Origin of the sequence: Ideonella azotifigens (assembly GCF_021043325.1) — a bacterium.
Classification (GTDB): domain Bacteria; phylum Pseudomonadota; class Gammaproteobacteria; order Burkholderiales; family Burkholderiaceae_C; genus Ideonella; species Ideonella azotifigens.
Genome location: NZ_JAJNKD010000003.1, coordinates 388,464 through 574,813 on the forward strand (window position 1 = coordinate 388,464; position 186,350 = coordinate 574,813).

General features: G+C 68.0%; 166 protein-coding genes, 1 CRISPR repeat array and 1 riboswitch (1 of these 168 only partly in view). Of the genes, 60 read left to right on the plus strand and 106 right to left on the minus strand.

The window, feature by feature from the left end; genetic code table 11:
- From LRH25_RS33055 to LRH25_RS09910, 13 genes are all read right to left on the minus strand, one after another.
- Positions 1-635, minus strand: the 5' end (the start) of a protein-coding gene (locus LRH25_RS33055) for a PA domain-containing protein (RefSeq protein ID WP_310733323.1). Its footprint begins 817 nt before the window's first position; only the first 635 of its 1,452 coding nucleotides appear in the window; its start codon is at positions 633-635; the stop codon falls past the left edge of the window.
- Entirely contained in the window at positions 632-1,060 is a 429-nt protein-coding gene (locus tag LRH25_RS09855) for a post-PEP-CTERM-1 domain-containing protein (RefSeq protein WP_141287677.1), read from the minus strand. Before LRH25_RS09855 ends, LRH25_RS33055 begins: the two co-directional genes overlap by 4 nt.
- A 347-nt stretch (positions 1,061-1,407) precedes the next feature.
- Entirely contained in the window at positions 1,408-2,847 is a 1,440-nt protein-coding gene (locus tag LRH25_RS09860; RefSeq protein WP_141287678.1) for an aldehyde dehydrogenase family protein, read from the minus strand.
- Between the two features lie 56 nt (positions 2,848-2,903).
- Positions 2,904-3,860 (minus strand): 2-hydroxyacid dehydrogenase, encoded by a 957-nt coding sequence (locus LRH25_RS09865; protein WP_231011069.1) that lies wholly within the window; start codon positions 3,858-3,860, stop codon positions 2,904-2,906.
- Positions 3,861-3,880: 20 nt separating this feature from the next.
- Positions 3,881-4,894 (minus strand): Bug family tripartite tricarboxylate transporter substrate binding protein, encoded by a 1,014-nt coding sequence (locus tag LRH25_RS09870; RefSeq protein ID WP_141291246.1) that lies wholly within the window; start codon positions 4,892-4,894, stop codon positions 3,881-3,883.
- A gap of 47 nt (positions 4,895-4,941) precedes the next feature.
- Positions 4,942-5,910 carry a Bug family tripartite tricarboxylate transporter substrate binding protein gene (locus LRH25_RS09875; RefSeq protein WP_231011070.1) on the minus strand — a complete coding sequence of 323 codons (969 nt, stop codon included), beginning with the start codon at positions 5,908-5,910 and terminating at the stop codon, positions 4,942-4,944.
- A complete protein-coding gene (locus LRH25_RS09880; RefSeq protein ID WP_231011071.1) occupies positions 5,907-7,181 on the minus strand; it encodes an alpha-hydroxy acid oxidase in 1,275 nt (424 codons plus the stop codon). Before LRH25_RS09880 ends, LRH25_RS09875 begins: the two co-directional genes overlap by 4 nt.
- A gap of 5 nt (positions 7,182-7,186) precedes the next feature.
- Entirely contained in the window at positions 7,187-8,173 is a 987-nt protein-coding gene (locus tag LRH25_RS09885; protein WP_141288744.1) for a Bug family tripartite tricarboxylate transporter substrate binding protein, read from the minus strand.
- Positions 8,174-8,225: 52 nt separating this feature from the next.
- The gene (gene gudD, locus LRH25_RS09890) at positions 8,226-9,560 is read right to left on the minus strand and encodes a glucarate dehydratase (protein ID WP_141288745.1); all 1,335 of its coding nucleotides are present in this window, start codon (positions 9,558-9,560) and stop codon (positions 8,226-8,228) included.
- Positions 9,561-9,592: 32 nt separating this feature from the next.
- Entirely contained in the window at positions 9,593-10,069 is a 477-nt protein-coding gene (locus tag LRH25_RS09895; RefSeq protein ID WP_141288746.1) for a nuclear transport factor 2 family protein, read from the minus strand.
- Positions 10,070-10,173: 104 nt separating this feature from the next.
- On the minus strand, positions 10,174-11,085 hold the full coding sequence (kdgD, locus tag LRH25_RS09900) for a 5-dehydro-4-deoxyglucarate dehydratase (protein ID WP_141288747.1): 912 nt from the start codon (positions 11,083-11,085) through the stop codon (positions 10,174-10,176).
- 224 nt (positions 11,086-11,309) lie between these two features.
- On the minus strand, positions 11,310-11,999 hold the full coding sequence (locus tag LRH25_RS09905; protein WP_141288749.1) for an alpha-ketoglutarate-dependent dioxygenase AlkB: 690 nt from the start codon (positions 11,997-11,999) through the stop codon (positions 11,310-11,312).
- A 26-nt stretch (positions 12,000-12,025) separates the two neighbouring features.
- Positions 12,026-12,562: a hypothetical protein gene (locus LRH25_RS09910; RefSeq protein WP_211361445.1), complete on the minus strand. Its 537-nt coding sequence runs from the start codon at positions 12,560-12,562 to the stop codon at positions 12,026-12,028.
- Between the two features lie 184 nt (positions 12,563-12,746).
- Here LRH25_RS09910 and LRH25_RS09915 point away from each other — a divergent pair, with 184 nt between their 5' ends.
- The gene (locus tag LRH25_RS09915; protein WP_231011072.1) at positions 12,747-13,421 is read left to right on the plus strand and encodes a TetR/AcrR family transcriptional regulator; all 675 of its coding nucleotides are present in this window, start codon (positions 12,747-12,749) and stop codon (positions 13,419-13,421) included.
- Positions 13,422-13,427: 6 nt separating this feature from the next.
- Here the strand turns inward: LRH25_RS09915 and LRH25_RS09920 are convergent, their stop codons facing one another.
- Entirely contained in the window at positions 13,428-14,177 is a 750-nt protein-coding gene (locus LRH25_RS09920) for a FadR/GntR family transcriptional regulator (protein ID WP_141291901.1), read from the minus strand.
- Positions 14,178-14,465: 288 nt separating this feature from the next.
- On the opposite strand from LRH25_RS09920, the gene garD reads away from it, so the two are divergent.
- Positions 14,466-16,019, plus strand: coding sequence for a galactarate dehydratase (gene garD, locus LRH25_RS09925; RefSeq protein ID WP_231011132.1), 1,554 nt, complete (start codon positions 14,466-14,468; stop codon positions 16,017-16,019).
- Positions 16,020-16,022: 3 nt separating this feature from the next.
- Here garD and LRH25_RS09930 read toward each other — a convergent pair whose 3' ends face one another.
- Positions 16,023-18,194 carry a winged helix-turn-helix domain-containing protein gene (locus LRH25_RS09930; RefSeq protein WP_231011073.1) on the minus strand — a complete coding sequence of 724 codons (2,172 nt, stop codon included), beginning with the start codon at positions 18,192-18,194 and terminating at the stop codon, positions 16,023-16,025.
- Between the two features lie 193 nt (positions 18,195-18,387).
- Between LRH25_RS09930 and yghU the strand changes: the two genes are divergently transcribed.
- The 7 genes from yghU (at position 18,388) to LRH25_RS09965 (ending at position 23,379) form a co-directional block, all read left to right on the plus strand.
- Positions 18,388-19,260, plus strand: a complete 873-nt coding sequence (yghU, locus tag LRH25_RS09935) for a glutathione-dependent disulfide-bond oxidoreductase (RefSeq protein ID WP_141290386.1) — start codon at positions 18,388-18,390, stop codon at positions 19,258-19,260.
- Complete coding sequence (locus tag LRH25_RS09940) at positions 19,257-19,892, plus strand: glutathione S-transferase N-terminal domain-containing protein (protein WP_141290384.1); 636 nt, start codon at positions 19,257-19,259, stop codon at positions 19,890-19,892. Before yghU ends, LRH25_RS09940 begins: the two co-directional genes overlap by 4 nt.
- A gap of 83 nt (positions 19,893-19,975) precedes the next feature.
- Positions 19,976-20,854: a ParB N-terminal domain-containing protein gene (locus tag LRH25_RS09945; protein ID WP_231011074.1), complete on the plus strand. Its 879-nt coding sequence runs from the start codon at positions 19,976-19,978 to the stop codon at positions 20,852-20,854.
- A complete protein-coding gene (locus LRH25_RS09950; RefSeq protein ID WP_141290676.1) occupies positions 20,854-21,162 on the plus strand; it encodes a hypothetical protein in 309 nt (102 codons plus the stop codon). Before LRH25_RS09945 ends, LRH25_RS09950 begins: the two co-directional genes overlap by 1 nt.
- A 54-nt stretch (positions 21,163-21,216) precedes the next feature.
- Positions 21,217-22,317: a S1C family serine protease gene (locus LRH25_RS09955; RefSeq protein ID WP_141290674.1), complete on the plus strand. Its 1,101-nt coding sequence runs from the start codon at positions 21,217-21,219 to the stop codon at positions 22,315-22,317.
- A 130-nt stretch (positions 22,318-22,447) separates the two neighbouring features.
- The gene (locus LRH25_RS09960) at positions 22,448-22,888 is read left to right on the plus strand and encodes an Hsp20/alpha crystallin family protein (protein WP_141290672.1); all 441 of its coding nucleotides are present in this window, start codon (positions 22,448-22,450) and stop codon (positions 22,886-22,888) included.
- A 41-nt stretch (positions 22,889-22,929) separates the two neighbouring features.
- Positions 22,930-23,379 carry an Hsp20/alpha crystallin family protein gene (locus LRH25_RS09965; RefSeq protein WP_141290670.1) on the plus strand — a complete coding sequence of 150 codons (450 nt, stop codon included), beginning with the start codon at positions 22,930-22,932 and terminating at the stop codon, positions 23,377-23,379.
- Positions 23,380-23,412: 33 nt separating this feature from the next.
- On the opposite strand, the gene gshA is transcribed toward LRH25_RS09965, so the two are convergent.
- Positions 23,413-24,939: a glutamate--cysteine ligase gene (gene gshA / locus LRH25_RS09970; protein WP_310742420.1), complete on the minus strand. Its 1,527-nt coding sequence runs from the start codon at positions 24,937-24,939 to the stop codon at positions 23,413-23,415.
- A gap of 376 nt (positions 24,940-25,315) precedes the next feature.
- Here gshA and LRH25_RS09975 point away from each other — a divergent pair, with 376 nt between their 5' ends.
- The gene (locus LRH25_RS09975; protein WP_141286847.1) at positions 25,316-25,990 is read left to right on the plus strand and encodes a class II glutamine amidotransferase domain-containing protein; all 675 of its coding nucleotides are present in this window, start codon (positions 25,316-25,318) and stop codon (positions 25,988-25,990) included.
- Positions 25,991-26,015: 25 nt separating this feature from the next.
- Here LRH25_RS09975 and LRH25_RS09980 read toward each other — a convergent pair whose 3' ends face one another.
- Positions 26,016-26,633 (minus strand): flavin reductase family protein, encoded by a 618-nt coding sequence (locus tag LRH25_RS09980; RefSeq protein ID WP_141286848.1) that lies wholly within the window; start codon positions 26,631-26,633, stop codon positions 26,016-26,018.
- Positions 26,634-26,840: 207 nt separating this feature from the next.
- Here LRH25_RS09980 and LRH25_RS09985 point away from each other — a divergent pair, with 207 nt between their 5' ends.
- Entirely contained in the window at positions 26,841-27,524 is a 684-nt protein-coding gene (locus LRH25_RS09985) for an expansin EXLX1 family cellulose-binding protein (RefSeq protein ID WP_170200807.1), read from the plus strand.
- Positions 27,525-27,641: 117 nt separating this feature from the next.
- Here the strand turns inward: LRH25_RS09985 and LRH25_RS09990 are convergent, their stop codons facing one another.
- Together LRH25_RS09990 and LRH25_RS09995 are read right to left on the minus strand one after the other, a co-directional pair.
- Entirely contained in the window at positions 27,642-29,567 is a 1,926-nt protein-coding gene (locus tag LRH25_RS09990) for a B12-binding domain-containing radical SAM protein (protein WP_141286850.1), read from the minus strand.
- A 77-nt stretch (positions 29,568-29,644) separates the two neighbouring features.
- Positions 29,645-30,289: a TetR/AcrR family transcriptional regulator gene (locus LRH25_RS09995; protein ID WP_141286851.1), complete on the minus strand. Its 645-nt coding sequence runs from the start codon at positions 30,287-30,289 to the stop codon at positions 29,645-29,647.
- A gap of 203 nt (positions 30,290-30,492) precedes the next feature.
- Between LRH25_RS09995 and LRH25_RS10000 the strand changes: the two genes are divergently transcribed.
- From LRH25_RS10000 to LRH25_RS10020, 5 genes are all read left to right on the plus strand, one after another.
- On the plus strand, positions 30,493-31,161 hold the full coding sequence (locus LRH25_RS10000; RefSeq protein ID WP_141286852.1) for a DUF3313 domain-containing protein: 669 nt from the start codon (positions 30,493-30,495) through the stop codon (positions 31,159-31,161).
- 49 nt (positions 31,162-31,210) lie between these two features.
- Entirely contained in the window at positions 31,211-31,963 is a 753-nt protein-coding gene (locus LRH25_RS10005; RefSeq protein ID WP_141286853.1) for a DUF4397 domain-containing protein, read from the plus strand.
- A gap of 36 nt (positions 31,964-31,999) precedes the next feature.
- Positions 32,000-33,922: an AI-2E family transporter gene (locus tag LRH25_RS10010; protein WP_141286854.1), complete on the plus strand. Its 1,923-nt coding sequence runs from the start codon at positions 32,000-32,002 to the stop codon at positions 33,920-33,922.
- A 22-nt stretch (positions 33,923-33,944) separates the two neighbouring features.
- The gene (locus tag LRH25_RS10015) at positions 33,945-34,655 is read left to right on the plus strand and encodes a beta/alpha barrel domain-containing protein (RefSeq protein WP_141286855.1); all 711 of its coding nucleotides are present in this window, start codon (positions 33,945-33,947) and stop codon (positions 34,653-34,655) included.
- 234 nt (positions 34,656-34,889) lie between these two features.
- On the plus strand, positions 34,890-35,648 hold the full coding sequence (locus LRH25_RS10020; RefSeq protein WP_141286856.1) for a DUF4397 domain-containing protein: 759 nt from the start codon (positions 34,890-34,892) through the stop codon (positions 35,646-35,648).
- Positions 35,649-35,678: 30 nt separating this feature from the next.
- Here LRH25_RS10020 and LRH25_RS10025 read toward each other — a convergent pair whose 3' ends face one another.
- Complete coding sequence (locus LRH25_RS10025) at positions 35,679-36,671, minus strand: LLM class flavin-dependent oxidoreductase (RefSeq protein WP_141286857.1); 993 nt, start codon at positions 36,669-36,671, stop codon at positions 35,679-35,681.
- Between the two features lie 98 nt (positions 36,672-36,769).
- Here LRH25_RS10025 and LRH25_RS10030 point away from each other — a divergent pair, with 98 nt between their 5' ends.
- Together LRH25_RS10030 and LRH25_RS10035 are read left to right on the plus strand one after the other, a co-directional pair.
- Positions 36,770-37,093, plus strand: a complete 324-nt coding sequence (locus LRH25_RS10030) for a hypothetical protein (protein WP_231011075.1) — start codon at positions 36,770-36,772, stop codon at positions 37,091-37,093.
- A gap of 8 nt (positions 37,094-37,101) precedes the next feature.
- Positions 37,102-37,461 carry a hypothetical protein gene (locus LRH25_RS10035; RefSeq protein ID WP_141288303.1) on the plus strand — a complete coding sequence of 120 codons (360 nt, stop codon included), beginning with the start codon at positions 37,102-37,104 and terminating at the stop codon, positions 37,459-37,461.
- A 25-nt stretch (positions 37,462-37,486) separates the two neighbouring features.
- Here LRH25_RS10035 and LRH25_RS10040 read toward each other — a convergent pair whose 3' ends face one another.
- From LRH25_RS10040 to LRH25_RS10080, 9 genes are all read right to left on the minus strand, one after another.
- Positions 37,487-38,062 carry a methylated-DNA--[protein]-cysteine S-methyltransferase gene (locus tag LRH25_RS10040; protein ID WP_141288302.1) on the minus strand — a complete coding sequence of 192 codons (576 nt, stop codon included), beginning with the start codon at positions 38,060-38,062 and terminating at the stop codon, positions 37,487-37,489.
- Between the two features lie 109 nt (positions 38,063-38,171).
- Positions 38,172-42,527: a CRISPR direct-repeat array (repeat unit 28 nt; unit sequence TTTCTGAGCTGCCTACGCGGCAGTGAAC).
- Positions 42,528-42,656: 129 nt separating this feature from the next.
- On the minus strand, positions 42,657-43,220 hold the full coding sequence (cas6f, locus tag LRH25_RS10045; RefSeq protein ID WP_141288301.1) for a type I-F CRISPR-associated endoribonuclease Cas6/Csy4: 564 nt from the start codon (positions 43,218-43,220) through the stop codon (positions 42,657-42,659).
- An 11-nt stretch (positions 43,221-43,231) separates the two neighbouring features.
- A complete protein-coding gene (csy3, locus tag LRH25_RS10050; RefSeq protein WP_141288300.1) occupies positions 43,232-44,272 on the minus strand; it encodes a type I-F CRISPR-associated protein Csy3 in 1,041 nt (346 codons plus the stop codon).
- Between the two features lie 20 nt (positions 44,273-44,292).
- Positions 44,293-45,312: a type I-F CRISPR-associated protein Csy2 gene (csy2, locus tag LRH25_RS10055; protein WP_231011076.1), complete on the minus strand. Its 1,020-nt coding sequence runs from the start codon at positions 45,310-45,312 to the stop codon at positions 44,293-44,295.
- A complete protein-coding gene (gene csy1, locus LRH25_RS10060) occupies positions 45,309-46,514 on the minus strand; it encodes a type I-F CRISPR-associated protein Csy1 (protein ID WP_211361575.1) in 1,206 nt (401 codons plus the stop codon). The genes csy2 and csy1 overlap by 4 nt, the downstream gene beginning before the upstream one ends.
- Before the next feature lie 493 nt (positions 46,515-47,007).
- Positions 47,008-50,400: a type I-F CRISPR-associated helicase Cas3f gene (gene cas3f, locus LRH25_RS10065; protein ID WP_231011077.1), complete on the minus strand. Its 3,393-nt coding sequence runs from the start codon at positions 50,398-50,400 to the stop codon at positions 47,008-47,010.
- Positions 50,397-51,410 carry a type I-F CRISPR-associated endonuclease Cas1f gene (cas1f, locus tag LRH25_RS10070; protein WP_141289087.1) on the minus strand — a complete coding sequence of 338 codons (1,014 nt, stop codon included), beginning with the start codon at positions 51,408-51,410 and terminating at the stop codon, positions 50,397-50,399. The genes cas3f and cas1f overlap by 4 nt, the downstream gene beginning before the upstream one ends.
- A gap of 190 nt (positions 51,411-51,600) precedes the next feature.
- Entirely contained in the window at positions 51,601-52,707 is a 1,107-nt protein-coding gene (locus LRH25_RS10075) for a molecular chaperone DnaJ (protein ID WP_141289089.1), read from the minus strand.
- 98 nt (positions 52,708-52,805) lie between these two features.
- On the minus strand, positions 52,806-53,798 hold the full coding sequence (locus LRH25_RS10080) for a Bug family tripartite tricarboxylate transporter substrate binding protein (RefSeq protein ID WP_141289091.1): 993 nt from the start codon (positions 53,796-53,798) through the stop codon (positions 52,806-52,808).
- 169 nt (positions 53,799-53,967) lie between these two features.
- Between LRH25_RS10080 and LRH25_RS10085 the strand changes: the two genes are divergently transcribed.
- Complete coding sequence (locus tag LRH25_RS10085; protein ID WP_231011078.1) at positions 53,968-56,232, plus strand: helicase-related protein; 2,265 nt, start codon at positions 53,968-53,970, stop codon at positions 56,230-56,232.
- Positions 56,233-56,257: 25 nt separating this feature from the next.
- Positions 56,258-56,827, plus strand: a complete 570-nt coding sequence (locus tag LRH25_RS10090) for a DUF2939 domain-containing protein (RefSeq protein ID WP_231011079.1) — start codon at positions 56,258-56,260, stop codon at positions 56,825-56,827.
- 7 nt (positions 56,828-56,834) lie between these two features.
- Here LRH25_RS10090 and LRH25_RS33060 read toward each other — a convergent pair whose 3' ends face one another.
- The 3 genes from LRH25_RS33060 to LRH25_RS10105 form a co-directional block, all read right to left on the minus strand.
- Positions 56,835-58,913 carry a diguanylate cyclase domain-containing protein gene (locus LRH25_RS33060; protein WP_231011080.1) on the minus strand — a complete coding sequence of 693 codons (2,079 nt, stop codon included), beginning with the start codon at positions 58,911-58,913 and terminating at the stop codon, positions 56,835-56,837.
- A 10-nt stretch (positions 58,914-58,923) separates the two neighbouring features.
- A complete protein-coding gene (locus LRH25_RS10100) occupies positions 58,924-59,391 on the minus strand; it encodes a hypothetical protein (RefSeq protein ID WP_231011081.1) in 468 nt (155 codons plus the stop codon).
- 256 nt (positions 59,392-59,647) lie between these two features.
- The gene (locus LRH25_RS10105) at positions 59,648-60,379 is read right to left on the minus strand and encodes a DUF2242 domain-containing protein (RefSeq protein WP_231011082.1); all 732 of its coding nucleotides are present in this window, start codon (positions 60,377-60,379) and stop codon (positions 59,648-59,650) included.
- Between the two features lie 114 nt (positions 60,380-60,493).
- Here LRH25_RS10105 and LRH25_RS10110 point away from each other — a divergent pair, with 114 nt between their 5' ends.
- On the plus strand, positions 60,494-61,243 hold the full coding sequence (locus tag LRH25_RS10110; protein WP_231011083.1) for a phytanoyl-CoA dioxygenase family protein: 750 nt from the start codon (positions 60,494-60,496) through the stop codon (positions 61,241-61,243).
- Between the two features lie 41 nt (positions 61,244-61,284).
- Complete coding sequence (locus tag LRH25_RS10115) at positions 61,285-61,590, plus strand: DUF1330 domain-containing protein (RefSeq protein WP_141290290.1); 306 nt, start codon at positions 61,285-61,287, stop codon at positions 61,588-61,590.
- Between the two features lie 3 nt (positions 61,591-61,593).
- Here LRH25_RS10115 and LRH25_RS10120 read toward each other — a convergent pair whose 3' ends face one another.
- Genes LRH25_RS10120 through LRH25_RS10130 form a run of 3 tightly spaced genes read right to left on the minus strand, consistent with a single transcriptional unit; the run spans position 61,594 to position 65,383 of the window.
- Positions 61,594-62,121: an Lrp/AsnC family transcriptional regulator gene (locus tag LRH25_RS10120; protein ID WP_141290291.1), complete on the minus strand. Its 528-nt coding sequence runs from the start codon at positions 62,119-62,121 to the stop codon at positions 61,594-61,596.
- A gap of 50 nt (positions 62,122-62,171) precedes the next feature.
- On the minus strand, positions 62,172-64,778 hold the full coding sequence (locus tag LRH25_RS10125) for an NHL repeat-containing protein (RefSeq protein ID WP_231011084.1): 2,607 nt from the start codon (positions 64,776-64,778) through the stop codon (positions 62,172-62,174).
- A gap of 14 nt (positions 64,779-64,792) precedes the next feature.
- On the minus strand, positions 64,793-65,383 hold the full coding sequence (locus LRH25_RS10130; RefSeq protein WP_231011085.1) for an outer membrane beta-barrel protein: 591 nt from the start codon (positions 65,381-65,383) through the stop codon (positions 64,793-64,795).
- A gap of 89 nt (positions 65,384-65,472) precedes the next feature.
- On the opposite strand from LRH25_RS10130, the gene LRH25_RS10135 reads away from it, so the two are divergent.
- Positions 65,473-65,610: a PIN domain-containing protein gene (locus tag LRH25_RS10135; protein ID WP_211361566.1), complete on the plus strand. Its 138-nt coding sequence runs from the start codon at positions 65,473-65,475 to the stop codon at positions 65,608-65,610.
- Between the two features lie 28 nt (positions 65,611-65,638).
- On the plus strand, positions 65,639-65,788 hold the full coding sequence (locus LRH25_RS10140) for a hypothetical protein (protein WP_170201071.1): 150 nt from the start codon (positions 65,639-65,641) through the stop codon (positions 65,786-65,788).
- A 65-nt stretch (positions 65,789-65,853) separates the two neighbouring features.
- Here LRH25_RS10140 and LRH25_RS10145 read toward each other — a convergent pair whose 3' ends face one another.
- The 5 genes from LRH25_RS10145 to LRH25_RS10165 all read right to left on the minus strand — a co-directional run bounded on the left by LRH25_RS10145 (position 65,854) and on the right by LRH25_RS10165 (position 72,512).
- Positions 65,854-68,808 carry a serine/threonine-protein kinase gene (locus LRH25_RS10145; protein ID WP_231011086.1) on the minus strand — a complete coding sequence of 985 codons (2,955 nt, stop codon included), beginning with the start codon at positions 68,806-68,808 and terminating at the stop codon, positions 65,854-65,856.
- Positions 68,809-68,836: 28 nt separating this feature from the next.
- The gene (locus LRH25_RS10150) at positions 68,837-69,391 is read right to left on the minus strand and encodes an ECF-type sigma factor (RefSeq protein WP_231011087.1); all 555 of its coding nucleotides are present in this window, start codon (positions 69,389-69,391) and stop codon (positions 68,837-68,839) included.
- A gap of 93 nt (positions 69,392-69,484) precedes the next feature.
- Positions 69,485-70,249, minus strand: coding sequence for a hypothetical protein (locus LRH25_RS10155; protein ID WP_231011088.1), 765 nt, complete (start codon positions 70,247-70,249; stop codon positions 69,485-69,487).
- Positions 70,250-70,345: 96 nt separating this feature from the next.
- Positions 70,346-71,380, minus strand: a complete 1,035-nt coding sequence (locus LRH25_RS10160) for a DUF3466 family protein (RefSeq protein WP_170200845.1) — start codon at positions 71,378-71,380, stop codon at positions 70,346-70,348.
- A gap of 64 nt (positions 71,381-71,444) precedes the next feature.
- A complete protein-coding gene (locus LRH25_RS10165; RefSeq protein ID WP_170200846.1) occupies positions 71,445-72,512 on the minus strand; it encodes a DUF3466 family protein in 1,068 nt (355 codons plus the stop codon).
- A gap of 197 nt (positions 72,513-72,709) precedes the next feature.
- Between LRH25_RS10165 and LRH25_RS10170 the strand changes: the two genes are divergently transcribed.
- Positions 72,710-73,495 (plus strand): CsgG/HfaB family protein, encoded by a 786-nt coding sequence (locus LRH25_RS10170; RefSeq protein ID WP_141287518.1) that lies wholly within the window; start codon positions 72,710-72,712, stop codon positions 73,493-73,495.
- A gap of 48 nt (positions 73,496-73,543) precedes the next feature.
- Here LRH25_RS10170 and LRH25_RS10175 read toward each other — a convergent pair whose 3' ends face one another.
- From LRH25_RS10175 to LRH25_RS10185, 3 genes are all read right to left on the minus strand, one after another.
- Complete coding sequence (locus tag LRH25_RS10175) at positions 73,544-74,623, minus strand: hypothetical protein (protein ID WP_141287519.1); 1,080 nt, start codon at positions 74,621-74,623, stop codon at positions 73,544-73,546.
- A gap of 169 nt (positions 74,624-74,792) precedes the next feature.
- The gene (locus tag LRH25_RS10180; protein WP_141287520.1) at positions 74,793-76,340 is read right to left on the minus strand and encodes a UdgX family uracil-DNA binding protein; all 1,548 of its coding nucleotides are present in this window, start codon (positions 76,338-76,340) and stop codon (positions 74,793-74,795) included.
- A gap of 5 nt (positions 76,341-76,345) precedes the next feature.
- The gene (locus LRH25_RS10185) at positions 76,346-77,626 is read right to left on the minus strand and encodes a putative DNA modification/repair radical SAM protein (protein WP_141287521.1); all 1,281 of its coding nucleotides are present in this window, start codon (positions 77,624-77,626) and stop codon (positions 76,346-76,348) included.
- 212 nt (positions 77,627-77,838) lie between these two features.
- Here LRH25_RS10185 and LRH25_RS10190 point away from each other — a divergent pair, with 212 nt between their 5' ends.
- The 3 genes from LRH25_RS10190 to LRH25_RS10200 all read left to right on the plus strand — a co-directional run bounded on the left by LRH25_RS10190 (position 77,839) and on the right by LRH25_RS10200 (position 80,654).
- On the plus strand, positions 77,839-78,960 hold the full coding sequence (locus LRH25_RS10190) for a hypothetical protein (protein WP_141287522.1): 1,122 nt from the start codon (positions 77,839-77,841) through the stop codon (positions 78,958-78,960).
- A gap of 127 nt (positions 78,961-79,087) precedes the next feature.
- Positions 79,088-79,507, plus strand: a complete 420-nt coding sequence (locus LRH25_RS10195; protein ID WP_141287523.1) for a VOC family protein — start codon at positions 79,088-79,090, stop codon at positions 79,505-79,507.
- A 166-nt stretch (positions 79,508-79,673) separates the two neighbouring features.
- The gene (locus tag LRH25_RS10200; protein WP_231011089.1) at positions 79,674-80,654 is read left to right on the plus strand and encodes a hypothetical protein; all 981 of its coding nucleotides are present in this window, start codon (positions 79,674-79,676) and stop codon (positions 80,652-80,654) included.
- A 22-nt stretch (positions 80,655-80,676) separates the two neighbouring features.
- Here the strand turns inward: LRH25_RS10200 and LRH25_RS10205 are convergent, their stop codons facing one another.
- From LRH25_RS10205 to LRH25_RS10335, 27 genes are all read right to left on the minus strand, one after another.
- Positions 80,677-81,804, minus strand: a complete 1,128-nt coding sequence (locus tag LRH25_RS10205) for an AgmX/PglI C-terminal domain-containing protein (protein ID WP_231011090.1) — start codon at positions 81,802-81,804, stop codon at positions 80,677-80,679.
- On the minus strand, positions 81,801-82,313 hold the full coding sequence (locus LRH25_RS10210) for an ExbD/TolR family protein (protein WP_141290260.1): 513 nt from the start codon (positions 82,311-82,313) through the stop codon (positions 81,801-81,803). Before LRH25_RS10210 ends, LRH25_RS10205 begins: the two co-directional genes overlap by 4 nt.
- 7 nt (positions 82,314-82,320) lie before the next feature.
- On the minus strand, positions 82,321-82,866 hold the full coding sequence (locus LRH25_RS10215) for an ExbD/TolR family protein (RefSeq protein ID WP_141290261.1): 546 nt from the start codon (positions 82,864-82,866) through the stop codon (positions 82,321-82,323).
- Positions 82,863-83,549, minus strand: coding sequence for a MotA/TolQ/ExbB proton channel family protein (locus LRH25_RS10220; protein ID WP_141290262.1), 687 nt, complete (start codon positions 83,547-83,549; stop codon positions 82,863-82,865). Before LRH25_RS10220 ends, LRH25_RS10215 begins: the two co-directional genes overlap by 4 nt.
- 70 nt (positions 83,550-83,619) lie before the next feature.
- Positions 83,620-83,997, minus strand: a complete 378-nt coding sequence (locus LRH25_RS10225; RefSeq protein ID WP_231011091.1) for a hypothetical protein — start codon at positions 83,995-83,997, stop codon at positions 83,620-83,622.
- Positions 83,997-87,281 (minus strand): tetratricopeptide repeat protein, encoded by a 3,285-nt coding sequence (locus tag LRH25_RS10230; RefSeq protein ID WP_231011092.1) that lies wholly within the window; start codon positions 87,279-87,281, stop codon positions 83,997-83,999. The genes LRH25_RS10225 and LRH25_RS10230 overlap by 1 nt, the downstream gene beginning before the upstream one ends.
- A gap of 4 nt (positions 87,282-87,285) precedes the next feature.
- Positions 87,286-89,298: a tetratricopeptide repeat protein gene (locus tag LRH25_RS10235; RefSeq protein WP_231011093.1), complete on the minus strand. Its 2,013-nt coding sequence runs from the start codon at positions 89,296-89,298 to the stop codon at positions 87,286-87,288.
- A gap of 8 nt (positions 89,299-89,306) precedes the next feature.
- The gene (locus tag LRH25_RS10240; RefSeq protein WP_231011094.1) at positions 89,307-89,930 is read right to left on the minus strand and encodes an AraC family transcriptional regulator; all 624 of its coding nucleotides are present in this window, start codon (positions 89,928-89,930) and stop codon (positions 89,307-89,309) included.
- Between the two features lie 8 nt (positions 89,931-89,938).
- Positions 89,939-91,048 (minus strand): DUF3570 domain-containing protein, encoded by a 1,110-nt coding sequence (locus LRH25_RS10245; RefSeq protein WP_231011095.1) that lies wholly within the window; start codon positions 91,046-91,048, stop codon positions 89,939-89,941.
- 1 nt (position 91,049) lies between these two features.
- Entirely contained in the window at positions 91,050-91,286 is a 237-nt protein-coding gene (locus LRH25_RS10250; RefSeq protein ID WP_231011096.1) for a DUF4266 domain-containing protein, read from the minus strand.
- A 4-nt stretch (positions 91,287-91,290) separates the two neighbouring features.
- A complete protein-coding gene (locus LRH25_RS10255; RefSeq protein WP_141290859.1) occupies positions 91,291-91,794 on the minus strand; it encodes a TlpA family protein disulfide reductase in 504 nt (167 codons plus the stop codon).
- A 29-nt stretch (positions 91,795-91,823) separates the two neighbouring features.
- On the minus strand, positions 91,824-92,468 hold the full coding sequence (locus tag LRH25_RS10260; RefSeq protein WP_141290860.1) for an outer membrane beta-barrel domain-containing protein: 645 nt from the start codon (positions 92,466-92,468) through the stop codon (positions 91,824-91,826).
- 9 nt (positions 92,469-92,477) lie between these two features.
- The gene (locus LRH25_RS10265; protein ID WP_141290862.1) at positions 92,478-93,236 is read right to left on the minus strand and encodes an SH3 domain-containing protein; all 759 of its coding nucleotides are present in this window, start codon (positions 93,234-93,236) and stop codon (positions 92,478-92,480) included.
- 101 nt (positions 93,237-93,337) lie between these two features.
- On the minus strand, positions 93,338-93,964 hold the full coding sequence (locus LRH25_RS10270; protein ID WP_231011097.1) for a hypothetical protein: 627 nt from the start codon (positions 93,962-93,964) through the stop codon (positions 93,338-93,340).
- Positions 93,961-97,056: an HzsA-related protein gene (locus LRH25_RS10275; RefSeq protein WP_231011098.1), complete on the minus strand. Its 3,096-nt coding sequence runs from the start codon at positions 97,054-97,056 to the stop codon at positions 93,961-93,963. The genes LRH25_RS10270 and LRH25_RS10275 overlap by 4 nt, the downstream gene beginning before the upstream one ends.
- Before the next feature lie 81 nt (positions 97,057-97,137).
- Positions 97,138-98,163, minus strand: a complete 1,026-nt coding sequence (locus tag LRH25_RS10280) for an FAD:protein FMN transferase (protein WP_231011099.1) — start codon at positions 98,161-98,163, stop codon at positions 97,138-97,140.
- 341 nt (positions 98,164-98,504) lie between these two features.
- Positions 98,505-99,197 (minus strand): 3'-5' exonuclease, encoded by a 693-nt coding sequence (locus tag LRH25_RS10285; RefSeq protein WP_259373959.1) that lies wholly within the window; start codon positions 99,195-99,197, stop codon positions 98,505-98,507.
- A 37-nt stretch (positions 99,198-99,234) separates the two neighbouring features.
- The gene (locus LRH25_RS10290; protein WP_231011100.1) at positions 99,235-100,125 is read right to left on the minus strand and encodes an FAD:protein FMN transferase; all 891 of its coding nucleotides are present in this window, start codon (positions 100,123-100,125) and stop codon (positions 99,235-99,237) included.
- A gap of 50 nt (positions 100,126-100,175) precedes the next feature.
- Positions 100,176-101,222: a hypothetical protein gene (locus LRH25_RS33065; RefSeq protein ID WP_310742421.1), complete on the minus strand. Its 1,047-nt coding sequence runs from the start codon at positions 101,220-101,222 to the stop codon at positions 100,176-100,178.
- Between the two features lie 44 nt (positions 101,223-101,266).
- Complete coding sequence (locus LRH25_RS10300; RefSeq protein WP_141290185.1) at positions 101,267-102,445, minus strand: DUF3570 domain-containing protein; 1,179 nt, start codon at positions 102,443-102,445, stop codon at positions 101,267-101,269.
- Positions 102,432-102,698 (minus strand): DUF4266 domain-containing protein, encoded by a 267-nt coding sequence (locus LRH25_RS10305; RefSeq protein WP_141290184.1) that lies wholly within the window; start codon positions 102,696-102,698, stop codon positions 102,432-102,434. The genes LRH25_RS10300 and LRH25_RS10305 overlap by 14 nt, the downstream gene beginning before the upstream one ends.
- Entirely contained in the window at positions 102,695-103,213 is a 519-nt protein-coding gene (locus tag LRH25_RS10310; protein ID WP_141290186.1) for a TlpA family protein disulfide reductase, read from the minus strand. The genes LRH25_RS10305 and LRH25_RS10310 overlap by 4 nt, the downstream gene beginning before the upstream one ends.
- 33 nt (positions 103,214-103,246) lie before the next feature.
- Positions 103,247-105,775, minus strand: coding sequence for a choice-of-anchor D domain-containing protein (locus LRH25_RS10315; RefSeq protein WP_231011101.1), 2,529 nt, complete (start codon positions 105,773-105,775; stop codon positions 103,247-103,249).
- Between the two features lie 4 nt (positions 105,776-105,779).
- Positions 105,780-107,255 (minus strand): DUF1552 domain-containing protein, encoded by a 1,476-nt coding sequence (locus LRH25_RS10320; RefSeq protein WP_141289818.1) that lies wholly within the window; start codon positions 107,253-107,255, stop codon positions 105,780-105,782.
- The gene (locus tag LRH25_RS10325) at positions 107,252-108,931 is read right to left on the minus strand and encodes a DUF1592 domain-containing protein (protein WP_170201008.1); all 1,680 of its coding nucleotides are present in this window, start codon (positions 108,929-108,931) and stop codon (positions 107,252-107,254) included. Before LRH25_RS10325 ends, LRH25_RS10320 begins: the two co-directional genes overlap by 4 nt.
- A 588-nt stretch (positions 108,932-109,519) precedes the next feature.
- Complete coding sequence (locus tag LRH25_RS10330; RefSeq protein WP_231011102.1) at positions 109,520-110,494, minus strand: c-type cytochrome; 975 nt, start codon at positions 110,492-110,494, stop codon at positions 109,520-109,522.
- 114 nt (positions 110,495-110,608) lie between these two features.
- Positions 110,609-111,193: a PaaI family thioesterase gene (locus tag LRH25_RS10335; protein WP_141291286.1), complete on the minus strand. Its 585-nt coding sequence runs from the start codon at positions 111,191-111,193 to the stop codon at positions 110,609-110,611.
- Between the two features lie 89 nt (positions 111,194-111,282).
- Between LRH25_RS10335 and LRH25_RS10340 the strand changes: the two genes are divergently transcribed.
- The 4 genes from LRH25_RS10340 to LRH25_RS10355 all read left to right on the plus strand — a co-directional run bounded on the left by LRH25_RS10340 (position 111,283) and on the right by LRH25_RS10355 (position 114,661).
- Positions 111,283-111,768 carry a MarR family winged helix-turn-helix transcriptional regulator gene (locus tag LRH25_RS10340; RefSeq protein ID WP_141291284.1) on the plus strand — a complete coding sequence of 162 codons (486 nt, stop codon included), beginning with the start codon at positions 111,283-111,285 and terminating at the stop codon, positions 111,766-111,768.
- On the plus strand, positions 111,765-113,009 hold the full coding sequence (locus LRH25_RS10345; RefSeq protein ID WP_231011103.1) for an MFS transporter: 1,245 nt from the start codon (positions 111,765-111,767) through the stop codon (positions 113,007-113,009). Before LRH25_RS10340 ends, LRH25_RS10345 begins: the two co-directional genes overlap by 4 nt.
- 76 nt (positions 113,010-113,085) lie before the next feature.
- The gene (locus LRH25_RS10350; protein WP_141291206.1) at positions 113,086-113,919 is read left to right on the plus strand and encodes an acyl-CoA thioesterase; all 834 of its coding nucleotides are present in this window, start codon (positions 113,086-113,088) and stop codon (positions 113,917-113,919) included.
- 79 nt (positions 113,920-113,998) lie between these two features.
- Complete coding sequence (locus tag LRH25_RS10355) at positions 113,999-114,661, plus strand: DUF6198 family protein (RefSeq protein WP_141291208.1); 663 nt, start codon at positions 113,999-114,001, stop codon at positions 114,659-114,661.
- Positions 114,662-114,671: 10 nt separating this feature from the next.
- Here the strand turns inward: LRH25_RS10355 and LRH25_RS10360 are convergent, their stop codons facing one another.
- The 7 genes from LRH25_RS10360 to LRH25_RS10390 form a co-directional block, all read right to left on the minus strand.
- Positions 114,672-115,172, minus strand: coding sequence for a hypothetical protein (locus LRH25_RS10360; RefSeq protein WP_231011104.1), 501 nt, complete (start codon positions 115,170-115,172; stop codon positions 114,672-114,674).
- A gap of 37 nt (positions 115,173-115,209) precedes the next feature.
- Positions 115,210-115,884 (minus strand): signal peptidase I, encoded by a 675-nt coding sequence (gene lepB / locus LRH25_RS10365; protein WP_170200752.1) that lies wholly within the window; start codon positions 115,882-115,884, stop codon positions 115,210-115,212.
- Positions 115,881-116,315 carry a hypothetical protein gene (locus LRH25_RS10370; RefSeq protein ID WP_170200751.1) on the minus strand — a complete coding sequence of 145 codons (435 nt, stop codon included), beginning with the start codon at positions 116,313-116,315 and terminating at the stop codon, positions 115,881-115,883. The genes lepB and LRH25_RS10370 overlap by 4 nt, the downstream gene beginning before the upstream one ends.
- A 106-nt stretch (positions 116,316-116,421) precedes the next feature.
- Positions 116,422-116,853, minus strand: coding sequence for a GNAT family N-acetyltransferase (locus LRH25_RS10375; protein WP_141285686.1), 432 nt, complete (start codon positions 116,851-116,853; stop codon positions 116,422-116,424).
- 233 nt (positions 116,854-117,086) lie between these two features.
- On the minus strand, positions 117,087-117,446 hold the full coding sequence (locus LRH25_RS10380) for a hypothetical protein (protein ID WP_211361306.1): 360 nt from the start codon (positions 117,444-117,446) through the stop codon (positions 117,087-117,089).
- 74 nt (positions 117,447-117,520) lie between these two features.
- Positions 117,521-118,579 (minus strand): aldose epimerase family protein, encoded by a 1,059-nt coding sequence (locus tag LRH25_RS10385; protein ID WP_141285682.1) that lies wholly within the window; start codon positions 118,577-118,579, stop codon positions 117,521-117,523.
- Positions 118,580-118,584: 5 nt separating this feature from the next.
- Positions 118,585-119,355: an SDR family NAD(P)-dependent oxidoreductase gene (locus LRH25_RS10390; protein ID WP_141285680.1), complete on the minus strand. Its 771-nt coding sequence runs from the start codon at positions 119,353-119,355 to the stop codon at positions 118,585-118,587.
- 150 nt (positions 119,356-119,505) lie between these two features.
- On the opposite strand from LRH25_RS10390, the gene LRH25_RS10395 reads away from it, so the two are divergent.
- From LRH25_RS10395 to LRH25_RS10410, 4 genes are all read left to right on the plus strand, one after another.
- Positions 119,506-121,248, plus strand: coding sequence for an IlvD/Edd family dehydratase (locus LRH25_RS10395; RefSeq protein ID WP_141285678.1), 1,743 nt, complete (start codon positions 119,506-119,508; stop codon positions 121,246-121,248).
- Between the two features lie 34 nt (positions 121,249-121,282).
- Positions 121,283-122,212 (plus strand): dihydrodipicolinate synthase family protein, encoded by a 930-nt coding sequence (locus LRH25_RS10400; RefSeq protein ID WP_141285676.1) that lies wholly within the window; start codon positions 121,283-121,285, stop codon positions 122,210-122,212.
- Between the two features lie 20 nt (positions 122,213-122,232).
- A complete protein-coding gene (locus LRH25_RS10405; RefSeq protein ID WP_141285674.1) occupies positions 122,233-123,675 on the plus strand; it encodes an aldehyde dehydrogenase family protein in 1,443 nt (480 codons plus the stop codon).
- A gap of 118 nt (positions 123,676-123,793) precedes the next feature.
- On the plus strand, positions 123,794-124,537 hold the full coding sequence (locus tag LRH25_RS10410; RefSeq protein ID WP_141285672.1) for a FadR/GntR family transcriptional regulator: 744 nt from the start codon (positions 123,794-123,796) through the stop codon (positions 124,535-124,537).
- 16 nt (positions 124,538-124,553) lie between these two features.
- Here LRH25_RS10410 and LRH25_RS10415 read toward each other — a convergent pair whose 3' ends face one another.
- Both LRH25_RS10415 and LRH25_RS10420 read right to left on the minus strand, forming a co-directional pair.
- Entirely contained in the window at positions 124,554-125,828 is a 1,275-nt protein-coding gene (locus LRH25_RS10415) for an SGNH/GDSL hydrolase family protein (protein WP_170200750.1), read from the minus strand.
- Between the two features lie 115 nt (positions 125,829-125,943).
- Entirely contained in the window at positions 125,944-127,248 is a 1,305-nt protein-coding gene (locus tag LRH25_RS10420; protein ID WP_170200749.1) for a sulfotransferase, read from the minus strand.
- Positions 127,249-127,658: 410 nt separating this feature from the next.
- Between LRH25_RS10420 and LRH25_RS10425 the strand changes: the two genes are divergently transcribed.
- On the plus strand, positions 127,659-128,903 hold the full coding sequence (locus tag LRH25_RS10425) for an aminotransferase class V-fold PLP-dependent enzyme (protein ID WP_141285668.1): 1,245 nt from the start codon (positions 127,659-127,661) through the stop codon (positions 128,901-128,903).
- A gap of 14 nt (positions 128,904-128,917) precedes the next feature.
- Here the strand turns inward: LRH25_RS10425 and LRH25_RS10430 are convergent, their stop codons facing one another.
- Positions 128,918-129,304, minus strand: a complete 387-nt coding sequence (locus LRH25_RS10430; RefSeq protein ID WP_141285690.1) for a VOC family protein — start codon at positions 129,302-129,304, stop codon at positions 128,918-128,920.
- A 132-nt stretch (positions 129,305-129,436) separates the two neighbouring features.
- On the opposite strand from LRH25_RS10430, the gene LRH25_RS10435 reads away from it, so the two are divergent.
- From LRH25_RS10435 to LRH25_RS10525, 19 genes are all read left to right on the plus strand, one after another.
- Positions 129,437-130,438 (plus strand): 2-dehydropantoate 2-reductase, encoded by a 1,002-nt coding sequence (locus LRH25_RS10435; protein WP_141285666.1) that lies wholly within the window; start codon positions 129,437-129,439, stop codon positions 130,436-130,438.
- 7 nt (positions 130,439-130,445) lie between these two features.
- Positions 130,446-130,695, plus strand: a riboswitch (cobalamin riboswitch).
- Positions 130,696-130,808: 113 nt separating this feature from the next.
- On the plus strand, positions 130,809-132,695 hold the full coding sequence (locus LRH25_RS10440) for a TonB-dependent receptor domain-containing protein (RefSeq protein WP_170200748.1): 1,887 nt from the start codon (positions 130,809-130,811) through the stop codon (positions 132,693-132,695).
- 37 nt (positions 132,696-132,732) lie between these two features.
- Positions 132,733-133,446 carry an energy transducer TonB gene (locus tag LRH25_RS10445; protein WP_231011105.1) on the plus strand — a complete coding sequence of 238 codons (714 nt, stop codon included), beginning with the start codon at positions 132,733-132,735 and terminating at the stop codon, positions 133,444-133,446.
- 27 nt (positions 133,447-133,473) lie between these two features.
- Positions 133,474-134,544: a FecCD family ABC transporter permease gene (locus LRH25_RS10450; RefSeq protein ID WP_231011106.1), complete on the plus strand. Its 1,071-nt coding sequence runs from the start codon at positions 133,474-133,476 to the stop codon at positions 134,542-134,544.
- A complete protein-coding gene (locus LRH25_RS10455) occupies positions 134,541-135,344 on the plus strand; it encodes an ABC transporter ATP-binding protein (RefSeq protein ID WP_231011107.1) in 804 nt (267 codons plus the stop codon). The genes LRH25_RS10450 and LRH25_RS10455 overlap by 4 nt, the downstream gene beginning before the upstream one ends.
- Before the next feature lie 15 nt (positions 135,345-135,359).
- A complete protein-coding gene (cobO, locus tag LRH25_RS10460) occupies positions 135,360-135,980 on the plus strand; it encodes a cob(I)yrinic acid a,c-diamide adenosyltransferase (RefSeq protein WP_141291848.1) in 621 nt (206 codons plus the stop codon).
- A 22-nt stretch (positions 135,981-136,002) separates the two neighbouring features.
- Entirely contained in the window at positions 136,003-137,046 is a 1,044-nt protein-coding gene (gene cobT, locus LRH25_RS10465) for a nicotinate-nucleotide--dimethylbenzimidazole phosphoribosyltransferase (protein ID WP_231011108.1), read from the plus strand.
- A complete protein-coding gene (locus LRH25_RS10470) occupies positions 137,043-138,356 on the plus strand; it encodes a cobyrinic acid a,c-diamide synthase CobB (protein ID WP_231011109.1) in 1,314 nt (437 codons plus the stop codon). Before cobT ends, LRH25_RS10470 begins: the two co-directional genes overlap by 4 nt.
- A 6-nt stretch (positions 138,357-138,362) precedes the next feature.
- Positions 138,363-139,415: a CobD/CbiB family cobalamin biosynthesis protein gene (locus LRH25_RS10475; RefSeq protein ID WP_231011110.1), complete on the plus strand. Its 1,053-nt coding sequence runs from the start codon at positions 138,363-138,365 to the stop codon at positions 139,413-139,415.
- A complete protein-coding gene (locus LRH25_RS10480) occupies positions 139,405-140,529 on the plus strand; it encodes an aminotransferase class I/II-fold pyridoxal phosphate-dependent enzyme (RefSeq protein WP_231011111.1) in 1,125 nt (374 codons plus the stop codon). Before LRH25_RS10475 ends, LRH25_RS10480 begins: the two co-directional genes overlap by 11 nt.
- Before the next feature lie 14 nt (positions 140,530-140,543).
- Entirely contained in the window at positions 140,544-141,326 is a 783-nt protein-coding gene (locus LRH25_RS10485; protein ID WP_141289858.1) for an adenosylcobinamide-GDP ribazoletransferase, read from the plus strand.
- 3 nt (positions 141,327-141,329) lie between these two features.
- Complete coding sequence (locus tag LRH25_RS10490; RefSeq protein WP_141289857.1) at positions 141,330-141,929, plus strand: histidine phosphatase family protein; 600 nt, start codon at positions 141,330-141,332, stop codon at positions 141,927-141,929.
- Between the two features lie 17 nt (positions 141,930-141,946).
- Positions 141,947-142,555, plus strand: coding sequence for a bifunctional adenosylcobinamide kinase/adenosylcobinamide-phosphate guanylyltransferase (gene cobU / locus LRH25_RS10495; protein WP_141289859.1), 609 nt, complete (start codon positions 141,947-141,949; stop codon positions 142,553-142,555).
- A gap of 10 nt (positions 142,556-142,565) precedes the next feature.
- Positions 142,566-143,468 carry a cobalamin-binding protein gene (locus LRH25_RS10500; protein ID WP_141289856.1) on the plus strand — a complete coding sequence of 301 codons (903 nt, stop codon included), beginning with the start codon at positions 142,566-142,568 and terminating at the stop codon, positions 143,466-143,468.
- Between the two features lie 11 nt (positions 143,469-143,479).
- Positions 143,480-144,922 carry a cobyric acid synthase gene (locus tag LRH25_RS10505; RefSeq protein ID WP_231011112.1) on the plus strand — a complete coding sequence of 481 codons (1,443 nt, stop codon included), beginning with the start codon at positions 143,480-143,482 and terminating at the stop codon, positions 144,920-144,922.
- Positions 144,923-145,168: 246 nt separating this feature from the next.
- Positions 145,169-146,779 (plus strand): DUF1800 domain-containing protein, encoded by a 1,611-nt coding sequence (locus LRH25_RS10510; protein WP_231011113.1) that lies wholly within the window; start codon positions 145,169-145,171, stop codon positions 146,777-146,779.
- 28 nt (positions 146,780-146,807) lie between these two features.
- A complete protein-coding gene (locus LRH25_RS10515; RefSeq protein WP_141288891.1) occupies positions 146,808-148,028 on the plus strand; it encodes a DUF1501 domain-containing protein in 1,221 nt (406 codons plus the stop codon).
- A gap of 121 nt (positions 148,029-148,149) precedes the next feature.
- Entirely contained in the window at positions 148,150-148,383 is a 234-nt protein-coding gene (locus tag LRH25_RS10520) for a DUF2630 family protein (protein WP_141288889.1), read from the plus strand.
- Positions 148,384-148,493: 110 nt separating this feature from the next.
- Entirely contained in the window at positions 148,494-149,147 is a 654-nt protein-coding gene (locus LRH25_RS10525; protein ID WP_141288887.1) for a flavin reductase family protein, read from the plus strand.
- An 83-nt stretch (positions 149,148-149,230) separates the two neighbouring features.
- Here LRH25_RS10525 and LRH25_RS10530 read toward each other — a convergent pair whose 3' ends face one another.
- Complete coding sequence (locus LRH25_RS10530; protein WP_141288885.1) at positions 149,231-151,402, minus strand: phosphocholine-specific phospholipase C; 2,172 nt, start codon at positions 151,400-151,402, stop codon at positions 149,231-149,233.
- A gap of 227 nt (positions 151,403-151,629) precedes the next feature.
- On the opposite strand from LRH25_RS10530, the gene LRH25_RS10535 reads away from it, so the two are divergent.
- Positions 151,630-151,863 carry a DUF2630 family protein gene (locus LRH25_RS10535; protein WP_231011114.1) on the plus strand — a complete coding sequence of 78 codons (234 nt, stop codon included), beginning with the start codon at positions 151,630-151,632 and terminating at the stop codon, positions 151,861-151,863.
- A gap of 132 nt (positions 151,864-151,995) precedes the next feature.
- On the opposite strand, the gene LRH25_RS10540 is transcribed toward LRH25_RS10535, so the two are convergent.
- Positions 151,996-152,157 carry a hypothetical protein gene (locus LRH25_RS10540; protein ID WP_170200879.1) on the minus strand — a complete coding sequence of 54 codons (162 nt, stop codon included), beginning with the start codon at positions 152,155-152,157 and terminating at the stop codon, positions 151,996-151,998.
- Positions 152,158-152,337: 180 nt separating this feature from the next.
- Between LRH25_RS10540 and LRH25_RS32765 the strand changes: the two genes are divergently transcribed.
- Positions 152,338-152,466 carry a hypothetical protein gene (locus LRH25_RS32765; protein ID WP_259372446.1) on the plus strand — a complete coding sequence of 43 codons (129 nt, stop codon included), beginning with the start codon at positions 152,338-152,340 and terminating at the stop codon, positions 152,464-152,466.
- Between the two features lie 21 nt (positions 152,467-152,487).
- Here the strand turns inward: LRH25_RS32765 and LRH25_RS10545 are convergent, their stop codons facing one another.
- The 21 genes from LRH25_RS10545 to LRH25_RS10645 all read right to left on the minus strand — a co-directional run bounded on the left by LRH25_RS10545 (position 152,488) and on the right by LRH25_RS10645 (position 179,268).
- Positions 152,488-153,990, minus strand: a complete 1,503-nt coding sequence (locus tag LRH25_RS10545; RefSeq protein WP_141287910.1) for a DUF6519 domain-containing protein — start codon at positions 153,988-153,990, stop codon at positions 152,488-152,490.
- Positions 153,991-154,014: 24 nt separating this feature from the next.
- The gene (locus LRH25_RS10550; RefSeq protein ID WP_141287911.1) at positions 154,015-156,207 is read right to left on the minus strand and encodes a hypothetical protein; all 2,193 of its coding nucleotides are present in this window, start codon (positions 156,205-156,207) and stop codon (positions 154,015-154,017) included.
- Between the two features lie 138 nt (positions 156,208-156,345).
- Positions 156,346-159,549, minus strand: coding sequence for a putative baseplate assembly protein (locus tag LRH25_RS10555; protein ID WP_141287912.1), 3,204 nt, complete (start codon positions 159,547-159,549; stop codon positions 156,346-156,348).
- Positions 159,549-162,056, minus strand: coding sequence for a putative baseplate assembly protein (locus LRH25_RS10560; protein WP_231011115.1), 2,508 nt, complete (start codon positions 162,054-162,056; stop codon positions 159,549-159,551). Before LRH25_RS10560 ends, LRH25_RS10555 begins: the two co-directional genes overlap by 1 nt.
- Before the next feature lie 20 nt (positions 162,057-162,076).
- Positions 162,077-162,433, minus strand: coding sequence for a GPW/gp25 family protein (locus LRH25_RS10565; protein WP_141289241.1), 357 nt, complete (start codon positions 162,431-162,433; stop codon positions 162,077-162,079).
- Positions 162,434-162,442: 9 nt separating this feature from the next.
- On the minus strand, positions 162,443-162,790 hold the full coding sequence (locus LRH25_RS10570) for a hypothetical protein (protein WP_141289243.1): 348 nt from the start codon (positions 162,788-162,790) through the stop codon (positions 162,443-162,445).
- Positions 162,791-162,802: 12 nt separating this feature from the next.
- On the minus strand, positions 162,803-163,333 hold the full coding sequence (locus LRH25_RS10575) for a phage baseplate assembly protein V (RefSeq protein ID WP_141289245.1): 531 nt from the start codon (positions 163,331-163,333) through the stop codon (positions 162,803-162,805).
- A complete protein-coding gene (locus LRH25_RS10580) occupies positions 163,330-164,457 on the minus strand; it encodes a hypothetical protein (protein ID WP_141289247.1) in 1,128 nt (375 codons plus the stop codon). Before LRH25_RS10580 ends, LRH25_RS10575 begins: the two co-directional genes overlap by 4 nt.
- Positions 164,458-164,466: 9 nt before the next feature.
- Positions 164,467-164,790 (minus strand): LysM peptidoglycan-binding domain-containing protein, encoded by a 324-nt coding sequence (locus LRH25_RS10585; protein ID WP_141289249.1) that lies wholly within the window; start codon positions 164,788-164,790, stop codon positions 164,467-164,469.
- Positions 164,791-164,804: 14 nt separating this feature from the next.
- A complete protein-coding gene (locus LRH25_RS10590) occupies positions 164,805-165,458 on the minus strand; it encodes a hypothetical protein (protein WP_141289251.1) in 654 nt (217 codons plus the stop codon).
- On the minus strand, positions 165,455-165,751 hold the full coding sequence (locus LRH25_RS10595) for a hypothetical protein (RefSeq protein WP_141289253.1): 297 nt from the start codon (positions 165,749-165,751) through the stop codon (positions 165,455-165,457). The genes LRH25_RS10590 and LRH25_RS10595 overlap by 4 nt, the downstream gene beginning before the upstream one ends.
- A complete protein-coding gene (locus tag LRH25_RS10600) occupies positions 165,744-167,768 on the minus strand; it encodes an eCIS core domain-containing protein (protein WP_231011116.1) in 2,025 nt (674 codons plus the stop codon). Before LRH25_RS10600 ends, LRH25_RS10595 begins: the two co-directional genes overlap by 8 nt.
- A 76-nt stretch (positions 167,769-167,844) precedes the next feature.
- Positions 167,845-169,254: an eCIS core domain-containing protein gene (locus LRH25_RS10605; protein WP_141287904.1), complete on the minus strand. Its 1,410-nt coding sequence runs from the start codon at positions 169,252-169,254 to the stop codon at positions 167,845-167,847.
- Positions 169,255-171,696: an eCIS core domain-containing protein gene (locus LRH25_RS10610; protein WP_310733328.1), complete on the minus strand. Its 2,442-nt coding sequence runs from the start codon at positions 171,694-171,696 to the stop codon at positions 169,255-169,257.
- On the minus strand, positions 171,693-172,016 hold the full coding sequence (locus tag LRH25_RS10615) for a hypothetical protein (protein WP_141287906.1): 324 nt from the start codon (positions 172,014-172,016) through the stop codon (positions 171,693-171,695). Before LRH25_RS10615 ends, LRH25_RS10610 begins: the two co-directional genes overlap by 4 nt.
- Positions 172,013-174,124 (minus strand): ATP-binding protein, encoded by a 2,112-nt coding sequence (locus LRH25_RS10620; protein WP_141287907.1) that lies wholly within the window; start codon positions 174,122-174,124, stop codon positions 172,013-172,015. The genes LRH25_RS10615 and LRH25_RS10620 overlap by 4 nt, the downstream gene beginning before the upstream one ends.
- Entirely contained in the window at positions 174,121-175,437 is a 1,317-nt protein-coding gene (locus LRH25_RS10625) for a Pvc16 family protein (protein WP_141287908.1), read from the minus strand. The genes LRH25_RS10620 and LRH25_RS10625 overlap by 4 nt, the downstream gene beginning before the upstream one ends.
- Positions 175,434-175,649 (minus strand): hypothetical protein, encoded by a 216-nt coding sequence (locus tag LRH25_RS10630; RefSeq protein WP_231011117.1) that lies wholly within the window; start codon positions 175,647-175,649, stop codon positions 175,434-175,436. Before LRH25_RS10630 ends, LRH25_RS10625 begins: the two co-directional genes overlap by 4 nt.
- Before the next feature lie 665 nt (positions 175,650-176,314).
- Positions 176,315-177,079 carry a T4 family baseplate hub assembly chaperone gene (locus LRH25_RS10635; RefSeq protein ID WP_141288252.1) on the minus strand — a complete coding sequence of 255 codons (765 nt, stop codon included), beginning with the start codon at positions 177,077-177,079 and terminating at the stop codon, positions 176,315-176,317.
- 29 nt (positions 177,080-177,108) lie between these two features.
- Positions 177,109-177,633: a phage tail protein gene (locus LRH25_RS10640; protein ID WP_141288251.1), complete on the minus strand. Its 525-nt coding sequence runs from the start codon at positions 177,631-177,633 to the stop codon at positions 177,109-177,111.
- 36 nt (positions 177,634-177,669) lie between these two features.
- Positions 177,670-179,268 (minus strand): phage tail sheath family protein, encoded by a 1,599-nt coding sequence (locus LRH25_RS10645; protein WP_141288250.1) that lies wholly within the window; start codon positions 179,266-179,268, stop codon positions 177,670-177,672.
- A gap of 501 nt (positions 179,269-179,769) precedes the next feature.
- On the opposite strand from LRH25_RS10645, the gene LRH25_RS10650 reads away from it, so the two are divergent.
- On the plus strand, positions 179,770-180,699 hold the full coding sequence (locus LRH25_RS10650; protein ID WP_231011118.1) for a transporter substrate-binding domain-containing protein: 930 nt from the start codon (positions 179,770-179,772) through the stop codon (positions 180,697-180,699).
- 9 nt (positions 180,700-180,708) lie between these two features.
- Here LRH25_RS10650 and LRH25_RS10655 read toward each other — a convergent pair whose 3' ends face one another.
- Genes LRH25_RS10655 through LRH25_RS10665 form a run of 3 tightly spaced genes read right to left on the minus strand, consistent with a single transcriptional unit; the run spans position 180,709 to position 184,886 of the window.
- Positions 180,709-181,635 (minus strand): glutaminase, encoded by a 927-nt coding sequence (locus LRH25_RS10655; RefSeq protein ID WP_141288249.1) that lies wholly within the window; start codon positions 181,633-181,635, stop codon positions 180,709-180,711.
- A 7-nt stretch (positions 181,636-181,642) separates the two neighbouring features.
- Positions 181,643-182,983: a sigma-54-dependent transcriptional regulator gene (locus LRH25_RS10660; RefSeq protein ID WP_141288248.1), complete on the minus strand. Its 1,341-nt coding sequence runs from the start codon at positions 182,981-182,983 to the stop codon at positions 181,643-181,645.
- Complete coding sequence (locus tag LRH25_RS10665; protein ID WP_231011119.1) at positions 182,976-184,886, minus strand: sensor histidine kinase; 1,911 nt, start codon at positions 184,884-184,886, stop codon at positions 182,976-182,978. The genes LRH25_RS10660 and LRH25_RS10665 overlap by 8 nt, the downstream gene beginning before the upstream one ends.
- A gap of 371 nt (positions 184,887-185,257) precedes the next feature.
- Between LRH25_RS10665 and LRH25_RS10670 the strand changes: the two genes are divergently transcribed.
- Positions 185,258-186,187, plus strand: a complete 930-nt coding sequence (locus tag LRH25_RS10670) for a branched-chain amino acid ABC transporter permease (RefSeq protein ID WP_231011120.1) — start codon at positions 185,258-185,260, stop codon at positions 186,185-186,187.
- Positions 186,188-186,350: the final 163 nt, after the last annotated feature.

Sequence of the window (186,350 nt, forward strand, 5' to 3'; positions counted from 1 at the left end):
GGGTAGCGCGTGCCGTCGGTGTCGCGGGGTTGCAGGCCGGTGCTGCCATTGGTCGGCGTGGCGAAGCCCAGGCCGTGGCCCACCTCGTGGGTCAGCACGACGGCGAAGTCGATGCTGCCGGCCGGCGCATTGCCGTCCAGGCCCAGGTACCAGGGCGTGCCTTCCAGGCAGTTGGCCTTGCCCAGGTTGACGTTGAAGCTGGAACTGATCTCGGGCTTGGCGCCGTCGTCCAGGTCGACCTGGGCCAGGGTGTTGGCCAGGGCCGCTGGGTACCAGGTGCCGGTCTTGGGCGCGTTCGGGAAGTCGTGCCAGGAGGTCACGGCGCCCGCCTGGCCGAGCACGGCCTGCGACGCGTTGCAGTCCAGCGCCGGCCAGTTGGCCGAGATCTGGATCACCGGGCCCGCCGGCAGCTGCTTGCCCCAGACGGAGGCGACCTTCTTGTACACGTTCATGCGCTGTTCGCCGAGCGTGCTGCCTTCGTTGCCACCCACAGGTGCGACGGCGGTCTTGTCATTGAAGCCGACACCGGGCGAGTCGGTGTTCAGGATCTCGATCGTGGCGCCCCAGGCCGTGAAGGCGGCCAGGGAGGCAGCCAGGGCCACCAGGCTGCGGCCGGGCATGCGAATGCCGCTCATTTCAGGCTCCCTTCGGTGTGGACCGGGTGTTCGTGCACATCGGCGGCGTCGTCGCCGTCGACGCAGTCGGTCGCCAGCTTGCCATTGGCGCCGATGGCCGCGCGCGAATACGACATGTGCTCCGGGCCCATGACGATGCCGCGCGCACCGGTGGTGCGGGACACGATGCCTTGCAGCACGGTTTCGGCGCGCGGTGCCTTGGCGGCGGTGGCGGCAGCGGCGCCCAGCGCGTCGGCCTCGGAGGGCGTCAGCGGGCGGATGCGCTTGGTGACGGGGTCGATGCTGACGCGCAGGCCGTCGGTGGACGACGCGGACGCGGGCGCCGCGGGAATGTCGCTGTCGGCATGGGCGGATGTGCCCAGGCCAACGCTGATCACGGACGCGCTGATCAGCGTCCAGATCGACATGGTGAATAAGGAGGACATGAAAGGGACTCCAGGGAAGAAACGAAAGTTGAGTCTATTTTCGGATTCCCCTGTAATCAATCGTTAACCCTCAGAAACCTGCCTTCAAGTTTGGGGGGATAGCGTTGTCCCCAAGGAAATGAACCTCATAGGTGCACAAATGGCGAAAGATGGGCGAAATCGGGGAGGGGAATGCCCAACTCCGTGCAATATGGAACCGATCCCATATGCGAGCTAGGGGGTTTGGCGAGGCTGCTGCGGCTTGGATATGGAACCGATTCCATATTCAAGCCAAAAAAAGGGTGGCCAGGGCCACCCTTTGAAAACATGGCGTGTACAGCCATGCATCCCAAACTCGATGCTGGTGCTCAGGCCTGCGTGTAGGCCGTCTTGACCACGGTATAGAACTCCGCCGCGTAGCGGCCTTGCTCGCGCGGGCCGTAGCTGCTGCTCTTGCGGCCGCCGAAGGGCACGTGGTAGTCCACGCCGGCGGTTGGCAGGTTGACCATCACCATGCCGGCTTGCGCGTGGCGCTTGAAGTGCGTGGCGTGCTTCAGGCTGGTGGTGGCGATGCCGCTTGCCAGGCCGAAGGGCGTGTCGTTGGCCAGGTGCAGGGCTTCGTCGTAGCCCTTGGCGCGGATCACGCTGACGACCGGGCCGAAGACTTCCTCGGTGTTGATGCGCATGGCCGCGGCGGTTTCGGTGAACAGGGCCGGCTGCATGTAGTAGCCCGGCGCGCCTTCGGCATTCGTCGGCATGGCCGCGCCGCCCCAGGCCAGCTTGGCACCTTCGGACTGGGCAATGCCCACGTATTCCAGGTCTTGCGCGAGCTGGCGGTCGTCCACCACCGGGCCGATGTCGGTGCCGGCGGTGCGGGCGTCGCCCACCTTCAGCGTCTTCAGCTTGGCGACCATGGCTTCGACGAAGCGGTCATGGATGCCTTCGGTGACGATCAGGCGCGACGAGGCGGTGCAGCGCTGGCCGGTGGAGAAGAAGCCGGAGTTGATCGCGGCGCCCACGGCCACGTTCAGGTCCGCATCGTCCAACACCACGAACGGGTTCTTGCCGCCCATTTCCAACTGGAACTTGGCGCCGCGGCTCACGCAGGCCTGGGCCACCTTCTGGCCGGTGGGCACCGAGCCGGTGAAGCTGATGCCGGCAATGCGCGGGTCTTCCAGCAGCACGGCACCGACTTCGCTGCCGCGGCCCATCACCAGGTTGAACACGCCGGCCGGAATGCCCGAGCGGCTGATGATGTCCGACAAGGCCCAGGCCGAGCCCGGCACGACTTCGGCCGGCTTGAAGACCACGCAGTTGCCGTAGGCCAGCGCCGGGGCGATCTTCCAGGCGGGAATCGCGATGGGGAAGTTCCAAGGCGTGATCAGGCCGATCACGCCCAGCGGTTCGCGGGTGATTTCCACGCCGACGCCAGGGCGCACCGAAGGCATCATTTCGCCGCCCGGGCGCAGGGCCTCGCCGGCGAAGAACTTGAAGATGGCGCCAGCGCGGGCGACTTCGCCGACGGCTTCGGGCAGGGTCTTGCCTTCTTCGCGCGCCAACAGGTCGCCCAGTTCGGCCTTGCGGGCAATGATCTCGCTGCCGATGAAGTCCAGCGCGTCAAAGCGCTGCTGCGGCGTGCTGAGGCTCCAGGCCGGGTACGCGGCCGCAGCGGCGGCCACGGCTTCTTCGGCCTGCGCGCGGCTGGCCACCGTGTAGTCGCCAATCGTGTCGCGGGTGTCCGACGGGTTGATGTTCTGGTAGGCGCGCACGCCTTCGGTCCAGGCGCCGGCAATCAGGTTGAGTTTCATGGTGTGAGACCTCGTGGAGTGTTTGGGATGGGTGGAATCGGACGCAGCGAAAACCGTCAGGCCCGCGGCGCTTCGCTGACCAGCGGCTTGCCGGCCTGGAAGGCCGCGATGTTGTCGAGCACACGCTGCGCCATGGCCTGCCGGGTTTCTTCGGTCGCGCTGGCGATGTGCGGCAACAGCACCACGTTGTCCAGCTTCAGCAGCGCCTCGGGCACCTGCGGCTCGTTGGCGAACACGTCCAGCCCGGCGCCGGCAATGCGCTTGTCCCGCAGCGCGGCGACGAGTGCGTCTTCGTCGATCACCGAGCCGCGGGCAACGTTGATGACAAAGCCGCGCGGGCCCAGCGCGTTCAGCACCTCGGCGTTGACCAGGTGCTGGGTGGACGGGCCGCCTGCGGTGATGACGACCAGGTAGTCGCACCAGCGCGCAAGCTCCAGCAGCGAGGACTCGTGGGCCCACGGCAGGCCTTCGACCGGCCGGCGCGTGTGGTAGCGCACCTGCATGTCGAAACCCGCGCCGCGGCGGGCGATGGCCTGGCCGATGCGGCCCATGCCCAGCACGCCGAGCTTGGCGCCGCTGACCTTGCGCGACAGGCCGAAGCTGTTGAGCCCGCCCTTGGCCCAGCCGCCGGCGCGCACGAAGCGGTCGGCTTCGGAGACGCGGCGGGCCACGTCCAGCAGCAGGGCCAGCGCGGTGTCGGCCACGCAGTCGTTCAGCACGTCGGGCGTGTAGCCCACGCTGATGCCGCGTGCCTGCGCCGCGGCCACCGGCACCTTGTCCAGGCCCACGCCGAAGCTGGAGATCAGCTTCAGGTTGGGCAACGCAGCGAGCTGGGCCTCGTTCATGCCGACCGCGGCCGAGGTGACGGCGATCTCGAACTCGCCGCCGTGCGCGGCCAGGAAGGCCGCCGGGTCGGCCTCCTCGACCAGGCGATGGATGGCGAAGCTTTCGGCCAGCGCGCGGTTCAGCACGGGCACCAGGTTGCCGACCAGCAGCAGGCGGGGTGTGGTCATCAGGTTCCTCAATCGATCAATCAGTCGAGCTTGACGTTGCCCTTGACGACCACCTCGGCCCAGCGCTTGCGCTCGGTCTCGAAGAAGCTGCTGAACTCGGTTGGCGACATCGTGCGCACCTCGGCGCCTTGCGAGACCAGGCGCTCGCGCACCTCGGGCGAACGAATGATTCCGGTCAGCACTGCGTTGACCTTGGCGATGACGGCCGGCGGCGTGCCCACCGGCATCAGCACGCCTTGCCAGGTGCCGGACTCGAAGCCCTTCATGCCTTGTTCGGCCAGCGTGGGCACGTTGGCCAGCAGCGGCATGCGCGTGCCCTTGGAGAGGGCCAGCACCTTCAGCTTGCCGGACTGCACGTGCGGCAGCGTGGCCAGCATGCCGTTCATGGTCAGGTCGGTCTGGCCGGCGATGGTGTCGGCGACGGATTGCGAGCCGCCCTTGTACGGGATGTAGGTCCACTTGGCGCCGGTGGCCTGCTGCACCGCCACGGCGGCCAGGTGCGGCGCGCTGCCCAGCGCCGTCACGGCGAAGTTCAGCTCCTTGGTCTTGGACAGCGCGACCAGCTCCTGCAGGTTGTTGGCCGGCACCGAGGGGTGCACCACCAGCATGTGCGGCGAGTAGGCCAGCATGGTCACGCCGCGCAGGTCCTTGCTCGGGTCGAAACCCAGCTTGGTGTAGACCGAGGGCGCAATGGCCAGCGCGCCCACGTCGCACAGCAGCAGCGTGTGGCCGTCGTTGGCTTTGGCGACGAAGTCGGCGCCCATGTTGCCGCTGGCGCCGGGCCGGTTGTCGACGATGACGGTCTGCTTGAGCGCCGTGCCAAGCTGCACGCTGATGGCGCGGGCAATGATGTCCGACGAGCCGCCGGGCGGGTACGGCACGATCAGGCGGATCGGCTTGCTGGGCCAGGCGGCGTCGGCCGCGGCGGCATGCTGCGGGGCCAGCAGCGTGCCCAGCGCGAGGGCGCCCAGGCCGGTGGCGGCCAGCAGTTGGCGGCGGGACAGGCGGTTGTCGATGCGAACGGAACGGGTCATGTGAATCCTTGCGGTCGTCTGGTGCGGTCGTCTTGTGCGGACGGAAATCAATCGACGGTGATCTTGCGATCACGGATCACCACGGCGTAGCGCTTGCGGTCGTCGTCGATCAGCTTGGTGAACTGGGCGGGCGTGTTGCCGGCGGGTAGGCCGCCCAGCTCGGTGATGCGGGTCTTGACGTCATCGGACGCCAGCACCTCGCGCAGGTCGCTGGCGATCTTGTCGACGATGTCCTTGGGCGTGCCGGCCGGCGCCAGCATGCCGACCCAGCTGCTGACGTTGACGCCGGGCACGCCGGCTTCGGCCAGCGTGGGCACGTCGGGCAGGTTGCTCAGCCGCTTGGGGCTGCTCACGCCCAGCGCGCGCAGCTTGCCGGTCTTGATGAAGCTGCTGGCTTCCAGTGCGGTGACAAACGAGAGCTGGACATGGCCGGCGATCAGGTCGCTGGTGGCAGGGCCGCCGCCGCGGTAGGGCACGTGCACGATGAAGGTTTCGGTGGTCGCCTTGAAGATTTCGCCGGCCAGGTGCGGCGCGCCGCCGGCGCCCGAGCTGCTGAAGGTCAGCTGGCCGGGCTTGCTGCGCGCCAGCGCGACGAATTCCTTCGCCGTCTTCGCCGGCACGCCGGGGTTGACCAGCATCACCAGCGGCAGGTCGGCCACCAGCGCGATGGGGGCGAACGCGGTGTCGGCGTTGTAGGGCAGCTTGGCGTAGAGCGAAGGGTTGATGGCCTGGGTGCCGAGGTTGCCCATCAGCAGCGTGTAGCCGTCGGGCTTGGCCTTGGCGACCGAGTCCGCGCCGATCTGCCCGGCTGCGCCGCCCTTGTTTTCGACCACCATCTGCTGGCCCCATTTCACGCTGAGCTTCTGCGCGATCAGGCGGGCGGTGGTGTCGGTGCCGCCGCCGGGCGGGAAGGGCACGACCAGCGTGACCGGCCGGGCCGGGAAGGCCTGGGCGCTGGCCGCGGCCGAGGCGGTGAGCGCGGCCACACAGGCCAGCGCGGTAAGAAGTCGTTTCATCCAAGAGTCTCCGGTATTGTCGACAAGCACCGGTCTTGACGCCGGCTCAAGAGTTCGGGGCCGATCTCGGCCAGATGGTTGACGCCCAGCAGGCCCATGTCGGCGCGGATCTCGCTTTTCAGCAGCGCAATGGCATGGGCCACGCCGGCCTCGCCGCCAATCGCGGCGGCATGGTTCATCGGCCGGCCGATGAAGACGCTTTTGGCGCCCAGCGCCAGCGCCTTCAGCACGTCGGTGCCGCGCCGAAAACCACTGTCGGCCATCACCGTCATGCTGCCGGCCGCTTCGGCCACCGCGGGCAACACGCGCAGCGGCGAGACGGTGCCGTCCAGCTGGCGGCCGCCGTGGTTGGAGACGATCACGCCGTCGACACCCAGCTCGCGGGCGCGGCGGGCGTCTTGCGGGTGGCAGATGCCCTTGAGCACCAGCGCGCCGCGCCAGCGCTGGCGCATCAGCTTCAGCGCGTCCCAGTCCAGGTGCTCGCGGCCGGAAAAGTCGCGCGTCACGTCCTTGGCCACCAGCGGTGCGCCGCGGCCAGCCTCGACGTTCTCGAAATGCGGCATGCCATGCCGGACCAGCGTGCGCAGGAAGGTGCCCAGCGCCCAGCGCGGATGGGTGAGGCCGTCCCACAAGAGGCGCAGGTCCGGCCGCAGCGGGGTCTTGAAGCCGTTGCGCGCGTTGTTCTCGCGGTTGGGCACCACGGCCGAGTCCACGGTGATGACCAGCACGTCCACCCCCGCCTTGGCCACGCGGTCCACCAGCGCCAGGCCGGCGTCGAGGTCGCGCGCCAGGTAGGCCTGGAACCAGGTGCCGGGCGCTTCGGCCAGCACGTCTTCCATGCGGATCAGCGCCGAACTGCTGAGCACCATCGGCACGCCGGCTTGCGCGGCAGCGCGGGCCTGCACGATGTCGCCGCGGTAGGCCGTCAGCGCGCTGATGCCCATGGGCGCGATGCCGAACGGCGCTTCGTAGCGCCGGCCGAACAGCTCGACCGACTGTTCGCGCGCGGACACGTTGACCAGCACCCGCGGCACGAACTGCCACTGCGCAAAGGCCTCGCGGTTGCCCTGCAGCGAAGCGTTGGTTTCGGTGGCACCGGCCACGTAGCCGAACAGTGGGCGCGGCAGCCGGCGCTGTGCGGCGGGCTCGAAGTCATCCAGCGACAGGAAGCGCCGGGCCAGCCGCTGCTGCTGCCGTGCCGCGCGCTGCGAACGCGGTGTGTCCGCGTGGGCAGGCGCAGCGTTGGCAGGCACGGTGGCGGCAGCCGTCATGGTGCTCAGTCGACCTTGATGTTGGCGGCCTTGATGACCTCGGCCCACTTGGTGACTTCGGCCTTCTGGAACGCCTGGATCTGGTCGGACGTCATGGGCTGCGACAGCATGCCCAGCTTGGTCAGGCGCTCCTGCATGTCGGCGGTCGCCAGGATCTTGCCGATCTCGCTGTTGAGTCGGTCCACCAGCGGCTTGGGCGTGCCGGCCGGCGCGAAGATGGCCTGCCACGAGACGACCTCGAAGCCAGGCAGCACCGTCTCGGCAATCGTCGGCACGTCGGGCAGGCTGCTGACGCGCTTGGCCGAGGTGACGGCCAGCGCGCGCAGCTTGCCGGACTCGATGAACTGCGCCGCGGCCACCGTGGTGTCGAACATCATGTCGACCTGGCCGGCCAGCGTGTCCTGCAGCGCAGGGCCGCTGCCCTTGTACGGCACGTGCACAACGTCCTTCAGGCCCAGCTTGTACTTGAACAGCTCCAGCGCCAGGTGCTGCGAGGTGCCGTTGCCGGCGGAAGCGGCCGTCAGCGGCTTGCTCTTCGCGGCAGCGGCCAGGTCCTTGGCGGTCTTGTACGGGCTGTCGGCCTTGACCAGCAGCACCAGCGGGTTGGTGCCGATCAGCGTCACCGGCACAAAGGACTTGACCGGGTCATAGCCGAGCTTGGGGTAGAGGCTGACGTTGATCGCGTGCGAGCTGATGGTGCCGCCCAGCAGCGTGTAGCCGTCCGGCGCCGCATGCGAGACGATTTCCGAGCCCACGCTGCCACCGGCGCCGGCCTTGTTCTCGACGATGACCGTGCCCTTCAGGGCCGGGCCCAGCTTGTCGGCGATCAGCCGGGCCAGGATGTCCGAGGTGCCGCCGGGCGGGAAGGCCACGGTGTAGGTGATGGGCTTGGACGGGTAGGCGTCCGCGGCGAGTGCGCGCAGCGGGAAAGCGCTGCCGAATGCAGCCAATGATGCGGCCGAGGCCAGCACGGAACGGCGAGTCGTGTTCATGGGGTGATGTCTCCGTTTGGGATGGTTTGGAACCAGGCTCAAGGCGCGCGCTTCAGCGCACCAGGCAGGGTCGCTTGTTGTCGAACTTCCAGCCAGGGATCAGGTACTGCATCGCGGTCGCGTCGTCGCGGCTGCCCAGTCCGTGCTGCAGGTAGAGCTGGTGCGCCGCTTCGACGGCGGCCATGTCCAGCGTCACGCCCAGGCCGGGCGCGGTCGGCACGGCGACTTCGCCGCCGACGATCTGCAACGGGTTCTTCGTCAGCTCCTGGCCTTCCTGCCAGATCCAGTGCGTGTCGATCGCGGTGACGCGGCCGGGCACCGCGGCCGCGGCATGGGTGAACATGGCCAGCGAAACGTCGAAGTGGTTGTTCGAATGCGAGCCCCAGGTCAGGCCGAAATCGCGGCAGGTCTGGCCTACGCGCACTGCCCCCTGCAGCGTCCAGAAATGCGGGTCGGCAAGCGGGATGTCGACCGACTGGAGTGAGAGCGAATGCACCATCTGGCGCCAGTCGGTGGCGACCATGTTGGTGGCCGTGGGCAGGCCGGTGGCGCGGCGGAATTCGGCCATCACCTCGCGGCCGGAAAAGCCGGCTTCGGCCCCGCACGGATCTTCGGCATAAGCCAGCACGCCGTGCATGTCGCGCATCAGGCGGATCGCGTCCTTCAGCAGCCAGCCGCCGTTCGGGTCCAGCGTGATGCGGGCCTTGGGGAAGCGGGCCTTCAGTGCCTTGATGGCTTCGACTTCCTGCTCGCCGCTGAGTACGCCACCCTTGAGCTTGAAGTCCTGGAAGCCGTAGCGGGCCTGCGAGGCTTCGGCCAGCTTGACGATGGCTTCGGGCGTCATCGCCTCTTCATGGCGCAGGCGCAGCCAGTCGTCGGCCTGGTCCGGCTGGGTGTCGTAGGGCAGGTCGGTCTTCCTGCGGTCACCCACGTAGAAGAGGTAGCCCAGCATCGGCACGCTGGCGCGCTGCTGGCCTTCACCGAGCAGCGCGCAAACGGGCACTTCCAGGTGCTGGCCCAGCAGGTCCAGCAGCGCGGTTTCCACCGCGGTGACCGCGTGGATGGTGGTGCGCAGGTCGAAGGTCTGCAGGCCGCGGCCACCGGCGTCGCGGTCGGCGAACTGGGTGCGCACCGCATTCAGCACGCGCTGCCAGTCGCCCACCTTGGCGCCGACCAGCAGGCCGCGGGCGTCTTCCAGCGTCTGGCGGATCGGCTCGCCGCCAGGCACCTCGGCCACGCCGGTGCGGCCGGCGCTGTCGGTCAGGATCAGCAGGTTGCGGGTGAAGAACGGCGCGTGGGCGCCGGACAGGTTCAGCAGCATGCTGTCGCGGCCCGCAACGGGCACGACACGCACTTGCTGGACGGTGGGCGTGGCAGAGGAGGTCATGGGAAGAAGCTCGGTTGAGGCCGCTGTGCGGCTCAGGTCGGGAGGCGAACGGCCTGGCGGGCCAGCAGCGTCCACGCGCCGGCCTGGCGGGTCCACACGCTCAGCACATGCAGCTTCACGGTGCCCGGGCCTTTGCCGGCGTCGTTGGTGGCGGCCTGCAGCACATGGCGCACGGTGGCCACGTCGCCGGTCACGGTGACCTGCTGCTCGGTCAGGCTGATGCTGACGAAGTCTGAATTGCCTTCCAGCAAGTCCTTGATGAAGCTGGCCTTGGTGTCGACCTTGCCGCCGGAATGGCCGTAGGTCAGGTTGTCGGCGACGATGGCTTCGAGCGCGGCGCGGTCGGGGTCGACCATCAGCGTGCGCAGCTTTTCGACGGCTGCGCCGACGGCACGGGCTTCATCGCTTTGCGCCATGGCGGCCTCCGGCAAGGTGACAAGGGGCAGCGTGGCGGCAAGCGTCAGCAGTGCGGAAAGCGCAGCGCGGCGCGAGCGTTGGATCAGTTTCATCAGGTGTCTCCTGTAGGGATCATGGAACATGCCGCGCCCCGGCTCTGCGGCCGTTGGGGCGGTGGCATGGGGAGGCGGCGCGAGGCCGCCGGGGACTTGGCGCCTTACTGCGGGCCGAGCTTGGCCATCAGCGCGGCCAGTTCGTCGTACTCGGCCTGCTTCAGGTCGGAGATGGGCGGGCGCACCGGGCCGGCGCTGTGGCCGATGATGGTGGCGCCAGCCTTCACGATCGAGACCGCATAGCCTTCGCCCTTGTTGCGGATCGCGATGTAGGGGATGAAGAAGTCGCGGATCAGGCGGTCGCAGGTCTCGGTGTCGTTCGCGGCATGGGCGTTGTAGAAGTCCATCGCCGTCTTCGGAATGAAGTTGAAGACTGCAGACGAATACACCGGGCAGCCCATGGCCTTGTAGGCACCGGCGAACAGCTCGGCGGTGGGCAGGCCGCCCAGGTAGGCGAAGCGCTCGCCCAGGGTCTGGCGCACCGAGACGAACTTCTCGATGTCGCCCACGCCGTCCTTGAAGCCGATCAGGTTCGGGCAGGTGTCGGCCAGCACTTGCAGGCTGGCGGGCGTCAGGCGGCAGTTGGCGCGGTTGTAGACGATGACGCCGAACTTCACGCTCTTGCAGACCGCCTGCACGTGGGCGATCAGGCCTTCCTGGCTGGTTTCGGTCAGGTAAGGCGGCATCAGCAGGATGCCTTGCGCGCCCAGGCGCTCTGCTTCCTGCGCGTACTGGATGGCCAGGCGGGTGCCGCCACCGGCACCGGCGATGATGGGCGTGCGGCCCTTGCAGGTCTCCAGCGCCACCTTCATCACCGCGCTGAACTCGACCGGTTCCAGCGAGAAGATCTCACCGGTGCCGCCGGCCGCGAACAGCGCCGAGGCGCCGTAGGGCTGGAGCCATTCCAGCCGGTCGGCGTAGGCCTTGGGCGCGAAGTTCAGCTCGCTGTCGAAATCGGTCAGCGGGAACGAGAGCAGGCCGGATTGCAAGACGGCTTTGAGTTCTTGGGGGGACATGAGGGCTCCTGGCAGCGAAGGACTGGGGAAGTGAACAGAACAGCCAGGCAGAACAGCGAACAAGGGCCTGGCTTCGAGATGTTGTCAGTCATCGTACAACACCAAAGCCGATTGGGACTTGGTGATTCCACTGACGCGGCAGTGGCTTGTTTGAGTTCCGCGCCGAGGCCACCAGCAACGACCAGTCCCCACCGGTCGTTCAAACAAATGGGGTCAGAGTCAATTTATCTGGAAATGGTGGTGACCATGGTTGACTCATCCGTTGGATAAATTGACTCTGACCCCATTTGTTTGCTGACCCCATTTGTTTGCTCGCGACCTTGGTGGTAGTCCCGCCGCGTGCGAAACGTGACCGACCAGCGCAGCGCCGCCACCGGCGGCACGCTGTGCTGCCAGTCCCAGCGCGACGGGCCACGCATGGCATAGATCGAGCGGGGTGCCACCGGCACGCGCAGCACATCTTCGCGCCTGGCTGTCTCCGGTGGATACGGCCGGAAGCGCAGCATGGCCTCGCTGCCCAGCGAGACGCCGAAGACGTGCTCGAAGTTCGGCACGTCGCGGTGCCAGCCTAGCGGGGTGCCCGGTGCGTATTCGGCAACCAGCGCATGCACCAGGTCTTCCGGCGCCACGCCGGCCCAGGCGGCGACGCGCTCGCGCAGCGGCTTGAGTTCGTCGACAAGCGGGGCGGCGGGCAGCAGGCGGTTGGCGTCGTAGTCGTAGCTGCCGCCGTAGCTGACGACGCGGCGGCGGGCGGTGTATTGCTTGTACTTCGCGGCGGCCAGCGGCAGGCTGCGGATCAATTCGATCAACCCGGCCTCTTCGGCTTCGGTGAGGAACTCAGGCTGGTAGCTCAAACCCGGCGGGAGCCGCGAAGGCAGCATCTCGGCGGGTTCGAACAGCGATGGCTGGTGCATCGCCGAAGTCTAGGCCCGTGGCTGGCTCATGACGTGAGCCTGGTCTTGCGCTGGGGCCAGAGCCGGAAGGCGAGCGCCAGCAGCAGGATGACGACTGGCACGGCGTAGCTGGCAGACGTCGGGATGCGCTTGCCGAAGGTCACCATGAAGCTGATCCACAGGTAGTAGATGCCGGCCGTGTGCAGCCGGCCCCAGGTCTTGCGGCCGAGCCAGGCGGCAACCGTGTCGGACGAGCTCAGCGCCATCAGCGCGATGAAGCCGTAGGCAATGCCACCGGTGATCTGGTTGCCCAGGCTGCTGGCCTGGTGGAAGCCGGCGGGATCGAGGTTGGCGAAGCCGAGGATGGCGGCCAGGTGGACGGTGTGCGAAACCGCGAAGGCCAGGCCCAGGTGGCGGCGGTTGCGCAGCTGCCAGCGGGTCAGGGCGCCGGGCCAGTGGCGGGCGGCGGCCGAGGCGGTGAAGACCAGGAGAAACAACAGCCACGAGCTGCGCGCGGTCAGGCGAATGGCCAGGCGCAGCGCAGGCACCAGGTCCGGCAGCACCAGCAAGGGAGTCGCCGCCATCAGCAGCAGCGCCAGCGACAGGCAGGCCAGCAGGCGCCGCCCTTCGAGCAGCCTGGCGCGGGCAGGGGTGGGGCAGGGGGCGAGTGTGCATGGTGGTGGCCGGTGACTTCAATGTGATCGGAGATTACATTTCGGCCCAGGCGCCGGCCCAGGCGCCGGTCCAGGCGCCACACAAGGTGCTTACATGGTCAAGCCAGCCAAGGCTTCTGCTTCTCACGCTGCGCCCGCAGCGCGTGCCTACCACCACGGCAACCTGCGCCAGGCCTTGCTGGAGGCTGCGCTGGTGCTGGCGCAGCAGCGCGGGCCGGAAGGCGTGAGCGTGCGCGAGGCGGCGCGGCAGCTGGGCGTGTCGCCCGGCGCGCCGTTCCGGCATTTCCCGAACCGGCGGGCGCTGATGACGGCGATGGCCGAGGAGGCCAGCGCGCGGTTGCAGATCGAGGTGCGCAAGGCCATTCGCCCGCGGGACAAGACACCGCTGGCGCGGCTGCGCGCGCTGGGCCGCGGCTACCTGCAGTGGGCCAGGGCGCACGAGGCGCATTTCCGCATTGTCTCGGCACGGGACCAGATCGACCTGGCGGGTTCACCGGCGCTGCAGGCCAGCATGCAGGCGGTGCGTGCGCTGACCGAGCAGACGCTGCACGAAGCGCAGGCTGTGGGTGAAGTGAACTCGGCGCACGACGCGGCGGCGTTGGCGCTGCTGTCGCGCGCGACCGTCTATGGCCTGGCGCGCATGCAGCTGGACGGTCACCTGCCGCAATGGGGTGTGAAGCCCGGCGGCGAAGCGGCGGCCACCGAGGCGACGCTGGCGCTGTTGGTCAGGCTGATGGCGGCAGGTGCAAGCGGCGCGCCAGCTGCTTGAGGCAGCTCAGCCCTGCTGCGCGCGGCGGCGGCGTTCGCGGCTGTTGGCCAGGTGGGTGCGCATCGCGGCGCGGGCGGCGTCAGGGTCCTGGCTGGCGATGGCGTCGAAGATGCTTTCGTGTTCGCCGTTGACGCGGCGCAGGTAGAGGCTGCGCTCTTCGGTCAGCGCGTCGCTGAGCGCGGTGGTCGGCTGCAGGCGGGCGCGCGGGATGATCATGCTGCCCAGCGTCTGCATCAGGTCGGCGAAGTGGTGGTTCTGCGTGGCGCGGGCGATTTCCAGGTGGAACTGGAAGTCCGGTGCAATCGCATCGCCACCGTTGGCCACCGCCTGGGTCACCGCGTCGAGTGCCTGGCGCATGGCCTGCAGGTTGGTGGGGCTGCGTCGCACGGCGGCCAGCGCGGCGGCTTCGGTCTCGAGGCCGATGCGCAGCTCCAGCACCGCGATCACGTCGTTCAGCGTACTGAACTGCTCTGGCGAGATGCGAAAGCCGGTGCCCTCGGAAAAACCGATCACGAAGGTGCCGATGCCGTGCCGCGTCTCGACCATGCCGGCCGCCTGCAGCTTGGAGATGGCCTCGCGCACGACGGTGCGGCTGACCTCGAATTCGGCCATGATGGCCGCTTCGGTCGGCAGCTTGTCACCGGGTGCCAACCGGCCATCCCGGATGCGGTCGCCCAGGGAGTCAACCAGCTCCAGGGCAAGGGTGCGGGGCCGCCGGCGGGCGGGAAGCGTGGAATTCGGTGCAACAGGCTGCATGCGGGGTATTGTCCCTCGTCGGATCGGTGGAATCCCAGGTCGGGCGCTGGCTTCAACGCGCTAAAGTGCCGTTCCTGGTTATGTTGTACGACGACATACAACTATCATCTCCGGGCTGTGATGCCTGCGCAAGTCAGCAAAGACCCGCAGCGCAACAGCGCCAGAGCCAGCTTTTCAGTTCCTGACCTGAGCGAGTTTGCCTTGACCAACGCCGCCGCCCCGACCGCAGCCCCCGTGGCTGCCCCTTCCATCGCCTCGCTGACCGCCAGGCCGCCGCTGACGCTCAGCATGCACCCGGCCGACAACGTCGCCATCGTCGCCAACGACGGCGGCCTGCCTGCCGGCACCGAGCTGCCGCCCGGCCTGCCCGGCGCCGGCCTGGCGCTGCGCGAGAAGGTGCCACAGGGTCACAAGGTGGCGCTGGAGGACATTGCCGAAGGCGCGGTGGTGCGGCGCTACAACGTGCCCATCGGCTACGCGGTGAAGGACATTCCGGCCGGCAGCTGGGTGCACGAGCGGCTGCTGAAGATGCCGGCCGCGCGCGAGCTGGACGACACGCTGCCGATTGCCACCGTCAAGCCGCCGCACCAGGACCCGCTGGTCGGCCACAGCTTCCAGGGCTATCGCAATGCCGACGGCTCGGTCGGCACGCGCAACCTGCTGGCCATCACGACGACCGTGCAGTGCGTGGCCGGTGTGGTGGCGCTGGCGGTGGCGCGCATCCGCAGCGAACTGCTGCCGCTGTACCCGAACGTGGACGGCGTGGTCGGCTTGGAGCACACCTATGGCTGCGGCGTGGCCATTGACGCGCCGGACGCGATCATCCCGATCCGCACCCTGAAACACATCTCGCTGAACCCGAATTTCGGTGGCGAGGTGATGGTCGTCAGCCTGGGCTGCGAGAAGCTGCAGCCAGAGCGCCTGCTGCCGCCTGGCAGCTTCGCGATCCAGCCGGCCGACGACGGCAGCGAAGCCGGGCTGGACGTGGTCTGCCTGCAGGCCGAGGCGCATGTGGGCCTGATGTCCATGCTGGACGACATCGTGCAGAGCGCCAAGCCGCACCTGGCGCGACTCAACGCCCGCCAGCGCGAGACCGTGCCGGCCAGCGAGCTGGTGGTGGGCGTGCAGTGCGGCGGCAGCGATGCGTTTTCCGGTGTGACGGCCAACCCGACCGTGGGCTTCGCGGCCGACCTGCTGGTGCGCGCCGGCGCCACCATCATGTTCAGCGAGAACACCGAGGTGCGTGACGCGGTGGACCAGCTGACCAGCCGCGCCGCCACGCCCGAAGTGGCCGAGGCGATCAAGCGTGAACTGGGCTGGTACGACCGCTACCTGGACCGCGGCCGTGTGGATCGCTCGGCCAACACCACGCCGGGCAACAAGGCGGGTGGCCTGTCCAACATCACCGAAAAGGCGATGGGCTCCATCATCAAGAGCGGCAGCTCAGCCATCTCGCATGTGCTGCCGCCCGGCGAGAAGCTGCGCCGTGACCAGCGCGGCCTGGTCTTCGCCGCGACGCCGGCCAGCGACTTCATCTGCGGCACGCTGCAGCTGGCCGCCGGCATGAACCTGCACATCTTCACCACCGGCCGCGGCACGCCTTACGGCCTGGCCGAATGCCCGGTCATCAAGGTCGCCACCCGTAGCGATCTGGCGCGCCGCTGGCACGACATCATGGACGTCAACGCTGGCCGCATCGCCGACGGCGAGCAGACCATCGAGGAAGCCGGCTGGGCGCTGTTCCAGCTGATGCTGGACGTGGCCAGCGGCAAGAAGACCTGGGCTGAACACTGGAAGCTGCACAACTCGCTGGTGCTGTTCAATCCGGCGCCGGTGACCTGAGTTTCACTGTCCGTCCGCCGGCACGCGCACCAAGTCGCCTTGCGTCGGCCCGTGGCGGGTTACCAAGGCCAGGCCTGTCTTGTCGATGGACAGCGAGCGGAACGGGCCGATGGAGGCGCTGGGCAGGGTGAGCAGGGCATGGTCGCGGCCGGTGGCGTCGCGGCGGATGAGCTGGTCGCCAGCGGCGCCGCGCGAGATGCGCCAGAGTTCGCCGTCGTGCCAGGCCCAGTTGCCCCAATCCTGTTGCGCCAGGTCGTTCAGCACCAGCTCGCCTGGGGAGGCGGGACGGCCCTTGTCGTCCAGCCGGCGGCGCCACAGGCCGCGTTGATTTTCCCTGGCGTAGTACAGCCAGCGTTGCGTGCCGAGCATCACTTCGCGGCCGAAGTGGGCGTGGTCGTCGGTCAGCAGGCTGAAGGTTTGCGTGGCGGGGTCGAAGCGCCAGAGTTCGGGGTGGTTCTCGCGGGTGCTGTAGACGATCAGCGTGCGGCCGTCCACGCCCCAGCTGGGGCTGGCGACCTCGGCTTGCACGGGGATCACGGTCGGTGCTGCACCGCCGTTCAAGTCGCCGATCACCAGCTGGTTTGGTCCGTCGCTCGGGCTCAGCACGGTGGCGTAGCGGCGGCCATCCGGGCTGCAGGCGGGCGGCTCGGGCGTGCCGGCGGGCAAGGGCAGTTCGCGGGCCTCGGCGTTGGCGCCGTCGCGGTACCAGACGCCGATGCGGCGTGCCCGGAAGGACACGAAGATCGGGTGCTCGGCGTCCTGGCAGGCGTCGGCATACAGGTCGCGGCCGCTGGAGCGGATGCTGCTGCGCAGCGCACCATCGGCCAGCGTGTAGAGCTCGATGTGGTCGTCGTAGCGCAGCACGCTGGCGGCCACGTCGCCGGAACCGTCGGGGATCGCGGCCAGGCTGCCGACGTTGTCGATGCGCGCGAAGCGGCTGGGCGTGCCGCCGTCGGCGTCCACGCGCCATAGCGCGAAGTCGCCGGCCAGCCCGGCCGAGAAGACCAGGTCGCGGTCGCCCTGCCGCCAGGCCAGGGCCCAGATCGGAGCGGTCTCGCGCGTCAGCCGCAGCACCTCACCGCTGCGCACGTCCAGCCGCACCAGGTCGCCCACGGTGTCCTTCAGCTGCAGCACCGCGAGGTGGCGGCCGTCGTGGGACCAGGCCATCTCGCCATAACCCAGGCCTTCGCCGGCCTGCGCCAGCACGCGTTCCTGGCCGTCCGCCATGTGGTGCAGCATCAGCGCCAGGCCGCCAGGTGCACTGGAGGAGCGGCGCGAGAAGGCCAGCCACTGGCCGTCCGGCGAAGCGGCCAGCGTGGCGGCGCCGGTGAGGTAGTGGCACTCGGCCAGGTCGCGCCGGCTGTCGTTGCGCAGGTCCACCAGCATCACGCGGCAGCTTTCACCGTGCTGGCCTTGCAGGTAGGCCAGGTGATGGGTGTCCACCCAGACCGGCCGGTAGAGGCGGTCCTGCGGATCGGTCAGCTCACGCGCAGGCGCCTCGGGCCGCTGCAGGTCGACCACGCGCAGCCGCGGCGGTACGCCGGTGCGCCGCCACACATAGGCCAGCGAGTGCCCATCCGGTGAATAAGCGGGCGACTCCTCGATGCCTTCCAGCGTGGTGATGGCGCTCAGCGAGCGCTGCGCGACGGTGTTCGCACCGTGGCGAGCCTGCCAAGCCAGCGCCAGGGCCATGACCAGCAGCACAGAGACTCCACCGGCCAGCCAGGGCAGCTTCGACTTGCGGGCGGGCGCCGGCGCTTCCGCTTCTGCCCCGGTGACCTGAACCGCCGGCCACAGCAGCCGGTAGCCGGACTTGGAAATCGTCTCGATCGGGCCGGTGTCTTCGTCGGCCTCGCTGTCTGGCCGCACCGGCTCGGCGGACGACGCCTTGCGCAGGCTGCGCCGCAGTTGCGAGACGGTGTGCGTCAGGCCGCTGGAGCCGGTGTAGCTGTTGCCGGCCCAGACTTCGGCGATCAACTGCTCGCGGCTGACCACCTTGCCGGCATGCTCCGCCAGCCTCAGCAGCACCGCAGCGGCCTTGCCTGAAATGCGCTCGCTGCTGCCTTCGGCCTCCAGCGTGCGCGCGGCTGGATCGAACACGAAATGCCCGATGCGCCAGACGGCGTTGGGCGGCGATGCGGGCGCGGCTTCGGTCAACCCATCCAAGTCCTGCAACCCGCCCTCCGCCTTCTTCACAAAACATTCAAAAGTCGGACTTTAAGCGAGCGTGCGCTGCCCATTGGCGTCTGATTCGACGTGCTGCGGTAAAGGCTGGCCCTGCGGTGGGGGCGAAGACCGGGCAACAGCAGGCGGCAGGCCGGCTGCATACACTGCGCCGGATTCAAAGCCTTCTCCCGGAGCTTGCTGCATGGTCGATTCGTCCAACTACACCCCACCCGCCATCTGGACTTGGCAGCGCGAGAACGGCGGCAGGTTTGCCAGCATCAACCGCCCCATTGCGGGGGCGACACATGACAAACCGCTGCCGGTGGGGCGGCATCCGCTGCAGCTGTATTCGCTGGCCACGCCGAATGGCGTGAAGGTCACGGTGATGCTGGAGGAACTGCTGGCGCTGGGGCATGCAGGCGCGGAGTACGACGCCTGGCTGATCCCGATCAACGAAGGCGCGCAGTTCGGCAGCGGCTTTGTCGAAGTCAACCCGAATTCCAAGATCCCGGCGCTGATGGACCGCAGCGGGCCTGAGCCTGTGCGTGTGTTCGAGTCCGGCGCCATCCTGCAGTACCTGGCGGAGAAGTTTGGCGCCTTCCTGCCGGCCGGCGGCAGCGCGCGGGCCGAGTGCCTGTCCTGGCTGTTCTGGCAGATGGGCAGCGCGCCGTTCCTGGGTGGCGGGTTCGGGCACTTCTATGCCTACGCGCCGACCAAGCTCGAATACCCGATCGACCGCTACGCGATGGAAGTCAAGCGCCAGCTCGACGTGCTGGACCGGCATCTGGCCGAGCACCGCTACCTGGCGGGAGACGACTACACGATTGCGGACATGGCCGTGTGGCCCTGGTATGGCACGCTGGTCAAGGGCCAGCTCTACGAGGCCGGCGAGTTCCTTCAGGTGCACGAATACAGGCATGTGCTGCGCTGGACCGACGAGATTGCGCTGCGTCCGGCCGTGCAGCGTGGCCGCATGGTCAACCGCACCTGGGGCCAGCCGTCCAGCCAGTTGCACGAGCGGCACGAGGCCAGCGATTTCGACACGAAGACGCAAGACAAGCTGGGCGCCGCATGATCACGCTTTACGACTGCGCCACCGCGCCCAGCCCGCGCCGCGCCCGCATCCTGCTCGCCGAAAAAGGCGTGGCGCACGAGACGGTGCAGGTCGACCTGCGGGCCAACGAGCAGATGGGCGAGGCCTACCGGCGCATCAACCCGCAGTGCACCGTGCCGGCGCTGCGCACCGAGGAAGGCGGCCCGCTGCTGACCGACAACGCGGCCATTGCCGCGTGGGTCGAAGCCGCGTTTCCGCAGCCGCCGCTGCTGGGCAGGACGCCGCAGGAGAAGGCCGAGATTGCCAGCTGGCAGTGGCGCATCGAGTTCGAGGGGCTGATGGCGATTGCCGAGGCTTTTCGCAACAGCTCGCCGGCCATGGTCAACCGAGCGCTGCCAGGCCCGGTGGACCATGCGCAGATTCCAGAACTGGCGGCGCGCGGCCTGGCCCGGGTGCAGCAGTTTTTCGTGGACCTGGACCAGCGCCTGGCCGGACGCGAGTTCATCGCGACCGAGCGCTTCAGCCTGGCCGACATCACCGCGGTGGTGGCCGTGGACTTCGCGCGGGTCGTGAAACAGAAGCCCGGCGAGCAGCACCCGAACCTGCTGCGCTGGCGGGCGGCGATGGCGCTGCGGCCGTCAATGTCCTTGTAAGCTGCTCTCCATCCCTTGCGGGCATTGCGGCCGGCCTCCCTACAATCGCGCCCCTTTTCCCTGTTTTCCCTCACATCGCGCACATGGACATCGTCGTCAACGAAGAACTCAAGGCTTACATCGACCCGTTGACCGCGGAAGAACATGAAGCGCTGGAACGCAGCATCCTGGCCGAAGGCTGCCGGGACGCGCTGGTGCTGTGGGGCAATGTGCTGGTGGACGGGCACAACCGCTACGGCATCTGCCAGCAGCACGGCGTGCCGTTCCAGACGGTGCAGAACACCCGCTTCCAGAGCCTGGAAGACGTGCACCTGTGGATGATCGACCAGCACCTGGGCCGGCGCAGCGTGTCGGACTTCCAGCGTGGCGTGCTGGCGCTGCGCAAGCGCGAGATCGTCGCCACCCGGCGGCTGCGCAAGCAGGCCGAGCCGGCCGCGGAATTCAAGGCGCCGGTGGGCGACGAGCGCTTCGTGCCGCCCGAAAGCCAGCCCACGCCCAAGCCCGCCGACACGCTGGAGACCCGCGAGGCGCTGGCCAAGGCTGCCCGCCTGAGCAACAGCCAGGTGGTGATGATCGAGAAGATCCAGAAGCAGGCGGCGCCCGAGCTGGTGGCCGCGGTGCGCGCCGGCACGCTGTCGCTCAGCGCCGCGGCGGCAGTGGCCAGCCTGCCGGCCGAGGAACAGGTCGCAGCGGCCAATGCAGGCAAGGACGAGTTGAAGCAGGCCGCCAAGCGCGTGCGCGATGCCAAGCGCAAGACGCCGGTCGAAGTGGCGGTGATGCCCGCAGCGCAGGCTGCGCCCACGCTGCCCGCGGACGACACCGACGACAACGTCGACTCGCTGCGCCAGCGCGTGGCCGCGCTGACCGCGGAAAACGCCACGCTGCGCCAGCAGGTCGCGGAACTGCATTCGCAGCTGCAATACGCTGCCCAGAACGGCGGCGACACCTCGCCTCCGTTCTGATGCTGGCGCTGCGCTACCTGAGCTTCGACCTCAGCGACAACGATGAAGGCGTGACCACGCTGGAGGCGCTGGCCTCCACCTCGGCCGCGCAGCACGCCGCCGTGCTGGCCGAGGTGCAGCAGGTGCTGGACTGGGCCCGGCAGCATTTCCCGCACGGCCATGGCCCGCTGGACGACGGCATGGACTGGGACGAGGATCTGCAGGTCAGCGTCGAAGGGCCGTGGCACTCGGTGACCTTGACCCTGGCGGCTTCGGCCCGCTTTGTTGAGGCCTTCCTGCCGGTGTTCGGCGGGCCGCCGGAAGATTGAAGGCGGCGCTGGCTTGCCTATCATCTCGGGCCAGTGTCACTCCTGCTGTCTGCCATGCGCCCGATTCGCCTCGCGTGCCTTGCTTGCCTCGCGCTCGCGCTGCCGCTTGCCGCCACCCTCGCTGAAGCCAAACCTGAAGCCAGACCCGACGCACCGCCCCGGCCGGTGACGCCGCGCGGCGTGCTCGGTGCCGACGAACTGAACAACATCGCGGTCTTCAAGGCCGTGTCGCCCTCGGTGGTCAACATCACCGCGCTGGGGCTGGAGCGCGATTTCTTCTCGCTCAACGTCCAGCAGGTGCCACAGGGCACCGGCACCGGCTTCGTGTGGGACACGCAGGGCCACGTTGTCACCAACTTCCACGTGATCCAGGGCGCCAGCGGCGCGCGGGTCACGCTGGCGGACCAGTCCAGCTACAAGGCCGAGCTGGTCGGCGCCTTCCCGGACCGGGACATCGCGGTGCTGAAGATCCCGGCGCCGGTGGCCAAGTTCAAGCCGGTGACCGTGGGCACCAGCCGCGACCTGCAGGTTGGCCAGAAGGTCTACGCCATCGGCAATCCATTCGGCCTGGACCAGACGCTGACCACCGGCATCGTCAGCGCGCTGAACCGCGAGATCGAGTCGGTCACGCATCGCACGATCAAGGGTGCGATCCAGACCGACGCGGCCATCAACCCCGGCAACTCCGGCGGCCCGCTGCTGGACTCCGCCGGCCGGCTGATCGGCGTCAACACGGCGATCTACAGCCCGTCCGGCGCCAGCGCCGGCATCGGTTTCGCGATCCCGGTGGACGAGGTCAACCGCATCGTGCCGCGGCTGATCCGCGACGGCCGCATGGTGCGGCCTTCGCTGGGCGTGACCGGTGGCGGGCCGGAGATCAACCGTGCGCTGGGCCTGCCCAAGGGCGTGGCGCTGGTGCGGGTGCAGCGCAACGGCCCGGCGGCCAAGGCCGGGCTCAAGGCCTTCAGCCGGGGCGACGGCGGCATCCTGGCCGGCGACGTGATCACCGCGGTCGATGGCGAGCCGGTCGAGACGCAGGACGACATGCTGACCGCGCTGGAGCGCCTGCAGCCCGGCGACAGCTGCACGCTGAGCGTCTGGCGCAGCGGCGCGACCCGCAAGTTGACGGTCACGCTGGCCGAATCCGACGACTGAAAAAATCTCGAAAAAAGTCTCTTGAAAACCTGGCGCGGCGCTCCTAGTTTTGGAGCCAGAAGCGCTGGGGGCCAGTCTTCGGCGCTTCGTTCCACCCTTGTTTGACGCAAGAACGAATGGAGGTTTCGCCATGTATCGATCCCTGTTTCCCCGCGACATGTTCGCCGAGCTGGATCGCCTGCAACGCGACATGCAGCAGGCCTTCGACCTGTCTCCCAGCATCCGCGGCTTCGGCCGCCAGAGTTTCCCGGCCTTGAACGTCGGCGGCACGCCGCAGTCCGTCGAGATCTATGCATTCGCCCCGGGCCTGGACCCGGCCACACTGGAGGTGCAACTCGAGCGCGGGCTGCTGACGATTGCCGGCGAGCGCAAGAACTCACTGGCCGAGGCCGGTGACAGCAAGTCCGCGGTCCACATCAACGAGCGCTTTGCCGGCAGCTTCCGGCGCGTGTTGACCCTGCCGGAAGATGCCGATCCGGAAGCCGTTGAGGCGCGTTGCAAGGACGGTGTGCTGCACATCACGGTGCAGCGCCGTGCGGCCTCGCAGCCGCGGCGCATCACTGTGCAGTGAGCCGTCTTTCCTGAACTTCAGCATCCAGGAGATTGACCATCATGAACAGCTTCAATCTTTCGTCCAAAACGCCCAACAGCTCGTCGCTTGCAACCCGCCCCGGCAACCAGGCGGCGGACAGGCCGCAGGACCAGTCTCAAGGCAAGGCGAACTACAGCGACGCCGCGCTGACCCCGCCGGTGGATGTCATCGAGGACTCGCAGGGCATCACGCTGTATGCGGACTTGCCCGGCGTGTCGCGTGACAAGCTGAACCTGCAGGTCACGGCCGACACGCTGACCATCGAGGCCGAATCCGGCCTGACGGTGCCCGAAGGCCTGCGGTCCAGTCACAGCGAGGTCAGTCTGGGCCGCTATCACCGGGTGTTCACGCTCAGCAAGGAGCTGGACACCGGCAAGATCGCCGCCGACCTGTCCAACGGCGTGCTGCGCCTGCGCATTCCCAAGGCCGAGCATGCGCAGCCCCGGCGCATCCAGGTGCAAGCCGGCTGACCGGCAAAAGCCCGCAGGGTCGCCCAGCCCCGCTCAGCCGAGCTGGCTGGGCGACAGGTAGTCCTTCAGGAAGTCGTCGAAATTCTGGGTTTCGGCGGCTTCGATGCGGGCCTGCTCGGCCAGCGACTCGCGGGCCATCGCGGCCCAGCGTTCGGCCGCAGTGGCGGGCAGCGGCTGGGCCAGGAAATGGGTGCGAACGGCGTCCGAGCGCTCGCGCACCCAGCCGACGAACGATGCGTCCGGCCGGGCCTGGATGGCCGCCAGCACGCGGGCTGAAGGCGTCAGCGCCGGGTTGGCCAGCATCTGCCGGGCGGCGCCCAGCGCGGCCTGGTGCGGCCTGCCGTCGCCGGCCAGTCGCTGGTCCAGCAGATCGGCGATGGGGCCCATCTGCGTGAGCAGCTCGGCGGCCCAGTCGGTCAGCGTCAGCGTCTGTTCGCCGCGCTCGAGCAGCAGGCCGGGCTCGCGGCCACGTGCGGCCGTGCGGTGCTGGTTGCGGGCCAGCGCAGCGACTTCTTCGGGCGTGTCCTGCGGGCTGTCGCTGAGCAGGCAGTGCAGCAGGAAAGCGTCGAGGAAATGCGAGGTCTGCGCGCCAATGCCGGCCGGCTCGAAGGGGTCCAGGTCCATGCAGCGCACTTCGACGTATTCCACGCCGCGCTGGCGCAGCGCATGCAGCGGGCGTTCGCCGCTCTGGATCGTGCGCTTGGGGCGGATCGTGCCGTAGAACTCGTTTTCGATCTGCAGCAGCGAGGTCGAGAGCTGCTGGTAGCGGCCGTCGGCGCTCTTGACGCCCAGCGCTTCGTAAGCCGGGTAGGGCTGGGTCAGCGCGTCCTGCAGCGAGGCGCCGTAGCCGGCCAGGTGGTTGTAGCTGACGCGCAGGCTGGCCTGGGCATCGCTCTGGTAGCCCAGGCGGCCCATGCGCAGCGAGGTGGCGTAGGGCAGGTACAGCGTGTCGGTGCCCATCGCATCCAGGCCATGCTGCAGGCCGGCGCCGAAGTCGGTGCTGGTGGCGGGCGAGGCGCCGAACAGCCACAGCAGCAGGAAGGAATGGCGGCGGAAATTGCGGATCAGGCCGAAGTATTCGTCGTTCGACAGCCCTGGCAGCGACCAGTTGTAGTGGATGCCGGAGATCGTCTGCATGCGGCGGCCGTAGCGGTGGCTCAGGCCGTGGCGGTAGACGGTCTTGGCCTGGCCGACGTTCGAGCGGCCGTACTGGCCGATGGGAATCTGCGCATCCGGCGGCAGCCGGCCGGGCATGCTGGCCACCCACAGGCGCTCGTCGCCAATGGCGCGGTAGCTCAGCTGGTGCAGCGTGGCGAGCTCGTCCAGCGTCTGGCCCACGGTGGTGTTGGCACCGGTCACCAGTTCGACCTGCGACTCGCTGAAGTCGGTCGTGATGTGCGGGTGCGTGAGCGCCGCGCCCAAAGCGGCAGGGTGCGGCGTGGCGGCGAGCTGGCCATCGGCCTGGGTGCGCAGGCTCTCTTTTTCAATGCCGCGGCGCATGCCGGCCAGGCGGGCCGCGCTCAGCGCTTGCAGTTTCAGTTGCAGGGATTCAAAGCTCACCGATGCCTCCTCGGCAGATTTTCTAGTTCAAAGCCGACTTGGCGGTCATCCAGTCGGCTGCTGTCGCGTTGCACTGGGATGGCAGCTTGCCCGGAAAGTGCGTCATTGGACGCCAATTTCAAGGCCACCGCATGGCAGCCCGATTAGGCCTCGCCAGGCTGGGGTTGCCGCGAGCAGCCGTGCCAAGGCTGCTCGAAATGTGGAAAGCGATTTGCCTCGGTGCCCCGAGGAGGTTTTTCGCGGCACGGAGGGTCGGCCAGCAGACTGTTGCCCAAAAGCAATTGTCGGCCCCGAACTTGCTAGCTTTTTCGGTGTGTGCACGCTCGCTTGCCCTGCTTCAATGTCAGCATTGGACCGAGCTTCCGCCTGAACCGCCATGTGCCTGATCATCAAAAAGCCCCGGGGCCGGCAGATTACCGCCGACTTCCTTGAAAACGCCTGGCGTGGCAACCACGACGGCTGGGGCTTCTTCTACCTCGACGGCAGCGGCCACCTCGCCACCACCAAGGGCATGCAGCTCAACGAGTTGCTGGCGCTGAACCAGGGCCTGCCGCTGGACTGCGAGGTCTACCTGCACCTGCGCAAGGCCACCTACGGCCACGTCAACCATGAGATGGCCCACCCCTACCAGGTGCGCGAAGGCCTCATGTTGATGCACAACGGCAGCATCGAACACCTGGCCCCCACCGACACTCGCCGCAGCGACACCTCCGAGCTGGCCCGCATGCTGGCCTGCATGTTCGACGGCCTGACCGACGCGCAAGTGGCCAGCATGATGCGCAGCGAAGGATTCAACCGCCTGATCACCCCGGCCATCAAGGGCTCGATGGTGGTGCTGCTGGACCGCGAAGGCGCGGTGCGCCTGGGCCGCGACTGGCACGTGGTCCAGCCGCGCGAATGGAACGGCGTGATGCCCGGCATCGAAGTCTCCAACACTCACGCCTGGGCCCCGCTCTGGGACCTGCAGACGCCGGCCTGGCGTCGCGTGGCCCGCAAGGCCTGGCAATGGCTGACCGGCCGCAAGGTCAAGCTGGTGATGCAGCGCGGCTGAGCGCCCGCTGCCGTCAATCGGTCAGTCAGCCCGGCCGTCGCAGCTTGAACTTCTGCTCCGGCGCTATGCGGAAATAGTCTGCCGGGCCGCCGCCACGCAGGATGGGCTGGCCGGCCGCTGTGTCGTACACGCCGTTCACCAGCAGGCGCTGCGCGATGTGCACGCCCACCACCTCGCCCAGGATCAGCCAGGTCGGCACGAGTTCGCCCGCGGCGCTCTGCAGCTGGACGATTTGCGTCAGCTTGCACTCGAAGCTGACCGGGCTTTCGGCCACGCGCGGCGGCTTGACCAGGCGCGAGGCCAGCGGCGTCAAGCCCGCCAGGCCGAACTCGTCGACCTCGGGCGCGACCATGGCTGACGAGGCATTCATCGCCTCGGCCAGCGGCTCGGTCGCCAGGTTCCAGCAGAACTCGCCGGTTGCGCGGATGTTGCGCAGGCTGTCCTTCTCGCCCACGCTGGCAAAGCCGACGATGGGCGGCGTGTAGTTGAAGCCGTTGAAGAAACTGTAGGGCGCCAGGTTCAACGCACCGGCCGCGGAAATCGAGGAGATCCAGCCGATCGGCCGCGGGCCGACGATGGCGTTGAACGGGTCGTGCGGCAGGCCGTGGCCTTTGGCGGTCTCGTAGAAATGGAGGTCGTGCATGAGGTGCGCATCCAGGTGGGCAGTGTGTGCTCTGCGACACGGAGGGTGTAAGGAAATGAATGAATGTAAGCGCTCGGCTTCGGCGCACGGGGCAGCGCCTGAAATGCCGGGCTGCAGGCTGGGGTGGCGATGATTGACGCCGCGGAGTCTGCGCCCGGATCATCGCGCCGGGCCGCGCATGTGCCGGCCATGGCCCGGAGGGATCACATGAACACCAAGACGCTGTTTCGCGCCAGTCTGCTGACTGGCTTTGCCCTGCTGGGCCTGGCGACCGCACCCGCCTGCGCGGCGAAGACCGGGCAGGCCACCTTTTACGGCTACAGCGGCGGGGGCAACTGCATGCTGCCGGTGCCAGGCGACGTGTACACCGCTGCCATCAACGGGACCGATTACCAGGGCTCCAAGGCCTGTGGCGGCTACGTGCTGGTGAAGAACAGCGACACCGGGCAGACGGTGAAGGTGCGGATCGACGACCAGTGCCCCGGATGTCCCGCGGGCAATCTGGACCTCTCTGCCGAAGCCTTCAAGCAGATCGCCGATCCGGCGCAGGGCATCATCAACATCAGCTGGAAATACGTGCCGTACGACCAGCCCAGCATGCAGCTTTTCATTGCCGACGGTTCCAGCCAGTACTACACGGCGGTGCAGGTGCGGCACCATCGCTACCGCATCAACAAGCTGCAGTACCGCCTCAGCGCGCAAGGGGGCGCGTGGACCACGGTGGCGCGAACCGATTACAACTATTTCGTCAAGCAGGACGGCATGGGCCCCGGCCCGTACGACTTCCGGCTGACGGACGTGAACAAGCAGGTGGTGGTGGTGCCGAACGTGCCGCTGCAGACCGGCGTGGAGATCGAGACCGGCAAGCAGTTCCCGGTCTACGCGCCCTGATGATCATCCAGGGCATTTCGCTTCCCGTGTCGGCCTCATGAGAAAACGAAGGGTCGCCCCAGGTTTTCTCATCCTCCTCGGGGGGCCTGACGCGAAGCGGCAGGTCTGGGGGCGCTCTCAGCCCCGCTCGGCGAGTGCCTTGGCAATGCGCTGCCGGCCCACGGTGGGCCGCGGCACCTTGCCCTTGACCTCGTCGAACCAGGCGCGCACGTCTTCTTCCAGCATGTTGCCGTGCATGTAGTTGTAGATGGCCTTCTTCAGGCCGCGGCCGAGGGCGTCGTGGTCGGTGCCGGTGGGGTCCAGGAAGCCCACGTCGTTTCTCGCGAACTTGCCGTCCGGCAGCGGCAGCAGCGTGATGCCGTAGTCCGCCGGCTGCTGGCCCACGGGTGAATGCACGGTGCAGGCGAAGCGGTGGAAAAAGCCGCTGTGGATGCAGCCGTTCTCGAACAGCTGGCGCACGTATTCCAGCGCGTCCACCGTGTCCTGCAGCGTCTGCGTCGGAAAGCCATACATCAGGTAGGCGTGCACCAGGATGCCGGCATCGGCAAAGCCCTTGGTCACGCGCGCGACCTGCTCGACCGACACGCCTTTTTTCATCAGCTGCAACAGCCGGTCCGAGGCCACTTCCAGGCCGCCCGAGATCGCCACGCAGCCGCTGTCGGCCAACAGCTGGCAGAGGTCTGGCGTGAAGGTCTTCTCGAAGCGGATGTTGCCCCACCAGGAGATGCCCAGCTCGCGCTGGATCAACTCCTGCGCCAGCGTCTTCAAGGCCTTGGGCGGCGCGGCTTCGTCGACGAAGTGGAAGCCGGTCTGGCCCGTCTCGGCGACGATCTGCTGGATGCGGTCCGTCAGCACCGCGGCCGAGGCGCCCTCGTAGCGCGAGATGTAGTCCAGGCTCACATCGCAGAAGCTGCACTTCTTCCAGTAGCAGCCGTGGGCCACGGTGAGCTTGTTCCAGCGGCCGTCGCTCCACAGCCGGTTCATCGGGTTGAGCATGTCCAGCAGCGACAGGTACTGGCCCAGCGGCAGCCCGTCCCAGGTCGGCGTGCCGACCTCGGCGAAGGCCACGTCGGCCTCCATCATGTTGACGTAGCGGACCTCGCCAGACTCGGCATCGCGCACGAAGGTGCGCACCAGGCGCTGGCGCGAGCGCTGGCCTTTGACATGCTCGATCAAGGCCAACAGCGGGCGCTCGCCGGCGTCCAGCGTCACGAAGTCGACGAAGTCGAACAGCCGCGGCTCGCCCAGCTCGCGCAGCTCGGTGTTGACGAAGCCGCCGCCCAGCGCAATGGCCACGCCGGGGAACTCGCGCTTGATGGTCTGCGCAATGCGCAGCGCGGCATATACCGCGCCGGGGAAGGGCACCGAGAGCAGCACCAGCTGCGGCTGGTGGCGCGTCAGCGCTTCGCGCGTGAGCGCGGCAAGCGTGTCGTCCAGCAGGTTGGGCGGCTGGGCCAACGCTTCGGCCAGCGGGTCGAAATGCGGCTGGCTGGTGGCGAGCTGCTCGGCGTAGCGAACGAACTCGAAGCGTGGGTCCACCGCGTCGCGCAGCACGTCGGCCAGGTCGTTCAGGCACAGCGTGGCCAGGTGGCGGGCGCGGTCCTGCAGGCCCAGCGCGCCGAAGGCCCAGTGCAATGGGTCGCCGCTGCCGTCGTCGATGTAGTGTTCCAGGCTCGCGAAGCGTGCACCTTCGGGCAGCCAGAAGCGGGTGACGATGCGGTGCGCCAGCGTTGCGTCCGTCCCTTGCAGGAAGCGGATCAGCGATGCGATGCAGGCACGGTAGCGCCGGAACTCGTTGATGAAGTGCCGCACCTGCGCCGAGCGGCGCGCTTCGGGCAGCGCCTGGCAGGCGGCCAGCACCTGCTCCAGCCCGCTGGGCGAAAACAGCCGCAGCACCAGCGCCAGCGCGAAGTCTTCCTGCACGGCCTCAATCTGGCGCGAGCGCAGGAAGCCGGTTAGATAGGCGGTGGACGGGTAGGGCGTGTTGAGCTGCGTCATCGGCGGGATGAGGCTCAACACCTTGAACTCGGAAGCGGCGGACATGGGCGGGCACAGGGCAACGAGGGGGTGGCCCAGGCCACCAGGCCGCAGTTGCGGTTCGCCCGAATTGTGCCAGCCGGCTACCGGCCCGCTTGCTCGGCCTTGCCCTGGCGGGGAACTGCGCCCATCAGGAACATCTCCACCGCCCGGTGGACCTTGGCGCGCACCTCGGTCTCGGACACCGGTGGCGGCGGGTTCTGGAACACCCGATTGTTGATTTCGGCCGTCAGCAGCGCAAAGAACTGCTGGGCCATGACCTTGGGGTCGGTCCGGCGCAGTTCCTCGCGTGCCATGGCCGCGGAGACGAGCTTGGCAATGGCCTCGATGCTCTGCGCAGGGCCGGATTCGTGGAACAGCTGGCCCACCACCGAATGGCCGGATTCCGCGACGACCATGCGGTAGACGGCGATGGCCTTCTCGTCGTTGACCAGCACGTGCAGCATGCGTTCACCAAAGCGCGTGAGCTGCTCTTTCAGCGGGATGGACTTTTCATCGACCTGCGCCAGGTCATCCACCGCGTCTGCCAGGTTGGCGGTGGCCAGGGTCTCTACCACGGCCACGAACAGCGCTTCCTTGGACGGGAAGTACCCATACAAGGTGGCCTTGGAGCCGCCAAAACGGCGAGCCAGCTCATTCATCGAGGCCCGCTCGTAGCCCACCTCCTGGAACAGCTCCGCCGCCGCCAGAACGATGGCGCTGCGGCGCGCCTCCGTGCGTACCTTCATCCTTGCTCCTCAAAAGTGAACCGGATGGTACTTTTTTCTTGACGCGCCGGAAAAGCAAATCAATAATGAACCGTACGGAGCGGTTTTGATTTCGTCGGTGAATGGCTGGCAGCGCTGGCGAGCAGCCAACAGGTCGACTCCGCAGCTTCGTGGTCTTGTCTCCGTTGACCGCTCCCTCAATGCGACCTCACCCAGGAACCGCCATGTCACTTTCCAACCCTTGGTTTTCAGGCGCCGCGCTCGCGCTGTGCGTTGGGCTGACGGCCTGTGCCGGCACCCAACCGGTGCCATACGCCGGCATCGCCTCATCCGAACAGCTGCGCCGCAACACCCTCGATGAGACGGGGCGCATCCCGCTGGCCTATCAGTCCGGGGTGGCGCTCAAGCGCTACGGCAGCGTCAGCCTGGATCCGGTGGTCATCTATCGCGGCGCCGACAACCAGTTCGAAGACATCGCCGAATCCGACAGGCGCGAACTGGCGGCCTACATGCAACGCCAGTTTTCCGATCGGCTCGATGACTACGCCCGCCATGCATCCGGTGCGCCTGGCAAGGCCCTGCGCATCCAGCTGACGCTCACGGGCGCCAAGAGCAGTACCGCGGTGCTGAGCACGCTGTCGCGCTTCGATCTGGTAGGCGGCCCCTACAACGCGGTGCAGGCCGCGCGTGGCAAGGAGGGGGCGTTCACCGGCTCGGTGACCTATGCCGTCGAGGTCTTCGATGCCAACACCCAGGTGCTGCTCGCGGCCTATGTCTCCAAGCAATACCCCGGAGCCTGGGACCTCAAGGCGGGCATGGGGGCTTTGAACGCCGCCAAGACCGGCATCCGCAGCGGGGCAGACGAACTGGTGAGTTACCTCCAGGACAACTGATTCCTGCACCTCTTTCCTGGCATTGCCTCCTCATTTCAAGGACACCAGCATGAACTTCCTCTCCAAAGTCGCCCTGTTCGGCGGCACCGTACTCGCCCTTGCCGCTTGCGGCGGTGGCGATACCGCCGAATCCCTGAACATCGGCCCCGGCCAGGTGCGTTTCGTGAACGCCGTGCCGGGCAGCCCCAGCCTTGCGCTCTATCGCAAGGACGACATGGAAAACGAGGCCGGTGTGCAGGCCTATGAAGGTGCATCGAAGTACTACGACACCGTCAACGTGACCTCTGACTGGAGCGCGCGCGACGCCATCACGGGCACGCAGCTCGGCGTCACGTCCATGCGCGTCGAGAACGGCACGCTCTACACGCTGGTGGCCCTCCCGGGTTCCGGCAGCGCCTACAAGCTGCTGCAGATCTCCGACCCCTACAACAAGCCGCTGGATTCCGACCGGGCCCGCGTGCGCATCGTCAACGGCACCCCGGAAGTCGGCAGCTTCGACGTCTACATCACTGCAGCGGGCGCCGACATTGGCAGCGCCACGCCCGCCATGGCCGGCGTCGCCGGCCAGATGCCCAGCCCTGCCTCGGGCTCAGACTCCTTCATGATCGGCGACGGCACGTACCAGATCCGCCTCACCGGCGCAGGTTCGAAGTCCGTCTTCTTCTCCGGCACCTTCAAGCTGGGCAACGACGACGACGTGCTGTTGATCACCTTGCCAGGCGCCGCCAGCGGCGAGGTCAAGATCCTGGACATCCCGGCCGGCAAAACCCAGTCGAACACCGAGATTCCCAACGAGGCCTGACGCACCGCAACCGCATGAACCGCGAGGCCGCGCACCATGTCCCACCCTGCCGCCGCCACCCCGCGCGTGGTGCCGCCCGTGCTGCAAACTGCAGTCGTCATCCTGGCGCTCGCCGCGGCGCTGGCGCTGCTGCACTTCGGCCGGGCAATCCTGGTGCCGGTGACGCTGGCCGTCGTGCTCAGCTTCGCCGTGACACCCTGGGTGCGCACCCTGCGGCGTTGGCGCCTGGGGCCGCGATCGGCGGTATTCGCGGCCGTGGCTTCCGTGGTGCTGGTGGTGTCGTGGCTGCTGCTGCTGATGGGCACGCATGCCCTGCACATGGCCGAGCGCCTGCCTGCCTACCAGGCGACCCTGAGCGCCAACCTGGATGCCTTGCGTTCGGGCGCGCTGCTGCCGCAGCAGAAGACCTGGGACGCGGCTGACGCGCTGCTGGACGCGCAGCAGGCGGACAGCGGCACGGGCCAGCCTTTCCAGGCTTCTGCCGGGGGCCCTGCGGCACCTCCGACAAGCACGCCGCTTCGACGCCTGCAGCAGTTGCTGTCTTGGCTGTGGGGCCCGCTGGTCAGCGCGGCGGTGGTGGGCATCGTGATGGTCTTCGTGCTGCTTGAGCGGGAGTCGCTGCGGGACCGGTTCATCCGCCTGATCGGTCAGGCCGATCTGCGCGTCACCACGGCGGCCATCGACGATGCGACGGAGCGGCTGTCGCGCTACCTGGCCCGGCTGTTCGTCGTCAACCTGGGGGTCGGTGGGGCGGTGTGGGTGGCCTTGTCGCTCATCGGCCTGCCCGACGCCTTCCTCGCCGCCGCCTCTACCGTGGTGCTGCGCTTCGTGCCGTTCGCCGGCGTGCCTTTGGCGGCGCTGCTGGCCATGGGACTGGCGCTGGGCGCCTCCGCGGGTTGGCACCTGGTGCTGATGACCGGGGCAGCCTTTGCGGCCGTCCAGCTCATCACCTCGCAATTCATCGAGCCCCGGCTGTATGGCCGGGCCACTGGTCTTTCACCGCTGTCGATTGTCCTGGCCACGCTGTTCTGGGGCCTGCTCTGGGGACCTGTCGGCGTGCTCATCTCCACACCGCTGACGCTGTGCCTGGCCGTGGCCGGGCGCCATGCCAGCTCGCTGGGCTTCCTGGACATCCTGCTGGGCAACGGCCCTGCGCTGACGATGGCGCAGAAGTTCTACCAGCGGGCCCTGTCCGGCGACTCCGACGAGATCATCGGCGACGCAAAAGGCTTCATGAAGCGGCGCACGCTGGCCGTCTATTGCGACGCGGTGCTGATGCCCGCGATGCAGCTGGGCGGGCGTGACTTCGAAGCCGGTGCCATCAGCCTGCGCCAGCAGGCCAAGATTCGTTCGGCCGTGGTCGACGTGGTGGAGGCGCTGGACGGTGCGCGGCGCGAGCCTGGCCTGGCCGGCAGCCGACCCAGGCCGGAGGCAGAGGTGGAGGGCCTGAGTTCGGGCCTGCTGCTGCGTCACAAACGGCTGGCGCGCCAGCGCGCACGGACCCTGGGGGCCCCTGGACCCGCGTCGGCTGCGGCGCGCGTCGTCGTTTGCGTCGGCATGGGTCTGCCAGGTGACGAGCTGGCCACCGAGCTGTTGGTGCGCATCCTGCGCCACCTCGGCCTGGACGCCTACCACCTGACCGCGTCGGACCTGCACTCGCTGCAGACGGCGCAGCCGCCGGCTTCGGCCATCGGCACCGTCTGCATCGTCAGCATGGCAGCCCGTGGTGAGCATGCACCTGGTGATGCCTTGTGCGAACGCCTGGGCGCGGTCGCCCCGGAGGCCGCTCGATTTGCCTTGCTGCTGCCCGGGCCGGAGGCCGAGTCGCTGGGCAACGCGCTGCGCGAATCGGTCGACAGCATGGGCCACGCCTTCGAGCGCATTGCTGGCGAGGTTCTCGCCCACTCGGTGGGCGGCGTGGCGCCCCTCGCCGCGCCGCAGACCCACCTTCACATGTGAATCCGTGACGCAGGAGCAGACCTTGGACCGACTGTTGAACGAGATGACGCCGTGGGCGCCGCAGTCCTGGCCCTCGGGCCTGCCGCTGCTGGTCACGCTGCCCGGGCTGCGCGCCCAGGACGCCGCTCGAACCGGGGCGGCGCTGTACGCCGCCGGGTTTCGCGTGATGGCAGTGCCATGGGCGGGTCTGGCCACGCTGGCCACGCTGCAGCAATTGGTCCGTGCCTTGCCAGCCGATTGCGTGGTCGGCGCCACCGGTGTCAATGATGCGTCGCAGGTGCGGGACATCGCTCGCGTGGGCGGGCGCGTGGTGGGGGTGCAGGCCTTCGAGCCCGAGTTGCTGCTGCTCGGGCTGCGCTTGCGCCTTTTCGTGGTGCCGCAGGTCTATTCATTGCGAGAAGCTTTGCAGGCGATCCAGTCGGGTGCGCAGGCTGTTCGGCTGCACCTCGCGGATGACATCACCCGCCGAGCGCTGATGGACTTCGAACCCTTCTTGCCCGAGGGCGTCGAGATCTGGCCCGCGGGCAACTGCCCCTTGGATGTGCTCCCGCTGCGGTTTGCGCTCGACCACCATGTCTACCGGCCCGATCAGCCCGACGCTGCGAGCCAGAGGCTGGCGGCGTTTGGCTTGGCCAACTGGACGCGCGCTCGGTCCGTGATGGAGGCGGCGATGCCGAGAAATTCCTCGAAGGCCCGGCCTGGCGAAGCTTCGGGTGCTGGCCTGGAAGATTGAACGACGACGTAGCCCGCACGCACCATCACCAGCCGAAGCCGGGCACTGCCAGGCAGTGGACCGGCTGGCCGGCGGCGCAGCAGGACACAAGCGGAAACACGGATTGCCGGCCTGCGCCTACAAGGCTGCGCGGCAGCAGCTCACACGCCAGCGGGTGGCGTCAACGGTCTACTTCCAGCACTGCGAACACCGCGCCTGCGCTGTTCAACCGTGATCACAACGAGAGGCTGTCCCATGACCATTCGCTCCAAACTCGCCCTGCTGGGCTGCACCCTGTTTGCCGTGTCTGCCCTGTCCGCCTGCGGCGGCGGTGACACCGCCGATTCGCTGAACCTGGGCTCGGCCCAGGCCCGTTTCATCAACGCTGCGCCTGGCAGCCCGAGCCTCACCCTCTATCGCAAGGGCAACTACGAGACCAGTGCTGGCGTTCAGGCCTATGAAGGTACCTCCAAGTATTACGACACCCCCAGCGTGACCTCCGACTGGGCGATCCACGACTCGACTGTCGGCACCGTGCTGGCGACGACCTCGCTGAACACCGAAAACGCCACCAACTACACACTGGTCGCGCTGCCCGACGGCACCGGCTACAAGCTGATGACGATCTCGGACCCGTATGACAAGCCGGTGGACTCCAACCGTGCCCGCGTGCGCATCCTGAACGGCTCGCCGCTGACGGGTACCTACGACGTCTACATCACGCCGCCCGGCACCGACCTCGCCACCGTTTCGCCGAACATGGCTTCGGTGGCCAGCCAGGCCGCGGTGCCAGCCTCAGGCGCCAACTCGGTGTTCATCGGCAGCGGCACTTACCAGGTCCGCCTGACGCCCGCCGGCTCGAAGACGGCGTTCTACAGCGCCAGCATGACCGTGGGCGATGACGACGACGAACTGCTGATCAGCCTGCCCAGCGACGACGGCCTGAACGTGCAGCTGCTCGACGTGCGCCATGGCAGCACGCAGGACAACCTGCTCATCGCTAACACGCTGTAAGCCAGCACCGGCTGGTGCAGGCCTGTGCCTTCAGCGCCAGGCCTGCGCCAGCAGTTCGTAGGAACGCAGCCGCGCACCGTGCGCATGCAAGGCCCCGGCGACGATGAACTCGTCGGCCCGGGTCTCCTTCTGCAAGGCCAGCAGCTTCTCGCGCACCGTCTCTGCGCTGCCCACCGCACTGGCCGCCAGCATGCGCTGCACGCTGTGCTTCTCGTGCGGCTGCCACATGGCTTCCATCTCGGCTGGATCGATGGGCGGCGGCAGCGGGCCGCGTTGGCCGCGCTGCATGCCCAGGAAGCGCTGCTGGATCGAGGTGAACAACCGCGCCGCTTCGGCATCCGTGTCGGCCGCGATCACGTTGACGCCCACCATCGCATGTGGCTTTGGCCATTCGGCCGAGGGCTTGTAGCTGTCGCGGTAGATGTCCAGCGCCTGCAGCAGCATGTCTGGCGCGAAATGCGAGGCAAACGCGAACGGCCGGCCCAGCCAGGCGGCGAGCTGCGCGCTGAACAGGCTGGAGCCCAGCAGCCACACCGGCACCTGCGTGCCCATGCCGGGAATGGCGCGCACCGCCTGGCCCGGCTTGGCGTCGTCCAGGTAGGCCATCAGCTCCTGCACCTCGCGCGGGAAATCGTCTTCGCTGGTGGCCATCGGCCCGCGCCGCAGTGCGCGGGCCGTCGGGCCATCGGTCCCCGGCGCACGGCCCAGCCCGAGGTCAATGCGACCCGGATACAGCGTGGCCAGCGTGCCGAACTGCTCGGCAATCACCAGCGGCGCATGGTTGGGCAGCATCACGCCGCCGGAGCCCACGCGGATGCGCGTGGTGCCACCGGCCACGTGGCCGATCAGCACCGCAGTGGCCGAGCAGGCCACGCCGTCCATGTTGTGGTGTTCGGCCAGCCAGTAGCGCTTGTAGCCCCAGGCTTCGGCATGCTGGGCCAAGTCCAGGCTGTGCTGCAGCGCTTCGCGGGCGCTGCTGCCTTCGGCAATGGGGGCGAGGTCGAGTACGGACAGAGGAATCATGGCGCCCATCTTGGCCCTGTCGGCCTGCCCTTGGCTGGCGGACGGTTTTTGCGGCCATTGCACGGCGCAAGGCCGCGCAGGCTTCAAAATCCCGTCCCATGTCCTCCTTGTCTCTCTTCCTGGCCCGCGTGGCGCTGGCCATCCGGCGTGTGGTGCTGGCGCTGGCCGGCCTGGTGTTTGTGGCGGTGCTGCTGCTCGTGGGCCTCACGCTGGGCCTGGTCCTGCTGCTGTGGGCATTGCTGCGCGGCCGGCGCCCATCGCCGATGAACCTGCGCTGGGGCCGCGGTGCCCGTGGCATGCCCGGCTGGGCCACCGGCCGCCAGCCGTCCGCAAACAGCGCCGAGGTGGTCGACATCCAGGCCCGCGAGGTGCCGGCGGCTGTCGACGCGAACGCCCCCGTGTTGCCCCGTCAGCCACGCTGAGCCCCTGCATGCCTGCCAACCGACCCGAGCGCTGGGCGCTCGATGCCGGCGACGGCGATGTCGCCGTGCTCACCATCCCGGCCGTGCTGCTGCAGCACCGCGTGTTCGAGATCGACGTGCGCTTCGTCGTGCGCAACCCGGCCCAAGATGCCCAAGCCTGGCACGCCCTCAGCGTGGAGCTGGACGGCAAACGCGAATGGTCCCGCCGCCTGCCCACCCACCCAGGCACCAGCACCGATTCGCTGGACTACCACTGCCGCCGCGAACTGCCCGCCGGCCAGGCCCTGCGCATCCGCGCCGTCACGCAGATCGGCCCCGGCACCCGCCGGCAGAAGCTGGTGATCGAGGCCGAAGAATCGGTGGATTGAAGCGGGTCTGCCGGCCCGGCAGCGCTCAGAAAAGCCCCGGCTGGTCCGGTGAAGCCGCTGCCCCGAGACCAGCACCTTCCAACTGCAGCAACTGCAGCTTCAGCGGCACGCCGCCGCTGGCCGAGAAACCGCCAGCCAGCCCGCCTGCGGCCAGGATGCGATGGCACGGCACGATGGGCGCAAACGGATTGCGGCCCAGCGCCTGACCCACCGCACGCGCCATGGCCGGCGGCTGATCCAGCAACCTGGCCATCTCGCCGTAGCTGCGCGTCTGCCCCGGCGGAATCTGCCTGGCGAGCTGCCACACCTGGACATGGAACGGCGCATGCCCGTCGAAGTTCAAGGCCACATCCGCCAGCGTGTCCCGGCTGCCTTCGGTCAGCACTGCCAGCCAGCGCCGGGCGACCACCGCCATGGCCGGCGGCAGCGTGTCGTGCCACGGCAGCTCCGGAAACTGGTGGCGCAGGCGGCGTGCCGTGTGCGCCGGGTCGGCTTCGGGCAGGCAGCAGCCCCGCAGCCGCCCGTCATCGCCCCAGCCCAGGCCACAGGCGCCGACGGGTGTGTCGAACAGGGCGGTGCCACCGGTCATGGAGGTGCTCATGGTGTGTTGCGCTGCGTGTCCACGGGCGAACATCATCGCTTGCATTGCGCTTGGAGCGTGCGCTATGAGATGTATGCCGGCGGACCATTCCGCGACGAAATTTCAAAAATGTCTGAGCTGCCTGCGCGGCAGTGAACGCGGATGCTTGTTCCCTCGCTGGGGAGGTCGAATTTCTGGGCTGCCTGCGCGGCAGTGAACACTCGGCCCACCTCGCCTGGGTCCAGTACTTCTTTCTGAGCTGCCTGCGCGGCAGTGAACGTTGACGAAGCGGAAGTTGCGCCCCCACATGATTTCTGAGCTGCCTACGCGGCAGTGAACGGGCCACCAGATCGGCACGCCGGCCAGCTCCATTTCTGAGCTGCCTACGCGGCAGTGAACGTCCACTGGGCCACGTCGAGAATGAACTCGATTTTCTGAGCTGCCTACGCGGCAGTGAACTTACGGCCGGTTCACGTCGCCGCGGGCCAGCAGTTTTCTGAGCAGCCTACGCGGCAGTGAACATGCCGCACGCGACGAGCTGGGCAACCGTGATTTTCTGAGCTGCCTGCGCGGCAGTGAACTCACTGCTTGCATGTGGCCTCCTACGCCATCTTTTCTGAGCTGCCTACGCGGCAGTGAACTCGCACCACGCGGCCTGGCCTGCCCTCTGTAGTTTCTGAGCTGCCTACGCGGCAGTGAACGGGGCAGGCGCCGCTGATCTGTGGGATCACCATTTCTGAGCTGCCTACGCGGCAGTGAACCTGGCCACGTCCTGGCGGTTGTCTTCCAGGAATTTCTGAGCTGCCTACGCGGCAGTGAACGCCGTGATCTGTTCGCGCAGCGTCGTCATGGCTTTCTGAGCTGCCTACGCGGCAGTGAACCGCGACATCAAGCTGCTTTATGGCCAGCAGCATTTCTGAGCTGCCTACGCGGCAGTGAACGCCCTCGCTGCCGCACCCGTAGCAGCGCCAGGTTTCTGAGCTGCCTACGCGGCAGTGAACCTACGCCAAGATCACCTACGCGGACAGTGAATTTTCTGAGCTGCCTACGCGGCAGTGAACGAGCGCCACGAGGCGCCGCCGCCGGCATTGGTTTTCTGAGCTGCCTACGCGGCAGTGAACGGTCTCCAACGCCTGCCGCAGCAGCGCGGTGTTTTCTGAGCTGCCTACGCGGCAGTGAACGCGGTTGCGCGGGATCAGCCACCAGCGGCGCATTTCTGAGCTGCCTACGCGGCAGTGAACTCATCTTGGCCTTCAGCTTGCCGGTCAGGATATTTCTGAGCTGCCTACGCGGCAGTGAACGGACGCCATAGCGCGGGAAATGGGCGTGCAGTTTTCTGAGCTGCCTACGCGGCAGTGAACGAACAATCCGGTTCATCATGGTGCTCCTGCATTTTCTGAGCTGCCTACGCGGCAGTGAACGCGGACAAGAGAAAGTCCTTCGCGCCGCCAATTTTCTGAGCTGCCTACGCGGCAGTGAACAGCGAATTCCTTGGGCGCCCAGCGGCTGGTCTTTTCTGAGCTGCCTACGCGGCAGTGAACCCAGCGCACATACTTGCCTTCCATCTCTGCATTTTCTGAGCTGCCTACGCGGCAGTGAACACTGAAGGCTGTCACCTCGGCGGTTTCGACCGTTTCTGAGCTGCCTACGCGGCAGTGAACCTGGGCGGCGTCGTCACTGGGCAGCGTGCCGATTTCTGAGCTGCCTACGCGGCAGTGAACCGCGATCAGCCGCGCCTTTAGGCGCTCGGTCTTTTCTGAGCTGCCTACGCGGCAGTGAACATCAGGTGCGCATTCGCGATCTCTTCTTCGATTTTCTGAGCTGCCTACGCGGCAGTGAACGCGAGCGCCGCTACGCCGCCAGCCGCTTTGATTTTCTGAGCTGCCTACGCGGCAGTGAACGTTGGGCAAGGTGGTCATGGCTTCTTCCCCCATTTCTGAGCTGCCTACGCGGCAGTGAACGAAATCACAGTCCGATACCAACCGAACGAAGATATTTCTGAGCTGCCTACGCGGCAGTGAACCGCGGCGCAAGGTGTCCCCGTCGAAACGCTCATTTCTGAGCTGCCTACGCGGCAGTGAACCCGTATGAAGCGCGTCGGGCTGATGAGGTGTTTTTCTGAGCTGCCTACGCGGCAGTGAACCAGCAGATCGGCCACATCCTGTCCAGCGTGCATTTCTGAGCTGCCTACGCGGCAGTGAACTGTTCCTCTGGGCGCTGCTGAGTTTGGTGCGCTTTCTGAGCTGCCTACGCGGCAGTGAACTCAGCTACTTCTGCGTCTGTCATCCACATAACTTTCTGAGCTGCCTACGCGGCAGTGAACCCGCGTGCCAGAGTTCGTGCACGTTGTCTTCTTTTCTGAGCTGCCTACGCGGCAGTGAACATGTCTTCGCCCGCGTACCCGCCTGGCTCGTTTTTCTGAGCTGCCTACGCGGCAGTGAACAACGACACGGTGTCCGATCCCGCCGTCATCGTTTTCTGAGCTGCCTACGCGGCAGTGAACCACATGACCATCCAATCAATCACGGCGCACATTTTCTGAGCTGCCTACGCGGCAGTGAACTGATCGAATCCGTGCCGGTGGTGGGCCGGTCTTTTCTGAGCTGCCTACGCGGCAGTGAACGCTGTAGACCGCTTCGGCCTGGGATTGAGTGATTTCTGAGCTGCCTACGCGGCAGTGAACGAGGTGGGTCGTGGGATGTGCCGTTGCCATCTTTTCTGAGCTGCCTACGCGGCAGTGAACCAATCGTGCGTGCTCATTGCGCTTGTCCGTTTTTTCTGAGCTGCCTACGCGGCAGTGAACGCTATAGACGGCTTCGGCTTGGGCGGGGGTGATTTCTGAGCTGCCTACGCGGCAGTGAACATGGTCTGTTGCTCTTGTTGGTCGCTGGTCATTTTCTGAGCTGCCTACGCGGCAGTGAACGGCAACGGTTGACTAGGCATGGACCAGCACGATTTCTGAGCTGCCTACGCGGCAGTGAACCTGGACTCTTCAAGTGACGCAAGGGGTAGATTTTTCTGAGCTGCCTACGCGGCAGTGAACGCGAAGGCGGACACGCTGAAGCCAAGGAAGGCTTTCTGAGCTGCCTACGCGGCAGTGAACGGTCGGCCCGCAGGAAATTGCCTTCCTGGCCATTTCTGAGCTGCCTACGCGGCAGTGAACTGCGTCGTTGGCGCCGCCGCTGAAGTTCGGCATTTCTGAGCTGCCTACGCGGCAGTGAACTAATCACACAGGACATCCTGGGCTTGCGTTATTTTCTGAGCTGCCTACGCGGCAGTGAACGAGTTTCACGGAGAGTTCCTTTGTTGACGTGATTTCTGAGCTGCCTACGCGGCAGTGAACACTCGGTGGTGCGAAGATCTTGTAATCTGTCATTTCTGAGCTGCCTACGCGGCAGTGAACCACGGCCTCACGCATCACTGCGCGTCGAAACTTTTCTGAGCTGCCTACGCGGCAGTGAACGCCTGTGCAGGCAGTTCGCCGGCGGGGTCGGTTTTCTGAGCTGCCTACGCGGCAGTGAACGGCAATAATTTGCTCGCGGTGGCGCTCGTAGTTTTCTGAGCTGCCTACGCGGCAGTGAACGCGCATCGGCGCAATCTCGGCGTTCACCACCTTTTCTGAGCTGCCTACGCGGCAGTGAACGAAGATGGTCGAGCGCCGCAAGGTCGAGCTGAATTTCTGAGCTGCCTACGCGGCAGTGAACTTGGTCAGCGGCGCGCAGCGCGTGCTCTTCATTTTCTGAGCTGCCTACGCGGCAGTGAACGTTGTACGCGGATTCGCTCGCGCGGCTTATTTTTTCTGAGCTGCCTACGCGGCAGTGAACGCCGCCCAGTGGCGCGTGTATGTGCCCGCACATTTCTGAGCTGCCTACGCGGCAGTGAACACCGCCGTGATGACGTTGCTTCCAACCGTCGTTTTCTGAGCTGCCTACGCGGCAGTGAACAGGAATAGCGTGCGGATCGGAGATGCGCTGCAGTTTCTGAGCTGCCTACGCGGCAGTGAACCCGACCAAGTGGTATTCGACGGCCGGCGTTTTTTTCTGAGCTGCCTACGCGGCAGTGAACCGGCCAGGGTGACAAAGTAGTGGCGCCGGGGTTTTCTGAGCTGCCTACGCGGCAGTGAACAGTAATCGATTCGACAACGTTTGACTGAGCAATTTCTGAGCTGCCTACGCGGCAGTGAACCGCTGCCTCAATGGCACGCATCGCATCCACTCTTTCTGAGCTGCCTACGCGGCAGTGAACCTCTGATGAGGACGTGTCGCCCGCCTTCTTTATTTCTGAGCTGCCTACGCGGCAGTGAACTCATCTTCGCCTGCTGCTCCCCCCTGGGGTGTTTTCTGAGCTGCCTACGCGGCAGTGAACAATGAGACGCATCAGTTGCGCATGCCTGACGTTTTCTGAGCTGCCTACGCGGCAGTGAACATGATTGAGTCCGTGCCGGTGGTGGGCCGGTCTTTTCTGAGCTGCCTACGCGGCAGTGAACTACGCGCGGTCGGGCGTAAGTGCTTGTCGCAACGTGCATTTTGGCCGAAACGGGCTAGCGACCCATTCTGCCGAGTTGCGACGCAAGCGCTTGAAGATCAAGCACTTGCGTTGGTCGCCAGAAAAAGGGTCAGAACCAGGGGACGGTGGCGGTGCTGCTCAGGCCGTAGCTGTTGAAGTCCCCGGCCTGCTCAGCGCCGGTGGATGGGCCCAGCCGCAGAAAGAGCTTGAACCGTTGCCCGGTGCTGGTGCTGGTCAGCGTCAGAAAGGGCAGCTTCAATGTTTCCGCGGCGCTGTCAGGCACCCGTTCAAGTGCCTGCTCTGCCGTGAGCTGGTGACGGCGCATCTGGCGCCGCCGCAGGCGCTCGGGGCTGCTCTTGGCCTGCACGCGGCGCAGGGTGCGCTGGGTTGCCTCAGGGGGCACGGCGACCAGGGTCCGCACGTCTGCATGGTCGTGCATGCCCTGCAGCCAGTCGTGTTCCATCAGCCGCGTTAGTTCGGTGGCGGGACCGATCAACCTCAGGGTGCCGCCCAGCGTGGCGGGGGCCTCCTGGTAGCCGGGAAAGCTCACGCCAATGTGCTGACTCTGGGTTTGCGCCAGCCAGCGGTGCAGCTTGGCAAAGAGCGCGGCCATGAGCTGGTGCGGCGCAAATTCCGGATCCGGCCGCAGATGGATGTCGATGTAGTGGTGCATGGCGTGCTCACTCAGTCCTTGCCTGCGTCGCCAAACACGCCGCCACGAATCAGCGTGGCCATCACGAAATGCTGTTGATCCAGTGCCGGCGCTTTGTCCTTGAGCAGCCAGCCGTCCAGCAGGTTGTAGAAGTCCAGCTTGTCGGTGGGTTTGCGGCAGGCCTTGCCCAGCGTGGTCACGGAGCCATAGGGCTCCACGGCGATGGGGCCCAGCTCGGCCACGTCCGGGTGCCAGGTGTCGATGGTGCGCACCGCATTGCCCAGCTTTTGCGAGTGGATGCCGGCCACGTTTTGCACGTGGTAAAGCGTCTTGCTCTTCTTGCTGCTGCCTTTGTCCAGGATCAGTTCCTGCGAAGGGTAGACCTCCTGTGCAGCGCCGATGCGGGCATAAGCCGTGACCTGCAGCAGCACATGGCTGGTGCCGGCCAAGCCCTGGGCGATGAGCGCGGCAAGGCCGCTCAGCGCCGATTCCGCAGCGGCGGGCGCGCTGAAGTCGCGGAGCGGCAGGTTGAGCGCGTCGAAGACCCAGGTCTGGGCAGCTTGGCCCTGCACCAGGTGGGCGATGTGTACTTCCACCTGCTCGGCACCCACGCGGTTGCGCCACAGGAAGCGCGCATTTGCCAGGTTGTGGGCATAGCGGCGCGCCAGCTCGGCAAAACCCTGACTGTCCGCATAGCCCTTCACCGTGGCCAGCAGCTTGGTTTGGTAGTCCGCGTTGTTGCAGGCGGAAGGCGTGCCCGTGCCGCCCAGCACGCGCAGCGTAAAGCTTGCCTTCAGCGTGTCTGCGCTGGCTGGCAGCGCGGCCACGTCCACGGTTTGCAGATTGGGGTTCTCGATGGCGGCGTCCAGCTTGGCCGGGTCCTGGTCTTTGGTCTTGAGGCGGTTGGAGATGGTGCCGCGCACCGACTTTTCATTGATCTTCACCGGGGTCCAGTCGGCGCTGGCCTGGCGCGTGTCCCAGGCGCCGGCAAAGAATTGCGCGTCAGAGGGGTCCAGCTTGCGCTCGAAGGCGAGCACGGAAGCGGTCTTGAGGGTGGTTTCCTTGGTTGCCATGATGTGTTCTCCCTGGATGTTCAGATGGGGGTGGCCGTCGGGGCCGGGGTGTCGATGAAGCAGCGGTACAGACCGTGTTCGCTGGGATGTTCGGGGTCGTGGTCGTGCCCGATCTGCCAGATCAGGTCGCCCAGGCGCTGCAGCCGGTGCGGGCTGATCCATTGGCCGATGGACCACACGGTTTCGACAAAGCGAAACGGCGTGGCCATGTCCCGTGCGCCAGCCACGCTGCCGGCCGCGTGCAGCGGCGAGAGGGCGGCAAAGCCCACGGGGATGGGCACGATCCAGCCGGGGCGGGGGTCGGTGATCCACTCCATTCGGTTGGAGGGCTCGCCGCCTTCCGCGCCTTCAGGGGTTGCGACGGGGCGGATGGTCCAGCGGGAGAGGTCCAGCCAGGCATCCAGCGTGCTGGCCTGGGCGTCGCGGGTGCGCAGCTCGGCCAGGCGCTGTTGCAGCAGGTCGTCTCGCGAGACCAGGGCGAAGCCCGGCATCAGGCGCCGCGCCAGGCGGCGGAACTGCTCGCGTTGCGCTTCTGCGCCGTCTGGCACCAAGGCCAGGAGTGGGCGCTGGGGGCGGCGCTTGGCGGCAGGCAAGGGCGGCATCACGCTGCCGCCGGCCAGGCGCATGCCGGCCAGCGCCTGCGCGATGCGCTCGGCCAGGGCCTCGCGCTCGGCATCGCCATGCTGCGCGTCGCCCAGCCGCACGTCGAACACTAGGCTGATCTCCAGGTGCGCGCGGCCTTCTTCCACGATGGCGGCGGTGCTGCCGTCTTGCAGGACAGGGTTGCGCGTGAGATGGAAGGCGCGGGTGTAGCCGCTGGTGGTGACCTGCGCCTCGAAGCCGTGGCAGACCACGCCCACGCCCAGCAGGTTGATGCCCGCTTCGGGGCCCAGGCGCCGCTCCAGTGCTGTCATCAGGCCGGTGAAGGCGGTGATGGCCGGGAAGCCCCAGGTCAGCGGGCTGGAGATGGCGTTGGCGTTCTGCACGCGCAGGTGCGGCAGCAGCAGCACTGCGCGGTGTTGCGGAGTGGGCTGGCTCACAGCACGCCCTCCCGTTCCATGGCCTTGAACAGCTCGCGTGCCTGCTTGCGCCAATGCAGGTACTCGGCATCGCCCATGGGCAGAGGGGTGCGCAGCGCGTGGTTGAGCCAGTTGGCAAAGTCCCGGGCCAGTTCGTCGATCAGGTCGGGCGGGGTCTCGCCCGCGCCTTCCGGGTCCAGCCAGGCGCGGTGCGTGGCGGGCAGCTCACAGCGCGCATCGGTCGACCAGCCGGGTTCCAAGGTCTGCTGCTCGGCGGTGAACAGCATCAGTTCTTCCAGCAGGGCCTCTACCCATTCGTCGCGCTGGGTGCGGGTTTCCAGGTTGCGTGCCGGGTCGCCCTCCAGGAAGCGGCGCAGCAACTGGGTCAACCGGCGGGCCTCGGGTCGGTGGCCGAAGACTTTGAACAGCGAAGCCGTGCCCAGCACCGGCCGAATCTCCGCCGAGCGCCACACAGGTGGCAGCGAGGCGAGCAGCATGTTGTTGCCGCGCCGCTCGCTGTTGAGCTGGCTGATGTTCTGCGGCTTGGTACCGCCCAGGCTCTGGATGGCCAACTGCGGATACTCGCGTACCTGGCGCTCGTGCCAGTGGCCCGCCTTGCGGGCCTCGCGTGCGGCCTTGGCCTCATCGCTGAAGCGGTCGTCCTGCAAGGCTTGGTAGACGCGGTGCACCAGCGAGGTGGGGTACAGCGGCGCCAGCAGGTGGTAGCCGGCATCGTCGTGCGGGTCCGCGCCCACCAGCCAGTAAAACTGCTTGGCCAGCGTGTGCGAACTGAGGCGGCCCCGCGCTTCGGACAAGCCCGCAAAAGCGGCCATCCATGCCGCCGCTTGGGCCGGGTCGTCGCTGAGCGCGGCGGCCAGGTCGGCATCTGCCTGTGTCGCCAAGCTCAGCAGGCTTTCGCCCTGGTGCGCCAGCTTCAGGAGCTTGTAGACATCCAACGCGGCGGCATTGCCCACCACATCGGCGTCAAATTCGGCGCCCAGCGCGTGGCTGCCCATTTCGTCCAGCGGCTGCATGCTGCTGGGGTCGCGGTACAGGCTGCTGCCCTTGGCATCCGGGTGAATGGGCTTGAGCGAGTGCGTGACGGCCTGGATCTGCCCGACGCGGCGGGCCGCGTCCTCCAGCCAGATCGCGGGTTGGAACTGCGCCTGCAACTCGGCGCGCTTGGGGTCGTATTCGGCGAGCTTTTCCAATTTGGCGTTCAATCGTTCGGACAAGAAGCCCAGAACAAGCGAACGAAGCTCTGCCTGACGCCCAATGAGGTGCGTAGACATGACATCTCCCTGAGGGGGTGTCGCGGCGCAAGGCCGCGACTAAAATCCCCAGGGCAATGCCGCGGGGATGCTTTGGGAACGCAGCGTCAAGCTGCGTCAGACGCTTATGGTCGGGTGAACGCTACTCACGTTCATATCCTCCTTGGCCGACATCCTTACGACCGTTGGTGCCGTGGCTCTTCAAACCGATGGCGTTGCTCCGAACGCGCAGGGTGTTCCACCACCCTGCGCGTTCACCCAATGTAGGGCGGGCGGTACGCATTTGTCAACCAATGAAGCTCGATTTGTCAATTCATCCATATGCGTGGTGTAACCTCGCCAGACTGCCGTAAGGCAGCTCAGAAAAATGACGCTCGGTTTGCCGATGTCATGCTTCACTGCCGCACAGGCAGCGGGCCGACACCTCAGGTGTCGGCCCTCCTCGTCAATGCCGCTTCTTTGCAAAACCCAAGGCCGGGTGGTAGCGCCAGCCGTCGGGGTTGTCGGGCACCGCCACAGTGCCGAAGCGCTTGGCGCAGAGGTCCAAGGGCATGTCCAGCGCGGTGGCCAGGTCGGTCAGCGCGCTCATGTAGTCAGTGATGCCCCAAGGCTGGATGCGCTCGCCACCCACTGCCTTGTTCGGCACGTGGTGGCATCGCAAGTTAGCTGGTTCATAAATCTCGTCGCCTGGGCGCAAGGTGGATTGCACGCGATATAAGTGAGCAGTCTCACCGTCTTCATCCGGCCGCAACACCAGCGTCACATCGGCTGGGTGCGGCTCCTGGCGGAAGGGCTGGGCGCGTTGCAGGACGGCTGTGAGCGTGGCGTCTTGTGGCGGTGCGTCCCACCATGTGCTGGCGTTGAGTGCTGCCAACGGGGGCGCGGCAGCGGCCTGGGTGCGGGCGCGGCTGACCAACCCGCGAGGCGGTGCAGGCGCGGGCGCTGCGCTCGGCAGCATGTGCTGCTGCAGCCGGGCGTGCTCCAGATCCACCAGTCGCTGTTGGGGCTGCAGTTCGGCGGGCGGCACGATGCGGGGCCGGGCGTCGATCACCGCCAGCTCTTCGGGCCGAACCAGGGCGTGCAGATCGTGGCTGCTCAGCCGGAAGTCGGGTGCCTCGAAACCGGGCTTGCAGAAAGCTGGCTGGCCGGGCTGCTGGAAGTGGCGCAGGTTGTGGTCGAGCACGAGGATGTTGGCTTCGTTGACGGCGCCTGGCCGGTGGCGCCGCACGCGGCCGGCCAACTGGATCAGCGAGCGCATGGACGAAGGTTCCACCACGGCCCAGTCGTAGTCATGGTCGCGGCCCACTTCGGTCACGGGCGAGCCCAGCACGATGAAGAGCTGATCGGCCTCGGGCGCGGCGTCCAGCCGCTGGCGAATGCCGGGCAGGGCGAACACGGCGTCAGGCTCGTGCCGCTTCAGCGCCTGGTCGAGCTGCTGCTCGATGGCTGAGCGCACCAGCAAGGGGTGGCGGGAGTGGTAGACGCACAGGTGCACCCGGCAGCCTTCAGGCGCAGGCTGGCCGAACAAGGCCAGCGCCACTTCAAACAGCGGCTCGATGTTGGCCATGCGAACCAGGCCGAAGCTGACGCGATGGCCGCTGACGGCGTCAACGCTGTGGTGGGCGCGGTGCAAGCCCAAGGCGGCGGCCAGCAGATGGGGCGCCCAGGCCGTGGCCAGCGCGGGCAGATCCTGGCGACCAGCGCCGGGCAGGGCAGGCGCCGGCAGCAGCGCGGCGCGGCGCCGAGGCTGGGACGCCAGCCGGGCCAGCTCGCCATGGCGGCGCTGTGCGAACTGGGCATGGGCCTGGGCAAAGCCGGCCGGGTCCGGGCAGTCCTGCGCCTGCTGGTTGAATTCGTCTACCCAGGCGCAGCAGACCGCCGGCGGGGTCTCGGCGCCGCCGGGGCGGGCGCTGCAGTTGCGCTGGTAGTGCTGGCGCCCATTGCGGTAGGCCTCGAACAGGCCCTGGATCAAGGCTGGCGGCAAGGTGGCCGAGGAGAGCAGCATCCGCGCGCCCAGCAGGCCGGCCCAGTGCACCAGGCGGGTCAAGGCCGGCAGGTCGGCCAGGTCAAAGTCGTCGGGCTCGTCCAGCACCAGATCGCCGCTCATCAGGCGCAGCATGGGCGCGATCTGCCGGCCCCCGCGCTGGCTTTCGGTGGCGGGGGTGAGGTGGTCGATGGTGCAGACCAGCAGCGGGGCCAGCAGCAGCTTGCGCACTTCGGGGTCGGCCACGGCGCGGCGCAGCAGCGGGTGCTGGTCGGTGGCGCCTTCGAACAGCACGTGGCTGTCTTCTTCCAGCAGTTCCTGCCGGGAGGCGGACCCGGTGGCCTCGGCCTGGGCCTCGTGGAATTCGAACAAGGCCCGGCTGGCGGAGCCGCCCACGCGGATGGCCAGGTCGTCATCGCCCAGGTTCAACATGTCGCGGAAGGCTTGGCCGGTCTGCAGCGTCAGCGTGCGCAGGCCCAGCGCGAAGGCGCAGCGCAGCCCCAGGGCCGGATCGGCCAGCGCGTACATGATGCGGGCGTTGGCCAAGGTCTTGCCGCAGCCGGTGGAGGCCATGTTGACGATGAAGGCGCCGTGCTGCTCCGCACGCTCGCGCAGGCCGGCGGCCAGCTCGGCCGATTTGTCCTGCCAGCGATAGCGCTCGGACTTGGCGCGCTGCTTCAGGCTGGGGTGGCGGCCCAGGCGCGGCAGGTGCTGCGCCAGCTTGGGCAGAAAGCGCGCCACTTCCGAGCCATGCTGGGCCACGCCCAGCAGGTGTTCGTCCAGCCGCTGGTTGGGCTGGCCGCTGGAAAGGGTGTTCGCCCACAAGGGGTAGCCGGCATCGGCCTTCACCCGCTCGGCGCTGTCACCTTCCAGGCGGGAGTAGTGGTGATCGGCCAGCATCAGGCTGAGCCGGCTCAGGTGCATCACGAAGGGGTTGTTCAGCAGCGCCTCCGTGGCCGAGCTGGCCGGCTGGCGCACCTGCCACTGGGCCAGCCGGCAGGCCATGCGGCTGGCCCGGCGGCGCCAGGCTTCACTGGTGACGGGCAGGCCCTGCGGGAAGCGCCAATAGGGGGCGAAAGCGCCGGGCTCGGCCTGCGCGAAGGCGCGCTCGTTCCACGCGGGTTGCACCTGGGTTAGCAGGCCGCGCAGGCGCGACATCTGGAAGTCGTCATCTTTGGGCAGCACGGGCAAACGGTGGTGCGTTACCACCAGCCAGCCCAGCGCGAGCGCCAGTGGCGCGTTCTGGAGGGTCTTGAAGGGCGAATCGAAAGCGCCGTCGCGTCCGTCGCAGCGCAGCTGGGTGAGCCAGCGCGCATCGTCTTCGGGGCCAGGCTTGGCCAGGCGGGCTAGCCAGGTGGCATCGTCATCGGTGCCGACAAAGGCTTCCAGCAGGCGCAGCGAGACCCATTCATGCCGGATCAGGTTGCGGCCTTCGAGTTGGCCCCGCAGGCGGGCCTGGAAGGCTTCGATGGCCTTGCCCAGGTCGTGCAGCAGGCCTGCCATGTCGGCCAGCAGGCGGATCAGCTCGCCGCTGTGCCAGTGGTTTTCGTCTTCGGTGCGCAGCACATTGCGCCGGGTGGTGTTGGTGGGCACCGCGCCTTGCTCATTGAACCTGCGGCCATCGCCCACCACCCAAAGCAGCTCGGAATGGTCGAGGCCGCGAATCCAGTGGCAGGCCACGGCGGTGTTCTTGCGCGCGGTCTTGCGCAGCAGGCGGCGCAGGGTGTCCAGCCCGTCCTGGGTGATGGGGGTCTGCCAGGTGCGGTCGCCGCGCCGTTCGGCGAATTGATCGAGGATGCGGCGGGTTTCGGTCAGGGCGCGCTTGTCGCACTGGGAAATGAGCAGCACGTTCATGCGGCGTCTCCGCCCGATGCCGTGTGCGCCGGGGCGCGGGCCAGGCGGCCGAAGGTCTCGGCCACTTCCTTGAGCGTGTCGATCATGAAGTCAAGCGCTTCGCTGCGAGTCAACGCAGAGATGCAGGCCTGCCTGAACTGCTGTTCGCTGTGGCCCTGCATTGCCGAGACAAAGGCCTGCGGCAGGATGACGGCGTCCTTGACCAGATCCGCCACATCGAAGACCAGGCCGCCGCGCCGTGTTTTCCCATGCAGCACCGCCAGGCCGTGAGGCAGGCCCAGCACCCAGGTGGCAGTGGCGCCCAGGCCGTAAGCCAGGTAGTTGCCGTGGTCCAGGAACTGGTTGGCGGCATCGGTGCTGTCGCCCCGCTTGGCGCGGGTGAATTCGCCGTAACCCGTGGCCTGGCTGGCCAGGCGGTAGAGCTGTTTGCTCATGCGGGCTTCTTCGGTGAGCAGGCTCATGGTGTCCGGCGCCGCGCCAAGCGCCGGCAGCGTGGCCGTGATGACGGCTGACAGCGCTGCCAGGTCGGGCTGAAAACCTTGCTCTTTCAGGCTTTTGCTGCCGGCCCAGTGTTGCTGCAGGCGCCCCAGCCTGGCCTTTTGCAAGGCCTTGGCGGCGCCCAACCGCAGCCCGTCGTCAAACCAGAAGCGCACCCAGGCTTGCAGGTACTCGGTGGGGCGGTACTCGCTTTGTGGCGGGAACCAGGCCACCTCCAGCTCTCGCTCCATGCCCGCAAAAAGCGGGGTGCCACCGCCACCGCAAAAGCCCAGCATCACCCCGGCCTTGGCCAGTTCACGCACGGCGGCCTGGGTGATGGAGGTGCCGGTGCCAAGCAGCACCGTGGTGGTGTTGGCGATGGGGATGTTCCAGTAGAGCGACGCCTTGCCCTGGTCGGTCACGTACTCGACGCGACCCCCGTTGACGAGCACGCGGCAGTGCTCCAGGTAGTACAGATTGGCCCGCTTGGAATGCAGGATGGTCTTGAGGTCGCTGGCTGGGATTTGCGTCATTTGGCTGAGCTGAGTGCTTGCAGCCATGGTAGGGACGGGATGGCTCATGGGATGATCTGGATGGCCATCCAGTGGGCGCAACGTCCTTCAGCGAGGGGATGCGCCACCGCCCAAGCGCCACTCATCCAGCGCGGCAACCGTCAAGACAGCCTCAACTGATCCGTTGCCGCCGCCGCCCCGAGGCCAGCGCCTAAAAGAACGGGTCCATGTCGAAGGCGGCGTCTGCCAGCCGTCGGCGGGCAATTTTGAGCCAGCGCTTGGTGGCGGCGGTGTCGCCGAGCAGGTTGATTTCCCTGCCCATCTCGGCCAGTTCAAAGCGCAGGCGCTGGGTCTCTCGCTCAAGCTGTAGGCCCAGCTTGAGCGGGTTCAAGCCCGACCCTGGCGCCAGCCCGAAGTCCATGCAGAAGCTGAACTCGACCTGGCCGATCTCCGTCTTGAGTTCGGCCAGTTGCTCGGCCAGCACCTTGTTGTAGTGCTTCACCCGCTTGGTGTCTGCATTGGTCATGTGCCCGGCGTCGACCTGCTCGATCTGCAACTGCAGCTCCAGCAGCGTGAGCAGGTCGTTGTTCTCGTAGGCCTGGTTGGCCCGTTGCATCAGCGCTGTCTTGATCGTGCGCTGCTCGGCGTCGGTCTCGCGGTCCGGATGCAGCGCGCTGGCCAGCTTGCGGAAGACCTCGCGCACCGACTGTGTGGCCTGCTGGGCTTCGGCCTCGCGGCGCTGCTGCGCGGCGCTCTTGCGACGGCGGGATGACTTGGCCTCCTGCTCGGCATCGGCGGCCTGCGTGTGCGCCTGCATCTGTTGGTGCATGCGCTGCATCAGGTCCTCTTCGCTGGCGATGCCGTCGTCATCCCCCAGGTCCAGCCCTGTCGCCAACTCGGCCAGGTCCTTCATTGCGAGCAGTGCTTGCGCGCGGTCGGTGTCGAAGTCCACATCGGCGTGCCTGGCGAACAGCGCCTTGAGTTCAGCGTCGTCAGCGTTGGCCCCGAGCAGCTCCGCCGCGGCATTGCAGACGAGTTCACTCATTGTTTCGCGCTCGGTGCGCGTCCAGCCTTTGCGTGCAAGCGCCGAATCCAGCGCGAAGGCCCAGCGCCGCTGCAAGGCCTGCTGTTCCTCCAGCAGGGGGACGTGCACCTGTGCGTGCGCCTGGGCATACAGCGCGATGTTGTCCTGCCACGCCGCCAGGGTCTTGCGCGATTGCTCGATCTGCCGGATCAGGGTGTTGAACCGCTTCTGCTCGGGGGTCAGCGCTCGGGCGGGATCGGCGGGGACGATTCGGATGGCGGCGAGGTCGGTCATGGTTCAGGCGCGTCAGCAGATCGGGCATTGTCCGATGAGTCTTTGCCTGTTCGCACCTGGCCGCGCTCCGGGCTGGGCACCCACGCGGGTGCCTTCGTTCACTGGGGCTGGAAGCCGCTCGCCTTGATGATGCGCGTCCACGTCGCCGTGTAGGCCTTCTCGCGGGCGCCGAGGGCGTCCGGGCTCATGTGGCCGACCGTCAGGCCCATGGCGGTGAGGCGTTCGTGCACGGCGGGCTGGGCGATGACTTTGGCGAGGGCTGCGGAGAACTGGTCCAGCGTGGGCCTGGGCGTGCCGGCGGGGGCAAAGATGCCGTAGTAGGGCACGTCCTCGAAGCCGGCCAGGCCGAGTTCGGCGAAGGTGGGCACCTCGGGCATCACGGCCTGGCGGGTGTTGCCCAGCACGGCGACCACGCGCAGCTTGCCGCTCTTGTGGTTCTCGATGAAGTCGGGGATGGAGCCGGTGCCGGCGGGGATCTGGTTGCCCAGCATGTCGGCCATCATCGGCGCGCTGCCGCGGTAGGGCACCGGCACCAGGTCGAGCTGGTATTTCTGGCCGATGACCTTGACCAGGAACTCGGGTACCGAGGCCGGCGCCGGGATGCCGACCGAGCCCTTGCCGCCTTGCGCCTTGGCCCAGGCGACGTAGTCGTTGAAGCTCTTCGCGGGCGTACCACCCGAGACGGCAAAGGCGTTGACGAAGGTGGCGAAGCCGCCTGCGGGCACGAAGTCCCTGGCCGGCTCGAAGCCTGGGGTCTTGACGACCTGCGGCAGGATGGAAATCGTGTGGTCGTGGCTGAGGAACAGCGTGCTGCCATCTGGCGCGGCGGTTTTCAGCGACTGCGCGGCGAGCTGGCCACCGGCCCCGGGTTTGTTCTCCACCACCACCGGCACGCCGAGTTCGTCCTTCAGCTGCTCGGCCAGGATGCGGGCGATCGCATCGGTGCCGCCGCCTGCGGGGAAGCCCACCAAGAGGCGCAGCGGCTTGCCGCCGGCATAGGCGCTTTGGGCTTGCGCCAGCGGCCAGGCGGGCACGGCGAGCAGCGGCAGGGCGGCCTGCAGCAGGCGGCGGCGGGACAGGGTGGGGCGCATGGTGAATCTCCTCTTTTTGCAGCGGCTTGCCGCTTCGCATGGCGGCCGTGGGCGAGCATAGCGGCTGCCAGGGCCATTGGCCTGGCGCAGGGGCACAATGCCAGGCGCCGCCGCCGGGCAGTTTCATCCGGCGGCACCTCCGATTTCCTGTTTCGTTTTTCCTTCCTGCATGCCTGATTCCATCCCCGTTTCCCTCCGGCTGCCCCAGCGCCATCACGTGGACCGCGTGCCGGAACACGTCACGCCAGAGGCGATGGAGCGGGTGCGGCAAGCGGCCTACAACCTGCCGCAGGTGGTCAAGCCGACGGACTACCTGCCGGAAGACGCGCCCGGGCTGGAAAACCACCTGGAGACGCTGGGCCTGATCAAGCTGCAGAAGGCGGTGCCTGGCCACCGGCCCAGCCGCTGGATTGCGCCGGAGCTGATCGACTCGGCGCTGCGCCACCTGGACGAGGTCGGTGCCGGCAAGGAAATGCGCGCGGTGCTGATCGAGCGCAGCGCGGCGCTGGATGTGCTGGGCATTCACCGCCAGGGCAGTGGCTGGGAGCGGCTGATGCGCCAGCCACTGCCGCTGAAGAGCGACACCTGGCCCGATGGCACGGCACTGCAGGTGGCCTACCTGGCGCCATTGCCGGCCGAGCCGGTGTGGTCTTTTTTCCGCAATGGCGACGAGCGCGCGCTGCTGGGTTCGCTCGGGCCGGCCGCGCCCTGGCCGCATGCCGAAGCGCTGGCCCGCCACCTGGACGCGCTGGCCGAGCGCAGCGACCTCTGCGACAGCCGCAGCATGGGCTCGCTGGTGGCCCGGCTGCAGGCCGAATGCTCGCGCCCGCAAGGGCCTGAGGAGTTGATGGCCGCCTGCACCCGTGCGCAGGACCGCTGGGAACACCAGGTCAATGAGCAGCAGACGCTGGTCGGCCTGAACCGCGAGCTGGGCTTCCAGGGCTACCCGGACAGCTTCGCGCTGGCCCGGCAACTGAAGCGCAAGGTTTCGCTCTATGTGGGCCCGCCCAACAGCGGCAAGACCTACTCGGCCTTCGAGCGCCTGGCCGGTGCGCTGGACGGCGCCTACCTCGCGCCGCTGCGCCTGTTGGCGCTCGAAGGGCGCGACCGCTTGGTGGCGCGCGGCGTGCCGTGCTCGCTGCTCACCGGCGAGGAAAACGTGCCGGCCAACGGCGCGCGCGTGGTCTCCAGCACCATCGAGATGGTCGGCACGCGCGACGCGGTGGACGTGGCCGTGATCGACGAAGCGCAGATGATCTTCGACGCCTCGCGCGGCTGGGCCTGGACCCAGGCCATCGTCGGCGTGCCGGCGCGAGAGCTGATCATCATCTGCTCGGCCTATGCGGTGCCGGCCATCGAGAGCCTGCTGGGCCTGTGCGGAGAGAGCCCGGTCATCCGGCAGTTCGAGCGCAAGCAGCACGTGGAGCTGCTGAAGGCACCGGTGCCGATTCCGGCGCTGAAGAAGGGCGATGCGGTGGTGGCCTTCAGCCGCCGCGAGGTGCTGATGCTGCGCGACCAGATCGGCGCCAACGGCCACCCGGTCTCGGTGATCTACGGCGCGCTGCCGCCCGAGGTGCGGCGCCGCGAGGCCGAGCGCTTCGCCACTGGCGAGTCGCACATCCTGGTGGCAACGGACGCGATCGGCATGGGCCTGAACCTGCCGATCCGCCGCGTGCTGTTCTCCACCATGACCAAGTTCGATGGCGTGGGCGACCGGGTGCTCAGCGAGTCCGAGGTGCACCAGATCGCCGGCCGCGCGGGCCGCTACGGCATCCACGAAGAAGGCTTCACCGGTGTGCTGCACGAAGCCGAGCCGGGTGCGGCGCGTTCGCTGAAGGAACTGCTGCCCCGCACGCCGCGTGCGCCGCTGCACTTCAAGGCACCGGTGGCGCCGAACTGGTGGCACGTCAGCACCATCTCGCAGCGCCTGGGCAAGCAGAAGCTGCACGAGGTGCTGAGCGTGTTCATGGCCCAGCTGGAGCTGGACAACGCGCACTTCCAGGTGGCCGAGCTGGAGCAGATGCTGGCGCTGGCCGCCGAGCTGGACCACAACGCCGGCACGCTGAGCCTGAAGGAGCGCTTCATCTACGCCCAGGCGCCCGTGGACACGCGCACCGAATCGCTGGTGCAGGAGTTCTTCGGCTGGGCCTGGCAACACGCCCGCACCGGCCAGGCCGGCCGGCCGGACTTCCTCGGCCAGGTCGACGGCTTCAGCCGGCTGGACCGCATGGAGCAGACGCTGCGCGCCTGCACGCTGTGGCTGTGGCTGGACCTGCGCTTCCCCGGCATCTACGGCCACCTGGAAGAGGTGGTGGCGCTGCGCAGCGAGCTGAACGACGGCATCGAGCGCCAGCTCAAGGGCAAGAAGCCGCTGTGGCAGGCCCGTGGGGGCGGCGGCGGTGGTGGTGGTGGCAACCGTGGCGGGCGGCGCTGAGCGCTCGCAGGGAACAGGCCTGGACATGAAGACCAAGACCTGGGCCGCGCTGGCGCTGGTGTTTGCCGCCGCGCTGGCCGTCTACTGGTACGAATCGCCCTGGCTCACGCTGTGGCAGATGCAGTCTGCCGCCAAGTCCGGTGATGCGGCCAGCTTCAATGCGCATGTCGACTACCCGCGCTTGCGCGAAAGCCTGAAAGGCCAGGTCTCGACGCTGCTGGCCGACCAGATGGGCGGCTCGGATGGCAACAATGTCGGTTCGGCCATTGGCGGCCTGCTGGGCATGTTCGTCGCCGACAAGGCCATCGACGCCTTTGTCCGCCCCGAGACCGTGATGCGTGCGATGCAGGACGGCAAGCTGCTGCCTTCGCTGCATCACCGCAAGCCCTCGGCCTCGTCGCCAGATGGCACCGCGCCACCGCCCGCAGGCGAGCGCCTGCAGTGGCAGACCGAACGCGAAGGCGCCGACCGCTTCGTTGCCTATGCCCTCAAGCCCGGCACGCCGCGCGAGCAGGCCACGGCCTTCGTGCTGGCGCGCCAAGGCTTTGCCGACTGGCGCTTGAGCGAGCTGCGGTTGCCGCAGCTGGCGCGCTGAACAGGCTTCAGGCTGCCAGCGTCATCACCTGCGTCGCGGCCCATTGCGCCACCGGCGGGGCGGTGGGCGTGACGGGTTCGTCGGCGGCCGCGAACTGGTGGCCGTTGCGGCCGGCCTGCTTGGCGCGGTAGAGCGCGGCGTCGGCGCGGGCCAGCAGGTGGTCCACGCTTTCGCCGTCTTGCATCAGGGCCGAGCCCATGCTGGTGCTGAGCAGCACTTGCTGGTTCTGCAGCCGCAGCGGGGCGCGAACTGCGGTGAGCACCTTGTCGGCCAGCACCTGCATCTGCTCGGGGTTGGCCACGCCTTCGCAGACGAGCACGAATTCGTCGCCGCCGACGCGGGCCAGCAGGTCGGTGGCGCGGATCACGCTGCCCACGCGCTGGGCGAAGGTCTTCAGCACTTCGTCGCCACCGGCGTGGCCCAGGGTGTCGTTGATGCGCTTGAAATGGTCCAGGTCCAGGTAGACCACGCCCAGGCCGCGGCCGGTGCGGCGTTCGCGGGCCAGCGAGGCGCGCATGTGTTCGTCGAACTGGCGGCGATTGGGCAGGCCGGTGAGCGCGTCGGCACGGGAAAGCTGCTGCAGCCTCAGTTCGACTTCCTTCAGCTGGCTGACATCGAAGCTGACCAGGTAGTGGCCGGGACGGCCGCCGGCGGCGCCGACGCCGTGTTCGCCGTCTGGCAGCCAGTGCACCTCGCTGTGCCAGGTGTCGTCGCCGACCACGCGGGCATGCTGGACGCGCAGCGTCTGCGGCAGCGTGGTGGCGCTGCTGGCCATGGGCAGCAGCGCGGGTGGCACCGGGTCGCCGAGCAGGTCGACCAGGCGCAGCATGCCGCTGCGCTCGGGTGGCAGGCCCGCCAGGCGCAGGGCGGCCTGGTTGGCGAACAGGCAGTGGCCATCGGCATCGAAATGCGCGATCTGCGCCGGCACGCTGTTGGCGATGTTCTGCATGCGCTGCAGGTTCAGCGCTTCACCCTGCAGCGCCAGGTTCAGTGCCGCGGTGCGGTCGCGCACACGCTGGTCCAGCGAGGCATTGAGCTCCTGCAAGGTGTTGTTGTGCTCGCGCTGGCGCTCGACCAGCTCGTTCAGCGCGGTGGACAGCACCTCGGCTTCGGCGAAGCCGGCCAGCCGTGGCAGCGGGCGGTCGCCGAGGTGCTGGTTCTGGCCGATGCTGTCTGCCAGCACCGTGAGCGGCCGGGCCAGCTTGCGTGCCAGCGCCCAGGCCAGCGGCACGAACAGCAGCAGCACCGCGCCGGCCACGCCCATCAGCTGGCGGCGCAGCAGCAGGTAGTCGGCCATCGCGACTTCGCGTGGCTGTTGCACCACCACCTGCCAGCCCAGGCCGCTGAAGCCGCCGTGGCCGCGGCTGGGCGAGACGGCGGTGAACTGGTCCGCTGCCGCACCGTCGGGCGCCTTCACGTCCGGCGGGCCCAGCAGCACCGCGCCCTGGCGGTCCAGCACAAAGGCCTGGGCACCGTCGTTGCGCAGGGTCGGGTCCAGCAGGTCGCGCTTGAGCGCCGCGGCCCAGGTCCAGCTCAGGTGCACGCCCAGCACCGAGCCGGGGTTCGCGGCGACCGGCAGCGAGATGTCGACGAAACGCCAGGGCTCGGGCGCTTGCGGCAGCAGCTTGGCCAGCAGCACGGCAGCGTGCACATCGCCCAGGAACAATGTGGACTTGCCGCCCTGGAACCAGGGGCGCTTGGAGACGTCCGCGCCTTCGAGCAGGCCGTCGTTGGCTGCCAGCACCTTGCCATCGGCAGCGGCCAGGCCGATCCAGGCAATTTCCGGCTCGCGGTGGCGCATGGCATCCAGCGCGGCGCGGGCGTGCGCCGGGTCGTCGGCCCGCAGCAAGGCAGGCAACTCTGCCAGCAGTTGCACCGCGGCGACCTGGCGGGCCATGCCGTGGTCCAGTGCATCTCGGAACTTGTCGGCCACCTGGTCCAGGTGTTGGTGGGCCCGCTCTTCAGCGTGCTTGCGCGCAAAGCGGTCGATCAGCACCGTGGTGCCGGCCAGGGCCAGCAGCACCGAGCTCATCACCATCAGGATCAGCCAGGCTGCCAGGCTGGGAGATCGTGGAAAAGGCTTCACGGCATGGGTCTCAATGGCCCCACGTCCACAGCGTGGTGCCGCGGGCGTCGAGGTTGTTGAAGCTGATCCTGCCCATGGAGGCGGCACCGGGCTGGGCGGGGGCGCCGAGCAGCGCACCGGCGTCCATGCCGAGGGTGAAGGGCTCGCCCTGCAGCGTCATGCGGGTGACGGGGCGGCCGTCGTACAGCGCCGCGGGCAAGCCAGCCGGCAGGCCGTGTGCGGCCAGGTCCGCGGCAAAGCTTTCGGCGCTCAGCGTGCTGACCTGGGCTTGCTGCTGCAGGCGCTGCCACAAGGCTTCCAACACCGGTGGCAGGGTGGCCTGGGCAGCCTGCGCGCGCAGCGCGGCTTCCGACAGCGGCTGCAGCTCGGCACGCGCCGGCTGCGCGGCGGCCAGCAGCAGGCTGCAGGCCAGCGCCGCGGCACTGCGGGGAAGGCGAGTCGCGTGGGTCGTGGCGGCGGCCTTTGAAGGTCTGAACATCTGGATCGTCCGGGAAGGTCGCCTGGTGGGCAGGCGGGCGCAAGAAAGCTTGCATCGCTGCATGTCTTCGGCGCTTCCGGTGCGGACTTGACGGTTCCGCGCGTGCGATGGTTTTGCGCAGCCGTCGGCAGATGCCCAAGCTGTCACGCCTTTCCGAACGGCCACGGCTGCGGCCGGCGATCTTCCTGGTGTTGGTTGGTTGGCTGCGAGACGCGCGGCCGGCGCGGTGGCGCCGGCCGCCGCTTGACCGGACGGCTCAGTGGTCCGTGGCGCCGGGGGCGGATGCCGCTGTGGCGGCGGGTCCAGCGGCGGCAGGCACCGAGGCGGCTGCGGCCGGCAGCGGCGGGGTGGGCAGGGGTTGCGGCACCAGGGCAGCCGTGGTGGCGCGCTGCTGCTGCCGGCTGTCGCCCACCGACTCCCGCAGGTAGCGGTGCATCAGCGTGAAAAAGCGGTCGTAGAACTGGCCGGCGGGAATCGTCTCGCTGGCCACCTTGACCAGTGAGTCGTCGCTGGCCGACAGTGGAATGGACAGCGAGCCCAGCGCCGGCAGCCCCAGGCTGGCCGAATTGGCACTCTTCTTCAGCGCGTAGCGATCCTGCATGGCGCTGACATAGGCGGTCGACACCTTGCCCGAACGGCCTTCCGGCGTGCAGACCACGGTGAACGAGATCTCGACGTGCACCTCGCCCTCGGGCTGGAAGCGCTTGCTGCCGTTGACCAGGTCCGGCTTCAGCGTATTGATCACATACCCCTGGCTCAGCAGCGCACGGCGCGCCGCTTCGCAGGTGTCGTCCGGCTCGGCGTCGAACAGCCGCGAAAACGTCTCGTCCGACTTGAACTGCTCGTTCTGGTAGACCGAAGTCTTGCGCGGAATCACCGTCTCACAGCCCGCCAGCCCCCCGGCCACTGCCAGCATCAACAGCCCGCAGGCAGCCGCGCGCGAGACCGCAGCCTTGGCTGGGCGGCAGGAAATGGCAGCGTCGGGCATGAGCAAAGGCAAGGGCAAACGGCTTCTCCTGGGCACAAACCGCCCACTGGGGTGCGACCGATTATGTCCGGGCCAAGTTCCCTTGCACCTTGCGTGGACCGTAGGATGGCCAGCATGACGGACGACCCGACAGACAACAACACAGGCGCGACCGAGCTGTTGCGCAGCCTGCACGAGCAGGGCCTGGCCTGGCAGCGAGGCTGGCTGGGCAGCGGCGAACTTGAATCGCTGCGTGCGGCTGTAGGCGAAGCGGCGGATGGCACCGCGGGGTCAAGGCGCCTGCTTTCTCAACCCGCCTGCCGTGCCTTGGTGCCGCGATTGCTGGGCGATGACGGGTTGGCGCGCTGCTTGCCGGCCGACCCTGTGGTGGTGCAGGCCACCTTGTTCGAGAAGTCGGCCGGCTGCAACTGGCTGGTCAGCGTGCACCAGGACCTGAGCATTCCGGTCGTGGGGCCGCCGGCCGAGCTGCCCGGCTGGGGAGGCTGGTCGACCAAACAGGGCGAATGCTTTGTGCAGCCGCCGGACGCGCTGCTGGCACAGATGCTGGCTGTGCGCCTGCACCTGGACGACTGCGGCGATGACGACGGGCCGCTGGAAGTGCTGCCCGGCACGCACCGGCTGGGCCGGCAGACGCCAGAGCGGGCGGCAGCGCTGAAGCGCGCAGGGCCGGTGCAGCGCTGCCTGGCACGGCAAGGCGACGCGCTGCTGATGCGCCCGCTGCTGCTGCACGCGTCGTCCAAGTCCCGCGGCACCAGCCGGCGGCGTGTGCTGCACCTGCTGGTAGGCCCGCGCGAGTTGCCGGGCGACCTGCGCTGGGCGCAGGCGGTGGGCCTGCAGCCCGAAGGTGTTGCAGCGGCTTCCTAGAATTGGACCGCAACATTGCCAGCCAACAGGGAGACAGTCGCATGCCCAAGGGATATTGGATCGCGCACGTGGACGTGGCGGATCCGGAAAAGTACAAGGACTACGTGGCCGCGAATGCCGAGGCGTTTGCCAAGTATGGCGGGCGCTTCCTGGTGCGGGGCGGGCAGTTTGCCTGCGTGGAGGGGGCCAACCGGGCACGCAACGTTGTGATCGAGTTCGCGAGCTACGAGCAGGCCTTGGCCTGCTGGGAATCGCCGGAGTACCAGCGGGCGCTGGCGCTGCGCAAGCCGGTGTCGACGGCGGACGTGATCATCATCGAAGGCTACGACGGGCCGCAGCCGGGCTGAAGCTCAGCCCTTGCTGCGCTGCACACGTGCAGGGCGCGTGGCGGCCGGGCTGGCCGGGTCGCCCACCGGCAGCCGCACCTCGGACTTGATTTCCTTGAGCACGATGCTGGAGCGCACATGCGTGACGCCGGGCAGCTTGAAGATGGTGTCGTGCAGGAACTGCTCGTAGTGTTTTATGTCTTCGACCAGCACGGTGAGCAGGTAGTCGGCCTGGCCGGTGGTGGACAGGCAGCGCACGATCTGCGGACTGGCCGCCACCGCCTGCTCGAAGCGGGCCACCAGGTCCTCGTTGTGCTGGCTCAGGTTGGCTTCGACGATGACGGCCAGTTTCAGCCCGACCTTCTCGCGGTCCACCAGCGCGGTGTAGCCGCGGATCACGCCCGCGGCTTCCATGTCCTTGACGCGCTTCCAGCAGGGCGTGGCCGACAGGCCCACCGCCTCGGACAGCTGCTGCACCGTCTGGCGCGCGTCCCGCTGCAGCTCGGAGAGGATCTGCAGGCTGTAGCGGTCGAGGTCCAGCGGGTCGGTCATGGGGGCGTGCGGCGGCTTGGGTTGAACCCAGTGTAGGCCGCCCGCCCGCATCAAGGCAGCGTGACCACCGCCAGCACGTCGATGTCGGTGCAGATCACGATCTGTTTGGGTCCCAGCATCGCCAGTGTCCGCACCGCGCCCACGCGCGGTTCGACATTGCCCGTCACAAGGGCACTGCCCGAGCGGATCAACACGTGGGCCGTGTCGGCGACCGGGTCCACGACCGAGATGCCGTCACCTTGCACCAGCGTGACGTACAGCAACCCGGTCGAAGGGTCCAGCGCCATGGCCTTCACCAGCGCGGCGCTGTGCAGCGTGGAGACGATGCCGGCCGGGGTGATCTTGCGGATCACCGGCCCGTCGGCGACGTACATCGTGCCGTCCGGCGCGGTCACCATGGCGCCCACGCCTGTGAACGTCGCAGTGGCCAATGGGCCGTCGACCGAAGTGGTGGTGCCATCCCGGCCGGCGACCGTGGTGGTGTTGCCGGCCGCATCGACGCGACGGATGGTTGTGCGACCGATGGAGAAAAAGACGCTGCCGTCGATGCCGATCGTCATGCTGGACGGAACGCCTAACAGACGCGATGTCCCCGTCGGTCCGTCAATGTCGGTAGTTGAATCCAGGTAGTAGCCCCCGGCGATGGTCTTCACCGTCTTGTCCAACGCGACGCGACGCACGCTGAGGTAATCCGAGAAGTAGACGGTCCCGTCAGGTGCTGCCGCGATCGATGTGCCGGGCGTTCTCAACGCTGCCGCGTTGCCGACACCGTCCGCCGGGAAGTTGTCGTCGGAAGCCGGGTTGCCAGCCAGGATCTCCAGGTTGCCCGCGGTGTCGATGCGACGCACGAACATCCCCAGGTCGGTGCCGACGACGACGCGGTGCTGGCCGTCGACCGCGAGGCTGACGGGGAGGTTGCCTGCGGCGAACGGCAGCTTGTCGGTCACGGCTGTGCCACCCGGGGCGATGATCTGGTTGAAAGAACTCGCAATGGTCGTGATGGTGCCTGCGGCATCGGATGTGCGGATGGCCAGCCCGTCGCCGAGCATGAATCCGCCCGCGGGCAGCGCAACCAGCACATTGGCTCCACCGTTGGCCGGCGCATCGAAGTTCGACTCTGCTGCCGGGCCGTCCTTGAGCCTCAGCGGGCCGGTCCGGTTGCCGCTGAAGGTGGTCACCGCAAACGTGCCGAGGTCAATGGCGCGGATCAGGCTGGTGTCCCGCACATACAGCTTGGTGCCCGAGATCGCGAGGCCTGTCGGCCCCGGAATGCCGGCCGCGATGCCAACGCCATCGACACCGGGCACCGTGGTGTCATTGCGAATGCCGGCGACGGTCTCGACATTGCCGGCGACGTTGCCGCTGCGCTCCACGCGCCGGACCACGCTCGAACTCCATTGGCTGAAATACAGGTCCCCGTTTGCCGCGATCGCCATGCCACGGACGTCGCCGATGTCGGCGGTCGCCGCAGGTCCATCGAGGTATCCGTAGTTGCCCGAACCCGCATAGTTCGAAACGACGCCGGCGGGTGTCATGCGAACGATGAAGCCCTGGACCGAAATGTAGAAGTTGCCATCCGGCCCGAGCGCCATCGCGGAAGGGCTGGTCAATCCACGGGCGACGGTGGTCACCGTGCCGTCGGTCGCGATGCGACGAACCGCCGAATTGCCGGTGTCGAGGACCCACAGTGCGCCTGATGCATCGTGCACGATGCTGGTCGGGGTGCTGAACAATGCCGTCGCGCCCGGCCCGTCGGTACTCCCGGGCGTGCCCTGGGTGCCCGCCACCACGGTGATGCTGGCCCGGTCGGCCGACAGTTTGATGATGTTGTTGGCGCTGGTGTAGACGGTCGGTCCATCAGGCAGGGCGTCGACGCCGCGCAATTGACTGACCCCGGCCTGGGCGGCCCGATTGGCGATGTTCAAGAGGCCCACGGTGATGCCGCCGGCAGTGCCGACGCTGAGCGTGGCGGCATTGCTGGCTGTCGCCGACTGGCCACTGCAATCCAGCGTGGTGCGGAACTGCGCGCCGTTGTCTGCCGTGGCGCTCGTGAAGGTGTAGGTCAGCGCCGTTGCACCCGCGATGGCGGCAAAGCCCGATCCGCTGGCGCGTTCCCATTGAACCCCCAAAGTGCCGCTGCTGCAGGTGGCGCCGACCGTGAAGCTGGCCGAACTGCCGGCGACCACGCTGGCATCGGCGGGTTGCTGCGTGATCGTCAGCACCGGCGGCACGCCGGTCACGGTCAGCGCGGCGTTGTTGCTGGTGGCGCTGCCGGCGACGTTGCTGACGACCGCACGGAAGACCGCGCCGGTGTCGGTGGTCGCGGTGGTCGCGAGTGAATACGTTGCAGAGGTCGCCCCCACGATGTCGCTGCCGTCGCGCTGCCACTGGTAGCTCAGCGGGTCGCTGCCGGTGGCGGCGACGGTGAAGCTGGCGGGCTGGCCGGCGGTCACGCTCAGGTCGGCTGGCTGCTGCGTGATCTGGGGTGGCTGCGGGCCGCCGGCCGGGCTGGAGCCGGGCGGTGGCGCGTCCGCGCTGCCGCCGCAGGCGGCGAGGAACAGCGCGAAGAAGCTGGCCAGCAGCAGGCTGGCGCTGGCTGCGGCGAAGCGGCGCAGCGCGTGGGCGATGATGAGCGCGAGGCGGAGCGTGTCGAACATGGGGTTCCTCGGCATCAGAAGGCCATCTGGGCGCTCAGGCCCAGCAGGTGCAGCGAACCGCGGGTGCTGTGCACCTTGAAGCGGGTGAAGTCGTAGTCCAGCGAGAGCAGCCAGCCGGGCGCAATGGCGTAGCCGGCGCTCAGGCCCGCCAGCGGCTGCGCCTGCGTCTTGCTCACATCGCCCTCGAACGGCGCTGCGTAGCTGAACCGCGTGCGCACCGCCGCCACGCCCAGCTGCCCGCGCAGCCACCAGTCCGGCGCCAGCGGCACCCGGTAACCCGCGGCCAGCCCCAGCGCGTCGACGCGGAAGCTGCCACCAAAAGTGGTGCCGTCGTCGGTCGTGTCGCCGCCCTTGAAGCGGCTGCCGGCAAAGCCCAGCGCCTGCAGGTCCCAGGCCTCGTCCAGCCGGTAGTTCAGGAACAGCTTGCCGTGGGCGCTGCTGTGGTCGCAGGCAAAGCCGTCCACGCAATCGGTCTTGCCGCGATCGGCGCCAGCGCCGAAGCCGAGGGTGAAATCCGTAGCGTGCGCGGCCAGGCCAACGCTCAGTAAAACGCCTGCAGCAGCGGCCCGCAAGCTCCTGGCCCGGTACCGTTCATGTCTATTCATCGCAGCTCCCTTGGAAGTGGCGGACCCAGCGCAAAGGCGAGGGTCCTTGTCTTCCCATACGGAGTGCGGCGGGTGAAAGTGACATCGACATGCGGGTCTACCGCGCGGGCGATGCCGACTTTGCCGACTGCCTCATCGAGCGCGTTGCCAATGCTGCAGGCTGCGAACGCGCGATGACCTTCGACGTGGGTGCGGCCAAGACGGCTGGCATGACGCTGCTGGCATAGACTTGCGTATCAACATCAGGAGTCCAGCATGGAAAATTCCCAGCCCATGGATCAGCCGAACGAAGCCGGCTTAGAAAGTGGCCCCGTTGTTCTGGACTTGGAAGTTTTGAAGCAAGTCGTGGGAGGGACGGGAACGGCGGCGCAGAGCATGCATGTCGACTCGCCGCTTGACTATTGAAGCCAACTGATTAGCGCAACCGCACGCCGCTATAGCCCACCAGTTGCGTGCATGCACTGATAGTTTCAGCGAGGAGATTTCACCACGTCACCGCGGTGTCTTGCGCGAATGGCTCGCGCCTCTGCTTCCTTTCGTTTGGCATTTTCCGTGTCTTGAATTCTGTCAAGCGCCCGAGCCTGCACGGACAGCAACCGAGCCAATTGCAGGCTGAGGACGGCGTCATACATTCCCCGATACAGCTCCTCTGCATGGGTCAGCGCAGCTGTCGCCGATTTGGCATCTCCCTGTGCAAGCAGGGCCTGACCCAAGGCGAACGAGGCGATACCCTCTGGATATCGAAGGTATGCGCGGTTTGGGTCCTCGTGAATCATTGCCAACGCAGCTTCTGCATCATGCTGCGCAGCGGTAGCGTCCCCGGCGGCCATCTCAAACATCGCTTGCTGAGCCCGCCACCGAGCCGTAGCACTGGGGTCTGGACTCGAAGGGCGCGGGCTCTGGCTGAAATCGTCCAGCGCCTTGTTTGCCTGCCCACTGGCCACCCAAAATGCGCGGCGTGCATTGTTCGCAAATGTGATTTGATGGGTTCGGTTATCCCCAAGCAATTCCCAGCAGCGCTTCACGGCATGTTCAGCTTCGGAGAGCCGGCCGAGGTCAATCAGCGCCTCAGCCCGAAAGGCCTGTAGCGGCCCTTCGTGTTCGACTGCAGGCTGGCCTGTCGCCTGCTGGCGGTGCGCGATCATCCCAAGGCCTTCATTGATGACGGAAAGTGCTTCCTCGGAATGTCCCCAGGCGTTGAGCGCACGCCCGTGGTTTCCCAGAAAAGTAGCCGGGAACAACCCAAGCGGCGTATCAGGAGGGAGTTGCCGCGCCCACTCAGCCGAGGTTCTACTCGCTTCAACCGCCTCTGCGTATTGGCCGCTGATGTAGTGAGAAATCGCCAGTCGGTTATGGATGATGGCCAAATCCTGAGTCGCACCAGCCCCGTCACTCCACAACACTAACGCCCTTTTGTAAGAGGCTTCGGCATCGGCCCTCTGTCCGGCCCGACTTTGAAGATCGGCGAGGTTTGAATAGACATCAACGACATCGTGCCACCCGAGGCTGTGATCCCCTTCGATCATTGAGGCGACTTCTTTCAATGCAGCCTGCGCTTCCGCATTTCGCTCCAATCGCGACAGCACATCTGCCTGGATCCGCAGCGCTTTGACCCGTTGACCTGGGAATTGTTGAGCCGTGGCAGATGTCACCGCACGTTCGGCATACGGTAGAGCCTGCAACGGTGTCTGCCGCTGGTAGGCGTCAGCCAGGGTGACGCCAAGCTCTACGCGCGTGCTTGCGTAATCCGGGTCCAATGGCGGTACCGCATTCATCGAAGCTGTCGCCTCAGAAAGCAGTGACAACGCTTCTTTCTGCTTGTCCCCTGTAACGAAAAACTGTGCTCGTGCGATGAGTGCCTGTGCTACTGCCAAACTGGGTACGCCGTGCAGTTCTCTTGCCAGTGCAAGCCGCTTGTCCGCGAGCGAGTAGGCCTGTTCCTTAAGTTCCATCTCGCCGTAGAGCCCAGCTAGTGTGGCGTAGAGCTGTAGTCGCGCTTCCGGCGCATTGCGCAGGTCGATTTCCAAGCGCGCTGCGCCCTGGTCCAGCAAAGCGCGAGCAGTCATCTCTCGTGCGCGCTTTGGGTCAGCCTGATCTCCTGAGTTGGCCAGGAACACCCGTTCCATGAAGGTCTTCACTGCAGCAGCGGTGGCGGTTTGTGTCCGCGCCTCCGCGGCCGCGCGTCGCGCCTCGTGGGCCTGCCATGCGGAGATGCCAGTGCCGGCGACCAGCGCTGCTACCACTGCAGCCCCTGCTGCCACCTGCAGCCGATGCCGCCCGACGAACTTCGCAGCTCGGTAGGCGATGCGGTCCGGCTGTGCCTGGACCGGCTCGCCGTCCAGCCAACGCCGAAGGTCCTGCGCGAAGGCTTCCATCGTCGGGTAGCGCTCCGCGGCGGACTTCTTCAGCGCATGGTTGAGGATCGCGTCCAGGTCGCCGCGCAGTTGCTTGCGCAGCGCGGGGTCGGTGCTGGCGCTGCTGGCCGATGGCACTTCGGCGCCGGCGATCACTTCCTCCAGCTCGGCGGCGCTGCCGCGCTTGAGGCGGTAGGGGCGCACGTCGGCCAGCACCTCGTAGGCGACGACGGCCATGCTGTAGATGTCGCTCGCCGTGCCCAGCGGCTCGCCGCGGATCTGCTCGGGGCTGGCGTAGTCCAGCGTCAAGGCGCGGCCGGACTGCTCGGTCAGCGCGGTGGCCTGGGTCTGCTCGCCGTCCAGCAGCTTGGCGATGCCGAAGTCCAGCAGGCTGGCCTGGCCTTCGGATGTGACCAGGATGTTGCTGGGCTTCAGGTCGCGGTGCACCACCAGCCGCGCATGCGCGTGGGCGACGGCGGCCATGACCTGCAGCAGCAGCGCCACGCGTTCGCGCAGCGGCAGCGCGTGGTGGCGGCAGTAGGCATCGATGGGCTCGCCCTGCACGTATTCCATCGCCAGGTAGGGGCGGCCGTGGGCGTCCACACCCGCGTCGTAGAGCCGGGCGATGTGCGGGTGGGCCAGCGAGGCCAGGATCTCGCGTTCGCGGGCCAGGCGCTCGGCGAAGGTGTCGCCCCAGGTCACGCGAGGGAGCTTCAGTGCGACCTGGCGCTGCACCAGGCCGTCGGCGCGCTCGGCCAGCCAGACCGAGCCCATGCCGCCTTGGCCGATCGCCTCGATCAAACGATAGGCGCCGACTTCGCTGCCTGGGCCCAGGCCGTGGCCGGGTGCCGAGGACGGCGGCTCCAGCCACGGCAGCGCCGAGAGGAAGTCGCCGGTCTCGATGTCGGCCTGGCGGGCCAGCAGCGCGCCCAGCGCCTCACGGTGGGTGAGCCTTTCGCCGCTGAGCCCGGCCAGCCAGGCCTCGCGGTCCGGCGCGGGCAGGTTCAAGGCTTCGTCGAGCAACGCGCTGAGCGCGGACCACTGTGCCGCAAACGGGGTGAGCGGCTTCATGAAGGGGTCCTGATCGGACGCTGCGGCGTCAGCCCCGCAGCGCGTGCGCCAGCAGCAGCCTGGCCTTGTCCCAGTCCCGGCTCACGGTACGGCGCGACAGCCCCAGCGCCTCGGCGATCTCGGCGTCTTCCATGCCGCCGAAGTAGCGCATCTCCACGACGCGGGCCAGCCGCGCATCCACCGCGTCCAGGTCCTGCAGCGCGGCGTGCACTTCGAGGATCTCGTCGGCCGGATCGGCAATGCTGCCCAGCAACTCGGAGTTGAGCGTCACCTGCTGCACATCGCCGCCGCGCCGGTCGCTCTGCGCGGCGCGTGCGGCGTCCACGATGATGGAGCGCATCACGGCCGCGGCATAGCCCAGGAAATGCGCACGGTCGGAAGGGGCCAGTCGGTCCCGCTGCACGAATTTCATGTAGCACTCGTTGACCAGTGCCGTGGTTTCGATCAGGCCGTCCCGTGCGCCGCGCGACAGACGGCGGTGGGCGATCTGTCGCAGCTCCGGGTACAGCAACTCGAAAATTCGGTCGATGGCAGCGCGGTCGCCTTCGCGTGCGCGTCCGATCAAAAGCGTGACTTCTCCCATGCCGGCGTGTCTTCCACTTGTGGAAGCCGCATGGTATCGAAAACGATACGCGGCCCTGTTTCAGGCAGGGTTGCCCGGTCGTGCCAGCCAGGGTCATGCGTGGGCCGCAGTCCGCGAGGGCGCGAAAAGCAGTGGCACTGCGCAGGCGCTGGCGCAGGCCCACAGCAAGGCCCACGGCGCGCCGATGGGGGCGGCCAGCAGTGCGAAGACCGTGCCGAAAGCCGCCTTGCCAAACAGGCCGCCGACATAGCCGTGCAGGAAGCGCGCCGCTGCGGCCGGGCCGCTGGCCGAATGTTCGACCACCGCGACCGCCCCGCTGATCAGCGGCAGCGAGGCCATCAGCCCGGCGGCAAAACTGCCGATCAGCGGGCCCAGCGTGGTCGTCAACGCGGTGATGCCGCCCACCGCCGTTGCAGCGCAGGCCCGGCTGCAGCGCGAGTCCCGCTGCGCGCCCTTGTGTGCGCCATGCCGCCGGATCGTGTACCAGGCCACTGCGCAACAGCCCAACGCCAGCACCAGCGCGTCTGCCAGCTGCGCGCTGGCAGCGAAGACCGGCCAGGCCAACGCTGCCGCGGCGGCCAGTCCGCCCACCAGCGCCCGCCCCGCGCCGCCACGCTGCGCAAGCAGCGCATACACCATGGCGAACACCGCCAGCATGGCGCAAGCCGCCACGCTGGCGACTGCCGCCTGGGTCGCGAACACCACGCCTTGCTCATGCGCCAGCCAGGCCAGCGTTGGTGCGGTGATGGTCGGCAGCGCTGCTGCAACACCCGCCAGCCGGTGCCCACCATGCCGCACCGCGCCCATCACCAGCCACACCACGGCAGCCGTCAGCACCGCCTTGCAAATCCCGTCCATTCCTGCTCCCCTGTGGACCGGGTCCGATGGACCTGGTCATGGAGGAGAACGAGATTGGCTTGGGAAAAGCGACATCGGCGGCGTGGCCGCCTGCGATCAGGGCTTTGGCGTCAGCAAATACCCGTGTCCATCGGAGCCGGTGGCCAGGATCTGGCCGCCAGCATTGATGCTCATGGCCTGCGTCAGCAGCACACCGGCCGGCAGCGTCGCCAGGGTGTTGAGATCGGTCAGGTCGCTGCAGTCGCCGTTGCAGACGAAAGCGCGGAATTCACCCGATGGATTGGCTTCGAAGATGCCAACGATGGCGCCGGCGTCGTTGAGCCCGTTTGCCATGGTCATCAGCAAATCCTCGGGTGTTCTCAGCACCTCGATCTGCTTGCCTGGATGAATCACAAACGATCGTGTCGGGTGCCCTGAAGCGCTGACGGTGCCGATCACGCTGCCTCGGGGGCTGATGGCATTGACTTGGAAGTTGGATGCATCCTGCAGGGCGTAGCCCACCAAGTTGTAGTCTGGCGGGGACGCGATGAACACTTGGATGGGGTCGGTTTCCTGGCAGAAGAAGTTGCCGGCGATTACGCCCTTGTCATTGACCGCCTGCGCACTGCTGGCGGCGATCGGGCAGTTGCCGAGTACGGTCATCTTCCCGGTGTCGCTGTCGTACCTGAATGCACGGATGTTTTGCGATCCCAGGTCGGTCTCGGCGTAGCCAACCACCAGACCGTGATTGTTGATGGCTAGCGCACCGGCGCTGGCACCTCCCAACGTGCCGATGTCGTGCGGCTCGCTGCCTTGCTTGCCCGAAGCGAAGGCACGCACCTCGCCTCTGGCATCGTTGAACGTGCCGACGATGGCCCCGTGGTTGTTGATCGCATAGGGGCGGAGGTCATCGCCCAACGGCCGCGGGTTTTTCCCGTCCGGGCCGGTGATGAAAGCGCCACTGGCGCCGTCCGGCAAGTTCGAGCTGGTACCGGTGATCCACCCCTTGTCGTTCATTGCGGCGGCTTTGATTGAGCCATTGATGGGGCCGATGTCCTTGACGCTGTAGGTCGGCGCGGCCGACGTGGCCGATTGAGCGAGGCCGATCAGCAGGCCGGCGGCAAGGAGGCGAAGAGACGGGTTTGGATGCATGAAGCTGGTTTGCAGTGGGTGGAGGGTGGGTACTGCTTTCGAGAAAGGGGTGGCCTGGCGAGACTCAGTTCGCAGGCGTGAGCAGGTAACCATGCCCATCCGACCCGCTGGCCAGGATCTGGCCGGCTTGGTTGACGCTGCGGGCGTCAGTCAGCTTGACCCCTTCGGGCAGCGTGGCCAGGCTGTTCAGGTCGGTGAGGTCGCTGCAGTCGCCGCTGCAGACGAAGGCGCGGGCGGCGTTGTCGTGGCCGTCCAGCGAGTGGCCGACGATGGTGCCGGCTTCGTTGCGGGACCAGGCGACGACGGTGGTGAAGTTGCTGGGCGTGGCGAGTTCCTGCATGCCCATGCCGGGGCGGACCAGGAAGGAGCGGGTGCGGGACTTGTGGTCGGAGACATAGCCCAGCACCACGCCTTGCGGGTCGATGCCGGTGACCTGGTAGCCGAAGCGGTCGTCCAGCGCGTAGGGCACGAAGACGTAGTCCGGCGGGGAGGCGACGAACACGCGCACCGAAGGGTCGGGCTGGCAGGCGAAGGTGCCGGCCACCACGCCCTGGTCGTTGATGACCCTGGCGGTGCTGGCGTCTGACAGGCATTGGCCCAGCGGGCGCATGGCTTGGCTGGCACTGTCGTACAGGAAGGCGCGCACGTTCGGCGAGTCAGGCGAGGTTTCGGCGTAACCGACCACCTGGCCCAAGTTGTTGACGGCCAGCGCCTCGCTCTTGTTGCCGCCCAGCGCACCCAGGTCCTGGATGCCCATGCCTTGCTCGCCCGTCATGAAGGCATGCATGCCGCCTTGGCCCATGTTGCTTCGCCCGACCACGACGCCGTGATTGTTCAGCGCGTTGGGCTGGTTGGCCTTGCCGTCAAGCCGTGGCAATGGGCGCATCTTGTTGGCGTTCGGGCCGGTGAGGAAGCCCTGCATCGCCTGGTTCTGACCCTTGGGCGAACGGCCGGTGACCCAGGCCTTGTCATTGAGCTGGACCGGCGTGACCGGGTAGGCGCCCAGCGTGCCGATGTCCTTGGCGGCGTAGGTCGTGTTGGTCGCGAGGCTGGGTGCGAGACTGGTTTGGGCTGAAGCGGAACCGACGCCGATGGACAGCAGCAGGGCGGACAGGAGCAGGCGTTGGGACATGGCAGCCTCGTTCTTTGAATATGAGGATCGCGATTCTGAAGGCCTCGATCTGCCATGAGCCCAGTTCCCCCTAGTGTGTTGATACACCTTGATACACGGTCCCCTCCTAGTGGGGAGAAGGCGCATCGCCGGGCACTGCTAGAGTCCCTGCGCCCGTGCGAGGCGGCTGTCGCCGATGGGTTGTTGCAGGAGAAACGATGTTGCTTTCGCGTGGTGGCCTGCTGGCCGCAGGGCTGGTCTTGGGCTTGGCCGGTTGCGGCAAACAAGGGGTTGAGCTTGGCCAGGGCGGCTCGGTGGTGAGCGGCGGTGGCGGGCCGAATGGCGCGACCAATGCGGCCAAGGCCTTGCTGAAGTGCGACGCGCCGGTGGCCGTTGTTTCGCTGGTCGAGAACCAGGGTGGCTACACCGGCATTGGCCGCGGCGGGCTGCCGGAATCGCCGCTGCCGCTGGTGCGGGTCATCATGCAGCAGAGCGGCTGCTTCCGCATCGTGGACCGCAATGCCGGGCTGAAGTCCACGGTGCAGGAGCAGGAGCTGAAGGACGCGGGCGTGCTGCGCGCGGACGGCAACGTCAAGAAGGGCCGCGGCATCATGGCGCAGTACAGCATCGTGCCCAGCCTGACCTTCTCCGAGCAGGACGCTGGCCGCCAACTCGGCGGCGTGATGGCCGCCATCCCGGTGTTGAACAAATTCGCTGGCGCGGCCGAGCACGTGAAGACCAAGGAGGCCCAGGTCGTGCTGCTGCTGACCGACAACGAAACCACCGAGCAGTTGTCGTCAGCCACCGGTGCCGCGCGCACCACCGACCTGGGCGTGGGCGGGCTGGCGTTCGGCGGCAGCGGCGGCCTTGGCGGCATGGGCTGGAGCAATACCAACGAAGGCAAGGTGATCGCCGCCGCCTTCCTGGACGCGCACAACAACCTGGTGCAGCAGGTGCGCGCGCTGGCGCCCAAGGAATTGCCTGAGAAGGTGAAGACGCGCTGAGGTGCAGGATCGCGTGGCGCGGATGAGTCCACGCCACGCTTTTGATCTCTACTTCTGCTTCAATGGCGTAAGGAGATAGGCTCGTCCATTGGACGCAGTGGCAAGGATTTGCCCCGAACTGTTCACGCTGATCGCCTGATTCAGCACGATGTTATCCGGCAGTTCGACAAGGTCTGTGAGTTCGATGAGATTTGAGCAGGTGCTTTGACAAGCGAAGGCATGGGCATTCATCGTTGGACCATAGGTGTAGCTGTACCAGCCCACGATCAGATCACTATCGTTGATACTCATTGGCGTGATGTACAGCCCGGCTGGCGCGCCCAGATCTTGCATGGGACTGCCATCTCGTGAAATAAATGCACCGGGCATACCTAGCGAATCGCGGAAGGCGCCCACCACTGTGTTGGCATCGTTGATTGCTGTTGCTTGCGCATAGCTGACTGCCAGTTTTTTGTTCAGTAGGCTCTTCGCTTTGTATTCAGGTGGCTTTGCCACATAGGGCAACCAATCTGGATTTGCGTAAGAACCCACGATCACACCGGCTTTGTTGATGGCCATGGCTTGGTGGTTGTTGATGTTCAATACATTCAACGTAACTAATCCACCTTGCGGGTCATACAAAAAGCTTTTGGTGCCTGCCGCCGATTGGTAGTCACCGACCACTTGACCTTTGGCGTTGATCGAATAGGCGTGACCGTATTCCGCGTCGACTGGTATTCCTAGATCTGTTCGACCCTCGCCCTGAATCCCAGTAACAAAGGGCCTTCCTCGTGTGCTGGAGCCTGCAATCATTCCGCGGTTATTTACCGCGTTGACCGACTGGACCGGATCGCCCCCGATGGGATGATTGTTCCTGCCATTCGGCCCTGTGAGGTACGCCGTGTGTCCATCACCGCCGGCGGCGCCAGAACTGGCGATCCAGCCTTTGTCATTCAATCCACCAAGCTGGATGAAGGACACTCCTTGAGGCTCAAAGTCCAAGGCTTCATACCGTGTTTGGGCGTAGGCCGATGTCCCAAGGGCTACACCTGTCAACTCGAGCAAAGTGACCAGCCATTGGCGCTTCCGAAAATTCACTGTTGTTTCCTTGAGTTGTGAGCCTCGAAGATCACACTGTGTGATCAGCATGTTGGGCCGTACTTCTGCAGAGCAGTCTTCTATCACATGAAATGCTGTTTGAGCGTGGTCGGTCCATCCATCAACGGGATGACATGAACCTCCGCCAAGGCTTGCCGTGACGGGGTGTCAACTTGCCGCTCCGTCGCGACGCGACGCGATGGAAATGCTGTGTTTTTGTTCACTCAAGTGCCTGATCCTTCGGAAGGGGACCAGATTGGGGCCTGACCCCAGCAAATGGAGATGCGTGCCGTAGGTCTAAGAGCCACTGTTCAAAGGCCGCGTCATGTTCGCTGATCGGCATGCGCAGCAAGGCCGATGGATGCAGCGTCACCAGCACCGGCAAGCCGTCTGCCCGGGTGAACCACTGGCCGCGGGCGGTGGTCACTTTCACGCCGGGGCCCAGCAGCGCGCGGGTGGCGGTGGCGCCAAGGGCGATGGCGGCTTGCGGTTTCAGCAAGGCGATCTCGGCTTCCAGCCAGTGCAGGCAGGCCTGGGCTTCGCTGAGCGCCGCCGTCTTGTGCAGGCGCCGTTTGCCGCGCAGCTCGAACTTGAAGTGCTTGACGGCGTTGGTGAGGTAGAGCTCGTCGCGTTGCCAGTGCAGCGCTTCGAAAGCCCGGTCCAGCAGCTGGCCGGCGGGGCCGACAAACGGGCGGCCTTGCAGGTCCTCCTGTTCGCCGGGTTGCTCGCCGACGATCATCAGCTGTGCCTCGCGCGAGCCTTCGCCAGGCACAGCTTGGGTGGCGCAGGCGCCGATGGGGCAGGCGCGGCAGCGTTCGGGGCCATCGCGCACGAGGTCCCAGTCGATGGGGGTGCTGGCGGCAATGCCTTCGTGCAGCAAGGTGGGCGGGGAGATCACCAGTGCCGAAGAGGCTGCCGGGCGACGGTGCGCGGGTACCGTGCCGCCTTGATCGACCATGCGGCCGCTGCGCGCCTCGGCCTGGGCCACCAGCGGCTGGATCAGCGCCGCCTCGGGCAGGTTGTGCCAGTAGCGGCGCGGCATCTCCTTTTGCATCGTCTTCAGCTTCAGCCGCGCAGGGTTGAAGATGTGGCCGTAGTAGGTGAGCCAGAGCTGTTCGCCGGCATCGGCCGCGGGGGCATCTTCCCGCTGCGCGCCGGGGCCGAACGCGAGGGCGTGGCCGTCCCAGCGCACGCAGCGCGAAGGCGTCAGGATGGCCCAGCGCATCTGCGCAAAGCGGCGCGCAAAAAACGGCGCGGTGGCTTCGACGATGTGGTGCTCTGGCTCGAACCAGGCGACATGCCAGCGGCTACCGTCCTCTTCCTGCGATGGCCCGTCGGCGGCGAGGGGCCGGAAGCGCACGAAGGCCGTCATCTTGTGCTGCTCGCGTGTGACCGCGCGGGCCATCTGCTCGGCGCGCAGGCGGTCAGCGTCCAGCGGGTCGCTGCGCAGGCCGGGTTCGCGCTGCAGGCGCCACAGCAGCCGGTAGAGCAGCGCGAAGCGGGCGTTGTCGGCATGCAGGGCCACGCTCTCGCAGAGGGGGATGAAAAAGGCCGGCACCGCGAGCGGTGCGGCGTTTTTTCCAGCCGGGTTCACCGCGAATGGCTCACTCGGTTCAGCCAGGGCAAACAGGTCAGCTGAGGCCGCGGTCGCGACCTGCCAGCGCACGCTGTCCGGCGGCACGGCTTGCTGGCACAGGCGCCTTGCAGCGGCACGAAAACCTGCCAGGTCGGCCTCGTGCGCGAGCTGCACGGTGTGATCAAGCGGCATGGCGTTCAGACGACTGCTTCAGCGTCGAACAACGAAGCCTGTTGCGGTGCCGGCCGCAGCCGTGCCGCGAGGTCCTGCGCTTCCAGCAGCGCGCCGGGATGATGGTCCGGCAGCACGACAAACGGCATCACGTTTTTTAGCGGCACGCGCAGCCGGCGCAAATCGTCGGCACGGACCAGGCGGCTGCGCCTGGCGGCCAGCAGTTTTTCAACTGTCTTCACGCCCAGGCCGGGCACGCGCAGCAGCATCTCCCTGGGGGCGCGATTCAGGTCGACCGGGAAGCGCTCGCGGTGGGCCAGGGCCCAGGCCAGCTTGGGGTCCATGTCCAGCGCCAGCATGCCCTGCCCGGCTGGCACGATCTCGTCGTGCGCAAAGCCGTAGAAGCGCATCAGCCAGTCGGCCTGGTAGAGCCGGTGCTCGCGCACCAGCGGCGGTGCCTGCGAGGGCAGGGCGAGCGATGCGTCGGGAATGGGGCTGAAGGCCGAGTAGTACACGCGGCGCAGCCGGTAGGCACCGTAGAGCGTGGCGCTGGTGACCAGGATGGCGCGGTCATCGGTCGCGTCCGCGCCGACGATCATCTGCGTGCTCTGGCCGGCCGGCGCGAAGACCGGCGGTGCCGCGCGTTTGGGCCTCAGTCCGGCCAGCGAGACGACGGCTGGCGGCGGCGCGGCTGCCTCCCTGGCGTCGTCGATGTGCACGCGCAGCCTGGCCATCGAGCGGCGAATGGCCCGGCCGTCCTTCTCGGGCGCCAGCTGAGCCAGGCTTTCCGCGGTGGGCAGCTCGATGTTGATGCTGAGCCGGTCGGCGTAGCGGCCGGCCAGCGCCAGCAGCTCGGGACTGGCTTCGGGGATGGTCTTCAGGTGGATGTAGCCGCGAAAGTCGTGCTCCTCGCGCAGCACCCTGGCCACTTCGACCACCTCGGCCATCGTGTGGTCCGCGCTGCGCACGATGCCGGAGCTGAGGAACAGGCCTTCGATGCAGTTGCGCCGGTAGAAGTCCAGCGTCAGCTGCACCACCTCGTCCACCGTGAAGCGGGCGCGTGGCACGTTGCTGGTCACGCGGTTGACGCAATACAGGCAGTCGTAGAGGCAGTAGTTGGTCAGCAGCACCTTCAGCAGCGAGATGCAGCGGCCGTCCGGCGCATAGCTGTGGCAGATGCCGGCGCCTTCGGTCGAGCCGATGCCGCGGCCGCCGACCGAGTCGCGCGGCTTGCTGCCGCTGGAGGCGCAGGAGGCGTCGTACTTGGCGGCGTCGGCCAGGATGGCGAGTTTGCGTTGCAGGTCCACGGAGCTGTTGGGTGTTTGGGGCTGGATGAATATACAGTTATCGACTGCCGCAGCCTTCCATTCCCCTCCGTGACGCAGGGGCCGGTCTGAACCATGCCTGCTCGGCGGATCACGGCAGACCAGCGGCAGCCAAGCGCGGCCGGATGGCGGATGCGCTGCCGGCGTGCTGCCAGACAATCGTCCGGCGAACGACCACCTTCCTGACCCGACCCATGGCTCAACTGCTTTACAGCGCCAAGACGGCCGATGGCCGCGACCGGCAAGGCTTTGTCGAAGCCGACAGTGCACGCGCGGCGCGCGACCAACTGCGTGCCCAGGGGCTGCGGCAAGTCGTGCTGCACCAGGAGGTGGCGATCAGCCAGGACGAGGCCAGCCTGCAAGGCCTGAGCGCGGCCGACAAGGCAGAACTCGCAAAGCTGCACCTGCACTTCCGCGAGCGGCCCGGCCTGCTGCCCTTGCTGCAGGTCGTGGCGCGCAAGAACCGCGTCTGGCTGATGGTGGACGCCCTGCTGCTGGCGGGCGGCATCTGGGCCCGCAGCCCGGCGTGGATGCTGATCGCCGTGGCCTTGCTGGCGCTGCCGTTCGCCCCGGCCTTGTGGCGCTACCGCCATGCCGACCGTTACCAGCAACTGCTGAAGGCCCATGCACTCGGCCGCTGGCCTGAGATGGTGGGCCTGGCGGGCCGGCTGCGCAGCGCCAGTGAACTGGCCGCGAATCTGGACTTCGACCTGGACGTGCGGATTGCGTCGGTGCGTGCCCGCCAGGGCGACCTGCCCGGCGCACTGGAGGACCTGGCCGACTGGCAGTCTCGGCTGGTCATCCACCCCGGGCTGTATGAGACCCGGCTGGCTGCTGTGTACGCCGCCGGCGGCGACCGTGCGGGGTTTGTGCAGGCCATGGGCCAGGCGCAGGCCTTGTCCGGCGACGAGCCAGCCCGCGTGCTGGACCATGCGCTGGCCCAGGCCCGCTTTGGCGACCTGGCGCGTGCCGAGGCCTTGATGGCCGGCCTGGACCTCTCGCTGCTTCCGCCGATGGCAGAAGGTTTTGTCGCCTGGACCCAGGGGCTGATCGCGATGCGCCGCGGCAGGCCCGGTGCGCTGGGGCTGCTCAGCCAGGCCGTGGCGGCCTTCCTGCAACGCAGCGACTCGCCCGCCGTGTGGACCGCGCTGGCCTTTTGCAGCTGCGACCAGGCCATGGCCCTGCACGCCGCCGGCCAGAAGGCCCAAGCCAAGGCAACGCTGAAAAATGTCATGCCGGTGCTGCGTGCCCATGCAGACGCGCCACTGCTGGCCGTGCTCAGGCGCGACTTCATGGCGGGCGAGTCCGGCAGGTAACCGTCCACGCGCCGGGCAAACCCTTGGTCTAAAACGGCTGAGGCCTGTCGAAACCGCCGGCCCTTGTTCGACGTGGAAATGCAAGCCGTCCCCGGGCTTGCGTTCCCATTCACGTCAAGGAGCCACGATGCCGCACCCCATTGCCTACCTCGCCTTCCCCGGCCAATGCGCCGAGGCCATGCAGTTCTACGCAGGTGTGCTGCAAGGCAGCCTGAAGCTGCTGCGCAACGCCGACCTGCCGGCGGACCAGCGCATGCCGGGCTTCACGGCCGATGCGGTGATGCATGCGGCGCTGACGCTGCCAGGCGGCGGCGATCTGTATGCCGGCGATGTGCCGCCCGGCATGCCGTACGAGGGTGTGAAAGGCGTGTCACTGACCCTGAACTTCGACACGGTGGCCGAAGCCCAGCGCACTTTCGAGGCCCTGGCCGAAGGCGGACGGACCACCATGGCCTTGCAGCCTCAGTTCTGGGCCCGGATCAACGGCATGTTGGTGGACCGCTTCGGCGTGGCCTGGATCGTCAATGGCGAGCTGAATCCGATGTGAGGCGCCTGAAGGCTGGAAAGGCCGGGTGGCGGCCGCGCCGAAGGTGACAGTTTGTGTCAGGTACGCGATCTGCTGATGACGGGCAAACGGCGCTTGCCGCCCCTGTTTGGTCAGCTCTTTTGCGCCCACCTCACGATCCATGGCTTCTTCGATGTTTCGCCCCAAGATGTCCGACGCTCGCGCTCAACAAGGATTTGTCGAGGCGGTCAGCGATCGCCATGCCAGTGACTGGGTGGACATCGACGGGCCGGCAGAGATCGTCTTCGGCAAGGACCTGCCAGTCGCTGCGGCACCTGCGGTGCCGGCCGGCCGGCTGGGGCTGGACCTGGCGACCAAAGCCGAGCTCGAGCGCTTGAGCCTGCGCTGGCGCAAACGGCCGGGTCTGTGGCCGATGCTGCAGGCCGCCTGGCGCCGCCGCCGCGCGGACCGCTACCAGCAATTGCTCAAGGCCGACGCGCTGGGTCGCTGGTCCGAGATGGTGGGCCTGGCCGGAGAGTTGCGCGCCAGTGGCCGCTTCACCAGCCAGCTGGACTTTGACCTGGAAGTGCGCCTGGCCACCTTGCGTGCGCGCCAGGGCGACCTGGACGGCGCGCTGGAAGACCTGGCCCCGTGGCGCAGCCAGCAAACCGAGCGCCCGGGCTCGTATGAGGCGCGGGTGGCGGGGGTGCATGCCGCCGCTGGCAACCGCACGGGCTTCGTGCGCCTGATGGGCAAGGCCCAGGCGGCTTCGAGTGACGAGGCCTCGCGGGTGCTGGACCACGCGCTGGCGCAGGCCCGCTTTGGCGAGCTGGCCGAGGCCGAGGCCTTGATGGCGCGCGTGGACGCCGCACCGGTGCTGCCGCCGCAGAGCGAAGGCAAGGTGCTGTGGACACAAGGGCTGATCGCGATGCGCCGTGGCAGCGCCGACGCCATCCACCTGCTGAACCAGGCCCTGGCCGAGTTCCTGCGCCAGAGCGAGCAGCCTGCCGTGTGGACCGCGCTGGCGCTGTGTGCCTGCGACCAGGCCATCGCGCTCAATGCCGCCGGGGACCGCAACAGCGCCCGCAGCATCCTCAAGCGGGTGGCGCCGGTGCTGCGTGCCCAGGCGGACCGGCCGTTGATGGCCCTGCTCAAGCGCGACAAACTGCTGAGCCGCCGCGAAGGCTGAAACCGCCAGTGGGCGGCTGCCTTCACGACGGCAGGAAGTCCAGCGGGTAGTTGACGCTCATCGGCTCCACGTCCTTGGCGCCGAAGTCGAACTGGCGGATGCGGGCCAGCAGCTTGGCTTCCAGCTCGGGCGCCTTCAGCTCGGTCGAGACGATGCGCAGGCCTTCGACCTGGCCGCTCGGCGCGATCTTCAGCTCCAGCACCACCTTGCCCTGCAGCGAAGGGTCTTCGCGCAGCGCCCGGTTGTAGATCGCGTAGATCGCCCCCTTGTTGCGCTCGAACACCAGGCGCACGTCTTCCAGCGACCGCGCCGCCTTGCCGCCGCCACCGCGCTGCACCGTGCCGCCCTGGCCGTTGCCGGACCCGGTGCCGACGCCACTGCCGGTGCCGCCACCGCTGCCGCCCCTGCCACCCACCCCGGCGCCACCGCCACCCCCGCCGCCAGCCACGCCCGCGACCAGCGTGGTCGACCGGCCGGCCAGGCCGCCGCCGCCGCTGTCGCGGCTGAGGCTGCCGGTGTTGATGCCGCCGCTGCCCTGGCCGGCATTGGCGGTGATCATCGCGCGGGTCGGCAGGCCGGGCTCGGTGCCGGCGCCCACGCCGGGGCCGGTGCCGCTGCCCACGCCTGCGCCGGGCTTGATGTTCTGGTTCAGCTGCACGGCAGTCGGTGCACCATGCATTTCGGCCAGCGTGTCCTTCATCGCCAGCAGGCCCACGCCGGTGGCCTTGCGGCGCGCCGCGTCGATGGCCTCGCCTGGCGGCTTGTCCGGCACTGGGTTGCGGGCCTCGGCAATGATGGGCTTGCCGCCGTCATGCTGGCTGGCGACCTGCGGCTTGGGGGGGGCCTTCGGCGGCACCACTGGTTCCACCGGCTTGACCTCGGCCTTGGCGACCGGCGCTTCGACCTTGGGTTTGACCGCCGGCAAGACCAGCGGCACCGGCTTTTCCAGGATCAGCTTGGCCATGGGCGCCGGCAGCGGCGCAGGCGTAGGCTCGCGCAGGATCTCCGGCGGCGGCAGCACCTGGGCCAGCAGCAGCACCAGCGCGACGATGGCGAGCACCGTGGCCTGGGTGCGCCGGTAGCGGCTCAGGTCATCCGGCGCATGGTCCCAAGCCAGGACGCCTGAACGGAAAGACAGGACCGCGCTCATGACGCACTCCCCACTTTCTGCCGCACCGCAAACGACACGTTGGTGAAGTTCGCGCTGGCGCAGGTGGTCATCACCTTGCGCAGCAGCTGGTAGGGGATGGCCTTGTCGCCCAGGATGGTGATGGCCTGGGATTGGGCCAGCTTCACCGGGTCGTCTGTCTGCACCGGCTTGTGATTGGCCTGTTGCTCGACCAGCTCGGCCTGCAGCGGGGCGATCAGGTCCTCGTTGGATGCCATCACCTCGGGCACCGAGGCGACGACCTTGCTGCCGACGATGATCTCGCTGGCGCTGACCAGCACCATCAGCGTCTCGCGCGGCGAGGTCTCGGCCGCCGATTCGGGCAGCATCACGGCCTTGTTGCTCGGCAGGATGTCGATCTCGGTCGAGTTGGACAGCAGGAAGAAGATCAGGATCGTGAAGACGTCGATCAGCGAGACCAGGTTCATGTCCAACCCGGTCTGGTTGCGCGCCTTGCGGGCGGCGCGTTTTTGCAGCGGCGTGAGTTTCATGCGGGCCTCACTTGCCTTTTTGCGCGGTGGCTGGCGCTGGCGCTGCGGCGCCGGCTGACTTCACCGGCGCGTCGCCAATGGCCAGTGCCGGGAACAGCTCGGTGCTGACCGTGCGGCCGGGGTGGGCCGGGTCTGGCGTGGGCGTGGCGCGCATCGCGTCCATCGCCTGCACCAGCGTTTCGTAAGGCGTGTTGGCCTGGGCCAGCACGCTGGCGGCTTTTTCGTCCGGGAAGCGCTGCTTGATGACCAGCATCTCGGCGTTCAGCGCCTTGAAGTCGTAGGCACCGTCTGCGGTGTTCGGGATGTGCAGGATCAGGCCGCCCACGCGGTCGCCCACGTCCAGCGCGTCCGGTCGGATCACCACTTCGAGTTGCAGCTTGTCGACCTGCAACTGCATCACGCCGGCGGCCGGCGCAGGCAGCGACAGGTCCATCACCGCCAGCTTGGTGAAGACGGCGGTGGACAGCAGGAAGGGCACCAGCACCACGATCAGGTTGATGAACGCGGTGACTTCCAGGTGCGCCGTTTCCTTGCGGAGTCGGCGCACCCTCATGCCGGCCGACCTGCGCTGTCAGCGGTGGCGGGGCGGTTGACGCTGCCTTCGGGCGCCAGGCGCTGCACGACATTCAGGAAGCTGATCTTGGCGGCTTCCAGGCCGTCGACGATCTCGGCGGTGCGGGCCTGCAGGAAAGCGTGGATCAGCAGGAAGGGAATGGCCACCATCAGCGCGACGGCGGTGTTGTTCATCGCGATGGAGATCGAGGCCGACAGCAGCTCGGCCTTCTCGGCCGGGTTCACTTGCGCCACGGCCGTGAAGGCCTTGATCAGGCCCATGATGGTGCCCAGCAGGCCGACCAGCGTGATGACGTTGGCGAAGGTGGCGATGTAGTGGGTGCGCTTTTCCAGGCGCGGCACGATTTCCATCATGCCTTCTTCCATCGCGGCGTCGATGTCGTCGCGCTTGCGCGAGCTTTGCATGCGGGCCAGGCCGTTGTGCACCAGCTTGCCGATGGCCGCGTCGCTCTTGGCGGCCAGGCTGTTGACTTCCTTCCACTGGCCGCCCTGCAGCAGCGGCTGCACCTTCTCCCACAGCTTGCGGTTCTCGCTGCGCGCGCGGCGCAGGAAGATGAAACGTTCGATCGCGATCGACACGCCCAGCGCCATGATCAGCAGGCTGGGGTAGATGAACAGGCCGCAGTCCTGGATGAACTTGATGGCGATACTGATGGCATTCATCGGGAGGCTCCGGGTACAGGCAAAGTCGGGAAGAAAAGAGGAATCTGAATCGGGTCGGCTCGGTGCGGCGTCACTTGGTGGCGTCTGGTTTTGCAGCTGCCTTGGCATCCGGCGCGTTGGCGCCGTAGGCCACCTCGCGGCGGAACACGTCGCGGTCCAGCGGCGCCAGCGCTTCGTCCAGCACGCTGCCGGGCGGCTTGCCGGACAGCGAGGTCGGCACCGGGCGCTTCCACGGCACGATGTAAAGCACCTTGGGCAACTCGCGGTTGCCGATGATCTGGGTCGTCTCCAGGTCGGCGTGGTCGGTGTTGCCACTGTCGGCCGGCGCGGCGGCTGAAGCAGATGCAGCGGGCGCGGCAGCGGGTTTCGCGGACCTGGTTTGGGACCACGCCGGCATGGCGCACGCGGCGGCCAGGCTCAACAAGGTGAGGCAGCGGGCAGGGTGCATCAGGTGGCCTCCTTCTTTGCGGCGCCAGGCGCCGGCTTGCGGTTCTTCAGCTCGGTGACCCACTTGGCCACCGCCGGGTCGCCGGCGGGGGTCAGCGCCAGGTAACGCTGGTACTGGACGAGGGCGCCGGCGGCATCGTCCAGGTACAGGTCCAGCAGCACGCCCAGGTTCAGCGCGGCGTTGGCATGGTTGGCATCCAACGCCAGGGCTTTTTCGTAGGCGGCGCGCGCGTCGGCAAAGCGGCCCATCAGCCGCAGCGTGAGGCCGCGCTGCGCGTGCAGGGTCGCGCTGTCGGGCTTGGCGGTCAAGGCAGCATCCCCACTGGCGAGTGCCTCGGCCAGTTGGCCGGCCTCGCGCTGCCGTGCGGCCTCGGCTGCCTGGGGCGGCAGTGCGCTGAGATCGTCGTTGCTGCGTTCTGCCTTGCCGTAGCGGGCCGGGCGCAGCGTGCGCAGCGCGGCAAAGCTGCGCTTGACGCTGTCGTCGTACAGGCCTTGCGTGCTGCGCTGGACGTTGAGTGTGTGCAACTCGGCGGCCTTTTCCTCGAACGGGAAGGCCTGCTCCTCCAGCAGCACGTCGTACTGTTCGCGCTCGGTCTTCGAGAGCTTCTTGGGCCGCTCGGAGCTGAGCATGGCCTGGCCGAAGTCCTGGTAGAGCATGGCGGTCTGGTAGGTCGCGGCAGTCACGGTGTCAGCCACCCCGTCTTCGGTCGCCAGGGCATAAGCCTTGAGCGCTTCGTCGAACCTGCTCTTCTTCAGCTTCAGCGCGGCCTGCAGCGGCTCGACCAGCGCGACCTGCCGGTAGCGCGCCGCCACCGGCTCGGCCAGTGCCAGCGCCGCCTGCGCGGCCAGCGCGCGGGTGCGCGGCGTGCGGGCGCTGCCGCCGGCGCGGTCGGCCTGCAGGATCTCCTGCTGCCAGGCCAGTGCGCGCGTCGGGTTGCCGGCGTTCAGCTTGACCAGGTGCGCGCGGGCTTCGATGGCCGCGTCCAGCGGTGCGGGGTACTGGCGCACATAACGCTCCCAGGCTGCAGCGGCCTGCGGGGCGGCCTGGGCCTTCTCGTACAGCTCGGCGGCCTGCCAGCGCGCGGCGCGGGCCAGCTCGGCGTCCGGCGTGGCGGCGGCCACGCGCTCGGTCTCGGCGGCTGCTTCGGCCCAGCGGCCCAGCTCGGTGTAGGCCAGCGCCAGCTTGGGCGGCAGGTCCTTCTGCAGCGCATGGTTCGGGTAGCGCTGGCGGAAGTCTTCCAGCAGGCGCACGGCACCTGCCCAGTCCTTTTGCGCCAGGCGCGCGGCGGCAGCGTCGTACTGCGCATTCACGCGCACGCTGGACGACGGCGCGGCTTCGGCCACGCGCTCGAAGTGGTTGGCGGCCTCGGCGCTGCGGCCGGCGGCGCGGGCCTGGTCGCCTTGCTGGTAGATCGCGGCAGCCAGGCGTTCGGCCAGGCCGCTGCGTTCTGCGGCATTGGCGGCCGTCAGCGCCAGGCTGTCGCGGTAGGCCTTCTCGGAAGCGGCGTAGTCCTTGGCGTCGAACGCTGTCTGGCCGAGCACGGTGAAGGCGACGCGGCGCTGTGCGTCGGGTGCGGCGGGTTGCAGCGCGAGCAACTGGCGGGCGGCGTCGGCAGCGGCGGGGGCGTCGCCCAGGCGCAGCAGCGTGTCGGCGGCGTTCGCCAGCACGGCCGGCGTGCGCGAGTCGGCCGGGTAGCGCTTGGCAAAACGCAGGCCGCTGGCGACGGTTTCGCGTTGCAGCGTGGTGCGCTGGTCGTCGCCTGCCAGTTTGGCCTGCTCGGCGTGGGCCAGCAGGCCGGCATAACCGGCGTCGGCATTGCCGGGGGGCACGGCAACCGGCGCTGAGGCCGCGGCGGCGGGTGCGGGCGCTGCGGCATAAGCCACGCGCTCGTATTCGGTCGCAGCTTCGGCGAAGCGCTTGTTCTCGAACAGCAGCTCGGCCAGCAGGAAGCGGTTGCGTGCGGCTTCGGCGTCGTCCGGGAAGGCGGCCAGCAGCGCGCGGTACCACTGCACGGCTTCGGTGACGGCGGCGGTGTGCTGCGCGGCCAGCTCGGCGTCGGTCGGGCCGCGGTTGGCCGCGGTGACGGGGGCTGGCTTGGCCTGGGCCAGCGCATGGTAGTGAGCGGCCAGTGCGGCCAGGTGGGTCTTGACCAGCGGCTGGGCCTGCTTCCACGCGACGGGGTTGGCCTTCTCGAAGGCGCTGCCCGGGCCGTACAGGCCGACAAAGGCCTTCTTCTCGGCCAGGGCCTGCTGCGCGAAGCCGGCTTTTTCGTAGATCTCGATCACCCGGGCCTGCAGCACCGGTGCCTGGCCGTGCTGCGGGTGCAGGCGGGCGAAGGCGAGGTAGGTGTCGGCGGCGTCCTTGGGGCGCTCCTGCTTCAGGTACAGCGCGGCCAGTTGCTGGTACAGCCGCACCTCGTAGCTGCGGCGTGCGTCGCTTTGAATCAGCGCCGGGATGCTCTCAGCGCCCTGCAGGTTCTGCAGCGCCAGGCTGGTGACGCGGAAGCTGTCTTCGACCAGTTCGCGGTCGGCGCGGGTCAGGTCGGGCAGTTTTTCCAGCGGCACGTCGTCGGGCTTGCCGGCGAGGCGGCCGTCCAGCACGCCGAGGAAGGAGGCCAGGGCCTGGTCCAGTCGGCCCTGCTTGAACTGGGCCCAGCCCTGCATGTAGAGCGCGCGCTCGCGGTACGGGTTGTCCTTGGCACCGGCCAGCACGGTGGCGTAGGCGGTCTCGGCGGCCGGGTACTGGCGCGCGGTGAACAACTGCTCGCCGCGGCGGAACTCGGCCTCGTCGCGGTAGCGGGTCTGCGGGTACTGGGCGACCAGCCGGTCCAGCACCTTTTGCGCGGATTCGAGGTCGCCTGCCTGCTCATGCGCGCGGGCCAGCTGGTACAGCACCTTGTCGTTGCCGGGGTCCTGCGGGTAGGCGCGCAGGTAGTCCTGGTAGCGGGTGATGGCGGCCTTGTATTCCTGGGTCGCTTCGGGGCCGCTGGCGGCGGCCGCGACACGGTCGCTGCGGTCCATTTCCAGGTCGCCCAGGCGGCGCAGCGCTTCGGCGCGCTGCTTGGGCGTGGGGCCGGCGGCCAGCAGCGCGGTGTAGGCGGCGATCGCCTGCGACTCGCTGCTCTTCATCGGCTGGCCACCCACCGGCACATCCACCGTGCGGCCCGCCAGCGCCTTCAGCGTGGGTTCGTTGTCGGGCGAGCTGGGCTTGGTGCCACAGGCACTCAGCAGCACGGCGAGCGCGGCCAAAACGGCGGTCCCCAGGGGCGTGCGCAGGAGGTTCATGGCGTCAGGGCTTGGCATTGGCACCTTCGGGCTTGGCAGGGCCGTCGCCGGTGCCGGGGGTGCGTTCCAGTGCCTGGTCGTGCAGTTGGGCAAGCGCGAAGCGCGCCTGGGTGGTGTAGCCGGCCAGGCGTTCCTTCTGCTGCTGCAGCGAGGCAATCGCCATGGTCTGCAAGGCCTGCTGCTGCACGCCGCTGAGGGCCGCGACCTGCGGCGCGAGTTGTTCGACGCGGCGGGCCATCACCTCCAGCCGCTGGCCCAGCGAGTCCAGGCGCTGGCGTTCGCTGCCTTCTGCTTGCAGCAGTTCCTCCAGCCGGCGGCCGGCGGTGTCCAGTTCCTTGCCCAGCTGCTGCAGGCCTTTGCGGGCCTGCCAGGCGCGCTCGGGGTAGGCCTCGGCCAGCTCCCAGCTCAGCACGCCCGAGAGCAGGCGCAGGCGCTCGCGCTGGGCTGCCGTGTCGGGCGCATCCGGTGCGGCGGCAAGACGATCCAGCGTGTCACGGGCGGTGCCGGCGCGGCCCAGCAGGCTGCGCTGCCGAGCGTCGGCGAAGGCCAGGCCGTCGCCATCGGTGGTGGCCTGGGCCAGCTCAGCGCTCAACTGGTCTCGCAGCTGCTTGCGCGGGGCGAGGTCAATGCCACCGGTCTGCGCGTGCAGCACTGGCAGGCGTTTGTCGAAGAACTCGCGGCGGTGGTCCAGCATTGCGCGGTAGCTGGCCAGCTTGCTGCGCCAGTCGGCCAGGTTGGCCTGCAGGAAGCGCAGGTCGCGGTGGTTCTTGAAGGCTTCCTGGAAATCGTTCTGCGCCATCACCAGGCGCAGGTGGCCGGCGGCCGGCATCTGCGGCAGGCGAGAGATCTGGCGCAGTGCGCCCATCTCCTCGCCGGGGTTCAGCGTCAGCAGCGCGTCCAGCCAGCCGGGATTGCGCAGCGCGGCGATCGACTCGTCGAGCTGCTGGTCGGACTGGGCATACTGGCCCAAGGTCTGCTCGTATTGCGCGGCCGCCGGCGCAATGGCGCCGAGTTCGGTCAGCGCGTACGGCATGGCCAGGCGGGCTTCCAGCACCGCGGCGTCGTCGCTGTCGCGCTTGGCCAGTTCGGTCCAGGGCACCAGCGCCAGCTTGGGCTGCTTGAGCGACAACGCGGCCCAGCCGAAGCCCAGCAGCGCCTTGTTCGAGGCGGGGCCGTTCAGGCGCACGCGCTCCAGCCATTTGCGGGCGTTTTCCGGTTCCTCGGCCTGCAGTGCGCTGTAGCCCAATGCGACGTTGGCCTGGTCGCGCAGTGCGCGCATTTCCTCGTTGCCGGCGGCTTGCTGGCCGAGTTCGTCGAGGATCTTCACGCCGGAGTCGCGCTGGCCGCTGCGGATCAGCGCCACGCCCAGGTTGAAGCGGGCATAGCGGGTGGCGCGGTCGGTCTCGTCGTCGGCGTACTGCTGGCCGAACCAGCCCAGTGTCCAGACAGACGCCCAGCCGGACGCCCGGGCGGCAGGCTTGCGTTCGGCCAGTCCACGCAGCGCGTCGGCGGCGGGGCCGTACTGGCCCAGCGCCATCTGCACCTGGGCCTGCAGCAGCGCGTGGTCGTCTGCCAGCTGCGGCGGCAGCGGGCCGTCGATGCGGGCCAGTGCATCGGCCGCCGGCTGGACCAGGCCGCGCTGGTAGCGGATCTTGGCCAGGAAGTACCAGGCGCGGCGGCGCGTGGCCGGATCGGTGCCGCGCTCGACCAGCCGCTCGAAGACCTGGGCGGCCTGGCGGTGCAGGCCGTAGGACAGCAGCAGCCCGCCGCGCAGCACTTCGGCCTCGTCGTCATGCGGGGCGACGCGGTGCAGCGTCTGCGAGACCATCAGGCCGGTGACCGCGGTGAAGTACTGGTCCTGGAAAAAGTAGAACAGCGCGTCGCCATAGTGCGGGGCCTGCACGGTGATGGTGGGCGATGGCGCCTCGGCGGCCAGCGAGCCGCACGGCAGCATGCTGCCCAGCGACGCGCTGCAGGCCGCGGCCGCCGCCCAGCGGCGCAGCAAGAGAGATTTCACGACCGCCGTCACTGCCAGACTTTGACGTCGAACACCGGCTGCAGCGTGCGCGCCGAGTCCTTGATCTGCAGCTCGACGTACTTGGGCTCACTGCCCTTCTCGAACTTCAGCGTAGTGCCGCGCCTGTAGTCGCGTTCGTGCGGGCCCTTGCCGACGAAGATGGCCACCAGCGTGTGCTCGCCGCTGCGCAGGTTGCCCAGATAGAGGCGTTGCACGCCACCGCGCCGCAGCGCCACCAGCTCGCGCTCGGTGTAGAGGTGGTTGCCGACTTCCTTGCCGTCCAGCAGCACCTGCACCGAGTCCAGCAGGAACAGGTCGCCGACGTCGCTGGAGACGAACACGGCCACCTGCGTGCTGGCCGGGAACAGCAGTTCCTCTTCGAGCAGCAGCAGGTCGCGGTTGAGCTGGATCACGTCGGACTTCAGGCTTTCGACGCGCGCGTCCAGCGCCACCGGGTCGGACGGGGCGGATGCAGCGGTCGCGGGCACAGCGGCTGCAGCAGGGTCCACAGCAGGAGCAGAAGCCGCCGCCTCGGGCGCGGTGGCTTGCGACCAGCTGGTGAGAGGTGCGGCCAGGGCCAGCAGGCAGCCGGCGGCAGCCAATGCCTTGCGCAGCGCTTGGGGGAAGGTCATGGGCATCATCAGAAGCTCGCGGTCATGTAGAGCTGCACCACATGGCCGGTGAAGGCGTAGGGCTTGCCGGTGCGGATGTCGGTGAAGTCCTGGTAGTCGAAGCGCACGATTTCCCAGGAGCCGTGCAGCTTGACGTCGTACTTGCCTGGCACGTTGGCCGCGTTCCAGCTCAGGTGCGCACCCAGCGACATGCTGTTGAAGGTGCCGAGCTGGCGGTTGCGGCTGAAGTAGGTGGTTTCGGTGGGCGCGTTGTCGCTGTAGAACAAGGCCTTGGTCTGGTGGTTGTAGCGGCCGAAGCCATCGATCAGGAAAGCATCGCCCAGGTAGCGGGTGTAGCCAGCCTCCAGTGTGTTGGCGCGGATCGCCCAGTTGTCCCAGAAGTACCTGTATTCGGCATGCACGGCGCTGCGGGCACCGGCCTCGCCCACGTCGCCAATCACGCGGAACTTGACCGCCCGGCCGGAGCGGGTGCGCGGGTTGTTCTCGTGGATGAAGGAGCCGAAGACACGCGCCAGCCGGTAGGGGCTGCCGAGGTAGCCGTCATCGGCAATGGCTTCGAGGTTGGCGCTGGCGACCCAGCGCGGGCTGAGGATCAGGCTGCCGCCGACGCGGTACTGCCAGTGGCTGGCGCTGTCGGAGAAGCTCGGGTTGTCGTGCATGCCGACCTGGTCCTGCCCGCGCGTGAAGCCCAGCGAGATGGTGCTCAGGCCGCTGAGGATCTCCTGCGACACGTCGACCGAGAAGCTGTTGGCGACGTAGTCCGGCTCCTGGCTGTGCGAGCCGCCGAGCGTGATCAGGCTGTCGCGCGTGGCATAGGCCAGACTCAGGGAGAGCTCGTTGCGCATCTCGTGGTAGGCGCTGGCGGTGGTGACCACGTCGATCGAGGCGTTGCTCACGAGGTCCACGTAGTAGGTGCCGCTGAGCGAGACGGTGTCGGCAATGTTCTTGCGGATCAGCAAGGCCGGGCCGACGGCTTTGACGCCGCCACCGTCGTAGATGTGCACCATCGCTTCAGCGGTGTCGGCCGGCAGGTCCACAGCGCGCGCGCCGCCGTGGCCCAGCAGCGCGGCCAGGCCGGCGCCCAGGGAGCCGAGCGCGGCACCGATGCGGCGAAGCATCTCAGTTGCAGCCACAGCCACCTCCCTGCACGCCGGTGGCGCCGCGGCCGCCTTCGCGGACGGTGTAGACATGGTCGCGGTGCTTTTCGGCCAGGCTGTCGCGCGAGAACTGCATGATCGGGTCGGCCAGGCGCTCGCGCTCATAGGGCTGGACCCAGGGCTGCGGCGTGCTGCAGCCGGCGAGCAGCGTGGCGGCCAGCAGGGCCAGGGCGGGCAGGGTGCGCAGGAGGTTCGTCATCGCGTCACTCCTTCAGCAGCGTGCGGATCTGCTGGTCGTAGGTCTGCTCGACACCGGCGCGGTAGCCGCGGTGCAGGAAGCGCACCTTGCCGTCACGGTCGATCAGCACGGTGGACGGCATCGAGTTCAGCTCGTAGAGCTTGCTGACCTGCTTGGCGCTGTCCAGCAGCACCGGGAACTTCACGCCCAGCTTTTGCGCCAGCGCCGCGGCCGCGGCCGGGTCCTCGTCCACGTTGACCCCCAGCAGCTGGAAGCCGGCGCCCTGGTAGCGCTCGTAGAGCTTGCCCAATTGAGGCATCTCTTCCCGGCAGGGCCCGCACCAGGTGGCCCAGAAGTTCAGCATCACGACCTGGCCGCGCTGCTCCTGCAGGCGCAGGTTGCGGCCCTCGGCGGTGCGCAGCGTGAAATCGGGCGCCGGGGCATTGGGCGTGGGCGTGGCCTGGGCCAGGCCTGCGAGCAGCAGCAGGCACAGCGCAGCGGGGCGCAGCAGGGTAGACAGGAGGTTCATGACAACGGCAGGGAACGCAGGCAGGACGGTCAGAAGAAGAACGACGCGCCGGTCGTCAGTTCGAGGTTGTGGGTGCTGTCGCGCTTGCCCAGCAGGTCCAGCGTGAAGATGTGGTCGCGCATGTCCACGCGCAGCGCGAACCAGTTGGCCAGGAAGACCTTCACGCCGACGCCGAAGTTGAAGGTCTGCTCGCGCTGGTCGACGAACCTGGTGCGGCCCAGGCCGCCGATCAGGTAGACCTGCGAAATCTTCGCGGTGCTGCTGCCGAGGAAGATCTCGCCGGGCAGCATGTTCCAGCCGACCGACAGGTCGTAGTAGCTGAGCTTCTCTGTGTCGCTGGTGAAGATGCCGCCGGGCAGCACGCGGCGGAAGGCCTCGTCCGTGACATTGGTCTGGCCGTAGGCGGCTTCGGCGAAGAAGTCTTCGGTGATGTGGTAGCCGACACGCGCGCCACCGGCGAAGCTGGCGCCGAAGTTCTGCGTGCCGTAGATGCCGCCGAACAGCCCGACCTCGAAGTCGTTGGATGGGAAGCGGGCCGGCCGCAGGTCACTGCGCTGGATCTGCGGCACCACGGCTTGCTGGTCGCCCGAGGTGGTGGTGTCGACAGCCAGCGCGGGCAGGGACAGCAGCAGCGCGCTGGCGGCCAGGAGCGTGCGGGAGGAAAAGTGGGCCATGGGTGGCAATCAGAAGAAGAACGACAGGCCGGCCGAATACGCGCGGTATTCGCCGGTGCGCTGCTGCGACAGGAAGGCGGTGTAGAGCGTGCCGTCCAGCCGCAGCACGAAGCGGTCAGTCAGATGCCAGCGCAGGCCCAGCCGCATGTCGGCCAGCTTGGCATCGGTGGTCTGGGACTCGACCAGGCTCTGGTTCGGGATGTTCTTGAACTGGCCCACGCCGACCGCGAAATACGGCGACAGGCGCTGGTCTGACCAGGGCTCGGCCATCAGGTCTGCATGCCACAGCGTGCTGCCGGAGTACACGCCCTGCACCTGGGCCAGCGAGCCTTCGAGGCTCAGCGTGTCGGACATGCGATACGCGGTCCAGAAGCGGATCATCGGCTCGGACTTGAAGCGGCCCCAGGCGGCTCCCAGCTCCACCTTGCGGTTCAGGTAGTCGCCCAGCACCACGTTGCGGTAAAGCTGGTCGCCGCCGGCCACGACGGTATTTTCCAGCTGGCCGCGCTGCACCCAGCCGACCTTGCCGTTGGCGGTGCGGACCTGGTACCAGTCGGTGTGGCGCAACTCGATGCGCAGCCACTCCTCGCGCTTGGCGACGTAGAAGATCGGGTAGCCGCGGCCCGGGCCGCTGCGCATCTCGACGTAGGCCACCTGGACCTGCACGATCTCGACCTTGTCGTCACGTCCAGGCTCGGCGCCGACCCAGACCAGGGGCTGCGGAATGCCGACCGATGGCACAGCCTCTGGCGCGTCGACTGCTGGCATGACAGTTTGCGCCACTGCGGAGGCGGCCGAAGCTGCCAGGGCGACCAAAATCGTCAGCTGTGCGGCAAGGCCTGTCACACCGCCCAGACGGGAGAAAAAGCTCATGGGGTCGTGTTGCAGGTGCCGGTGGCCGGGTCGGCGGGTGTGAACATGCTGTAGGAGGCGGTGCTGAATTCGTCCTGGCCCTGCGGCGCGGGGTTGGAGATCCAGTAGCGGATCTTCTGCGCATTCGGATCGGACTCACTCGCAAAGATCAGGCCGCCGCCGTGCAGCACGTTCTTCAGCAAGGGCTTGTCGAACAGCCGGCTGTCGTCGGCATTGCCAGGCAGCGTCACGCCCTGGGCCGAATAGAAGTTGCGGTACATGTCGGTGGCGCGGATCACGTCCGCCGACTGGCTCAGGTCCTGGGCCGCCGCGCCGCCGACCACGCGCAGCGCGCCGCCGGTGCCGGTGGTGTTGTCATGGCAGCCACCGCTGGCGCAGGTGTTGGTGTGGTTGCTGCCGTCCGGGGCTGCCAGCGCCGCATCGAGGATGGGCTGGATGCACTTCTGGTAGTAGGCAAACGACAACTTCTCGCCTGTGGCGCCGGGCGGGTTGGTGATGTCAGGCGGGTTGCCCAGCGGGCCACCGCCACCGCAGGCAGACAGCCCGGCGGCCAGGGCGGCCAGGGCGGCCAGCCGTGCCGCAGGGCGCAGGCTGGGCGGGAACAACGGGAGCAGCAGGTTCATCGGGCGGAGACTCGGGTGCCGGCAAGCGCGGCTTTCTGTGCGGGAGGCGGCTTCACGCCGGCCTTGTGCTTGCCGGCAGCCGCGGGGTTGCTGCAGCCGGCCGCGATCCAGGCCACCATCGTGTTGTAGGTGCTGCTGCCCACCGGGAGCACGGCCTGTGCCTGGCTGGCGGCGGCGGCCGGGTGAGGGAGGGTGGACGGCCGGGCGATCAGCGGGTTGGTGGCTGGCGAGCAGACGTCCGAGATCATCGACAGCGAGACGTTGAAGTCGCCTTCCTCGCTGCCGGTCAGCACGAACTTGTTCTCGTGGAAGTCCTTGGCCGCGCTGCTGCCGATGGCCATGTGGCAACCGTTGGCGCAGTTGGCCATCAGGATCGGATGGATGCTGGCCTCGAAGGCCTTCTCGTCCAGCGTGGCCACGGTGCGCACGCCGCTGGCATCGAAGGGGTCGTTGTAGTACTGGCCGCCCAGGTCCATCCATTCGGCGACCAGGCGCTTCTCGGCCGCGTTCAGCAGGGTGGCATGGTCCGGTGCCGGCGACGCGGGCGTGGGGTGGGCGGTCGAGGCGTCGCTGCTGGCCATCAGCTTCTGGCCGGAGAGGATTTCCATCAGCCGGCTCTTGCGTGCCAGGCCCAGCGCGTTGCCTTCGCTGGCGTCGTTCTGCACCAGCGCGGCCTGGCGCGTGACCATGGGCACGCCTTCTTCGAGGTGGGTCTGCGGCAGGCCGGTCTTCGGGTCCAGCACCGGGTCGCCGATCAGCAGTTCCTCGTACGAGACCAGGCGACCGCTGCCGGCCAGCGTGGCGCTCAGGTCCAGCTTGCTGGTCGTGCTGGTGGCGTTGTGGCAGCCGGCGCAGGTCATCGCGCCATCGGTGCCGCGGGTGCGGGTCCAGAGTGGCTGGATGTTGTCGACGTAGTTGATGATGCCGTTCGCGGGAGCTGCGGTGACCAGGTCGTCGGCGCTGCTGTCGTTGCCGGTGTAGCGCAGCGAAATGGCCGGGCGGGCGGTGATGCCGGGCTGGGTGGCGTCGGCCCAGATGTCGGCATACATCAGGTCGGACACCAGCTTCAGGGCCGCAGGGTCCAGCCGGGTGCGGGTGCCGGCCAGCGTTTCGCCGGATGTGCGGTAGGCGGTGAGTGCGCTGCGCAGCGCGGTGGGCACGGTGTTGACCACGGTGCCGGAATTCAGCGAGCCGCCGCGGCGTGGGCTGTGGCAGCCATCGCAGGTGCGGCGCTCGCCTGGGCGCACCTGGATCCAGTTGGTGTGGGTCTGGAAGGCCCGCCCTTGCGAGTCGATGACGGCCAGCGCCACCGGGGTGTCCGCCGGGATCGTGAGTTTGAACGAGCCATCCGGCTCGATGGGGGCATAGCCCAGGATCTGCTGCGGCTCGAAGTCGGTTTCGCCAATGGCCTGGCGCAGGCCCATGCTGCCAGAGGGTGGCGCCACTGCCCGCGTGGCGCGCACGAAGCGGGCCGGAGAGCAGTGATAAGCCGGGTCGGCCGGGTCCTTCATCTTGACCAGGTCGGCCACCTGCGAGCGGGTGTCCAGCGGGTCGGTGGGCGCGGTCTTGGGGATGGCGGCGCTGCAGTTCTCGCCGAGGTCGGTGGCGCCCAGCACCGCGTCGCCCATGCGGCCCAGGCCATCGGTGTCATAGACGCTGCGCACTTCCAGCAGGCCGAGGTCTTGCGAGGCCAGGTCGCTGTCCACCGGCGTCGGGTCGGTGGCATTCGGCTCGGTGCGGGCCTGCAGCGCAATCGGGTCGGTGTACATGAAGCCCGCGTCGGGCGAGGCCACGTTGAGCCAGGTCTGCTTGGCCGGGTCGAACATGTAGATCGCGTACGGCGGCGGCACGTCGTCCTGCAGCGTGTCGGCGGCCACGGCGTCCCGGCTGCGACCACCGTCGCTGAGGCGGGCGATCTCGTCGGCGGTCAGCGTGGCGCAGGAGACGACGTTGCCGTCGCGTGTCACCTCGCAGGGGCGGTAGGCGACCAGCAGGCGGTCGGTGCCGTCCCACAGCGGGTAGGGCGTGGTGACGCGGCCATAGTTGGACAGGCCACGGTCCATTTCCAGCAGCTGATCGGTGATCTGGGCCTGGCCACCTTGTGTGGGCACGCTGGGGTTGGCGGGGGTGTTCTGCTCGGAGTAATTGGCCACGTCAACCCGCATCAGCGCGCCGCCTTCGTGGGTGCGCGACAGCGGCATCAGGTCGGTCGACAACTGGCCGGCGTACGCGCCCTTGGGGTCCATGTCGCGCGGGTGCAGGAAGCTGTTGCCTTCGCTGTGCGCGCCGTACAGCACGAACAGGTCGGTGCCGTCCGGCTTCATGCGGAAGACCTTGAAATGGTTGCGCCCGCCCACGTGGTCCCAGTGCGAGAACATCACGTCGCCATTCGGCCGCACGACCGGGTTGCGGTCATGGCTCTGGTTGAAGGTCAGCTGCACGATGTTGTTGCCGTCCACATCCATGCTGTGGATGTTCAGCGTGCGCTCGCGCTCGTATTCGTCCAGCGCGTAGTAGCTGCGGCCCAGTGCCTGGCTGAGGTGGGATTTGGCCTGGCGGTTCGACGCAAAGACGAAGCCGCGGTTGCCCGGCAGGTAGGCCGGGTCGACGTCGTCGTCATCGGTCGAGCTGGTCAGCCGGCGGAAGGTGCCTGCGGTCAGCCCGCCGGTCGTCATGTCGTATTCCCAGATGTTCCAGCGGCCGGTGCAGGCCGGCTGGCCGTTGACCAGCGAGGTGTTGCTGGTCGGGCAGCGCAGCGAGAAGATGACCTTCTTGCCGTCGTACGAGACTTCGGGGTCGGAGGCGTCGCCCTTGCCCTGGGTGATCAGCGTGGTGAGGTTGTGCTCAGGCGCGCTGGGCGAGGACTTTTCCCGCAGCATCAGGTCCCCGCCCTCAGCGAAGCCGGTGCCGTCGGTGGGGTTCAGGCCCACGGTGTTGACGCGCTTGACGTAGACCAGCGGCACATCGCCGTTGACGGTCAGCGTCGAGTCGCCGCTGGTGCTGCCGCCACCGCCGCAGCCAGCGAGCACGCTGGCGATGAGCAGCGTGAAAGCCGCCCCGGCACGGGTGCGCAGGTCAACAACTGGATTCATGACGGGCTTTCGCATAGAGGGCGCGCGGAGGAAGTGACAAAGAACGTCAAGGCGAGGAAAAACCATGCTGACGATGCAGATTCAGTGCCCGGCTTGGCGCAATCCGCCGGAAAAGTGCAACTGGCCGTTTCCATCGACGATCACGGCGTCCACGCCGGGCAGCGTGTCGATCAGCTTCAGCCCGGCGGCGGCGCCCAGCACGAACACGGTCTTGGACAGCGCTTCGGTGGTCAGGCCGTCGTCGGCCAGGATGGTCACGCTGCGCACGCCTTCGGCTGAACGGCCGGTGCGCGGGTCCAGCAGGTGGTGGTGGCGGCGGCCGTCGCTGGCGATGAAGAAGCGCTCGTAGTCGCCGGAGGTCGAGATGGCCACGTCCTGCAGCGGCAGCACTGCGATGTTGGCGCCGGCCTCGCGCGGGTCGCGCACGGCGACCATCCACGGCCGGCCGCGGCGGTCGCCCAGCAGGTGGCTGTCGCCACCGGCGGCCACCATCGCATGGCGGATGCCGCGTTGCTTCAGCAGCGCAATCGCGTTGTCCACCGCGTGGCCCTTGGCGAAGCCGCCGAGGTCGATGCGCATGCCGGGCCTGGCGAAGCGCAGCGTGCGCTGCTGGCGGTCCAGCAGCAGGCCGCGGTAGCCAATGGCTTCACGGGCTGGCCCCAGCGCGGCGTCGCTGGGGGCGGTGCCGGCGCGGTAGTCGTAGAGCTGTCCGGCGCTGGCGTAGCTGATGTCGAAGGCGCCGCCGGAGAGTTCGGAAAAGTGCAGCGCGCGGGCGATCAGGCCGGCCATTTCTTCGCTCAGCGGCACGGCATGTTCGGCAGCCTCGCGGTTGATGCGCGAGAGTTCGGACTCGGGCCTGTGCGGGCTCATCGCCGCGTCGATGCGGTGCATCTCGGCCATCACCGCGGCCAGCGCGGCCTGGGCCTGGGCCGGGTCTTCGCACCACAGCTCGGCGCTGATGGCGGTGCCCATGATGGCCTGCTCGGCCTTGACCCAGCCAGGCTCGTCCACTGGCGAAGCCGGTGCTGGGTTGGCGCTGGGCCGGGTGGCAGTGGCGGGGCGAGTGCTGCGGCGCCAGGCTGCCGGCAGCATGTTCAGCAGACCCATGTCTGGTCCCGTGTCTGCAGCCCGAAGCGCGGCGGCCACGCGGAGTGGCACGGATGGCAAGACACAGGTACTACTCCCAAACCAAAGGGCCGGCGGCTCGGGCGGTGGCCGCGGCACTCCTGCAGACATGGGCGGTGCACGTTGCCGGTGTGGGGCCGGCCCGCGCGGTGGTCGTCCGGACCGCCCGCATTCCGGTCATCCCTGAAAGATCAGCGCGCGAGGGCGACGTTCCAAGTCAATGCCGGCAATTTGAGGTTACTTTACAGCAGGACCGACAGGGCTCGGTAACCGCTCGTTGCTGTCGCAGGAACCGCTGGTCCAGCCGGGCCGAACAGTTTTGCTCAGCGCCAATCGGCCGGCAGGCAGCGTTCCATGCGGCGGCGCGGCAGGCGCTGCAGCCGGCGCAGCAAGCCATGGTCGGCCTCGGTCGGCAGGACCGGGCCGGGGTGGCGCGCGAGCACGTCGGACTGGATTCGCAGCAGCAGGTGGGCGGTCAGCAGCGCGTCGGACAAGGCGCGGTGGGCCCGGCCTTCGCGCGGCAGCGCGTGGTGCTCGGCCAGGCCACCCAGCTTGTGGTTGGGCGCGTCGGGGTAGAGCCGGCGGCTGAGCAGCAGGGTGCAGGCGAATTCCTCGTGTGCCGGGTCTTCGGGGGCGCCGGCGAGTGCGCTCTCGGCGCGCCAGAAGCTGCGGTCGAAGGGCGCGTTGTGGGCCACCAGCGGGCAGCCGCGGGTGAAGGCCAGGACCTCGTGCATGACCTGGTCGGCCGGGGGCGCATCGGCCAGCATCGCGTTGCTGATGCCGGTCAGCTGCTCGATGAACGGTGGCACCCAGGCGCCGCTGCGCATCAGGCTCTGGTATTGGCCGACGATCTGCCCGCCGCTCACCAGCACCGCGGCAATCTCGGTCGCGCGGGCGCCCTGGCCGGCCATGCCGGTGGTCTCGAAGTCGATCACGGCGATGGTTTCGGCAGGCGGCGCCGCGCCTGGCTCGAAGGAGGCGGTGTCTTGTGGGGCGGTGGCGGACGGGCTCAGCATGCCGCCATTGTCGCGGGGCTCACGGCCGCGCTGCGGGTCAGTTGCCGGCCTGGGCCGCGGGCAAGGCTTCGGGCTCGCCCCGTTCCGGCTGGCCATTGGCGTCGATGGCCAGGAAGGGCAGGCCCTGGCTGCGCAGGAAGGGCAGGGCCTGTGGGCCGAGCAGCATCGCGATGGTGGAGATCGTGCCGGCTGCCAGGCAGGCGGGTGCGACAACGCTGATCGACTGCCAGCCCTGCGCCGGCCAGCCGCTGCGCGGATCCAGGATGTGGCAGTAGCGCCGGCCATCAATCTCGAAGTAGCGCTCGTAGTCACCGCTGGTGGCCAGCGCGCCCTGGTGCAGCGGGATGCTGGCCACGATGGCATTGGCGTCCCGGGGATGGGCGATGCCGAAGTGCCAGGCTTGGCCGTCGTCGCGGTGGCCCACGGCGCGCAGGTCGCCGCCGAGGTTGACCAGCGCGGCGCCGATTCCGGCCTCGGCCAGCAGCGTGGCGGCACGGTCCACGGCGTACTCCTTGCCGATGCCGCCGAAGTCCAGTTCCATGCCGGGCCTTGGCAGGTGCAACGCCGGGCGCTGCCACGTCACTTGGGACCAGCCGACCAGCGGCATCAGTGCGGCGATTTCCCCGGCAGTTGGCAGGCGGCCGGCACCAAAGTCCCAGGCGCGCCGCAGGACCCCGGTCGTGAGGTCGAATGCGCCGCCGCTGGCTGCATGGGCGCTGACGGCGAAGTCCAGCAGGTCGCAAGTCTCGGTGTCGAGTTCGACCGGGGCCGATAAGCCTGCGGCCCGATTGATGTGCGACACCACGCTGTCGTTTCGATAGCGTGAGTATTTGGCTTCGATGCGGTGGACTTCGGCGATGGCCGCCTCGACGGCTGGTGCGGTGGCCGGCGTGGCGCGCTGGACCTGGATGCGGCAGGGGCTGCCCATGGCGTGGAAGTCCGTGTGGAACTCCGCCTGGGCACTTGCGCCCGCGGCACTCATTGCACGGTGCAGCCGATGCGCTCGCTGCCCAGTGCCACGTCATCGATCCAGACGGTGTTGGTGGTGCCGCCGTAGGCCTCCCATCCCAGCTTCAGGTCGCTCAGCGCCGGCCGCCAGGAGGGGGACTGCGTGATCCAGCTCTGGTCCACATCGTTGGTGGCGGTGCCGTCCTCCTGCAGGCCTGCGGGCGCCACGCCGTCGACCCAGGTCTGGATGGTGCCGGCAGACTGGTCGATGCGGAACTCGACGCAGGTCCAGGTCTGGGGCTTCAGGGCCTGACTCAAGGAGATGCCTGTCGGGCTGAGCGAAGGCAGCGTCGCATCGTCCTTGGACCGGTTCCACATCAGGATGCCGCTTTGTCCGCCCATGCGAAGCTCCTGGCTTTGCGAACCGTTGGAATCGTTCGCGTCCCGCATCGAAAGAAAGGTCACGTGGGCATCGTTGAGGGCGCTTGCGAGCCGGATGTAGAAGCGGCCGTAGCGCACATTGCCGAGCAGGCTGATCGTGGCGTTCTGGATGAAGGCGTGGCCGCAGTAGTCGCTGCCCGGGTCGATGCGCACGGAATGCGTTCCACTGTGGGCCTGCGTGGCATCGATGACGGCGTGGCCCGAGCCGGAGAAGCAGTTCGGCCCGCCAACGCTCCAGCGCGCGGCGTCCGGCGCGCTGTCCGCCGTGTCGAACTCGAAGCCGTCGCACAGGGCCAGCGTCGAGCACGAAGCCGTGGCGCCGGTGCCGCCTCCGCTGGTATCGCCACCGCCCGCGCCGCCGCCGCTGGTGCCACCTCCGCTGGTGTCCCCGCCACCGCTGCTGCCTCCGCCACCGCTGCTGCCTCCGTCGGTACTGCCGCCGCTGGTGTCCCCACCACCGGTGCCGCCTCCGCTGGTGCCGCCGCCACTGCTGTCTCCACCACCCGTGCTGCCACCGCCGCCCGAGGTTTCGGTCGAGCCGATGGTCGTGCCGCTGACGGCATCGGTGTTCCAGCTCGGCTGGTTGCCACTGCCGCCGCCGCAGCTGGCGAGCAGGAGGAGAACGGCAAGATTCACGGGGATCCTGGGCCAGGGATGCAGGGGATTCATCATGGTGGCGATCAGAAGCTGTAGGCCAGGCCCAGTTGAAGAGAGGTGGCACGGAAGGGATCGATGCCCAGCGAGCCGTGGCCGCCGATCCGCCACTGCGCGCGTTGTTCGTAGCGCTCGACCTTGGCATCTGCCGTCCAGGCACCCAGGGTGTACTCGGCCTTCAGTCCTGCCGTGAAGGCGCCGAAGGCCGAGAGTCGCTGGTCGTCCGAGCTGTAGGTGGCTTCGGCCGGCAGGCCTGGGTAGACCTCGACGTCGGTCACCGGGTCGTGATAGAACGAAGCGGAGGACTGGGTGTAGTAGCGCAGCAGCGGCGAGAGCTTGAGGCTTTCGGTCACCGGCTGCACCCACTGTGCGTCCAGCGAATGCGCGCCGATGCCGAAGCTGTCGTGGTAGTAGCGGTAGCCGGTTCGCAGCGTGGCGCCCCATCCCTGCATGTGATGGTTCCAGCGCAGCTGGAAGACGGTGGTGAAGCGCTCTCGGGGCCGGCTGTCGAATTGCTTGTACGGGTCGCTGAAATACCCGTTCCCGAAATTCAGGCCCAGCGTCGCCTGGATCAGGTCGTTGCGCGTGAACGCGCGTGTCACCCCCACCATCGTCTCGATGGTGCGTTTGTGATCCTGAGCGACCCCCAGCACGCCGCCGCCGGTGGGCGCTATGGTGTCCTTGCTCAGGCCGAGCGCCGCCGTGAGGGTGTTGTTGTTGTCCTCGGTGGACCAGCGGCCCTCGACGGACAGCGCGTTGGAGACGTAGTCGTTCTCGCTGGAGTGCGACACGCCCACGGCCAGGGCAGAACGCTCGCTGAAGTGCGTGACCTTGAGGTCGCCGGCCACCCGGCGATCGCTCATCCGGCTGGCACCGCTGATGTCGCTGTAGTAGCGCGGGGTGGCGCCGGACACTTCGTCGACCACCGCCGAGGCGTCGACCAGCCACTGCCTGCCGATCGGCAGGCTCAGCAGGGCCGACGGCGAGCTGACCTGGATGCGCTTGAAGGTGGAGGGCTCGCTGCCGTCGTAGAACGGGTACTGCGTCTTCACCGACTGGCTGTCCTGGTAGTGCAGGTACTTCAGCGCGATCAAGGCCTTTTCCGGCGCTTCTTCGGCCAGCGCGGGGCGTGGCATCACGCCGGGCACTGCCAAGGCAGCCGCGGCCAGCCAGCCGAGCGGGCGGGCGACATCAGTTGCAGCCACAGCCGCCTCCGCCCACGCCGCCGCCGCCAGCGGCCGCCTCCTTGCTCTGGTAGATGTGCTGGGTGTAGCGCTGGTCCAGCGCGTCACCCCCCATGGTCATCTCGGGCTTGGCCAGGTTGCCCTTCTCCCAGGGCTTGGGCCCTGCAGACAACCAGTCGGAAGAGGGCGCCTCCTTGCCAGAGTGCGATCCGGGCAGCGCGCAGCCGGCCAGCGACGACAGCACCACCAGGGCGGCGAACAGGCGAGGTGTCATCGCCGCGCTTCCAGTGCGCGGGCAATGCGCTGCTCCAGCACGGCGGCGTCTTCGTCGCGGAAGCCGGCGTGCACGCTGTCGATGAAACCGTTGGCGCCGATCAGCACCGAACTGGGCATGCCCTTGACGCCGAACAGGCCCGGTGTCTTGCCCTGCGTGTCGAAGCCGATGGTGAACTTGGCGGGCACCTGGGCCAGGAAGTGCTCGGCATCTTCACGCCGCTCGTCGAGGTTGATTGCCACGATGCGCAGGCCTGCAGGCCCGTACTTGGCCTGCATCTCGTTCATCCAGGGGAAGGATTTCTTGCAAGGCCCGCACCACGAGGCCCAGAAATCCAGCAGCACCACCTGGCCCTGGAAGCTCCCCAGGCGCAGAGGCTGGCCGCCTGCGGCGGTCGCACTGATCTCCGGTGCGAACTGTCCTGGTGCCACTGCCGCGGCGGGTGAGGCCGCGGCAGCGCAGGCGGCCAGTGCGACAGAGGCAAGCAGGCGAGCGGCCCAAAGATTGTTCTTCATCACGGTTCTTTTTCTCACGGTTGTCTGTCCTTCTCACTTCACAGCCGAACGCCGGCCTGCCCAGGTCAGCAGCAGCGCCATCAGGGCGAGGGCGAGCAAGGCCTCGAAGGAAACGGCACCGCCGCCACCCACGTTGGTCACTTCTGTTTTCGCCTCGGCCTGCAGCGGCACCTCCAGCGCGCTGGTGTCTGCGGCCACGATGCGCAAGGTGCCTGTCGCGCTGCCCCCGGTGCTGGGTGCGAACTGCACGGCCAGCGTGCAGGAGGCGCCCGGGGCCAGCGTCCACGGCATGCTGGCGCAGGCGTCGCTGGCGGCGGCAGCCTGCACCACGAAACCGCCTGTCGTGCTGACGCCGTTGAGGGTCGCCGTGGCATTGGACTGGTTGGTGACACGGATCACCAGCGGCTCGCTGCGGCCCCCGGTCCGCACGACGATGGCGCGGAAGTCCAGCGTGCTTTGGTCGGCCACGAAGGGCGACGAGAGATTGCCCCCACCACCGCTTCCACCACCGCCACTGCCTCCACCACCGCTGCCGCCACCACCGCTGCCACCGCCGCCAGTGCTGGTACTGGCCGCACCGACACCGCTGAGCGCGATCTCGGCCGGGTTCTCTCCGTCCGAAGCCACGAGCAGGGTCGCGCTCAGGCTGCCGGCGCTGTCCGGGACGAAAGAGACGACGACGGTGCAGCTCTCGCCTTCGGCCAGGTGCACGCCGCCCAGGCATGTGCCGCCGCCCACCGAGAAGGCCTGCGGCGACACGCCGGCCAGGCCGAAGGCTGACACCGCCACCACGCCGGGCCCTTTGTTCACCAGGGTCAGTGCATCCGAGGCCAGGGACTTGCCGACCTCGGTGGTGGCGAAGGCAATTCTCGTGTCGCTGCCCTGCCAGACCAGCACGGGCAGTGCGCTCGTCACGCCCAGGCCCGTCAGCACGATGCTGTTGGGCGAGCTGAAGGCATTGCTGACGATCTGCACCTGTTCCGCCGCGGTGGCGCCGGCCGGCGTGAAGCTGACGCCGATGCTGCATGCGCTGCCGGCTGTCAGTTGCGGTGGACAGTCGTGGTTGACGCTGAATTCGTTGGATGAGCTGGTGATGGAAGCGATGTTCAGCGCCGCGCTGCCACTGTTGCTGAGGATGGCCAGATGGGGGGACGAGGTGGTGCCCAGCGCCACCCGGCCGAAGCCCAGCGCCACCGGCGAGAGGCTCAGCGAGGGAGCGGGTGTCGCGATGGCCTCGCCCGACAGCGAGACCGATGCCGTGCCCGAGGGGGTGTTGGACGCGATGTCCAGCGTTGCCACGCGCGTGCCCAAGGCGCTGGGCTTGAGTGCCACCGTGATGGTGCAGGTGCTGCCGGGGGGCACGTTCGAGCCGACCTGGCAGGTCCCGCCAAGCACCATGTCCGCGGCATGCACGCCACTGGCGCTGATGCCGCTGATCGCCAGGCCGGCCGCGCCGGCGTTGCCCACCTCCAGCGTGCGCGGCGGTCCGGCGATGCCGAGCGCCTGCGTGCCCAGGTCCAGCCGGGTCGCGTTGAGCGTCATGTTGGGCGACGGTGCAGCGGTTCCCTCGCCGACCAGGGCCACGGTCGAGCTGCCGGAGCCGGCGTTGTGCTGAAGGACCACCGCGGCGCTGCGCGTGCCGAGCGCGGCCGGCGAGAAGCTCAGGTCCAGCACGCAGTTGCTGCTCACGGCCACGGTGGCGCCCGCGATGCAGGTGCTGCCCGAGCCCAGCGCATAGTCCGTGGCGCTGGTACCGGTGACCTGCACCGAGCCGATCACCAGTGTGGCGGCACCGGTGTTGCTGACGACCACGCGCTGGCTGGCCGATGTGCTGCCAACGGCCTGCGAGAAGGTGAGCTGCGTGGGCGACAGGGACACGGTGGGCGCTGTGTCGCCGCCCAGGCCCGCCAGGCTCACGGTGCTGGCACCGCCCGGGCCGTCGTGCGCGGCGGTGAGGGTGCCGGAGCGCGTGCCCGCCAGGGTGGGGCGGAAGGTCAAGGCCACCGTGCAGCTGCCCCCCGCCACCAGTTGCATGCCCTTGGTGCAGGTGCCGCCGGCGATGGCGAAATCACTGCCCGCGGTGACGCCGATGTCTCCCAGCACCAGGGCCGCTGTCGCGCTCGCCGCATTGCCAACGGTGACGGTCTGGACCGGCGTGGTCTGGCCGATGGGCTGGGTGCCGAACTGGAGGCTGGCCGGCGACACCGTCGGGCTGGGCGCAGCCGCCACCGGCAGGTAGACCGGCGTGCCGCCCAGCTTGCCGGCGATGTAGGCGGCCAGGTCGTTGAATTCCGTGTCGCTCAGCCGTCCGCTGAGGAACTGCATCTGGCTTTGCGCGCTGATGGCCGACTTGATCTTGCCCGCGTCAATGCCGTTGGTGATGCGGTTCTGCGCCCCGCTGGGCAGCGTGCCGTGGCAGGCCGAGTTCGAGCAGCTGCGCTTGGCGCTGACGAGGGTGGCAATGTAGAGGTTGCCGCCGTTGCTGGCGTCCTGCGCCCAGGCGCCAGTCCAGCAGAAGGCCAGCGCGGCCAGGCAGGCCGCGGTCCGTAAGACTCGCCACATCGCGTCAGGCCCTCAGCCAGGGCAAGTCCTGCCCAGCCACATTCCAGATCGCGTCGGTATGGTCGCCGTTCGCGCCGCGCACGTTGGGGTAGCCCACCACCGTGGTTTCCTGCTCGGAGCGGGTCACGCCCATGGCGCGCAGGATCATGCCCATCCACTGGTTGTAGATCAGGCCCGAGTACCAGTGCGGGTCGGAAGACCAGCTGAACGATGTGAGGTCGCGATAGTCCAGGTACTGCCCCGTCTTGAAGTAGCCGCCGGCGTTGCCCAGGCTCACCACCGGAATGCAGCGGTTGTGGTGGTGCCCCGGGTTGCCGCCTGAGCCCAGTTCGAAGGCACTGGCGAGCAGCGTCTTGTCGAAGATGGTCGCGCCATCTGCGGTGGTGATCTGGTCCAGCTTGTTGGCGAGGTTGAGCATCGCGCCCTCGAACTGCAGTTGCACGGCAGCATTGAAGCCGGCGCGGCGAGCGGGGTCGTCCAGCGCGTGGGCATAGTTGTTGTGCCAGGCGAATTCAGAGTCCGGCCCGAAGGTGTAGGTGTTGGGGCCGCAGACGTAGACACGGCTGATGCCGGCCGCAAAGGCTGCTGCAACGATGTCGTTCCAGAGCTTTTCGCAGGCGGCCTGCTGCTCTGGTTTTCCGTAGAAGCCCTCGGCGGCTTCGACGGCCGATGTGTCGGTGGTCGGGCGCGGGAAGCTGCTGCCGTTGGCCGTGCTGGTCACCTGGCCCTGCACGTCGCTCAAGAGGTCCAGGTAGTTGGACAGCCGGTTGCGGCAATCGGCAGAGCAGGCCGGATCGGACATCACCAGGTCGGCATGTTCCTTGACCCGGTCGACCAGCACGATGGACGGCTCGCCTGGCGTGGTGGTGGTGCCGAACAGGCGGTCGAACAGCTTGACGTTGCTTTCGGCGGTCTGCTCGGTCTGCGTGGTGCTGGTGTTGTTGCCGGTGCCGTTGCCCGACAGCGAGACCAGGTTGCGCACGATGGCGCCCTGTGGTGGCCGCGCGGGATAGAAGCCGGTCGAGCGTGCCAGCACCTGGTCGATGCTGGGGCTGCCGCCGTCGCCGCCCAGCGAATAGCCGCGGTTGTGGCCCACGCTGGTGTGGTAGTCCAGCCCGTTGATGACGTTCATGCGCGACAACATGCGGGGCGACAGGGCACTGGCGGCGGCGCTGAGGATGTCGCTGATGACCACCTTGTCGCCGGAGGTCTTGGACTGCAGCGGCATGCCGCGCACAGCGACGCCGCCGGCAGTCGTGGTCTGGCTGGCGGCGAGGTCGAGCAAAGGGCCGTAGAACTGGCTCTGGAACACACCGTGCCAGGTGGTCATGTGCACGAAGTAGCGCTCGGCGCTGAGGGCCGCCTGGGCGGCTGCACGGGCTTCGCGCGGCAGCAGCGAGGGCAGCAGCGGCAAGGCCAGTGCCGTGCCGCCGCCGATCAGGAACTGGCGCCGCGTCAAAGGGTTGTAGGCCGGCTTCATGGCGCCACCTTCGCGGTCATCTGGAACTCCTTGCGCAGCGCGATGGCGGCCATCAGACGACGGATGTTGGTGCCGCTGGCGGCTTGCTGGCGCAGCGCCTCGATCAGCTCGGCGTCATCTGCGGTGTCGGCGCGGCCGAAGGTGTAGCGGGCGTAGTTGCGGGCGAAGCATTTCTCGAAAGCGCCGCTGTCGAGCATCAGCTGCTGTGCTTCGCTGGCGGTGGCCACCGAGCGGGCAGCGATGCCGGCCAGCGTGGCCACCGCCGCGGTGTCGATCGGCTTTTCGCCCATCACGTTGCCGTTGTCATCGCGCACCACCTCGGTCTGGCGCAGGCGCCCCAGCGCATCGAAGTGCTCGAACACGAAGCCCAGGGGATTGATCTGCGCCTGGTGGCAGCCGATGCAGGAGGTGCCTTCCATCTGGGTCACGCGCTCGGTGCGTTGGCGGGTGGTCAGCACGCCGCTGAGATCAGCCTTGGCGTTGGACTGGTCCATCGCCGGCGGCGGCAGCGTCTGGCAGGTGAGCGCGTTCAGCACGCGGATGCCGCGGCGGATGGGCAGCGTGGTGTCGGACGAGCCGTTGGCGATCAGGCCGATGCGGGTGGTCAGGCCCACCCGCTGCGATTCGGTGAACAGCGGGGGCGTGGACTTGCCGTCCCAGACGGCGGTGTTGTAGAGCGTGGCGATGTCCGCAGTGCGGGCGAAGGCGTGGCGGTCGGTCAGCAACTGCTGCAGCGAGCCATCGCGCGATGAGACGTAGGACACCATGTCCAGCACTTCGTTGATGGCCGCATCCCGGGTGGTGGACAGCGGTTTGTAGCTGCCCGCGAAGGCATCGAATTTCGCGTTGCCGACCTTGCCGTTCATCGCCACCAGTTCTTCGAGCTTGAACCAGCTGCTGAAGAAGCGCCTCGTCGGCGCCTCGGCGCGCGCATCGGCGGCCAGCCGGGCCACCTGGGCCTGGTAGACCGCCGGGTCCAGCAGGCTGCCGTCGTCGGCCGCGCTGGCCAGCGGGGCATCGGGCACGGTGTCCCAGAATTGATAGGACAGGCGCGAGGCCACTTCGTGAGCGGTCAGCGGGACGCATTGGCCATCGCCTCCGCTCGTCTGGCCCAGTTCGACGCGCAGGTAGAAGCTGGCCGAGGCCATCATCGTGGCCAGCACCTTGGACATGGCTTCCGGTGTCTTCGCGCCACCGGCCGCAGCCACGTAGACCGCGACCTCGGCGTCCGTCATCGGCCGGCGGAAGAACAGGCGCCCGGCACGGCGGGCAAAGCTGGCCATGCAGGTGTTGGCGTCGCTGCCGCAACTGCCGAGCAGGCTGGTCACGCGTGCGGGGTCGGCCGTGACGGCCTTGGCCAGCGTCTGGGCTGCCTGGTGCAGCGCAGTCGCCTGGCGGGCGCTGAGCGCCGTGTCCAGTCGTGCGAAGCCTGTGTGGCGGGTGCTGTCGGGGTCGACCAGCGTGTCGGGCGGAAACTGCGCCTGATCGACCACGGTCGACTCGACGGTGGCGGCCAGGGTGGCATCGCCGGTAAATTGCTGTATCGCATCTGTGAGCGAGTTGGTCAGCTGGATGCGGGTCAGCCGGCGAGGCGCGCCGGCTGCATGGCAGCCCGGGAAATGCGTGCTGCCTGTCTCCGCGGCCGCCACCGCCTGCACCTGGGCATGCGGATCCATGCCTCGGGTGTAGGTGGTGGTGACGACGTTGACCGGGCTTGAACCGCCGCTCCCCGACGTGGACGCACCATCCCCTCCGCTGCCGCCGCATGCAGCCAGGGCAGCCGCAAGAACGGCTGCCCAAACCAGTTTCTTCATGTGTCCCTCAACGTTCTCTTCTGCGCGGCCATCGGCGGCAACGCAGCCCTGGATTCGTCATCCGCTCTGGTGAGCGCTTTTTCTTGTCTTGCAGAAATGGTGCCACCCGCCGGGTGCTGAATCGAATGCCGATGCCAGCCGACAAACTTCGAAACATCGAGTCACTTCTTGTGCCGCATCCTGGCGATGGCGAAGCGCCGCTGCCCAGCGCGCTGGCAAGTCAATTCGGCTCGATGGACGCACCGGGCGGATGGCGCTGCCGGACACCCTTGCGGCATGCCCTGAGACACGGACGTTCAGTTACTTCTGTAAAAGAGATGCCTTTTGGTGAGCCAGGGGCGGCCTGCGGGCGGGGCCATCCCGCTGGCGCGTGTGACCAATCTCGTCGCGCTCCGGTGACCAATTCCGTCGCCTGGCAGGCGCTTGCGCCCTGCGTCATCGCGCCTCATGTCACGGCTGTGCGGCGGGGCTTGGGGGCAGGCTGCGCAGGTAGAGCTGCAAGGCGTCCAGTTCCAGGTCGCTCATCTGGCTGAGCGACTCGAAAGGCATGCTGCGGCTGACGGCGCTGTGGTCGGGCCGGGTGCCGGTGCGCATCAGCCGGCGGAACAGCGCAGGGTCGGCATAGGCGGCCATGCCGCTGTGGTTGCCCGAGCCCGAGGCGGTTGGCAGGTCCGGCGCCAGGCTGGGCGCCCAGGGCTGGCTGGCATCGTCGCGGCCGCCGGTCAGCTGCGCGCCATGGCAGCGGGTGCAGGCCTGCGCCACGTAGCGGCCGTAGGCCACGCTCAGGGCCTCGGGCTCGGCAGGCTCGGGCGGACGGGCATGGTCGATCTTCTCGGCTGCGTCCTGCCACTGGCCCAGCCCGTGGCGCAGCCGCAGCGAGGTGGGCAGCTCCAGCACGGCGGCGCGGCCGGGGACCGGTGGCAGCTGCATGAGGTACTGGACCAGCGAGGCCACGTCGTCGTCGCTGAGGCGGTTGTAGTCGTCAGAGGGCATCAGCAGCACCGGCTGGCCGTTGGGCTTGACGCCGTGGCGCAGCACGCGCTCCCAGTCGGCAGGCTTGTAGCCGGCGATCACATTGCCCGGGCCGGGGCTGATGTTCGGGCCGGCGGCGCGTTGGCCGGTGAGCGGGTCGTCGATGAACAGCCGGCCTTCGCCTTGCTGGCCGTGGCAGCCGGCGCAGCCGCGCGTGTCGTACAGGTAGCGGCCGCGGGCCAGGCTGGCATTGTCGTCATGCAGTGCCAGCGGGTAGGCCGGCAGGCTGATCACGCGCAGGCGCTTCTGGTCATGCTGCTGCAAGGCCCAGCCACAGACGGCCAGCAGCGCCAACAAGGCCAGCAGCAGCAGCCCGGCCAAGGCCGGGATTGCATACCGATGCTGGTTGCCAGCCCGCTGCTCGCCGGCATTTGTCTCCACCACTGCTTGCATTCGCCTTCAACCACACAACAGGAACCGCCGGCAGCGGGGTGTCGCAGGCGGGCAAGTGGGCAGTGTCGCGGCAGGCCGCAGCGCGCGCATCCCTCATCGGATGCACGTGGTGCGTCATCCCGCTGAAGGTGTCATCACCAGGCAGGTGGTGGTGGCGTGGGCGTAGAGCTTGCCGTCCGGCCCGTACAGCCGGCCTTCGGCGAAGCCAAGCTGGCGGCCGGTGTTGATCACCCGGCCTTCGGCACGCACCAGCGGCACCTTCAGCGTCAGTGCCCGCAGGTAGCTGATCTTCAGTTCGGCCGTGGTGTAGGCCACGCCGGCCGGCAGCGTGGTGTGCACTGCGCAGCCCACGGCCGAGTCCAGCATGGTGGCAATCCAGCCGCCGTGCAGCGTGCCCATGGGGTTCAGGAAGCGCTGCGGCGGGTGGCCCTGGAACACGAAGCGACCGGCCTCGTACTCGATGGGCCAGATGTCCGCGCCTTCGCTGACGTGGGGATACGGCAGCTCGCCCTTGCTGATGCCTTCGAAGACCTGCAGCCCGCTGAGCCCTTGCAACTGCTCAGGCCTGGCCACGCCGGCTTGCAGGAGCTGGCGTCGCGCTTCGGCTTCCTGTTGTTGCCAGCGGGCCAGCGTACCGGCAGCGGTGTCGGGCGACAAGGCGGCAATGCTGTGCCAGAGGGCCTGGTTGTCAGAGGGCATGGGCATCTCCTGAGGGGGAACGGAGGGGGAGGCGGGATATGGTTATCATAATAGTTGTAGTTGCAACAGTTGTGGCTACAATAATTTGCATGGCACATCCCGTGATCGACCCTCCTGCCCTGGCGGAGCCGCCCAAGCTGCCTCGCGGCTGCAGCAACCTGCGCCTGCGCCAGGCCGACCGTTTGGTCAGCCTGCACTTCGACAGCGTGGTCCAGAAGGCGACCGGGCTGAAGACCTCGCAGTACACGCTGCTCAGCCACATTGCCGCGATGGGGCCGGTGCGGCCGGCCGACCTGGCCGCGGCAATGGCGCTGCAGCCATCCACGCTGACCCGCAACCTGCAGCCGCTGATGGCGCAGGGCTGGGTGCAGATGGGCCCGGGCGCCGATGCGCGCTCGCGCAGCATTTCGCTGACCGACGCCGGCCAGGCCAAGCGCCAGAAATCCCAGCTGGCCTGGAAGCAGGCTCAGCTGGCGTTCAACCAACGCATGGGCACCGAACGCGTGGCCCGCCTGCATGCCTTGCTGGACGAAGTGATCCAGCTGATGGCCGACACACCGGAGACCCCGCGATGACGAAGACTCCTGCTTCTCTCTCGGCGCCCGCCGTCTGGCTGGTGCTGCTGGCCGCTGGCGGCACCTTCGCGCTGACCATGGGCGCGCGCCAGTCCATGGGCCTGTTCCTCGGCGACCTGAACAGCTCGACCGGGCTGGGCCTGGCGCAGATCAGCCTGGCCTTTGCGTTCGGCCAGCTCTGGTGGGGCCTGACCCAGCCGTTCGCCGGCCTGGTGGCGGACCGCTACGGCCCGGGGCGGGTGCTGATCCTGGGTGTGCTGCTGGTCTGCACCGGCACCGCGCTGATCCCGCTGATGCACAGCAGCACGGGGCTGATCCTGGCCATTGGCGTGCTGGCGGCCGGTGGCGCCGGCATGGCAGGGCCTTCGGTGCTGATGGCCGCGACCACGCGGCTGGTGCCGGCCGAGCGGCGCGGCATGGCGACCGGCATCGTCAACGCCGGCGGCTCGTTTGGCCAGTTCGTCTTCGCGCCGATTGCGCAGGGCATGACGGCGGCTGCCGGCTGGGTCTCGGCGCTGCAACTGCTCGCGGTGCTGCCGCTGATGGCGCTGCCGGCAGCCTGGGTGCTGCGCAAGCAGCCGACGGCAGCGGGCGCGCCTGCAGCGGCGCCGGTGGAGCCCACCGGGCAGGTGCTGCGCCGCGCGCTGCGCGACCGCAGCTTCCTGCTGCTCTCCGGTGGCTTCATGGTCTGCGGCTTCCATGTGGCCTTCCTGGCCACCCACCTGCCAGGTGTTGTTGTGTCGTGCGGCTTGCCGGCCGCGGTCGGTGCCTGGTCGCTGGCGGTGATCGGCCTGTTCAACATCGTCGGCAGCTTCGGCATCGGCTGGGCCATCGGTTTCCAGGGCGGGCGCTGGCGCATGAAGTCACTGCTGTCGCTGATCTACCTGCTGCGCGGCGTGGCGGTGCTGGTCTTCGTGCTGTCGCCCAAGAGCAGCGCCGGCATGCTGGTCTTCGCCGCGGTGATGGGCGTGAGCTTCCTGTCCACCGTGCCGCCCACGGCCGGCCTGGTGGCCCGCTTCTTCGGCCCGGCCCACATGGGCACGTTGTTCGGCATGGTCATGCTGGCCCACCAGATCGGCGGCTTCCTGGGCGCCTACCTGGGCGGCAAGACCTTCGAGGCCACCGGCAACTACACCTGGATGTTCTACGCTGACGCGGTGCTGGCCTTTGGCGCGGCCCTGATGCACCTGCCGATCCGCGAGTCCTCGCGCGTGGTGGTGCCGGCGGCGCAGCCGGCTTGAGCGACGCGACGCCTTGGTGACAGGCCTTTCCCGGCCTGCAGCGGCACACTGCCACATGCCTGAATTTGCGACCGACATGACCGCACCTGAGCCATCGTTCGTGCATCCGTTCGACAGCGCGATCGCGCTGGCCCCTGCGGCGCACGCGGGTCACTTCAGTGGTGCCACCAGCCCGGCCTACGCCAACATGGTGGGCCCGTTTGGTGGCACGACGGCGGCCACCTTGCTGAACGCGGTGCTGCAGCACCCTGAGCGCCAGGGGGATCCGATTGCGTTGACCGTCAACTACGCCAGCGCCATCGAGGACGGTGGCTTCGGGCTGGTGGCCCGCGCGGCACGCACCAATCGGTCGACGCAGCATTGGTCGGTGGAGCTGCTGCAAGGCGGCACCGTGGCGGCCACCGCGACTGCGGTGCTGGCGCGGCGGCGTGAGACCTGGTCGGCACCGGACGTGCGGCCGCCCGCAAACCTGCCGTCACCCGACACGCTGACGCGGGCCGGCGGCGCCCGGCGCCCGCCCTGGTTCAAGCGCTATGACATGCGCTTTGTCACCGGCGGCCTGCCCGAGGCCATGGACGGCGAGGAACACGCCAGCTCGCACAGCAGCTTCTGGGTGCGCGACGAACCGGCCCGGCCGCTGGACTTCGCGTCGCTGGCGGCGATCTGCGACTGCTTTTTCCCACGTGTCTTCATGCGCCGCCGGCTGTTCGTGCCCATCGGCACCGTGACGCTGACGACGTATTTCCATGCAGACGCCGCGATGTTGGCCGCGCAGGGCGAACGCCCGGTGCTGGGCGTGGCCAAGGCACTGAACTTCCGCAACGGCTATTTTGACCAGACGGCCGAGGTCTGGAGCGACAGCGGCCAACTGCTCGCCAGCACGCACCAGATGGTTTACTACCGGGAGTGAGGCTGCGGTGACCGCGCCGGCCGGCTGGCGGGGTGGGGCAGCGCGGTGGCGCGGCATGCTTCCTGCTCACAATGCCCGCATGGCGACTGTAGACACCCCCGACATTCCAACCGCAAAACGCACGGCAGAGGCACTCGCGCCGCTGACGGACAAGCCGCACACCTTGTTCGAGGACACGCAGGCCATCTTCACCGGCACGCTGTTCGTCTCGCTGGCGCTGATCCTGTTTGCGCAGGTGGGCCTGATCACCGGTGGCACGGCAGGCGCGGCCTTCGTGCTCAGCCACTTGACGGGCTACAGCTTCGGCAAGTGGTTCTTCGTCGTGAACCTGCCGTTCTACGGCTTCTCGTGGAAGCGCATGGGGCCGGAGTTCACGCTGAAGACCTTCGTGGCGGTGACGGCGCTGTCGCTGATGACCGAATACTCGCCGCGGCTGTTTGCCATCGAGCGGCTGCACCCGGGCTACGCCGCGGTGCTGGGTGGTCTGCTGCTGGGTTCGGGCTGCCTGTTCCTGGCGCGCCACCGGGCCAGCCTGGGCGGCGCGACCATCGTCTCGCTGTACTTCCAGCAGGTCAAAGGCTGGCGCGCCGGCAAGGTGCAGATGGCCATCGACATCAGCGTGCTGCTGATCGCCGCGCTGATCCTGCCGCGCGACCGGGCCATCTACTCGGTGCTGGGCGCGGTGGTGATGAGCAGCTTCATCTACATCAACCACCGGCCGGGCCGTTACACGGGCAGCTGAAGACCTCGGGTCACTGGCCGGCCGCGGTGCGGTAAGGCGGTTTTGCCCGCGGATCGGTGCGCAGCGCGGCCACCGCGTTCAGCACCTGCGGCAGCCGCCGCGCAAAGGCTTCCAGCTCGGCCGCTGCGGCCGGGTCGCCGGCGCAGCCCTCGAAGTAGACGACGCGGGCCTGCACCGTGGCCCACACGCTGGCGGGCCGGCGCGTGACGCTGGCTGGCGCCTGCTCGCGCCAGGCCGCTTCCAGCGCGGCGGCAATCTCGTCGTCATGCGCATAGGCACTGGGCGTGTCGCACTTGCCGGCCAGCCAGCAGGTGGTGCCTTTTTCGGCGCGGTGATGCGCCTGCACGCGGCGCTCGGCCTCTGTCAACAACGGGCCCAGCGGCGCAGGGCAGCCGGTCAGGGTGCCGACCAGCGGGAAGAATGGATCGCCGAACCAGTTGCGGCGAACGTCCTCGGCTTGTGCCGGGGTGCCGAGCAGCGTCAGAACCAGCGCGGCGCCAAGGGTCGACATGGCCGGCCGGCCCGGCCTGCGCACCGCGCTGCAGGGCTCAGCGGAACACGCTGAGACCACGCTCCAGGCGCTGCGCCCAGCCGCCCAGCAGGTCGGTGGACAGCACGACATGGTGGGTGCGGCCGACGATGCCTTCGCGGGCCACCAGGCCGAAGAAACGCGAGTCCTCGGTGTCGTCCGGGTTGTCGCCGAGCACGAAGTAGCGGTCCGCCGGCAACTGGGTCGGGCCAAAGCCAAGCTTCTCGGCTTTGTCGAGCTTTTGGCTGGCCTGCGTCGCTGCGGACCGGACGGCGTCGTCCGCGTGTGGCGCCGGGGTGCCGAGCTTTTCGTCCGGCGCGCCGAAGCCGGCGGGCTTGTGGTTGACGTAGAGCGTGCTGCCGCGCAGCTCCACCAGGTCGCCCGGCACGGCGGCCACGCGCTTGACCAGCCGTTCCTGGTTCCGCGGCGAGAGGAGGGTGACCATGTCGCCGCGCTGCGGTTCGCTGAGGCGGGCCAGGGAGATCTGGGTCAGCGGCACCTTCAGGTCATAAGCCAGCTGGTTGACCAGCACCAGGTCGTTTTCCGGCGGTGTGACCTGGGCACTTGCGACGAGGCTGGCGACGGCGATTTCAGCGACGGGCGCCGGCCCCCAGTCGGCCATCGCACCGGAGGTGAGCACGGACAGCAGCAACAAGGCCGGGATGCGGTAGGGATGGGATTGCTGGTGTTTCATCGCATGGCCTCGTGCGTCGGGCAGCCTGCAAAGTGTCGGCCAGCGCCTGCAGCGGTGCAAGCCATTTTCAGCGCTGGCGCAGGCGTTCGCGCCGGGGCGGTAGCCGAACATGTGCGCCATGCCCGGTCGTGCCAGACGATGCGGCGCTGGCGCAGCTTGACGATGCCGACCAGGTCGTTGTCCAGCATCAGGCCTTGTTCGCGGTTGAGCCTGGCGAGGGCCGCTTCCGAGCGCTGCAGCTCGGCCGTGCGCTCGGCCACGCGTTGCGCCAGCACTGCTTGCAGCGAGTCCACCTGCTGGCGGGCGTGCACCGCAGCCTCGCGGTGCTGGATCTCGCGCTGCGCATTGCCGGCCAGCTCCGTCAGCAGGTCCAGCGAGCGCAGCAAGGCCAGGCGTTGCGTCTCGTCAGTGGTGGGCGGTGCAATCAGCATGAGGGCGTCGTGTCTGCATCGGCGATGCGGCCAATGGTTGCCTGCATTGAAGCACGTGGACGCGGCCGTCGCGAGAGGCTGACGGGCTGCAGCGTGCGCGACAGCCTCAGCCCGCGGCGAGCGATTTTTGCATCAGGTATTTCTCGACGCCCTGAGAAAACCCCCGAAGACAGAATGCAAGCTGATAACCGCGCTTGCGATAAAAATCAGGCGCTTGAAAACTGAAGGTGTAGAGATAAAGCAGCCGGCAACCCCTTTGCGCGGCCAAATCCTCGAAACGCCCGAGCAGCGTGCTGGCCAGCCCCTGGTTTCTCAATGCGGGCGCCACCCACAATTCCTGCAACTCGCAGCAATCTCCCCAGGTGCGACCCACCGCGCCGCCGATCACCTCGTCTGCTGCCGTTCTGGCAAACACCGACAGGCCACGCACGTCCTGCAGCGCTCTCGCCTGTTGGTTGGCTGCGTCCAGGCCCGCATCGACGACGCCCGCCTCGGCTTGCGGCACGTCCTGGTGGTCAGTGAAGCGGATGTGGTGCATGGCGATGTGATGGGATGGGTTGAGCCACTTGATTTCCCCCCTTTGGGGGATGGGACTTGCCTTGTCCCCCAGATATGGTTCAGCCCTGTCAACTATTTCTTGATTCGAAATACCCGATTCAGAAATGAGCGTGAGTGGGCCGCTGCATTGCGGGTGTGGGAGCGCCTGGAGGAGTTCGCTGAAAATGCGAATCGCAATGTCAATGGCGGCCCACTCGGGCGCGTGGCTGCATATTATTTCGAGGCCGTGGTCTTGATATAGGCCAACCGCCGAAAACGCAGCGCGGACCAATCTTCGTCAATCGCCACCGCGCGCACGGTTTCGAAGCCGGCGCCCTGCAGCACGGCCCAGCCGGTGTCGCGGTTGAAGTCGCAGCGGTAGCGTTTGGAGGTGCCTTTTGGGTAGGCGAACCACAGCAGCGCGTCGCCCTCGGCCTTGCCGGCCAGCAGCCCGGACAAGCGATCAACCTCGGTTTGCTGCGTGGCAAACGCAAGCGCGAAATGCACCGCCTGGACCTCCGCCGGGTCGCGCAGCACCTTGACACCCACCAGCGTGGCTAAGGCCGGCTCGAAGGACGCAGGCGCGTTGACCACGAGGATCTCGCGCTGGCCTTCAGGTTCAGCTTGTCGAACACGGTGGGCATGGTGATCTCCGCTGTCTCTGCCAGTCAGCCGGGCAGTGTAGAGAAGCGGTGTTCGGTGCTGCTGCGGAAAACCTCGCCGGGGCGCAGCACGGTGCTCGGCCAGTCGGCGCTTGCGGGGTGGTTAGGCGAGTCGGGGTTGTGCTGGGTTTCCAGGCACAGGCCGTCGCCCTGGCGGTAGAGCTGGCCGCCTTGGCCGCGCAGCGTGCCGTCGAGGAAGTTGCCGGAGTAGAACTGCACGGCGGGTTCGGTGGTGTGCACCGTCATCACGCGGCCGGAGGCCGGGTCTTCCAGCCGCGCGGCGAGGTGCAGCTGGCCGTCCTGCGGCGCGTCCAGCAGCCAGTTGTGGTCGTAGCCGCGGGCCAGGCGCAACTGCTCGTGGCCCTCGCGCAGCCGGGCTTCGACGACCTGGCTGCTGCGGAAGTCGAACGGCGTGCCGGCCACATCGGCAATGCGGCTGGGGATCAGTGCGGTGTCGACCTCGGTGTAGCGGCTGGCGTTCAGCTGCAGCCGGTGGCCGACGGCCGAGCCGGCGCCGGCGAGGTTGAAGTAGTCGTGGTGGCTGAGGTTGACGACGGTGGGCCGGTCGCAGCGGGCCTCGTAGTCCACGCGCCAGCCTTGTGCGTCGTCCAGCCGGTAGCGCACGCTGAGGTCCAGCGTGCCGGGGAAGCCTTCTTCTCCGTGTTCGCTGCGGTAGCGCAGGTGCAGCGTGTCGCCCTCTATCTCGGCCTGCCACAGCCGGGTGCCGAAGCCACGCGGGCCGCCGTGCAGGCAGTTCGGGCCATCGTTGATCGGCAGCTGGTGGGTTTCGCCGTCCAGCGTGAAACGGCCGCCGGCAATGCGGTTGGCATAACGGCCGACGATGACGCCGAAGTGCGGGTTGCGCAGCACGTAGTCGTCCAGCGCGTCGAAACCCAGCACCACGTTGGCCGACCGGCCGGCGCGGTCCGGCACCTGCAGCGAGGTCACGATGCCGCCGTAGGTGATGGCGCGCAGCACCAGGCCTCGGCCGTTGTCCAGCGTGTATTCGTCGACGATGCTGCCGTCGGGCAGCGTGCCGTAGGGACGGGAGTGGATCGTGGTCATGGCGGTCAGACCCAGCCGCCGTCCACGATGAAGTCCTGCGCGGTGCACATGGCGCTGTCGTCCGCCGCGAGGAACAGCGCCATGCGGGCGATGTGCTCGGCCATCAGCGGCTGGTTGATGCACTGGCCCTTGGCGATCTCGGCACGGGCCGCATCGTCCACCCACAGCGCGAGCTGCTTGTCGGTCATCACCCAGCCCGGCACGAGGGTGTTGACGCGGATGTTGTGTGGCCCGAGGTCGCGTGCCAGCGAGCGCGTGAGGCCCTGCACCGCGGCCTTGGCGGTGGTGTAGGCCGGCATGCCGCCTTGCTTGAGCTTCCAGCTGATGGAGCCGAAGTTGACGATGCTGCCGCCGCCGGCAGCGCGCATGTCCGGCAGCACCGCCTGCGCGGCGAAGAACTGGTGCTTGAGGTTGACGGCCAGGCCTGCGTCCCACTGTTCGGGTGTGACGCTTTCCAGCGCGTGGCGCTTGTCGTTGGCGGCGTTGTTCAGCAGCACCGTGATGCGGCCTCCCAGCGCGTCGCGCAGCGTGTGGATGGCGCGCTGCAGTGCGGCGGTGTCGGTCAGGTCGGCGGCGACGAAATACGGGCCGCGGCGTGCACCGTCCTGCAGTTTCGCGGCCAGGGCCTTGCCGGCGGCGGCGTCAATGTCGATGAAGCCCACCGCTGCGCCTTGCAGCGCGAATTGTTCGACCAAGCAGGCACCGATGCCGGTGGCGCCGCCAGTGATCAACACCCGGCGGTCGGCCAGGCTGGGGTAGCGCGCGAAAACAGTCATGAGGGAACTCCGCCAACAGGGTCACTGAACACTGCTGGCATTTTATTAGTAATACTTTAGTGAGAAGTCTTGCGGAAGTTTCAGGGTTTACCCGAGTGACGTGCCACAATTAGTCATACTTTAATGTCGACTCCTGTTTGAGAGAGCCTCATGTCCAAGCCCCCCGTCAAGCTCAGGTCCGCTGCATGGTTCGGCACTGCCGACAAAAACGGCTTCATGTACCGAAGCTGGATGAAGAACCAAGGCATCCCGGATCACGAATTCCAGGGCAAGCCCATCATCGGCATCTGCAACACCTGGAGCGAGCTGACGCCCTGCAACGCCCACTTCCGCAAGCTGGCCGAGCATGTGAAGCGCGGCATCCTGGAGGCCGGTGGCTTCCCGGTCGAGTTCCCGGTGTTCTCCAACGGTGAATCGAACCTGCGGCCCACGGCCATGCTCACGCGCAACCTGGCCAGCATGGACGTGGAGGAGTCGATCCGCGGCAATCCGATCGACGGCGTGGTGCTGCTGGTCGGCTGCGACAAGACCACGCCTGCGCTGCTGATGGGCGCGGCCAGCTGTGACGTGCCGGCCATCGTCGTCACCGGCGGGCCGATGCTGAACGGCAAGCTCAACGGCAAGAACATCGGCTCGGGCACGGCGGTCTGGCAGCTCAGCGAGCAGGTCAAGGCCGGCACCATCTCGATCAACGACTTCCTTGCCGCTGAGGCTGGCCATGCGCGCTCGGCCGGCACCTGCAACACCATGGGCACGGCGTCCACCATGGCCTGCATGGCGGAATCGCTGGGTGTGAGCCTGCCGCACAACGCCGCCATCCCGGCGGTGGACGCACGGCGACAGGTGCTGGCGCATCTCTCGGGCAGCCGCATCGTCGAGATGGTCAACGAGGGCCTGACGCTGTCCAAGCTGCTGACCCGCGAAGCTTTCGAAAACGCCATCCGCACCAATGCCGCCATCGGCGGCTCGACCAACGCGGTGATCCACCTGAAGGCGATTGCCGGCCGCATTGGCGTGGACCTGCAACTGGACGACTGGACCTCGGTCGGCCACGGCACGCCTACGCTGGTGGACCTGCTGCCCTCGGGCCGTTTCCTGATGGAAGAGTTCTACTACGCCGGCGGCCTGCCGGGCGTGCTGCGCCGGCTGGGCGAGGCCGGGCTGCTGCCGCACCCGAATGCGCTGACGGCCAATGGCAAGAGCATCTGGGACAACGTCAAGGATGCGGCAATCCACGACGAAGAGGTGATCCGTCCGTTGACCAAGCCGCTGGTGCCGGACGGCAGCATCCGCGTGCTGCGTGGCAACCTGGCGCCCAACGGCGCGGTGCTCAAGCCCTCGGCCGCCAGCGCCCACCTGCTCAAGCACCGCGGCCGCGCGGTGGTCTTCGAGAGCCTGGAGCACTACAAGGAACGCATCGTCGACCCGGACCTGGACATCACGGCCGACTCGGTGATGGTGCTGAAAAACTGTGGCCCGCGCGGCTACCCCGGCATGGCCGAGGTCGGCAACATGGGCCTGCCGCCCAAGCTGCTGGCCCAGGGCGTGACCGACATGGTGCGCATTTCCGACGCCCGCATGAGCGGCACCGCCTACGGCACCGTGGTGCTGCACGTGGCGCCCGAGGCGCGCGCGGGCGGCCCGCTGGCGGTGGTGCAGGAGGGTGACTGGATCGAACTGGATGCCGAGACCGGCCGGCTGCACCTGGACGTGACGGACGAAGAACTGGCCGCCCGCCTGGTCGCCTGGGCCGCGGTGCAGCAGGTCGACCCGGCCGACGCCACCGGCTACCGCCACCTGTACGTGAAGCACGTGATGCAGGCCGACCAGGGCTGCGACTTCGACTTCCTGGTCGGCTGCCGCGGGGCGGCGGTGCCGCGCCATTCTCACTGAGTCACTGAACCCCGACTTCCTGAAGAGATACCTCATGAGCACTCATCAACAAGCTGCGCGGTACAAGGGTGTGTTCCCTGTCGTGCCCACGACCTTCAATGAACAAGGCGGGCTGGACCTGGAAAGCCAGAAGCGCTGCGTCGACTTCATGATAGCCGCCGGCTCGACCGGCCTGTGCATCCTGGCCAACTTCTCCGAGCAGTTTGTGCTGGGCGATGACGAGCGCGAGGTGCTTGCGAAGACCATCCTCGAACACGTGGCCGGCCGGGTGCCGGTGATCGTCACCACCACCCACTTCGGTACGCAGATCTGCGCCGCGCGCAGCCGCCGCGCGCAGGACATGGGCGCCGCCATGGTGATGGTCATGCCGCCCTACCACGGCGCCACCATCCGCGTGTCCGAAGCGCAGATCCACGGCTTCTACAGCCAGCTGTCCGACGCCATCGACATTCCCATCATGATCCAGGACGCGCCGGTCAGCGGCACGGTGCTGAGCGCACCCTTCCTGGCCCGCATGGCGCGCGAGATCGAGAACGTTGCGTACTTCAAGATCGAAACCGCCGGTGCGGCCAGCAAGCTGCGCGAGCTGATCGCCATTGGTGGCGCGGACATCGAAGGCCCGTGGGACGGCGAAGAGGCCATCACGCTGCTGGCCGACCTGGACGCTGGCGCGACCGGCGCGATGACCGGCGGTGCCTTCCCGGACGGCATCCGCACCATCGTCGACGCCTACGCCGCCGGCCGTCGCGAGGAAGCTGTGGCCGCCTACGCGCGCTGGCTGCCGCTGATCAACTACGAGAACCGCCAGGGCGGCATCCTGACCGCCAAGGCCTTGATGAAGGAAGGCGGCGTAATCGCCTGCGACGCGCCGCGGCATCCGTTCCCGGCGATGAACCCTGCCGTGCGCGCCGGCCTGCTGGACGCGGCGAAGCGCCTCGATCCGCTGGTCCTGCGTTGGGCCTGAATCAAAAGAGGCACCTCATCATGAGCAACACCTTCCAGAACTACATCAATGGCGAATGGGTGGCCGGCGCAGGCACGCGGCCGAACATCAACCCGTCCGACACCAGCGACGTGATCGGCCACTACGCGCAGGCCGATGCGGCGCAGACCGAAGCCGCCATCGCTGCCGCGCAGGCCGCATTCCCGGGCTGGGCCATGAGCACGCCGCAGCAGCGTTTCGACGTGCTGGACGCCGTGGGCAACGAACTGCTGGCGCGCAAGGACGAGATCGGCCGACTGCTGTCGCGCGAAGAGGGCAAGACCTTGCCTGAAGGCATTGGCGAGACGCACCGCGCCGCGATGATCTTCAAGTTCTTCGCGGGCGAGGCGCTGCGAGGCGGCGGCGAACACCTGGCCTCCGTGCGGCCGGGCGTGGGCGTGGACGTGCTGCGGCAGCCGGTTGGCGTGGTCGGGCTGATCGCGCCGTGGAACTTTCCCATCGCCATCCCGGCCTGGAAGATCGCCCCGGCGCTGGCCTACGGCAACTGCGTGGTCTTCAAGCCGGCCGAACTGGTGCCCGGCTGTGGCTGGACGCTGGCCGACATCCTCAGCCGCACGGCGCTTCCGAAGGGCGTGTTCAACCTGGTGATGGGCCCGGGCTCGCAAGTGGGCCAGACGCTGGTGGATTCGCCGCTGGTGCGCGCGGTGAGCTTCACCGGCTCGGTCGGCACCGGCCGGCGCATCATCAACAGCTGCGCTGCCCGCCAGGCCAAGGTGCAGGCCGAGATGGGTGGCAAGAACCCGCTGGTGGTGCTGGACGACGCCGACCTGGACGTGGCTGTCAACGCCGCGGTGCAAAGTGCGTATTTCTCGACCGGCCAGCGCTGCACGGCTTCGAGCCGCATCATCGTCACCGAAGGCGTGCATGACGCGTTCGTCGACAAGGTGCTGGCCAAGCTGCGCACGCTGAAGGTGGACCATGCGTTGAAAGCCGGCACCGACATCGGCCCCGTCGTCGATGAAAAGCAACTGGCGCAGAACCTGCGCTACGTGGCGCTGGCGCAGACGGAAGGCGGCAAGCTGGCGTTTGGCGGCGAGGTGCTGGAACGCGAGACGAAGGGCTTCTTCCAGATGCCGGCGTTGATCACCGAAACGACCAACGCGATGACCATCAGCCGCGAGGAAGTCTTCGGCCCGGTGGCCAACGTGATCCGCGTGCGCGACTACGAAGAAGCGCTGGCGACGGCCAACGACACCGAGTTTGGCCTCTCGGCCGGCATCTGCACCACCTCGCTGAAACACGCCACCCACTTCAAGCTGGCCGCGCAGGCCGGCATGGTGATGGTCAACCTGCCGACCGCGGGCGTGGACTACCACGTGCCGTTTGGCGGCAGCAAGGGCTCCAGCTACGGCCCGCGCGAGCAGGGCAGCCATGCCAAGGAGTTCTACACCACGGTGAAGACGGCGTATACGGCGGCTGGCTGAGGCGCCGATTCGCACCTTCGGTCGCGTGGGCCGTCCGATGGGCGGCTGCGGCTGATCGCGCGCAAATCACTGTGTTACGGTTCCTGCGGCATCTGCCTGGAGACGGAGAATGGCGGGAATGAACAGTCGCACGGCGCAGTCCACCTATCGCCTTCAGCCCGAAGGCAAGAGCATGCATGGACGCATCGTGCGCGAGCTTGGCCTGGCCATCCTGGCCGGTGCGTTGAAGCCGGGCGACCGGCTGCCGGCCGAGGCGGTGCTGCTGGAGAAATACGACGTGAGCCGGCCGGTGCTGCGCGAAGCCGTGCGGGTGCTGGTGGCCAAGGGGCTGGTGGTGTCCAAGCAGCGCTCGGGCGCCATCGTCCGGCCGCGCAACGAGTGGCATCTGCTGGACCCGGACGTGCTGTACTGGCTGATCCAGACCAAGCCGCAGCCCGAGTTCGTCAGCACGCTGCTGACGGTGCGCCGCGTCTTCGAGCCCGCCGCTGCCGCGCTGGCCGCCAAGGCTGCGACCGAGGACCAGATCGAGGCCATTGCCGAGGCTTTCTCCGGCATGGCCGCAGCGCGCACCACCGAGGAACTGCTGGAACCCGACCTGGCGTTTCACCGCCGCATTGCCGAGGCCACCAACAACGACCTGCTGGCCTACATCGGCAACATGCTGTCCCTCGCGCTGCGCGAGTCCATCATCCTCAGCAGCCAGGTGCCCAACACCCACGAGCTTTCGCTGCCGCGCCACAAGGCGATCCTGACGGCGCTGCGCAACCGTGACGCGCTGGCCGCCCGCCAGGCCACGCTGGTGCAGTTGGAAGAGACTGGCGACGACTTGTCGACGCTGCTGCCGGGCGTGAACCTGGCCTGAGCGCCGGTGGGTCGGCTCAGTTCCTGAGCGCCTGCAGATCGATGGCAGCCGCCATCACGCGATAACCCGCGGCATTCGGATGCGTGTGGTCGCCGCTGTCGAAGACCGGGTTCAGGTAGCTGGGCCGGGCCGGGTCGGCCATCAGGCGGTCGAAATCCAGCACCCGGTCGAAGGCGCCCGCGCTGGTGATCCAGCGGTTGACCTCCACTCGCATCGCCTCGGCCGCTGGTGTCTGGCCGCGCGGGCCGGTCGAGCCGCCGCGTGGCAGCAACGTGGCACCCCAGACCTGCACGCCGGCTGCGTGGGCGTGTGCCACCAGCGTCTTCATGCCTTCGATGACCTGGGCCGCGCTGACCTTGTCCTTGGGGCTGTCCAGCAGGCCGCTGGCGGTGATGTCGTTGATGCCTTGCAGCAGCACCACCCAGTGCACACCGGGCTGGTCCAGCACGTCGCGCTGGAAACGAGCGAGCGTGCTCGGGCCAAGGTAGGGATCCGAGCCGTCGTTCAGGATGCGGTTGCCGGCAATGCCGGCGTTGACCACGGCCACATCGGCCAGCGCGGGGTCCTTTCGCAGGCGCGCAGCCAGCGCGTCGGGCCAGCGTGCGTTGGCATCCAGTCCTGAGCCCACGCCGTCGGTGATGGAGTCACCTACAGCCACCAGCGTGCGTGCCGGGCCGCTCGCCTTGGTCGGAAGCACCTGCAGGTCGGTCAGCAGGTAGCGGCTGTCGTCGGTGTCGGCGCGGGGCAGGGCGGCGGCACCGGCCATGTCCAGGCCGTCGACCAGGTAGGCCGTCTGCATGCCCACCGTGTGGATCGTCGGCGCGCTGGCGCCTTCGGGCAGGTAAAGGCTCACGGCCAGTTCCTGCAGCGCTGCCACCGGCAGGTCCAGCGGGTCGCTCCAGGCGCTTTCACCCTTGGCAATGCGCAGCGTGGCCTGGCCACCAAAGCTCAGCGCACGGTCGCTGCCCGCGACGATGGCCGAGCCCACGCCATGCAGGCCCACATGCACCGGCCCGACCAGCAGCGGCCCGTCGCCCAGAAGGTTCGACAGCTTGATTCGCAGCTTGTCGCCACCCGAGCCGGCGCGCAGCACTTGCCGGATGGTTTGGGGCTTCATCGCCGGCCCTGCCGAGTCCGGTGCCGCACTCCAGGCCGGCACCCAGGCCCCTGTTTCGCCCGCCGTTGCGCCCATCAGCGAGGGCAGCAGCAGAGCCAAACCAACGCCGAGCGCCAGCAATGCCGCGGCCTTCAGCCTGCCTTCGAGCTTGAAGTGGGTGTTGATCGGGCTCATGCGACGGCGTGGGGTGGACGATGGCCGATTGTTGAACGGTTCATCACCTGTGCGGGAGCTGGCACCCCAAACAAAACAGGCCCGCCGAAGCGAGCCTGTCTGGGGATGCGGAAGATCAGTAGCCCAGTGACGCCGCCACTTCGCGGGTCTGCGCGCCGAGGATGTCTTCGGAGTAGAACTGCTTCCAGCGCACCGCGGCATCGGGGTTGATGGCGTTGTGCAGGTGGAACTTCAGGTCGCCGCTCATCTTCGAGGCGTTGTCCACGCCGTCGGTCATGCGCTGGTCCATTTCCTGGTACGGGTTGATCATCGCGTCTTCGTACGGAATGCCGGCGAAGCTGCAGATCTTCTCGATGGATGCGGAGGGATTGCAGACGATGTCTTCGTACTGGATCTGCAGCCAACGGTCTGCCGGCACATGCTGACCTGCGGCCACGGTGTTCTGCTGCGCGGTAAGCCAGGTCAGCTCGGCCAGCTCGCGGCTGCCGAAGCTGGCTTCCTGAACCATGGGCATCAGGCGCTGCAGCTTGGACTCTTCATACGAGCGGATCATGCCCAGCGGGTGGCGCGTCAGGTGGATGTACAGCGGGCGATCGAAGTCTTGTTCGATGCGCTTCAGGATGTCCACGTCGATCACGTACGAAGGCGTCTTGTCGACCAGCAGCTTCTCGCCCTTCAGCGGTTGCTGCAGCAGGTTGTAGAAGGCCTTGGTGGACATGTCGTCGGCTTCGCACTTCGAGACGAAGGCGCGGGCCGCTTCGGGCTCCCAGCCATGCAACTGCATCAGTGCGCGAACGGTGCCGTCCAGCAGGTGCTCGGTGTGCTCGCCGGACAAGGCCTTCAGGCGCTCGCCCATGGTGTTGTAGGGCAGCAGGTGCAGTTCGGGCGGGGCAAACAGCTTGGAGCTGCCGGCCAGGATCACGCGCAGCAGCGTCGAGCCCGAACGCGGAGGCGACAGCACGAACAGCGCCGGCGGATTCTTTGGCGTGCCGTCGTCGCGCAGCTTGCGGGTGGCAATGCTCGCGCGGAACTTGGCCAGCTTCTCGGGGGTGACACGCTCGCTTTCGGGAATCGAGGTCAGCCGCGTGGCGACGACGGCGGTGTTGGCCGCCACGGGCGCGGGCGCTGCGACCGGCAACGAGCCGTTCAACCGGCCGGCGACGAACTCGGCAATCTGCGCGACGCTCAGGTCCTCGACATAAGCGCCGTTTTTCATCAACAGGTCCTGGAACCCGAGCTTGGTCTTGTAGGCGCCTTCGATCGCCACGACCAACTGGATGAAGTCGATCGACGCGAAGCCGATGTCGCCAATCATCGTGGTCTGGGGACCAATGCCGCCTTCGAGCTCGACGTCCCAGTCTTCCGTCAAATCAGAGATGACTCCAATGACGCGTTGCTCGACATTCTCGACCGTGTGCATGCTGCCTGTTCCCTCAACTCCGTGGATATCGCGACGGTAAACCCTTGCTTGCGAACATCATAAGTGCATCACGATGTCCGGCCTGGAACAGGTAAGCAGCCAGTGCGCCAAGCGCACATGGCAGTCTAGCGATTGACGTGGGAGCGCAATTCCGGCATGCGCACGGTTTCCGCCGGCTTCACCAGCGAAAACCCCCTAGAACGTTGCCTGCCCGAGGCCTGTGCCCAGGCCTTGCAGCCGCCCGGTGAACGCTGGTGTGGCCCGAAACATTGGCGCCGCGAACAGGGGACGGCCAGCAGCAGGCGCTTTTGCTGTCGGCTGCGGCACCGTTCAGGTGCGTTTCAGCGGCGTCCCGCTGTCCCGCCGCCGCTTCTTGGTAAGGTCCTGGCTTCCACAGCACAGGCCCACCCATGCCCGCTCCGGACTTCCATCTCCCGTTTTTCGACGCTGCCCTTGCCGGCCTGCCGGCGGTCTCAGCCCAGGCGCCTGAACATGATGAGGCGTTCTGGTCCGCTGTGGCCGCCCTTTACCGGACTTCCCATGCGACAGCCAACCTGGAAAACGGCTTCTGGGGCGTGATGGCCGAGCCGGTGCGGCAAGCGTTCATGCGCTGGACCGAGCGCGTCAACTTCGAGAACACGCTGATGATCCGCGAAGGCTGGCCGAGCGCAATGGCCGCCATTCGCCAGCGCGTGGCCGCAGCGCTGGGCTGCGAGCCGGAGGAAATTGCGCTGACACGCGGCGCCACCGAATCCATGCTGGCCCTGATCAGCGGCTACAACCGGCTGCAGCCGGGCGACACCGTCTTGTATGCCGACCTGGACTACCCGGCGATGCGCAACGCGATGGCATGGCTGCGCGAGCGGCGCGGCGTGCTGCCGGTCAGGCTGGAAATTCCGGAGCCGGCCAGCCGCGAAAACGTGCTCGCCACTTATGCAGACGCCTTGCGCCAGCACCCACGCACCCGCTTGCTGCTGCTGACCCACCTGAGCCACAGCACCGGCCTGGTGATGCCGGTGCGGGAACTCAGCGAGATGGCCCGGGCGGCCGGCGCCGAAGCCATCGTCGATGCGGCCCACTCCTGGGGCCAGTTGGATTTCGACGTGGCCGACCTGGGCGCGCCGTATGCCGCCTTCAACCTGCACAAATGGGTGGGCGCGCCACTGGGCTGCGGTTGCCTGTACATCCGCAAAGGCAGCCTAGCCGCCATCGACCCGTATTTCGGCGACCGCGACCATCCGGCCGACGACGTGCGCTCGCGCATCCACACCGGTTCACCGAACTTCGCCGCCTGGCTCAGCATTCCCGCGGCGCTTCAGTTGCATCAGCGCATTGGCGCCAGCGCCAAGCAGGCCAGGCTGCGCAGCCTGCGAGACCATTGGGTGCAGCAGGTGCGCGGGCTGCCGGGCCTGGAGATCCTGACGCCGGACCAGCCCGGCATGGCCGCCGGCATCACCTCGTTGCGCTTCAGCGGGCGTGGCAGCGCCGCGGAGAACCAGGCCATCGTTGCCGCGCTGCACGAGCAGCATGGCGTGTTCACCGTCTGGCGCAATGGCCCTGCGCGGGGCGACGTGGTGCGGGTCACGCCGGCCATCTACACATCACGTGCCGAACTCGACCGGCTGGTCGCCGGGCTGCGCGCCTTGCTGAACTGAAAAACAGTGCCACCTCACATTGGCGTGCACAACTCCACCAGCAAGCCGTCCGGGCAGCGCAGCCAGGAGACTGTCTGGCCCCAGGGCATGGCTTGCGGTGCGGCCAGTTCCTTGCCACCGGCGGCCAGTGCGCGCTGGTGGGCCTCGGCCACGTCGTCGCAGACCAGCGCCACCTCCATGCCCAGCGGCTGTTCGGACTGGTCGGCCCGCACATGGCCACCGGGCAGGTGGCCCTCGCCAATGCTGTGCTCGGCAAACGCCAGCGTGGTGGCGCCAGTGTCCAGCTCGCCGTAGCCGCCGGATTCGTGCAGGAAGCGGCGGCCGATGCCAAACGCGCGCTCGAAGAAGTCCAGCGAGGCCTCGACCTTGCTGACGTACAGGATGGTGTAGCCAAAGCGCATCGCGCCGGGTGCTGGCATGGGACGGCTCCTTGTTTGGTTTGATGGCCAAGTCTAGAAGGACTTGTTCGACGTTGCCTCCGGTCGCGCTATCGTCTTGTTCCTTTCATGAACCTCACTCAGAGGACTTTTCCCATGCGGGTTTGCATCTTCGGCGCTGGTGCCATTGGCGGTTTCATTGGCGCACGACTGGCGGCAGCCGGCGTGGCGCAGCTCAGCGTCGTGGCCCGGGGCGACACGCTGGCGGCGCTGCAGCAGCACGGCTTTCGCCTGCGCAACCCCGACGGCTCGCTGACTCAGGCGCCGGTGCGCGCCAGCGCGACACCTGCCGAACTGGGTGAGCAGGACCTGGTGATCATTGCCGTCAAGGGCCAGGCGATGGCCGCTGCTGCGCCCGCCATCGGCCCGCTGCTGGGGCCGCAGACCGTGCTGCTGCCGGCGATGAATGGCATTCCCTGGTGGTTCTCGGCCGGCGTGCCCGAGCTGGGTGCTGCGCCGCTTGGCAGCGTGGACCCCGGTGGCCACATCGCCCAGGCCTTGCCTGTCTCGCGCATCATTGGCTGCGTGGTGCACGCCAGCACCTCGTGCCCGGAGCCCGGCCTGGTGGCGCACCAGATGGGGCAGAAGCTGATCATTGGCGAGCCGGCGGCCGGCCCGGTCACGCCGCGTGTGCAGCAGGTCGCCGAGCTGCTGCGCAGCGGTGGGCTGGAGGTGGTCGAGAGCCCCGAATTGCGGCGCGAGCTCTGGTACAAGCTGTGGGGCAACCTGACCACCAACCCGGTCTCGGCCATCACCGGCGCGACGGTGGACCTGATCATCGGCGACCCGTTGCTGCGCACCTTCTGCGCCAGCATGATGGAAGAGGCGGCGCGGGTCGGCGCGCGCATCGGCTGCAGGATCGAGCAGACCCCGGCTGACCGCCATCGCATCACCGCCAGCCTGGGCGCCTTCAAGACCTCGATGCTGCAGGACGCGGAAGCCGGCCGCACGATCGAGCTCGACGGCATCGTCGGCGCGGTGCGCGAGATCGCCCAGCGCGTGGGCGAGCCGACGCCCGGCATTGACGCGCTGCTGGGGCTGACCCGCGTCTTCGCGCAGGTGCACGGCCTGTACCCGCGCCCGCAGGGCGCCGCGTAACCCCGGTGTAAACTGACACCTGTTTGGTGCCTGGGCTGCGCTTCGTTGCGGCCCGGGGTAAACGGGAAACAGGAAGGCCAGCCTCCACGAGGCGATGCCCAACCTGTGCTGCCCCCGCAACGGTAAGTGGACGAAGCCTCGCGCAAGCTGCGCCAGCGTTTCAGCCCGTGCTCCTGGCCACTGAAGGTGAAGACCTTCGGGAAGGCCGCACGGTTGGTGCCACCAGCCCGGATACCGGCCAACAGGGGGCGCGAGCATGTTCTCGCGCCATGTAGCGGCCACCCGCGGGGAAGCAGGTGGCCGTGCTGTTGCCTTTGGCCTGCCTTGCGCCGTGCCGCGCCTGCCAAAGCGACTTCCGGAAGTTGTCCCCATGAGCCTGCGCACCGCCTTGCGCCTTTCCCATTCCTCGTCGCACGCCGCGTTGCGTGTTCCGGCCGCGCTCGCGCTGCTTCTGCAGGCACCGCTGCATGTCGCCGCGCAAACTGCGCCGGCCAGCGAGGCCAGCGACTACGTCGTGACGGCAGCCCGCAGCCAGGTCGTCACCCGCGACTCGGTGCGCCCGGTCACGGTCATCACCGCCGAAGACATCCGCCAGGCCGGTGCCGGTTCGTTGACCGACCTGCTGCGCACGATGGGGGGCGTGGAGATCACGCACAACGGCGGCCTGGGCCAGACCAGCAGCATCTTCATGCGCGGTGCCAGTTCGGACCACACGGTGCTGATCGTCGACGGCGTGCGCCTGGGATCGGCCACCTTGGGCACCGCTTCGTTCGAGTCCATTCCGCTGGCGTTGATCGAGCGTGTGGAAGTCCTGCCCGGACCGTCATCCAGCCTGTACGGCGCTGACGCCATTGGCGGCGTGATCCAGGTCTTCACGAAGAGCGCGCTGCGCTCGCCCGGCGCCACCGTTTCGCTGACCGGCGGCAGCCACAACCTGCAACAGGCCGTGGCGGGCTACGCCGGCCGCATCGGCGAACAGACCGAGCTGTCTGCCGGCATCGATTTCCTGCGCACCGATGGCATCAATGCCACCAATGCCGACAACACCTACGGCTACAACCCGGACAAGGACGGCTACCTGAACCGCGGCGGCCATGTCGGCATCACCCAGCACTTCGGGCCGGACCAGCAGGTTGCGTTGAAGCTGCTGCGCAGCGTCAGCAAGGTCCATTACGACGATGGTCCGGATCCAGACGCCGACACCCGGCAGGACAGCTACAGCACCACGGTGACGCAGACCATGGCCCTGCAGTGGTCCGGCAAACTGAGCGAGCGCTGGCAGTCCAGCGTTGTGGTGGGCCGCTCGGTCGACCTGTCGAACGACTACAGCACCTTCCCCGGCACCTTCAAGACCACGCAGCAGCAGTTTGGCTGGCTCAATCATGTGGCGCTGGCAGGTGGCACCGCCACCGCGGGCGTGGAGTTCCTGAAGCAGGAAGTCGACAGCGACACGCCTTACAACGTGACCGAGCGCACCATCCGCAGCGGCATGCTGGGTTGGCGTGGCAGCTTCGGCGCGCACTCGGTGCAGATCGACCTGCGCCAGGACCGCAACAGCCAGTTTGGCAACCACGGCACCGGCCAGCTCGGCTGGGCCTATGCGCTGGACGGCGCCAGCCGCGTGCGTGCCTCGTATGGCACCGCCTTCCATGCGCCGACGTTCAACGAGCTGTACTACCCCGGCTTCGGCACGCCAGACCTGAAGCCGGAACATTCGAAGAGCTTCGAGTTTGGTGCCGACACCCGCCTGGGTGGCGCCGACCTGACCGCCACGCTGTTCGACAACCGCATCACCGACCTGATCGAATACGCGCCGCCGGACTACCTGCCGCACAACGTCGCCAAGGCCCGCATCAAGGGCCTGGTGCTGACGGCTGGTGGCCAGATCACCCGTGACCTGCGCGCCAAGCTGAACTTCACCTGGCAGGACCCGCTGAACGAAGAGACCGACGACCAACTGCGGCGCCGCGCCCGGGTCTTCGGTGGCCTGCACCTGGTGCAGCAACTGGGCACGGCCCAGGTTGGCAGCGACCTGACCTGGGTTGGCAAGCGCTATGACGCCGACGTCGAATCCGCGGACGCGCGCATGGGGGCGTATGGCCTGGTGGACCTGTTCGCCGGCTGGGCCATCACGCCGCAATGGCGCGTCGAGGGCCGTGTCAACAACCTGGCCGACAAGCGCTACACGACGGCCCAGGGCTACAACAGCCCCGGCCGCGAAGCCCAGCTGACCTTGCGCTGGACGCCACCGTTGTGATCGGCCACTGAGCTGCGCCTGCCGCCTGCCGCCTGCCATGCTTGCCACCACCGCTCCGCCTGTACCCACAGCGCCGCGATGGCGCGGTGTGGCGGTGGTGCTGGTGCTGCACGGGCTGGTGCTGTGGGGGTGGTCCATGGCCAGCCGGTCGCGCGAGGTGGTGGTGCAGGTGGACACGCCGGCCCTGGTCATGATCCAGGTCGCCGCGAAGTCATCTGCCGTGCCCAAGGTGGCAGTGCCTGCGAAGCCTGGGAGCAGGCCCTTGCCACCGGTTGTGCCCATCCGCATGCCGCCTGCGCCACCGGCGGCCGCCATTTCAGAAGCCTTGGCCAGCACCGCCACACCCGCGCCTGCGCCAGCGGTCTCGGCCGCCAGCGCCGTGCCAGTCCTGGTGGCTGCTGCATCCGCCGCCAGTGCAGCCAATCCGGCACCTCGCCTGACCCGCGCACCTCAGCCGCTGCCTGGCAACCCGCTGCCGGTCTACCCGGAAGCGGCGCGGGAAGACGGGCTGGAAGGTCGCGTGGCGATGTGGGTCGAGGTGCAGGCCGATGGCCTGGTGGGCGAAGTGCGATGGGCGCAGACCTCCGGCACCCGGTTGCTGGACCAGGCTGCGCGGGATGCCGTGCGCCGCTGGCGGTTTGCGCCAGCGCTGCAGGCCGGCGAGCCGGTGGCGGGCCGGCTGCTGCTGACGCTGCAGTTCCGGCTGCAAGGCCCCGTGAGCTGGCTGGCCCAGGCCGAAGCGTCGCTCTGAGTTCCTCATTTCAACCAGCTTGTTTGCATGCCCTCTGCGCCTTCCACTTCATCGCCTGCCGAGTTGCACGGACCGCGCGCGCTGCGGCCGATGAGCCGCGGCCGGGCCTGGCGCATAGCGCTGGTGCTGGCCGCGCTGCTGCTGCTGGTGTTTGCCGTGGCGCTGGCCAGTGGCAGCAGCCTGCTGAGCTTCGACCAGGTGCCGCGCCTGCTGCTGTGGCCCGACGACAGCCCCGCCGCCGAGGTGCTGCACAGGCTGCGCCTGCCGCGCGCGCTGGCGGCCATGAGCACCGGCGCTTTGCTGGCAATGTCCGGTGCCTTGATGCAGGTGCTGCTGCGCAACCCGCTGGCAGACCCGTATGTGCTGGGCCTGTCCGGCGCCGCCGCGCTGGGCGCGCTGGCCATGCTGGCACTGGGCTGCGGGCTGTGGGCGGTGCAGGGCGGGGCGCTGGTCGGCGCGCTGCTGGCGGTCGCGGCAGTGTTCTTCCTTGGCCGGCATGACATGGGCCGGCTGGACGCCAGCAGCAGCCAGGACGACACGCCACGCCTGCTGTTGACTGGCGTGATGATCTCGTCCATCGCGATGGCCGGCGTGGGCCTGATCCTCAGCCTGGCGCCCGGCGAGCGGCTGCGCGGCATGCTGTTCTGGATGATGGGCGACCTGTCCGGCAGCGAGCTTTCGGGCTGGCTGCTGGCGCTGCCGGTGCTGATGTGCGCCGCGCTGCTGCCCTGGGCGCGCGATTTGAACCTGCTGCTGCGCGGCCCCGGCCCGGCGCAGATGCTGGGCGTGCCGGTGCGGCGAGTGCGCGCCATGGTCTACCTCGCGGCCTCGCTGGGCGCCGCGGTGGCGGTCTGCACCGCAGGGACCATCGGCTTTGTCGGCCTGGTCGTGCCGCATGCATTGAGGTTGCTGTTTGGCAATGACCAGCGCCTCTTGCTGCCAGCCAGCGCGCTGGCTGGTGCAGCCTTCCTGCTCGCAGCCGACACACTGGCCCGCACCGTGGCCGCGCCGCTGCAACTGCCAGTGGGTGTGGTGACTTCCTTGATCGGTGCGCCGACCTTCATCGTGCTGCTGGCGCGGCGGGGAGGGCGGACATGAAGCGCGAAACGCCACCGGCGAGCGTGGACACCAGCCTGCTGGCCACGCATGACTTGTCTGTCCGTGTGGGTGAGCGTTCGCTGGTGCCTGCGCTGTCATTCACCATCCGCCCTGGCGAATTCTGGTGCCTGCTCGGCCGCAATGGCGTGGGCAAGACGCTGCTGTTGCACACGCTGGCCGGTGCCAGGCTGCCTGCAGCCGGTTTGCTGCAGATGGGCGGCAAGCCCTTGGCCGACTGGAAGTTGGACGAACTGGCCTGCTGGCGCGGCTTCATGCCGCAACAGTTGCATGACGCTTTTGCCACGCCGGTGCTGGACGTGGTGCTGCAAGGCCGCCACCCGCACCTCTCGCGCTGGCACTGGGAAGGCGAGGCCGACCATGCACTGGCGCGGGCCGCGCTGGCCCGTGTCGGTCTGGCCGGCTTCGAGGCGCGCGACGTGCGCTCGCTGTCCGGCGGCGAGCGCCAGCGCGTGGCCCTGGCCACGCTCATCACCCAGGACCCGCCGCTGGCGCTGCTGGACGAGCCGCTGGCCCACCTGGACCTGGCGCAGCAACTGCGCATGCTGACCTTGCTGCAGGACGAAGTGCGCCAGCGCGGCCGCGCAGTGCTGATGTCGGTGCACGACCTCAGCCTGGCCGAGCGGGTTGCCACCCATGTGCTGCTGCTGCCGGGCGGCGGCGAGCCGGCGCTGGCCGGCCCGGTCGCGCAGGTGATGCAGGCCGACACGCTCTCCGCCGCCTTCGACCAGCCGCTGCGCTGCCACACCTTGGATGGCCACCGCTGGTGGCTCCCTCTCTGAACCACTGGCCCACTCATGACACAAGACGAAACCCCGGAAGACATCGAGGCCCGCCACAAGGCCAAGATGCAAAAGCACAAGGCCGCGGTCGACCAGCGCATTGCCAAGGCTGACACCGACACCGGCGTCTTGCTGGTCATGACCGGCCCCGGCAAGGGCAAGAGCAGCTCCGGCTTTGGCATGGTGGCGCGTGCGCTGGGCCACGGCATGCGGGTGGGCGTGGTGCAGTTCATCAAGGGCGCCATTGCCACCGGCGAGGAGCGCTTCTACCGCCGCTTCCCCGAAGAAGTGGCCTACCACGTGACCGGTGAAGGCTTCACCTGGGAGACGCAGAACCGGGCGCGTGACGTCGAGCGTGCCGAGGCCGGCTGGGAGATCGCCCGCGGCCTGTTGCGGGACCCGGAAGTCGGCCTGGTGCTGCTGGACGAGCTCAACATCGTGCTCTCGCATGACTACCTGGACACCGCCACGGTGCTGGCCGACATCGCCGCCCGGCCCACCCACCAGCACGTGGTGGTGACCGGCCGCGGTGCGCCGCAGGCCTTGATCGAAATGGCCCACACCGTCAGCGAAGTGAAGGTCGTGAAACACGCCTTCAAGCAAGGCATTCGCGCCCAGCCTGGCCTTGAGTTCTGAACCCTTTACAGAAAGCATTGCGATGAGCCTCAACCTGAACCTGGCTGCCTTGCCCACTTCGCTGGACGCCGCGCTGCGCGCCAAAATCGACGGCAAGACCAAGCCGCTGGGCGCGCTGGGTCGCCTCGAAACGCTGGCGCTGCAGATCGGCCGCATCCAGCAGAGCTTGTCGCCCAAGCTGAGCGAGCCGCATCTGGTCGTCTACGCCGGCGACCACGGCATTGCCGAGGAAGGCGTGAGCGCCTTTCCACAGGACGTGACCTGGCAGATGGTGCTGAACTTCCTGGCCGGCGGTGCGGCCGTCAACGTGCTGGCACGCGAGCTGGGCATGGCGGTGCAGGTGGTGGACGCGGGCGTGAAGCATGACTTCGGCGACCAGCCCACGCTGTTGGACGCCAAGATCGCGCCCGGCACGCGCAACAGCGCGGTCGAGCCCGCGATGGACCGGGCCGAGGCCGAGCTGGCGCTGGCGCGTGGCCAGGCCCATGCCGAGTCCTTGAAGGCGCGCGGCTGCCGCGTCGTCGGCTTTGGCGAGATGGGCATTGCCAACACCAGCGCGGCTTCGCTGCTGCTGCACAAGCTGGCCGGCGTGCCGCTGGCGCAGGCGGTAGGCCGGGGTACCGGGCTGGACGACGACGGCCTGGCGCGCAAGCTGGCGGTGCTGGAACGCGCGGCGGCACGCACTGGCGAGATCGCTGACCCCATCGACGTGCTGGCCGAATACGGCGGCTTCGAGATCGCGATGATGGCCGGCGCAATGCTGGGCGCGGCGCAGGCCGGCATGGTGCTGCTGATCGACGGTTTCATCGCCAGCAGCGCCCTGCTGGTGGCCGCGAAGCTGGCGCCGGCCATCACCGAATACGCTGTCTTTGCCCACCAGTCCGCCGAAGCCGGCCACCAGGCGATGCTGGCCGCGCTGGGCGCGCAGCCGCTGCTGGCGCTGGACCTGCGGCTGGGCGAGGGCAGCGGCGCGGCCTTGGCGTTCCCGCTGCTGCGCGCATCAGTGGCCATCCTCAACGACATGGCCAGTTTTGCCTCGGCCGGAGTCTCGGAGCGCGGCGAGTGACAGCGTCGCCTGCCCGTTGCCGCGCGCTGCTGGTCAGCGCACCGGCCTCCGGCCAGGGCAAGACGACGGTCACCGCGGCGCTGGCCCGGGCCTGGCAGCGGCAAGGCTTGCGGGTGCGCATCTTCAAGACCGGGCCGGACTTCCTGGACCCGATGGTGCTGGCCCGCGCGGCCCGCTCGCCATGCTGGCAGCTGGACCAGTGGATGGGCGGCGAGGCGGATGTGCAGGCGCAGCTCTGGCGCGCGGCGCAGGAGGCCGACGTGCTGCTGGTCGAAGGCGTGATGGGCTTGTACGACGGCAGTGCCAGCAGCGCGGCACTCGCGGCGCGCTTCGGCCTGCCGGTGCTGGCGGTGATCAATGCTTCGGCGATGGCGCAGACCTTCGGCGCGCTGGCGCATGGCCTGGCCACCTATCCCGGCGCACCGGCCGGTCTGCAGCTGGCCGGCGTGCTGGCCAACCGCGTGGGCAGCGCCGGCCATGCCGAGATGCTGCGCGAGAGCCTGCCGCCCGGCATCACGTGGTTTGGCGGGCTGGCACGCGACGAGCGCTGGACGCTGCCGGAGCGTCACCTGGGCCTGGTCGCAGCCGATGAGCTGGATGACCTGGACGCAAGGCTGGACGCCGCCGCCGACGCGCTGATGGCGCAAGGCCTGCCGTTGCCGCCCGAAGTCCGCTTCGCGCCGCCGCCGAGTTCACCCGAATTGACGGCTTCGCTGGCCGGCTTGCGCATCGCCATCGCGCGGGACGCCGCGTTTGCTTTCCTGTACCCGGCCAACCTGGCGCTGCTGCAGGACCTGGGCGCCGAACTGAGCTTCTTCTCTCCGCTGGCCAACGAGGCGGTGCCAGAAGGCGCGCAGGCGCTGTACCTGCCTGGCGGCTACCCGGAGCTGCACCTGGACGTGCTGGCCGCTGCCCAAGTCGCACGGGACAGCGTGCTGGCCCACCACCAGGCCGGCCGGCCGCTGGTGGCCGAATGTGGCGGCCTGCTGGCACTGGCAGAAGGTCTCACCGACAAGCAGGGCCGGCGCGCCGCGATGTGGGGTCTGCTGCCCGGCGAGGCGCTGATGCAGCCGCGGCTGGTCAACCTGGGCATGCACAGCGTCGAAGTGCCCGCTGCCGGCACGGTGCGCGGCCACACCTTCCACCACGCCGCCTACGAATGCCCGCTGCCGGCCTCTGGCCACAGCACGGCCCAGCGCCACCATGGCCGGCCCGAAGCGGTCTACCAGCAGGGGCGGCTCTGGGCTTCGTTTGTGCACCTGTACCTGCCGTCGAACCCGGCTGCCGCGGTGGCCTTGTTCAAGCCTTAACCTGGCATGTTCGCCTGGTTGCCCTGGACCGGTCCTGAGTCCGCGTGTGCGGCGGTGCTCGCCGTGGCCGTCGCCTTGGCGGTGGACCGCTGGCTGGGCGAGCCGCCGCTGCGCTGGCACCCTGTCGTGCGGATGGGCCACTACCTGGGCGCGCTGGGGCCGCGGCTGTGGCCGCTGCAGCCGCTGAAGGCGCGCGTGGCCGGCATGCTGACCTGGAGCGTGGGCGCGGCCTGGGTGGTGGCGCTGGCCGCGCTTCTGCAGTGGGGATTGATGTGCCTCGCGGCTGCGGTCCTGCCCGCCGGCTGGGCTTGGCTGCTGCAAGGCCTGTTGGCCGGACTGCTGCTCAAGCCGCTGCTGGCCTGGCAGATGCTGCACGACGAGGTGGCGGCCGTGGAAGCGGCGCTGGGCGAGTCGCTGGACGCTGGCCGGCTGCGGCTGAGCCGGCTGGTCAGCCGTGACGTGACGCAGCTGTCAGCCACCGAGGTGCGGGAAAGTGCGCTGGAAAGCCTGGCCGAAAACCTCAACGATTCGCTGGTCGCGCCGCTGTGCTGGTTCGCGCTGGCCGGCCTGCCAGGCGCGGCGCTTTACCGCTTTGCCAACACCGCGGACGCAATGTGGGGCTACCGTGACCACCGGCGCTGGGCTGGCGCCTGGGCGGCGCGGGTGGATGACGTGCTCTCGTGGTTGCCGGCGCGCCTGTCGGCGCTGCTGCTGTGCGCCGCCGCCTGGCGCTGGCCGGGGACTGCAGCGCTGTGGCGCGAGGCCGGTCGAACACCTTCACCGAATGGCGGCTGGCCGATGGGTACGCTGGCCTTGCTGCTGGACCGGCGGCTGGGAAAACCGGCCACTTATGTGCTCAACCAGGGCGCGCCGCTGCCGCAAAGCCAGGACACGGCAGTTTCCTTACGTTGGTGCGCCCGTGCTGCAGGTGGGGCCGCCATGCTGGCGTCGTCAATATTGTTGATACTCGGGTTCTGGACGTCAACAACGGGGTCGCAGCCTGGCCGGTCTGGCCAAGCGCTGCCGAACCCCGAATGGGAGCTGAAACATGAGTCTTGAACGTGGCCTGGCGGCGCCGCCGCCTGTCTTCCTGTCCGTGCACGGAGGGCCCGACGCCGGGCCGCCCATCCGCCACGACTTTTCCACCAACGCCAACCCGCTGCCGCCGCTGCCGCTGCTGATGGAGCGCTTGGCACGCGCCGACCGCACCCGCTACCCCGATCCCACCTACGCCGCGCTGACCGAGGCGCTGAGCCAGCACCATGGCGTGCATGCCCGGCGCGTGCTGCCCACGGCCGGCAGCAGCGAAGGCATTCGCCGGCTGACGCTGGCGGCCGCGCAGCGCGGCCGGCGCCAGGTCTGGATTCCCGAGCCGGGCTATGGCGACTACCGCGCTGCCGCGCTGGCGCTGAGCCTGCCGGTGCGCACCTGGAACGAACCCTCGGCGCTGCTGGAAGGGCTGCGACGCGAGCCGGCGGCGGCGCTAGTCTGGATCACCGAACCTTGCAATCCCACGGGTGGCACCCTGCCCGAACTCTTCTGGCGCGAGCTCGCCGCGCTGGCCGACCAGCAGGGCGCCTGGCTGGCCCTGGACCGGGCCTACGAGCCGCTGCGGCTGCAGGGCCAGGACCCGGTGCCGGCTGCGGTGGCCCAGCAGTGCTGGCAGCTGTTCTCGCCGAACAAGTCGCTGGGCTTGACGGGCGTGCGCGCCGGCTACATGCTGGCCCCGCTGCAGGCAGGTCTTGCCAACACCAACCTGCTGCTGGCGCTGGCCGCCAGCTGGGTGGTGTCGGCCGAAGGCGAGGCGCTGCTGCGTGCGCTGCCGCTGCCCGAGGTCCAGGGCTGGCTGGCCGATTCGCGGCTGCGTTTGATCGACTGGCGCGTGCAGCAGGCGGCGCTGCTGGCCGAACTGGGCTGGGCCCAGCGGCAGTCGGTGGTGCCGTTCTGGCTGGCCAGGCCGCCGGTGCCCTCCGCGGCGCTGGGACGCTGCCTGCAGCAGTTGCGCGAGCAGGGCATCAAGCTGCGTGACGCGCAGTCCTTCGGCCTGCAGGGCTGGGTGCGGCTGTCCACCCAGCACCCCGAGGCCCAGGCCGCGCTGGCCGAAGGCTGGCGCGCCCACATGGCCAGGCCGGGCGCGCAGTGGTCCACCAGCACCATCCAGTCCACCTTCTGAAGCGCTTGCCCGGCATGCACGAGCTGCGCCTTTTCCTGACCGCCCTGCAGTTCTTCACCCGCGTGCCGGTGCCCGGCTGGGTGGGCTGGTCGCCCGCGCAGCTCAACGCCTCGGCCCGCCATTTCCCAACGGTGGGCTGGCTGGTCGGTGCGGTCTGCGGCGCGGTGCTGGCCGGTGCCGGCTGGCTCTGGCCGCCGCTGGTGGCGGCCTTGCTGGCGATGGCCGCAGGCGTGTGGATGACCGGCGGTTTCCATGAAGACGGGCTGGCCGACAGCTGTGACGGCTTTGGTGGCGGCCGCGAGCGTGATCAAGTGCTGGCCATCATGAAGGACTCGCGCATTGGCAGCTATGGCGCCATTGCGCTGGTGCTGGCGCTGGGGCTGAAGGCCGCGCTGCTGGCCGAGCTGCTGCGGCAGACGCCGGTGTTGAACTGGGCTGCTTTCGGCGCGTTGATGGCCGCGATGCTCAGTGCCCACGCCTTGAGCCGCTGGGCGGCACTGCTGGTGATGGCGAGGCTGGACTATGTGCGCGAGGACGCGCTGTCCAAGTCCAAACCGATTGCGCAAGGCGTGCCGCTGCCGGCCTTGGCCGTCGCCACCGTGCTGGCCTTGTTGCCGGGGCTGCTGCTGGGTGGCGGCTGGCGTGTGGGCCTGGCCTGGCTGGTCGCCGCTGTGGTCGGCGGGTTGGCCATCCGCTTCTGCCGCAGGCGCCTGGGCGGCTATGTGGGTGACGCGCTCGGCGCCACGCAGCAACTGGCCGAGCTGGCGGTGCTGCTGGCCTGGGTGGCGCGGGCCTGAAGCATGGCCTTGATCCTGCTGCGCCACACGCGCGTGGACGCGCCTGCCGGGCTTTGCTACGGCTGGCATGACGTGGCCTTGCTGGCGCCCCCGCAGCCTTCGTTCGACGACGTGCAAGCCGCGCTGCAGGCCTTGCTCGCTCGCCTGGGCCTGAAGCTGGCCGAGGTTCACAGCAGCCCGCTGCAACGCGCCGCCTTGCTCGCGCAGCACCTGGCCGAAGCGCACGCCGCCAGGCTGACGACCGATGCACGCTGGCGCGAGCTGTCGTTTGGCGAATGGGAGGGCAGGCGCTGGGACTTCATTGACCGCGCGCAGAGCGACCCCTGGGCCGAAGACCCGCTGCACCGCGCGCCACCCGGCGGTGAAACACTGGCCACGCTGGCCGAGCGGGTGAGGGCTGCACGAGACGGTTTGCGGGACGCGGCTTCGAGGCCCGGAGAGGCAGTGCTCGCAGTCGGGCATGCCGGCCCGATGCGGGTGCTGCTGGCCGATGCACTGGGCCTGCCGCTGTACCCGCCGGTTGAACGGTCGCTGGACTTTGGTGGCCTGCTGGCCCTACGGCCGACGCGTGATGGCTGGTGTTTGGCCGAGGAGATGCCGTGAAGTTGAAACGCCCCGAGATGCCGCTGGCCGAAGCCGAGGTCGCCGCGCTGGCGGCGCAGGACGACGGGCCGAGGCACACGCTGTTGATCGGCGGCGCACGCTCGGGCAAGAGCGCGCTGGCCGAGCGCCGCGCGACCGAATGCGAGGCCGTGGGCGCCGAGGTCGTGGTCATCGCCACGGCCCAGGCGCTGGATGAAGAGATGGCCGCGCGCATTGCCGCGCACCGTGCCGTGCGGCCCGCTGGCTGGCGCACGGTGGAAGCGCCTCAGGCGCTGGCCACCACGTTGCAGGCCGAGGACGCGCCGAACCGCGTGTTGCTGGTCGACTGCCTGACGCTGTGGCTCAGCAACCTGCTGTTCGACGCTGAAACAGATGTCGAAGTGCGTGCGCTGCAGCCCAGCCAGCGTTGGGTCGACGAACGCGCCGCGCTGCTGGCCTTGCTGCCCACGCTGCGCGGTGAGCTGATCCTGATCGGCAATGAAGTCGGCCATGGCATCGTGCCCATGGGCGCGGGCAACCGCCTGTTCGTCGACGAAAACGGCCGGCTGCACCAGGCGCTGGCGTTGCACTGCGCGCGGGTGGAATTCGTGATGGCCGGCTGTGCGCTGGCCTTGAAAAGTTCTTGAGGGAGTGGGAATGAAGTGGTTCGGGAAGGCCGCCGTGCGCGGCCTGGTGGCGGTGTGTGGCCTGGCTTTGCAAGGCCTCGCGATGGCCGCACCAGTCAGCGTGCTGGACGACGATGGCCAGCGCATCACGTTGCCAGCACCGGCGCAGCGCATCGTGAGCCTCGCGCCGCACACCACCGAGCTGCTGTTCGACGCGGGTGCTGGCGCCAAGGTGGTGGCCACCGTGCGCTATGGCGACTACCCCGAGGCCGCGAAGAAGCTGCCGCAGGTGGGCGACGCACACAGCCTGGACCTGGAGCAGATCGCCGCACTGAAGCCGGACCTGATCGTTGTCTGGATGCACGGCAACTCGGCGCGCCAGATCGAGCGCCTGCACGCGCTGAAGCTGCCCATCTTCCACAGCGAGCCGCACAGCCTGCCCGCGATTGCAGACGGCATGCGCCGGCTGGGCACCTTGGCCGGTACCGAGCCAGCCGCCAACGCGGCGGCCAATGCCTTCATGGCCGACCTGGGCGCCTTGCGCCAGCGCTACAGCGGCCGCCCACCCGTCAAGGTTTTCTACCAGATCTGGTCCAAGCCGCTGATGACGGTGAACAAGGGGCACTTGATCAGCGACGTGATCTCGCTGTGCGGCGGCGTCAACGTCTTTGCCGACCAGCCGCTGCTGGTGCCCACGCCCAGCGTCGAAGCGGTGCTGGCCACGCAGCCCGAGGTGCTGGCCACCGGCACGCCGGATGGCAAGCCCGACGACAGCCTGCAGCCCTGGCAAGGCCTGAAGGCCTTTGCGCCGGTAGCCAGGAACCAGGTCATCTGGCTGACCTCGGACGAGATCAGCCGCCACACGCCGCGCATCCTGCTCGGTGCCAGGCAGATGTGCGAGGGCCTCGACGCTGTGCGGGCCAAGTCCAAGTGAAAGGTGCGCTGATGGTGCAGGGCACTACGTCGGATGCCGGCAAGAGCACCGTCGTGGCGGGCCTGGCGCGTGTACTGGTTCGGCAGGGCATTCGCGTGGCACCGTTCAAGCCGCAGAACATGGCGCTCAACAGCGCGGTGACGGCAGACGGCGGCGAGATCGGCCGGGCGCAGGCGCTGCAGGCGCTGGCCGCGCGGGTCGCACCCACCGTCGACATGAACCCGGTGCTGCTCAAGCCCAGCTCGGACACCGGCGCGCAGGTCATCGTGCACGGCAAGGTGCTGGCCGACATGAATGCGCGGGCCTACCACGACTACAAGCGCGTGGCCTATGCCGCGGTGGCCGAGTCCTTCGCCCGGCTGCGCGCGGCCTACGACGTGGTGCTGGTCGAAGGCGCAGGCAGCCCGGCCGAGATCAACCTGCGCGACCGCGACATCGCCAACATGGGCTTTGCGCTGCCGCATCAAGTGCCGGTCCTGCTGGTGGCCGACATCGACCGCGGCGGCGTGTTCGCCCACCTCACCGGTACGCTGGCCTGTCTGGCAGAGGACGAGCAGGCGCTGGTGCGCGGCTTCCTGATCAACCGCTTCCGTGGCGACATCGGCCTGCTGCAGCCCGGGCTGGACTGGTTGGAGGCGAAGACCGGCAAGCCGGTGTTCGGCACGCTGCCTTACCTGCACGGCCTGCAACTGGATGCCGAGGACGCGATCCAGGTCGCGCAGCCGGCAGGCGGCGACGGGCCGCTGCTCAAGGTCATCGTGCCGGTGCTGCCTCGCATCAGCAACCACACCGATTTCGACGCGCTGCGCGCCCATCCGCAGGTTGACCTGAGTTTCATCGGCCCCGGCCAACAGGTTCCGCCTGCGGACCTCATCGTGCTGCCTGGCAGCAAGAGCGTGCAGGCCGACCTGCGCTGGCTGCGTGCCAACGGATGGGAGCCCGCCATCCAGCGCCATCTTCGCTATGGCGGCAAGTTGATCGGCATCTGCGGCGGCCTGCAGATGCTGGGCCGTGCGCTGCACGACCCACTCGCGCGTGAAGGCGGTGGCAGCGAAGCGGGACTGGGCCTGCTGGACTTCGAGACCACGCTGGCGGCCGAGAAGCAGCTGCGCCAGGTCCAGGGCCGGCTGACCTGGGGCGAAGGTGCTGTGGTGACGGGCTACGAAATCCACCTTGGCCTGAGCGATGGGCTGGCGATGCAGCGGCCTGCACTGACCCTGGCGGGCGGTCGACCCGATGGGGCTTTGTCGGCAGACGGCCAGGTGCTCGGCACCTATGTGCACGGCCTGTTCGACCAGCCCGAGGCCCAGGCCGCGCTGCTGCGCTGGGCCGGCCTGGGGCAGGCCGCGGCGGTGGACCTGGCCGCCCTGCGCGAAGCCAGCCTGGAGCGGCTGGCGGATTCGCTGGAGGCGTCAATGGACCTGCCGGCCTTGTGGGCGCAACTGGAGCCCTGAACGGTCTCCCTAGAAACCTCGCTTCACACAACGGGCGTCAACGATGCGTCAACGGTGTTTGGGCGGCCAGCGTTGGCCTGATGGAACAAGCAGCGCTCGATGCACTCCAACCGCATCGACCTTCTCCGGCGGGTAGCGCCCCGTCGGGTCACATTTCTCCGGCGGGCAAGGCCTCGCCGGGCCGCATGGCCCATGTCCGCGTCGCGGTGCATCGGTCCCAAGACTCACCGAGAACAGGAAGCGCACATGTTGACCCCCTCCTCCCAGCCCACCTTGCGCCGGCGCAGCTGGCTCGCCGGCATGGGCCTGGGCGCTGCGGCGCTGGCCACCGGCTGTTCGGCGCCGGCCGTGCAGTCGGCACCCGCGCCGGCCACGCCCGAGCCAGCGCCCGGCACGCCGCTGGGCCCCGTCAGCGTGGAAGACCGGCAGTGGCTGGAGCGCCTGTCCTGGGGTGCCAACGACAGCCTGGCGCGGGAATTCCAGGCCATGGGCCGTGAGCGCTGGCTGGCAATGCAGCTGACGCCGCAATGGCCGCCCACGCTGCCACCGGTGGTCAAGGCGCAGATTGACGCGCTGGACATCAGCCGCAAGCCAATGCTGGCGCTTGCGCGAGCCAGCGACGAACAGCGCAAGGCCTGGGTGGCGATGAAAGGCGACGAGCAAGTGGCCGCGCGCCAGGCCTGGCAGCAGGAGATGGCGCGCCTCACCACCGAGGCCGTCAACCGGCAACTGCTGCGCAGCCTCTATGCGCGCGAGCAACTGCAGGATCAGATGGGCTGGTTCTGGTTCAACCACTTCAACGTCTACGCCCAGAAGGCCAACCTGCGGGTCATGATGGGCGATTACGACGACACCATCCGCCCGCTGGCGCTGGGCCGTTTCCGAGACCTGCTGGGCGCGGTCGTCTACCACCCGGCCATGCTGCGCTACCTGGACAACGACCAGAACCGCGTCGGCAAGCTCAACGAGAATCTGGGCCGCGAACTGCTGGAGCTGCACACGCTGGGCGTGGACGGCGGCTACAGCCAGCAGGACGTGCAGGAGATGGCGCGTGTGCTGACCGGCTTCGGCCTGCAGATCGAGGAACAGAACCCGCGCATGAAGCCCGAGTTCGAGGCACAGTACCTGCGCCGCGGGCTGTTCGAGTTCAACCCGCAGCGCCATGACCCGGGTTCGAAGAAAGTGCTGGGCGAGACGGTGCAGGGCCAGGGCGGCGTGGCCGAGCTGAACGGCGTGCTGGACCGCCTGGCGCGCCACCCGTCTACCGCACGTCACATCTGCCGCAAGATTGCCGTCTACCTGGTGGCCGACGAACCCTCGCCGGCGCTGGTGCAAAAGCTCTCGGCGCGCTACCTGGCGAGCGACGGCCGCATCGACCAGGTGCTGCGCGAGCTGTTCGCCGCGCCCGAGTTCGCGGCCTCGCTGAACAAGCGCTTCAAGGACCCGATGCAGTTCGTGCTGTCCGCCGTGCGCCAGTGCCATGACGGGCAGACGGTGGTCAACACGCAGCCGATCCGCGGCTGGCTGCAGCGCCTGGGCGAGGCGCCCTACATGCGCGTGACGCCCGATGGCTACCCGCTCGAAAGCTCGGCCTGGAACGGCCAGGGCCAGTTGACGGCACGTTTCGAGCTGGCGCGCATCATCGTCACCGGCGGCAATGTGAACAACCACCTCTTCCGCGCCGAGGGCGACCCGCCGCTGGCCCAGGTGCCGCAGGCGCGGGCACGCGGCGAACTGTTCAAGGCGGCGATCGAGCCGACGCTGGCGCAGGCCACCAAGCTTGCGCTGACCCAGGCCGCCACGCCGCGCGAAGCTGACGCGCTGTGGCTGTCGTCTCCCGAATTCATGTGGCGCTGAGCCTGCGGAGTATTTGCAAATGACCGTGATGCTGAACCGACGCCAACTGCTGGGCCGCGCCGCAGCCAGCCTGCCCTTGCTGGCCGGCACTTTCTCGTCCACCTCGCTGTGGGCCGGGCCGAACGACCTGCCGCGCACGCTGATCGTCTTCCTGCGCGGTGCCTATGACGCCAACAGCCTGCTGGTGCCCTACACCAGTTCGTTCTACTACGAGAGCCGGCCTAACATCTCAATCGCCAAGCCCGACGGCAGCAGCGATGGCGCGCAGAAGCTGGACGCCGACTGGGCGCTGGCGCCGGCCACCACCGAAAGCCTGATGCCGCTGTGGCAGAAGAAGCAGCTGGCCTTCGTGCCTTTTGCCGGCAGCGAAGACGTGAGCCGCAGCCACTTCGAGACGCAGGACAACTTCGAGCTGGGCCAGGGCGTGGGCGGCAGCCTGCAATACCGCAACGGCTTCATGAACCGCCTGGCCACCACGCTGGGCGTGCAGAAGCAGCCCGGCCGCGAGGCGCTGGCCTTCACCGACCAGCTGCCGCTGATCTTCCAGGGCAAACTGGCCGTGGGCAACCAGGGCCTGCGCTCGGTGGGCGGCGGCGGGGTGGACGAACGCCAGGCCAACCTGGTCCGCAGCATGTATGCGCAGACGCCGCTGTCCGGCGCGGTCGACAGCGGCTTCGATACCCGGCGCGAAGTGCTGCAGGAAATGGGCGAGCAAAAGGACATGGCCAGCCGCAATGCCATTGGCTCCAAGGGCTTCGAGGCCGAAGCCAAGCGGGTGGCCAAGCTGATGCGCGAGCGCGTGGCATTGGGCTTCATCGACGTGGGCGGCTGGGACACGCATGCCAACCAGGGGGCCGCGCTGGGCGGCTTGGCCACGCGGCTGTCGGAGCTGTCGGCCGGCCTGGCGGCGTTTGCCACCGAGATGGGCCCGCAGTGGCAGAACACCACGGTCATCGTCGTCAGCGAGTTCGGCCGCACCTTCCGGGAGAACGGCAACCGTGGCACCGACCATGGCCACGGCACCGTCTACTGGGTGATGGGCGGCGGCCTGAAGGCCGGCGGCAAGGTCGTCGGCCCGCAGCAGCAGCTGCGCGCCGACACCTTGTTCCAGGACCGCGACATGCCCGCGTTGACCGACTACCGCGCCATGCTGGCGGGGCTGTGGGGCCGCCAGTACGGCATCAGCCTGGCGCAGCAACAGCAGGTCTTCCCCGGCCTGAAGGCTGGCGTGGACCTGGGCCTGGTGTGAGCTGGCGGGCTTCCCCATGGGCTGCCAGCGGTCTCTCCAATGGCGGATGACAGCGTCGCCCGGACACGTCATGGTACGAAGTTGCCATCCGGCACTGCACGCTCACCACAAGGCGCTCATCATGAATGACCAGACCCTCCTGAACCACATCACCCAGCTCGTCGAAGAAGAGCACACGCTGCGTGCCGCGCCCACCTCGGCGGGCGCCGAAGCCGAACGCCTGCGCCACGTGGCCGAGCAGCTGGACCAGTGCTGGGACCTGCTGCGCCAGCGCCGCGCCAAGCGCGAGTTTGGCGAGAACCCGTCGGAGGCGCATGTGCGCGACGTGGGCACGGTGAAGCGCTACGAAGGCTGAATGCGCAGCCGCGGCAGCGGCAGGCATGCTGATGCCTTTGCGGCACGCGGCCCGGCATGATTCGTCGTGCAACGAAGCGTTTCGGCGGCAAGCTCCCTAGAGTCGAGGCCATGCACTCGATTGTCCTGCCCAACCCCCCGCCCCGCGTTCCCAGTTCTGTGGAGGTGTGCCCGTCCATCCTCTATTTCGGCACGCCAGTGGCGTTGATCAGCACGCTGAACCTGGAAGGGGCGGCCAATCTCTCGCCCATGTCTTCTGTCTGGGCGCTGGCTGACCGCTTGGTGCTGGGCCTGGCGCAGGCGAGCCAAGGCTGCGAGAACTTCGTGCGCTCTGGCGAAGCGGTGATCAACCTGCCAGGGCCCGACCAATGCGTTGCGGTGGAAGCGCTGGCGCCCACCACCGGCCGGTTTCCCGTGCCGGGTCACAAGCGGGACATGGGCTACCGCCACGAGGGCGACAAGTTCGCCCTGGCCAAGTTCACGCCGCTGGCCTCCCGCTTCGTGGGCCCGCCGCGCATTGCCGAGTGCCCGCTGCAACTGGAGGTGCGTTTGCTGGCCGCCCATGGTGCCTCCGTGGTGGACGGCGCCGACCCCGGCTTCCTGCTGCTCGAAGCCAAGGTGCTGCAAGTCCACGCGCACCAGGACATTGTCCTGCCGGGCAGCCAGCACATCGACACGCAGCAGTGGAGCCCGCTGCTCTACGTGTTCCGCCACTACTTCGCCACCGGTGGCCGATTAGGCCGGAACTTTCGCGCGGAGACCTGAGTTCGCGCGTCCCTTGAAGACCTGGCCTGCTCGAGGCCGAGGGCCAGGTCTTTGGGGCGCGCTGCCGCGGGCGTTCAGCAGCTTCAGACGCCCATCGCCGGGTCGCTGGTGCTGTGCTTGCCGTTTTCGATGCGGCCAGCCACGCGCCGCACGAAGGCTGCTTTGCTGCCCACGCTGACCGTCAGGTCGTACCAGCCCTTTTCCGGGCTGGCGTCGTAAGTGACCGTCAGCGAGGTGCCGGCGGGCACTTTGTAGGAAGCTGGCGAGGCATCGCGGTAGGCGTTGATGACGATGTCGAAGCTGCAGTCCGCACTGCCGCTGTTCTTCAGCACCAGCGAGAGCGTGCGGTCCTTGGACGACTGCTTCACTTCCAGCTCGGGGTTGGCCGAAGGGCTCTTCTTGGCCAGGTCGGTGTCGCCCTGCAGGTGGCGGTGGAAGCCGTTCGGGCCGAGGATCCACAGGTCGTAGGCGCCCTGGTCGTCCTTGGCCGACCAGCTGCCGCTCAGGTTCATGCCGGCTTCCACCGTGTAGCGGCGCGGCATGCGGTCCAGATGCAGCTTGTCATAGACGTGGAACACCACGCCCACGCTGCCCTTGTTGCGGAACACCACGTCCACCCGCTTGTCGGCCGCCAGCACCGTGGCGTCCACCTTCAGCACATAGGGCAGGGCGCGCGAGTGGCGGATGCCCCAGGGCTGCGTGGGCAGGGTCTGGCTGGCCTCTGGCGGCACGGGCACTTGTGGCAGCGTTTCCTGCTGGGCGCGCAGCTTGTCGGCCGACTTCTTGGTCAGCTTGGGCAGCGCCGGCAGCGGGTCCACGTTGGGGCTGACGAAGTTGAAGGCCGAGGTCAGGTCACCCGCCACGGCACGGCGCCAGGTGCTGATCTGCGGCTCCTGCACGCCGAAGCGCTGCTCCAGGAAGCGGATGACGGAGGTGTGGTCGAAGACCTGCGAGTTGACCCAGCCGCCGCGGCTCCAGGGCGACAGCACCAGCATCGGCACGCGCGGGCCCATGCCGTAGACCCGGCCGTCGGGCTGCGGCTGGCTGGTCGTGCCGGGCGGGTTGGCGTGGGTGAAACGTTCGCTGTCCACCGGGCAGGTGGAAGCACCGGCCACATTGCCGCTTTCGTCGATGGCGGGCGCTGCCGGGGTAGGCACGTGGTCGAAGAAACCGTCGTTCTCGTCGAAATTGACCAGCAGCACCGTCTTGCTCCACACGGCCGGGTCCGCGGTCAGCGCGTTGAGCACCTGCTCGATGTACCAGGCGCCTTGCACCGGGCTGGACGGGCCAGGGTGCTCGCTGTAGGTCTCGGGCGCGACGATCCACGACACGGCAGGCAACGTGCCGGCCTTGATGTCGTCCTTGAGCGCCTGCAGGAAGCCGCCGTCCGGCATGGTGTTGGCAATGCCCTTGCACAGCGGGCTGATCGCGTCATGCGTGGCAGGCGCGTACGGGATGTACGGCGAGCCGTCGCCGTTGTTGCCCATCGCGATGTTGGCCAGGCGGTAGTTGACGAAGCCGGCCAGCGAGTTGTCGGTGAAGTTGTCCGGCATGTTCTGGTAGACCTTCCAGCTCACGCCGGCGGCCTGCAGGCGCTCCGGGTAGGTGGCCCAGGTGTAGCCCTTGTCCGGGGCTTCCATGCCGTCCCATTCGTTGACCACTGCTGCCACGTTGGCGCCGGTCGGGCCGTTGGTGCCGGTCCACAGGAACAGGCGGTTCGGGTTGGTGCCGGCCTGGATGGCGCAGTGGTAGGCGTCGCACACGGTGAAGGCATTGGCCAGCGCGAACTGGAAGCCGACTTCGGCTTCGCGGTAGTAGCCCATCGAGTGGTCGGTCTTGTAGCGCGGCCATTCATTCAGGCGGCCGGCATTCCAGGCGTTCTGCGCGTCGTTCCACGAGTGCGGCGTGCCCTGCACCCGCTGCGCGTTGCCCTGGCTGCTGTCCAGGTGGTAGGGCAGCACGACGCGGGTGCCATCGCTCTGCTCCCAGACGCTGCGGCCGTTGGCCAGTGGAATCGTGAAACGATCGCCAAAGCCGCGCACACCCACCAGGGTACCGAAGTAGTTGTCGAACGAACGGTTCTCCTGCATCAGGATCACCACGTGCTTGACGTCCTTGATGGTGCCGGTGGTGTTGTCCGCCGGAATGGCCAGCGCGCGGGCGATGGCGGGCGGCAGCGCGGTGGTGGCGGCTGCGGCGGCGGCGAGTTGGGCGGTGCCGCGCAGGAAGCTGCGGCGGTCGGTGGGCTGGTTCATCAGATTCCTGGAAGCTGCAAAGGACCGCGCCACCGGTGCGGTGGCGCATTGGCAAACCACGCAGAATGCAGCGGTTTGAAGTCAGGCGTGTGATGACTTGATGCAGTGGGACCCTCTCGGCGGGCTTCCCCATGGCCCGTCAGCGGTTTCTCCAATGGCAGATGACAGCAGCCTCCGGACGGGTCATGGTGCGGGTTGCCATCAACGGCCCAACCAAAGGCGCTGACATGAACGACCAGACCCTCTTGAACCACATCACCCAGCTCGTCGAAGAAGAGCACACGCTCCGTGCCGCGCCCACCTCGGCGGGCGCCGAAGCCGAACGCCTGCGCCACGTGGCCGAGCAGCTGGACCAGTGCTGGGACCTGCTGCGCCAGCGCCGCGCCAAGCGCGAGTTCGGCGAGAACCCGGCGGAGGCGCATGTGCGCGACGTGGGCACGGTGGAGCGCTACGAAGGCTGAATGCGCAGCCGCGGCAGGGCAGGGCATGCGGGGGTCTGTGTCTCACCCATGTCGTCTGTCTGGGCGCGGGCTGACCGGTTGGTGCCGGGCCTGGCCCAGGCGAGCCGCCAATTCCTCAGGCGGTGGGCGCGCTCATTGCAACACGCCCAACACGATCAGCACGCTGTTGCCGCCTGGCACTTGGCTGGGGCCTTCGCCGCCGTGAGGATCGGGCATCTGTGCGGCGCGGGCCGGGTCAATCTTGTCGGCGCCGGTGTTGACTTGCAAGCCGTAGAACATGCTTTCGATCTGCATCTTGCCGCGCAGGCCGTAGAGCGTGGGTGAGGCCTTGTTGAAGTAGTCGACCTGGCTACCCGAACCTGAGAGCTCGATGCGGAAGGCGGGCTTGTCGGCCGTACCGCCCGTGCCCAGGTAGGTGTAGGAGATGTCGCCGCGCCAATCCGACAGGTTGATCGACTGGCTCAGGACCGCGACATGCCTGCGTTGACCGACTACCGCGCAATGCTGGCCGGGCTGTGGGACCGCCAGTACGGGCTGACGCCGGCCCAGCGGGCGCAGGTGTTTCCGGGGCTGAAGGGCAGCGCGGATCTGGGGCTGGTCTGAAGCGATCGGCGCGCTGTCGCATCAAGCTCCCCGTCGCCGACGCGTTGACGGCAAGACCTTGTTGGGTGTGCTTGGCGCGGTGGTCCTGCGCGGTTTGGTGCGAGCCTGTGTAGCGTCGGCCTCCGCAGCATTGATCACTTGCCGCAACTGAACAGCGCACGTGGTTGGCGCCAGACTCAGGCAGTGGCGGCATTCCCTGAAGACCCGCAGCCCCTCATCGGAGTTGTCGTCGAAGACCAGCACGCCCAGCGGCGAGAAGTGGTGGACGATGCCTTGCGGTGCCTGCCATGCGTCCGGCGCGCCCTGGGCCGGCCAGGCGATGCCTTGCGTCGCCACGCGCGCGGGGATCAGCCAGTACTCACCGCTGCGGTAGTCGCCGCCGGTCTCGAACGCGACCTGGACGCCGTCTTCGAGGTCCAGCCAGGTCAGCTGTAAGCCATTCGATTCGATGATCGGCACCGCACCTTCGTCCAGCACGACGATGTCGCTGCCGTGCTGGTCCCAGCGGCGCAGCTTGGGGTTGGACAAGGTCTCTGACCAGGCCATCAGCGTGCCGCCCGGCACACTGGCCGAGTCGACCACCAACTGGTCGCCATCGACCACCGAGATGCGCACCAACTGGCCCGGTTCGTTGGCCAGGTCCAGCGCATCGTGCGACAGCTCGACCCAGTCGCCTGCCGTGAAGCCGCGGGCGCTGGAGGCGCTGAGCGTCGATGCATCACCGCTGCTGCCCACGCCCAGCCAGCGAGCGGCCACGCTGCCGTTCTCGCGCGACCATTTGAAAGTGGCACCACCCGCGACGCCAGCGCGATGCACCTCGACCCGGTACAGCTGGTTCTCGGCGCCGCGGTAGGCCGCATCCGGCGACACGATGCAGGGGTCGGTGAAGGCCGAGCCGGGGTCGAGGCGTGCGGTCATGAGGCCGCTGCCCAGGGCCGTCAGCGAAGACAAGGGCGTGTTGCAGGCGTCCTGGTTCTCACGCGGGTTGCCCCAGTTCTCATCCCACGGCAAGGCTTTGACCTGCCAGATGACCTTGGCGCGCGTGCAGGTGTCTGGCCCGCCCAGTGCAGGCTCGCGGATCGAGTCGTCTTCGATCCACGAGACATGCCGTTCCCACACGTCGAGGTAGACCCAGAAGGCCTGGTTCGAGGAGGGCCGCGTCAGCCACGCGAGCAGCGCGTCGCCGCCCTCGTTGTTGACCGGCGGCGTGGGTGTGTAGTCGGGCTGGTCGGCGTAAGACGTCCACTGCTCGTTCTCGCACAGGATGCCGTCCACGTAGTAGTGGCCGGGGGCGAGCGACAGCACCGCGGGCTTGGTGGACTTGTCCAGGTCCAGGCTGAAGCCGCTGTCAGGCGGGCCGCCGCCAGCGCCGAAGAGGTCGCGCGTCAGCAAGCGAAGGTGGTGCAGCAGGATGGCCGAGGCCTCGTTGCTGTCGGCGTCCAGCGCCACGCGACCCTGCTGGTGCAGGACGCGGCTGTAGTGCTTGCTGCTGTCGAAGCCGAAGCGGGTGAAGTCGCCTTTCATGGGAAGCCTCTCTCGGGTTTGTCGTCAATTCGCAAACAGCAGGCCGACATGCATGCCGGCCGGCGTGAACTGGGCCAGGCGCGCGCGCAGGTTGGCCGCGCGTTGGGGTTGGAACAGGTCGTGGTACACGCCCATTTCGGAGTCGTCGTCGGCGCCGCGCACGATCTCGGCCGCGCAGTGAATGCCGAGCTGCGCGTAGCCCGGGGTGCCGTAACGCTCGGACGTGAACTGTGGCCGCAGGCGCAACTGCTCGCTCAGGATCTCGGCGTGGAGCGGGTCGGCATCGGTGATGCGGCGGCGCACGTCGGCAATGGCTTCGTCGGGCTGGCAGCGATAGCGCCGCGGCGTGCGGCAGCGACAGGGCACGTAGCAAAAGCGCATGCAGCCGATCTGGCGTCGCGCCACGTTGACGCAGCCGGTGAAGATGCAGTTCTCGGCCAGCGTGATCGCGTGCACGTCAACGATGCCGAACACGGTCGTGTCGCTGACCGTCAGCATCACATGGGCAATGCCGTCGCCCGGCCCGCCGATGGCCTGCATGTCGTGGCCGGTGGCATCGACGATGCTGTCGCTGATGTTCAGCGGGATCGGGTCCAGCCCGACTTGGTCTTCGCTGACACGGATCGTGCCGACGATGCTGTGCTCGACGGAGATGGTGGCGCGCAGCCCGTTCATCTCCAAGCTGGGTTCGGCGGGCCGGCGTGGCTCGCAATTGCAGTCGATGCCCCAGCCGGGCACCAGCGTGCAATGACGGATCACGACGCGAGCGCCGCACACGTCCGCTGAGGCGTAGCCGTCCGACCGCCCTTGCACGCGCAGCGGCCGGCCGGTGACCAGCAGGCCGTCGAGGCTGATGCGGCTGCGCTCGCCCAGCGTGATGGTCAGCGCATCGGGGAGGTCGGTCTGCCAGTCGATCAGCCGCAGCACCGGCCGCGTGCGCTGCGCTGCGCGCAACTGCAGCGACTGTCCATCGGCCAGCGTGACGGACAGCGGCTCGACGAAGACGGCGCTGCTGCCCAGCTCGATTACCGCATCGTCGGGCTGGTCCTTCTGCCACTGGGCCAGCGCATCGGCGATGCGGTGGAACTCGAACTGGTCGCCTTCGCCGACGCGGTACAGCTTGTACGGCCCGGCCGGTGCCAGCAGAGGCCGCTCATATTCGCCACCGCCGATGGCGGACGGCTGGCCGTAGCGGTAGCTGACCCGCACACCCTTGCGCGGCAACTGCGACGGCGGAAACGCGATGCGGCCCAGCACCGGATCAACCGCCACCTGGTTGGCGCGCGGCACGTAGGTCCAGCCGCTCAGGTCGGCCGGCACGATCTGCGCTAGCGGCACGATCGCGCTGCCGGGGGCGCCGGCCCAGCCCTCGGCGCGAATCGACAGGCTCAGCTCCTCGCCGTAGAAGGCGCCGGGGTTCGCATCGAACGCGTGGCGGCGAATGGCCGCGGGCAGGTTCAGTTCCTCGGCGATGTGGCTGGGGTCGGTCTCGGGCTGTGGCGCGACGAACAGCGGTGCGTCCTGCCCCAGCACACTGAAGGTGAAGCAGTGGGGCCCGGCTTCTTCAATGCAGCAGGCGGGTGTGTCGGTGACTGGCAAGCTCAACAGCCGCCAGGCGTAGACCCCGACGCTCGGGATGTTGAACAGGCCGGTGCCCCGGTGCGAATCGATGCGCCGCAGGTCCACGCTGTGCGCAATGGCTTCGAACGGGCCCCCCAGCTGGTCCAGCGCATCCATCTCGCGCAGGTCGACCAGGCGGTGCCGTTCGAGGTAGAGGTGGTTGATATTCTGGTCACGCACCAGCAGCTTGAAGAACTCGACCGCGCGGGCCGGCCAGCCGGCCACGTCTTGCGCCAGTTGTTCCAGCAGCGCCAGTGTGCCTTTCGCGCGCCGGTTGCGGATGGCGTTGGCCACCTCGCGGCGCGGCACCAGCACGCGTGGGTTCTCGCAGGCTGGCGCATCAGCGGGCAGACCGGCCTCGGCCAGCGGCACATGGCCGACCAGGTCGCCGATGTAGGGCACGGCCCAGTCCTGTGCGGTCTCGATGAACCAGTTGTCATAGAGCTGGGCGATGTCGTCTTCGACCACATTGACCTGCTCGGCGATCACGTGCAGCAGCGCCTTCAGCGGGTAGCCCTGGTCGGCATCGCGCATGCGATGGACCGTGGGCAGCAGCGCGTATAGGCGGTCGGCGCGGGCCGTATCGATGGTGTTCATGTCAGTCGCTCCGGCTAGCGTCGCGCAACTCGCGACGCAGGAAATCAACCAAACCAAGGGATTTGCGTGGATCCGGCTTTGCCGGTCCGCTGCAAAAGCCCCCTCGGGGGGCAGCGACCGGAAGGGAGCGTGGGGGCTTCATGACAACAGCTGGTTCAGGATGAGGGTGTCGGCCACGGCGGGGGTGAAGATCGCCAGTTCGGCTGGCCGCAGCACGCCGCGGTCGTTGCCGCCGGGGAAGGCGATCACGTCAGGCGGCAGGTGGCCGGCCAGGCCTGCAAGGCGCTGGGTGTTGGACTGGTCGGGGTGCAGCGCCCGGGCCACGGCGCTGGTGACTTCGCTTTGCGTCACCAGCCGGCGTGTACCGTCGCTGCCGGCGACCTTTTCGGGGACCGAGCCGAAGGTGTCGACATCAACGTAGGCCACGCCGCGCACCCCCTGGATCGCGCTGATGACCTCGGCCAGCCGCACGCTTTGGCCCAGCCCGCGCTGGCCGAAGCCAAAGCGCTGCAGCAGCGTGTTGCGCACCGCGTCGGCCACCGGCTCCCAGCTGTAATCGGGCAGCAGCGCCACGCCGGCCGACAGCACCAGCGCCAGCAGCTCGCGCGGCTCCACGCGCAGGGGCAGGTCGGGGTCGCCCAGCGCTCGCAGCGCGGCCAGCAGGTTGCGGTACAGGTCGCTGGTCTTGTCGATCGGTGCGTCGTCGACGCCCGCGATCGTCAGCAGCACGATTTCGCGTTGGCCGTCGCTGGCCCGCGTGGCCACGGCCTTGGCGATGCCGGCGAAGGTGCGGGTGAAGTCGGCGTAGTCGCTCACCGAGACCAGCCGGTCCAAGGACATTACCGCCAAAGGGGCGTTCGAGCGCGCGAGGTCGCGGTCTTCGCGGTCTGTGCCGCCCGAAGAGCGAAGCGGGTTGATGACCGCCTTCACGCCCAGTGGCCGCGTCGCCAGCAGGCTGATCTGCTCGGCCTTCACGTTGCCCGGCGCACCGATGCCGCTGCGGTAGACCGCGCGCACGTTCTGCACGCCGGTTGGCAGCCGCGTGCCGTGTTCGCCATCGCCGAAGACGACCTGGGTCAGGCCAGCGTCGTCGGTTCGGGTGACGAAGCCGCGGTCCTTGGTGCCCAGCCAGGCGAGCGAGGTGGTCTCGTGCCAGCGCACGTCGTCGACATAGACCGCCAGCGTGCTCTCTGCCCCCGACGCGGTCGGCACCGAGACGAAGGTCAGCGGTGGCTGCTTGAGCGTGAAGCTCTGCAGCGCTTGGGTCGCGTCGCCATTGCCCAGCATTTCGTTGCGGGTCTCGCCGTGGGTGGCCCGAACGACGTTGCCGTAGACGACGACCGACTCGCGCTTGTAGCGGAAGGCGCTGCGGGTCGCGAGCTTCAGTGTGGTGTGGATCTTGTCGCCGGCGAGGTTCGGGTCGTAGCCGTGCACCAGGCTTGCCACCATCATCAGCTCGGCGGCCTTGACGCCTTGGACGCCTTCGATGTCCGAACGCTCGCCCTGCAGAATCACCCAGCGGCCAGACGCCAGCTCCTTGTGCAACGAGGCCAGCTCCAGGCTCAGGTTGTCGGGGTCGTCGGGCTGGCTGCCCACCTCGGTGGTGATCGGCTCTTCGACGAGTGTCAGCGGCACGCTCTGGGCCCAGACCTGTGTGGCGCGCAGCACCGGCATGTCGTTGGCTCCGCTGCCGTCGACGTTCGGCACGCTGGCGGCCCACCATTCGCGGTCGAGTTGCAGATGGGTCGACTTGCCGCTGATGCCATAGGCGGTGCGCGGCGTGGTGATGGCTTGCTTGACGGTGTAGATGCGCGACAGCGGCGTCGAGTTCTCCATCCGCCGCACCAGCACGTAGCTGGGGGCGGTGATCTCGGTGTGCAGCTGGTCGAGGTAGAGGCCGTCCTTGGTTTCGCCGTCCAGTGTCCATTCCCGCCATTGGTCCTGCGGCGGCACGGTGCCATTGGTCACCGTGACCAGCTTCTGCACACTGGCGCCGAACAGCGACGCGTTGCTGCGCAGAACGAACACGCCGACGAGCACGGCGCTGGCGATGTTCTCGTTGGCACCAACCCAGGCGCGGTAGTAAGTGTCGCGCAGCGGTGGCGCGAAGCTCAGCAGCATCTGCGGGGCGGTATCGGCACCGCGCGCAAAAGCGTGGCCCAGGTCGCGCCGCAGCTGCAGGCTGTTGCGGGCCTGCAGCACCCGAGGCTTCAGCAGGCCATTGACGAACAGGTCGGGGTTGGTCGAGGGCGGCGGCGGGGGCGACGGCGGGGGAGACGGGGGCGGCACCTCGAGCAGATCCGCGATGTCGCTTCTGAAGGTGTTGATCAAGGCCTGGACATCCTCGTCGATGTTGTCGTCCGAGTAGTAGTTCTGAATCTCCTCGGGCCAGTTTCTGGGGTCGGTGATGGGGTCGAGCAAGGCCTTGCGCAGCACCTCGCCGGCCTTGTCGATGACCTCTGCGGTGGGATCGTTGGCGGCAGGCCGGAAGGGCTGCATGGATGTGACCAGCGTGGTCAACAGACCGATGGTCAGCGCCACGTCGTCAGGCACCGGGTCGAGGCGAATGGTTGACTTGCCGTCCGCGGTCGGCCCCTCGGTCGAGCGGATGCTGCGCATCGCCGCGAGGCTGCCGTCGTCGGCGAACAGCAGCATCAGTGGGTCGCCAGCGCGCAGGCCGTTGACCGAGTCCGAAACGACGACCCGGTCGATCAGCAGCGCGGTGTCCAGCGTGATGTTCTGAGGCCGCGTCATGCGCACCTGCAGGTTGTTCCACTCGCGCCGTGCGTCCAGGTCTTCGCTGGTCTCGAATGACTGTGGCGTCTCGCCCGGCCCCGGCAGGCTCTGCGCTCGCGCGCCGGTGGCGATCACGGTGGCCTCGATCTGGTTGTCGTCCAGCGCATAGGCCAGGTAGACGCTGGCCGCCACACCCGGGCGCAGCGTGTAGCCGACCAGGCGCGCCAGCTCCAGCACGGAGCGGCGCTCGGTGGCTGTGCGCAGGTAGCCCTCGTTGGCGATGCGCTCCTGGTAGAACGCCAGCAGGTCGGCCACGGTGGCCCAGCCGTCGAGCAGCGCGACCCCGAAGTCGCCGCGGTCGCGGGTGGTCAGCGCCTGCAGCGGGCGGAAGGTCTGCGGCGTCTGGCCGTCGCCGGTCACGCCGTCGACCTCGGTGGTGGCGAGCCGGGCCATCATCGACTCGAAGAAGGTGGCGTGCGTGCCCACGCGGTAGGCCAGCTCGGGCAGGCCGGGCCGGTTGTGGATGACCGCGGGCGTCAGCACCGTGGTGCCCTCGCAGCAGCCACAGGGCAGCGAGAAGGCGCCGCAGGTTGAGCAGCTTTTCATCACAGGCCTCCTTCAACGCTGATCGCAATGACACCGCGTTCGGGGTGGTTCGGGTCGTTCGCCAACTCGGCGATCTCGTGCGGCGCCAGCGGCAGCACGCCGTTGTCGAGCTCGTGGTTGGGCGGCTGGCCGTAGCGGTGGAAGGCCTCGACCTCGACGCACATCACGCCGGGCACGGCCATTGCTGCCGCAACGATGCGCGACAGGTGCAGGCTCTGGCCGAAGCTCAGCTGGTCGGCGTCGAAGAAGCCGCCGGGCGTGCCGACAAAGCGCTTCAGCAAGGCCGCCTTGACGTGGCCGCGCTCATGGCCCGGCAGCGCACAGACATGCATCGTCAAACTGATCGGCACATGGGCCGCAGGCTGTACACGCAGGTCGTGGCCCATGCGGCGCACGCGGTACAGCGCGGCCTCGACTGTGGCGAGCAGCGCCGAATCGGCGGCGTTGCGCTGCCAGGGATCCAGTGCGACGTCGGCTTCGTACCAGCTGCCCGTCCACACCAGCGCGGCCTGCGCACTTTGCAGTTCGGGGTTGAGGGCGGCGATCGCCGCGTAGTCGTTAGCGGTGATCGCGCGGCGCAGGGCCTTGCGAAAGGCCAGAGGCGCGAACTCGCGAGCCTGCTCGATCGGCTCGGGGTCGATGCCGCCCTGGGCCGGCAGCGGGTTCCATGGCGTGAAGGTGACACCGTCGAGCGTGAGGCCGCTGATGACGATGAACGAGATCGACCCGGCGCCGACGTTGCCCTCCTGGCCACCACCGACGCGGTAGTGCGCCTTCAGGATCTGGCCGGGGCCGGGTCGGCGGCCGAGTTCTCCATCGCCAAAGCGCAGATGCGCGACGCCGTCGTTGTCAATCTCGGCGACCAGGTGCCGGTCGTCCGGGCCGCTGCCCAGCAAGTCGGGCTGGGCGGTCCAGATCACATCGCTGTCGTCTTCAGCCAGCCAGAGCTGCGGCGTGGCAGCGCGTGGGTCCTGGGTCAACGAAGCAGCCGCGGGACGCGTCGATGGCGGTGCCGTTTCGGCATGCACCAGCGGCGCGCCAGCCAGGCGCGGGCGGAAGGGCAGCGCGCGCGTCGCCACCTCGGAGGGCTCGCCTTCGCAGTCGCAGCAGGCGGTGCCCGCCGTCCACGGCACGGGCCCCAAGGCCTCGGGCGGCTGGCCGCGGCCATGGTCCACCAGCACGATGTTGCCGAGCGCGACCGACACGTCTTGAAGATAGGCGCAGCCCGGCGCCGCGCCAATGGTTGTCAGGCACAGCGGAAAGGGCAATGCGTCGTCGCGGCCCCAGGCGATGTTCAGCACCGGCGTGGGCCGGGTCTGCTGGCCTTCGCCGTCGCCGAACGCGACCGGGTACAGCGGATCTTCGCCGGGCGTGACCTCGGTCAGGCGAACGGCCCAGCGACGCGTCGGGTCGGCATCGGCTTCGAGGCCCGTGCGGGGGCCTTTGACTTCGGTGAAGACCAGCACGTCGCCCGGCTGCAGCTGCAGCGCGCGCTGGCCATCGGGCAGCCAGGTGTCCAGCAGCGTGGCGCTCGTCGCGCCGGCGGTCAGGCAGCAGGAGCGCCTGCCCCAGCTGTAGAAGCTGACGCGGGTGTGCGCGGCGCGGAAGACCACGGTCTGCGTCGCGTCCGCCACGCAAGGCTCGTACCACTCGATGGCCGACGGCGCCACGTTGGCCAACTGCCCGGGACTCAACAGGCGCGGCAGCTCGGCCAAGTCGTCCCGCCAGGGCGTGACGAACGCGAGCTGCCCATACGCCAGAGGCGGCGTGTCCACATCGACACCCACCTGCACCCAGGCGCGCGCGTTGCAGCCTTCGTGCAGCCGGTAGTCGACCAGCCGCGAATGGCGCCGCACCGAGATGCGCTGGCGCGCGGTGCCCAGGTAGGCCTCGGTGCCCACGGCGTCCTGGTAGTAGCTGAGGTAGTCGCCGACGTAGGCCAGCAGCTCGACCAGCGTGATGCCGAGGTCGGGCACATGGCGCTCGTGCCAGGTAGGCACCAGCAGCGCCAATCGGTCGAGGATCAGCTGGCGCAGGCTTGCATAGTCCTTGGCCAGGTAGTTCGGGCGCGGCTCGTCCAGCACCGCGGGGGCGCAGTCGCAGGCCGGCTTGCAGTCCAGGTCGCTCGCACAGTCGATGCGGAAGCTGAAATCGGCCGACGCGTAGTGCGGGTCGATGCCCTGGATGTCGACCAGCCGCAGCGTGTAGCGCGAGCGGTCGCCCTCGCGGTCGAGGTGGATCACCAGGAAGTCGTCGCGCTCGGGGTCCGGGTCCACGTGCGGGTCGGCGTCGATGATCTTCAAGCTGGTGATCACGTCGCCGCCGTCGATCGCCAGGTGGCGCGGCAGATCCGGCGCATCGGCGGCCAATTCGGGCGGCAGCTTGCCGAGGAAGTAAGCGACCAGCGTCGTCGGGTCGTCGCCGGTCTCGACATGGTCCAGCCCGTTGCGGCCAGTGGCCGATCGCACGGCCTGGCGGCGCGGATCGCTGAGGCAGGTGGTGTCCATGGCGGTTCCTGCAGTGGTGTTCAGAGGCTGCGGCTGAAGCTGGCGGTCTGCGCCTGGCCATTGGCCTTGATGACGTAGGACAGGGCGATCACCAAGCGCGCGTCGTCAGCGGTCACCGTCAGGTCCGCCACGTCGATCACGTCACCCAGCCACATCTGCAATGCGGCCTGCAGCGTGAACTGCACGGTGGCGGCCAGTTCGGGGCTGTTGGGTGCGAAGACCAGCTGCATCGCGCCGCTGCCGAAGTCGGGCCGGTTCACCCGCTCGCCATGGTTGGTGAAGACCAACTGCTCGATCATGTCGCGCACGTGCTCGTCCAGGCCTGCGCTCGCCGTGCGGCCTCGGGCGTCGAAATGCAGCGGGAAGTCGATGTCCATGGTGGCTCCTCAGGTCGCGAACACGCGTGGCTGCACGAAGCTCACCATCGGCGGGCCGTTGGGGATCTGTTCGGGGCTCAGGCACAGGCCCGGGCCGGTGCCGGGCGAGGGCTGCACGATGCCCGGCTGGCCCATCACCAGCACGCGGGTGGTGGGCATCAGCCACTTGATCGTCAGGCAGGGCTGCGGCTTGGGGCCGGGGATCGTGAACGGGCAGCCGGTGACGAGCATCTGGCTCGCCATCGTCGCAACCGGCTGGCCGCTGACCAGCACCCGCGGCTGCACCGGCGGGATCTGCGCCGGGATGCCGTGCGTGCACTGGACCACCGCACCGGTATGGAGGAGGAAGCCGGGCATCGCTTCATCTCCTCATGTGATGGTCAGCGCACCGACGTTGAAGTCGATGGTCGGGCCGATCATCGTCATCATCGCGCCCTTGCCGTTGGAGATGTAGATGCCCGAATCGTTGACGACGATCATCGCCCCGGTCGTGCTCTTCAAGATGATGCCGCCGGTGACCGGCGACGGCGGCATGTCGCTGATCATCACCATGTGCTGCAGCAGCGACTGGATGCAGATGTTCGGGTCGGCCGGGTTGCCGGCCAGCGCCAGGGTTGGCACGTTGGCCGCGACATCGAAGCGGCAGCCGATCCAGACCGGCCGGTTGACGTCGCCCTGCTCGAACATCACCCAGACGCCAGCGCCGATCGGCGGCACCATGTACACACCCATCGGCGGGCCGGTAGGCCCGGCCAGCGCGGTGCAGGGCTCGGCCCAGGTCGACGGCATGAAGGACAGCACGTCCGGAATGCTCAGCATCAGCCGGCCGCGGAACTCGGGGTCGACATTGATCGCGACCGTGGCGCGGTAGAGGCCGGGATAGCGGTTATCAGTCGTCATACCGGCACCTTGGGGGTCAACGAAATCAGGCCGTCGCGGCTGAGCTGGAAGCTTTGCTTGAACTCGCCGCGCTTGAGGTTGTGGGTCACGCTGTCGACGTAGTACAGGCCGTCGTAGGCGATGCCGGCACCGCGCACGCCGACGAGGGCCTTGGAGCGCAGCACGTGGCCGTAGCGCAGCACGTCAAGGCTGCCAGAGACGGTGATCGCGTTGGCCGAACCCTTGAGCAGGCGGCCCAGCACCTTCTTCAGCGCGCGCTGCACGCCGACGCCGGCAACGTCGTTGGTGAAGCTGATCTTGGCCGGCGGTGTCGGCCGCGCGCCCAGCGGCGGCTGGAAGATGCTGATGCTGGGGATCGGCAGCGGGATCGGGACCTTGCCGGTGATCGGGTCGAGGATCGTCACCACCATCGTCTCCTTGGCCAGCCCGTCGAGCGAGAGGCTCAGCGATTCGACATTGGTGTGCGCGTCCATGTTGATCGACAGCGCCGGCTGCGGCACGGGGATGCGGATGTCCGGGCCCAGGTAGGCGATGCTCTGACCGGGCAAGGGGCCGGGTTCGACGTAGAACACAAAGCCGTTTGCCCTGGCGATGTCCTTGAGCAGCTCCAGGTGGGTGCCGGTCTGCGAGTCCCAGCCTTCGGTGGCAATCCGCAGGTCGGGGATGAACGACGGGATCACCACCGGCACGATGCCCAAGGCCAGGTACGGCGCCAGCACCGCGTTGGCCTGCAGCGTGTCATTCATCTGCGGGAATGACAGCTTGAGCTGGACGATGTCCATCAGCACGGACAGGTCCTCGCCGGTGATGGTCAGCGTGGACTGGCCCGGCTCGTTGCTCGGCGTGAGCTCCTGCCGCGTGACCACGCCGTCCATCAGCACATTGGGAAAGCCGCCCAGCGTGACCACGATGATCACGCGCGTGGTGATCGGGTCGAAGAAGCCGGCCGGCAGCAGCGTGTCCAGCAGCGTCGAGCGCTTGCTCACCGCGAAGCTGATCTGGAAGCCGCTCTTGTCTTTCCCGCTGGTCACCTGCACCGACTGGACCGCGTCGATCACGGCCTTCGGCGCCGGCGCCGGCAGGCCCGGGCCGATCATCAGCGTGAGGTGGATGCCCTGGAGCACGGGTGGTCCTCAGGTCAGCGGCGTGGCGGGAATGCCCAGCGGCAGCGTGATGCGCAGTCGCCGCCCGATCTGCTCGGTCAACTCGTCGGGCCGCATCGCATCGTTCGCATCGCACAGGCGCCAGAACGCCAGCGGGTCACCGAGTTCGCTGCCCGCGATGATGTCCAGCCGTTCACCGGAGACGACCGTGTGGATGCTCAACAGCGCGAAGGCGCTGCCGGGCGGCACGAAGCGACGCGCCAGGTAGACCAGGTTGTCGCCGTCGGCGCCGGTGAGCGTCTTCGTCGGCGTGTCGTAGTAGCGGCTGTTGGGTGAGAAGTTGTAGTTGGCCACAATCGAACTCCGGTTCAGGGAATGCCGTTTAGCCCCAAGCTGGCGAAGCTGCCACCCGCCGCGCGGCGGGCGAGTTGCTCCTTGCCCTGCAGGTAAGTCATGAAGAGGCTGCCGCCCTTGACGTCGAAACCCAGGTCGTCGACGCTGAGCACCCGCAGGCCCAGGCTGACCTTGGCACGCGTCGGGTTCAGATGCGCGTCGAATGCCTCTTCGGTGATCGACAGCTCGGTGATGCGCACCGGCACGATGCGTTTGGCGCCGAAGACGAACAGCGGCAGCGGCGCCTGGGCTGGGGCAATTTCGAGCGAGCCCGAGCCGGCCTCGCTGTTGTTCGCACTGAGGTGGGCGCTGGTCGGGTAGACGATGGTTTCGAGCGCAGCCAACTGCGGGTGCAGCCCGGCCTCGTTGGTCTGGCCGTCGTTGGCCTCCATCGCATCGGTCGCGTCGATCTCGGCCTCGACCTTGATCGTCTCGACCGGCGGGCCCTTGAGCCGCAGTGCCTCGACGTGGTCGCCACTTTCCGCCCCGGCGCCCTTGACCTGCAGGCTGCGCGTCAGCGTGTCGGGGTTGTACTGCAGCGCGATGATGCGCAGCACCGCACCGGTCGCCGGGTCAACCAGGACCAGGCCGCCGCGAACCAGACGGGGGGAACCGGGGAAGGAGCTCATGGCGAGGCTTGCCGTTCTTGCTGGATCGCCGCCTCGGCGGCCTTCTCGATCGTATCGAGGGCTTGTGGATCTTTGAGCCCGACCGTCTCGGCCACGCTGAGGGTCGACAGCGGGTATTGGCGTGGCGGCTCCTGGCTGTGGCGCACCGTCGCGTCAAGCTGGCGGACCTGGCTGACGTCACGCCTGAACAAGGGCTCCAGGCGATCCCGCCTGGCACCGTCCAGCGGCCCTCCCGGAGGGTGCAGCGGGGCTTGGTCGGCCTGGTGCCGCACAAAGGCAAGGCGTTCAGGCATTCTTGTAGACCCGGTTGCACTCGGTGTCGGTCAGCGTTTCACCCAGCCTGGTGTCGTTGGAGGTTGCCATCAGCCGGCTGACGTCCTTGGTGTGGTCGTCCACACTGGGGCCCGAGTCGATCAGTTGGTGGCCCAACTCGTGGCCCAGGGTGCGGTCGGTGGCGTCGTTGCTGACCCAGGTGACGTTCTTGGCCAAGGCGGCGACACCTGCCGGCGGGCAGGACGCGGCACGGTCTTTGCTGCCGAGCTCACGCACGTAGAACACGCGGATCTTGCCGTTGAGGCCGAAGTCCGTCTTTGCGCCCTCGCTGAGCCTGCGCTGTTCGCCGCTCACCGAGCTGCAGGACGGTCCGGCGAGGATCTTGTCGGCGCCAACCCAGGCGTTGCTCTGGGCCACGCTGGCAGTCTTGTCGGCACTGTGGTTCAGCCGCACATTGCACTGCGCCAACATCGCGTCGGCGAGCCGCACATCGGTCGCGGGGTTACGGTTGGAGCCGTCGAGCTTGACGGTGTCGACGTTGACGGTCTTTTCGGCACGCGCTTGCATCGCCATGGGGCCGGCCGTCGCCGCCACGCCGGCAACTCTGCCGAGCATGAGGTTGGCGCGCGTCAGGCTCGCTTGTTGCGCCGTGCTTGGCGCCGCCGGCGCCGCGGCAAGCGCGGTGCGGATGATGGCGAGAATCGCCGCGCCGTTTGTTTGCGCCGCCAACAGATCGATTTCGCGGTTGACCAGGTTGTCCATGAACTGCAGCGCGACATCAAAGCTGGTAGCACCGAGTTGGTTGAACACTTCGCGGATGAACGGCAGCTCCAACGTGGCGTTGGTGACGGCGCGCGCGCCGAGCGCGATGCCACGTCCGAGTGCATCTGGCGTGGCGGCGAGAAAGGCGGTGGCGTCGGCGGTCACGGTGGCTGCCGGCGGCGCGGCGGTGGAGCCGGCGCGCTGGTCGAGCTGCGGTAGCCAGGCGACATCGAAGCCCGAAGCCAGCGCGCGGATGTTGAGCGGATGCAGGATCCCGGTGTTGGTGGCCTCGTCAATGCGCACCGGTAGCGGAAAGCGCAAGCCCGAGCGCCAACGGGTCATGGCCGGGACCGGCAGATACGTCTGATTGAACACGAGCAATGCCCGTGCGAGTTCTTCGGCTGTGATGATGTCTAGCGGCAACGGCGCCGCCGCCCCGGGGGGCGTAAAGGGTGTGGCGGTGAGCCACAGTGGCAGCAGCTCGATCGCCAAGGTGTGCAGGGTCTGGTTCTCACCGACGATCACGTTGAGCTGAGGCGCACCTGCGCTCAGCAGACCGCCGCGTACATCCGGTGGCCCGACCGCCGTGTCAGTGACCGTGTCGGGAAAGAACTGCAAACCGGAGCGTGGTACGTGGCCAAGTTGACGCGTGAGCAATGCTGCGTCTGGTGCGGCGGCGCTGGCGCGTGACAGGCGCGGCGCGCTGCTGCGCTGCTGTACTGCCACGCTGCCCAGCGGCAATGCGTTGATCGCGGCTGCATTGCGATCGGCTTCATGTTCGAGGGCGTCGCCCGTCGGGCCGAGCTCGAGCCGTTGCGTCATGGTGCCGATGGAACGCTGCTGCACCACGTGGGTCAGCTCGTGCGCGAGGAGGCCGCGGCCGGCCGGTGATCGCGGTGCGTATTGCCCGCTCGCGAACACCACGTTGCGGCCGACCGTGTAGGCCAGCGCGCTCACTGCCTGAGCTGACCGTGCCGCGATGGCATCGGTGTGCACGCGCACTGCGCTGAAGTCTTCACCGAAATGCTGCTCCATGTCGCTGCGCGCGGATTCGTCCAGCGGGTGACCACCGCTGTTCAACACCTCGCTCACGATCGACGGGACTTCGTCGTTCGCACGTGCCCGTGTTGCCTTGCGCTGCAGGCGCTGGCGCTTGCATTCCGAGCACTCGCCACCGGACGCGTGCGTGCCGCAGGCGCACTTGCGCTGGAGCCGCATCGCGCCGCCATCCGGGGAGTTTGCGGCCTTTGTTGAAGCTGTGGCGTGCTGGTTCATGAGCCCGCACCGGTGCTGGTTGAGATGACGGGGACCACGCGGGAGCAGTTCCCGCCGTCGATGACATGGGGAGCGTTCATGGCCGTGCCTGCCCCTTCTCCTGGATGGCGGCCTCGGTCGCCTTTTCGATGGCGTCGAGGGCCTCTGGATCTTTCACGCCCTGGGCTTCTGCCGCTGCCCGCGCGCCTTTGGCGACGCCGGCTTTCACGCCGCTGCGCGCAGCGTCCTTGATCTTGTCGCGCGCTGCCTTGGGCAGGAATCCGGCCACGGCATCGACCACCGGGTCGATGACCTTCTTGCCGATCACGTCGAGCGGTGACGACGGCTGGCTGCCCTTGGGTGCCGGCGGAATCGGTTTGAAGAAGTCCGGCTGCTTGGGGCGGAATGGCGGCCGGGGCCCGTCATCGAAGATGTCGGAAGGCCGCGGCGGAAACGGATTGAATGGCGCCTTGATCGGTGGATCGCCTTCTCCCTGCTTGCCCGGCGCGGTCGGCGGATTCAAGGTCAGCTGTGGCGATACCAATGGCGCCAACCCGGACTTCTTCGGGTGAAACCGTACTTCGACGCGCCGATTCCGCGCGTTCGGCGTCTCGTCTTTGGTTTTCACCGCCTGTGGCGGGCCTTCACCTTTGCTGTTGGCGGTGACGATCGCTTCGGCGATGCCCAGATCGACAAGCATCTGTTTAACGGTTGCGGCGCGTGCCTCGCCCAGTGCGAGATTCTTGGGCTCGGCATCGACGGTGTCGGCGTAACCAGTGACGGTCACCGTGGACAACGGGTACTGATCGAGCAAGGTCTTGATGTTGGCGGCGGTCGACTCCAGCTGCCTGTGGTGATCAGGCTTGAGTGCAGACTTGCCAGTGTCGAAACCCTCCAACGTGGTTGAACCGACAGCCGCGGCGAGGAGCGGCGAGGCGTTGTCGAGCAGGCCCTTGCTTCCGGTCAGTGGCGGCAGCGGTTTGAAATCCAGTGCGCTGTCACCCGCCGGCTGGCGCTGCAGCGCCGCCCCCGCTGTGGCGCCGACGGATGCCACGCCACCGGCAGCAACGACACCGGCCGCGCGGTCTGCTTCGCGTTCGCTGGCGTCGCCGGGTTGGCTGATCGCGGCACCCGATGCCCGCGGTTGTGCGACATGCGCCAGTTCGTGCGCAAGCAGCTTCTGCCCTTGTGCGGTGTGCGGTGCGAACTGTCCGGCACCGAACACCACTTCGCTGCCAGCGGTGTATGCAAGTGCGTCCAGCGCGCGCGCCGAGGCAGCGGCGTGCTCATCGGTATGGACACGCACGGTGCTGAAATCCTGGCCGAAGCGCGGTTCCATGTAGGCACGCGTCGCTGCATCCAAAGGCACGCCAGGTGAATTCAATACGTCATTCACCTGTGGGGCCATGTTCTGCGCGACGCCGGTTGCCTTGCGCCGGATGGTCGCCTGCCGTGGCGTCTGGTTCGGTGTGGCGTCGAAGCCGCGCGAAGCGTTGCGGTTTTTCATTCAGATCCTCGCCAGCGCGGCCCGCAGGACCTTGCGGATGGTGTCGATCAGCGTGTTGCGCAACTTTTCGCCAGTGCCGGGCGCAAGCTGCGGCGTGTGCAGGTGGATCGTCGGCACCTTGGAGCCGGAGCTGCCGATGAGCAGGCTGTTGCGGTAGAAGATCTCGTTGGACAGGAAGCCACCGCCGGAGCCCTCGACCGAAGGGCCGGCGTCCTTCGGCGGTCCCGAATCGGTTTTGCGCGGCGCGGTCACGCCAGCGGGCAGGTCCTGCACCTGGGTTTCTTCCTTGATCGCGCCCTTGCGACCCAGCGCCCCGCGCATGCTCTTGAGCGTGGCATCGGGCACGTTGGTCTTGGTGAACTCCTTGCCGGCCGCAAGGCCTGGCGGCTCGATGGGATTGGTGGGCGAGCCACCGCTGAGCTGGCCCAGGTTGTCCTTGAAGTTGTCGGTGGAGCGGCGCCGGCCGGCGAACTCCTCCAGCTCGAACTGCGTGCTGCCCTGGCTGATGCTCATGACCAGGTGCGGTGGATTTGCTCCGGTGAGGTGCGGGCGCAGGACGTTCTCGACGATGCCCTCGTTGAAATCGGCATAGCGCACCGGGTAGACCACCGACTGCACCTGCGCGCTGGTGCTGCCGTCGGTGAGGGTTTCGCCGTCCATCGCCAGGGCGGCGGCGCCCGACAGGTTGCTCTGGCGGATGTCGCCACCGCTGGCGAAGCCGAAGGGGTCGAAGCCGCTGACCAGGATGCGCTTGTCGTCCTTGCCGCCGGTGAAGTCGGCGCTGGCCATGCCGCGCGAGGTCTGCTCCAGCAACCGCAGCAGCTTCGCTTGCAGCCGGCGCAGTGCATCGGCGTCTGTGGCCCAGAACGGGTTCCACTCGCGAAGGGCGGAGCTGAGCATCAACCGCGTCCAGTACAGCTGGCGGTCGTCGCTGCCGGCGCCACCGCCGCGGGCCGCGGTGGTGGCGTCCTGCCACAGCTTGTCGCCGAACTTCTTCACCACCTTCTCGGCCGCGGCGGTGTTGTAGGTGCCCTTCAGCGCCTTGCTGAAATCGGCGGCGGTCTTGGTTGCTGCGGCATCAAGGAACCCGGCGCCCTTTGCGGCTGGCAACTGCGCTTCTTCCTGGGTCTGCGCCGGCACGCAGCGTGGAATCTTGGATTCAGCAGTGGTCCCGGACTTCACATCCGCGATTTCGGCATCCAGACCGGCATCGCCCACATCCAGCGCAGATTTGAGTGCGCGACGCTCCTCGCGGATCTGGCTGCGCGACTCGTCCTGCCGGGCCTTGATTTCCTGCTTGCTGAGCTTCTTGACGGAAGCAGCCTGGATGGTCTCGCCATCGTCTGGCTTGCTGCCGGCCAAGTCGAAGTCGCCTTTCCATTCCTTCTGCAGCACCGTGTCAGAGCACTTGGGTCGTGCCAGCCCCTCGACGATGACCTTGGTGTAGCCAGGCACCGAGCCTTTGTAGATCCGCTCCGCGGTGGCACTGTGCAGTCGCACACAGCCGTGTGACAGAGGCTCGCCGTTCACTGGCGAGTACTGGTGCAGCGCCACGGACTTGGCATCGTGGAACTGGGTCCAGAACGGGATCGGGCCGCTGCCGATCTTCTTGGTCACGGTGAAGGTGCCCACCGGCGTGCAGTTGTTGCCGACCTGGTTCGAGCGAGTGGCCGAGCAGGCGCCCCCGGCGGCGGCACCGGCACTGTCGTCAAAGCAGCAATGGCCCTTGCCGGTGGAGCATTCGCCATCGAACGTGGAGCCGTCGGTCAAGGTGGCGGTGACGCGTTGCGGCGAGTCTTGTTGGACGCGCACTTCCTTGATGCGCTCCGACGCGGTCTTACCAACGGCGGGTTGACGACGCAGCGCCGCAGCGGCGCTGCCGCTCTGCTGCAGTACATGGCTCAGCTCGTGCGCCAGCAGATGCTGGCCTGTTTCGGTTTGCGGTCGAAGCTGTCCTGACCCGAACACGATGTGGGAACCGACCGTGTATGCGGCGGCGTCAACTGCGCGCGCCGAGGCTTGTGCTTGACCATTGTCGTGTACCCGCACGTGGCTGAAATCACTGCCGAAGCGTGGTTCCATGAAGGCCCGCGTCGTGGCATCCAGCGCCCGACCGGGGCTTGAGAGCACCTGGTCCACGATTGCAGGGGCTGCACCGCCAGCCGTGCTGTCGGGCGATGGGGCCCGGCTCAGCCGCGGTGGGGTGAACGTCGATAGTGCATTCCGTCCGCGGGCTGTCACGGCCTGCGCGGCGTGATCAGCCTCAGCTTCCAGCGGATCGTCCACGGCGCCGATCGACAGTGACCTGCGCTGCAGACGCTGGCGCTTGCACTCGTGACACTCGCCCCCACTGCCGTGCGTGCCGCAAGCGCACTTGCGCTGGAGCAACGAGAAGGCATTCCTGGTGGAAGCCGCCGGCGCTTGGGTCGCGAGCTGCTTCACGGTGCGATCTCCCGCAGCAGCGCTGCAGCCAGCTTCCGTCCGAGCTGTTCAGGTCCTGCGCCTCCATCCAGACGCAGTTCGGCGACTCGCAGTTGGTCGAGTGCTTGCGCACCAAGCCTGTCAAGCCTCATTTCTCCGGCGATGACCAGCCGCTGGACTTCGTCCTGGAAGGCTTGCTCGATGCGCGTGCCGTCGTGTTGCGAGAACGGGAATCCGTGCAGCACCAGACGATCGACATGCATGGACAGCTGCGGTCCGGCCGACGTCGCAACCGGCGGCACAGGCGCCGTGTTCGGCACCGTCTCAGCGGCGGGCTTCATCGAAACTCCGTCTCATTGACAGGCTTGTCGAGCTTGCGCAACTCGCCGCGCAGGCTCGACAGCAGCAAGGGCATCGTCAGCGGCGTGTTGCGCTGCGCGGCCGCGAAGGCGGCGTTGAGCGCGACGCTGGCGACGTTGCCGCCGGACAGGTTGAAGCGGGCGAGCCGCTCGTAGTCGAGGTCGGCTTGCGGCACGGCCGGCAGGATGACCTGCTGCCAGAGCCGCCGCCGTTCGGCGAAACCGGGGTACTGGAAGTTGACGACGAAGCGCAGCCGCCGCAGGAAGGCTGCGTCGAGCGCGCTGCGCATGTTGGTGGCGAGGATTGCCAGGCCCGAGAACGACTCCATGCGCTGCAGCAGGTAGTTGATCTCGATGTTGGCGTAGCGGTCGTGGCTGTCCTTCACTTCGCTGCGTTTGCCGAACAGCGCGTCGGCCTCGTCGAAGAACAGGATCGCGCCGCCCGTTTCCGCGGCATCGAACAGACGGCGCAGGTTCTTCTCGGTCTCGCCGATGTACTTGCTGACGACCGCCGACAGGTCGATGCGGTACAGCGCCAGGTCCAGCTCGTTGGCGATCACCTCTGCCGCCATCGTCTTGCCGGTGCCGCTTTCGCCGGAGAAGAGCGCACTGATGCCAAGCCCGCGGTTCATCTTCCTCGCGTAGCCCCAGTCTTCGTAGACGCGGTAGCGCTGGCGGACCTGTGCGGTGATTTGCCGCAGAGACTGCAGTGCTTCGTCGCCGAGCACCAGGTCGTCCCAGGTGGCGCGCGCGTCGATGCGTTGTGCGAGCATGTTCAACTGCGGCAGCGTGGCCTGCTTGCAGGCCTTCCACGCCCGGTCGGCCAGCCCTTCGGTCGACTCACCGCGGGCCAGTGCCATGGCCCGGCCGATGTCGCGCAGGTTCAGGTTGTATTGGCTGGCCAGCCGCGCAGCGCTGTGCCCGGCTTCTGCGGCGTCCAACATCGGCTGAAGAGCTTCCAGCCAGGCAGCGTGCTGTTCCGATGGTGTCGGCTTGTTGATGTCGATCGTCAGGGCCTGCGCCATGCGCAGCGAGGCCGGTTCGCGCAAGGCCACGAAGACGATGCCGAGCGCTCGGCCGAGGAACGAGCGCATCAAGTGGGCGCCCTCTGCCTGGGTTCCGTCCAGGTCGTCTCCATCGAGGTACAGCGCCAACGGCAGCAGCGCGCATTCGCGCTGCCACAGGCGCGCCAACTGCTCGGTCTCGGGTCGCGTGGCGGGCAATGATTCGATCGGCAGGCGGTAGAGGTAGCGTCCCAGCTGGTCGCAGATGGCGCGGGCGGTTTCGAGCTTGCTGTGGCTGTTCGCCCCGAGCAGCATCACGACCGGCTGCGCACCGGCCCCGAGCGCGTTCATCTGGTGCAGCAGGTCTTTCACCACATCGTGCTGCGTGGTCGATAGCGGTGAGGGAGGGGTTTCGTTGATGGGGGTCAGCAGCGACGACAGGCGTTCGTCGAGGTCGTTCAGACCTTTGATGAAATGGACGATGCGTTCGTCGGCGCGCAGCGCGGCGGCGGTCAGCGGTGTCGCGCCCGGTTGGTTGATGTCGAGCAGGTGGGCGAATCGCAATGGGCGATGGGGCGACAGCGTGTCCCAGCTCGGCTCGTCGAACAGCCGCAGGGCCAGTGCGAACGAGGGATGGGGCAGTGACCCTGGCCCCTGGACTGCCGAGATCAGCCGGCCAATGTCCGGGTCCAGTTCGCACGCGGCGCACAGCAGCAGCGTGTCGGCCTCGAAGTCGCTCAGCCCCAGGCGCTGGGCCAGCAAGGGCAAGGCTGGCGGTGGGTCGGCCTGGGCCGCAGCAGCTCGCTGCTCGGCCGCCCCTTCGAGCGCCACGGTGCTGCTCGCAGGGTCGAACTCGACCTGCGGCGGTATCGCGGAGGGCAACTGCGAGACCGTCGTACCGGCGTCGCCGCTGCGGGCGAACCACGAGCGTTGCGCTGCTGTTGGCCTGGGCATCGCTTCGGTCACCGCGGGCAGTGGCTTGGCACTCGTGTCGGCCGGCACCATGCTGCGCAGCTTCAGGCGCAGCCATTGCAGCGAGGCCGCGAGGTAGCGGTTGTTGTCGTCCAGCCAGGTGTCTGTACTCATGACAGTTCCACCGTTTGTGCGGCGTCGAAGCTGAAGACGGGTGGTGAACCGGCCGAGGTGATGGGCAGGCTGTCGATGCCGTCCACCCGCAGGCGCAGCGGGTACGAGCCGGCGTCGAGCGCTGGCACGGTGAACTGGATCGACGTTGCTGCGTCCGGGTCGGCAGGGGTGTCGATCAGCACTGGCAGCAGCTCGGTCTGGCCGAAGATCAGGCGCAGCCCTGGCTCCTGCAGCGTGCGAAGCCGTGGCGAGCAGGTGACTGTGAGCGTGAAGCCTGCACCTGCCGCTGCCGCCAGCGGTGCGGCCGTGATGCGCGGGGCGATGGCGACCGGCACGCTGTTCGTGGTCCAACTCGGCTGGCCGGCTTCGACCACCTGGATGGCTGCGCCGTAGACACCCGTCGCCCATGCTGCCTTCGCACCGGGCGCGGAAGCATCAGGCAGTTGGCCGCGCAGTTCGCTGGCCGAGGTGGCTCCCGAAAGCGGCAGCTCGTTGACGATGCCCAGCCGCTCGTTCGTGAACAGCGCCGTCAACGTGCCGCTGCGCGCGAGCCCGTTGCCGACGAAGCTCAGCTCGTCGCCAAGCTGCAAGGCCGGCAGCAGCAAGTTGGCGGGGTTGCGCACGGCTTGCAGCAAGGGTGGCGCCGAAGCCCGTGCCTGCGGCCCGCGGTCACCGGCACCGCGCTGCAGCACCGGGGGCGCCACGCGCGCACCGCCCTCGGCCTGGATCAGCACGACAGATACGAGGTAGGCCATCGACGGCCGGTAGCGCGATTGCATCGCCGTCCAGAGCTTGGAGAGTTCGTCTGCACTCAGGTAGACCGGCGCGATCTTGATCAACTCGACCTGATCGGCGAGATCCTCCGCGGACATCGTGCCGAAGCGGCCCGGCACGAAGTTGCCGTCCACCGGCGAGGGGATGCCGAGCACGATGCGCAGCTGTTCGCGCGAGACGCCAGGAGTCTCGTGCAGCAGCTGCATTGCATAGCCGAGCAGGATCTCGGCGTTGAAATCCTGCGAGCCGTAGGCGCTGATGAGGTAGTGCAGGTCGAGCGCCAGGGGCGGGTTGGTGATGCGGTTGCCGCGCCCGTCGCGCGAAGGCAGGCCGACATTGCGCCAGCCAAGGTTGGGCGTCACCTGATAGAGAAAGATGTTGAGCTGGTTGGCCTCGGTGTTGCCGGTGGTGATGCGGTCCGGCGGCTGGGCGGTGACCGAGAAGCTGCCGATCGACGACAGGTCGTGGTTGAGCAGGCCTTCGTTCAGCAGGTCTTTCAGCGTCGCGGTGACCGCGGCGATGGCCAGGGCGCTGCTCATCGTTGGCCTCCGCGGTTGCGCAGGTATTGGTCGAGGCTCAGGCGCGGCGCAGCGCTGGTGGTGCTGCGCGGTGTGCTGGGTGCGCCGGTCACGGCCCGCACCTCGATGCGGCCGATGGTGACCTTGATCGGTGGCAGCTCGGGCACTACGGCTCGGGGTGCGGGCTGCGGCGCGGTGGCGGCCTGGCGACGGGCGGCGTTGCGGGGCGACAAGGCGGGCGGCAGCGCGAGGCGTGGCGGCGTTGCGGCGTGCGCAGGCGATGCCGCGCTTGGCTTGGGCTGCGTGGGGGTTGCCACTTGCGTGGCGCGTGCCAGGGCGCGGCTGTGTGCCAATCGCGCTTTGTCTGGGGGCTCAGGCGCATGGCGTGGCCGCGGCGTGGCGTCGTGTTCGAGCGACGGTGCAGGGCGAGATCGCGTTGCGCCTGGCACGGCGGGTTGCTCCGGCGGTGACGCTGGCGTGCGTGCGGCCGCTGCCGGCGCGACCGCTGTCGGCGAAGACACCGGCGCCGTGCGGGCTGGTGCCTCGGCCATCACGATGCGGACTGTGGCGTCGACGCGCGGCGCGTCGTGGTGCACAACGGAGAGTGGCCCGGCGGCGGAGGGGGCGGGGTCTTGCGGCGGCCTGTGCAGTGGGCGTCTGGGTGTCTCCGCTGGCGCTGGCGGGTGTGTCGGGCCTGGATTCATCGCAGGTTCGGCGACAACAGGGGCCGCGTCCGAACGAGAGGCGCTGGTGTGAACGACGTCCGGCGTCGGCTCAGCCAAGGCCGCATACGAGCCTTCGAACAGTGCGGGCTGGCGGCGGCGCAAGGTCGGCACGGTGGGCGCCACGCGCTCGACGAGTCTCGCCAGGTGGCCGAGCGGGGCAGGGGCCTGGTCGTTCATGTGGGCACCACCAGTCCCTGCACCAGCGCGATGTAGCGGCGGCGCCGATCGGCGCTCAGGCTCAGCACCTGCGGCTCACTCCAGCCATAGGCGCTGGCGAGGGTGTGCACTTCGGCCAGCGTGCGCTCGGCCCAGTCGTCCAGCTCTTCCCACAGGTAATCGCCGATGTCGAAGCGGCGCTCGAAGCCGTGAGCACAGGCCGGGCAACTGAGCGCGACGCGAATGTCCGCACCGGGGTCACGCAAGGCCATGTCCTGCTGCAGCCGCTCAATCACCGCCGGTGGCAGCTCGGCCGCATTGACCACGCGGCCGGCGAGCCGGGCCTGGAGCACACAGCGCTCAATCAGTTGCTGGACGGCGGTGCTGGCGTTGCCGCTGCCTTGCAGCGCAGCGAGGTCGTCACTGCAGGGCAGGCGGTAGGCCAGTTCATAACCTTCGCATTGGAGCGGCTGCGGTGCGGGTTCGCCGGCCGGCTCGGGCCGAAGGTCGGTGGTGCGCAATGACAACTCCAGCGCCTCGCCGCAGGCCGGGCAGTCGACCAGCGTGTCCAGCGTGGCACCGAACAAGGCCTCGAACAGCGCGAACAGGCGGGCGTCGCGCGCGCCGATCGGCAGTGCACCCCACTCGCCCGGTGTCACCTCGGGCCAGGCCAAGCGCAGCAGCGCGAGCGAGCGGCGCAGCGGCGCCATGGCCTGCGCCTGCTCCCAGGTGTGCAGCACCGATTGCGCGCTGAGCGCGCCATGGGCGTGGTCGAGACTCATACACGAGCGTCGCCGTGCAGCACCGGCCGTCAGGCCGGGTCGGTGAAGCTGGGCTCCGAAGGCTCGGGCGTCTCGACATCGCGCACCCAGCCTTCGTTCTCCAGCTTCAGGTGCTGGATCGCGATCGCGTTGGCATTGGCGTCGAGATCAGGCAGGGCCTGGAACTCGGAGACCCAGGCGCGGAATACCTTGTAGGCGATCGCCAGCTGGCCGGTCTCGTTGTAGACCTCGATGATCACGTCCTTGCGGAAGTCCTTCAGTGAGCTTTCCGAACCCAGGCCGGCACCGAAGTTCCAGACCTTGTTGGCCCACTGCTCGAACTCCTTGTCGTGCGTGACGCCACGCTCCAGCGTGATGGCCTCGAACTCGGTCCGGCCGGGGGATTTGCGGCTGCTGCTGGGGTCGCCGCCATCGCGGTGCTTGACGACTTCGGTCGTGCGCTTGAGAGCGCTCACCTTGCTCACGCCAGCGACGTACTTGCCGTCCCACTTGACCCTGAACTTGAAGTTCTTGTAGGGGTCGAATCGCTGGGCGTTGACGGTGAACTGTGCCATGGTCGGCTCCTTGATCGCGAGGGTGTTGTCAGGCCTTTAGACGTCGATCTGGCCGGCCATCTGCTGCAGCTTGATGATCACGAACTCGGCCGGCTTCAGCGGTGCGAAGCCGACGACGACGTTCACGATGCCGAGGTTGATGTCGTTCTGCGTCGTCGTGTCCTTGTCGCACTTGACGAAGTACGCGTCACGCGGCGAGCTGCCCTGGAACGCGCCCTGACGGAACAGGTTGTGCATGAAGGCGCCGGCGTTGAGTCGGATCTGCGCCCACAGCGGTTCGTCGTTGGGCTCGAACACCACCCACTGCAGCCCGCGGTACAGGCTCTCTTCGATGTACAGCGCGGTGCGCCGCACAGGGATGTACTTGTACTCGTCGGCCAGCAGGTCGGCGCCGCGCATCGTGCGCGCACCCCAGGCCACGCTGCCGATGATCGGGAAAGTGCGCAGGCAGTTCACGCCCAGCGGGTTGAGCTGGCCGTTCTCTTCGTTGGTCAGGCTGACCGACAGGCCTTGCGCGCCCGAGATCGCCGCGTCCACGCCCGCCGGGGCTTTCCACACGCCGCGGTTGGTATCGGTACGGGCCATCAGGCCGGCGATCGCGCCGCTGGGTGCGAAGGTGTCGAGTTGGCCGTCGCGCTTCGGGTCGGGTTGCCGCAGGCGTGGGAAGAACAGCGCCGCATTGCGCGCCCGCTCACCGGTCAGGCCCAGCGCGGTCAATGCCGCGTTGTTGTTGGTGACGATGTCATTGGCCGAGTCCCAGGCCACGGGCGGGTCGACGATCAGCATCGCGCGGCGCTGCGTACAGAAGTCGAGCGCGCTGCTGTAGACGGCCGATGCAGTGTCGCCTTCGCGCGTGTCCGGCGGGATGCTCATCAGGTTGAACAGGTCGGTCTTCTTCAGCGCGAACAGGCCCGTCTTGTCCGCTTCACTGCCTTGGTAGGCAGCAATGTCCAGCGGGTCGCTGTCGCTGGCCATTCCGGCGGCGACCACTGGGGTTGATGCGGTGTCGTCGTTCCAGATCGTCTTGCCGGGGCCTGGGTCACCGTGCTTGGGCGGCACAGTGGTGCCCGGCAGCGTGGTCGTGCTGGCCACGCGCAACAGGGCCGATTCGTTCAGCAGCACGCGGTCGATGCGGCGTGGGCTTTCCTTGACGGTAACGTTGAGAAAGGTCTCCAACGCACCGCTGCCGCTGCGCACGGTGAGGTTGAACAGGTCTGCCGCGACCAGGCCGTAGCGCGCCGCCACGTCGGCCGAGACCTTGTCGTCGATGCGCACCCGCAGCCCGTTGCCCCAGCTGCCGCGCGAGGCGGCGACGAGGTCGAGGTTGGTCAGCGTGATATTGGCCGCGTCGTTGACGCCGACACCGCTCTTCTTCTTGTACAGCCGCACGATCACTGCCCGGGCGCCACCGTTCTGGAAGAAGTCGCGCACCGCATAACTCAGCGGGTACAGGGGGTCGAGGCTGCCGAACTGGCGCTCGAAATCACCAAAGGTGTTGATCAACATCGGCTCGTCGGTGCCCATCGCGGCGCGGCCCACGAACGCGGTGATCGAGGTGGCGACACCGGCGATGGTGCGCACGCCACTGGGCAACTCCTCGACGTACACCCCGGGGAATGAAACTGCAACTGGCATGTTGGGCTCCTCGCGCTGTGGGCCATACCGATGATTCCGTGCCTGCCGCTCGCATCAGCATGTGCAGACGCGGATGTGATTTCAGGTAGCTGAATGTGCCAGTGCTTGCCGGTCTGGACATCCCCAATTTGGCTGAGAGAGGCTCTTCAAATTAGGGGCACTCACCCTGACGGCAGAGGGGTGGATTGGCGCGAGTGCTGGAGCCGCGGCACCGTGGCCCGCCACTTCAGGCAATCGTTGGACAAGAGTGACCCCATTGGGGCGATTGGCTGGCTTGACGTGACGGGCGACTACCCCTGAGTGATGTTCGTCTCCTGTCAGGGAGGCAGGGGAGGGCTTGCCACCTTGCGGTAGCGAGAGGCGATGTGGCGGCGTTCCCATGCACTTTTGGGATCTGCCTTCATGAACGGAAGGTGGGTTGCTGGGCTTCGCAGGCCCTTGGACGATTCACAATGGCGGCCCTGTTGCCTTGCCTTGTCTGACCCTGCCTGCCACCTTGCCGTGCCGAACCTGACACTCCTGCCTTCTTGGTCCCGTGGCCTGCTGCTTGCGGCCGGCCTGTTCGCGGTGATGGCCGCCGCGGCTCAACCGGTCGACTCTCCCACGCTGCGCAAGATCCGCGACGCAGGCGTCATCACGCTCGGCCACCGCGTCGCCTCGGCGCCGTTTTCCTACCTCGACGGCAAGCGCCAGCCCATCGGCTACTCGATGGACATCTGCCAGAAGGTGGTCGATGCGGTGCGGGTGCGGCTGGCGATGCCGGACCTGGAGGTGCGACCCATCGTTGTCAGCTCGGCCACCCGCATTCCGCTGGTCGCCAACGGCACGGTGGACCTGGAATGCGGCATCACCACCAACACGGCGGAGCGCGGCAAGAGCGTGTCGTTTTCGGTCACGACCTTTGTCGCCGCCAGCCGCCTGCTGGCGCGCAAGTCGGACCACATCCGGACGCTGGATGACCTGCGCGGCAAGCCGGTGGTTTCCACGCTGGCCACCACCAGCCTGATCTTCCTGAACGCGGTGAACCAGGCCCGCGGGCTGGACATGAAGATCCTCGCCGGCCTGGACGACATCGAGGCCTTCCGCCTGCTGACCAACGGCCGCGCCGTGGCCTATGCGATGGACGACGTGCTGCTGCACAGCATGCTGGCCGACGCGCCGGATGCCGCGAACTACCAGATCGCCGACGACGCGCTGACCACCGAGCCGTATGCCATCGGCCTGAAGCGCGACGATCCGGTCTTCAAGCAACTGGTGGACGGCGTGATCGTCGAGCTGTTCAAGAGCGGCGAGATCCAGGCGATCTACCGCAAATGGTTCGAGTCGCCCATCCCGCCCAAGGGCACCAACCTGCACCTGACGATGAGCGACTCGCTGAAGCGCGCGATCCAGCATCCGACGGACGCCAGCGACCCCCGGCTGTATCGCTGAGCTTCGGCGCTAGAAGATCGACCGGCCGCTCAGCGTCGTGAACAGCTCCAGCGCCAGCAGGCCGGCGTGCGAGTTGCCGGAGTGTTCCAACGCGGGCGACCAGACGCAGACACCGCATTCGCCAGGCACGAGGGCGACGATGCCGCCGCCCACGCCGCTCTTGGCCGGCAGGCCGACGCGGAAGGCGAAGTCGCCGGCGGCGTCGTAGGTGCCGCAGGTCAGCATCAGGGCCGAGAGGCGCTTGGCCGCGCTGGCCGACAGCACCTGCTCGCCGTTCCAGGGATTGACGCCGCGGTTGGCCAGGAAGGCTACCGCGCGGGCCAGCTCCACGCAGCTCATCTCGATCGCGCAGTGCTTGCAGTAGGCGTCCAGCACCTGGTCCACCGGGTTGCGCAGGTTGCCGAAGTTCTTCATGAAATGGGCCATCGCCGCGTTGCGGTCGGAGGTGCCTCTTTCCGACCGGGCGACGCGCCGGTCGTAGTGGATCTCCTTGCTGTCGCAGAGCTGCCGGGCAAATTCGACCACGGCGTTTTCCGGCACCGCGAAATTGGTGCACAGCATGTCGGTGATGACCAGCGCGCCGGCGTTGATGAACGGGTTGCGCGGTTTGCCGGATTCGCTTTCCAGCTGCACCAGTGAGTTGAACGGCGTGCCCGAAGGTTCGCGGCCCACGCGCTCCCACAAAGCGTCCCCTTGGCGCTGGAAGGCCAGCACCAGCGCGAACAGCTTGGAGATGCTCTGGATCGAGAAGCGCGTCTGGGCGTGGCCCACGGTGTGCACCTTGCCGTCCAGCGTCACCACGGCCATGCCGAACTGGTCCGGGGGCACGTCGGCCAGCTCGGGGATGTAGTTGGCCACCGTGCCGCGGCCGATCTCCGGCAGCACGGCCTGGTGCACCTGGTGCAGCAGCGCGTCGTAGTCCCTGGTGTCGGTCATGGGCGGCTCAGCGGTAGCGCTCGGGGTCGATGCCATGGCGGTGCAGCTTGTCGTACAGCGTCTTCTTGGCAATGCCCAGCTGCTGCATCACGTCCTGCATGCGGCCGTGGCAGCGGCGTAGCGCCTCGTCGATCAAGGCTTTCTCGACCAGGTCCATCTGCTGCGCCAGCGGCGTGGGCGCGATGTCTTCGGTGCCATCGGTGAGGTTGACCGCGCCGGCTTCGAGCACGAAGCGGTCGGCCGCATTGCGCATCTCGCGCACGTTGCCGGGCCATGAATGCGCCATCAGCTCGCGCAGGTGTTCGGGCCGGCGTTCGGGCGTGGGCAGGCCGTAGCGGGCGCTGGCGAGTTCGACGAAGTGCTCGAACAGCAGCGGGATGTCTTCGCGCCGTTCGCGCAGCGGCGGCAGCTTCAGCACCGCCACGTTGAGCCGGTAGTACAGGTCCGCGCGGAACTTGCCTTGCTGGCTGAGCTGCAGCAGGTCTTCCTTGGTGGCGGCCACCACGCGCACGTTGACCGGCAGCTCCTCGTTCGAACCCAGGCGCTGGATCTTGCGTTCCTGCAGGATGCGCAGCAGCTTGATCTGCATGCTGACCGGCATGGACTCGATCTCGTCGAGCAGCAGCGTGCCACCGTTGGCATGCTCGATCTTGCCAATGCGGCGCTTGGCGGCCGAGGTGAAGGCGCCGGGCTCGTGGCCGAACAGCTCGCTGTCCAGCAGCGTCTCGGGCAGGCCGCCGCAGTTGATGGCGACGAAGTTGCGTTCGTGGCGCGGGCTGTGCTCGTGCAGGCAGCGCGCCACCAGTTCCTTGCCGGTGCCGGTTTCGCCATGCACCATCACATCGGCCGAGGTCGGCGCCAGCCGCAGGATCAGCCGGCGCACGTCCTGCATCACCTGCGAGCGGCCCAGCAGCACCGACTCCACGCTGCTGCGCTGCGCGAGCTGCGCGCGCAACTCGTCCAGCGCGACCTGCAGCTGGCGCTTTTCCAGCGCGCGCATGGCGGTGTCCACGAAACGCTCCGGCGCGAACGGCTTCTCGATGAAGTCGTAGGCGCCTGCGCGCATGGCGCCGACCGCCATCGAGATGTCGCCATGCGCGGTGACCACGACCACCGGCATGCCGGCGTCAATCGCGCGGATGCGCTCGAGCAGTTGCAGCCCGGTCATGCCGGGCAGGCGCACGTCGGTGATGACGATGGCGGGCATCTGCGCGCTGATGTGCGGCAGCGCCAGCTCGGCCGAGCCGAAGGCCTGCACTTCCAGCCCGGACAACTCCAGCGTCTGGACCAGGCTGGCGCGCACGGGCGGATCGTCCTCGATGAAGAGGACCCTGAAACCTTCAAACATGTGTTTCCTCGGAAGCTGCGGTGGTGGTCGCCGCGTCCAGCTCGAACTCGAAGCGCATGCCGCTGTCCGGCCCGTTGCCGCGTACCCCGCGCAGGCTGCCGCCCAGCTCGTGCACGATCTTCGACGAGATCACCAGGCCGAGGCCCAGACCCTGGCCGGCCGGCTTGGTGGTGTAGAACGGCTCGAACAGGCGCTGCAGGCTGGCTTCGTCCATGCCCGTGCCGCTGTCCTCGACCTGCACCAGCACGCGCGTGCCATGTTGCTCGGCACCGATGCGCAGGCGGCGCTGCGGGCTGCCCGCCATGGCGTCCAGTGCGTTGCCGGCCAGGTTCAACAGCACCTGCTCCAGCCGGTGCGTGTCGGCCCGCACCATCAGCGAATCGGCCACGTCCATGCGCAGCACCACCGGCTCGGCATGCAGCCTGTGGTCCAGCATCAGCAGCACGTTGCGCACCGCGCTGGCCAGCGGCACGGCTTCGAGCGACAGCGACTCCTTGCGCGCAAAGCCCTTGAGCTGGTTGACGATGCGGCCCATGCGCTCTGTCATCTCGTCGATCAGCTTGAGGTTGTTGGCCACGTCGCGCGGGCGGCCGTTGTCCAGCAGCTGGATGGCGTTGCGCGAGAGCGCGCGCAGGGCGGTCAGCGGCTGGTTGATCTCGTGCGAGATGCCGGCCGACATCTGGCCCAGCAGCGCGAGCTTGCTGGCCTGCGTGGCGGCATCTTCGGCCTGCTGGCGCTGGCTGATCTGGTTGATCAGCTCTTCGTTGGCACCGCGCAGCTGGGCGGTGCGCTCGTCCACCTGGCGCTCCAGTTGGTCATTGGCCTGCTGCAGTGCATTGCGGGCCTGGAAGATCTGTCGCAGTGCGCGGCGGCGGTGCTGCGCATAGAGCAGCAGCAGCCCCAGCACCGCGCCACCGGCCGCGCCGCCCCAGGCGGCCAGGCGCGCCTGGCGCCACACCGGCGACGGGTCGGACAGGGCGATCAGCCGCGCGGCCAGCGGCACGATGGGTTTTTCCTGCGCCAGGAACTGGCCGGGCAGCGTGTCTTCATGGCCGGGCACGCGCACCAGCCGCACCGCAGGCTCGACCTCACGCGTGACCTGCAGGTCCAGCGGCGTCAGCGAGGCCGCGGCGTAGCGGCTCCAGCCGGGGCCGGACGCGGCAGGGGCCGCGGGCTGCGGGCTGGGGGCGCCGCGCGGCGTGATCGGCAACTGCGTGGTGTTGGCCAGCGTGCGGTACTTCCAGGCCGGCACCGAGGACATGACCACGACCTCGTTTTCATCGACCACCATCAGCCGCTCGCTCTGCGAACGCAGGCCCAGGTCGATCCACGTGGCTTCCAGTGGCGCCAGGTTCACGCGCACCAGCACCTGGCCCAGCGTCTGGCCGGCGCGGCGCACCGGTTGTGCGAAGTAGTAGTCGGTGCTGCCGTCGGAGTCGTTGGCGGCGAAGAAGTCGGCCGTGCCTTCCTTCAAGGCATTGGCCAGTCCTGTGGACGGCCGGCCCTCGCTGCCGCTGGCGCTCTGGTAGCGGTTGCTGGTGGCCAGCACTTCCTGCTGCGGCGAGGTGACGACGATCAGGTTGGCGCCGGCCCGCACGCCAATGCGCGCCAGCACGCGGCTGGCACGGTCCTGCAGCGAGGCATCGCTGGGCTGCGCGAGCAGGGCCTGCACATCATCTTCAGCGGCAATCAGGCTGGGCAGGAAGGCATAACGCGCCAGCTCGGCTTCGAGCGTGGCGGCGTACAGCTCCAGCCGCTCGTTGGCCACGGCCGCTTGTTGCGACAGGCCGGCGCGCTCGCTGAGCTGGTAACCGGCCAGTGCGCCGCCGACGATGGGCAGCAAAGCCAGCAGCCCGATGAGCAGCGGCTGCCAGCGGCGAGGCCAGCGCGGGGCAGGGGGCAAAAGAAGGGCCGGCTCTGACATCAGGGTGCGTAGTGTGCCCAAAGCCGCGCCTGTTTCGGCCGTTGGCAAAGCGCTTTCGCGGGCCTTTTCTGCGTCTTTCCATTCCGTGCTTCAGCCGGGCATCCTGCCGAGTGCGGAAACCCGCCCCGGGGGCCAAAACCCGCGTATGGAAAACCGCCCATGGCCTGCACTCGGCCCGTGCGCCGGTGCACAGCAGACGGGCGCGAGCAGGGCTTGGGCGATGGCTTTCAGCTGCAAAGCCTCATGGTTTGCCCGAACCAATGTGGTGCTGGGTATAAGTTGGCACACGCCGTGCAAAAGAGCCCTGTCGCTGCAGAAGTTGCGACTGCTTTTTCGCCTAGAGGTTTTCGATGGACATATTCGTACAACAGCTCATCAACGGCCTGGTGTTGGGGAGCATGTATGCGCTGGTGGCGCTGGGGTACACGATGGTGTACGGGATCATCAGCCTGATCAACTTCGCGCACGGCGAGGTGCTGATGGTCGGCGCGATGGTCTCGTGGACGGTCGTCACCGCCCTGGCCGGCACGGGACTGCCCGGCTGGGTCCTGCTGCTGATCTCGCTGGTGTGCGCCATCGTCGCCTGCTCGGCCTTGAACTTCGCCATCGAGAAGATCGCCTACCGGCCGCTGCGCAACGCGCCGCGCCTGGCCCCGCTGATCACCGCCATGGGCATGAGCCTGCTCTTGCAGACCCTGGCCATGATCATCTGGAAACCCAACCCCAAACCGTACCCGCCGCTGCTGCCGACGGACGTGCTCTTCCTCTGGGCCGAAGGCCCCGTCATCACCTACAGCCAGATCCTCATCCTGGGCACCACCGTCGTCGTGCTGGCCGCCTTGCTCTGGCTGGTCAACCGCACCAAGCTGGGCCGGGCCATGCGGGCCACCGCCGAGAACCCGCGCGTGGCCGGCCTGATGGGCGTCAAGCCCGACCACATCATCTCGCTGACCTTCGTCATCGGCGCCACGCTGGCGGCCATCGCCGGCATCATGTGGGCGCTCAACTACGGCACCGTGCAGCACTCCATGGGCTTCCTGCCCGGGCTCAAAGCCTTCACCGCAGCCGTGTTCGGCGGCATCGGCAACCTCACCGGTGCGATGGTCGGCGGCATCCTGCTGGGCCTGATCGAAGCCATTGGCGCGGGCTACCTGGGCGACCTCACCGGCGGCGTCTTCGGCAGCCAGTACGTCGAAATCTTCGCCTTCCTGGTCCTGATCCTGGTGCTCACCTTGCGTCCTTCGGGCCTCATGGGCGAACGCGTGGCCGATCGGGCTTGAGGACACCGTCATGCAGAACATGAGCAAACAAACCAAGATCGCCGTCTTCCTGCTGGCCGCCATCGCCCTGATCGCACTGCCGCTGATCGTCGCCCCGTTCGGCCAGGGCTGGGTGCGCATCATGGCCACCGCGCTGCTGTACGTCATGCTGGCCCTGGGCCTG

Excerpts from the sequence above, each read along its gene's own strand:
- LRH25_RS09855 (WP_141287677.1), bottom strand. The coding sequence starts at position 1,060 with ATGTCCTCCTTATTCACCATGTCGATCTGGACGCTGATCAGCGCGTCC.
- LRH25_RS09860 (WP_141287678.1), bottom strand. The coding sequence starts at position 2,847 with ATGAAACTCAACCTGATTGCCGGCGCCTGGACCGAAGGCGTGCGCGCC.
- LRH25_RS09865 (WP_231011069.1), bottom strand. The coding sequence starts at position 3,860 with ATGACCACACCCCGCCTGCTGCTGGTCGGCAACCTGGTGCCCGTGCTG.
- LRH25_RS09870 (WP_141291246.1), bottom strand. The coding sequence starts at position 4,894 with ATGACCCGTTCCGTTCGCATCGACAACCGCCTGTCCCGCCGCCAACTG.
- LRH25_RS09875 (WP_231011070.1), bottom strand. The coding sequence starts at position 5,910 with ATGAAACGACTTCTTACCGCGCTGGCCTGTGTGGCCGCGCTCACCGCC.
- LRH25_RS09880 (WP_231011071.1), bottom strand. The coding sequence starts at position 7,181 with ATGACGGCTGCCGCCACCGTGCCTGCCAACGCTGCGCCTGCCCACGCG.
- LRH25_RS09885 (WP_141288744.1), bottom strand. The coding sequence starts at position 8,173 with ATGAACACGACTCGCCGTTCCGTGCTGGCCTCGGCCGCATCATTGGCT.
- gudD (WP_141288745.1), bottom strand. The coding sequence starts at position 9,560 with ATGACCTCCTCTGCCACGCCCACCGTCCAGCAAGTGCGTGTCGTGCCC.
- LRH25_RS09895 (WP_141288746.1), bottom strand. The coding sequence starts at position 10,069 with ATGAAACTGATCCAACGCTCGCGCCGCGCTGCGCTTTCCGCACTGCTG.
- kdgD (WP_141288747.1), bottom strand. The coding sequence starts at position 11,085 with ATGTCCCCCCAAGAACTCAAAGCCGTCTTGCAATCCGGCCTGCTCTCG.
- LRH25_RS09905 (WP_141288749.1), bottom strand. The coding sequence starts at position 11,999 with ATGCACCAGCCATCGCTGTTCGAACCCGCCGAGATGCTGCCTTCGCGG.
- LRH25_RS09910 (WP_211361445.1), bottom strand. The coding sequence starts at position 12,562 with ATGGCGGCGACTCCCTTGCTGGTGCTGCCGGACCTGGTGCCTGCGCTG.
- LRH25_RS09915 (WP_231011072.1), top strand. The coding sequence starts at position 12,747 with ATGGTCAAGCCAGCCAAGGCTTCTGCTTCTCACGCTGCGCCCGCAGCG.
- LRH25_RS09920 (WP_141291901.1), bottom strand. The coding sequence starts at position 14,177 with ATGCAGCCTGTTGCACCGAATTCCACGCTTCCCGCCCGCCGGCGGCCC.
- garD (WP_231011132.1), top strand. The coding sequence starts at position 14,466 with ATGCACCCGGCCGACAACGTCGCCATCGTCGCCAACGACGGCGGCCTG.
- yghU (WP_141290386.1), top strand. The coding sequence starts at position 18,388 with ATGGTCGATTCGTCCAACTACACCCCACCCGCCATCTGGACTTGGCAG.
- LRH25_RS09940 (WP_141290384.1), top strand. The coding sequence starts at position 19,257 with ATGATCACGCTTTACGACTGCGCCACCGCGCCCAGCCCGCGCCGCGCC.
- LRH25_RS09945 (WP_231011074.1), top strand. The coding sequence starts at position 19,976 with ATGGACATCGTCGTCAACGAAGAACTCAAGGCTTACATCGACCCGTTG.
- LRH25_RS09950 (WP_141290676.1), top strand. The coding sequence starts at position 20,854 with ATGCTGGCGCTGCGCTACCTGAGCTTCGACCTCAGCGACAACGATGAA.
- LRH25_RS09955 (WP_141290674.1), top strand. The coding sequence starts at position 21,217 with ATGCGCCCGATTCGCCTCGCGTGCCTTGCTTGCCTCGCGCTCGCGCTG.
- LRH25_RS09960 (WP_141290672.1), top strand. The coding sequence starts at position 22,448 with ATGTATCGATCCCTGTTTCCCCGCGACATGTTCGCCGAGCTGGATCGC.
- LRH25_RS09965 (WP_141290670.1), top strand. The coding sequence starts at position 22,930 with ATGAACAGCTTCAATCTTTCGTCCAAAACGCCCAACAGCTCGTCGCTT.
- LRH25_RS09975 (WP_141286847.1), top strand. The coding sequence starts at position 25,316 with ATGTGCCTGATCATCAAAAAGCCCCGGGGCCGGCAGATTACCGCCGAC.
- LRH25_RS09980 (WP_141286848.1), bottom strand. The coding sequence starts at position 26,633 with ATGCACGACCTCCATTTCTACGAGACCGCCAAAGGCCACGGCCTGCCG.
- LRH25_RS09985 (WP_170200807.1), top strand. The coding sequence starts at position 26,841 with ATGAACACCAAGACGCTGTTTCGCGCCAGTCTGCTGACTGGCTTTGCC.
- LRH25_RS09990 (WP_141286850.1), bottom strand. The coding sequence starts at position 29,567 with ATGTCCGCCGCTTCCGAGTTCAAGGTGTTGAGCCTCATCCCGCCGATG.
- LRH25_RS09995 (WP_141286851.1), bottom strand. The coding sequence starts at position 30,289 with ATGAAGGTACGCACGGAGGCGCGCCGCAGCGCCATCGTTCTGGCGGCG.
- LRH25_RS10000 (WP_141286852.1), top strand. The coding sequence starts at position 30,493 with ATGTCACTTTCCAACCCTTGGTTTTCAGGCGCCGCGCTCGCGCTGTGC.
- LRH25_RS10005 (WP_141286853.1), top strand. The coding sequence starts at position 31,211 with ATGAACTTCCTCTCCAAAGTCGCCCTGTTCGGCGGCACCGTACTCGCC.
- LRH25_RS10010 (WP_141286854.1), top strand. The coding sequence starts at position 32,000 with ATGTCCCACCCTGCCGCCGCCACCCCGCGCGTGGTGCCGCCCGTGCTG.
- LRH25_RS10020 (WP_141286856.1), top strand. The coding sequence starts at position 34,890 with ATGACCATTCGCTCCAAACTCGCCCTGCTGGGCTGCACCCTGTTTGCC.
- LRH25_RS10025 (WP_141286857.1), bottom strand. The coding sequence starts at position 36,671 with ATGATTCCTCTGTCCGTACTCGACCTCGCCCCCATTGCCGAAGGCAGC.
- LRH25_RS10030 (WP_231011075.1), top strand. The coding sequence starts at position 36,770 with ATGTCCTCCTTGTCTCTCTTCCTGGCCCGCGTGGCGCTGGCCATCCGG.
- LRH25_RS10035 (WP_141288303.1), top strand. The coding sequence starts at position 37,102 with ATGCCTGCCAACCGACCCGAGCGCTGGGCGCTCGATGCCGGCGACGGC.
- LRH25_RS10040 (WP_141288302.1), bottom strand. The coding sequence starts at position 38,062 with ATGAGCACCTCCATGACCGGTGGCACCGCCCTGTTCGACACACCCGTC.
- cas6f (WP_141288301.1), bottom strand. The coding sequence starts at position 43,220 with ATGCACCACTACATCGACATCCATCTGCGGCCGGATCCGGAATTTGCG.
- csy3 (WP_141288300.1), bottom strand. The coding sequence starts at position 44,272 with ATGGCAACCAAGGAAACCACCCTCAAGACCGCTTCCGTGCTCGCCTTC.
- cas3f (WP_231011077.1), bottom strand. The coding sequence starts at position 50,400 with ATGAACGTGCTGCTCATTTCCCAGTGCGACAAGCGCGCCCTGACCGAA.
- cas1f (WP_141289087.1), bottom strand. The coding sequence starts at position 51,410 with ATGACGCAAATCCCAGCCAGCGACCTCAAGACCATCCTGCATTCCAAG.
- LRH25_RS10075 (WP_141289089.1), bottom strand. The coding sequence starts at position 52,707 with ATGACCGACCTCGCCGCCATCCGAATCGTCCCCGCCGATCCCGCCCGA.
- LRH25_RS10080 (WP_141289091.1), bottom strand. The coding sequence starts at position 53,798 with ATGCGCCCCACCCTGTCCCGCCGCCGCCTGCTGCAGGCCGCCCTGCCG.
- LRH25_RS10085 (WP_231011078.1), top strand. The coding sequence starts at position 53,968 with ATGCCTGATTCCATCCCCGTTTCCCTCCGGCTGCCCCAGCGCCATCAC.
- LRH25_RS10090 (WP_231011079.1), top strand. The coding sequence starts at position 56,258 with ATGAAGACCAAGACCTGGGCCGCGCTGGCGCTGGTGTTTGCCGCCGCG.
- LRH25_RS10100 (WP_231011081.1), bottom strand. The coding sequence starts at position 59,391 with ATGTTCAGACCTTCAAAGGCCGCCGCCACGACCCACGCGACTCGCCTT.
- LRH25_RS10105 (WP_231011082.1), bottom strand. The coding sequence starts at position 60,379 with ATGCCCGACGCTGCCATTTCCTGCCGCCCAGCCAAGGCTGCGGTCTCG.
- LRH25_RS10110 (WP_231011083.1), top strand. The coding sequence starts at position 60,494 with ATGACGGACGACCCGACAGACAACAACACAGGCGCGACCGAGCTGTTG.
- LRH25_RS10115 (WP_141290290.1), top strand. The coding sequence starts at position 61,285 with ATGCCCAAGGGATATTGGATCGCGCACGTGGACGTGGCGGATCCGGAA.
- LRH25_RS10120 (WP_141290291.1), bottom strand. The coding sequence starts at position 62,121 with ATGACCGACCCGCTGGACCTCGACCGCTACAGCCTGCAGATCCTCTCC.
- LRH25_RS10125 (WP_231011084.1), bottom strand. The coding sequence starts at position 64,778 with ATGTTCGACACGCTCCGCCTCGCGCTCATCATCGCCCACGCGCTGCGC.
- LRH25_RS10130 (WP_231011085.1), bottom strand. The coding sequence starts at position 65,383 with ATGAATAGACATGAACGGTACCGGGCCAGGAGCTTGCGGGCCGCTGCT.
- LRH25_RS10135 (WP_211361566.1), top strand. The coding sequence starts at position 65,473 with ATGCGGGTCTACCGCGCGGGCGATGCCGACTTTGCCGACTGCCTCATC.
- LRH25_RS10140 (WP_170201071.1), top strand. The coding sequence starts at position 65,639 with ATGGAAAATTCCCAGCCCATGGATCAGCCGAACGAAGCCGGCTTAGAA.
- LRH25_RS10145 (WP_231011086.1), bottom strand. The coding sequence starts at position 68,808 with ATGAAGCCGCTCACCCCGTTTGCGGCACAGTGGTCCGCGCTCAGCGCG.
- LRH25_RS10150 (WP_231011087.1), bottom strand. The coding sequence starts at position 69,391 with ATGGGAGAAGTCACGCTTTTGATCGGACGCGCACGCGAAGGCGACCGC.
- LRH25_RS10155 (WP_231011088.1), bottom strand. The coding sequence starts at position 70,249 with ATGGACGGGATTTGCAAGGCGGTGCTGACGGCTGCCGTGGTGTGGCTG.
- LRH25_RS10160 (WP_170200845.1), bottom strand. The coding sequence starts at position 71,380 with ATGCATCCAAACCCGTCTCTTCGCCTCCTTGCCGCCGGCCTGCTGATC.
- LRH25_RS10165 (WP_170200846.1), bottom strand. The coding sequence starts at position 72,512 with ATGTCCCAACGCCTGCTCCTGTCCGCCCTGCTGCTGTCCATCGGCGTC.
- LRH25_RS10170 (WP_141287518.1), top strand. The coding sequence starts at position 72,710 with ATGTTGCTTTCGCGTGGTGGCCTGCTGGCCGCAGGGCTGGTCTTGGGC.
- LRH25_RS10175 (WP_141287519.1), bottom strand. The coding sequence starts at position 74,623 with ATGCTGATCACACAGTGTGATCTTCGAGGCTCACAACTCAAGGAAACA.
- LRH25_RS10180 (WP_141287520.1), bottom strand. The coding sequence starts at position 76,340 with ATGCCGCTTGATCACACCGTGCAGCTCGCGCACGAGGCCGACCTGGCA.
- LRH25_RS10190 (WP_141287522.1), top strand. The coding sequence starts at position 77,839 with ATGGCTCAACTGCTTTACAGCGCCAAGACGGCCGATGGCCGCGACCGG.
- LRH25_RS10195 (WP_141287523.1), top strand. The coding sequence starts at position 79,088 with ATGCCGCACCCCATTGCCTACCTCGCCTTCCCCGGCCAATGCGCCGAG.
- LRH25_RS10200 (WP_231011089.1), top strand. The coding sequence starts at position 79,674 with ATGTCCGACGCTCGCGCTCAACAAGGATTTGTCGAGGCGGTCAGCGAT.
- LRH25_RS10205 (WP_231011090.1), bottom strand. The coding sequence starts at position 81,804 with ATGAGCGCGGTCCTGTCTTTCCGTTCAGGCGTCCTGGCTTGGGACCAT.
- LRH25_RS10210 (WP_141290260.1), bottom strand. The coding sequence starts at position 82,313 with ATGAAACTCACGCCGCTGCAAAAACGCGCCGCCCGCAAGGCGCGCAAC.
- LRH25_RS10215 (WP_141290261.1), bottom strand. The coding sequence starts at position 82,866 with ATGAGGGTGCGCCGACTCCGCAAGGAAACGGCGCACCTGGAAGTCACC.
- LRH25_RS10220 (WP_141290262.1), bottom strand. The coding sequence starts at position 83,549 with ATGAATGCCATCAGTATCGCCATCAAGTTCATCCAGGACTGCGGCCTG.
- LRH25_RS10225 (WP_231011091.1), bottom strand. The coding sequence starts at position 83,997 with ATGCACCCTGCCCGCTGCCTCACCTTGTTGAGCCTGGCCGCCGCGTGC.
- LRH25_RS10230 (WP_231011092.1), bottom strand. The coding sequence starts at position 87,281 with ATGAACCTCCTGCGCACGCCCCTGGGGACCGCCGTTTTGGCCGCGCTC.
- LRH25_RS10240 (WP_231011094.1), bottom strand. The coding sequence starts at position 89,930 with ATGACCTTCCCCCAAGCGCTGCGCAAGGCATTGGCTGCCGCCGGCTGC.
- LRH25_RS10245 (WP_231011095.1), bottom strand. The coding sequence starts at position 91,048 with ATGCTTCGCCGCATCGGTGCCGCGCTCGGCTCCCTGGGCGCCGGCCTG.
- LRH25_RS10250 (WP_231011096.1), bottom strand. The coding sequence starts at position 91,286 with ATGACGAACCTCCTGCGCACCCTGCCCGCCCTGGCCCTGCTGGCCGCC.
- LRH25_RS10255 (WP_141290859.1), bottom strand. The coding sequence starts at position 91,794 with ATGAACCTCCTGTCTACCCTGCTGCGCCCCGCTGCGCTGTGCCTGCTG.
- LRH25_RS10260 (WP_141290860.1), bottom strand. The coding sequence starts at position 92,468 with ATGGCCCACTTTTCCTCCCGCACGCTCCTGGCCGCCAGCGCGCTGCTG.
- LRH25_RS10265 (WP_141290862.1), bottom strand. The coding sequence starts at position 93,236 with ATGCCAGCAGTCGACGCGCCAGAGGCTGTGCCATCGGTCGGCATTCCG.
- LRH25_RS10270 (WP_231011097.1), bottom strand. The coding sequence starts at position 93,964 with ATGAACCTGCTGCTCCCGTTGTTCCCGCCCAGCCTGCGCCCTGCGGCA.
- LRH25_RS10275 (WP_231011098.1), bottom strand. The coding sequence starts at position 97,056 with ATGAATCCAGTTGTTGACCTGCGCACCCGTGCCGGGGCGGCTTTCACG.
- LRH25_RS10280 (WP_231011099.1), bottom strand. The coding sequence starts at position 98,163 with ATGGGTCTGCTGAACATGCTGCCGGCAGCCTGGCGCCGCAGCACTCGC.
- LRH25_RS10285 (WP_259373959.1), bottom strand. The coding sequence starts at position 99,197 with ATGCTGAGCCCGTCCGCCACCGCCCCACAAGACACCGCCTCCTTCGAG.
- LRH25_RS10290 (WP_231011100.1), bottom strand. The coding sequence starts at position 100,125 with ATGGGCAGCCCCTGCCGCATCCAGGTCCAGCGCGCCACGCCGGCCACC.
- LRH25_RS10305 (WP_141290184.1), bottom strand. The coding sequence starts at position 102,698 with ATGACACCTCGCCTGTTCGCCGCCCTGGTGGTGCTGTCGTCGCTGGCC.
- LRH25_RS10310 (WP_141290186.1), bottom strand. The coding sequence starts at position 103,213 with ATGAAGAACAATCTTTGGGCCGCTCGCCTGCTTGCCTCTGTCGCACTG.
- LRH25_RS10315 (WP_231011101.1), bottom strand. The coding sequence starts at position 105,775 with ATGTGGCGAGTCTTACGGACCGCGGCCTGCCTGGCCGCGCTGGCCTTC.
- LRH25_RS10320 (WP_141289818.1), bottom strand. The coding sequence starts at position 107,255 with ATGAAGCCGGCCTACAACCCTTTGACGCGGCGCCAGTTCCTGATCGGC.
- LRH25_RS10325 (WP_170201008.1), bottom strand. The coding sequence starts at position 108,931 with ATGGATCCGCATGCCCAGGTGCAGGCGGTGGCGGCCGCGGAGACAGGC.
- LRH25_RS10330 (WP_231011102.1), bottom strand. The coding sequence starts at position 110,494 with ATGCAAGCAGTGGTGGAGACAAATGCCGGCGAGCAGCGGGCTGGCAAC.
- LRH25_RS10335 (WP_141291286.1), bottom strand. The coding sequence starts at position 111,193 with ATGCCCTCTGACAACCAGGCCCTCTGGCACAGCATTGCCGCCTTGTCG.
- LRH25_RS10340 (WP_141291284.1), top strand. The coding sequence starts at position 111,283 with ATGGCACATCCCGTGATCGACCCTCCTGCCCTGGCGGAGCCGCCCAAG.
- LRH25_RS10345 (WP_231011103.1), top strand. The coding sequence starts at position 111,765 with ATGACGAAGACTCCTGCTTCTCTCTCGGCGCCCGCCGTCTGGCTGGTG.
- LRH25_RS10350 (WP_141291206.1), top strand. The coding sequence starts at position 113,086 with ATGACCGCACCTGAGCCATCGTTCGTGCATCCGTTCGACAGCGCGATC.
- LRH25_RS10355 (WP_141291208.1), top strand. The coding sequence starts at position 113,999 with ATGGCGACTGTAGACACCCCCGACATTCCAACCGCAAAACGCACGGCA.
- LRH25_RS10360 (WP_231011104.1), bottom strand. The coding sequence starts at position 115,172 with ATGTCGACCCTTGGCGCCGCGCTGGTTCTGACGCTGCTCGGCACCCCG.
- lepB (WP_170200752.1), bottom strand. The coding sequence starts at position 115,884 with ATGAAACACCAGCAATCCCATCCCTACCGCATCCCGGCCTTGTTGCTG.
- LRH25_RS10370 (WP_170200751.1), bottom strand. The coding sequence starts at position 116,315 with ATGCTGATTGCACCGCCCACCACTGACGAGACGCAACGCCTGGCCTTG.
- LRH25_RS10375 (WP_141285686.1), bottom strand. The coding sequence starts at position 116,853 with ATGCACCACATCCGCTTCACTGACCACCAGGACGTGCCGCAAGCCGAG.
- LRH25_RS10385 (WP_141285682.1), bottom strand. The coding sequence starts at position 118,579 with ATGACCACGATCCACTCCCGTCCCTACGGCACGCTGCCCGACGGCAGC.
- LRH25_RS10390 (WP_141285680.1), bottom strand. The coding sequence starts at position 119,355 with ATGACTGTTTTCGCGCGCTACCCCAGCCTGGCCGACCGCCGGGTGTTG.
- LRH25_RS10395 (WP_141285678.1), top strand. The coding sequence starts at position 119,506 with ATGTCCAAGCCCCCCGTCAAGCTCAGGTCCGCTGCATGGTTCGGCACT.
- LRH25_RS10400 (WP_141285676.1), top strand. The coding sequence starts at position 121,283 with ATGAGCACTCATCAACAAGCTGCGCGGTACAAGGGTGTGTTCCCTGTC.
- LRH25_RS10405 (WP_141285674.1), top strand. The coding sequence starts at position 122,233 with ATGAGCAACACCTTCCAGAACTACATCAATGGCGAATGGGTGGCCGGC.
- LRH25_RS10410 (WP_141285672.1), top strand. The coding sequence starts at position 123,794 with ATGAACAGTCGCACGGCGCAGTCCACCTATCGCCTTCAGCCCGAAGGC.
- LRH25_RS10415 (WP_170200750.1), bottom strand. The coding sequence starts at position 125,828 with ATGAGCCCGATCAACACCCACTTCAAGCTCGAAGGCAGGCTGAAGGCC.
- LRH25_RS10420 (WP_170200749.1), bottom strand. The coding sequence starts at position 127,248 with ATGCACACGGTCGAGAATGTCGAGCAACGCGTCATTGGAGTCATCTCT.
- LRH25_RS10425 (WP_141285668.1), top strand. The coding sequence starts at position 127,659 with ATGCCCGCTCCGGACTTCCATCTCCCGTTTTTCGACGCTGCCCTTGCC.
- LRH25_RS10430 (WP_141285690.1), bottom strand. The coding sequence starts at position 129,304 with ATGCGCTTTGGCTACACCATCCTGTACGTCAGCAAGGTCGAGGCCTCG.
- LRH25_RS10435 (WP_141285666.1), top strand. The coding sequence starts at position 129,437 with ATGCGGGTTTGCATCTTCGGCGCTGGTGCCATTGGCGGTTTCATTGGC.
- LRH25_RS10440 (WP_170200748.1), top strand. The coding sequence starts at position 130,809 with ATGAGCCTGCGCACCGCCTTGCGCCTTTCCCATTCCTCGTCGCACGCC.
- LRH25_RS10445 (WP_231011105.1), top strand. The coding sequence starts at position 132,733 with ATGCTTGCCACCACCGCTCCGCCTGTACCCACAGCGCCGCGATGGCGC.
- LRH25_RS10450 (WP_231011106.1), top strand. The coding sequence starts at position 133,474 with ATGCCCTCTGCGCCTTCCACTTCATCGCCTGCCGAGTTGCACGGACCG.
- LRH25_RS10455 (WP_231011107.1), top strand. The coding sequence starts at position 134,541 with ATGAAGCGCGAAACGCCACCGGCGAGCGTGGACACCAGCCTGCTGGCC.
- cobO (WP_141291848.1), top strand. The coding sequence starts at position 135,360 with ATGACACAAGACGAAACCCCGGAAGACATCGAGGCCCGCCACAAGGCC.
- cobT (WP_231011108.1), top strand. The coding sequence starts at position 136,003 with ATGAGCCTCAACCTGAACCTGGCTGCCTTGCCCACTTCGCTGGACGCC.
- LRH25_RS10475 (WP_231011110.1), top strand. The coding sequence starts at position 138,363 with ATGTTCGCCTGGTTGCCCTGGACCGGTCCTGAGTCCGCGTGTGCGGCG.
- LRH25_RS10480 (WP_231011111.1), top strand. The coding sequence starts at position 139,405 with ATGAGTCTTGAACGTGGCCTGGCGGCGCCGCCGCCTGTCTTCCTGTCC.
- LRH25_RS10485 (WP_141289858.1), top strand. The coding sequence starts at position 140,544 with ATGCACGAGCTGCGCCTTTTCCTGACCGCCCTGCAGTTCTTCACCCGC.
- LRH25_RS10490 (WP_141289857.1), top strand. The coding sequence starts at position 141,330 with ATGGCCTTGATCCTGCTGCGCCACACGCGCGTGGACGCGCCTGCCGGG.
- cobU (WP_141289859.1), top strand. The coding sequence starts at position 141,947 with ATGCCGCTGGCCGAAGCCGAGGTCGCCGCGCTGGCGGCGCAGGACGAC.
- LRH25_RS10500 (WP_141289856.1), top strand. The coding sequence starts at position 142,566 with ATGAAGTGGTTCGGGAAGGCCGCCGTGCGCGGCCTGGTGGCGGTGTGT.
- LRH25_RS10505 (WP_231011112.1), top strand. The coding sequence starts at position 143,480 with ATGGTGCAGGGCACTACGTCGGATGCCGGCAAGAGCACCGTCGTGGCG.
- LRH25_RS10510 (WP_231011113.1), top strand. The coding sequence starts at position 145,169 with ATGTTGACCCCCTCCTCCCAGCCCACCTTGCGCCGGCGCAGCTGGCTC.
- LRH25_RS10515 (WP_141288891.1), top strand. The coding sequence starts at position 146,808 with ATGCTGAACCGACGCCAACTGCTGGGCCGCGCCGCAGCCAGCCTGCCC.
- LRH25_RS10520 (WP_141288889.1), top strand. The coding sequence starts at position 148,150 with ATGAATGACCAGACCCTCCTGAACCACATCACCCAGCTCGTCGAAGAA.
- LRH25_RS10525 (WP_141288887.1), top strand. The coding sequence starts at position 148,494 with ATGCACTCGATTGTCCTGCCCAACCCCCCGCCCCGCGTTCCCAGTTCT.
- LRH25_RS10530 (WP_141288885.1), bottom strand. The coding sequence starts at position 151,402 with ATGAACCAGCCCACCGACCGCCGCAGCTTCCTGCGCGGCACCGCCCAA.
- LRH25_RS10535 (WP_231011114.1), top strand. The coding sequence starts at position 151,630 with ATGAACGACCAGACCCTCTTGAACCACATCACCCAGCTCGTCGAAGAA.
- LRH25_RS10540 (WP_170200879.1), bottom strand. The coding sequence starts at position 152,157 with ATGCAGATCGAAAGCATGTTCTACGGCTTGCAAGTCAACACCGGCGCC.
- LRH25_RS32765 (WP_259372446.1), top strand. The coding sequence starts at position 152,338 with ATGCCTGCGTTGACCGACTACCGCGCAATGCTGGCCGGGCTGTGGGAC.
- LRH25_RS10545 (WP_141287910.1), bottom strand. The coding sequence starts at position 153,990 with ATGAAAGGCGACTTCACCCGCTTCGGCTTCGACAGCAGCAAGCACTAC.
- LRH25_RS10550 (WP_141287911.1), bottom strand. The coding sequence starts at position 156,207 with ATGAACACCATCGATACGGCCCGCGCCGACCGCCTATACGCGCTGCTG.
- LRH25_RS10555 (WP_141287912.1), bottom strand. The coding sequence starts at position 159,549 with ATGAAAAGCTGCTCAACCTGCGGCGCCTTCTCGCTGCCCTGTGGCTGC.
- LRH25_RS10560 (WP_231011115.1), bottom strand. The coding sequence starts at position 162,056 with ATGGACACCACCTGCCTCAGCGATCCGCGCCGCCAGGCCGTGCGATCG.
- LRH25_RS10565 (WP_141289241.1), bottom strand. The coding sequence starts at position 162,433 with ATGGACATCGACTTCCCGCTGCATTTCGACGCCCGAGGCCGCACGGCG.
- LRH25_RS10570 (WP_141289243.1), bottom strand. The coding sequence starts at position 162,790 with ATGCCCGGCTTCCTCCTCCATACCGGTGCGGTGGTCCAGTGCACGCAC.
- LRH25_RS10575 (WP_141289245.1), bottom strand. The coding sequence starts at position 163,333 with ATGACGACTGATAACCGCTATCCCGGCCTCTACCGCGCCACGGTCGCG.
- LRH25_RS10590 (WP_141289251.1), bottom strand. The coding sequence starts at position 165,458 with ATGAGCTCCTTCCCCGGTTCCCCCCGTCTGGTTCGCGGCGGCCTGGTC.
- LRH25_RS10595 (WP_141289253.1), bottom strand. The coding sequence starts at position 165,751 with ATGCCTGAACGCCTTGCCTTTGTGCGGCACCAGGCCGACCAAGCCCCG.
- LRH25_RS10600 (WP_231011116.1), bottom strand. The coding sequence starts at position 167,768 with ATGAACCAGCACGCCACAGCTTCAACAAAGGCCGCAAACTCCCCGGAT.
- LRH25_RS10605 (WP_141287904.1), bottom strand. The coding sequence starts at position 169,254 with ATGAAAAACCGCAACGCTTCGCGCGGCTTCGACGCCACACCGAACCAG.
- LRH25_RS10615 (WP_141287906.1), bottom strand. The coding sequence starts at position 172,016 with ATGAAGCCCGCCGCTGAGACGGTGCCGAACACGGCGCCTGTGCCGCCG.
- LRH25_RS10620 (WP_141287907.1), bottom strand. The coding sequence starts at position 174,124 with ATGAGTACAGACACCTGGCTGGACGACAACAACCGCTACCTCGCGGCC.
- LRH25_RS10625 (WP_141287908.1), bottom strand. The coding sequence starts at position 175,437 with ATGAGCAGCGCCCTGGCCATCGCCGCGGTCACCGCGACGCTGAAAGAC.
- LRH25_RS10635 (WP_141288252.1), bottom strand. The coding sequence starts at position 177,079 with ATGAGTCTCGACCACGCCCATGGCGCGCTCAGCGCGCAATCGGTGCTG.
- LRH25_RS10640 (WP_141288251.1), bottom strand. The coding sequence starts at position 177,633 with ATGGCACAGTTCACCGTCAACGCCCAGCGATTCGACCCCTACAAGAAC.
- LRH25_RS10645 (WP_141288250.1), bottom strand. The coding sequence starts at position 179,268 with ATGCCAGTTGCAGTTTCATTCCCCGGGGTGTACGTCGAGGAGTTGCCC.
- LRH25_RS10655 (WP_141288249.1), bottom strand. The coding sequence starts at position 181,635 with ATGACCGACACCAGGGACTACGACGCGCTGCTGCACCAGGTGCACCAG.
- LRH25_RS10660 (WP_141288248.1), bottom strand. The coding sequence starts at position 182,983 with ATGTTTGAAGGTTTCAGGGTCCTCTTCATCGAGGACGATCCGCCCGTG.
- LRH25_RS10670 (WP_231011120.1), top strand. The coding sequence starts at position 185,258 with ATGGACATATTCGTACAACAGCTCATCAACGGCCTGGTGTTGGGGAGC.